This window comes from Kluyvera sp. 142486 (assembly GCF_046569695.1).
Lineage (GTDB): Bacteria > Pseudomonadota > Gammaproteobacteria > Enterobacterales > Enterobacteriaceae > Kluyvera.
Window position 1 is genome coordinate 1 of sequence record NZ_JBKHUI010000005.1, and the last position, 230,686, is coordinate 230,686.

Annotated in this window: 187 protein-coding genes, 1 tRNA gene, 1 pseudogene and 1 riboswitch (1 of these 190 cut by a window edge); of the genes and pseudogenes, 69 read left to right on the top strand and 120 right to left on the bottom strand. The window is 55.2% G+C overall.

Annotation, left to right across the window (positions count from 1 at the left end; translation table 11 throughout):
• Positions 1-182 precede the first annotated feature (182 nt).
• The 33 genes from ugd to ACLGE8_RS07510 all read right to left on the bottom strand — a co-directional run bounded on the left by ugd (position 183) and on the right by ACLGE8_RS07510 (position 36,770).
• Positions 183-1,349, bottom strand: a complete 1,167-nt coding sequence (gene ugd, locus ACLGE8_RS07350) for a UDP-glucose 6-dehydrogenase (protein ID WP_410997551.1) — start codon at positions 1,347-1,349, stop codon at positions 183-185.
• Between the two features lie 198 nt (positions 1,350-1,547).
• Positions 1,548-2,954 (bottom strand): NADP-dependent phosphogluconate dehydrogenase, encoded by a 1,407-nt coding sequence (gene gndA, locus ACLGE8_RS07355; RefSeq protein WP_035897610.1) that lies wholly within the window; start codon positions 2,952-2,954, stop codon positions 1,548-1,550.
• A gap of 198 nt (positions 2,955-3,152) precedes the next feature.
• Positions 3,153-3,923, bottom strand: coding sequence for a glycosyltransferase (locus ACLGE8_RS07360; RefSeq protein ID WP_410997553.1), 771 nt, complete (start codon positions 3,921-3,923; stop codon positions 3,153-3,155).
• Positions 3,924-3,925: 2 nt separating this feature from the next.
• Positions 3,926-4,819, bottom strand: coding sequence for a rhamnosyltransferase (locus tag ACLGE8_RS07365; RefSeq protein ID WP_410997555.1), 894 nt, complete (start codon positions 4,817-4,819; stop codon positions 3,926-3,928).
• Positions 4,809-5,660, bottom strand: a complete 852-nt coding sequence (locus ACLGE8_RS07370) for an NAD-dependent epimerase/dehydratase family protein (protein WP_410997557.1) — start codon at positions 5,658-5,660, stop codon at positions 4,809-4,811. The genes ACLGE8_RS07365 and ACLGE8_RS07370 overlap by 11 nt, the downstream gene beginning before the upstream one ends.
• Complete coding sequence (locus ACLGE8_RS07375) at positions 5,657-7,585, bottom strand: rhamnan synthesis F family protein (protein ID WP_410997559.1); 1,929 nt, start codon at positions 7,583-7,585, stop codon at positions 5,657-5,659. Before ACLGE8_RS07375 ends, ACLGE8_RS07370 begins: the two co-directional genes overlap by 4 nt.
• A gap of 3 nt (positions 7,586-7,588) precedes the next feature.
• Entirely contained in the window at positions 7,589-8,332 is a 744-nt protein-coding gene (locus ACLGE8_RS07380; RefSeq protein WP_410997561.1) for an ABC transporter ATP-binding protein, read from the bottom strand.
• Between the two features lie 2 nt (positions 8,333-8,334).
• The gene (locus tag ACLGE8_RS07385; RefSeq protein ID WP_410997563.1) at positions 8,335-9,111 is read right to left on the bottom strand and encodes an ABC transporter permease; all 777 of its coding nucleotides are present in this window, start codon (positions 9,109-9,111) and stop codon (positions 8,335-8,337) included.
• A complete protein-coding gene (gene rfbD / locus ACLGE8_RS07390; RefSeq protein WP_410997565.1) occupies positions 9,108-9,971 on the bottom strand; it encodes a dTDP-4-dehydrorhamnose reductase in 864 nt (287 codons plus the stop codon). Before rfbD ends, ACLGE8_RS07385 begins: the two co-directional genes overlap by 4 nt.
• The gene (rfbC, locus tag ACLGE8_RS07395) at positions 9,968-10,504 is read right to left on the bottom strand and encodes a dTDP-4-dehydrorhamnose 3,5-epimerase (RefSeq protein WP_410997567.1); all 537 of its coding nucleotides are present in this window, start codon (positions 10,502-10,504) and stop codon (positions 9,968-9,970) included. The genes rfbD and rfbC overlap by 4 nt, the downstream gene beginning before the upstream one ends.
• A 96-nt stretch (positions 10,505-10,600) precedes the next feature.
• Positions 10,601-11,473, bottom strand: a complete 873-nt coding sequence (gene rfbA, locus ACLGE8_RS07400; RefSeq protein ID WP_410997569.1) for a glucose-1-phosphate thymidylyltransferase RfbA — start codon at positions 11,471-11,473, stop codon at positions 10,601-10,603.
• 15 nt (positions 11,474-11,488) lie between these two features.
• A complete protein-coding gene (gene rfbB / locus ACLGE8_RS07405; RefSeq protein ID WP_410997571.1) occupies positions 11,489-12,577 on the bottom strand; it encodes a dTDP-glucose 4,6-dehydratase in 1,089 nt (362 codons plus the stop codon).
• Positions 12,578-12,945: 368 nt separating this feature from the next.
• Complete coding sequence (gene galF, locus ACLGE8_RS07410) at positions 12,946-13,842, bottom strand: UTP--glucose-1-phosphate uridylyltransferase GalF (protein WP_410997573.1); 897 nt, start codon at positions 13,840-13,842, stop codon at positions 12,946-12,948.
• Between the two features lie 134 nt (positions 13,843-13,976).
• A complete protein-coding gene (gene wcaM, locus ACLGE8_RS07415) occupies positions 13,977-15,371 on the bottom strand; it encodes a colanic acid biosynthesis protein WcaM (RefSeq protein ID WP_410997575.1) in 1,395 nt (464 codons plus the stop codon).
• Between the two features lie 9 nt (positions 15,372-15,380).
• Positions 15,381-16,604 carry a colanic acid biosynthesis glycosyltransferase WcaL gene (gene wcaL, locus ACLGE8_RS07420; protein WP_410997577.1) on the bottom strand — a complete coding sequence of 408 codons (1,224 nt, stop codon included), beginning with the start codon at positions 16,602-16,604 and terminating at the stop codon, positions 15,381-15,383.
• The gene (gene wcaK / locus ACLGE8_RS07425; protein WP_410997848.1) at positions 16,601-17,881 is read right to left on the bottom strand and encodes a colanic acid biosynthesis pyruvyl transferase WcaK; all 1,281 of its coding nucleotides are present in this window, start codon (positions 17,879-17,881) and stop codon (positions 16,601-16,603) included. The genes wcaL and wcaK overlap by 4 nt, the downstream gene beginning before the upstream one ends.
• Positions 17,882-18,023: 142 nt before the next feature.
• Positions 18,024-19,505, bottom strand: coding sequence for an MOP flippase family protein (locus ACLGE8_RS07430; protein WP_410997579.1), 1,482 nt, complete (start codon positions 19,503-19,505; stop codon positions 18,024-18,026).
• Positions 19,506-19,514: 9 nt separating this feature from the next.
• Positions 19,515-20,909 (bottom strand): undecaprenyl-phosphate glucose phosphotransferase, encoded by a 1,395-nt coding sequence (gene wcaJ / locus ACLGE8_RS07435; protein WP_410997581.1) that lies wholly within the window; start codon positions 20,907-20,909, stop codon positions 19,515-19,517.
• Between the two features lie 150 nt (positions 20,910-21,059).
• Positions 21,060-22,430 carry a colanic acid biosynthesis phosphomannomutase CpsG gene (cpsG, locus tag ACLGE8_RS07440; RefSeq protein ID WP_410997583.1) on the bottom strand — a complete coding sequence of 457 codons (1,371 nt, stop codon included), beginning with the start codon at positions 22,428-22,430 and terminating at the stop codon, positions 21,060-21,062.
• 106 nt (positions 22,431-22,536) lie between these two features.
• Positions 22,537-23,973, bottom strand: coding sequence for a mannose-1-phosphate guanyltransferase (gene cpsB / locus ACLGE8_RS07445; protein WP_410997585.1), 1,437 nt, complete (start codon positions 23,971-23,973; stop codon positions 22,537-22,539).
• A 3-nt stretch (positions 23,974-23,976) separates the two neighbouring features.
• Positions 23,977-25,200 carry a colanic acid biosynthesis fucosyltransferase WcaI gene (gene wcaI / locus ACLGE8_RS07450; RefSeq protein ID WP_410997587.1) on the bottom strand — a complete coding sequence of 408 codons (1,224 nt, stop codon included), beginning with the start codon at positions 25,198-25,200 and terminating at the stop codon, positions 23,977-23,979.
• Positions 25,197-25,676: a GDP-mannose mannosyl hydrolase gene (locus tag ACLGE8_RS07455; protein ID WP_410997589.1), complete on the bottom strand. Its 480-nt coding sequence runs from the start codon at positions 25,674-25,676 to the stop codon at positions 25,197-25,199. The genes wcaI and ACLGE8_RS07455 overlap by 4 nt, the downstream gene beginning before the upstream one ends.
• A gap of 2 nt (positions 25,677-25,678) precedes the next feature.
• Positions 25,679-26,644 (bottom strand): GDP-L-fucose synthase family protein, encoded by a 966-nt coding sequence (locus ACLGE8_RS07460; RefSeq protein WP_410997591.1) that lies wholly within the window; start codon positions 26,642-26,644, stop codon positions 25,679-25,681.
• Positions 26,645-26,646: 2 nt separating this feature from the next.
• On the bottom strand, positions 26,647-27,768 hold the full coding sequence (gene gmd, locus ACLGE8_RS07465; RefSeq protein ID WP_410997593.1) for a GDP-mannose 4,6-dehydratase: 1,122 nt from the start codon (positions 27,766-27,768) through the stop codon (positions 26,647-26,649).
• A 24-nt stretch (positions 27,769-27,792) separates the two neighbouring features.
• Positions 27,793-28,347 (bottom strand): colanic acid biosynthesis acetyltransferase WcaF, encoded by a 555-nt coding sequence (gene wcaF / locus ACLGE8_RS07470; protein WP_410997595.1) that lies wholly within the window; start codon positions 28,345-28,347, stop codon positions 27,793-27,795.
• A 9-nt stretch (positions 28,348-28,356) separates the two neighbouring features.
• Positions 28,357-29,103, bottom strand: coding sequence for a colanic acid biosynthesis glycosyltransferase WcaE (wcaE, locus tag ACLGE8_RS07475; protein WP_410997597.1), 747 nt, complete (start codon positions 29,101-29,103; stop codon positions 28,357-28,359).
• An 8-nt stretch (positions 29,104-29,111) separates the two neighbouring features.
• Entirely contained in the window at positions 29,112-30,335 is a 1,224-nt protein-coding gene (gene wcaD, locus ACLGE8_RS07480; protein ID WP_410997599.1) for a colanic acid polymerase WcaD, read from the bottom strand.
• Entirely contained in the window at positions 30,310-31,527 is a 1,218-nt protein-coding gene (gene wcaC / locus ACLGE8_RS07485; protein WP_410997601.1) for a colanic acid biosynthesis glycosyltransferase WcaC, read from the bottom strand. The genes wcaD and wcaC overlap by 26 nt, the downstream gene beginning before the upstream one ends.
• Complete coding sequence (gene wcaB, locus ACLGE8_RS07490) at positions 31,524-32,012, bottom strand: colanic acid biosynthesis acetyltransferase WcaB (protein ID WP_410997849.1); 489 nt, start codon at positions 32,010-32,012, stop codon at positions 31,524-31,526. The genes wcaC and wcaB overlap by 4 nt, the downstream gene beginning before the upstream one ends.
• Positions 32,013-32,014: 2 nt before the next feature.
• A complete protein-coding gene (gene wcaA, locus ACLGE8_RS07495; protein ID WP_410997603.1) occupies positions 32,015-32,857 on the bottom strand; it encodes a colanic acid biosynthesis glycosyltransferase WcaA in 843 nt (280 codons plus the stop codon).
• A gap of 165 nt (positions 32,858-33,022) precedes the next feature.
• A complete protein-coding gene (wzc, locus tag ACLGE8_RS07500) occupies positions 33,023-35,185 on the bottom strand; it encodes a tyrosine-protein kinase Wzc (protein ID WP_410997605.1) in 2,163 nt (720 codons plus the stop codon).
• 2 nt (positions 35,186-35,187) lie between these two features.
• On the bottom strand, positions 35,188-35,631 hold the full coding sequence (wzb, locus tag ACLGE8_RS07505; protein ID WP_410997607.1) for a low molecular weight protein-tyrosine-phosphatase Wzb: 444 nt from the start codon (positions 35,629-35,631) through the stop codon (positions 35,188-35,190).
• 5 nt (positions 35,632-35,636) lie between these two features.
• Entirely contained in the window at positions 35,637-36,770 is a 1,134-nt protein-coding gene (locus tag ACLGE8_RS07510) for a polysaccharide export protein (RefSeq protein ID WP_410997609.1), read from the bottom strand.
• A gap of 657 nt (positions 36,771-37,427) precedes the next feature.
• Here ACLGE8_RS07510 and ACLGE8_RS07515 point away from each other — a divergent pair.
• A complete protein-coding gene (locus tag ACLGE8_RS07515) occupies positions 37,428-39,011 on the top strand; it encodes a TerC family protein (protein ID WP_410997611.1) in 1,584 nt (527 codons plus the stop codon).
• Between the two features lie 117 nt (positions 39,012-39,128).
• Here ACLGE8_RS07515 and asmA read toward each other — a convergent pair whose 3' ends face one another.
• From asmA to udk, 3 genes are all read right to left on the bottom strand, one after another.
• A complete protein-coding gene (gene asmA / locus ACLGE8_RS07520; protein WP_410997613.1) occupies positions 39,129-40,976 on the bottom strand; it encodes an outer membrane assembly protein AsmA in 1,848 nt (615 codons plus the stop codon).
• A gap of 26 nt (positions 40,977-41,002) precedes the next feature.
• On the bottom strand, positions 41,003-41,584 hold the full coding sequence (gene dcd, locus ACLGE8_RS07525; RefSeq protein ID WP_185666975.1) for a dCTP deaminase: 582 nt from the start codon (positions 41,582-41,584) through the stop codon (positions 41,003-41,005).
• A 79-nt stretch (positions 41,585-41,663) separates the two neighbouring features.
• Positions 41,664-42,305, bottom strand: a complete 642-nt coding sequence (udk, locus tag ACLGE8_RS07530; protein ID WP_410997614.1) for a uridine kinase — start codon at positions 42,303-42,305, stop codon at positions 41,664-41,666.
• A gap of 352 nt (positions 42,306-42,657) precedes the next feature.
• On the opposite strand from udk, the gene ACLGE8_RS07535 reads away from it, so the two are divergent.
• On the top strand, positions 42,658-44,928 hold the full coding sequence (locus tag ACLGE8_RS07535) for a PAS domain S-box protein (protein WP_410997615.1): 2,271 nt from the start codon (positions 42,658-42,660) through the stop codon (positions 44,926-44,928).
• Here the strand turns inward: ACLGE8_RS07535 and alkA are convergent.
• On the bottom strand, positions 44,880-45,722 hold the full coding sequence (gene alkA / locus ACLGE8_RS07540) for a DNA-3-methyladenine glycosylase 2 (protein ID WP_410997616.1): 843 nt from the start codon (positions 45,720-45,722) through the stop codon (positions 44,880-44,882). The genes ACLGE8_RS07535 and alkA overlap by 49 nt on opposite strands.
• A gap of 149 nt (positions 45,723-45,871) precedes the next feature.
• Here alkA and yegD point away from each other — a divergent pair, with 149 nt between their 5' ends.
• On the top strand, positions 45,872-47,224 hold the full coding sequence (gene yegD / locus ACLGE8_RS07545) for a molecular chaperone (protein WP_410997850.1): 1,353 nt from the start codon (positions 45,872-45,874) through the stop codon (positions 47,222-47,224).
• Between the two features lie 82 nt (positions 47,225-47,306).
• Here the strand turns inward: yegD and ACLGE8_RS07550 are convergent, their stop codons facing one another.
• Complete coding sequence (locus ACLGE8_RS07550) at positions 47,307-47,366, bottom strand: type I toxin-antitoxin system Ibs family toxin (RefSeq protein WP_185667046.1); 60 nt, start codon at positions 47,364-47,366, stop codon at positions 47,307-47,309.
• 253 nt (positions 47,367-47,619) lie between these two features.
• On the opposite strand from ACLGE8_RS07550, the gene ACLGE8_RS07555 reads away from it, so the two are divergent.
• The 9 genes from ACLGE8_RS07555 (at position 47,620) to yegS (ending at position 63,835) form a co-directional block, all read left to right on the top strand.
• The gene (locus ACLGE8_RS07555; protein WP_410997617.1) at positions 47,620-48,882 is read left to right on the top strand and encodes an MdtA/MuxA family multidrug efflux RND transporter periplasmic adaptor subunit; all 1,263 of its coding nucleotides are present in this window, start codon (positions 47,620-47,622) and stop codon (positions 48,880-48,882) included.
• A complete protein-coding gene (locus ACLGE8_RS07560) occupies positions 48,882-52,004 on the top strand; it encodes an MdtB/MuxB family multidrug efflux RND transporter permease subunit (RefSeq protein ID WP_410997618.1) in 3,123 nt (1,040 codons plus the stop codon). Before ACLGE8_RS07555 ends, ACLGE8_RS07560 begins: the two co-directional genes overlap by 1 nt.
• Positions 52,005-55,082 (top strand): multidrug efflux RND transporter permease subunit MdtC, encoded by a 3,078-nt coding sequence (mdtC, locus tag ACLGE8_RS07565; RefSeq protein ID WP_410997619.1) that lies wholly within the window; start codon positions 52,005-52,007, stop codon positions 55,080-55,082. It begins immediately after the preceding gene.
• 2 nt (positions 55,083-55,084) lie between these two features.
• On the top strand, positions 55,085-56,497 hold the full coding sequence (locus ACLGE8_RS07570; protein WP_410997621.1) for an MFS transporter: 1,413 nt from the start codon (positions 55,085-55,087) through the stop codon (positions 56,495-56,497).
• A gap of 3 nt (positions 56,498-56,500) precedes the next feature.
• On the top strand, positions 56,501-57,952 hold the full coding sequence (gene baeS, locus ACLGE8_RS07575; RefSeq protein ID WP_410997623.1) for a two-component system sensor histidine kinase BaeS: 1,452 nt from the start codon (positions 56,501-56,503) through the stop codon (positions 57,950-57,952).
• Positions 57,949-58,671 (top strand): two-component system response regulator BaeR, encoded by a 723-nt coding sequence (gene baeR / locus ACLGE8_RS07580; protein WP_333494566.1) that lies wholly within the window; start codon positions 57,949-57,951, stop codon positions 58,669-58,671. The genes baeS and baeR overlap by 4 nt, the downstream gene beginning before the upstream one ends.
• Positions 58,672-59,102: 431 nt before the next feature.
• Positions 59,103-61,214 carry a DUF4034 domain-containing protein gene (locus ACLGE8_RS07585; RefSeq protein ID WP_410997625.1) on the top strand — a complete coding sequence of 704 codons (2,112 nt, stop codon included), beginning with the start codon at positions 59,103-59,105 and terminating at the stop codon, positions 61,212-61,214.
• Positions 61,215-61,329: 115 nt separating this feature from the next.
• Positions 61,330-62,691, top strand: coding sequence for a tRNA 5-hydroxyuridine modification protein YegQ (gene yegQ / locus ACLGE8_RS07590; RefSeq protein ID WP_410997627.1), 1,362 nt, complete (start codon positions 61,330-61,332; stop codon positions 62,689-62,691).
• Between the two features lie 244 nt (positions 62,692-62,935).
• Positions 62,936-63,835, top strand: coding sequence for a lipid kinase YegS (yegS, locus tag ACLGE8_RS07595; RefSeq protein ID WP_410997628.1), 900 nt, complete (start codon positions 62,936-62,938; stop codon positions 63,833-63,835).
• Here yegS and ACLGE8_RS07600 read toward each other — a convergent pair.
• From ACLGE8_RS07600 to thiM, 12 genes are all read right to left on the bottom strand, one after another.
• Positions 63,832-65,121 (bottom strand): ABC transporter substrate-binding protein, encoded by a 1,290-nt coding sequence (locus ACLGE8_RS07600; protein ID WP_410997629.1) that lies wholly within the window; start codon positions 65,119-65,121, stop codon positions 63,832-63,834. The two genes, yegS and ACLGE8_RS07600, sit on opposite strands and share 4 nt — an antisense overlap.
• A gap of 111 nt (positions 65,122-65,232) precedes the next feature.
• Entirely contained in the window at positions 65,233-66,006 is a 774-nt protein-coding gene (locus ACLGE8_RS07605; RefSeq protein WP_410997630.1) for an ABC transporter ATP-binding protein, read from the bottom strand.
• 10 nt (positions 66,007-66,016) lie between these two features.
• Positions 66,017-66,883, bottom strand: a complete 867-nt coding sequence (locus tag ACLGE8_RS07610) for an ABC transporter ATP-binding protein (protein WP_333009738.1) — start codon at positions 66,881-66,883, stop codon at positions 66,017-66,019.
• Entirely contained in the window at positions 66,855-67,760 is a 906-nt protein-coding gene (locus tag ACLGE8_RS07615; protein WP_410997631.1) for an ABC transporter permease, read from the bottom strand. The genes ACLGE8_RS07610 and ACLGE8_RS07615 overlap by 29 nt, the downstream gene beginning before the upstream one ends.
• On the bottom strand, positions 67,757-68,794 hold the full coding sequence (locus ACLGE8_RS07620; RefSeq protein ID WP_410997632.1) for an ABC transporter permease: 1,038 nt from the start codon (positions 68,792-68,794) through the stop codon (positions 67,757-67,759). The genes ACLGE8_RS07615 and ACLGE8_RS07620 overlap by 4 nt, the downstream gene beginning before the upstream one ends.
• Entirely contained in the window at positions 68,791-70,413 is a 1,623-nt protein-coding gene (locus ACLGE8_RS07625) for an ABC transporter substrate-binding protein (RefSeq protein ID WP_410997634.1), read from the bottom strand. Before ACLGE8_RS07625 ends, ACLGE8_RS07620 begins: the two co-directional genes overlap by 4 nt.
• A 67-nt stretch (positions 70,414-70,480) precedes the next feature.
• Positions 70,481-71,635: a mandelate racemase family protein gene (locus ACLGE8_RS07630; RefSeq protein ID WP_035894884.1), complete on the bottom strand. Its 1,155-nt coding sequence runs from the start codon at positions 71,633-71,635 to the stop codon at positions 70,481-70,483.
• Positions 71,636-71,956: 321 nt separating this feature from the next.
• A complete protein-coding gene (locus tag ACLGE8_RS07635) occupies positions 71,957-72,496 on the bottom strand; it encodes a protoglobin domain-containing protein (RefSeq protein ID WP_410997636.1) in 540 nt (179 codons plus the stop codon).
• Positions 72,493-72,867 (bottom strand): roadblock/LC7 domain-containing protein, encoded by a 375-nt coding sequence (locus ACLGE8_RS07640; protein ID WP_410997638.1) that lies wholly within the window; start codon positions 72,865-72,867, stop codon positions 72,493-72,495. Before ACLGE8_RS07640 ends, ACLGE8_RS07635 begins: the two co-directional genes overlap by 4 nt.
• A gap of 438 nt (positions 72,868-73,305) precedes the next feature.
• Positions 73,306-74,358, bottom strand: a complete 1,053-nt coding sequence (gene fbaB / locus ACLGE8_RS07645) for a class I fructose-bisphosphate aldolase (protein ID WP_410997640.1) — start codon at positions 74,356-74,358, stop codon at positions 73,306-73,308.
• A 145-nt stretch (positions 74,359-74,503) separates the two neighbouring features.
• Positions 74,504-75,304, bottom strand: a complete 801-nt coding sequence (gene thiD, locus ACLGE8_RS07650) for a bifunctional hydroxymethylpyrimidine kinase/phosphomethylpyrimidine kinase (protein WP_410997642.1) — start codon at positions 75,302-75,304, stop codon at positions 74,504-74,506.
• Complete coding sequence (thiM, locus tag ACLGE8_RS07655; RefSeq protein ID WP_410997644.1) at positions 75,301-76,086, bottom strand: hydroxyethylthiazole kinase; 786 nt, start codon at positions 76,084-76,086, stop codon at positions 75,301-75,303. The genes thiD and thiM overlap by 4 nt, the downstream gene beginning before the upstream one ends.
• Positions 76,087-76,120: 34 nt before the next feature.
• Positions 76,121-76,217: riboswitch (TPP riboswitch) on the bottom strand.
• 335 nt (positions 76,218-76,552) lie between these two features.
• Here thiM and ACLGE8_RS07660 point away from each other — a divergent pair.
• Entirely contained in the window at positions 76,553-77,731 is a 1,179-nt protein-coding gene (locus ACLGE8_RS07660; RefSeq protein WP_410997646.1) for a hypothetical protein, read from the top strand.
• A 109-nt stretch (positions 77,732-77,840) separates the two neighbouring features.
• Here ACLGE8_RS07660 and ACLGE8_RS07665 read toward each other — a convergent pair whose 3' ends face one another.
• The 3 genes from ACLGE8_RS07665 to ACLGE8_RS07675 all read right to left on the bottom strand — a co-directional run bounded on the left by ACLGE8_RS07665 (position 77,841) and on the right by ACLGE8_RS07675 (position 82,176).
• The gene (locus tag ACLGE8_RS07665; protein WP_410997648.1) at positions 77,841-79,193 is read right to left on the bottom strand and encodes a diguanylate cyclase domain-containing protein; all 1,353 of its coding nucleotides are present in this window, start codon (positions 79,191-79,193) and stop codon (positions 77,841-77,843) included.
• A gap of 292 nt (positions 79,194-79,485) precedes the next feature.
• On the bottom strand, positions 79,486-81,237 hold the full coding sequence (locus ACLGE8_RS07670; RefSeq protein WP_410997650.1) for an amidohydrolase: 1,752 nt from the start codon (positions 81,235-81,237) through the stop codon (positions 79,486-79,488).
• A 51-nt stretch (positions 81,238-81,288) separates the two neighbouring features.
• Positions 81,289-82,176, bottom strand: a complete 888-nt coding sequence (locus ACLGE8_RS07675) for a GyrI-like domain-containing protein (RefSeq protein ID WP_410997652.1) — start codon at positions 82,174-82,176, stop codon at positions 81,289-81,291.
• Between the two features lie 774 nt (positions 82,177-82,950).
• On the opposite strand from ACLGE8_RS07675, the gene ACLGE8_RS07680 reads away from it, so the two are divergent.
• Positions 82,951-83,439, top strand: coding sequence for a hypothetical protein (locus ACLGE8_RS07680; protein ID WP_410997852.1), 489 nt, complete (start codon positions 82,951-82,953; stop codon positions 83,437-83,439).
• Positions 83,440-83,518: 79 nt separating this feature from the next.
• Here the strand turns inward: ACLGE8_RS07680 and ACLGE8_RS07685 are convergent, their stop codons facing one another.
• Positions 83,519-84,445, bottom strand: coding sequence for a LysR family transcriptional regulator (locus tag ACLGE8_RS07685; RefSeq protein ID WP_410997654.1), 927 nt, complete (start codon positions 84,443-84,445; stop codon positions 83,519-83,521).
• Between the two features lie 125 nt (positions 84,446-84,570).
• On the opposite strand from ACLGE8_RS07685, the pseudogene ACLGE8_RS07690 reads away from it, so the two are divergent.
• The 3 genes and pseudogenes from ACLGE8_RS07690 to speG form a co-directional block, all read left to right on the top strand.
• A pseudogene (locus tag ACLGE8_RS07690) lies at positions 84,571-86,365 on the top strand (adenine deaminase); the annotation flags it as partial.
• A 17-nt stretch (positions 86,366-86,382) separates the two neighbouring features.
• Positions 86,383-87,726 (top strand): NCS2 family permease, encoded by a 1,344-nt coding sequence (locus ACLGE8_RS07695; protein ID WP_410997656.1) that lies wholly within the window; start codon positions 86,383-86,385, stop codon positions 87,724-87,726.
• 141 nt (positions 87,727-87,867) lie between these two features.
• The gene (gene speG / locus ACLGE8_RS07700) at positions 87,868-88,425 is read left to right on the top strand and encodes a spermidine N1-acetyltransferase (RefSeq protein WP_410997658.1); all 558 of its coding nucleotides are present in this window, start codon (positions 87,868-87,870) and stop codon (positions 88,423-88,425) included.
• Between the two features lie 71 nt (positions 88,426-88,496).
• Here speG and ACLGE8_RS07705 read toward each other — a convergent pair whose 3' ends face one another.
• On the bottom strand, positions 88,497-89,396 hold the full coding sequence (locus ACLGE8_RS07705; protein ID WP_410997660.1) for a LysR family transcriptional regulator: 900 nt from the start codon (positions 89,394-89,396) through the stop codon (positions 88,497-88,499).
• 155 nt (positions 89,397-89,551) lie between these two features.
• Here ACLGE8_RS07705 and ACLGE8_RS07710 point away from each other — a divergent pair, with 155 nt between their 5' ends.
• A complete protein-coding gene (locus ACLGE8_RS07710; protein WP_410997662.1) occupies positions 89,552-89,869 on the top strand; it encodes an RcnB family protein in 318 nt (105 codons plus the stop codon).
• Positions 89,870-89,920: 51 nt separating this feature from the next.
• On the opposite strand, the gene apbC is transcribed toward ACLGE8_RS07710, so the two are convergent.
• Positions 89,921-91,030, bottom strand: a complete 1,110-nt coding sequence (gene apbC / locus ACLGE8_RS07715) for an iron-sulfur cluster carrier protein ApbC (RefSeq protein ID WP_410997664.1) — start codon at positions 91,028-91,030, stop codon at positions 89,921-89,923.
• Positions 91,031-91,168: 138 nt separating this feature from the next.
• On the opposite strand from apbC, the gene metG reads away from it, so the two are divergent.
• Positions 91,169-93,202, top strand: a complete 2,034-nt coding sequence (gene metG, locus ACLGE8_RS07720; protein WP_410997666.1) for a methionine--tRNA ligase — start codon at positions 91,169-91,171, stop codon at positions 93,200-93,202.
• A gap of 179 nt (positions 93,203-93,381) precedes the next feature.
• Positions 93,382-93,840: a YehR family lipoprotein gene (locus ACLGE8_RS07725; RefSeq protein WP_410997668.1), complete on the top strand. Its 459-nt coding sequence runs from the start codon at positions 93,382-93,384 to the stop codon at positions 93,838-93,840.
• A gap of 37 nt (positions 93,841-93,877) precedes the next feature.
• Here ACLGE8_RS07725 and ACLGE8_RS07730 read toward each other — a convergent pair whose 3' ends face one another.
• Genes ACLGE8_RS07730 through ACLGE8_RS07740 form a run of 3 tightly spaced genes read right to left on the bottom strand, consistent with a single transcriptional unit; the run spans position 93,878 to position 96,797 of the window.
• Complete coding sequence (locus ACLGE8_RS07730) at positions 93,878-94,348, bottom strand: DUF1456 family protein (RefSeq protein WP_410997670.1); 471 nt, start codon at positions 94,346-94,348, stop codon at positions 93,878-93,880.
• A gap of 47 nt (positions 94,349-94,395) precedes the next feature.
• Positions 94,396-95,115 (bottom strand): two-component system response regulator BtsR, encoded by a 720-nt coding sequence (btsR, locus tag ACLGE8_RS07735; protein ID WP_410997672.1) that lies wholly within the window; start codon positions 95,113-95,115, stop codon positions 94,396-94,398.
• Entirely contained in the window at positions 95,112-96,797 is a 1,686-nt protein-coding gene (locus ACLGE8_RS07740; protein ID WP_410997674.1) for a LytS/YhcK type 5TM receptor domain-containing protein, read from the bottom strand. The genes btsR and ACLGE8_RS07740 overlap by 4 nt, the downstream gene beginning before the upstream one ends.
• Positions 96,798-97,006: 209 nt before the next feature.
• Between ACLGE8_RS07740 and ACLGE8_RS07745 the strand changes: the two genes are divergently transcribed.
• Both ACLGE8_RS07745 and ACLGE8_RS07750 read left to right on the top strand, forming a co-directional pair.
• Entirely contained in the window at positions 97,007-97,726 is a 720-nt protein-coding gene (locus ACLGE8_RS07745) for a MerR family transcriptional regulator (RefSeq protein WP_410997676.1), read from the top strand.
• A gap of 59 nt (positions 97,727-97,785) precedes the next feature.
• On the top strand, positions 97,786-97,899 hold the full coding sequence (locus ACLGE8_RS07750) for a protein YohO (RefSeq protein ID WP_185666941.1): 114 nt from the start codon (positions 97,786-97,788) through the stop codon (positions 97,897-97,899).
• Here ACLGE8_RS07750 and ACLGE8_RS07755 read toward each other — a convergent pair.
• The 8 genes from ACLGE8_RS07755 to bglX form a co-directional block, all read right to left on the bottom strand.
• Positions 97,874-98,611, bottom strand: a complete 738-nt coding sequence (locus tag ACLGE8_RS07755) for an ABC transporter permease (protein WP_410997678.1) — start codon at positions 98,609-98,611, stop codon at positions 97,874-97,876. The two genes, ACLGE8_RS07750 and ACLGE8_RS07755, sit on opposite strands and share 26 nt — an antisense overlap.
• Positions 98,595-99,542, bottom strand: a complete 948-nt coding sequence (locus ACLGE8_RS07760) for an ABC transporter ATP-binding protein (protein ID WP_410997680.1) — start codon at positions 99,540-99,542, stop codon at positions 98,595-98,597. The genes ACLGE8_RS07755 and ACLGE8_RS07760 overlap by 17 nt, the downstream gene beginning before the upstream one ends.
• Entirely contained in the window at positions 99,535-100,689 is a 1,155-nt protein-coding gene (locus ACLGE8_RS07765) for an ABC transporter permease (RefSeq protein WP_410997682.1), read from the bottom strand. Before ACLGE8_RS07765 ends, ACLGE8_RS07760 begins: the two co-directional genes overlap by 8 nt.
• Positions 100,690-100,701: 12 nt before the next feature.
• Positions 100,702-101,619 carry an ABC transporter substrate-binding protein gene (locus ACLGE8_RS07770; protein WP_410997684.1) on the bottom strand — a complete coding sequence of 306 codons (918 nt, stop codon included), beginning with the start codon at positions 101,617-101,619 and terminating at the stop codon, positions 100,702-100,704.
• 71 nt (positions 101,620-101,690) lie between these two features.
• The gene (locus tag ACLGE8_RS07775) at positions 101,691-102,926 is read right to left on the bottom strand and encodes an MFS transporter (protein ID WP_410997686.1); all 1,236 of its coding nucleotides are present in this window, start codon (positions 102,924-102,926) and stop codon (positions 101,691-101,693) included.
• Between the two features lie 87 nt (positions 102,927-103,013).
• On the bottom strand, positions 103,014-104,576 hold the full coding sequence (locus ACLGE8_RS07780; protein WP_410997688.1) for an MFS transporter: 1,563 nt from the start codon (positions 104,574-104,576) through the stop codon (positions 103,014-103,016).
• A gap of 62 nt (positions 104,577-104,638) precedes the next feature.
• A complete protein-coding gene (locus tag ACLGE8_RS07785; RefSeq protein WP_410997690.1) occupies positions 104,639-105,979 on the bottom strand; it encodes a glycoside hydrolase family 28 protein in 1,341 nt (446 codons plus the stop codon).
• Positions 105,980-106,389: 410 nt separating this feature from the next.
• Positions 106,390-108,687: a beta-glucosidase BglX gene (gene bglX / locus ACLGE8_RS07790; RefSeq protein ID WP_410997692.1), complete on the bottom strand. Its 2,298-nt coding sequence runs from the start codon at positions 108,685-108,687 to the stop codon at positions 106,390-106,392.
• Between the two features lie 198 nt (positions 108,688-108,885).
• Here bglX and dld point away from each other — a divergent pair, with 198 nt between their 5' ends.
• A complete protein-coding gene (gene dld / locus ACLGE8_RS07795) occupies positions 108,886-110,607 on the top strand; it encodes a D-lactate dehydrogenase (protein ID WP_410997694.1) in 1,722 nt (573 codons plus the stop codon).
• Positions 110,608-110,749: 142 nt separating this feature from the next.
• A complete protein-coding gene (locus ACLGE8_RS07800; protein ID WP_410997854.1) occupies positions 110,750-111,304 on the top strand; it encodes a GNAT family N-acetyltransferase in 555 nt (184 codons plus the stop codon).
• Positions 111,305-111,379: 75 nt separating this feature from the next.
• Here the strand turns inward: ACLGE8_RS07800 and pbpG are convergent, their stop codons facing one another.
• Both pbpG and ACLGE8_RS07810 read right to left on the bottom strand, forming a co-directional pair.
• A complete protein-coding gene (gene pbpG, locus ACLGE8_RS07805; protein WP_410997695.1) occupies positions 111,380-112,333 on the bottom strand; it encodes a D-alanyl-D-alanine endopeptidase in 954 nt (317 codons plus the stop codon).
• 180 nt (positions 112,334-112,513) lie between these two features.
• Positions 112,514-113,101: a Yip1 family protein gene (locus ACLGE8_RS07810; RefSeq protein WP_410997696.1), complete on the bottom strand. Its 588-nt coding sequence runs from the start codon at positions 113,099-113,101 to the stop codon at positions 112,514-112,516.
• Positions 113,102-113,255: 154 nt separating this feature from the next.
• Here ACLGE8_RS07810 and ACLGE8_RS07815 point away from each other — a divergent pair, with 154 nt between their 5' ends.
• Entirely contained in the window at positions 113,256-113,828 is a 573-nt protein-coding gene (locus ACLGE8_RS07815) for a DedA family protein (RefSeq protein WP_410997697.1), read from the top strand.
• 65 nt (positions 113,829-113,893) lie between these two features.
• On the opposite strand, the gene ACLGE8_RS07820 is transcribed toward ACLGE8_RS07815, so the two are convergent.
• Together ACLGE8_RS07820 and mdtQ are read right to left on the bottom strand one after the other, a co-directional pair.
• The gene (locus ACLGE8_RS07820) at positions 113,894-114,550 is read right to left on the bottom strand and encodes an oligogalacturonate-specific porin KdgM family protein (protein WP_410997856.1); all 657 of its coding nucleotides are present in this window, start codon (positions 114,548-114,550) and stop codon (positions 113,894-113,896) included.
• A 365-nt stretch (positions 114,551-114,915) separates the two neighbouring features.
• Positions 114,916-116,358, bottom strand: a complete 1,443-nt coding sequence (mdtQ, locus tag ACLGE8_RS07825; protein ID WP_410997698.1) for a multidrug resistance outer membrane protein MdtQ — start codon at positions 116,356-116,358, stop codon at positions 114,916-114,918.
• 133 nt (positions 116,359-116,491) lie between these two features.
• Between mdtQ and ACLGE8_RS07830 the strand changes: the two genes are divergently transcribed.
• Positions 116,492-117,226 carry a class I SAM-dependent methyltransferase gene (locus tag ACLGE8_RS07830; RefSeq protein WP_410997699.1) on the top strand — a complete coding sequence of 245 codons (735 nt, stop codon included), beginning with the start codon at positions 116,492-116,494 and terminating at the stop codon, positions 117,224-117,226.
• Positions 117,227-117,330: 104 nt separating this feature from the next.
• Here the strand turns inward: ACLGE8_RS07830 and ACLGE8_RS07835 are convergent, their stop codons facing one another.
• The 4 genes from ACLGE8_RS07835 to dusC form a co-directional block, all read right to left on the bottom strand.
• Positions 117,331-118,725: a glycoside hydrolase family 1 protein gene (locus tag ACLGE8_RS07835; RefSeq protein ID WP_410997700.1), complete on the bottom strand. Its 1,395-nt coding sequence runs from the start codon at positions 118,723-118,725 to the stop codon at positions 117,331-117,333.
• 15 nt (positions 118,726-118,740) lie between these two features.
• Complete coding sequence (bglF, locus tag ACLGE8_RS07840) at positions 118,741-120,678, bottom strand: PTS beta-glucoside transporter subunit IIABC (RefSeq protein ID WP_410997858.1); 1,938 nt, start codon at positions 120,676-120,678, stop codon at positions 118,741-118,743.
• 28 nt (positions 120,679-120,706) lie between these two features.
• Complete coding sequence (bglG, locus tag ACLGE8_RS07845; RefSeq protein WP_410997701.1) at positions 120,707-121,540, bottom strand: transcriptional antiterminator BglG; 834 nt, start codon at positions 121,538-121,540, stop codon at positions 120,707-120,709.
• A gap of 155 nt (positions 121,541-121,695) precedes the next feature.
• Positions 121,696-122,634: a tRNA dihydrouridine(16) synthase DusC gene (gene dusC, locus ACLGE8_RS07850; protein ID WP_410997702.1), complete on the bottom strand. Its 939-nt coding sequence runs from the start codon at positions 122,632-122,634 to the stop codon at positions 121,696-121,698.
• Between the two features lie 86 nt (positions 122,635-122,720).
• On the opposite strand from dusC, the gene ACLGE8_RS07855 reads away from it, so the two are divergent.
• Entirely contained in the window at positions 122,721-124,103 is a 1,383-nt protein-coding gene (locus tag ACLGE8_RS07855; protein ID WP_410997860.1) for a M24 family metallopeptidase, read from the top strand.
• A gap of 104 nt (positions 124,104-124,207) precedes the next feature.
• Here the strand turns inward: ACLGE8_RS07855 and ACLGE8_RS07860 are convergent, their stop codons facing one another.
• From ACLGE8_RS07860 to ACLGE8_RS07880, 5 genes are read right to left on the bottom strand one after another with little or no spacing between them, the layout of a single operon-like run.
• Positions 124,208-125,401, bottom strand: coding sequence for a 3-hydroxybenzoate 6-monooxygenase (locus ACLGE8_RS07860; RefSeq protein ID WP_035893422.1), 1,194 nt, complete (start codon positions 125,399-125,401; stop codon positions 124,208-124,210).
• A gap of 19 nt (positions 125,402-125,420) precedes the next feature.
• The gene (gene maiA / locus ACLGE8_RS07865) at positions 125,421-126,065 is read right to left on the bottom strand and encodes a maleylacetoacetate isomerase (RefSeq protein ID WP_410997862.1); all 645 of its coding nucleotides are present in this window, start codon (positions 126,063-126,065) and stop codon (positions 125,421-125,423) included.
• An 8-nt stretch (positions 126,066-126,073) separates the two neighbouring features.
• On the bottom strand, positions 126,074-126,775 hold the full coding sequence (locus ACLGE8_RS07870; RefSeq protein WP_410997703.1) for a fumarylacetoacetate hydrolase family protein: 702 nt from the start codon (positions 126,773-126,775) through the stop codon (positions 126,074-126,076).
• 14 nt (positions 126,776-126,789) lie between these two features.
• Positions 126,790-127,818, bottom strand: a complete 1,029-nt coding sequence (gene gtdA, locus ACLGE8_RS07875; RefSeq protein WP_410997704.1) for a gentisate 1,2-dioxygenase — start codon at positions 127,816-127,818, stop codon at positions 126,790-126,792.
• 11 nt (positions 127,819-127,829) lie between these two features.
• Entirely contained in the window at positions 127,830-129,188 is a 1,359-nt protein-coding gene (locus ACLGE8_RS07880) for an MFS transporter (protein WP_410997705.1), read from the bottom strand.
• 169 nt (positions 129,189-129,357) lie between these two features.
• Between ACLGE8_RS07880 and ACLGE8_RS07885 the strand changes: the two genes are divergently transcribed.
• From ACLGE8_RS07885 to preA, 7 genes are all read left to right on the top strand, one after another.
• Positions 129,358-130,281, top strand: coding sequence for a LysR substrate-binding domain-containing protein (locus ACLGE8_RS07885; RefSeq protein WP_410997707.1), 924 nt, complete (start codon positions 129,358-129,360; stop codon positions 130,279-130,281).
• Positions 130,282-130,404: 123 nt separating this feature from the next.
• Complete coding sequence (locus ACLGE8_RS07890) at positions 130,405-130,803, top strand: CidA/LrgA family protein (protein ID WP_333497740.1); 399 nt, start codon at positions 130,405-130,407, stop codon at positions 130,801-130,803.
• Complete coding sequence (locus ACLGE8_RS07895) at positions 130,803-131,498, top strand: CidB/LrgB family autolysis modulator (protein WP_410997709.1); 696 nt, start codon at positions 130,803-130,805, stop codon at positions 131,496-131,498. Before ACLGE8_RS07890 ends, ACLGE8_RS07895 begins: the two co-directional genes overlap by 1 nt.
• A 129-nt stretch (positions 131,499-131,627) precedes the next feature.
• Positions 131,628-132,512: a cytidine deaminase gene (gene cdd, locus ACLGE8_RS07900; RefSeq protein ID WP_333494517.1), complete on the top strand. Its 885-nt coding sequence runs from the start codon at positions 131,628-131,630 to the stop codon at positions 132,510-132,512.
• Between the two features lie 189 nt (positions 132,513-132,701).
• Positions 132,702-133,421: an outer membrane permeability protein SanA gene (gene sanA / locus ACLGE8_RS07905; RefSeq protein ID WP_410997711.1), complete on the top strand. Its 720-nt coding sequence runs from the start codon at positions 132,702-132,704 to the stop codon at positions 133,419-133,421.
• A gap of 225 nt (positions 133,422-133,646) precedes the next feature.
• Positions 133,647-134,879, top strand: coding sequence for an NAD(P)-dependent oxidoreductase (locus ACLGE8_RS07910; protein WP_410997713.1), 1,233 nt, complete (start codon positions 133,647-133,649; stop codon positions 134,877-134,879).
• Between the two features lie 2 nt (positions 134,880-134,881).
• Positions 134,882-136,117, top strand: coding sequence for an NAD-dependent dihydropyrimidine dehydrogenase subunit PreA (gene preA / locus ACLGE8_RS07915; RefSeq protein ID WP_410997715.1), 1,236 nt, complete (start codon positions 134,882-134,884; stop codon positions 136,115-136,117).
• A 155-nt stretch (positions 136,118-136,272) separates the two neighbouring features.
• Here the strand turns inward: preA and mglC are convergent, their stop codons facing one another.
• The 7 genes from mglC to ACLGE8_RS07950 form a co-directional block, all read right to left on the bottom strand.
• Complete coding sequence (gene mglC / locus ACLGE8_RS07920) at positions 136,273-137,283, bottom strand: galactose/methyl galactoside ABC transporter permease MglC (RefSeq protein WP_410997717.1); 1,011 nt, start codon at positions 137,281-137,283, stop codon at positions 136,273-136,275.
• Positions 137,284-137,298: 15 nt separating this feature from the next.
• On the bottom strand, positions 137,299-138,819 hold the full coding sequence (gene mglA, locus ACLGE8_RS07925) for a galactose/methyl galactoside ABC transporter ATP-binding protein MglA (protein ID WP_185666911.1): 1,521 nt from the start codon (positions 138,817-138,819) through the stop codon (positions 137,299-137,301).
• Positions 138,820-138,893: 74 nt separating this feature from the next.
• Positions 138,894-139,892 (bottom strand): galactose/glucose ABC transporter substrate-binding protein MglB, encoded by a 999-nt coding sequence (mglB, locus tag ACLGE8_RS07930; protein WP_185666910.1) that lies wholly within the window; start codon positions 139,890-139,892, stop codon positions 138,894-138,896.
• A 291-nt stretch (positions 139,893-140,183) separates the two neighbouring features.
• Positions 140,184-141,206, bottom strand: a complete 1,023-nt coding sequence (gene galS / locus ACLGE8_RS07935) for an HTH-type transcriptional regulator GalS (RefSeq protein ID WP_410997719.1) — start codon at positions 141,204-141,206, stop codon at positions 140,184-140,186.
• Positions 141,207-141,362: 156 nt separating this feature from the next.
• Positions 141,363-142,520: a DUF418 domain-containing protein YeiB gene (yeiB, locus tag ACLGE8_RS07940; protein WP_410997721.1), complete on the bottom strand. Its 1,158-nt coding sequence runs from the start codon at positions 142,518-142,520 to the stop codon at positions 141,363-141,365.
• A 21-nt stretch (positions 142,521-142,541) separates the two neighbouring features.
• On the bottom strand, positions 142,542-143,210 hold the full coding sequence (gene folE / locus ACLGE8_RS07945; protein ID WP_035893451.1) for a GTP cyclohydrolase I FolE: 669 nt from the start codon (positions 143,208-143,210) through the stop codon (positions 142,542-142,544).
• Between the two features lie 112 nt (positions 143,211-143,322).
• Positions 143,323-144,459, bottom strand: a complete 1,137-nt coding sequence (locus ACLGE8_RS07950) for a YbfB/YjiJ family MFS transporter (RefSeq protein ID WP_410997723.1) — start codon at positions 144,457-144,459, stop codon at positions 143,323-143,325.
• Positions 144,460-144,597: 138 nt separating this feature from the next.
• On the opposite strand from ACLGE8_RS07950, the gene fghA reads away from it, so the two are divergent.
• A complete protein-coding gene (gene fghA, locus ACLGE8_RS07955) occupies positions 144,598-145,434 on the top strand; it encodes an S-formylglutathione hydrolase (protein ID WP_410997725.1) in 837 nt (278 codons plus the stop codon).
• 90 nt (positions 145,435-145,524) lie between these two features.
• Here fghA and ACLGE8_RS07960 read toward each other — a convergent pair whose 3' ends face one another.
• A complete protein-coding gene (locus ACLGE8_RS07960) occupies positions 145,525-146,394 on the bottom strand; it encodes a helix-turn-helix domain-containing protein (protein WP_410997727.1) in 870 nt (289 codons plus the stop codon).
• 187 nt (positions 146,395-146,581) lie between these two features.
• Between ACLGE8_RS07960 and ACLGE8_RS07965 the strand changes: the two genes are divergently transcribed.
• From ACLGE8_RS07965 to ACLGE8_RS07975, 3 genes are read left to right on the top strand one after another with little or no spacing between them, the layout of a single operon-like run.
• Complete coding sequence (locus ACLGE8_RS07965; protein ID WP_410997729.1) at positions 146,582-148,363, top strand: DUF2264 domain-containing protein; 1,782 nt, start codon at positions 146,582-146,584, stop codon at positions 148,361-148,363.
• Between the two features lie 31 nt (positions 148,364-148,394).
• Complete coding sequence (locus tag ACLGE8_RS07970; RefSeq protein WP_410997731.1) at positions 148,395-149,660, top strand: oligosaccharide MFS transporter; 1,266 nt, start codon at positions 148,395-148,397, stop codon at positions 149,658-149,660.
• Positions 149,661-149,680: 20 nt separating this feature from the next.
• Complete coding sequence (locus tag ACLGE8_RS07975; RefSeq protein ID WP_410997864.1) at positions 149,681-150,871, top strand: glycoside hydrolase family 88 protein; 1,191 nt, start codon at positions 149,681-149,683, stop codon at positions 150,869-150,871.
• A 114-nt stretch (positions 150,872-150,985) separates the two neighbouring features.
• On the opposite strand, the gene cirA is transcribed toward ACLGE8_RS07975, so the two are convergent.
• From cirA to yieE, 3 genes are all read right to left on the bottom strand, one after another.
• Positions 150,986-152,953 (bottom strand): catecholate siderophore receptor CirA, encoded by a 1,968-nt coding sequence (gene cirA, locus ACLGE8_RS07980; RefSeq protein WP_410997732.1) that lies wholly within the window; start codon positions 152,951-152,953, stop codon positions 150,986-150,988.
• 309 nt (positions 152,954-153,262) lie between these two features.
• Positions 153,263-154,732: an amino acid permease gene (locus tag ACLGE8_RS07985; protein ID WP_333497757.1), complete on the bottom strand. Its 1,470-nt coding sequence runs from the start codon at positions 154,730-154,732 to the stop codon at positions 153,263-153,265.
• Positions 154,733-154,866: 134 nt separating this feature from the next.
• Positions 154,867-155,733: a DNA-binding transcriptional regulator YeiE gene (gene yieE / locus ACLGE8_RS07990; protein ID WP_410997733.1), complete on the bottom strand. Its 867-nt coding sequence runs from the start codon at positions 155,731-155,733 to the stop codon at positions 154,867-154,869.
• 118 nt (positions 155,734-155,851) lie between these two features.
• On the opposite strand from yieE, the gene ACLGE8_RS07995 reads away from it, so the two are divergent.
• The 3 genes from ACLGE8_RS07995 (at position 155,852) to ACLGE8_RS08005 (ending at position 159,119) form a co-directional block, all read left to right on the top strand.
• Complete coding sequence (locus ACLGE8_RS07995; protein WP_410997734.1) at positions 155,852-156,904, top strand: YeiH family protein; 1,053 nt, start codon at positions 155,852-155,854, stop codon at positions 156,902-156,904.
• A gap of 260 nt (positions 156,905-157,164) precedes the next feature.
• Positions 157,165-158,022 (top strand): deoxyribonuclease IV, encoded by an 858-nt coding sequence (gene nfo, locus ACLGE8_RS08000; protein ID WP_410997735.1) that lies wholly within the window; start codon positions 157,165-157,167, stop codon positions 158,020-158,022.
• A 2-nt stretch (positions 158,023-158,024) separates the two neighbouring features.
• Positions 158,025-159,119 (top strand): sugar kinase, encoded by a 1,095-nt coding sequence (locus ACLGE8_RS08005; RefSeq protein ID WP_410997736.1) that lies wholly within the window; start codon positions 158,025-158,027, stop codon positions 159,117-159,119.
• 25 nt (positions 159,120-159,144) lie between these two features.
• On the opposite strand, the gene ACLGE8_RS08010 is transcribed toward ACLGE8_RS08005, so the two are convergent.
• The 6 genes from ACLGE8_RS08010 to fruB all read right to left on the bottom strand — a co-directional run bounded on the left by ACLGE8_RS08010 (position 159,145) and on the right by fruB (position 166,412).
• On the bottom strand, positions 159,145-160,395 hold the full coding sequence (locus ACLGE8_RS08010) for a NupC/NupG family nucleoside CNT transporter (RefSeq protein WP_410997737.1): 1,251 nt from the start codon (positions 160,393-160,395) through the stop codon (positions 159,145-159,147).
• Positions 160,396-160,491: 96 nt separating this feature from the next.
• Positions 160,492-161,427: a pseudouridine-5'-phosphate glycosidase gene (locus ACLGE8_RS08015; RefSeq protein ID WP_410997738.1), complete on the bottom strand. Its 936-nt coding sequence runs from the start codon at positions 161,425-161,427 to the stop codon at positions 160,492-160,494.
• Positions 161,415-162,356 (bottom strand): pseudouridine kinase, encoded by a 942-nt coding sequence (locus ACLGE8_RS08020; protein ID WP_410997739.1) that lies wholly within the window; start codon positions 162,354-162,356, stop codon positions 161,415-161,417. Before ACLGE8_RS08020 ends, ACLGE8_RS08015 begins: the two co-directional genes overlap by 13 nt.
• Positions 162,357-162,641: 285 nt before the next feature.
• Positions 162,642-164,327, bottom strand: a complete 1,686-nt coding sequence (gene fruA / locus ACLGE8_RS08025; RefSeq protein ID WP_410997741.1) for a PTS fructose transporter subunit IIBC — start codon at positions 164,325-164,327, stop codon at positions 162,642-162,644.
• 15 nt (positions 164,328-164,342) lie between these two features.
• Positions 164,343-165,281 (bottom strand): 1-phosphofructokinase, encoded by a 939-nt coding sequence (fruK, locus tag ACLGE8_RS08030; RefSeq protein WP_185666893.1) that lies wholly within the window; start codon positions 165,279-165,281, stop codon positions 164,343-164,345.
• Positions 165,282-166,412: a fused PTS fructose transporter subunit IIA/HPr protein gene (fruB, locus tag ACLGE8_RS08035; RefSeq protein WP_410997744.1), complete on the bottom strand. Its 1,131-nt coding sequence runs from the start codon at positions 166,410-166,412 to the stop codon at positions 165,282-165,284.
• 361 nt (positions 166,413-166,773) lie between these two features.
• Between fruB and setB the strand changes: the two genes are divergently transcribed.
• A complete protein-coding gene (gene setB, locus ACLGE8_RS08040; RefSeq protein WP_410997746.1) occupies positions 166,774-167,955 on the top strand; it encodes a sugar efflux transporter SetB in 1,182 nt (393 codons plus the stop codon).
• On the opposite strand, the gene ACLGE8_RS08045 is transcribed toward setB, so the two are convergent.
• Complete coding sequence (locus tag ACLGE8_RS08045) at positions 167,952-168,206, bottom strand: YkgJ family cysteine cluster protein (protein WP_185667036.1); 255 nt, start codon at positions 168,204-168,206, stop codon at positions 167,952-167,954. The two genes, setB and ACLGE8_RS08045, sit on opposite strands and share 4 nt — an antisense overlap.
• Before the next feature lie 154 nt (positions 168,207-168,360).
• On the opposite strand from ACLGE8_RS08045, the gene yeiP reads away from it, so the two are divergent.
• On the top strand, positions 168,361-168,933 hold the full coding sequence (gene yeiP, locus ACLGE8_RS08050) for an elongation factor P-like protein YeiP (RefSeq protein ID WP_185666890.1): 573 nt from the start codon (positions 168,361-168,363) through the stop codon (positions 168,931-168,933).
• Positions 168,934-169,055: 122 nt separating this feature from the next.
• On the opposite strand, the gene uxuA is transcribed toward yeiP, so the two are convergent.
• A complete protein-coding gene (gene uxuA / locus ACLGE8_RS08055; protein WP_410997749.1) occupies positions 169,056-170,246 on the bottom strand; it encodes a mannonate dehydratase in 1,191 nt (396 codons plus the stop codon).
• Positions 170,247-170,451: 205 nt separating this feature from the next.
• Here uxuA and ACLGE8_RS08060 point away from each other — a divergent pair, with 205 nt between their 5' ends.
• From ACLGE8_RS08060 to yejF, 9 genes are all read left to right on the top strand, one after another.
• Positions 170,452-171,918: a mannitol dehydrogenase family protein gene (locus ACLGE8_RS08060; RefSeq protein ID WP_410997751.1), complete on the top strand. Its 1,467-nt coding sequence runs from the start codon at positions 170,452-170,454 to the stop codon at positions 171,916-171,918.
• 124 nt (positions 171,919-172,042) lie between these two features.
• Positions 172,043-173,020 (top strand): CobW family GTP-binding protein, encoded by a 978-nt coding sequence (locus ACLGE8_RS08065; RefSeq protein ID WP_410997752.1) that lies wholly within the window; start codon positions 172,043-172,045, stop codon positions 173,018-173,020.
• 44 nt (positions 173,021-173,064) lie between these two features.
• Positions 173,065-173,781, top strand: coding sequence for a phosphatase PAP2 family protein (locus ACLGE8_RS08070; RefSeq protein ID WP_410997754.1), 717 nt, complete (start codon positions 173,065-173,067; stop codon positions 173,779-173,781).
• 417 nt (positions 173,782-174,198) lie between these two features.
• Complete coding sequence (gene mepS, locus ACLGE8_RS08075; RefSeq protein ID WP_185666886.1) at positions 174,199-174,771, top strand: bifunctional murein DD-endopeptidase/murein LD-carboxypeptidase; 573 nt, start codon at positions 174,199-174,201, stop codon at positions 174,769-174,771.
• 123 nt (positions 174,772-174,894) lie between these two features.
• Complete coding sequence (locus ACLGE8_RS08080) at positions 174,895-176,457, top strand: cyclic di-GMP phosphodiesterase (RefSeq protein WP_410997756.1); 1,563 nt, start codon at positions 174,895-174,897, stop codon at positions 176,455-176,457.
• A 104-nt stretch (positions 176,458-176,561) separates the two neighbouring features.
• On the top strand, positions 176,562-178,352 hold the full coding sequence (locus ACLGE8_RS08085) for an extracellular solute-binding protein (RefSeq protein WP_410997866.1): 1,791 nt from the start codon (positions 176,562-176,564) through the stop codon (positions 178,350-178,352).
• 9 nt (positions 178,353-178,361) lie between these two features.
• On the top strand, positions 178,362-179,453 hold the full coding sequence (locus ACLGE8_RS08090) for a microcin C ABC transporter permease YejB (RefSeq protein WP_185666884.1): 1,092 nt from the start codon (positions 178,362-178,364) through the stop codon (positions 179,451-179,453).
• Positions 179,454-179,455: 2 nt separating this feature from the next.
• A complete protein-coding gene (locus tag ACLGE8_RS08095; protein ID WP_410997758.1) occupies positions 179,456-180,478 on the top strand; it encodes a microcin C ABC transporter permease in 1,023 nt (340 codons plus the stop codon).
• 1 nt (position 180,479) lies between these two features.
• Positions 180,480-182,069, top strand: a complete 1,590-nt coding sequence (yejF, locus tag ACLGE8_RS08100) for a microcin C ABC transporter ATP-binding protein YejF (protein WP_410997760.1) — start codon at positions 180,480-180,482, stop codon at positions 182,067-182,069.
• Between the two features lie 3 nt (positions 182,070-182,072).
• Here yejF and ACLGE8_RS08105 read toward each other — a convergent pair whose 3' ends face one another.
• The 3 genes from ACLGE8_RS08105 to rsuA all read right to left on the bottom strand — a co-directional run bounded on the left by ACLGE8_RS08105 (position 182,073) and on the right by rsuA (position 184,654).
• Positions 182,073-182,414: a YejG family protein gene (locus ACLGE8_RS08105; RefSeq protein ID WP_185666882.1), complete on the bottom strand. Its 342-nt coding sequence runs from the start codon at positions 182,412-182,414 to the stop codon at positions 182,073-182,075.
• Positions 182,415-182,730: 316 nt separating this feature from the next.
• A complete protein-coding gene (locus tag ACLGE8_RS08110) occupies positions 182,731-183,927 on the bottom strand; it encodes a Bcr/CflA family multidrug efflux MFS transporter (protein ID WP_410997762.1) in 1,197 nt (398 codons plus the stop codon).
• A gap of 25 nt (positions 183,928-183,952) precedes the next feature.
• Positions 183,953-184,654, bottom strand: coding sequence for a 16S rRNA pseudouridine(516) synthase RsuA (gene rsuA / locus ACLGE8_RS08115; protein ID WP_410997764.1), 702 nt, complete (start codon positions 184,652-184,654; stop codon positions 183,953-183,955).
• 214 nt (positions 184,655-184,868) lie between these two features.
• On the opposite strand from rsuA, the gene ACLGE8_RS08120 reads away from it, so the two are divergent.
• Complete coding sequence (locus ACLGE8_RS08120) at positions 184,869-186,626, top strand: DEAD/DEAH box helicase (RefSeq protein ID WP_410997765.1); 1,758 nt, start codon at positions 184,869-184,871, stop codon at positions 186,624-186,626.
• On the opposite strand, the gene blc is transcribed toward ACLGE8_RS08120, so the two are convergent.
• Entirely contained in the window at positions 186,623-187,156 is a 534-nt protein-coding gene (blc, locus tag ACLGE8_RS08125) for an outer membrane lipoprotein Blc (protein ID WP_410997767.1), read from the bottom strand. The genes ACLGE8_RS08120 and blc overlap by 4 nt on opposite strands.
• A gap of 112 nt (positions 187,157-187,268) precedes the next feature.
• On the opposite strand from blc, the gene ACLGE8_RS08130 reads away from it, so the two are divergent.
• Both ACLGE8_RS08130 and rplY read left to right on the top strand, forming a co-directional pair.
• A complete protein-coding gene (locus ACLGE8_RS08130; protein WP_410997769.1) occupies positions 187,269-188,228 on the top strand; it encodes a YbgA family protein in 960 nt (319 codons plus the stop codon).
• A 266-nt stretch (positions 188,229-188,494) separates the two neighbouring features.
• Positions 188,495-188,779: a 50S ribosomal protein L25 gene (gene rplY, locus ACLGE8_RS08135; RefSeq protein ID WP_052285124.1), complete on the top strand. Its 285-nt coding sequence runs from the start codon at positions 188,495-188,497 to the stop codon at positions 188,777-188,779.
• 53 nt (positions 188,780-188,832) lie between these two features.
• Here the strand turns inward: rplY and ACLGE8_RS08140 are convergent, their stop codons facing one another.
• Together ACLGE8_RS08140 and yejK are read right to left on the bottom strand one after the other, a co-directional pair.
• Positions 188,833-190,797 carry a glycosyl hydrolase family 28 protein gene (locus ACLGE8_RS08140; protein ID WP_410997771.1) on the bottom strand — a complete coding sequence of 655 codons (1,965 nt, stop codon included), beginning with the start codon at positions 190,795-190,797 and terminating at the stop codon, positions 188,833-188,835.
• A gap of 279 nt (positions 190,798-191,076) precedes the next feature.
• Positions 191,077-192,084 (bottom strand): nucleoid-associated protein YejK, encoded by a 1,008-nt coding sequence (gene yejK, locus ACLGE8_RS08145; protein ID WP_123652096.1) that lies wholly within the window; start codon positions 192,082-192,084, stop codon positions 191,077-191,079.
• Between the two features lie 183 nt (positions 192,085-192,267).
• Here yejK and ACLGE8_RS08150 point away from each other — a divergent pair, with 183 nt between their 5' ends.
• From ACLGE8_RS08150 to ACLGE8_RS08160, 3 genes are all read left to right on the top strand, one after another.
• The gene (locus ACLGE8_RS08150; protein WP_035892650.1) at positions 192,268-192,495 is read left to right on the top strand and encodes a YejL family protein; all 228 of its coding nucleotides are present in this window, start codon (positions 192,268-192,270) and stop codon (positions 192,493-192,495) included.
• A gap of 18 nt (positions 192,496-192,513) precedes the next feature.
• Positions 192,514-194,268 (top strand): LPS biosynthesis-modulating metalloenzyme YejM, encoded by a 1,755-nt coding sequence (gene yejM, locus ACLGE8_RS08155; protein WP_410997774.1) that lies wholly within the window; start codon positions 192,514-192,516, stop codon positions 194,266-194,268.
• Between the two features lie 75 nt (positions 194,269-194,343).
• Positions 194,344-194,420, top strand: a tRNA-Pro gene (locus ACLGE8_RS08160).
• A gap of 46 nt (positions 194,421-194,466) precedes the next feature.
• Here ACLGE8_RS08160 and ACLGE8_RS08165 read toward each other — a convergent pair.
• The gene (locus ACLGE8_RS08165; protein WP_410997776.1) at positions 194,467-194,976 is read right to left on the bottom strand and encodes a phospholipase D family protein; all 510 of its coding nucleotides are present in this window, start codon (positions 194,974-194,976) and stop codon (positions 194,467-194,469) included.
• 175 nt (positions 194,977-195,151) lie between these two features.
• Between ACLGE8_RS08165 and eco the strand changes: the two genes are divergently transcribed.
• Entirely contained in the window at positions 195,152-195,643 is a 492-nt protein-coding gene (eco, locus tag ACLGE8_RS08170; protein ID WP_410997778.1) for a serine protease inhibitor ecotin, read from the top strand.
• A gap of 76 nt (positions 195,644-195,719) precedes the next feature.
• Here eco and mqo read toward each other — a convergent pair whose 3' ends face one another.
• Positions 195,720-197,372: a malate dehydrogenase (quinone) gene (gene mqo, locus ACLGE8_RS08175; RefSeq protein ID WP_410997780.1), complete on the bottom strand. Its 1,653-nt coding sequence runs from the start codon at positions 197,370-197,372 to the stop codon at positions 195,720-195,722.
• 272 nt (positions 197,373-197,644) lie between these two features.
• On the opposite strand from mqo, the gene ACLGE8_RS08180 reads away from it, so the two are divergent.
• Positions 197,645-198,883, top strand: a complete 1,239-nt coding sequence (locus tag ACLGE8_RS08180; RefSeq protein ID WP_410997782.1) for a SulP family inorganic anion transporter — start codon at positions 197,645-197,647, stop codon at positions 198,881-198,883.
• On the opposite strand, the gene mgtE is transcribed toward ACLGE8_RS08180, so the two are convergent.
• The 6 genes from mgtE to ACLGE8_RS08210 form a co-directional block, all read right to left on the bottom strand.
• Positions 198,846-200,282 (bottom strand): magnesium transporter, encoded by a 1,437-nt coding sequence (gene mgtE / locus ACLGE8_RS08185; RefSeq protein WP_410997784.1) that lies wholly within the window; start codon positions 200,280-200,282, stop codon positions 198,846-198,848. The two genes, ACLGE8_RS08180 and mgtE, sit on opposite strands and share 38 nt — an antisense overlap.
• 128 nt (positions 200,283-200,410) lie before the next feature.
• The gene (locus ACLGE8_RS08190; RefSeq protein ID WP_410997786.1) at positions 200,411-202,054 is read right to left on the bottom strand and encodes a multidrug ABC transporter permease/ATP-binding protein; all 1,644 of its coding nucleotides are present in this window, start codon (positions 202,052-202,054) and stop codon (positions 200,411-200,413) included.
• A gap of 81 nt (positions 202,055-202,135) precedes the next feature.
• A complete protein-coding gene (gene alkB / locus ACLGE8_RS08195) occupies positions 202,136-202,780 on the bottom strand; it encodes a DNA oxidative demethylase AlkB (protein ID WP_410997788.1) in 645 nt (214 codons plus the stop codon).
• A complete protein-coding gene (gene ada / locus ACLGE8_RS08200; RefSeq protein WP_410997790.1) occupies positions 202,780-203,841 on the bottom strand; it encodes a bifunctional DNA-binding transcriptional regulator/O6-methylguanine-DNA methyltransferase Ada in 1,062 nt (353 codons plus the stop codon). Before ada ends, alkB begins: the two co-directional genes overlap by 1 nt.
• A 73-nt stretch (positions 203,842-203,914) precedes the next feature.
• Entirely contained in the window at positions 203,915-204,967 is a 1,053-nt protein-coding gene (gene apbE / locus ACLGE8_RS08205; protein ID WP_410997792.1) for an FAD:protein FMN transferase ApbE, read from the bottom strand.
• 103 nt (positions 204,968-205,070) lie between these two features.
• Complete coding sequence (locus tag ACLGE8_RS08210; protein WP_410997794.1) at positions 205,071-206,195, bottom strand: porin OmpC; 1,125 nt, start codon at positions 206,193-206,195, stop codon at positions 205,071-205,073.
• A gap of 837 nt (positions 206,196-207,032) precedes the next feature.
• Between ACLGE8_RS08210 and rcsD the strand changes: the two genes are divergently transcribed.
• Complete coding sequence (rcsD, locus tag ACLGE8_RS08215; RefSeq protein WP_410997796.1) at positions 207,033-209,708, top strand: phosphotransferase RcsD; 2,676 nt, start codon at positions 207,033-207,035, stop codon at positions 209,706-209,708.
• Between the two features lie 15 nt (positions 209,709-209,723).
• Positions 209,724-210,374, top strand: a complete 651-nt coding sequence (gene rcsB, locus ACLGE8_RS08220) for a response regulator transcription factor RcsB (RefSeq protein WP_410997797.1) — start codon at positions 209,724-209,726, stop codon at positions 210,372-210,374.
• 117 nt (positions 210,375-210,491) lie between these two features.
• Here rcsB and rcsC read toward each other — a convergent pair whose 3' ends face one another.
• Together rcsC and gyrA are read right to left on the bottom strand one after the other, a co-directional pair.
• Positions 210,492-213,338: a two-component system sensor histidine kinase RcsC gene (gene rcsC, locus ACLGE8_RS08225; protein ID WP_410997799.1), complete on the bottom strand. Its 2,847-nt coding sequence runs from the start codon at positions 213,336-213,338 to the stop codon at positions 210,492-210,494.
• Positions 213,339-213,541: 203 nt separating this feature from the next.
• Positions 213,542-216,178: a DNA topoisomerase (ATP-hydrolyzing) subunit A gene (gene gyrA, locus ACLGE8_RS08230; protein ID WP_410997801.1), complete on the bottom strand. Its 2,637-nt coding sequence runs from the start codon at positions 216,176-216,178 to the stop codon at positions 213,542-213,544.
• 161 nt (positions 216,179-216,339) lie between these two features.
• Here gyrA and ubiG point away from each other — a divergent pair, with 161 nt between their 5' ends.
• The 7 genes from ubiG (at position 216,340) to glpC (ending at position 225,654) form a co-directional block, all read left to right on the top strand.
• A complete protein-coding gene (gene ubiG, locus ACLGE8_RS08235; protein ID WP_410997803.1) occupies positions 216,340-217,068 on the top strand; it encodes a bifunctional 2-polyprenyl-6-hydroxyphenol methylase/3-demethylubiquinol 3-O-methyltransferase UbiG in 729 nt (242 codons plus the stop codon).
• A gap of 464 nt (positions 217,069-217,532) precedes the next feature.
• Positions 217,533-219,818 (top strand): class 1a ribonucleoside-diphosphate reductase subunit alpha, encoded by a 2,286-nt coding sequence (nrdA, locus tag ACLGE8_RS08240; RefSeq protein ID WP_410997805.1) that lies wholly within the window; start codon positions 217,533-217,535, stop codon positions 219,816-219,818.
• A gap of 149 nt (positions 219,819-219,967) precedes the next feature.
• Positions 219,968-221,098 carry a class Ia ribonucleoside-diphosphate reductase subunit beta gene (nrdB, locus tag ACLGE8_RS08245; RefSeq protein WP_035892621.1) on the top strand — a complete coding sequence of 377 codons (1,131 nt, stop codon included), beginning with the start codon at positions 219,968-219,970 and terminating at the stop codon, positions 221,096-221,098.
• Positions 221,098-221,352: a class I ribonucleotide reductase maintenance protein YfaE gene (gene yfaE, locus ACLGE8_RS08250; protein ID WP_035892620.1), complete on the top strand. Its 255-nt coding sequence runs from the start codon at positions 221,098-221,100 to the stop codon at positions 221,350-221,352. The genes nrdB and yfaE overlap by 1 nt, the downstream gene beginning before the upstream one ends.
• Before the next feature lie 237 nt (positions 221,353-221,589).
• Positions 221,590-223,218: an anaerobic glycerol-3-phosphate dehydrogenase subunit A gene (gene glpA / locus ACLGE8_RS08255; RefSeq protein WP_410997807.1), complete on the top strand. Its 1,629-nt coding sequence runs from the start codon at positions 221,590-221,592 to the stop codon at positions 223,216-223,218.
• Positions 223,208-224,467, top strand: a complete 1,260-nt coding sequence (glpB, locus tag ACLGE8_RS08260) for a glycerol-3-phosphate dehydrogenase subunit GlpB (RefSeq protein ID WP_410997809.1) — start codon at positions 223,208-223,210, stop codon at positions 224,465-224,467. Before glpA ends, glpB begins: the two co-directional genes overlap by 11 nt.
• Positions 224,464-225,654: an anaerobic glycerol-3-phosphate dehydrogenase subunit GlpC gene (gene glpC, locus ACLGE8_RS08265; RefSeq protein WP_410997811.1), complete on the top strand. Its 1,191-nt coding sequence runs from the start codon at positions 224,464-224,466 to the stop codon at positions 225,652-225,654. Before glpB ends, glpC begins: the two co-directional genes overlap by 4 nt.
• A gap of 25 nt (positions 225,655-225,679) precedes the next feature.
• Here glpC and yfaU read toward each other — a convergent pair whose 3' ends face one another.
• The 5 genes from yfaU to ACLGE8_RS08290 all read right to left on the bottom strand — a co-directional run.
• Positions 225,680-226,483, bottom strand: coding sequence for a 2-keto-3-deoxy-L-rhamnonate aldolase (gene yfaU, locus ACLGE8_RS08270; protein ID WP_410997813.1), 804 nt, complete (start codon positions 226,481-226,483; stop codon positions 225,680-225,682).
• Positions 226,484-226,497: 14 nt separating this feature from the next.
• Entirely contained in the window at positions 226,498-227,787 is a 1,290-nt protein-coding gene (locus ACLGE8_RS08275; protein ID WP_410997814.1) for an MFS transporter, read from the bottom strand.
• A 54-nt stretch (positions 227,788-227,841) separates the two neighbouring features.
• Entirely contained in the window at positions 227,842-229,047 is a 1,206-nt protein-coding gene (gene rhmD, locus ACLGE8_RS08280; protein ID WP_410997816.1) for an L-rhamnonate dehydratase, read from the bottom strand.
• A 14-nt stretch (positions 229,048-229,061) separates the two neighbouring features.
• Entirely contained in the window at positions 229,062-229,844 is a 783-nt protein-coding gene (locus ACLGE8_RS08285) for an IclR family transcriptional regulator (protein WP_410997817.1), read from the bottom strand.
• A 203-nt stretch (positions 229,845-230,047) separates the two neighbouring features.
• Positions 230,048-230,686: the 3' portion of a nicotinamide mononucleotide deamidase-related protein YfaY gene (locus ACLGE8_RS08290; RefSeq protein ID WP_410997819.1), read on the bottom strand. Its footprint extends 558 nt past the window's final position; the window shows 639 of its 1,197 coding nt (coding positions 559-1,197); the start codon falls outside the window, past its right edge; its stop codon occupies positions 230,048-230,050.

The window sequence follows — 230,686 nt, forward strand, 5'->3', positions numbered from 1 at the left end:
GAGAATAATCACGTTGGGTGCGTTTGAACTCAGTCATCATCACGTTCTCCGGATTTAAGTCAGGAACGTGTCAACGCTATTCAGGACGGGTCAAACGCATAAAAAAAGCCCTCATCAGAGGGCTTTTTCTTTCGTATCCCAGCCAGGCGACGCGCCGCCGAGTACTGCGCCGATACTAATGTTTAATCATTGCCAAACAGATCGCGTGTATAAACTTTCTCTTCCACGTCCGCTAACTCTTCAGCCATACGGTTAGAGATAATGACATCCGCTTCCTGTTTAAAGGCGTCCAGATCGCGCACCACGCGAGAGTTGAAGAATTCATCCTCCTTCATCACCGGCTCATAAATAATGACCGGAATACCCTTCGCCTTGATGCGCTTCATAATCCCCTGAATCGATGACGCGCGGAAATTATCAGAACCGGACTTCATAATCAGCCGGTAAACCCCCACCACCTTCGGCTTGCGGGCCAGAATCGAGTCGGCAATAAAGTCTTTACGCGTACGGTTGGCATCAACGATAGCACCAATGATGTTGTTCGGTACCGACTCATAGTTCGCCAGCAGTTGCTTGGTGTCTTTCGGCAGGCAGTAGCCGCCATAGCCAAACGATGGGTTGTTATAGTGATTGCCGATGCGCGGATCCAGACATACACCCTCGATAATCTGACGGGAGTTCAGCCCCAGGCTTTCCGCATAGCTGTCCAGCTCGTTAAAGTAAGCCACACGCAGCGCCAGATAGGTATTCGCGAACAGCTTGATAGCTTCCGCTTCGGTCGAATCAGTAAACAGCGTTGGGATATCTTTCTTAACCGCACCTTCCTGCAGCAGCGCCGCAAAACGCTCAGCGCGTTCTGAACGCTCACCGATAACGATGCGGGATGGGTGCAGGTTGTCATACAACGCACGCCCTTCGCGCAGGAACTCTGGCGAGAAGAAGATGTTATCGATGCCCAGTTGCTCTTTAATAGAATTGGTAAAACCAACCGGGATGGTTGATTTGATAATCATCACCGCTTTCGGATTGATTTCCGTTACGTCGCGGATAACCGATTCAACGCTTGAAGTATTGAAGTAGTTGGTTTTCGGATCGTAGTCAGTCGGCGTAGCAATAATCACGAAATCAGCATCACGATAAGCGTCATGCTTATCGGTCGTTGCGCGGAAATTAAGCGACTTTGTTGCCAGATACTCTTCAATCTCTTTATCGACAATCGGCGATTTCTTCTGATTCAGCATATCGACTTTGGCCTGCACGATATCCAGCGCTACCACTTCGTGGTGTTGGGCAATCAGAATGCCGTTAGACAAACCTACGTAACCTGTTCCTGAAATAGTTATCTTCATTCGTTGTGTAACTTCTTCTGGTTAAACATGTAAGAGTGAACACGTCGCCGGTAGGTTGGCGTATCGGGTCAGCATAACGCCAGTATATCGTGATTTAGTGCAACGCCGGCTATCAGACCTGACTGAATCCCATTTTTTGGCAATAAAAAAGCCCGGAGGAGCGCTCCGGGCCTGCATTTAGCGGTGGGTTAATTCAGATTAATCCAGCCATTCGGTGTGGAACACACCTTCTTTGTCAGTACGTTTATAAGTATGCGCACCGAAGTAGTCACGCTGAGCCTGAATCAGGTTCGCTGGCAGTACCGCAGAACGGTAGCTGTCGTAGTACGCGACGGCTGCAGAGAAGGTTGGAACCGGAATACCGTTCTGAACCGCATAGGCAACTACGTCACGGAGCGCCTGCTGGTATTCGTCAGCGATATTTTTGAAGTATGGTGCCAGCAGCAGGTTAGCAATGCCTTTATTTTCAGCATAGGCGTCGGTGATTTTCTGCAGGAACTGTGCACGAATGATGCAGCCCGCGCGGAAGATCTTCGCGATTTCGCCGTAGTTCAGATCCCAGTTGTATTCGTCGGACGCAGCACGCAGCTGAGAGAAGCCCTGTGCGTAGGAGACAATTTTACCCAGGTACAGTGCGCGACGCACTTTCTCAACGAACTCAGCTTTATCGCCAGCCAGTTTAGCCTGCGGGCCAGACAGCACTTTAGATGCCGCAACGCGCTGGTCTTTCAGGGAGGAGATATAACGTGCGAAAACGGATTCGGTGATCAGGGACAGCGGTTCGCCCAGATCCAGAGAGCTCTGGCTGGTCCACTTACCGGTACCTTTGTTCGCCGCTTCGTCCAGAATCACATCAACCAGGTATTTACCTTCTTCGTCTTTCTTGGTGAAGATATCTTTGGTGATGTCGATCAGGTAGCTGCTCAGCTCGCCTTCGTTCCACTCGGTAAATGTGGTCGCCAGCTCTTCATTAGACAGATTCAGGCCGCCTTTCAGCAGGGAGTATGCTTCAGCAATCAGCTGCATGTCGCCGTACTCGATACCGTTGTGGACCATCTTCACGTAGTGACCTGCACCGTCAGCGCCGATGTAGGTAACACATGGTTCGCCATCTTCAGCAACCGCAGCAATCTTAGTCAGGATTGGCGCAACCAGTTCGTACGCTTCTTTCTGGCCACCAGGCATAATGGATGGGCCCTTCAGCGCGCCCTCTTCACCACCGGAAACACCGGTACCGATGAAGTTGAAGCCTTCAGCAGACAGTTCACGGTTACGACGAATGGTGTCCTGGAAGAAGGTGTTGCCACCATCAATGATGATGTCGCCCTTATCAAGGTATGGCTTCAGGGAATCGATGGCAGCATCGGTGCCAGCGCCCGCTTTCACCATTAACAGGATACGACGTGGGGTTTCAAGAGACTCGACGAACTCCTTGACCGTATAGTGAGGAACCAGCTTCTTGCCTGGGTTCTCAGCGACAACTTCTTCGGTTTTTTCACGGGAGCGGTTGAAGATGGAGACGGTATAACCACGGCTTTCGATGTTGAGCGCCAGGTTGCGCCCCATCACTGCCATACCGACTACGCCGATCTGTTGCTTGGACATTACATACTCCTGTCAGGGGATGGATATCATGCCTTAATCGTTTAAGCATGATAGATAATTAGGATATTAACATTAAATATGACTACCGCGCGATAGCCCCTTTATACATAAGATGTCTTAAAGAAATAGAAATGTGTACAAACAAACCGATTAATCAATGATCTTATGAACCATAATATTAAGAATTCAGTGTGGCAATCAGAATAATTTAAGCATATGTTTACGATAAATATATATAATGCTTTTTAGATGCCACATAAAGTTCTTGCTAAATATTTTTCTATTATCATTCTGGCTAAAGTGAATTGCCTTTACATCCGGTATGTAATATAGATCATGCCCATTTTTTTTTGCACGCATACAGATATCAATATCTTCGCAGTACATAAAAATATTTTCATCAAAACCATTGATTTCATTAAAAACGGAAATTCTTACACCCAGAAAAGAACCAGCACACCAATCAACTATCTGATGAGTAGAAAAGTCTCTCCTATCTATAATGCTTTTATTATATCCCAAAAAGAAAGAGGTAAAAAAATCAACAAGCTTTGGAAAATGTCGAACGGAAGGATCACGAATCGTCATATCCATATCTTTATACAAATCTATCGTAAATAGATCATAGTTTTTATTTATTAATATTTCCGATAACTTCGCTATTTCGTTAGCATCAATCAAAACATCAGGGTTTAGCATTAGAATATAATCATTATCATTTACTTTAAACTGCTCGCAAATAGACTTCGCAGCGAGGTTATTATTCCTAGCAAATCCGGAGCATTTATCTGATGGAAGATAAAAAACACGCTTTCTCTCACAATAATCACGAAGAGCAACGCTATTAACATTATCTTTAATGTAAACTCGAAAAATATCTAATGCCAGAGAGCTTGAATCAAAAAGTTTATTAATTAGTGAAAAAATATACTTATCATGATAGTGACTAACAACTATAATATGTATCATATTTATTTATTTATTGCATCAAATAATGATCTGAAATATAGTCTAATATAGTTCGCGTCTTTTTTATAGACACAAAGAATAATTTGATGAATTAATGAAAAGATGACTTCCCGCATAGCTAATAATTTCGGAACATGAACCATTTTGAACAAACAAAATCCGTTCCTTACTCTATAGTAGCGCCTATTCGCGGAATGAACAGGGATCACTAGTCCGAACATATTAATATGTTCATCACCTATTTCATGTTCCATAATAACATTCGGTGTGACATAAACTCCATACCCTCGGGATATCATTCGTAGACACCATTCAGTATCTACATAATCAATAAATAATTGTTCATTCATCAAACCGCTACCATCGAGCAACACAGAATTTTCCATTAGGCAACCCGAGGCTATAACACAGGAAACATCGAAAGGTTGACTGTCGGTAACATCCGGAATTATTTTTTCTCTTAAGCCTAGTTTATTAAGACGTATGACCGGATAAATTTTACCATATCGGTTATCACGCAGCGTTGGTCCTAATGCAGCTATTTTCCTTTGACCTTTTATGCATAAAAAATCTTTAACCATCTGATTAACAAAATCGTTTGGTATTTTACTATCCTGGTCAAAGAAAAGACTGAATTGAGCATTAGACTCTATTGACTTATGTATGCCAATATTCTGAGCTGCCGCAATACCAACATTACCCGGTAAAAAAATCACTTCCAAATTGTGATAAATCGATTTTAATCTTTTAATTTCAGATGAATTAGTACTGCCATTATCAACAATAATCACATTGAAAGCCTGAGAACATAACTCAGATATTAATATAGATAATTTTTCTATGATTGGGTTAAATGTGACTATTATCGATGAAACACTCATTTTATCAAAATCCATTACGCCCTTCATTTTCAATTATTTCATTTATAATCGAATTACTTCCCCACAAGGCCGGAGAATCATATTCCCTCACTGGAAAAACATTATATTCCGGTACTATCTTCAAATTATTTTCAGTAATAAATGACTCTACAACCGTACGTAGACTACGAGGTTTACCAGTACAGCAGTTAATAATGCCAAGAATATCTTTCTGTACAGTCGCGGCCGATATTTGCTTTGCCAGTTCTTTTATTGTTATGAAATCATAAAGCATCTCACCACTATTCAGCGGAAATGTATTTCTCCCATCTTTTTCAGCTTTAAGTATTTTTGCGAATATAGAATTGCTATGACAGTCATCACCTGTAATATAATACATACGTAGCCATTTAATGTTTACATGTGATTTTTGCATCTCATACATGCACAATTGGCGAAGAAAGTTTTTAGCAATACCATATGGATTACTAGGATTACATGCTGTGTTTTCAGTAATTTCACCAACATGATAACCTACTTCATGCATGGTCCCAGCAATGGAAATATTAGTAATACCTGCATTAATTAGTGATTTGATAAAATGATAATGCTTCATAACATTATCGATATGGCTAGGATCATGATGGTTAAAACCTGCAGTCCATGCTAAATGAAGAACAGCATCAAATCCTTTAAACGAAGATAATATTACTTCTTCAGATACATTTAAAATATCTAACTCAATATTATTTGCACCCAAGACAGGAGCAGAACCAGGATAAATGATCGCTGTAACCTCAAAGTTCATATCCAACAATTGGCTAAGAACATGTCGTCCGATATAACCACCTGCGCCAGTAATAGCAATTTTTATCATTTTCTATTCTTCTTGGATTGGAATTGTTTGATACATTTTTTTGTAAACAAGTATGGCCCACGTAATCTTTTGGCCAATTTTGGATGTTTATAGATTAATCTTTGCTTAAACACGCTGAGACTTAATCTTACACATCCACTTAAAATAGATAACATTGAATGTTCATATCCATTTTTCGTTCCAAAAATATTTTTTAGGCTTGTATACTGCCAATTGACATCCCCCGTAGGTAGAGTCGACATTATTTTTTGGAGTTTAAGCTCTAACTTTACATAATTCCTCTCTGCTTGCTTTGCCGTCATCACATTATAAATACTATACCCTTCATTTTTTGAAGCATAACAAATAAGACGACCAAAGACAGATGCCATATATCTATCATTACAAACTATTTCATCACTAAGAGCTTCCGACGTCCAGTTATGTTTGAAAAGAGAGCGGAGAGCCGGTGGTTTAAACCAAAACATTGAACCATATACGGCCATCGGGGTATCAGTATCCAGTGGGACAGTGATACCTAACTCTTTACATAACTGCCCTACCTGAGGTTTAGTCTCACCCCATGCATGCCCCATTGTCGGGAGTCCAATATGCATAATGGGAGGACATACAATGCCAACATCTGCACTATGCTGCATCAGTTTCAATACGTTACATATATATTCTGGGGTGGCCAGTAAATTTTCAAGGCATTGCTGCTTGACCATGTCTATTTTTTTAACTTGATGCCATTCGGAATTATAATGCTGTACAGATAAGGTATGTAATCGGCAAATATACTCATATTTATCATTTAACCCAACGTCGTTGAATGTAATGAACAATGTAGATATATCATTGCATACAGTTTTATCTACAATTCTGATATCAGTTAATACATCAATCTCATACGCAAATTTTTTTAGGATGTTAATGTCACACTCATTTGGAGTAGAGATATATAAATCAAATGGAATTGGTATTTTTTTAATAAATAGATATAATTCGTTCCAACTTTCAATATTATCAACATGTACAATGACTGCAACGTTTTCTTTTGTTTCTACATTGCAGTCATCAAGATAGTAATCTGTAGGCAGAATCCGAAGTTGTTCCAGATTTGAATATAAATCTCTTGGTTTTACTGATCTGTTAACATTTTGAATTATTAAATCGAGATTATAGTCACTCGTTTTTTTAATAACATCCAATGTTTCACGAAGATCAACATAATTATCTTCCATCCATACAGGATCATGAAAGAAAAGCCTACGCTTCAATATAGGACTTCGATTTAGTATAGTTTCTCTTATATCAAAAAAGGTCGGATACACCGAAGGATAATCTTTTTCATTTATATATACAGAAGAGCTAAAACCTCTCTCTTCAAAATACGATGTAAAACGAGATTCATGGGTTAAAACTGAATCCTCATAACTATTAATCATTGGCATTTCTAGCCAATATTTTCTGAATTCAAGAGAGGACAGCATTTTACTACGTATTGCTATAAAATGTGATTGTATATGTCTCGGCAAAGTTCCACGACCAGTGAAAGGATTCGGTGTGATTTCGCTATGGTCACTAATCCCCCAGAAATCACATGTTCTTTTATCCATTTCATTAAATAACTCTGAAAATGGGAAAATTGGACCGAAGAACGTGTAATTTAATAAAATCACTTCATCATAAGAACTGGTTAGCTGGTCATAACCAATTAACTCTAATCCCTCTTTATAGCCCCAGACATCAAAACCAATATTCTCTCTACAAAAGATCTTAACACCAATACTTTCAAGCTTAGCACGTCCAGATTCAGTAATTGGTGAATTGCATACTACAATGATATCTTTTACGAATTCTTGAAGTGCTGATAATTTGAATGGAATATAATCATCGACTTCACCAACGGCATCATAGAAGAGATAAAAAGCGATCCTACGCATTTATTACACCACTTCCTTATGTAAATATCGGTTAATAATCTCACCCGGCTCACCATCAGCTATAATTCGTCCATGATCAACCCAAATAACCCGATTACAGAGTTCAAGTAAAAGTTCCATTTGGTGAGAAACGAACACCATAATATTCGAATCTTCAATCATAGATTTCATTCGCTCTTGTGCTTTTATGATGAAATCAGCATCCCCGCCAGCAAAAAGTTCATCGAGAATTAATATATCAGGCTTAACTGCTGTAGCTATAGAGAATGCTAGTTTCATGTACATACCCGTAGAGTAATATTTAACAGGCATATCAATAAACTGTTCTAATTCCGAGAATTTTATTATATCTGATTCTATTTCTTTTATCTTTTTTATTGAGTAACCTAAAATAGTACCATTCAAATATATATTTTCTCTCCCACTTAACTCGGGGTTAAAGCCAGCACCGATCTCAAGTAGGGGCGCAATCATCCCATTTATATTTATCTGACCTGTAGTCGGGGTATATATTCTACATAGCACTTTTAAAAGTGAACTTTTCCCCGCGCCATTATGGCCGATTATTCCAAGTCGTTCACCATGATGTATATGAAGATTTATATCATTGAGCGCAACGAATTTGTTTGACGCTATTTTGTTGGCATTTTTAAATACATTTGAAAATAGCTCTTTGACACTAGAACTTTTATTATGATAAAGCTTAAATTCCAGCCCGACGTTTTTCAAGATGATTTCTGAATTCATATTTATAACCTGAAAATTACTTTCGCTTCGTTACGCATAAAGAAATACACGCCACATATAAGGCTAACAAATGCAAGAACAACGCAAATAATCAAAGTTGGTATACTCGGCATTTCACCCAAATAAATTGGTGCACGGAATAACTCAATAAAATAATAAATAGGATTCCAATGAAATATGAAATGAAGCTTTGAAGGTATGGCCTCTATTGGATATATGATTGGCGTTGCAAAATACATAGCCTGGAGAAATACAACTATCAAATGTTGAATATCTCTAAAATATACCGTCACTATAGAAAGTATAAAAGCCAACCCCAATACAAACATTGTCAATAATAAAAATGCGGCGGGAAGAAATAACAAAGCAATAGATATTTTTGCCCCAATTATAAGAGCTATCACAAAAAGACAAATAGTACTTAAGAATGAGTCAATTAGTGTTGTTACAACGACTGATATTACAAATAGTTGTTTCGGTAAATATATCTTCTTAAATAATGACTCATTCAAAATAAGGGATGATGAGCCAAAATTCATGGAATTTGAAAATATAGTCCATGGAATCATCGCAGCAAACAGAAAAATAGCATAATCATTTACTTGAAACTTCATTACAAATGAAAATACCACTGCAATTATCGTCATGTTCAATAACGGATTCAATAGCGTCCACAGAAAACCAAAAAAAGTTCTTCGGTAACGCATTGTAATCTGCTGGTGAATTAATTGTCGAAGTACTTGGCGATACTTAAAAATATCATTGATAAATAAATTCATATTTTTGCTTTAGCATTCAGAATGTTATTGATAGATTGCTTTATTCCATTTGAAAAACCGGAACGATTATAACCTAAACTTTCTAATTTTTCACAGTTGAGAACACTATATGGAGGCCTTACCGCTGCCGTTTTATAATTGTCAGAACTAACACATGAAATTCTATCACCAGTGTATCCAAGTCGTTTAGATATTTCGCAAGAAAAATCATACCAACTCATTATAGTATCACCACAGTAATGGAAAACTCCAGGAGTTAGTTTATCATCACGTATGATATCAATGATCAACTTAGCCAAATCAGGAGCATATGTCGGGGCACCTATTTGATCTCCTACAACACGTATATCTATATTCTTTGACAATAATCCTAAGATTGTTTTCAGAAAATTTTGACCATACTCGCTATACACCCATGATGTTCTTATAATTATTGCATTTTGGTGATTAGCAAGTACAGCTAATTCACCATATAGTTTGGTCTTCCCATAAATATTTAGCGGATTTGTAGCCGAAGTTTCTTTATAAGGTTCCGTACTTTTACCATCAAAAACATAATCAGTAGATAAATGAATAAGCTTTGATTTATACTTTTCTGCTGCTTGCGCAATATACTTAGCACCTAAATGATTTACCCTCTCAAAACCATCAATATCACTTTCAGCAGCATCAACAGAAGTACAAGCAGCAGCATTAATAATAACATCAGGTCTGATTTCAGAAACCACATTATGCACATTGATTTCATTTCCAACATCTAACGTATTTTTATCCGCAGATATAACAGACCATTCATTTGGTATTTTATTAGTAAAACTTTGCCCAAGTTGCCCTTTTATACCGGTTAATAATATTTTCATTTAATTAAATTCATCAATGAGCAGCCATTTAAATCTTTTGCAGACAATTGAGGTTTATCTATAGGCCATGTAATACCAACACTCGGATCGTTCCAAGATAAGCATCCCTCGTACTCTGGATAATAATAATCCGTACATTTGTATTCAAAATCAGCCGTATCGCTAATTACACAGAAACCATGAGCCAATCCTGGTGGAATCCATAACTGTGATTTATTTTCCGATGAAAGGAGTACCCCCACCCATTTACCAAATGTTGGAGACTCTGGCCTAATATCAACAGCGACATCAAATACTGTACCGCTAACCACACGAACTAATTTACCTTGTGGTTTTTCTTTCTGAAAGTGAAGTCCTCGTAGAACATTTTTGGCTGATCGAGAGTGATTATCTTGGACAAAATCCAGATCAATATTTAACATTTCTTGATAACGTTTTTTTTCATACGTTTCAAGGAAAAAGCCTCGTTCATCACCAAAGACTTTAGGTTCTATGATTTTTACGTCTTGGATAATTGTGTCTATAACTTTCAATTGTGCATCCTTCTTAGAAAGACATTTCGTTGTATTCATTAAAATTATCTATCTATCGCTAAATAATTGTTTAAGAAAGTTTAAATCTAGAATAAATTATCTTTCCTCATCAATTAACGAACGCAAATATCGGCCGTAGTCATTTTTCGAAAATTTATTCATTTGTTCAATTAATTGTTCTTTTGCCAGCCATCCTTTACGGAATGCGATCTCTTCCAAGCAAGCGACCTTCATACCCTGCCGTTTTTCAATCGTATGAATAAACTGCGAGGCTTCTATCAAACTATCGTGCGTCCCGGTATCCAGCCATGCAAATCCACGGCCGAGTAGTTCAACTTGAAGTTCTCCGCGCTCAAGATACATTTGGTTGAGCGTGGTAATTTCAAGTTCGCCCCTAGAAGATGGTTTTACTTGTTTAGCCATTTCCACCACATTATTGTCGTAAAAATAAAGGCCTGTAACGGCCCAACTTGACTTTGGCTTAATTGGTTTTTCTTCTATTGAGATTGCTTTTGAATTTTCATCAAACTCAACAACTCCAAAACGTTCAGGGTCTAAAACCTGATAGCCAAAAACTTTAGCACCACTGCTTAGTTGAGCAGCTAACTCTAGTTTTTTGCCGAAACTCTGACCGAAATAAATATTATCGCCAAGAACAAGTGCACATGGCTCATTATTAATGAACTCTTCTCCAATGATAAACGCTTGTGCAAGCCCATCAGGTGAAGGCTGAATTTCATATGATAAGTTAATGCCAAATTGTGAGCCATCACCAAGTAAGCGCTTAAACGATGGCATATCCTCAGGAGTTGTAATGATCAAGATTTCACGTATGCCAGATAACATCAGCACCGAGATTGGATAGTAAATCATCGGTTTATCATATACAGGCAAAAGCTGTTTAGATACACCTTGAGTAATAGGGTAAAGACGAGTACCTGACCCGCCTGCAAGAACAATACCTTTCATTATCTATTCCTTTAATTAATCCATCAAACCCAAACGTTCTCCTGAATAGGATCCATCAATTACACGCATCCACCAATTTTCATTATTTAAATACCAATTTACCGTTTTATGGATACCTGATTCAAATGTTTCTTGCGGAGTCCAACCTAAGTCTTTTTTTATTTTTGTCGCATCAATTGCATATCGAAGATCATGCCCAGGGCGATCTGCAACATAGACTATAAGATCCGAAAAACTATTAATGTTTGCTGGTTTTTCACCGATTACTTCATCAAGAATTTTGCAAATAGTTTCGACGACTTCAATGTTTTTTCGCTCATTATGGCCACCGATATTATAGGTTTCGCCATCATCCCCCTCCGTAATAACCTTATATAATGCGCGAGCATGATCTTCGACATATAACCAGTCACGAATCTGCTCACCATTTCCATACACCGGTAACGGTTTTCCACTAAGAGCGTTAAGAATAACTAATGGTATTAACTTTTCTGGGAAATGATATGGTCCATAATTATTAGAACAGTTGGTTACAATTGCTGGCATGCCGTAGGTCCGTCGCCAAGCACGCACAAGATGATCACTTGAAGCCTTTGAAGAGGAGTACGGACTACTTGGAGAATATGAAGTTTTCTCTGTAAACAGTGGTAACGTAGTATCCTTTGGCATCTCATCTGGATGAGGTAAGTCACCATATACTTCATCCGTGGAAATATGATGGAAACGAAACGCTATTTTTTTGTATTGGTCCAGTGATTGCCAATATTTACGAGTTTCTTCTAATAAGACGTAAGTCCCGATAATATTAGTTTCAATAAATTTTGCAGGCCCAGTAATTGAACGATCAACATGGCTTTCAGCAGCAAGGTGCATCACCGCATCTGGTTTGTATGTGGAAAAAATTCGAGCTAAAGCCTCGGCATCGCAGATATCGGCCCGCTCAAATGAATATCGCTCACTATTCTCAACATCAACTAAAGATTCAAGATTTCCAGCATAAGTCAATTTATCAACATTAATAACGGAATCCGGAGTATTATGAATAATGTGGCGTACAACAGCTGACCCAATAAAGCCTGCCCCGCCAGTAACCAGTATTTTCACGTTAAATATCCACAATCGTTTAAATTAAAAAATAATTAGAGGTAGACCAAAAATACCTCTATCAAAACACGCTACCGCCCCTGGCTCAACAGCAACCAGTACACTGACTAAAATGTTGATGTTAATAGATACTAACAGCAACAAATCAAATTTTCGTTATGTACCCAACTATTAACTGCTATGTCTTTTCTTCTTCAATCTTTAAGCCCCGAGCCTTCTCTAATTAGCTGCTCACAGGTATTGCCTATTAGTTTAGGGTACGACTCAAACCAGTCCTACAAAAGCAAAACGGCAGTGAGAAAAATCTTCAGTATACATACATATACTCGTTCTCATCTGCCATTAATAATTTCTTTAATGCGTAGCCCCTATGGCGCTACCAGCAGCTTCTCAATCCCTTTCCTGAACTTCGCTCCATCCTTCAGATTCCGCAGCCCATACTGCACAAACGCCTGCATATATCCCAGCTTCTTCCCACAGTCATAGCTCTCACCGGTCATCAGCATCGCATCAACAGACTGCTTCTTAGCCAGTTCAGCAATAGCATCGGTCAGTTGAATACGTCCCCATGCGCCCGGCACGGTCTTAGCAAGTTCAGCCCAGATATCAGCGGAAAGAACATAACGCCCTACAGCCATCAGATCGGAGTCCAGCGTTTGCGGTTGATCCGGTTTTTCGATGAAATCGATGATACGGCTCACCTTACCTTCAACATCCAGAGGCTCTTTTGTCTTAATGACGGAGTATTCAGACAGGTCACCCGGCATGCGTTTTGCCAGCACCTGGCTACGCCCCGTTTCATTGAAACGCGCCACCATTGCGGCAAGGTTATAGCGAAGCGGGTCAGCGCTTGCGTTGTCCAGCACGATGTCCGGCAGCACAACCACAAACGGGTTATCGCCAACGATCGGATGGGCGCAAAGGATTGAGTGTCCCAGGCCCAGCGGTTGAGCCTGACGAACGTTCATGATGGTAACGCCAGGAGGACAGATAGACTGAACTTCAGCCAGCAGTTGACGTTTTACACGTTGTTCCAGCAGCGCTTCCAGTTCGTACGAGGTGTCAAAGTGGTTCTCCACCGAGTTCTTCGATGCATGCGTCACCAGAACGATCTCTTTGATACCTGCAGCAACCACTTCGTCAACGATATACTGAACCATTGGCTTGTCGACGATCGGCAGCATCTCTTTGGGAATCGCCTTCGTGGCAGGGAGCATATTCATGCCCAGACCCGCAACCGGAATGACTGCTTTCAAATTAACCATTATCTTGTCCACCTATATTCGGTTGCTGAATTATAGCGATTAAACATGTTTAATCCACCCTGTTTTCTCATAGTATCTCTTTAGGTTAGGCGAAATCTCTGGATGTAATCCGAGAATGGGAAAGGAAGTGGCCGTTAGCGGCGCGGCAGCGGAAAATTAAGCCGTTCAGAATTAACAACATGTTGATCGATAAGGTCGATATCCACCGACGGCTGTCCCTTCTCGTTAACAGCGTTGACGTGCGCCAGCGACAGCAGTGTGTCCTGTTTGGCCATAAATTTACCGCGCACATCCTTACGCAAGTCAAAGTTGAGCGACAGCGCTGGCTCCCGCGATGCTACCTGCATCACATTGATATTGCGCATAAAAATATGCTGTGGCTTGTTGTGTAGTGCCAGCGAGGCGTAGCGCAGATTCAGGTTGGTGATAGAGACGAAAGACTGTGCGTTACCGGAGGAGATCTGGATCCCCCGCAGGTTAGTCCCCGCCTTCTCATTATTCATCTGTATATTATTCAACCGGAAATTTTGCGGTATCGACAAATAGTTACCTTTGATAACACCATAGCCAATCAGCATTCCCGCGCTATTAACCATATCGACACCATCGATAACGAAATTATCACATCCGTAGATCGCCACGGTGGCGTTATCTATTCCCGCCTGCTTGCTGAATTCCGGGGTGATATTACTGGCCTTGACGTTGCGAATAATAAAATGCTTTCCGTTCTCAACGTGCACCAGTTGGCGGCAGTTGCTGCCGGTGATGTTGGCAACAACGAAGTGCTTCACCGCCTGGTCTTCCGGATAGCCGTTATCGTAGGTGCTTCCCGCCAGCCCAATGCCTATCCCCCAGTTCACCTTGCCGTTGGTGCAGTCGATATGGTCGATGACATGGTCAGAAATGAGGATATTGCTGTCGTTTATCGCCACGTTCCATTCGATAGCGTCGCCCTGTAGGTAGCTGAAATGGCAGTGGGTGATGCTGACGTCCTGCCACTGGTTGTGGTAGCCCTGGCGGAGAATGCCGTAGTTCGCTTTGGTGACGGTAAGGCGAGTGATGGTCAGATTTTGCATCTGCTGCTTGTCTTTGCCGCCGATAAATATCTGCGCCACCGGGCCGTAGCCGCTCATGGTCAGCCCCTCGATCGTGCAGTCGCCACCGCGGACGTCGAGGGTGATGTTATAGAGGCTCGCCTCGCCGCTGCCACTAATCTTACAGCCACGCTGGAGGATAAATCGCCCACGGCCGTTGCCCTTTAGCGCCCCGGAAACCGCCAGCGTTTTGCCCGGCGGTATGGTGATGGCGGTATTGATGTTGTCGCATACCACGCCAGCGGGAACGGAGACCGTATCCGCCTCGCTGAAAGCCTCGTTAAACGCGCGGATCCAGTCGCCATCGCGATAGAAGTCACGAATATCAGCCGTTGCTGATTGCCCTGCTGCCCGAGCGCGGTCGACAGGCAGCAGCGGCAAGGCGGCCAGCGTCGCGCCGGCCGTCAGAAAGTGTCGTCGGGTTAAAGTACGCATGGCGCCTCCTTAGCAAAGCGTGTGCAGCAGGCGGGCGAGCTGTCGGTTGATCACCTGCTGGTTAAAATCGGTTTCCACTTTTTCACGTGCCCGCTCAAGTACGGGCTGGAGGCTCTGTGCATCCATCCGTCCAAGTGCTTTCAGCTTGTCGGCCAACGCCTGAGCATCGTTCTCGGCCACCAGCCAGCCGGAATTCCCGGACTGAATCAGCTCAGGGATCCCGCTGTGAACGGTCGAGAGCACCGGGATCCCCACCGCCATCGCCTCCATCAGCGCCACCGGAATGCCTTCCATATCACCGTCCGCGCCAGTCACCGACGGCAGCAGGAACACGTCGGCTTCATCGAGCATCCCTTTCACTTCATGGCTCGGTTTAAACCCCGGCATCTCCACGCGGTCTTCTAGCTGATACTGTTCAATCAGGGTGCGTAAACGACGCTCCCATGGGCCGATACCAAGAATGCGGTAGCGAAAGTTGACCCCCTGCGCTTTTAGCTGGCGGCAGGCTTCAATCGCCACATGCAGCCCCTTTTTCTCGGTCAATCGGGCAACGGAGATAATCTGCAGGCAGTCGTCCGGCGCTTTCAAAGGCCGTAGCGAGAAACGGTCCATATTCACCCCCATCCGCGAGACGGTGATTTTATCCGCCGGGCAGCCCATTGCCTGTAGCCGTTCGGCCCACAGCTGGCTAATCGGCAGCATCATGTCGCCGCGGCGAAATAGCTGCTGGTACTCCCCGCCATAGTGGCTGAGTACTTCACGGCTGGAGATATCAATACCGTGGAAAACGGTGGCAATTTTACCGTCAATCACCCCCAGCTCGCGCAGCTTCGCCGCCGTAACGCCCGCCGGGCCGAAGTGGGCGATAAAAACATCGGCGGTTATCGGTGCAGAGGTGCGGCTACAGATAGAAGAGAGAATGAGATTACGCGCCTCCTGGCCGTAGCGACGCGTATTCAGCGCCCGCCAGACGGCGGGACGGTGCAGGCCGCGCAAGGTGCTGAACGCGCGGTAGCGCAGCTTTTCCAGCGCGCTGGCAGGTTCATCCTGCAGCCAGCGGACCTTCTCCGCCAGCCGGTACTGGGTGTAGGCGGCATGGGTGTTGGTGAGGTCGCCCTTTTGCAGCGCGACAATCTCTACCTCATGGCCCATCTCAATAAACGCCACAATCTGGTTCAGGACGAAGGTCTCTGACGATAACGGGAATTTCAGCAGAAAGAAGCTGACTTTCATCGGCCCTCCCGGATACGGCTGAGCACCGATTCGATCATAGTGAAGCCCTTCTGACGCTCGCCTTCTACCGCCGTCGCCACTTTCTCGCCCAGCGCCGGAAGCTGATTGAGGATATCGGCCACCACGCCCTGCATCGAACCATCGAGCAGGTGACGAATGTCGATAGCCATCTCCGGCATCCCGAGCTGCTGCATGATGCCTGCGGATTTGTGTTCGTAGTTAATGGCAATCGCCGGGGTGCCAAAGTTCATGGAGATAATCGCCGAGTGCAGGCGCGTGCCGATGGTCAACTCGCAGGAGGCAAGGATCTTGCCAATCTCCACGTCGTTCAGTTCATCCATGGCGATATGGAAATGCTCACGGTTTTCAACGTACTGCGCCATACGCAATGCCACCATGCGATCATCGCGGTTGTAGCGGTCGATGCTGGTACAGGTCGAGAGCGCCAGTACCTGATAGCCGTCGGCAATCATCCGGTTCACCACCTCGGCAAAGGCTTTTTCGTAGGCCTGCTGCGTGGTGCCAAGGCGTTTATCGAACGGTTCCAGCTCGCGCAAAGTTATAGCGACGGTTTTGCGCTGCGCGGTCAGGTTCAGCCAGTGCTGCACCGCGTAGCTCGGCTCAAAGCTGTCGTTACGATGCTCAACCAGCCAGGCGGTATCGACGCCCTGCTCTACTTTTGATGTATCAATCTCCGCTTTCGCCATCAGCTCACGGCTGACGGTTTCACGCAGGATCAGCGCATTGGTACGGCCAAAGGCGTAGTTCGCCAGCTGGTTAAAGTCCGGGTTCTGGAACGGGCCGACGCTGTGGCCAATCATGTAAATCGGCTTATTGGCCATAAAGGCGCACAGCGGATATTCAAAGTGGGTCAAACCGTAGAGATCGACGTAGTTCGAGCCGCCAACCTGGATAATCGCATCATAGCTGCCGAGGAAGCGCACAAATTCATGGAACTCCGGCGCAATCTCAAAGTTGCGCAGCTTGCCTTCCCCTGTCACCTTCGCCAGCAGGATCTTGTGCTGGAAGCGACGGCGCAGCACCTTCTTCACGCGCCCACTCATGCCCCCTGCCGCCTGCTGCTTCTGGCTCAGTTGGTACAGCGGATCGGCGATAATCTCACGCCCCTGCAACCAGGAGGAACTGATCGGGAAACGGCTCATCACGTCCATTTCTACGTCCGGCTGTTGGCGGACGATGGCATCGAGCAGGCCGCGCATAATGGCGCTATCGCCGCGGTTGCCGCAGGTGTGGTTTCCCAAAATTAATAATTTCATCATGGCCTCATCAAAGGGGTTTCAAGCAAATCAATCAAAAATGCGTCATTGTCGAACGTAGGCCGGATAAGGCAACGCCGCCATCCGGCAATCTGCGCCGGGCTGCCTGATGGCGCTACGCTTATCAGGCCTACATCAACGGTTAATTAGAAACGCGTAGCAGCGTCTTCAGTTTCTGGCTCCGACAGAGCGGTTTTTTAAGTTCAATCAGCAGGCTATTGCGCGACAGCACAATCACCAGCGCAAAGCTCAGTACGCCCACCAGCACCTGTAGCGCCAGCAGCATTGGTAGCGATACGCTGCCAGCCAGCAGTCGCCCGACGGCATAGCTGGTGATAAGCGTCGGCAGCGAAAGCCGGAACGGCAGCCACAGGCTCAGCAGGTAGTCACGGTAGCCCGGCCCCAGCACCGGTTTGATCATCACGAAGTAGCTGAGGATGGTGTTGATGATTTGCACCAGCAGGAAGCCGAGCGTGACGCCAATCGCGCCGCCCATCTCCCCGCCGACAATCACCGCAGGAATAAACAGGAAGGTTTTAAACACGTTGAATTTAAAGCTGATGTCCACCCGCGCTTTCGCCATCAGCAGCGAGCCAATCGGGTTGCCAACAGAACGCAGCAGCCCCACCACGCACAGCAGTTGCAGGATAGGCACGATATGCATCCACTTCTCGCCAAACACCAACGGCACGAAGTTATTGCTCACCACCATCAGCCCCAGCAGCGCTGGAAAGTTGATAATCCCCACCACCGACAGCAGCTTGTAGAAGTTCACCCGCAGCTTGTCGTTGTCGTCCTGAATCTTGGCAAACGCCGGGAACAGCACGCGGGTGATAATCGGGTTAAGCTTCATTGGCGGCACCACCGCCACGTTGTAGGCCAGGTTATAGCCACCCGCCACGCTCGCCCCGAGAATACGTGCCAGGGTCAGGGTAGAAAGGTTGGTGTTGATATAGTTAACGATGCTGTCTGCCGTCAGCCACGCACCAAATCGCAGGTTGGGCATCACGGTAGCCAGCGAAAAATGCAGGCCCGGGTGGTAAATTTTGCGGCCAAAGTAGCCAAACAGCAGCGTCCGCACGGCGCTATTAACCAGGTAACCGAGAATAGCGGTCATCGCCAGCGGCCAGAAGCAGGCGCTGACCACCGTGAAGGTGAAGCCCGACAGTACGGCGGCGGTCTCAATGGAGCCAATCTTGTTGAACTCCAGCTCCTTTTGCATCAAGGCGCGAAACTGCTGACCATGGGGAATCACCACAAACGCCAGCGACAGCGTTTTAATCAGCGGCGCTAAATCCGGGTTATGCAGCAGATTGGCGATGGTGTCGCTCAGCAAATACACCGCCGCAAACACCGCCACCCCCAGCCCCACGTTCAGCCAGTAGAGCGTGGTCAGCTCCAGTTGGCTAATTTCTTTGCGCTGAATAATTGAGTTGGCAATGCCGAAGTCCGACAGCGTGTCCGCCAGCGCGATAATCACCAGCGATACGGTAAGCAGGCCAAACTGGTGGCCGTCAAACAGCCGCGCCAGCACGGTCATCTGCGCCAGCCCGAGGCCAATAATCACCACCGTTGCCATCGCCGACCATTTTGCGCCGTTGATGGTTTTTTCTCGTAAGCCCATGTTGCGTCCTCAATAGGCTGCTTTGTTGACGAAGCCTTTAAACACCGTCAGGAAAACAATTTTGATATCGAGCCACAGGCTCCACTCGCGGATGTACTCGAGGTCGAATTCCACCCGTTTTTCCATTTTTTCCAGGGTGTCGGTCTCGCCGCGCCAGCCGTTGATCTGCGCCCAGCCGGTAATACCGGGCTTCACTTTGTGGCGCAGCATGTAGCCTTCAATGAGCTGACGGTACTGCTCGTTGTGCGCCACGGCGTGCGGGCGCGGGCCAACAATCGACATCCCGCCGGTGAGCACGTTGATAAACTGCGGCAGTTCATCAAGCGAGGTGCGGCGCAGGAAGTTGCCCACACGGGTCACGCGCGGGTCGTTCTGCGTGGCTTGAGTCACCACCTTGTCGTTCTCCATCACCTTCATTGAGCGGAATTTCCACACCTTGATAGGCTTACCGTCCATGCCGTAGCGGGTCTGGCGGAAAATGATTGGCCCTGGCGAACTGAGCTTCACCGCCAGCGCGATGCAGCACAGCGCGGGGGAAATCAGCAGCAGAATGCCGCTCGCCAGCACGATATCTTCCAGTCGTTTCAGGATGCGGTTTACGCCGGAGAGCGGGGTGTCATACAGCGGGACGACGGGAATACCGTTCACCACTTCGACGCGGGAGTGCAGGATGTTGAAGGTGAAGACGTCAGGGATCAGCAGCACGGTGCAGGTGGTGTCCGCTAAGTCGCGTACCAGATTTTTAATCTGGATTTCTTCCTGCATCGCCATGGAGATGTAGACGTTGTGGATTTTACCGCTGCGCGCGTCGTCGAGGAGTTGCTCGAAGTTGCCCATCCAGTCGGTATTCACGCCGCCCGGTTTCGCGTCGTGGTAGCAGCCCACCACCGCATAGCCAAGCCACGGTTGGTTGCGGAAGCTCTCCAGCAGCGCCTGCCCTTCCGGCATATCACCTGCCACCGCCACATAGCGGGTGTTATAGCCACGATGGCGCAGCACGCCCGCGCCATAGCGGATAAACGCCCGGCTGGCCAGCATGCCGATGGTGCTCAGCAGATACCACGCCAGCCACATGGCGAAGTTGGTGTTGAAGTCATCGTTAAACGCCAGCAGGCCGGCGGTAAAGACCAGGCTCAACGTCCAGTTCTGTAACAGCAGTAGCAGCTCGGTAGTGATGCGAACGCCGCGCCATGAGCGATAAAAGTCGGTGATCCCGCCGATCATCTGGAACACCACCAGCGTGACCAGCGCCATCAGCAGATGCAGGTACAAAAACGGCAACGCGACAGCCTGACACACCAGCCACAGCCCACCTATCATGATGGTGATATCTGAAAAACGTTGCACCATGGAGATTAACGATGCATTCGTTTTGGCTCGTTCGCGCTTTTTTAGAGTCGTCATCGTCGGTCCTATATCGTCGTTTTCCCCTCACCCCGGCCCTCTCCCCATAGGGGCGAGGGAGAAAACCGGACGGTTCCCTCTGGGATTGAGGGAGCGCTCCGGACAGTCCCCACTCCCCTGTGGGGAGTGGGTTAGGGTGAGGGGCAGTTGTTACTGATTAAGCAGCGCCAGAATGTCCTGCGTTCGCGCCTGCATCAGCGGCGTATTGCCGCGAGATTCCACGTTCAGGCGCACCACCGGTTCGGTATTTGACGAACGCAGGTTAAAGCGCCAGTCGGCAAACGCCAGGCTAATGCCATCGGTGCGGTCAATCTCCAGCGCGCTGCCGGCAAAGTGGGCTTCCACCCGGGCAATCGCCTCCGACGGCGCTTTCAGCTGGCTGTTGATCTCGCCGCTTGCCGGGAACGCCGCCATGCGGTCATGCACCAGTTGTCCCAGGGTTTGGCCCTTCAGGCACAGCAGTTCACTCACCAGCAGCCACGGGATCATCCCGCTGTCGCAGTAGGCAAAATCACGGAAGTAGTGATGGGCGCTCATCTCGCCGCCGTACACCGCGTCGTCCTTACGCATGCGCTCTTTGATAAACGCATGGCCGGTTTTCGACATCACCGGCGTGCCGCCCGCGGCGGTCACCACGTCAACGGTGTTCCAGGACAAGCGCGGGTCGTGAATAATGCGCGCACCGGGGTTTTTCTCGAGGAAGGCTTCCGCCAGCAGGCCAACGATGTAGTAGCCTTCGATAAACTGCCCTTGTTCATCGAACAGGAAGCAGCGATCGAAATCGCCGTCAAAGGCGATACCCATATCGGCGCCGTACTTCAACACCGCATCGCGGGTGTCGTCACGACACTCCGGCAGCAGCGGGTTAGGAATGCCGTGCGGGAAGTTGCCGTCCGGGTTGTTATGCACCTTAATCAGGCTGACCGGCACGTTCAGCGCCTTAAAGCGGGCTTCCAGCGCATCAATAACCGGGCCCGCCGCACCGTTACCGGAGTTGATAACCAGCTTAAGCGGGGTGAGGTTTTTAACGTCGATATAGCCCAGCAGATGGTCAACGTAGGCATCGCGCAGGTTAATTTGCTGATAGCTGCCGCGTTTTGCGTCGTCTACCGGCGGGAAGAAGTTCTCTTCAGCAAGACGCTGAATGTCGCGCAGCCCGGTATCACCGCTGATAGGACGCGCGCCTTCGCGCACCAGCTTCATGCCGTTATAGTCCATCGGGTTATGGCTGGCAGTCACTTCAATGCCGCCGTCCACACCTAAATGGAAGGTAGCGAAATAGATCTCTTCGGTACCGGCAAGGCCGATATCCAGCACGTCCACGCCCGCATCGCGCAGGCCGCGTGCCAGCGCTAATTTCAGCGCTTCGCTGGTCAGGCGTACGTCGCCGCCCAGCACCACGGTTTTCGGTTTCAGGTATTCGCCATAGGCGCGACCAATACGGCAGGCAATCTCTTCGTTCAGCTCTTCGCCCAGCTTGCCGCGAATGTCATAGGCTTTAAAACAGGTTAGCTTTTTCATGTTTTTACCTTTCTTCAGGCAACGGTTATCCCTGACCGGTGAGGGTCATGATTTTTCGTTTCGTAATTTGCCGGATGGCACAGCGCCACCGGGCAGAATAGGCGCGCTACACGCGCCCGTAGCGGTCGGCGAATCGCACTACGTCGTCCTCTTCGAGATAGGTTCCGGAGCGCACTTCAATCAGGTCGAGCGGAATTTTTCCCGGGTTTTCCAGGCAGTGGGTGACGCCCAATGGGATGTAGATAGATTCATTCTCACCCAGCAGGGTGACCTCATCGCCCAACGTCACTTTGGCGGTGCCGGCCACCACGATCCAGTGTTCAGCCCGGTGGTGATGCATCTGCAGAGAGAGTCCCTCGCCCGGCTTCACGGTAATGCGCTTAACCTGGTAGCGATCGCCGGAGTCGATAGAGTCGTATTTGCCCCACGGGCGATAGACTTCGCGATGGATATGGTGTTCATGTCGGCCGTCGGCCTTAATTTTCTCGACCACCTTTTTCACGTCCTGCACCGCGTTGCGATCGGCGATAAGCACCGCGTCTTTGGTCTGCACCACCACCAAATCCTTTACCCCGACGGTGGTCACCAGGCCAGATTCCGCGTAGATGTAGCTGTTTTCGGTTTGGTGGCTAATCACATCGCCGTGGTGCACATTGCCTTCCGGGGTGTGATTGCTGATTTCCCACAGCGATGACCAGGAGCCGACGTCACTCCAGCCGGCGTCCATCGGCACCACGACTGCGTCGTTAGTGCGTTCCATCACCGCGTAGTCAATCGACTCGTCCGGGCAGCTCAGAAAAGCCTCTTCTTCAACGCGGATAAAATCGAGATCCGGGTCGGTGACGTTCATGGCGCTTTCGCAGGCGCGAAATATGTCCGGGCGATATTTGCCCAGCTCTTCCAGGTAACGCCCGGCGCGGAACAGGAACATGCCGCTGTTCCAGTAATATTCACCGCAGGCGACGTAGGCCTGAGCGGTATCGAGATTCGGTTTTTCCACAAACTGCGCAACTTCAAAGGCTAACGCCTCGCCCGCCCCTGGGCTCACCTCACCGCGACGAATGTAGCCATAGCCGGTTTCCGGCAGGCTCGGCACGATACCGAAGGTCACCAGCTTGCCGCTTTCGGCGTACGGCGTGGCTTCGCGCACCGCTGCGCGGAAAGCGTCTTCGTCCTGGATGACGTGATCCGCCGCCAGCACCAGCATCAGCGGGTCGTTATCCGGCTCGCGGCGAATAGCAGCCAGCGCAGCCAGCGCTATCGCCGGGGCGGTGTTACGCCCGGCAGGTTCCAGAATGATGTTTTCGGTCAGCTTGTTCAGCTGGCGCAGCTGCTCGGCGACGATAAAACGGTGCTGCTCGTTGCAGATAACCACCGGGCTCGCGCACTTCACCCCTTCCAGACGGTTAACCGTGGCCTGCAGCATGGTCATGTCCCCTTTCAGGCACAGGAACTGCTTGGGGTACAGCACTCGGGACAACGGCCACAGGCGACTGCCCGAGCCACCGGCCATTACGACCGGGAAAAGCGTAGATTGACTCATCGTTTAACCCCGAATATCAGCAATAAATTGGTTAAGCACGTGCTCTTTTTCGAGCGAACGTTCTGCCCAGGCGCGGGCTGCCGCGTTACGTTTTGGCATGCTTAGCGCCTGTTCAATCCCTTCCACCAGCGACGGAACCGATTCAGGCGTGACGCACACCGCGATGCCTGGGTTGTCGAGACACAGCTGTCCGAGCTCGGTGTCCGCTTCAGCGGTAATCACCGCGTTGCCGCCCACCGCCAGAATATTGGTCAGCTTGGACGGCAGTACCGCATCCGCCGCGCCACGCTTCTGGATAACCAGATGGCAGTCGCCCATCGCCAGCAGGGCGGGTAAATCGTCATAAGATTGCAGCGGCAGAAACTTCACGTTATCCAGCCCACGCTCGGCGGCCATTTTTTCCAGCCGCGCTTTGCCGCCGCCCTGGCCGACAATCACAAACAGCAGCGGCTGTTCACGCAGTTGCTCGGCGGCGGTAATCACGCTCTCCAGCCCCTGTTTTTCACCGATGTTGCCGGAGTAAAGCACAATCCGGCGATCGTCCGGCAGCCCCAGGCGCTGACGCAGCGCGATAACCAATGTCTCTGACACCTCGCGGAAACGCGATACTTCAGACCAGTTAGGGAAGAAGATCACCTTCTCCGCCGGGACGCCCTTCTCGCAGGCTTTGTTCATCATCGAACGCGAGATAGTCGAGACGTTATCGACGTTGTGCAGGCCGCTGCGCTCAAAGGCGCTGGCGAGCTTCGCCACCTTGCCGGATTTGCCGTTACCGGCCATGCCGAGCCCTAACATCGCGTCGACTTCATAATCCTGAATATGCAGCAGCGTGCGCGCCCCAGAGAGTTTGCCTAACAGGCGCATGCCCGGTGTGCAAAACAGCGTCGGTACTACGCCGATAATGCGGTCCGGCTTCCAGCGGCGCTGGGCCATCAGCGGGAAGAAGCTGCTGAGCGCAAAGCTGCCAAGATGCAGCAGGCGCTTGAGCGTCGAGGGCTGCTTTGGCACATACAACGGGCAGCGCCACACGGTGGCTTCGCCCTCTTCCCGGCGGTAGCGCCAGCTGGAGTAATTCTCGCCAACCTGCCACTCCGGGTAGTACGGCGGTGCGGTAATCACCCGAACTTCATGGCCCTGACGCGCCATCCACTCCACCATTTCTCCGGTGTACTTGCCGATGCCGGTCAGTTCAGGCGAGTAGTTAATGCCATACACCAGAATCTTCATAAGCCCGGTACCTCGGCCATTTTGTCGACCCGGAAGTAGGCACGGCTGTTTTCGTGGACGTTATCCGCTGCCAGTAGCGCCTTAGGGCTCATCCAGCGGTAATCGTTATGCTGAGCGTCCGGAAGGGTGAGCGCATCGGCGTCCACCTGCAGGCGGAACCCCAGCACGATGTAATGGGTGGAAAAATCCGTCCCCGAAAAGTTGTCATCGTAGAAATGCTGCCAGACGCCGTAGAAGCGGCCTGCCGTCATCGGCAGGCTCAGCCCCAGTTCCGCCTCGGTAAGGCGGGCAAACGCCTCGGCCAGCGGTTCATCTTTCTGTACCCGCCCGCCAGGGACAAACCAGAATCCCTGCGCAGGACGGTTGGTGCGCTTACCCAGCAGAAATTCGCCCTGTGCGTTCTCGACGATCAAATCGATAGAGATGAGCGGCGTAGAATGCACCACGGTGGCAAACGCCTCCTCGTTCAGAAACATGGTTACCCCCGGAAGCGGTGCTGGTTTTCGAGGAACCACTGGTAGGTGCTGGCAAGCCCAGCCTCCAGTGAAATCTCGTGATACCAGCCCAGTTGATGCAGGCGCGATACGTCGAGCAGCTTGCGCGGCGTCCCATCTGGCTTGGTGGCGTCAAACACCACGCTGCCTTTAAAGCCCACCACTTTTGCCAGCGTCTGCGCCAGCTCGCGGATGGTGCAGTCAACGCCGGTGCCGACGTTAATGTGCGACAGCATCGGCTGCGTGTTTTCCAGCCACACGCTGCGGTCCAGCTCCATCACGTGGATGCTGGCAGCCGCCATATCATCGACGTGAAGAAACTCGCGCATTGGCGTACCGCTGCCCCACACCACCACGTCGGCGTCGTTCTTCTGCACCGCTTCGTGGAAGCGACGCAGCAGCGCCGGGATCACGTGGGAGTTGCTCGGGTGGAAGTTATCGTTCGGCCCGTACAGGTTGGTCGGCATCACCGAGCGATAGTCGCGGTTGTGCTGACGGTTGTAGGACTCGCACAGCTTGATCCCGGCGATTTTGGCAATCGCGTACGGCTCGTTGGTGGCTTCCAGCGTCCCCTGCAGCAGCTCGCTTTCGTGCATCGGCTGGTTGGCCATCTTCGGATAAATACAGGATGAACCGAGAAACAGCAGCTTGTTCACGTTGTGCGTATGCGCCGCATGAATGATGTTGCTCTCAATCATCATGTTTTCGTAGATGAAGTCCGCCGGGAAGGTGTTGTTAGCAACAATACCGCCCACCTTCGCTGCCGCCAGATACACCTGAGTGATATTTTCGCGGGCGAAGAAATCGTGCACTTCACGGCTGTCCAGCAGGTTGAGCTCGTCGCGGCTGCGCAGAACCAGATCCACGTCGCCGCGCTGCTCAAGCTGTCGGACGATGGCAGAGCCCACCATTCCCCGGTGGCCCGCCACAAAAATGCGTTCTCTGGTCATACTTAAGACTCCAGCGCGATCGCCACTTCGTAACCGTGGGATTTCAGCAGGGAGTGTTTTTTCGCCGCTTCAAGGTCTTTGGCGACCATTTCAGAGACCATCTCCTGCAGGGTGATTTCCGGTTTCCAGCCCAGTTTTTCGTGCGCTTTGGTCGGGTCGCCGAGCAGGGTTTCCACCTCTGCAGGACGGAAGTAGCGTGGGTCAACGGCCACCATCACATCGCCCGGCTTCACGCCCGGCGCATCGTGACCGGTGACGGAGGCCACAATCCCCTTCTCTTCCACGCCTTTACCTTCAAAACGCAGTTTGATACCGAGCTGTGCTGCGGCCATTTCAACGAACTGGCGCACGGAATACTGCACGCCGGTGGCGATAACGAAATCTTCCGGCTGTTCCTGTTGCAGCATCATCCACTGCATTTTGACGTAGTCTTTGGCATGGCCCCAGTCACGCAGGGAGTCCATGTTGCCGAGGTACAGGCACTTCTCCAGCCCCTGGGCGATATTGGCAATCGCACGGGTGATTTTGCGGGTCACAAAGGTTTCGCCACGGCGCGGGGATTCGTGGTTGAACAGAATGCCGTTACAGGCGTACATACCGTAGGATTCGCGATAGTTAACCGTGATCCAATAGGCATACAGTTTGGCGACGGCATACGGCGAGCGCGGATAGAACGGGGTGGTCTCTTTCTGCGGGATCTCTTGCACCAGGCCGTACAGCTCAGAGGTGGACGCCTGATAAAAACGGGTTTTCTTTTCAAGACCCAGGAAACGGATGGCTTCCAGCAGACGCAGCGTCCCCATCGCATCCACGTCAGCAGTGTATTCCGGGGATTCGAACGACACCGCCACGTGGCTCATCGCACCGAGGTTATACACTTCATCCGGCTGCACTTCCTGCAGAATACGCGTCAGGTTGGAGCTGTCGGTCAAATCGCCATAGTGCAGGTGAAATTTCGGGTTGCTGCTGTGCGGATCCTGGTAGATGTGATCGACACGTTCGGTGTTAAAGGAGGAAGCACGACGTTTGATCCCGTGAACTTCATACCCTTTTTCCAGCAGCAGTTCCGCCAGATAAGAACCATCCTGCCCGGTTACGCCGGTAATAAGTGCGACTTTCGACATTATATTTTCCTCAAATAGTCCCGTTTAGGGAGTAACTTTCTCAACGCGTTTACGCGTGACCACTGCGGGATTGCCACGGCAAATCACATTTGCCGGTAGCGATTTAAAAACGCTGCTTCGTGCACCCACGATGGTGCCGTCGCCAATCGTCACACCGGGGGCAACGAAGACATCCGTTGCCAGCCAGCATTTCTCACCGACCACAATGGGCGTGGCGTTAATATCAAAATGCGCGCTCTGATAATCGTGGCTGCCGGTGCATAAATAACATTTCTGTGAGACGACTGAATTTGCCCCAAGGGTAATATCACCGAGGGTATATAATACTGCATCGTCCCCAACCCAGGCATAATCACCGATGGTTAATTTCCACGGATAGGTGATTTTTACCGAGGGGCGAATGACTACGTTTTTTCCTATTTTTGCGCCGAACAAACGTAATAAAAATACGCGCCAGCGGTAGAGTATCTGCGGGGACCAGGCAAATAACGTCGCCTGCACCGCCCACCAGATTTGAACTTTAATGCCCCCAGCGCCGCGAAAACCTTTCGGCACCGTAAAGCCAGATAATTCCTGCATCCTGTTTCCTTAAGCTTTGTGATATAAGGCTTTAGTTTTCCCGGTCGTTCGCAGGCGTAATAAATAAGATAATTCCGTCAGTACCGCTGGCATGCGTAATATCTCTTGCTGCACTTTTTTAGCATCCTGACACAATTGCAGGTTATTAGTGGTTGACACACCACCCATTGAAAATTCAGAAACCAGACCTTTAATACGTTTAAAGGCATAACCTGATTTATACATCCTGGCGGCCAACGCATAATCTGAAGAGACGCGGTACTGCACATCGTAAGGGTGATTTTTCAACCCACGCAGCGGGAAGAAAATAGCCTGATGGCTGGCCGGCAGGCTGTGGTAAATATACCAGCCCTGCTTCGCACTGCGGCGAATCTGAGTGCCATCGCCAAAGTCGAGCATTGCATCACCGAGGTACATGGCATCATCGCTCTTGCCGCGAAGTTGGCGGACAAACTGCGAGACGTCCGGATGAAAGCTGTCACCGGAATTGAGGAACAAGACGAACTTGCCCTGAGCCATGCGAATACCTTTATTCATCGCGTCATACAGCCCTTTATCCGGCTCGCTGACGTAGCGTAACTTGTATTGCCCATTACGTTTTTCGAGAAATTCCGCCGTACCATCTTCAGAGCCGCCGTCCACCACAATCCACTCAAAAGCGAGGCTCGGATCGTTCGCCAGATGGGCCAGCGAACGCCAGGTTTTCATCACCCCTTCCACGTTACGAAACGCCACGGTCACCACACTTAACAACATGTTCCACCTCATCTGCTGTCGGCAATATTCAGCGCTTTACGCAGAATAAAGGGACATACAATTAAAAAAGCATATTCCGGGCTAAATATCGAACCGGTAAAAAACAGTGATACCGGCGTGAAAAGATACAGCTGCACGGCGAAATTACGATTATTCCCAAAAGCGTTAATGAACATTCTAAAAACGTAATACAGGTAGCCGATGGTTAATATCACGGCAAACCAGGAAAAATAGATCATTAACAGATACAGTCCATTGTCTATGGTTTTTCCGACATCCGCACCGTTAAATATTCCGAATGATGCAACATATTCGTAAAGAGAACCGAAACGCACCACCCCATCAATACTGGTCAATGAATAACCGACCATTACCAACGGGCCAATAATCCGGTAATACGATGACGACCCTTCCGTCCCCAAATCACCAACACGTTCTGCAATATAAGGGCCAGCAAATATCAGGCCGACAAAGAAAGCCCCTAAAGAAATAATTGCTAAGGGCAATTTCTTTTTAATCGCCTCTTTGTTCAGGTACTGGAACGCCCATTCCAGCAGATAGAACAGGATAAATGTCATTACCCCAGAGAACGATCCTGAAAGAATTATCCCTGCGAGAATCATAGCATCAGATTTTGGGGTTTTGATACCAAACTGTTTGATGCAGAGCCAAATTGAGATTAATGCCAGAGCGAAGAATGCCGGTTCGAAATAGAGGGCCGTGGTGCGCTTTCCGCCAAATTTGATAAAGTTCAGTACATAGCTATTACTGTAAATAAGATATTTCGAAATCATCTCAATCAGGCTACTGCTGCCGGAGAGAATAATTTGCACCATCTCGAGCGCGGCAAGCATCACCACAATGCCGATAACCACGTAAAAAAAGCGCAGGATCTTACGGTGGTTGTGCGGTGAAATGGTTTTAAAACGAATGCTCCAGACCATGCCAATGATGATAACGATGTAGACAAACAGCATCGTCGAGGTGACGTATTTGCTCGGGTCCAGCGACTGGCCGAACACATAGTTGAACAGCGTCAACCCCACGCCAAGCCCGAGGGCAATCATCAGCTTTTTCAGGTTAATGCGTTCAACGAACAGCAACAGCAGCAGCGGGAGGAAGGTCACGATGGTGATAGGAAAGCTCTCGCCGAGCTGCGCCAGCTTCACGTTAACCAACAGATAGATTAACGGCAGCAGCAGATAGCTACAGACTCTGATAGAACGAGACATATTCCTCCAGCATCTGTTGCCCGCTATAGGCTTTACGGCTGCGGGCGCTGAACGCGCTGAGCGTGGTGCCAAACACCGCCTGCGCAATCTCCGCCTTCGGCATCTGCACCAGCGAAAGCGCCGCGCTTTCGTCAACCGTATGGCCGCCGGATTTTTCCAGCACCTCTTTTGCCGCCTCGCTGTGGGTGGCGATTACCGGCACGCCAATAGAGAGCGCTTCGCAAAGGATTAGCGGGTAGTTATCGACCCGAGAGCTAAACAGCAGCGCATCGAGCGGGTTGAGTTCGCTCATCAACTGGCGCTTGTCGGTGAGAAAACCGTGGTTCACCACGTTGGCGCCTTCAAACGGCGAGAACTTACCGAAGGTATGAATTTCCACTTTATCGCCGAGCGCCATAATGTCGCGCACCAGCCGCTGGTTGGTTTTACCGTCATAGCGCAGGTCGTGAGCGACAACGGCAATTTTTGGTCGAGGAGCGGTCGCCGTCATCGGCTTCAGCTCCGCCAGAATGGCTTCGGTGGCCACATCAATACCGTTGTTGATAATCAGGCAGCGCCCCGGGCCATACAGGCTATTAAAGGCATCTGCCACATGCTGGCTCGGGGAGATAAACTGGCAGCCGAGCGCGAGCATGCGGCGGAAGAGATGACGTTTTTCTTCCACCTGCTGATGGGCGCGATCCACCTTAACCGGCGGATAGTTGTCGAGCGTCGGGCACTTCAGACAGCCGTTTTTCCAACCGTCGCAGCCGTCAAGAAACGCACAGCGACCGGTGACGCTCCAGTGGTCGTGCAGCGTCCAGACCAGCGTGACGTCCGCTTTATGCGCCTTGATGCGCTCGCAAAAATCAATCATCTCCGCCAGATTCAGCCAGTAACTGTGCATCACGTGAAAATGCAGCACCACCGGCCCCTGGGTACGGGTCACCTGACGGTAAAGGTTATTCAGGTTGCCGAACAGGTCGCGGTTAAACAGGCGGAACAGCGCCAGGTTTGCCATTGAGGTCAGTCGCGCGGTCTGTTTCACCACCTGCGGATAACGCTCGTGGCTGACGCTCTTTTTGCCGCCCTTGCCGTAGCCATAGATAAACTGCGAGGACAGCCCCTGACGCAGCGCGCGCTGATGCAGGTCCAGCGCCACGCCTGCCGCGCCGCCTTCGGCGAGACGAACGTTAAATTGCAGAATATTCATTTAATTACCTTCACTCGCGCTTTTTCGCCCACCACCAGCGCATGGTCGGGAATATCGTCCAGCACCACGCTACCCGCGCCGATAGTCACCTGATTGCCGATAGTGATACCGCCAATAATGACCACGTTCGCGCCCAACTCCACGCCGTTGCCAAGCGTAGGGCAGTCCAGGCTATTCGGGCCGCGGTTGCCGAGGGTGACGCCGTGGCGAATCGTTAAGTCATCCCCCGCCACTACGTTTTTATTGATCACCACCGCATAGCCATGGTGAATGGTGAATCGTCGACCAATGGTCGCCGCCGCCTGAATTTCATAGCCAAAGATGCATTCGGTGATGAGGCGATAGGCCACCAGTACCGGCGCAGCCCACAGATTGTTAAGGACGTTTTTCTTGCGCCACACCGAGCAGAAATGGGCAACGCGATAAGCGGTGACCATGCAGCACGGGCGCAGGCTCCAGCTATTGGCGCGTAAATCTTCCAGCAGCATTATTTACTCCGTAATCCATCAACCCAGCGCTTACCGTTACGCACCGACAGCAGCGTCAGAAACGTCTTCCAGGTCATCCGTTTATTGCGGATCTGGTACAGGGTGAAGAGTTGGTACTTCTTGCTGGCGCGGTCAAACTTCTCCTTATGCTTGCGATAGAAGCTGAAGTAGCCGGAGAATTTTTTCGGCGAGGAGGTGATCTGCATCTCCCCGTGATTGATGTGCAGAATTTGCGTCGCCGCTTCAATCTTCCACGGTTCACCGTAGGCCATCACCATGCGCAGAAAAATGTCGTAGTCCTGCGCCGCCTTCAGTTCGGTATCGAACAGGCACTCTTTAAAGCGCCACGCCCAGCTAAAGACCTGGTTGCCAATAATGTTGCGCTTGTAGAACAGTTCACGAGAGAACGGTGATTTCGGGTACAGCGGCAGGCTGGCTGGCTGCGAATAGACCTCCCCTTCGCAGACGTAGTCGTTGGCGTAGAGAAACGCGTGGCTGTTAAGCTGCTGTTTGTCCGCCAGAAAGGTCGAGAGCCGGGTGGGCGTCCACTCATCGTCGTCGTCGATGCCGGTAATAAACTGGCCTTTAGCCTGTAAAATCGCCTGATTACGCACCGCGCAGGCGCCGGAGTTAAAGGCGTTATGGGTGTACTGTACGCGGCTATCGTTCAGCTCGGCGATGTACTGCTGGAGCTGCTCGAAGCTGCTGGAGCAATCATCGACGATAATCATTTCCCAGTGGGGATAGTCCTGACGCAAAACCGATTTGATGGCGCGAATCGCCAGCTGCTGTCGGTTCCAGGTCGGCATATAGATGGAGATCAACGGATAGTCTGTTGTCATGGGATATCCCTGAATAGGCAATTGGGCGGTTATTCCCCTCACCCCGGCCCTCTCCCCAAAGGGGCGAGGGAGAAAACCGAACCAGCCCTCCCTCAGAATGTGAAGATGAGCGCCGAACGGTCCTCTATCCCCTATGGGGAGAGGGTTAGGGTGAGGGGGAAAATGCTATTTAGAATCCGACTGATACTCGTACTCGTAGTAGCCGTAATCCTGATAACCGGTAGCGCGGCGGAAGATCGAGTTGAGGATCACCCCTTTTACCGCGATGCCGTTCTGCTCAAAGCGGCTCAGGCTGGTCTCCACTTCTTTGAGCGTATTGACCGCATAGCGCGTCACCATCAGCGTGGTGCCCGCATGGCGGCCCACAATCGCGGCGTCGGTGACGGCGAGAATGGGTGGGGTATCAATCAGCACCAGGTCATAGTTCGCACTCCCCCATTTCAGCAGTTCGCTAAAACGCTCCGCCATCAGTAGTTCAGACGGGTTCGGCGGGATCTGCCCGCGAGGGATGAGGTCGAAGTTGGCAACCGAGGTTTTCTTCGCACAGTGTTCGATCGCCGTTTTGCCCACCAGTACGTCCGACAGGCCGTTATCGTTGGTGGTGCCGAGCAGCTCGTGGGAGTAGCCTTTACGCATATCGCAGTCGATCATCAGCACCCGCTTGTTGGTCTGGCTAATCACCGCCGCGAGGTTGGCGCAGACGAAGGTTTTACCGATGGAGGGACTCACGCCAGTCATCATCAGCACATTGTTTTGCGCCTGCATCATGGCGAAGTGCAGGCTAGTGCGCAGGCTGCGAATGGCTTCAATCGCGAGATCGGTCGGGTTACCTATCGCCAACAGTTGGCTCTGCTTATAGCGTTTCACGCCGTTGACGCTCTTCACGCTATCGCGAGATTTCTGCCATTCGGAGAGCGGGATGCTGGCATACACGTTGATGCCCTGCTCTTCCAGCACCTGCGGGCTTTCGATACCGCGGTTAAACAGCGAGCGCAGCAGTACGCCGACAATCGACAGCATCAGGCCAAGGATAATGCTGCCAAGGATAATCAGCGCTTTCTTCGGCTTCACCACGCCCGGCTGGGTAATCGCCGGGTCGACGATACGCACATCGCCCACGGTGCTGGCTTTGGTAATTTTCAGCTCCTGCTGTTTGTTCAGCAGCTGCATATAGACCTGCTGACCGGACTCGACGTCGCGGGTCAGACGCACTATTTCCTGCTGGGTTTTTGGCATAGCCGTCACACGCTGGCTCAGCTTTGCTTTCTCTTCTTCCAGCGCCCGACGTTTTTCCAGCAGCGTGCGGTACGCCGGGTGGATTTTGGTGTAAAGCTTGGAGATCTCCGCTTCACGGAAAGTCAGTTCGTTAAGCTGAGCATCGATGTTCACCATCGAGTCGAGCACCGACTTGGCCTCCAGCGGCAGGTCGACGGAGTCTTTCTGCTGACGGTAGGCGTTCAGTTTGTTTTCGGCGATATCAAGCTGGCTGCGCACCTGCGGCAGCTGCACTTCGAGGAACTCCAGGCTCTTCGCCGCCTCTTCCGATTTGCGCGCCACGTTCTGCGCCACATAGTTGCGGGCAATGCTGTTGAGGATTTCGCGGATCTGGTCTTTGTCTTGCCCCACCATGGTCAGCGTCAGCACGCCGGAGTCTTTGCCATCTTCGGTAACGCTCAGGCTGTTTTGCAGGGTATTGATCATCCCCAGCGTCGAGTATTTGGTGACCGTAAAACTGGCCCCTTCATCGGCGGCAATCCCGGCAACCACCAGCGACACGCCGCCTTTATTGACAGGCTCACCCACTTTGCCATCAACGCTAAAACCACTATCGTTGCTAAAACGGAAGGTGGTTGGGCTCAGCACATCCAGCGTGAAGGTGCTGTCCGCCATTGAGGCCGGGCGTTCGAAGGTGGTGACTTTGACGGTCTGGTTCTGACGCCCCATCAGGCGATCCCACCCCGCTCCCAGAATCGGGAAGGTGTTTTTACTGACCGCAATATCAAGATCCAGGTCGTCGACGGTTTTGCCGAGCACCAGACGGGAAGTGATCATCTGGATCTCCGCCTCAGAGGCTGGCGGCTTACTGGTTAAGGCATTGCTGATATCCTGCACCAGCGCGCTGCCCTGATTCTGCTCAATACGCACCAGCGCATCGGCGCTGTAGATAGGCGTGGCGAAGATGGCGTAGATAATGGCAGCGGCGGCGAACAGCGCCGTAATACCCGCCACCCACCACTTGGCTTCAATAACGGTTCCCACCAGGCGGCCAATATCAATCTCATCGCCGCCCGAGGCCGGCGGGCTTATCTGTTTTACTTTATCAGTCATGGTTATCCCTGCTGCGCTTTCAATGCCTGAGCCCACTGGCTGGCAGACCTGTCGAGTAACTGGTACACCGCTTCAAACGCCTCGCGGCTTTTGCGATACGGATCGGGGATCTCGCGCTCGTTATCCCAATGGCCAAACAGCATCACCTTGCCGCGCATCTCCGGCGCCATTTCATGCAGGGTGGCAACGTGCCGTCTCTCCATCGCCAGAATCAGGTCGTACTCCCGGCACATGCGCCCGGATATTTGCCGCGCGCAGTGCCCCTCAAGCGAAATGTCATGCACTGCGGCGACGCTAACGGCGCGCTCATCCGCCGATTTGCCCACCAACGCCCCCAGCCCCGCCGAGTCAACGGTGACAGCCGGAAGATGACGGCGTAACAGGCGTTCTGCCGTGGGGGAACGGCAGATGTTCCCCACGCATACCACAAGAATTTTGTTAAACATGGCGGTTACCAGGTGTGAATGTCTTTCGCCGAGTCGGTCATGTAGCGAACGCCACTGATGGTCGGCAACAGTTGGTTGATCAGACGGTTCCAACGGGCAACCGGTGCGGTGGTGACGTAAACCACGTCGTAAGGCTGCAGGACAAAGTTGGTCGCCATCACCAGCGAGGTCGCATCGGACATATCCAGCTGGTAGACGTTGGCCATCTTGCCGTTGTTGCCCTCTTTGGTTGGACGAATAACGAAGATGCCGCTGGCGTCCGAGGTGGTCAGGTCGATACCTTCCGCCTGGCCAAGCGCTTCGGTCAGCGTCATGCCGCTGAAGTCCATTTTGAGCGTGCTCTGTTTCTTCACTTCGCCCATCACGAACACTTTGAGATCGTCGTTGCGCGGCACGAACAGAATGTCGCCCGGGTAGAGCAGACGGTTCTGGCTCAGATCGCCGTTCTGCATCAGCGCCTGCACGGAGATACGCTGCTCGCGGCCGTCGTGCGTCAGCACCACGTTGCGCCAGTCGGCCAGTTCGCCCAGCCCGCCGGCGGCGTTAATGGCGTCCAGCACGGTCAGCGGCACGTTGGTGATCGCCTGTTGGCCGGATTTGTTCACCTGTCCGGAGACGTAGACTTTTTGCGAGCGGAAGGCGGCGACGTTGACGTCAACCTGCGGGTCGGTGATATAGGCGGCCAGACGCTGGGTAATGGTCTGGCGGATTTCCGCCAGCGTGCGCCCTTTAACCTGCACTTTGCCGATGTAGGGATAGAAGATGGTGCCATCAGGCTGAACCCAGTTGCCGGTGTCGCTGGAGCTGCGATACTGCCCCGCCGGGGTCGTCAGCTCCGGGTGGTCCCAGACGGTGACGTTCAGCACGTCGCCCGACCCCACGCGGTACTGGTAATTGCTTAACTCCTGATCCAGCGACATGTTGGGCTGCGCGACGTTAGGACGCGGGCGTAATTGTTCAATCAGTCGCGGGGTCAGCGGATAAACATTCACCATTCGGCCAATGTCATAATCAGCATCCTGCTGCTTAATCACATCTTTTCCGTAGGTAGACATATTGCTGCCGGGAAGTATGGTGCAACCACTCATCAAGGTTACCGACACCAATAATGGCATCAATTTTAGTTTGGATTTCATCATTGATTATTTATCACTTTGGCAGAAAATTATCCTGTGCGAATTAAATTAATCCGTACCATTTGATTACCCTTACATCCACCATGCATTTAATTACCGGCGAATATAACTGGCATATATCCGAAAAAAGTTTGGATTCGTCCGCAGGCTATTGACAGAATAATCGAGGCTTCGCTTCACGCCTTCGGGCACGCTACCGCCCTTGGCTCATAGCTACCAATTCACCTAAAAATCATATTGTTATATGGGTTTCATCCACACTGAAAATAAGAGTGGAGAATATTCCTGGATATATAATGCAGAGACTTTTATTCCCGCATGACTATTTCATGACGTACATCAATGGCTATTCCATTCAGTACCGGAAGAATTGTTGCAGCTAAGCGAATATCAGGCAAGGTTAGCCCCGCTTAAAAAATAATTTTAAGAATAAGATTAAGATCAATATCGTATGACTTTTTAGGATTTTCTTTATGTTGACAGATAAAATTACGCACCACCGAAAAATATATTATCAACAATAAACCCATGGCCATTTTTCGCTATTATTTCCTGTTGTATATTGGTTTTTTACCGTGAGAAATCGCAGCCAGACGTTGCAATTTGCCGTCGCTTTATCCATGATCAAATCGTCATATAACATAAGGTTTTAACCAACGTATGGAATGGATTGCCGATCCGTCTATTTGGGCGGGGCTCGTGACGCTGGTCGTCATCGAGCTGGTTCTCGGAATTGATAATCTGGTGTTTATCGCCATCCTCGCCGAAAAACTGCCGCCAGCTCAGCGCGACCGCGCGCGCGTCACCGGGCTGATTCTGGCGATGCTGATGCGCCTGCTGCTGCTGGCCTCTATCTCATGGCTGGTCACTCTGACCAAACCGCTATTTAGCATCCGCGACTTCACCTTTAGCGCCCGCGACCTGATTATGCTGGTCGGCGGCTTCTTCCTGCTGTTTAAAGCCACGGTAGAGCTGAACGAGCGGCTGGAGGGGAAAGATAGCGACAACCCGACGCAGCGCCGCGGCGCGCGTTTCTGGGGCGTTGTCGCGCAAATCGTGGTGCTGGATGCGGTCTTCTCGCTTGACTCGGTGATCACCGCCGTCGGCATGGTTGACCATCTGGCGGTAATGATGGCTGCGGTCATTATTGCTATCAGCCTGATGCTGCTGGCCAGCCGGGCGCTGACCCGCTTTGTAAACAGCCACCCGACGATTGTTATTCTGTGTCTGAGCTTCCTGCTGATGATTGGCTTTAGCCTGGTGGCGGAAGGTTTCGGCCTCGTCATTCCGAAAGGTTATCTGTACGCCGCCATCGGCTTCTCGGTAATGATCGAGTTCTTAAATCAACTGGCTATCTTTAACCGTCGCCGCTTCCTCACCGCCAACCAGTCGCTGCGTAGCCGCACCACCGAGGCGGTGATGCGTCTGCTGAGCGGTCAAAAAGAGGATGCCGAGCTTGATGCGGGTACCGCTTCACTGCTGGTAGACCAGAGCGACCAGCAAATCTTCGACCCGCAGGAGCGGCGGATGATTGAGCGCGTGCTGAACCTCAACCAGCGTACGGTAAGCAGCATCATGACTTCACGTCATGATATTGAGCACATCGACCTGAGCGCGCCGGAAAGCGAAGTCCGTGCGCTGCTGGAGAAAAACCAGCATACCCGTCTGGTGGTTACCGGCGGTGATGATGAAGAGGATTTGCTCGGCGTTGTACACGTCATCGACCTGCTGCAACAATCGCTACGCGGCGAGCCGCTGGATCTGCGGGTGTTAATCCGCCAGCCGCTAGTGTTCCCGGAAGCGCTGCCGCTGCTGTCGGCGCTGGAGCAGTTCCGCAACGCCCGTACCCACTTCGCTTTTGTGGTGGATGAGTTTGGTTCGGTGGAAGGGATTGTGACGCTCAGCGACGTAACGGAAACCATCGCCGGCAACCTGCCTAACGAAGCGGAAGAGATTGATGCCCGCCACGACATTCAGAAGAACGCCGACGGCACCTGGACCGCTAACGGGCATATGCCGCTGGAAGATTTGGTGCAGTACATACCACTGCCGCTGGACGAGAAGCGTGAATATCACACCATCGCCGGGCTGCTGATGGAGCACCTGCAGCGTATTCCGAAAGCCGGTGAAGAGGTGCAGATTGGCCCATGGACGCTCAAAACCCTGAAGGTTGCGAGCCACCGGGTACTGAAAGTGCAGATTATCCCGCCGCCGAAGGATGATGAGTGGGATTACGAGGTGTAGTGAGGGACTGAGTGCAAGTTGTAGCCCGGCCAAGCGAAGCGCCGCCGGGTTTTGTATTACAGGCCCAATAAGACAGACCTGCGCACATTACCGGATGGCGGCTACGCCTTATCCGGCCTACTTATTCAACAGCTTCTGTGCGTCTTTGCCGGCCTGGGTGTTTTTATTGCGCTCGGCCCAATCATTCAGCCGCCGCTTCGCTTCGTTTTGCAACTGACGACGCAGGATCTGATCAACCTGCAGACTGTAATTCAGCGCTGACCATTTGCCGTAAACCCGCAGCGGAATCGCGGTACGCTTGAGCATATCCACCAGCTTGCCCTCGCCCTGCCATCCATCAGTCACCTGAATAGCAAACTGCATATCGCCCTCTTCTTTCACCAGATCCAGTGCGCCTTTGCCGGTTAATGACATCAGCGATGACGAGCCGTTCATGTTGTCGAGGGTCAGAATGCCGCTGTCGAGATCGATATCGGCGGTGAGCTTATCGAGGCGCGTCGCGCTGTCGTCGTTTTCCTGAGCACGCACGTTGGTGCTGCGTTCAACCGCCTGCTGCACCAGTTGCTGGAAGTTGAGCCCTTCGGTACGGGTATCACGCATCTCGATGGATGCCTGCCCCTGCCAGTCGCGACGGAAATGGTTGGCATCTACCACCGAGCCGGAGAAATCCCCCGCCAGCGACATTTTACCTGCCATGTCTATCGGGTAGTTAAAGGCTTTCAGCAGACTGCCTATCTCGAGGTTATCGATCTTCGGCTGGAACTCAGCTTTCGGTGCGCCGTTACGGGCGTCTACCGTCCCCGGCAACGAGAGCGTCCCGCCGTCGAGTTTTCCTTCCAGTTGGGCGATGTGCAGCAACCCGCGCTGGTTATCAGCCTGAATCCGCACGTCAGTAAACGGCATTTCGCGCCAAACCACCTGCTTTGCCGTCATCGCCAGCGTGCCATCAAAGCTGTTCAGCCCGCTGTACGGCACCACCTTCACGCCATTGGCGATAACCGGACGTGGCTGTTTTGACGTCGCCTGCGCCTTTTGGACTTCACCGCCGCCGCTCGGCAAAATATCCGAATGCAGCAGCAGGTTATCAAGATTGAGCTTTTCGGACTGCAGATCCAGCGCCCAGACAGGGTGATCGTCAAGAATTACGCTGCCAGCACCACTCAATGAACTGTCGTTTGCCGTCAGGTTAAGGGCGCTAAAGCTGAGCTTCTTCGCCTCCTCCTGCCAGCTGGCGTTCAGGCTACCGTTTCCGCTGATGCCCTGCGCGGGAAGATCTGCGCCCTGGAGCTGCCAGCTAAGCTGCGACAGCTGCGCATCCAGGCGATGCGGGTAGTCCGCAGCCTGAACCTGAGCGGAAAAACTGAGGGTTAAATCGCGCTGGTCGCGGTTGAGGCGACCGGAGAAATCGACTTCTGCCTGATGGTTGGCATCCTGTTCCATCTGCAGACGAATATCGCGTACCGTTACCTGCTCGTCGTCTTCATGCTGGAAGACCAGCACGCTATCCACGACCTGCAGTGCCGCAATATCAAAGGACCAGCCGCTGTTGCCCGGTTCCTGCGGCAGCGATGTGCCTTTCGGCGCTACCGGGGCGTTTTGCGCCCGTTCGGCTTCGGTTTGCGGCGTTAGCTGAATCACCGCGCCTTTAAGCATCACCTGCTTCACCTGAAGCTGATGCGAAAGCAGCGGCATCAGCGCCACGTCAAGACGCATATTGTCAGCCCGCACCAGCGGCGCACTGGCCCCCGGCGCGGTTAAGGTCATACGACCCGAGAGGATGCTCAGACGCGGCCAGACGTGCCAGCGCAACGAGCCATCAAGCTGGAGCTGATAACCACTACGTGCTTCAACCTGTTTCACCATATAGCTGCGGAAATCATTGGGATTCACCAGCAGCACCAGCGATGACAGTCCAGCGACCAGCACCACCAGCAGGATCATCAGCGTCGTCAATATTCGTCTCATGGCACCCTCATCAGGTTCGCGGCGGATCAGTCTTTATCAATACGACTGGCGACCGCACCCTGCTGATCGCGATATTTCGCATCTTCACGGCGATTGTACGGGCGATCGGCCGGGCCAGACAGCGGCTCAAAGCTCAGCGCGCCGATTAACATCCCTGGACGCAGCGCCAGAGGCAGTTTGCCTGAATTATAGAACTCCAGCACGATACAGCCGGACCAGCCTGGATCGATACGGTGGGCCGTCACGTGTACCATCAGCCCCAGACGCGCCAGCGAGGAACGCCCGTCGAGCCAGCCAACCAGATCTGCCGGCAGCGTCACCGACTCCAGCGTCACCGCCAGCGCCAGCTCACCCGGGTGCAGATAGAAAGCATCGCCCTCAGGCAGCACAATCTCTTCGCTCATGACGCGATCCAGCGCCGCGCTGACTTCCGCCTTCGGCCCGCTTAAATCAATATAGGCCGCCGTATGACCGCTGAAGGTACGAAATTTGTTACCTAAACGCACGTCAACCGTCGCGCCGTTGATACGCTCAATCGGCGGACGCGGGTTAATCGACAGTCGGCCGTCATCCAGCCAGGCTTCTATGTCTCGGTCGCACAGACGCATATCACTCTCCTTTATGTACTACCTGCCCTCTTCCGGCATGGTTGAGGGCTATTAATGCACGTTACACAATTCGCGTGAGTTATTCAAAAAACTGGCTAATTTTCGCTTTCAGAATGTCGATAGCGATGCGGTTTTTACCCCCACGCGGCACGATGATGTCGGCGTACTGCTTGGACGGCTCGATAAACTGCAGGAACATTGGACGCACGGTTTTCTGATACTGAGCCATTACGGAGTCCATCGAACGTCCGCGCTCATTAACATCACGCTTAATACGGCGCATCAGGCAAATATCCAGCGGGGTATCAACGAAAATAGAGAAGTTCATCTCTTCACGCAGGCGCGCATCCGTCAGCAGCAGGATACCTTCAAGGATGATCACTTTTTTCGGTTCGATGTGGATCGTTTCCTTGGTACGGGTGTGCTCGACGTAACTGTAAACCGGCAGTTCAATGGCGGTGCCGCGCTTTAAGGTCTGCAAATGCTGGAACAGCAGACTGTGGTCCATCGCGTTAGGATGGTCGTAATTGGTTTTTACCCGATCTTCCATGGACAGGTGACTTTGGTCTTTGTAATAGCTATCTTCAGGGATAACACCGATATGCTCATCACCAACCTGCTCGCGTAATTCGCGATACAGCGTACTAGCAATAAGACTTTTACCTGAAGCCGATGCGCCGGCGATGCCTACAATGACGCACTGATGAGACTTATCAGTCATAAATTTTGCGACCCGATTAACCTGGATGATAGGAAGGACGGCACGGACAGACAATATTATTCAAGAGGTGAAGTTCTGAATAATCAGGTGTACCCGCGCCAAACGCGGCAATTATAGGGATTTCATAGCGACGATACCAGTCGTATGCATCGATTGGCGGCGACAATCGGTGAAACGCTGCCGAGGCACGTTCCGGCGCAAGTCGTTATTCACGAAGCGAATATTACACTTGTGATCAATTGCCGATTATTGTCAATAAGTGTCACCGAACCGATAAAAGGCGCGTAAGTTGGTGCATAATCAGCGGTAATGTCAGCAAGGCCGGAGCGTGTCGCTCCGGATAATCGTGGTAATGAAGAAAGAAAAACAGTACATCCCCATCGCCCTGACCTCACCGTTTCGTACGGCGCAACTCCTGTTCGCCCTCGGGCTCCTGACGTTCCTGTTCACGCTCTACTCCTTCGCGCTGATGCATCATCCAGGCGATCTTTCGCCGGTATGGTTCCCGACGGCGGTCATGATGGCGGGATTCTATCGCTTTAAGCCTACCCTGTGGCCCGGTATTGGGCTGGCGGGCGCGCTGGGAATTATCGCTGCGACGAGCCTGTACTCCCCATCGGCGGTGACGCTTACTTATCCGGCGATTAACATTCTGGAGGCGCTGGTCGGCGCGCTGTTGCTACGTCGCTGGCTGGCGCTCGAAAACCCACTGCAAAATCTGGTGGACTGGACCCGCATGGCGATCGCCTGCGCGCTGGTGCCAGCGTTGCTCGGGGGGATGCTGGTCGCCAGCCTCTCTCCCGGCGCCAACACGCTGCAAACGCTGGTAGTCTGGGTACTTGCCGAAGCCACCGGTGCGCTGGCTGTGGTACCGATTGGCCTGCTGCTGAAAGCGCGATTTTTCACGCGCTACCACAATACCGCGCTGCTGTTCTCTACGCTGCTGACCGCTGTGCTTACCCTGGCGTTAAGCATGACGTCGATGCTCTATCTGCCGTGGCCGTTCACCTTCATCATGGTGCTGCTGATGTGGAGCGCCGTACGCCTGCCGCGCTTAGAAGCATTTATGATTTCCCTGCTGACCATTATGGTCGTGCTGATGCTGACCTCACTGCACCCGCTGGTTCAGCATATGATTGAGAACACCCTCAATAGCTATCGCCTGCAAAATATGCCCGGGCTGCCGTTCCTGATGGTGCTGCTGCCGGCCGGTGTGATGAGCATCGCCATGTATGCCGTGCACAATGAACGCCGGCATATTGCCGAGAGCGAAACCCGCTTTCGTAACGCGATGGAGTATTCCGCCATCGGCATGGCGCTGGTCGATACCTACGGGCAGTGGCTGCAGGTCAACAAATCGCTGAGCGCCTTCCTCGGCTACAGCCAGGACGAGCTTCATCAGATGACCTTCCAGCAGGTGACCTGGCCAGAAGATTTAGCCACCGATTTGGCCCAGCTCGATCGGCTGAATCGCGGGGAAGTTGACAGCTATTCGCTGGAGAAACGCTACTGCACCAAGCAGGGCGAGGTGGTCTGGGCGCTGCTCGCCGTCTCGGTCGTGCGCAATAACGACGGCACCCCGCTCTATTTTATTAAGCAAGTCGAAGACATCAACTCGCTGAAAAAAAGCCGCGAAGCGAATAAAGCGCTGATGGCGGAGCTCACCCAGGCCAACGAGGCGCTATTCCAGGAAAAAGAGCGTCTGCATATCACCCTCGACTCCATTCATGATGCGGTCATCAGCACCGACAATAAGCAGAACATTATTTTCATGAATCCGGTCGCTGAAAAAATGTGCGGCTGGAAGCAGTCAGAAGCGCAGGGGAAGCCATTGCTCACCGTACTGCGTATTACCGAGGGGCCAGGTGGAGAGATACTGGAAACCCTCAGCGCGCAAGCGGGTCCCGAAAGCGACGCCGAGTACGACAACAGCCTGAAAAACCGCTATGGCGACAGCTTTGATATCCACTACAGCATGACGCCGCTAAAAACCCTTGAGGGGGAGCATATCGGCTTCGTACTGGTCATTCAGGATGTTACCGAATCGCGCAAACTGCTGCGCCAGCTTAGCTACAGCGCGACCCACGATGCGTTGACCGGGCTGCCCAATCGCTCAAGTTTTGAAAGCCAGCTTAAAGGGCTACTGAAAGCGCTGCCGGGCAGCCATCAGTCGCATGCGCTGATTATGCTCGACCTTGATTTCTTTAAGGCGGTCAACGACAGCGCAGGCCATGCGGCAGGCGATGCGCTACTGCACGAAATCGCCGCGCTGATGCGCTCAATGCTGCGCCCCAGCGATATTCTGGCGCGCCTCGGCGGCGATGAGTTCGGTTTTATTCTGCGCCACTGCTCCACCGAGCAGGCGGTGAGCGCCACCGAGCGCGTCGTCGAGGCGATTAATCACTACGAATTTATCTGGGCAGGCCGCCTGCACCGAGTGGGCGCCAGCGCCGGGTTAACGCTGGTACATGAGCACAACGCTAAACTAGCCGAACTACTGGTACAGGCCGATGCCGCCTGCTACGACTCGAAAAATAACGGGCGCGGTAGAGTCACGGTCTACACACCGGTGATTCATGTCGGCGACCAATCATCCGTATGCCAGATATGCAATAACGCGTAAGAGCGCCAGGGCTGCCAGCGCTCGGCGTAAACGCGAATTTGCGCGGGCGTCATTCCCGGGAAACGCTGTTTGATCAAATAATCATCCGGCAGAAAAATGTCCTTCGCCTGCCAGGCACGCAGCGCGAAGTAGTTTGCCGTCCAGCGGCCAATACCGGGAAACTGCTGTAGCGTTTTTAGCGCCAGGGGGACATCCTCAGGTAGCGCTTGTGGCAACTCGCCGTTGACCGTCGCTTGGGCGAAATAGATAAGCGCCTCCGCCCGCTTTAACGGCATTCCCAGCGCTTTCAGCGCCAGCGGGTCGCCCGCCGCCAGACGCTCGGCGGTAGGAAACAGGAAAAAGCCCTCCTCCTCGGCCAGCGGCTCACCATAGAGCGCCACCACGCTGCCGGTCAGCTTCGCCGCCATCTTTACACTCACAAGCTGGCCGAGAATCGCCCTTATTCCCTGTTCAAATGCTTCAAGCGCTCCCGGCAGGCGCAGCCCCGGTCTAGCGGCGGCAAGGTCTCCCAGCGCATGCTGAATCTGCTGCGGACAGCAGCGCAGGTCCAGCAGCTTTTCCACACCTGCCAGCGCCCGGTCGGCAACCGGTAAAAGCCCAGCGGAGAGCGTGACGCAAAGCCGGTTGCGCGCCGCGTCCGGCGTCATAGTGATCAGCCCGTGATGTTCGCCACAGCGCCAACTGCGGGTGTAGCTACCGTCGTCAAAACGTTCAATGCCGCTGACGGCACGCGCCTGCAAAAAGCCAAACATCCATTGCCAGTCGTATGGCGGTAACCACGGCAGCTCAAACATCGTTGCTCCTTAGGCACATAGCAATACGTCGAGCGTCATAGCATAGCGGGTAATCGCCCCGGTGACCTTGCTTTCATATTCCAGTTGCCGCCTTCGCGACATTCCGCTAAAGTCGCCCCCCTTTCTTCACTGGCATGGGGATGATTGTCGTGTTTATTGGTTTTGACTACGGGACGGCGAACTGTTCTATCGCCGTGATGCAGGATGGCGCTCCGCGCATGCTGACGATGGAAAACGGCAGTACGCTGCTGCCTTCAATGCTTGCGGCCCCAACGCGCGAAGCGGTGAGCGAGTGGCTTTACCGCCACCATCAGGTGCCTGCCACCGGCGATGAAGCGCAGGCGCTGCTGCGTCGGGCGATGAACTTCAACCGCGAAGAAGATATCGAGGTACTGAGCAATAGCGTGCAGTTTGGCCTCGCGTCGCTCAAACAGTACATCGCCGATCCGGAAGAGGTCTATTTTGTTAAATCGCCGAAATCGTTCCTCGGCGCCAGCGGCCTGAAGCCGCAGCAGGTCGCAGTGTTCGAAGACCTGGTCTGCTCAATGATGCTGCATATTCGCCAGCAGACGCAAGCGCAGCTCACGGATAATCTCGACCAGGCTGTTATCGGACGCCCGATTAACTTCCAGGGCCTCGGTGGCGACGACGCTAACGCCCAGGCGGTCGGCATCCTTGAACGTGCGGCAAAGCGCGCGGGCTTCCGTGAGGTGGTGTTCCAGTATGAACCGGTTGCCGCGGGTCTGGATTTTGAAGCCACGCTGAACGAAGAAAAACGCGTGCTGGTGGTCGATATCGGTGGCGGTACCACCGACTGCTCGGTGCTACTGATGGGGCCGCAGTGGCGCACCCGTCACGACCGTGAACAGAGTCTGCTGGGCCACAGCGGTTGCCGCGTCGGTGGTAACGACCTCGATATCGCGTTGGCTTTCAAGAGCCTGATGCCGCTGCTCGGCATGGGCGGTGACACCGAAAAAGGCATCGCCCTGCCGATTCTGCCGTGGTGGAACGCGGTGGCTATCAACGACGTTCCGGCGCAAACCGATTTCTACAGCGCCGCCAATGGGCGCATGCTCCGCGACCTGGCGCGCGATGCCCGCGACGCCGAGAAAGTGTCTCTGCTGTATAAAGTGTGGCAGCAGCGCCTGAGCTACCGTCTGGTGCGCAGCGCCGAAGAGAGCAAAATCGCGCTGTCCGAAACCGCGCAGATTGATACCTCTTTGCCGTTTATCAGCGACGAACTGGCGACCGCCATCAGCCAGGACGGTCTGGAGGCGGCGCTGAACCAGCCGCTGACGCGCATCCTCGAGCAGGTGCAACTGGCGCTGGAAAACAGCAGCGAAAAACCGGACGTTATCTATTTAACCGGCGGTAGCGCGCGCTCACCGCTGATTAAGAAAGCGCTGGCGCAGCAGTTGCCCGGCATTCCGATTGCCGGCGGCGATGATTTTGGCTCAGTAACCGCCGGTCTGGCCCGCTGGGCGCAGGTGGTTTTCGCCTGATATATCGCCGTTGACTTCGCTGTTTTTTCGACCTATCGTAAAGGAGTTAGGGTAAGGGAGGATTGCTCCTCCCTCTGGTGTCTTAGTAAGCCGGTAAGCTGAACACTAAGAGTATCACCAGTATGATGACTAACTTCATCATAACCCTTTCCTTATATAAGGCCCCTTCGTCAGGAGGGGCTTTCCTGTTTTAGCGCCCTGCTAAACGCCGCTGACGGTAGCACGCGTCGGCATTCCACGCAGTTTCGTCCCCAGAGTTTGCGAGCCTACTCGTAAAGCCGTTCAGGATTCGGACGATTCCTTCCGTCTTTCATATTTCCTCCATTTTTTCTGAGCGTTCCGTAACTAAACTAGTATCATTTCGTGAAATGATTCAGGGCGAGAAACGGATAACAATGAAAGGCATTCATAACCATCGCTGGCGTATTGCGCTGGCCGTGCTGGTAGCGATCGCAGTCGCGTTCGGTATCTGGCACTTCAGCGGCAATTCTGATACCTCGGGTTCCACCGCCGCGAAACCGGCGGGCGCGCCTGCCGCTGGCGGTCGTCACGGCGGTCGCTTTGGCGGCACGCTGGCACCGGTTCAGGCCGCTACCGCTACCAGCGAAGCGGTACCTCGCTATCTGAGCGGGCTGGGAACCATTACCGCCGCCAATACCGTCACCGTCCGCAGCCGCGTTGACGGCCAGCTGATGGCGATTCACTTCCAGGAAGGGCAGCAGGTGAAAGCCGGTGACCTGCTGGCAGAAATTGACCCAAGCCAGTTCAAAGTCGCCCTCGCCCAGGCGCAGGGGCAACTGGCAAAAGACAAAGCGACTCTTGCCAACGCGCGTCGCGATTTGTCCCGCTATCAGCAGCTGGTCAAAACTAATCTGGTCTCCCGCCAGGAGCTGGACACCCAGCAGTCGCTGGTCAGTGAAACCGAAGGCACGATCAAGGCCGATGAAGCCGCCGTCGCCAGCGCCCAGTTGCAGCTTGACTGGAGCCGTATCACCGCGCCTATCGATGGTCGCGTGGGCTTAAAACAGGTTGATATCGGCAACCAGATCTCCAGCGGCGATACCACCGGTATCGTCGTTCTGACCCAGACTCACCCCATCGACCTGGTCTTCACCCTGCCGGAAAATGATATTGCTACCGTGGTTGCCGCACAGAAAGCGGGCAAAAATCTGGTGGTTGAAGCCTGGGACCGCACCAACAAGCAGAAACTGAGCAACGGTACGCTGCTAAGCCTTGATAACCAGATTGATGCCACCACCGGCACCATCAAACTCAAAGCGCGCTTTAACAACCAAGACGACGCGCTGTTCCCGAACCAGTTCGTTAACGCCCGCATGCTGGTCGATACCCAGCAGAATGCGGTGGTTATCCCAACCGCGGCACTGCAGATGGGCAACGACGGTCACTTTGTCTGGGTGCTGAACAGCGACAATAAAGTCAGCAAACACACCGTAGTGCCGGGTATTCAGGACAGCCAGAAAGTGGTGATTGATGCCGGGCTTTCCGCCGGTGACCGCGTGGTGACTGACGGGATCGACCGCTTAACCGAAGGGGCCAAAGTGGAAGTCGTCACCGCCCACGATGCCACCACCTCCGGAACGGAAAAACCGGCGGCGGCTGAAGGCCATGCCGCCGGCCATAAAGGAGCGCGCGGCTGATGCAAGTTTTACCGCCGAGCAACACGGGCGGCCCGTCCCGCCTGTTTATTATGCGCCCTGTCGCCACCACGCTGCTGATGGTGGCTATTCTGCTGGCCGGGATCATCGGCTACCGTTTTCTGCCCGTCTCCGCGCTGCCGGAGGTGGACTATCCAACGATTCAGGTGGTCACGCTCTATCCGGGTACCAGCCCGGACGTGGTGACCTCAGCGATTACCGCGCCGCTTGAACGCCAGTTCGGGCAGATGTCCGGGCTGAAGCAGATGTCCTCGCAAAGCTCCGGCGGCGCATCGGTCGTCACCCTCCAGTTCCAGCTCACGCTGCCGCTGGACGTTGCCGAGCAGGAAGTGCAGGCCGCGATTAACGCCGCCACCAACCTGCTGCCAAACGATCTGCCTAACCCACCGGTCTACAGCAAGGTTAACCCGGCGGACCCGCCGATCATGACCCTTGCCGTCACTTCCACCGCCACGCCGATGACCGAAGTGGAAGATATGGTGGAAACTCGCGTGGCGCAGAAAATTTCGCAAGTCTCCGGCGTCGGTCTGGTAACGCTGGCGGGGGGCCAGCGCCCGGCCGTGCGCGTGAAGCTGAACGCTCAGGCGATTGCTGCCCTTGGGCTGACCAGCGAAGATATTCGCACCGCCATTACTAACGCCAACGTCAACTCGGCAAAAGGTAGCCTCGACGGCCCGGCTCGCGCGGTAACACTCTCAGCAAACGACCAGATGCAGTCGGCGCAGGAGTACCGGGCGCTGATTATCGCCTACAAAAACGGCGCGCCGATTCGCTTAGGCGACGTGGCAACCGTGGAACAAGGGGCAGAGAACACCTGGCTTGGCGCATGGGCCAATAAAAAACAGGCCATCGTGATGAACGTGCAGCGCCAGCCGGGCGCCAACATCATCTCCACGGCGGACAGCATCCGCCAGATGCTGCCGCAGCTTACCGAAAGCCTGCCGAAATCGGTCAAGGTTGAGGTACTTTCCGACCGTACCACCAACATCCGCGCCTCAGTCTCCGACACTCAATTCGAGCTGATGCTGGCGATTGCGCTGGTGGTGATGATCATCTACCTGTTCCTGCGTAACGTCCCGGCAACGATTATTCCCGGCGTCGCCGTCCCGCTGTCGCTGGTGGGTACCTTCGCGGTGATGGTGTTTCTTGATTTCTCCATCAACAACCTGACGCTGATGGCGCTCACCATCGCCACCGGCTTCGTGGTGGATGACGCCATCGTGGTGATTGAGAACATCTCGCGCTATATCGAAAAAGGCGAGAAGCCGATGACCGCGGCGCTGAAAGGCGCGGGCGAGATTGGCTTTACCATTATCTCCCTCACCTTCTCGCTGATTGCGGTGCTGATCCCGCTGCTGTTTATGGGCGATATCGTGGGCCGCCTGTTCCGCGAGTTCGCCGTCACCCTGGCGGTGGCGATACTGATATCCGCGGTAGTGTCATTAACGCTGACGCCGATGATGTGCGCGCGCATGCTCAGCCACGAATCGCTGCGCAAACAGAACCGCTTCTCCCGCGCCAGCGAGCGCTTCTTTGACCGGGTGATTGCCGGTTACGGGCACCTGCTGGCCCGCGTGCTGAACCATCCGTGGTTAACCCTGAGCGTGGCGCTCGGTACGCTGGCGCTGTCGGTGATTCTGTGGGTGACCATTCCGAAAGGCTTCTTCCCGACTCAGGATAACGGCATTATTCAGGGCACCTTACAGGCACCGCAGTCGGTCTCCTTTGCCAGCATGGCGCAGCGCCAGCAGGCAGTGGCCGATGCCATTCTGAAAGACCCGGCGGTCGAAAGCCTGACCTCATTCGTCGGCGTGGACGGCACCAACCCAGCGCTCAACAGCGCCCGTTTGCAGATTAACCTCAAGCCGCTGAGTGAACGTGACGATCGCGTGCAGGCAGTGATAAGCCGTCTCCAGCAGTCGGTTGACCGTATTCCGGGTATCCAGCTCTATCTGCAACCCACGCAGGACCTGACCATCGATACCACCGTCAGCCGCACACAGTATCAGTTCACCCTACAAGCCAACTCGCTCGATGCGCTAAGCCAATGGGTACCGCAACTGATGGAGCAACTCCAGGCGCTGCCGCAGCTCTCGGATGTCAGCAGCGACTGGCAGGACAAAGGGCTGGTGGCCTACGTTAACGTCGACCGCGATAGCGCCAGCCGCCTGGGTATTTCAATGGCCGACGTCGATAACGCGCTGTACAACGCCTTTGGTCAGCGTCTTATCTCCACCATTTACACCCAGGCCAACCAGTATCGCGTAGTGCTGGAACACGACACCCGTGAAACACCGGGGCTGGCGGCGCTCAACAATATTCGCCTGACCAGCAGCGACGGCGGCATCGTACCATTAACCGCGATTGCCAAAGTGGAGCAGCGCTTTGCGCCGCTGTCGATTAACCACCTTGACCAGTTCCCGGTAACGACAATTTCGTTCAACGTGCCGGATAAATACTCGCTTGGTGATGCGGTACAGTCGATTCTGGATACCGAGAAAACGCTGAACTTCCCGTCGGATATTCGTACCGAATTCCAGGGCAGCACCCTCGCCTTCCAGTCGGCACTCAGCAGCACTATCTGGCTGGTGGTCGCGGCGGTGGTGGCGATGTATATCGTGCTCGGCGTGCTCTATGAGAGCTTTATTCACCCGATAACCATTCTGTCGACCCTGCCAACCGCGGGCGTCGGTGCGCTGCTGGCGCTGATGATTGCCGGTAACGAACTGGATGTGATCGCCATCATCGGCATCATCCTGTTGATTGGTATCGTGAAGAAGAACGCGATCATGATGATCGACTTTGCGCTCGCCGCCGAGCGCGAACAGGGTATGCCGCCGCGCGAGGCGATTTATCAGGCCTGCCTGCTGCGCTTCCGCCCGATTCTGATGACCACGCTGGCGGCCCTGCTGGGGGCGCTGCCGTTGATGCTCAGTACCGGCGTTGGCGCGGAGCTGCGACGCCCGTTGGGGATCGGCATGGTCGGCGGCCTGCTGGTTAGCCAGGTGCTGACGCTATTCACCACCCCGGTTATCTACCTGCTGTTTGACCGACTGTCGCTGTACCTGAAAAGCCGGTTCCCGCGTCGTGAAGAGGAAGCGTAAGTGAAATTTTTTGCGCTCTTTATCTCTCGCCCGGTGGCAACGATTTTAATTTCGCTCGCCATTACGCTGTGCGGGGTCCTCGGATTCCGCCTGCTGCCGGTTGCCCCGCTGCCGCAGGTTGATTTCCCGGTGATTATGATCAGCGCTTCGCTACCGGGCGCTTCGCCGGAAACCATGGCGTCGTCCGTGGCAACGCCGCTGGAACGATCGCTCGGGCGCATTGCGGGGGTCAACGAGATGACCTCGAGCAGTTCGCTTGGCAGTACGCGCATCATTCTCGAATTTAACTTCGACCGCGATATCAACGGCGCGGCGCGTGACGTACAGGCGGCGATTAACGCCGCACAGAACCTGCTGCCCAGCGGTATGCCGAGTCGCCCGACCTACCGTAAAGCCAACCCGTCAGACGCGCCGATTATGATCCTGACGCTGACTTCTGACACCTATTCCCAGGGAGAACTGTACGACTTCGCCTCTACCCAGCTGGCGCAGAGCATTTCGCAGATTGACGGCGTGGGCGACGTCGACGTAGGCGGCAGCTCCCTGCCCGCGGTGCGCGTTGATCTCAACCCGCAGGCGCTGTTTAACCAGGGCGTGTCGCTGGATGCGGTGCGCACCGCCATCAGCAACGCTAACGTGCGCAAACCGCAGGGGGCGATTGACGACACCACCCACCGCTGGCAGCTCCAGACTAACGATGAGCTGAAAAAAGCGGCGGAGTACCAGCCGCTGATCGTTCACTACAACAACGGCGGCGCGGTGCGTCTCGGCGATGTCGCCACCGTAACCGACTCGGTGCAGGACGTGCGCAACGCCGGGATGACCAACGCCAAACCGGCGATTTTGCTGATGATCCGCAAGCTGCCGGAAGCCAATATTATCGACACGGTGGACCGCATCCGTGCGGAACTGCCGGAGCTGCAACAGACCATTCCAGCGGCGATTGACCTGCAAATTGCCCAGGACCGCTCGCCAACCATTCGTGCCTCGCTGGAGGAAGTTGAGCAGACGCTAGTGATTTCCGTCGCGCTGGTGATTCTGGTGGTCTTCCTGTTCCTGCGTTCCGGCCGCGCGACGCTGATCCCCGCCGTGGCGGTGCCGGTGTCGCTGATTGGTACTTTTGCCGCTATGTATCTGTGCGGCTTTAGCCTCAATAACCTATCGCTGATGGCTCTGACTATCGCCACCGGCTTTGTGGTCGATGATGCCATCGTGGTGCTGGAAAATATCTCACGCCATATTGAGGCCGGGATGAAACCGATGCAGGCGGCGCTTCAGGGTAGCCGCGAAGTGGGCTTTACCGTACTGTCGATGAGCGTCTCACTGGTAGCGGTATTCCTGCCGCTGCTGCTGATGGGCGGCCTGCCGGGCAGGCTGCTGCGGGAGTTTGCCGTCACGCTGTCGGTGGCTATCGCTATTTCGCTCGCCGTCTCACTCACCCTCACGCCGATGATGTGCGGCTGGATGCTGAAATCTAACCGTCGACATTCGCCAACCCGCAACAAGGGGTTCGGACGCGTGCTGGTCGCTATGCAGCAGGGCTACGGTAAATCGCTGAAATGGGTACTGGGGCACGCGAAGCTGGTCGGCGTGGTGTTTCTCGCCACCATTGCGCTTAATATCTGGCTGTACATCACGGTGCCGAAAACCTTCTTCCCGGAGCAGGATACCGGGGTGCTGATGGGTGGCATTCAGGCTGACCAGAGCATCTCGTTCCAGGCGATGCGCGGCAAGCTGCAGGACTTTATGAAGATCATCCGTGAAGACCCGGCGGTGGATAACGTCACCGGCTTTACCGGCGGCTCACGCGTTAACAGCGGCATGATGTTTATCACCCTGAAAGCGCGCAACGTGCGTAATGAATCGGCGCAGCAGGTTATCGACCGACTGCGTAAAAAACTCGCCAAAGAGCCGGGGGCGAATCTGTTCCTGATGGCGGTGCAGGACATCCGCGTCGGCGGCCGTCAGTCTAACGCCAGCTATCAGTACACGCTGCTGTCTGATGACCTTAGCGCATTGCGCGAATGGGAACCCAAAATCCGTAAAGCGCTCGCCGCGCTGCCGGAACTTGCCGACGTCAACTCAGACCAGCAGGACAACGGCGCGGAGATGGACCTTATCTATGACCGTGAGACCATGTCACGGCTGGGGATCAGCGTCGAAGCAGCCAACAGCCTGCTGAATAACGCCTTTGGTCAGCGCCAGATCTCCACCATCTACCAACCGCTGAACCAGTATAAGGTGGTGATGGAGGTGGACCCGGTTTATACCCAGGACGTCAGCGCGCTGGACAAAATGTTTGTGATTAACAGCGAAGGCAAGGCCATTCCGCTGTCCTACTTCGCCAAATGGCAGCCGGCCAACGCGCCGTTGTCGGTGAACCATCAGGGGCTATCGGCGGCATCCACCGTCTCCTTCAACCTGCCGACCGGTAAATCGCTGTCGGAAGCGAGCGATGCCATCACGCGGACCATGACCCAGCTCGGCGTACCAAACACCGTGCGCGGATCGTTCGCTGGCACCGCGCAGGTCTTCCAGCAGACAATGAACTCGCAGGTGATCCTGATCATTGCTGCAATTGCTACGGTCTATATTGTGCTGGGGATCCTGTATGAGAGCTATGTTCACCCGCTGACCATCCTCTCTACGCTGCCATCTGCGGGCGTCGGGGCGCTGCTGGCGCTGGAGCTATTCGATGCCCCATTCAGCCTAATCGCCCTTATCGGGATCATGCTATTAATTGGCATTGTGAAGAAAAACGCCATCATGATGGTCGACTTCGCCCTTGAAGCGCAGCGTAACGGCAACCTGGCCCCGGAAGAGGCGATATTTCAGGCCTGTTTGCTGCGTTTTCGTCCGATTATGATGACCACGCTGGCAGCGCTGTTTGGCGCACTCCCGCTGGTGCTCTCCGGGGGCGATGGCTCGGAACTGCGTCAACCGCTGGGGATTACCATTGTAGGGGGGCTGGTGATGAGCCAGCTGTTAACTCTCTACACCACTCCAGTGGTCTATCTGTTCTTCGATCGTCTGCGTCTGCGTTTTTCACGTCAACCCCGACAATCGGTAACTGAATAACTATGACTGATCTCCCTGCCAACGTTCGCTGGCAACTCTGGATCGTGGCGTTCGGATTTTTTATGCAATCGCTGGACACCACGATCGTCAACACCGCCCTCCCCTCAATGGCGTTAAGCCTGGGGGAGAGCCCGCTGCATATGCATATGGTGGTGGTTTCCTACGTGCTGACCGTGGCGGTGATGCTGCCCGCCAGCGGCTGGCTGGCGGACCGCGTTGGCGTGCGTAATATCTTTTTCACCGCCATCGTGCTGTTCACCGCCGGCTCGCTGTTCTGCTCGCTTGCCAGCACGCTCAACGAACTGGTGATGGCGCGCGTACTGCAAGGAATTGGCGGTGCCATGATGGTACCGGTCGGCAGGCTAACGGTGATGAAAATCGTCCCGCGCGACCAGTATATGGCGGCGATGACCTTCGTCACCATTCCCGGTCAGGTAGGCCCGCTGCTCGGCCCGGCGCTCGGCGGGATTCTGGTGGAGTACGCCTCCTGGCACTGGATCTTCCTGATTAACATCCCGGTCGGCATTATCGGCTGTATTGCCACGCTGGCGCTGATGCCCAACTACACCGTGCAGACCCGACGATTCGATATCGCGGGCTTTATCGTGCTGGCACTGGGGATGGCAACCTTAACGCTGGCGCTGGACGGGCAAAAAGGTCTCGGCATTTCGCCGCTGACGGTGGGGGCGCTGGTGGCTATCGGCATCATCTCCATCGCCATATATCTGTGGCATGCCCGCGGTAACGACAGCGCGCTATTCAACCTGAAATTGTTCCGTACGCCGACCTTCTCCCTCGGCCTTGCCGGTAGCTTTAGCGGGCGTATCGGCAGCGGCATGCTGCCGTTTATGACCCCGGTGTTCCTGCAAATTGGCTTGGGGTTCTCGCCGTTCCACGCCGGGCTGATGATGATCCCGATGGTGCTGGGCAGCATGGGAATGAAGCGTATCGTGGTGCAGGTGGTGAACCGCTTTGGCTATCGCCGCGTGCTGGTCTTCAGCACCGTTGGCCTGGCGCTTATCAGCCTGCTGTTTATGTTCACTGCGCTGACGGGCTGGTATTACGCCCTGCCGGTGATTCTGTTTATTCAGGGGATGGTCAACTCCAGCCGCTTCTCGTCAATGAACACCCTGACGCTGAAAGACCTTCCCGATGAGTTTGCCAGCAGCGGCAACAGCCTGCTGTCGATGATCATGCAGCTGTCGATGAGTATCGGCGTCACCATCGCCGGTATTCTGCTGGGTACTTTTGGTCAACAGCATATCGCCGTCGGCAGCGACGCTACGCACCACGTCTTTATGTACACCTATCTCTGCATGGCGGCGATTATTGCCCTCCCGGCGCTGGTCTTTGCCCGCGTACCGGACGACACCACCAAAAACGTGGTAATCGCCCGACACAAACTCAAGGAGTAAAGCGTGAAACTATGGCGCCCGGGCATCTCCGGCAAACTGTTTCTGGTCATTTTAGCCACCTGTATTGTGCTGCTTATCAGCATGCACTGGGCCGTGCGCATCAGCTTTGAGCGCGGCTTTATTGACTATATCAAGCGCGGCAACGAGCAGCGGCTCCAGCTGCTGAGCGACGCGCTGGCGGAGCAGTATGCCCAACACGGGAACTGGCGCTTTTTACGTAATAACGACCGTTTTATTTTCCAGATCCTGCGCTCTTTTGAGCATGACAATAATGAAGATCGCCAGCCGCCTGGCCCTCCGGGGCCGGACGGTGAGCCTCCTCGCGGGCCGGATCGCGGCGGTATGCCGCCTCACGGCTGGCGCACCCAGTTCTGGGTGGTCGATCAGAACGCCCGAGTGCTGGTTGGCCCGCGCGAAGCGGTGCCCCATGACGGCTCCCGGCGCGGCATTATCGTCAACGGTATGGAGGTCGGCGCGGTGATCGCCTCACCGGTAGAGCGCCTGACGCGCAATACCGATATCAACTTTGATCAGCAGCAGCGTCGTACCAGCTGGCTTATCGTCGGGCTGGCGACGCTGCTCGCCGCGCTAGCCACCTTCCCGCTAGCCCGCGGCCTGATTGCCCCGGTCAGAAGGCTGGTTGAAGGCACCCACAAGCTGGCAGCAGGTGATTTTTCTACCCGCGTACCGGTAACCAGCGGCGATGAGCTGGGGAGGCTGGCGAAAGACTTTAACCAGCTCGCCAGTACGCTAGAGAAAAATCAGCAGATGCGCCGGGATTTAATGGCCGATATCTCCCACGAGCTGCGCACGCCGCTGGCGGTACTGCGCGGTGAGCTTGAAGCGATACAGGACGGCGTGCGCAAATTTACCCCCGAATCGGTGACCTCGCTCCAGGCTGAAGTCGCCACGCTGACCAAACTGGTCAATGACCTGCATCAACTGTCGATGTCCGATGAAGGGGCGCTGGCCTACCAGAAATCCACCGTGGATATCATCGCGCTGCTGGAAATTGCCGCCGATGCCTTCCGCGAACGCCTTGCCAGCCGCGGCCTGACGCTCAATCTGGCGCTGGCGGAAAGCGCCACCGTATTTGGCGACCCCGACCGCTTAATGCAGCTGTTCAACAATCTGCTGGAAAACAGCCTGCGTTACACCGACAGCGGCGGTCAGGTGCTGATTCGCACCGTGCTCGACGCGCAGCATATCGTGCTGGAATTTGCCGACAGCGGCCCCGGCGTCACCGACGAACAGCTGGCAAGACTGTGCGAACGCTTCTACCGCACCGAAGGTTCACGTAACCGCGCCAGCGGCGGCTCCGGGCTGGGGCTAGCCATTTGCGCCAACATCGTCACCGCCCACGGGGGGCAACTGAACGTTGGGCATTCGCCTTTTGGCGGGGTTAGCATTAAAGTAGAGTTACCGCTGGAACGTGCAATACCGAGAGAGATATGACCGATTTACCGATTGATGAAAACGCCCCGCGCATTCTGATTGTTGAAGATGAACCGAAGCTGGGGCAACTGCTCATCGACTATTTGCTGGCCGCTCACTATGCCCCAACGCTGATTAGCCACGGGGACAAAGTGCTGCCGTACGTTCATCAAACGCCGCCGGATCTTATCCTGCTGGATCTGATGCTGCCGGGCACCGACGGCCTGACGCTGTGCCGCGAAATCCGTCGTTTCTCCGACGTGCCGATCGTGATGGTCACCGCCAAAATCGAAGAAATTGACCGCCTGTTAGGCTTAGAGATTGGTGCCGACGATTATATCTGTAAGCCGTACAGCCCACGGGAAGTGGTGGCGCGCGTGAAAACCATTTTGCGCCGCTGCAAGCCGCGTGCTGAACTTCAGGCGATGGACGCCCAGAGCCCGCTTATCGTGGATGAAAACCGCTTTCAGGCCTCCTGGCGCGACCGCCTGCTCGACCTCACCCCCGCCGAGTTCCGCCTGCTGAAAACCCTGTCGCAGGAGCCAGGGAAAGTCTTTTCCCGCGAGCAGTTGCTCAATCATCTCTACGATGATTACCGAGTGGTGACCGACCGTACCATCGACAGTCACATCAAAAACCTGCGCCGCAAGCTGGAGTCGCTGGACGCCGAGCAGTCGTTTATCCGCGCCGTCTATGGCGTAGGCTATCGCTGGGAAGCTGACGCCTGCCGCATGGCGTAATTTGTCCCCGGCAGCGCAACGCTTGCCGGGTTTGAATCACCCATTCATTAACCCGAGTCATAATCCGAGAATGCGATCAACTCTCGCTGTGAATATGCGAAACGGCTCAGCCACATGATATATTTCGCGGAGAAAAATCGCATACGCTATTAGGCAAGGGTGCTATGAGTGATACGAATATTAATAATAAATATAAATTCCGAAATAAAATAAACTCCCCAGATATAAAATTCGCGATTATTTCCGCAGCCAACAGCGCGGCAATAGCGGAGATATTCAACTTCCCCCTCATCTGGCACGGGTCCGAGTTCACCAGCTATGATTAACGCTTAACGATATGCCATCTGCTATTTAAAAGACGCTTTCAACCGCTGGCAAAGACTGCCGTGGAATGCGTTGACGATTTTCAAGCCTATTTAAAAGGACTGCCAATGGAACAGGACGACCGTCTGGCTGACGCCATGTTTGAGATGTGTAACCACAAAATGCCGCTTAATAGCGGACAACGAGAGTGGCACATCGCCGATATTCACGGCCTGCTATGCAAAGCGCATTATTTTGAACTGGATGAACGCTATAACAAGGCGCTGACAGAAAGTTTTACCAGCCGCAAAGCGGAAAACCGCTATTTCCGCGCCAGGACGCATCTCTCCAACCCCTATCATGATATGGACGCAGTGGTGGAGGCTGGGCCAGAAGGGTTAGCGTTAATCAAAGCGTGGCAACGTGCCCGCCCCCGCTCCAGCCACGCCTGGCTTGCCGAGGCACAGTATTGGAACCACCGAGCCTTTCTCTATCGCCGTTACGGTCGGAGACACAAAACGCCCCGCGAAATGTGGATCTGCGCCGCTGCCTGCAACGAGAAGATGATGATCGCCGTCCTCAACGCCATCGACTGCGAACCACGCCAGTGGATGGCTGCCACGCTGGCCTGCATCAACGCAAAAGTCTTTGGGCAACCCGAGTGGCTGGTTTCGTTCCTTGCGGGTACTGATGTGTCAGGGCAACCGCTCATGGAAGAACTTGCCGAGTATCATCGCCGTTCGCCGCAGGAGGTGGAAGTGCTGATGGCCTGGTCCGGTTTATCGCTTACCGACGCGGTATGCCCTACGCTGCCGCGCCCGCCCGCGCTGCAAGACTGTGTCAGCAATACCGGCAGTAGCGACTGGCTCACCGTTTGTCTGCACATTTTCCCCACGGCGTTTGACCCATTAAACACATATATTCCGTTTTGTCTGCCGCGCTGGGGCGGCTCGCACGAAGAGGTCCGCAACGTTCTGGCCTCATCGGCCTGCGGGCATCTTTCTGCGGCAGAACGCGAGCATCTGGCGCTATTCATCTGGTGGGACATCCACAGCAATCTAAGCATCAAAGCGGTGGATTCCCCGGCTGAGCGGGAACAGATTATCGCCACCGCTGAAGAGATTGCACAGCGAGCGCCAATTCCGGCGTCTCGCCACAACGCGCTGGAGTGGCTGTTGGGATGCTATGACGATCTAGGCGACAAAGACGCGCTCTGGCGTACTCTTCAGCGCGCGGTGATGGAAAAGGTCAAACTCAATAATTACTACTGCGCTTATGCGGTAATCTTCGCCCAGCGCGATTTTTCCGATACCTGGTGGATTTATAATTTTCTCTGCCAGAATACGCAACCGGCGGAATTCGATGCGCCGCAGATCTACCGTGGCTATTTCCAGTTTGCGGGATTACTCGGCTTTGACAAAGACGAAGCGGAGGGGAGTAAGTGGCTGGATAACGTTGCCGATCTTGCCTGCAACTACAGCTGGCGAGCAGCCATTAATAATTTGCACAAATTTCAGCTGCCGGAACATTTCGTACCGCTGGCCGAGTTGGGCGCCCAGAGAAATATGCCCGCCGCGCTAGACCTCCTCGGTCTGGAATATAACGACAATGAAGATAACGCCCTGCTGCCCTATGAACCAGCCACTGCGCTGAGCTATTTTCAGCGCGCGGCGGCTACCCTGCATGAAAAAATTGCCCTGCGCGATAGCCATCCGCACCGTCTTTTCTCGAACGCCGGATATGCCGAATATGAGGACGAGCTGCAAAATGTTCATTTCAGCATAGGTAGCTGCTGCCAGCGACTGATCGAACAAGAATCCGATGACGCCAAGCGTTTCGCGTATGAAAAAGCGCTGCTGGATAATCTCTATCTGGCGCACCAGTATGGGCATCAGGAAGCTTTGGGCCTGTTCCTGATAAAGATATCTGAGGTGGAAGATCTGACGCTGGCACATCAGCATCTGGCGCTGGTGAAACAAGAAGCCGACAATGGCACGCTGGAGGCAATGGTCAGCCTGGCGCAGCTGTACGGCAATAAACATGACCGCTTACTGTTTAACATGAAGCTCAGCGCGCGCTGGGCGTACTTTGCCACTGCGCTCTATCCGGATGATGATATTGTCCTGGACTGGCTTTATGACCTGCATTTTTCAACTATCTGGAAACGCTATCGCTTTACCCGACTCACGTTCCGTATCCCGGATTCAGAACTCCCCGGACGGTCAAACTCGATGGCGTAAGAAGGTTTACTCCCCTCCCCTACAGCGCTACAATGCCCGCCCTTAATGTGGGGGCACTCCCCAACTCGCCGCATCAGGTGCGACGAATCTGACCTGTCATCAGAACGAGATAATCATGTTTAAACCGGAACTCCTCTCCCCGGCGGGAACGCTGAAAAATATGCGTTACGCTTTCGCTTACGGTGCCGATGCAGTTTACGCTGGCCAGCCACGCTACTCTCTGCGCGTCCGTAACAACGAATTCAATCACGAAAATCTGCAGCTCGGCATCAACGAAGCCCATGCACTGGGTAAAAAATTCTATGTGGTGGTGAACATCGCCCCGCATAACGCCAAGCTTAAAACTTTTATTCGTGACCTGAAGCCGGTAGTGGATATGGGGCCGGATGCGCTGATTATGTCTGACCCAGGCCTGATTATGTTGGTGCGCGAAAACTTCCCTGACATGGACATCCACCTGTCCGTGCAGGCTAACGCCGTGAACTGGGCGACGGTGAAGTTCTGGAAACAGATGGGACTGACCCGCGTGATCCTCTCCCGTGAGCTGTCGCTGGAAGAGATCGAAGAAGTCCGTACCCAGGTGCCAGATATGGAGATTGAGATCTTCGTTCACGGCGCGCTGTGCATGGCCTATTCCGGCCGCTGCCTGCTGTCCGGCTACATCAACAAGCGTGACCCGAACCAGGGCACCTGCACCAACGCCTGCCGCTGGGAATACAACGTTCAGGAAGGTAAAGAAGATGACGTGGGCAATATCGTCCACAAATTCGAGCCGATTCCAGTACAGAACGTTGAGCCAACGCTGGGCATCGGCGCGCCAACCGATAAAGTCTTTATGATTGAGGAAGCCAAGCGTCCGGGCGAGTACATGACCGCCTTTGAAGACGAACACGGCACCTACATCATGAACTCCAAAGATCTGCGCGCCATCGCTCACGTTGAGCGTCTGACCCAGATGGGCGTACACTCGCTGAAAATCGAAGGCCGTACCAAATCACATTACTACTGCGCCCGTACCGCGCAGGTGTACCGCAAGGCCATTGACGACGCCGCCGCTGGCAAACCGTTCGATGCCTCTCTGCTGGAAACCCTGGAAAACCTCGCACACCGTGGCTACACCGAAGGCTTCCTGCGTCGCCACACCCACGACGACTACCAGAATTACGAGCACGGCTACTCCGTCTCCGAGCGTCAGCAGTTTGTCGGCGAATTTACCGGTGAGCGTAAAGGCAACCTGGCCGCCGTCGCGGTTAAAAACAAATTCACCGTCGGCGACAGCCTGGAGATGATGACCCCACAGGGCAACGTCAACTTCACCCTGGAGCACATGGAAAACCTCAAAGGCGAAGCCACTTCCGTGGCACCAGGCGACGGTCACACCGTATGGTTACCCGTGCCGGAAGACGTGGCGCTGGAGTATGGCCTGCTGATGCGCAACTTCGCAGGAGAATCGACTCGGAATCCGCATAACGGCTAGTACATTTATATTGTTTTTCAATAGCAAAGATTCTTAGAAATAGATCACAGACGGAATAATCAAATATCGATATTATCCGCTTCGCTGAAAAACATAATCCATAAATGCTAGCTGTACCCAGGAACCACCTCCTTAGCCCGTGTAATCTCCCTTACACGGGCTTATTTTTTTGCCCCATCCTCCTAAAGCGCGTCCTCACTTCCTTTGTTACACTCTTTGCATACCCCACAAAGAGGTACCACGGATGTCCGATTTTCCTGCAAGCTTATTGATTTTAAATGGCAAGGGTGCCAATACCCCTCAATTACGCGAGGCGGTTGAACTGCTACGCGATGAGGGTGTGACCATTCATGTTCGCGTCACCTGGGAGAAAGGCGATGCGGTGCGTTATGTGGAAGAAGCCATTCGCCTGAACGTCGAGACGGTGATTGCGGGCGGCGGTGACGGGACGATTAACGAAGTGGCGACGGCGCTGATCCACAGCGAAAGCCGCCTGGTACCGGCCCTCGGCATTTTGCCGCTCGGCACTGCCAACGACTTTGCCACCAGCGTCAATATTCCTGCGGATCTGGCTAATGCGCTGAAGCTCGCCATTGCGGGTCGCGACGTGCCGGTCGATATCGCTCAGGTGAACCACAAAACCTGCTTTATCAATATGGCCACCGGCGGCTTCGGCACGCGCATTACTACCGAAACGCCAGAGAAGCTGAAAGCCGCGCTGGGCGGCGTGTCTTACCTGATTCATGGGTTGATGCGGATGGATACCCTGAAGCCGGACCGCTGCGAAATTCACGGCGAGAACTTCCACTGGCAGGGCGATGCGCTGGTTATCGGTATCGGCAACGGCCGTCAGGCGGGTGGCGGGCAGCAGCTCTGCCCGGAGGCATTGATTAACGACGGCCTGCTGCACCTGCGTATTTTCACCGGGGAAGAGCTTATCCCGGCGCTGTTTAATACGCTTGCCAGCAACGATGGCGCGGAAAACCTGGTGGATAGCGTTTCGCCGTGGTTTGAGGTCACCGCGTCGCACGAGATGACCTTTAACCTGGACGGCGAGCCGCTCAGCGGCAAAACCTTCCGCATGGAGATTTTACCGGCGGCATTGCGCTGCCGCCTGCCGCCGGATTGTCCGTTGTTACGTTAACGCATTGCGCGTTTTAAGATGCGCTCCGACTGGCGTTTGAAATCCGTTGCCGCTTCGGCGACGGTTTTCTTGCCGTAATCGATCGACTGCAGCGCGCTATCAAACTCCTGCACCAACTGCGGGTCTTCCAGATACGGCGACACGGAAAGCGTGGTTGGCAGCGCCAGCGCCTGTTTAATCCCGGCAACCGATGGGTCTTTGTCATTGATCACCCCCGCCGCCGTCAGCGTCGCCACCGCGCTTTTGCTCAGCGGCACGCCGCGCTCCAGCCCCAGTAGCGTGACGCCCTCTTTACTGTTCAGCAGGAAGTTAACCAGCTTCGCCGCCGCTTCCGGGTGTTTAGTGGTTTTGCCAATCGACAGCATCATCGACGGTTTCATAAACAGCCCCGCGTCGGTAGCGCCCGGCAGCATCGGATAGTCACCCAGTTCGAGCTTCGCCGGTGGCTTGAGGTTGTCCGAATATTTGGTAACGGCGGTGTTCCACATATAAACGCCGCCCCACTCCCCTTCAATCCACGGCTTCATTTCGTACATGTTGCCCTTGCCGAACGAGGCGTAGTACTTCATATCCGGGATAACGTGGTTGTCGATAAGCGTTTTATACAGCTGGAAAAACTCGACCCACTGCGCGTCGCTGTAGGTGAATTTTTTACTCTGCTGGTCAATGGCCGGAATGTTGTACTTCTGCACCATATAGGAGTTGAGCAACGCCAGCACCCCCAGGCTTTCCGGGGCCACCGGGTAATATTGTTTGCCGAGCTTGCTCTCAAACGTTTTCCCGGCGCTTATCAGTTCGTCCCAGTTTTTCGGGTAGCTGATACCCGCTTTTTTCCAGGTTTGATCGTTGTAGTAGAAGATACGCGCGGTCATGGCGACCGGAATGCCGTTCAGCTTACCTTTGACCGTGACCGGCTGGAGGTCTTTGGCGGTGAACTGGTCGAGGCCAATTTCATCTTTGACCTTGTTGAGATCGTAGAAGCCGTTGCCATCTTTAGAGAACAGCGCCAGCCAGTTCCAGTTAGTCTGCATGACGTCCGGCTCGGTACCGCCCGCCAGTTGCGTAGTCAGGCGAGAGGTGTGCCCATCCCAACCGGTGTATTCGGCTTTGACGTTGATATCCGGATACTGCTGATGGAAGGCTTCCAGCGCCTTCAGCGTTACCTGATGACGACCGTTGCCGCCCCACCAGGACATACGCAGGTCGACGGTTTCCGCCGCCAGCGCGGAGGCAGTACAGGTACAGAGGACAATAGGTAGGGCAAGACGGAAAGATTTTTTATGCATTTTTTATTATTCCCAGAGGCAAATTGATGGGGTGGCCGGATAAGGCGTTTACGCCGCCATCCGGCACCAGCACCGAACTGCCCGATGGCGCTACGCTTATCGGGCCTACGGTTAATATGCCGCCACCTCGCGCGCCATTTCTCGCGTGTACTGGCGGCTGGCGTTGACCAGCATCTGCGTGTACGGCGTTTGCGCTTCGCCGTTGACCAAGGCATCGACGGTGAGCGTTTCGAGGATCTTGCCGTACTGCATCACCGCCACCTTCTGGCAGAGGTGGGCAATCACGCCCAGATCGTGCGTCACCATCAGGTAGGTCAGGTTCGACTCTTTTTGCAGCTCCGCCAGCAGATTGAGGATCTCCGCCTGCACCGATACATCCAGCGCCGAGGTCGGTTCGTCGAGCAACAGTACCTGCGGTTCGAGGATCAGCGCGCGGGCAATCGCCACGCGCTGGCGCTGGCCGCCCGAGAGCTGGTGCGGATAGCGGTCGCGGAAGGCGCGGTTCAGCCCCACCCGGTCGAGCAGCGTGTTGATGCGCCGGTCGCGATCGCCGATGCCGTTAATTTGCAGCGGCTCTTCGAGGATGTCACCAATGGTGTGGCGTGGGTGCAGCGATCCGTACGGGTCCTGAAACACCATCTGCACCTGACGGCAGCGCTCGCGGCTAATCTTATGCGCCAGCGGCTGGCCGCTAATCGCCAGCTCGCCCTGCCAGTGGTTAAACAGCCCGGCGAGGCACTTCAGCACCGTGGTTTTCCCGGAGCCGGACTCGCCGACCAGGCCATAAATCTCGCCCGGCTTAACGTGGAAATTGACGTCAAACAGCACCTGGTTGCGCTTTTCGCCCTCGCCAAACACCAGGCTTAAGTTTTTCACTTCAATCATCGTGCGCTCCTTAATCGGTCAGCCAGCTGGTCTGACGCTGCAATACCGGGAGAACCGGTCGGCGATGGTGCATATCCGGCAGGGCGCTAATCAGCCCCTGCGTGTACGGATGGGTGGCGTTATCGAGGTCGCAGGCGGCAATCGACTCCACCACCCGCCCGGCGTACATCACCAGCACGCGGTCGCAGAAGCTGCGCACCAGATTAATGTCGTGGCTGATAAATATCAGCCCCAGCCCGCGGGATTTCACCAGGTCATCCAGCAGCCCCAGCACCTGCAAACGGACCGACACGTCGAGCGCCGAGGTCGGTTCATCGGCAATCACCAGTTCCGGGTCAGTTATCAGCATCATCGCAATCATGATGCGCTGCCCCTGCCCGCCGGAAATCTCGTGCGGATAGAGGTTGTAGACGCGCTCCGGCTGGCGAATACGTACCACGTCGAGCATCTCCATCGCCTTGGCTTTCGCCTCGGCTTTGTAGCCCGGATGGTGAGTCAGCCAGGCTTCGGCAATCTGGTCGCCGACGCGCACCACCGGGTTCAGCGAATATTTCGGGTCCTGCATAATCATCGAAATACGCTTGCCGCGAATGGCGCGCATCTGCGCCTCGCTGGCGTTTAACAGGTCGATATCGCCAAACTGCATCCGGCTGGCGTCAATGCGCGCTTTTTTCGGGTGCAGATGCAGCAGCGCGCGGCCCACGGTGGATTTCCCGGAACCGGATTCACCGACTATCGCCAGCTTCTCCTGCCCGAGCTGGAAGGAGACGCCGCGCACCGCATGGGTTACCGCGCTGCCGTTGACGAAATCCACGCTTAAATCGCGTACGTCGAGCAGCGGTGCAGCGTTATTCGCTGCGAGGATCGAGGATGTCACGTAGGCCATCTCCTAAGAAGTTGAACGCTAAGCTGTTGATCAAAATCGCCAGCCCCGGGATCGTTACTACCCACCAGCACTCCATCATGTAGGTACGGCCGCTGGAGATCATCGCCCCCCACTCTGGATCGGGCGGCTGCGCGCCGAGGCCAAGGAACCCCAGACCGGCGGCGGTCAGGATGATCCCGGCCATGTTCATGGTGATACGGATAATCACCGACGGCAGACACAGCGGCACAATGTGACGCCACAGCACACGGGCCGGAGAGGCGCCCTGCAAACGGACGGCAGAGATAAAGTCGGCCTGACGCAGCGACAGGGTTTCCGCACGCGCCAGACGCGCAATCGGCGGCCAGGCGGTCAGCGTAATCGCAATCACTACGTGCTCAAGCCCTGGGCCTAAGGCGGCAACGAACGCCAGCGCCAGCACCAGGCTTGGGAAGGAGATGAAGATATCGGTTACGCGCATCAGCACCATATCGACCTTGCCGCCGAAATAGCCCGCGCAAACGCCGAGCAGCAGCCCCAGCGGGCCAACGGTGACCGAGACCAGCAGTACGATGTAGAGCGTGATGCGCGCGCCGTACACCAGGCGGCTGAAGATATCGCGGCCAAATTCGTCGGTACCGAACCAGTGCTGTGCGTTCGGTGCCATCAGCGCATTGTTTAAGTCCTGCACCAGCGGGTTATAGGGGGCAATCAGCGGGGCGAATATCGCCACCACCAGCAACAGGAAGATAATCCCGCCGCCGATAGCGGTCAGCGGGTTACGCGCCATCTTGCCGATAAATCCCCCCGCTCTTGCCAGCCCGCGCAGCAAACGCTGGAGGCCTTCGCCGGAGGCGCTGGAGAGTCGACTATCGAGAGAAACCGTCATGATTTTGTCCTCGGGTCGAAGAATTGATACAGCATGTCGGAGAGCAGGTTGAGCATCACGAAGATCACCCCAACCAGCAGCACACAGCCCATCACCGCGTTCATGTCGCCCAGCAGCAAGCTGCCAGTGAGATAGGAGCCAAAGCCCGGCCAGGAGAAAACGGTTTCAATTAACACCGCCCCTTCCAGCAATGAACCGTAGGCCAGCGCCACCACCGTCAGCAGCTGAACGAGGATATTGCGGAAGGCGTGGTTCCAGATAACCTGGCGTTCGGTCAGCCCCTTGACGCGTGCGGTGATGATGAACTCCTGCGACAGCTGCGCCAGCATAAAGCTGCGGGTCATACGGCTGATATAGGCGAGCGAGTGGAAGCCCAGCAGCGCCGCCGGCAGGATCAGGTGGTTAATGGCGTTCCAGAACACTTCACTGTTGCCGGCCAGCAGCGCATCGACGGTCATCAGCCCGGTACGACGCGGCACGATGCCATCCAGCCCCAGGTCAACGCGCCCCGCGCCGCCCACCCAGCCGAGCCAGGCGTAGAACACCAGCAGCCCCATCATCCCCACCCAGAAAATCGGCGTGGAGTAACCGGCGAGGCTGATAATACGCACCACATAATCGGAGATACTGTTGCGACGCGCCGCCGCCAGTACGCCCAGCGGAATACCGAGGCCAGCGCCGACGATAATCGCCATCGTCGCCAGCTCCATGGTAGCCGGGAAGACGCGGATAATGTCGTCGGTCACCGGTTTGCCGGTCAGCAGCGCGTTACCGAGATCGCCGTGCAGCAGGTTAACGAAGTAGATGCCAAACTGGGTCATCAGCGACTGGTCAAAGCCCAACTGGTGATAGACCTGCTGGTAGGTGCTCTGGTCGGCATCCGGGCCGACAATCGCCAGCACCGGGTCGATAGGCATCACGCGGCCAATAAAGAAGGTCAACAACAGCAGGCCAAACAGCGTGATCGCCACCTGTATCAACCGTTTTGAGAAGCGCCGGGTCCGGGAGCCGGGCGCAAGAATTGCCGTACTCATCCTTTATCTCCTTCGCTGACTTTGTAGACTTCACGCAGGAACGTGGTGGCCGACGGATGCGGCTTGTACTCCTTCACCTCGTTACGCACCACTACCGAATCGACCATCTGCGACACCGGGATCATCGCCGGGATCAGCGCATCAAAGCGGGTCTGAATAGCCTGATAATCGGCAATCTGTTTTTGCGGGTTACGCTCAAGCAGCGCGCCGTCGATCATCTCGTTAAGCTGTTTGTCATAGAACCCGGTGCGCCAGCCCTGGAAGTTAGTCAGGCGAGCTTCGTCACTGTTGTCTGGGTTATAGACCAGCGCGCGCAGGCTGGAGTGTGGATGCGGCTCCATACCGCTGCCGCCACGCCCGACCAGCATGTCGAACTTACGTTCGCGCATCGCGCCGTAAATCTGGTTGCCGGTGCCGGTGATAATTTTGGCGTTAATGCCCGCCTGCATCAGCGTGGACTGCACGGCAATGGCGATATTGAGGAACGGCTGGTCGGCGAGTACGCGCAGCGTGGTATCAAAGCCGTCAGGATATCCGGCCTCTGCCAGCAGCTTTTTCGCCCGTGCGAGATCAAAGGTGTAACCTGGGTCCGGCAGCGTTGACGGCATTCCAGCTTTGATCGGACGCTGGTGCAGCACACCGTAGCCCGGCATCAGCGCTTTGTTGATGCCCTGATAATCAATCAGGTAGCGCACCGCTTCACGCACTTTCGGGTTGGCGAAGTGCGGCTCTTTCATGCTCATCGACACGTAGTACATGGTGCCGCGCTGTACTGCATCGACGGTGAGCTGCGGGTCTTTACGCAGGGCGTTGATATCCGATACCGCCATGTTGCTGGCAATATCGAGGTCGCCTTTTTCAATCATCAGACGCAGGGTCTGCGACTCCTGGAAGTGACGCAGCACCACGCGGTTCATCTTCGCCTCGCCGCGCCAGTAGTCCGGGTTGCGTTTCATGCGCAGCACGTCTTTTGCCTGCCAGGTTTCCAGCGTAAACGGCCCGGAACCGGCTTCGTGGGTGGTCAGCCACTTATTGCCCCAGTCGTTATTCTGTTCATGGCTTTGCACGGTTTTGCTGTCGAGCACGCCAAGGTTGCCGAGCGCGCCCAGCGAGTAAATCACCAGTTGGGGGTCGTTATCCTTTGGCAAGGCAATCTGCACCGTATAGTCATCCAGCGCCGTCACCTGTTTATCGACGTTCTTCTTGCTAAAACCGTAGGATTTCCACACCGATGCCTGCGCCAGGTTGAGGTGCAGAATACGGCGCATCGACCACACCACGTCGGCGGCGGTCAGCGGGTTGCCGGAGTGAAACTTGACGTTATTGTGCAGATGGAAGGTCAGCGTTTTGCCGTCCGGACTGATATCCCAGGATTTGGCGAGCGCCGGTTTTACGTTGGTGAGCTGTTCAGGATCAAGCTCCACCAACGAGTCATAGAGATTCACCACAATCCCCACCACTTCGTTACCGGTCATTGCTGCCGGGTCGAGGGTGAGCAGGTTATTCATATTCATGCCGATAATGAGCTGATCTGGCGGCGTTTTTGCCAACGCCGCCCCGCTCCCCATCGTCATGGTCAGCGCGAGCAAACACGCTCCCAATAAGGAGGATTTTTTCATCTATCTATCGCCTGTAGGGTACGACAGGCGACGAATCCATCCGTGCCTGTCTTGTATTTGTTATGTGTCAGTCGTGGCTGACGGTGTTGGCTTCGATAAAGGCAAAATTGATGTCTTCACCCAATCCTGGGCGTTGAGACAGGTGAACATAACCATCGGCGTCCATCGGGTCGACGATGCTGTTCAGATAGGCCGCTGGCTGGTCGTAGTCGAGGAACGGGTGCAGCAGGCCACGCTCATACCAGCGACAGTTGCGAATGGCGCCAATCACCGCCAGGCTCGCCGCGCCGTTACCGTGTACTTCGCAGTCCATACCGAACGACTCCGCCAGCGCGGCCACCTTCATGGTTGGCGTAATGCCGCCCACGCCGTTGGCGCCCGCGCGCAGAATGTCGCACGCTCCGGCTTTCACCCAGTCGGCACGGCTGTGATGTTTACCGCCGAAACTCTCCGGCCCGATGATCGGAATAGAGAGGTTTTCAGCCAGCCACGCATAAGAGGACATGCTGTCTTCTTCCATTGGCTCTTCGAACCAGGCAAAGTTGAGTTTTTCCAGCTCTTTACCAATCCACAGCGCTTCGGTGCGGCTGTACCAGTGGTAACCATCAATCATCAGGTCGATATCCGGGCCGACCGCTTCACGGACCGCAGCGCAGGCTTTGATATCCATTTTTGGGTTTGGCGCGAACGAGACCGGCGGCATCCAGGTATGCAGCTTGATGGCTTTATAGCCGCGCGCAACCAGCGTTTCGGCAAAGGCCGCGTACTCTTCCGGCGTGGACAGTCCGCCTTCGAGGTCGTCGCCGCACATGGTGCTGCCGTAGGCCGGTACTTTATCGCGATAGCCGCCCAGCAGCTTGTAAACCGGCATATTGAGCTTACGCCCAATGAGATCCCACAGCGCTTGCTCAACGAAGGAGAGCGCGCGTTCGGTCAGTTGATGCGCGCTACCGCGCTGCCAATGCACCAGATCCTGCCAGATACGTTCGCGGTCGAACGGGTCCTGACCTACCAGCACCTTGCGGAAGAAGGTGTTGACGACGAACGGACGTACGATTTCCGGCGGCGCAAAGGAGTAGCCCTTGCTGCCGTCGTCGGCGGTAATGGTCAGCATCGCCATTTTGGCCATGCTTTCTGGCCCCGGATGTGAGTGTCCGGCGCTGTCGGAGACGCGGCGCGTAGGATGCTGGAAAACGGTGACATTTACAGATTCAATTTTCATTAAGTGTCCTTTATACAACATGCTACATGGCGATTAATTCGCCACGGGTCTGTGTAAAACACGGTTCCGGTAATACGGTTTTAGGGAATTGAAAAGGCGTTTCATCAATAATCTAAGCACAAAATAGCATCACTTCCACGGACAATCTCCGCTAACACCGGGCTGTTTTTTGGGCATGCGCACGAGAGTGCGTGATAGTTTTCACAAAAAGAAGGGGAACTGTGAACTGGCGCAAGGGGAAAAACGGCATCGCGATAGCCATGCCGCCCGGCAAATAATTACCCTGTACCAGGCAGCATGGCACGTTTATACGCTTAGAACTTAGTACTGATCCTGCAACAGTCGACGCGCCAGCGTAGGGCTGCCGCCGACCAATTGAGTGAGGTGATTTAATTGCGTGTTGTCATAAGCCTGGCTGAAGGTTGCAACATCCAGCGCCAGAATCTTCAGGAAGGCGTTCACGCCCTGTGGACCTCTGCTGTGCGCCACTTCAACGCCGTATTGCTGAAGAATATCAAACATCGCCAGCGGGTAACGTACCGGTAACCCGATACGCACGTGCGCCATGCCAATACGTAAACAGTTACTGGCATATTCCCGATCATACACACCGCAAAAAAGCTGCACAAACCAGTTAGCCAACGTTTTCTTCAATGCCGAAACATCTTGAATAAACTCGCTGGCCATTGGGTTATTCACCAGTCGCTCATAAAATGCTTCCACCAATGCTGGTGAAATATTACGGGCATCATCTTGCATTGATTTCAGCAAAGCGCACTCTTCCGGTGTTATTTGAAGAAAGGCTAAAAGATCATCGACAATTTGCTCTTCTTTTACACTCCAGCACATCATCTCTTTCATGCCAGCATCTCCTGTTGGTTTATCTCCCCAATACAGCGAGAGGCCATTAAATTAATCATTGCAATATTACAATCGTGAGTTGTGATTACGGCCAAAGAATAAGACTCCGTCAAACGATAGACCAGCACCCGGCCTTTTGGCCCAGAGAAGCTTAATTCATCGCTGACGCCGAGTTTTAACACAGCGCCAATGCTGGTTGCCACGCCGAGCACCGTTGATATTTGTACAGAAATACGATTTAAGCCAACGTCATGGCTATAGCCGGTATACGCGATTAAGTCTCCATCTTTTGAGCTAACAAGAACGCAGTTTCCATCAGGGATATTTGATGATAGCGTTTCTATCGCCTGCTCCAACAATACTTTATCCATTATAATTCCCTTTGCGAATATAAGACATGGCAATAAATATTTAATCAATATGGCAAAGTGACTTTAGCACCTGCATACTTGAATAATATTCAAAATTAAAATGAATTATCGACAACAATAATTTAACTCTATTGGTTTAACGCCTCCGCTAACCTAAAGCAGTAAAATAACAGTCAATCGTGCATTCCTCAACAATCTCGTACGCAAAAGTAATGCACAGTCAACATATTTATTACCAATATAATAAATATTATAGATTATTAACCAAATTCAACGTGGATATAAATACAAAAAATAATAAAAATTCAATAATTCATATAAAAATACGCTTTCCCGCTTATCGATTTACCCACAGACGGTTAACGCATAAAAAAAGCGTACAGCCTGAACTGTACGCTTTTGGTCTGAAAACGGTCTCCTGCATTCACGTTTCCGGCATCAGGCGATGGTGACCTTATTGTCGAGGTAGACATCCTGAACGGCGTTGATCAACTGCACGCCATCGGCCATCGATTTTTTGAAGGCTTTACGGCCAAGAATCAGACCCATACCGCCCGCGCGTTTGTTGATAACCGCCGTACGCACCGCGTCCGTAAGATCGGTTTCACCGCCCGCCGCGCCGCCGGAGTTAATCAACCCGGCACGGCCCATATAGCAGTTCGCCAGCTGGTAGCGCACCAGGTCGATTGGATTATCGCTGGTCAGTTTGCTATAGACACGTTCGTCGGTATAGCCGAAGTTCACCGCTTTATAGCCGCCGTTGTTCTCGGCCATTTTCTGCTTCACGATATCGGCGCCGATGGTGGCGGCCAGATGGTTGGCCTGCCCGGTCAAGTCAGCGGAAACGTGGTAATCCACGCCATCTTTTTTAAACGCCGGGTTACGCAGATAGGCCCACAGCACGGTGACCAGCCCCAACTCATGGGCGCGCTCAAAAGCGGCAGAGATCTCCTCAATCTGACGACGAGACTCTTCCGAGCCAAAATAGATGGTCGCCCCCACCGCTACCGCGCCCATATTGAACGCCTGCTCAACGCTGGCATACAGCGTCTGATCGAAGGTGTTCGGGTAGCTTAAGGTTTCGTTGTGGTTCAGTTTGACGAGGAACGGGATGCGGTGCGCGTAGCGGCGAGAGACCGAGGCCAGCACGCCATAGGTGGAAGCCACGCAGTTACAGCCCGCTTCAATCGCCAGTTCAACAATGTTTTTCGGGTCAAAATAGAGCGGGTTGGCGGCAAACGAGGCCCCGGCCGAATGCTCAACGCCCTGGTCAACCGGCAGAATCGATAGATAGCCCGTACCCGCCAGACGCCCGGTATTGTAGAGGGTCTGCATATTTCGCAGTACGGCAGGCGGACGGTTGTTATCCACCATTACCCGGTCAACGTAGTCGTGGCCGGGCAGATAGAGTTGGTCGGCTGGAATGGTCATACAACGATGCTGTAAAAGGCTGTCGGCGTCTTTGCCAAGCAACTGCGCAATATCAGTCATAGCTATGCTCCCGTAAGCGCCGACATCATGTCGGCTGGATATCCTGCTCAACACTTTTGAGCAGGATAAGCCTGGTACCGGGAGTGTGGAATGTCCAACTTTTAGCAGATTTTAAGCACAACCAACTGGCACGCTGGCCGGACAGTTACCACCACTCGTGGAAATGGTGCACCGGCCCAATACCTTCGCCTACCTGTAAGGTATCGGCCTGCGCCAGCGCCTGCGACAGCCAGGCTTTGGCGACAGGAACCGTCTCCTGCCAGCTTGCGTGGCGCGGCCTCAATGCCGCCAGCGCCGCCGACAGCGTACAGCCCGTGCCGTGGGTATTTTTGGTCACCACGCGCGGGGCGGTGAAACGCATTTCTCCCTCGGCGGTAAACAGCCAATCGGGGCTTTCAGCATCATCAAGATGGCCGCCTTTCATCAGCACCGCTTCGCAGCCGAGCGCTCGCAGCGCTCGTCCCTGCTCCAGCATTTCACGCTCGTTACGAGCATGCGGCGTATCAAGCAGCGCCGCGGCCTCCGGCAGGTTTGGCGTGATCAGAGAGACCTGCGGTAGCAGGCGCTGGCGCAGCGTCTCAACGGCGGATGGGGAAAGCAGCGGGTCACCGCTTTTAGCCAGCATCACCGTATCCAGCACCACGTTCTGGATATGATAGCGTTGCAGGCGCTCGGCCACGGCCTCAACGATATCCGTCTCCGCCAGCATGCCAATTTTGGTGGTGTCGATGCGCACATCGCTGAACACGGAGTCGAGTTGCGCGGCGACAAAGTCAGGTTCAATACGATAAACCGACTGCACGCCACGGGTGTTCTGCGCCACCAGCGCGGTGATGACAGAACAGCCGTAGGCGCCAAGCGCCGAGAAGGTTTTCAGGTCGGCCTGAATACCCGCGCCGCCGCTAGGATCGGTTCCGGCAATCGTCAGTGCATTAATACGTTTCATACCGCGACCTCCCCGTGCATCACGTACAAGGCATCGAGAAACGCGGGAACAAAGCTGCCCGGCCCTCGTCCCTGCGCAGCAATCTGCCCCGCCCGCTTCATCACCGCGCAGGCCCCCGCGACGTTCAGCAAGCGGTCGCCAGGTAAAGCACAGCTCGCTGCCACGACGGCCGAGAGCGCGCAACCGGTGCCGACCACACGAGTCATCAATGGGGAACCACCGTTCACCGCCAGCGTTCGTTCACCGTCGGTGACATAATCAACCTCGCCGGTCACCGCAACAATCGCCCCGCTTTGGCGCGCCAGTTTCTGCGCCGCCGGCAGCGCCGCCACAGCGGTATCTGTGGTATCCACACCGCGCCCACCCTGGCTTTCGCCCGCCAGCGCCATTATTTCTGAGGCATTGCCACGAATTGCCGCCGGGCTCATCTGCACCAGTTCGCGGCAGAAATCACTGCGCAGCGTCAACGCGCCTACCGCCACTGGATCGAGCACCCACGGCGTTCTCGCCCGGTTCGCGCTCTCCACCGCCGCCCGCATCGCCTGCGCACGAGGCTGGGTTAAGGTGCCGACGTTAATCAATAATGCGCTGGCAATGGCCGAGAACTGCGCGGCTTCACCGGGATCAATAACCATTGCTGGCGATGCGCCGAGCGCCAGCAGCACGTTGGCGGTAAAGGTCTGGACGACATCGTTAGTCATACAGTGAACAAGGGGAGAATGTTGCTGCAGAAGGTGTACGGTGTGCGCAAATTGCGCGGGACTTAGCAGGTCGGCTTGCATGGTTTGCTCCTGCCAAAACGCGAAGAAGCAATGACCAGACGGTCTCTGACTTCCCTACGCTGGCATTATCCAGATCAGGTGGTACGGGTTTTTCTCAGCCTTCACAAGGAAGGGCACCCCGAGTCAAATTGGTTATAAAACAATAATTTATAAACAACAAAGTTGTAGTTACTTAGTGTAACCGGGGGCATGGATGAGGCGCAAGAAATTTCGATTAATCACATCTCGAATAGCGTAATCATGTAATAGGCACTTGCATGACATTTATAGACTTTTATCTTCCTCTTTAGAGGCTTTTTAATTTTTTTAACTACACGAAAGTTTTTATTTCGAAGTGATAGGAAAAGATTGGAAGAAAGCTATTAACTTTCCTAAGATACTTCATACCCTAGCAAGCAACCTTATCCTGTAAGGGAAACCATTACACAATCATTGTGTGACTCTGCTTCTAATGGCAGGACTACACATGGAGGGGGTTCCACGTTTTATCATGGCTACAGCAAGTGCTATCAATAAAATTACCAAAATGCTCGCCCTGGCTTTCAGGAATGCAAATATGGAAGAAGCGACTACCTCTTTCCGTATGGCAAAAAAGAAAATGGAGGGTGAAGGTATAACCTATGAACAGCTATTTAATGTTGAAATCTATGAAGGCGCGGCCCCCTCTCATAATTCTAGCCAACGTGAAACCGAGTTAGTAGAAAAATATAATCAACTCCTTCAACGAGCTAAACAACTCAAGACAGAGTTAGAGATAGCGACATCTTCTGGCTCAGCTTCTGCTGAATTACATCAGGTAAAAGCGGAATTAGAAAATGCTTACGATCAGATGAGTAACCAGACTAACGAAATCGTACGCTTGCGTAGGGAGTTACATTATAAAAAATACACCCTCAAAAATTTAGCGACCTGGATGACTATCGGGGGGGTAGTAGCATTCTTTATCGGGATGAGCAACAGCGGCACTAAAACCGTGTATGTAGATCGACCTGTACCAACCACAGCGCCTGCTACGGTTCCTGTAAATCATTCTAGCGAGTCTAATGATGAGAGCGAGGCCGTTATTGATAATTTAGCTAAGCAGGCCCCTGTAGTACTTCCTACCGCAGTTAAAACCTGGACATTGTCTTACGGCGCTATTAATAGCAAAGGGGCGATGATTCCTCTTGTCATCACTCAATATAGCGATGGTACGATTAAAGATAATACAGGTGAAGAGTTCAACAAGCCGGGTGGAAGCACTTTCTATGCTGATAACGATTATAAATTCTCTATCAACGGTAAAGAGTTTTTAACCGATAATACACCTCCCGGTATTGCTGCAAGATTTCTCCCCAACCAGGTTAAACAAGACTTGAATAAAGCCATCAACAACGGTTGTGATGTCTACATGACATCTTATGATGGCAAATTAATTAGTCTGGCGATCTGTAAGAACTTTATGTTTTTCAACGACGTTAATAATTATGGTGAGGTTAAGAAATACACTTACGACAGTATTAATGAAAATGGTGAAATGAAATATATTAAAGATGACAGTAACAAATACATCATCGCCAAAGGCATTAGTCTTTTCATCAACGATCGCAATGCCAATAATATTATTTATTCTTTCCGTGGCAATGCCGTTTTCAAAATAAATTAGCCAATGAACCATTCCGTTACTTCAGCGATGACACCTCGTTGATTAATACACGGAGGTATGCCAGTCGAAGTACAATGAAGAACATCCATAATAGATTGGTTTCAATGGATTAATGATGATTAAACCGCTGCGTTTTCCCCTGTTTCGCTAAATACATCGCTTTGTCGGCATAGTCGAGAAGCTGGCGCTCATCTCTGCCATGCTCAGGATAACAGGCAATCCCAATGCTGGGTTCGATAGTCAACATATGGCCCTGCAGGCTGAAAGGCGTGTTGAAGGCGTCATCAATTTTTTTAGCAACCCGCGCCGCATATTCAGGCGACAACGCTCCCTGAATCAACACCACAAACTCATCGCCGCCGATGCGCGCGACGGTATCCGATTCACGTATACACCGCTTTAGACGTACAGCGGTCTCTTGCAGCAGAAGATCGCCCATGCCGTGGCCCAGCGTATCGTTAACCTGCTTAAATTTGTCGAGATCGATAAACAGCAGCGCCACTTGCCCATCTTCGCGACGTACCGTCGCCAGCGTTGTTTTCAGGCGATCGTACAACAGACTGCGGTTTGGCAGGTCGGTAAGTTGATCATACTGTGCCATATGCTGCAATCGGGCCTGCATCTGCTGGCGTTCAATCACCGTTGCTATTTGCGTCGACACAAACTGCAGCAGTTCCTGATCCTGTTCGTTGTAGCACACGCCGCCCGGATAGCTTTTCAGCACCAACACGCCAATAGTGCCTTTATGCGACTTTAGCGGAACACCCAGCCAACAGAATGGATTAGGGCCAAATGAGCTGCGTAGTTCCTCGATGCGCCCCGCCATCGTCTCAGGCGTGAGCAGCAGAGGCTGGCCGGTATGGATAACTTCCGCATAAAACGTCTCGGGGATCAGAGTGAACGGCTCGGGGGTCTGCTGAAACTCATCAATATGGTACGGAAAGCTCAACTGGGACGTTTTTTCATCATAGAGCGTCACCGAAAAATTATCGGCCGGTAGCAGCGTACCGACTATCTCATGAATACGCTGGAATAGCTTGAGCAGATCTTCTGCGGTATGCGCCGCTTCAGAAATGGCATAAAGCACCGACTGCAGCAATTCTGAACGTTTACGCTCGGTGATATCGCGGGCCACGCCGATACGTAATTGATCGGCCGGCGACCAGCGCGCCGACCACATGATATTCAGCACCTGCCCATTTTTGTGGACATAACGGTTTTCGAAATGAAATTGTGGGTTACCCGACATCACCTCAACTATCGAATTCCGGGTTAATTCCCGGTCTTCCGGCAACATCATCTCGAACATGTTTCCGCCAATCAGTTCTTTCGGCGTATAGCCAAAAATACGCTCGCAGGACGCACTGGCAAAAACGATATTGGCGTGGGCGTCAACGGCAAAAACCGCGTCCATCATGAGATCGATAAAACTGCTCAACGGTGCGTGAGAATTCGATTCCATAGAGAAAGTCAGGCCTGAATATAGGAATGAGTGCGACTACTCTTGAGAACCGTCGCCCATAAGCACTATAGCAAAGGTTAAATATAGTACAGCCGCAGTTTACTATACAATCAGAAAACGCCACGTGACGATTCTAAAAAAGCACTAAGGTATCGGAGATATAATGCCGCCAGGGCTGAATTGAGCGTTTGTAAGGTAGTAACGTTGCTTTTTATGAGGGTAAAGACGGCCTATATTTTAATATAGAGCCGCCTTTCGAAGGCCATATAATAACGGTGGTTAATTATTTATTTTATTGCGCCTGATAAACCTGTTTCCCTTCAAACATGGTCCACAACACTTTGGCACCCTGCAATTTATCGATACTTACCGTTTCCAGATTACGGTCAAACAACACAAAGTCAGCGCTTTTCCCCGGTTCAATTGAACCAATCTCTTTATCCCGCCCGATCGTTTTGGCAGCGTTCAGGGTGTAAGCCTGCAACATCGCCTCGCGATGCATTTTTTCGCGGGCAGGCGGCAGCTCTCCCAACTCGCCCAAGCGCGTCACCGCCGTGTAAATCGCCAGCATCGGGTTCGGGCTGGAAACCGGCCAGTCGCTGGCGCCGGCAATCAGCGCGTGATGGCGGTATAATTCCCCCGCCGGGTAGAGGTTTTTCAACAACGGCGCCGGCACTTTACCATCAATCAGCGTGGTCGAGGCTGCATCCTTACCGGCCCACAATAGCTGCATGGATGCCGCCACGTTCAACTGCTGGAAGCGAGGCAGGCTTTGCGGGCTGACCACTTCCAGATGAGTAATGCTGTGCATGACGCCGCTATCGCCGTTTTGTTGACGTGCGCAGCTAATGCCGTCCAGCGCTTCAGAGACGGCCCGGTCACCGATGGCATGGAAATGGGCAATCAGATGCGCCGCATCCGCTTTGGCAATGAGTTGGCAGAATTGAGCTTTATCCAGGGTGTTATCGCCGTTGTAGCCCGGCCGATTAAGATAGGCCTCGCTGAGCTTTGCCGTCTGAGCCGGATATTCGATCACCCCATCCTGAAAAATCTTTATCCCTGCGAGGCGCACATCCGGCGTGTGGGAAAACTTCGCTCTCAGCGCCACCACGTTATCAATTGCCGCTGGCGTGGAGTGGATATTCACCAGCGCCAGACCGGTCACGTGGGCATTCAGCTTACCTTCAGCAGCAAGCGTGGTGTAGGCCGGCAGTAAGCCTTCGTCGTGCAGGCCGGGATGGGCATTAAACACCGGTGCCAGCGGGCGGACGTTGCTGATGGGGTCCATCCACGCAGTGATTCCCACGCTGTTCATCTCTTTGGTTCCCGCGAGAATGCCCTGAGCAATTTTATTATCATCAACAGGTGGAATAGCATTGAGCACATAGTCCCATGCGCCCTCCGCGACAAATCCGTTAATTTTTCCGTCGGCGGTTAATCCAGTTCCGGCTTTAACTCCTGGGTCGGCTTTACCCAGCCCCTCATCGGTCAAATTAGCCTGTCGTAGCATCGCCTGATTAGCCCAACCGGTATGCGCATCCGAACCTGCTAATACCACGGGTATATTTTTATACTCAGGGGCGTTAAATACTGACGAGAGCAGCTGAATATTATTCCAGTAATCTAAGTTAAGGTTGCTATAGAACTGCACGCCATTGAGGTCACGCTGGCTATTATTTTGATTATCGGCAACAAATTTCTGAATCGCGGCGGCATCTTTCATGCCATCCGGGAAAGAGAGCGTCACCGTTTGAAACCCCGCGTAGGCAACATGGGCGTGGCTATCGATAAGCCCAGGAAGCAGATATTTGCCGTTCAAATCCAGGCGTATTGCATCCTTTCCGGCCTCTTTGAGCACATCATCATAATTACCAACCGCAATAATTCTATCTCCCTCAATCGCAATAGCCTGCGGATGAGGATTGCGCACATCAGCGCTGTAGATAACGCCGCCGTAAATTAGCGTTTTGGTTTCCTGTTGCGCCATTGCAGACAAAGAGGTAGCGCCCAGTGCGCACACCAGAAATAGCTTTGAGAACTTCATTTTTAACTCCGTTGCGTTGCGAATAAACTCATTTATTATTTTGGCTAAGCGTTATTCTTCTGATGCTGTCTGCAATGGAATGCAAATATCAAAAACATAATAATTTCGTGAGACATCCGTTTCATCATAATAATATTCATAACAGGGTTTATCATTTTTAATAAATCCACGGGAGGCTATCCACGCAAATGCCCATTCCCATGCGGGCTCCAGTTGCGCTTCAAATACCGAAAATTTACAGACCGCGTAGGTTCCTCCCGCTAATGTTTGCACCGCAATCCCCCTGCCCGTTTTTTCCGTGCTGCCAATCTCAACCGCCACGTCCGTCCGGCAGCGTGATGCCGAGGTAATTTCTGGCGCATCCCAGTAAACACAAATCGTCCCCGCTGGCTGCGACGGCGTTCGTACAGGCAATGAGACCAGCAGATCCTGATGCGTCTGCTGACAGGTTTCTTTGCCATAAGGGCCAAAGCGCCGCATATAGGCGACCCGCCGCGCCGGAAGCTGGATGATTTGCGCCGCCAGCAGGCCAACGTTGGGGGCGGTAACGAGAGAATAGGCACTTTTTTTTGGCTCGACGTTTCCTGGCTTGCTCATTGTTGCGGGAATGTGACGGCGACGAAATTCTCCCGGCGTCACGGCGAAGTGCGCACGAAACGCTTTGGCAAAATTCTGCGAGCTGGAAAAACCGATACGCAACGCCAGCCCTGTGATATCTGCCTGCGGGAACGTCAGCAACCACATCGCCGCTCTTTCCATGCGCAAACGTCGGGTAAACGCCGCAACGGTTTCACCCACCTGCGCCCGGAACAGTCGATGAAAGTGAAAGCTTGAGAGCGCGACTGAACCGGCTATCTCTTCCAGCGTGGGGTTCAGGTGGAGATTCTGGCTAATGTAATCCATGGCCTTAAAGACAGGCTTACGGCGATCCTGTTGCATCGTATGCTCTCGTTTACGCTGGGTTATACCTGTGACGGTATTTTTAACACATCAGCGTTTAATACTCATTATTGGTGAATCACACTTGCAAACTAATATTTAAATATTAATTAACAATGGTGATTTAAGAATAATCTGCACGTTAGGATAATATCTTCGTACGAAAGTATTACGGGTCAAAAACCCCGTGCTGGATTTGCGTTCAACGGAAATAAAAGATGAATAAAATCATTAAATTCCAGTATAAAACCAGCCGAAAATATCTTTCCTGCTTAGAATAGTTACCATTCACAACAACGATAAAAAACATCATAACTGTTTGTTTATTATGCTCAATAACAATAAATACTATTACTCATACCTACCTTCACCTCTTCCGATTCCATGCATGATCTAAATCAATATTCGCTTAGCCATCTTAGTTGATAGTTGCTTTGCGTTACGAAAGAAGAAAATCGTGTGCCCGTGGCACTGCTGCCTGTTTTCTTTTTTGGTACAACGTAAACAATAATGACGATAGCCGTTCTATAAAAATAAAGACCGATGATAAAACTCATTCTTGCTTACGCCATTGCCTCTATGGCATTGGTGGCAACAGGCGTGCTTCTTGGTACGGTATTTAACAATACTTTATCCACGATAAGCATTGACTGTAACCACGAATAACTCAGACTGCACTTAAGCTTTTAAGGTTTTGTTGGTAATAACGGAAGTGATTAAATAATCCTTCCGGCTAAATCTTGTGTATTGGTTAAATAAGAAAAAAGGTTAATGATGAAAGCAAAAATGATGGTGTTAGCCGTTCTGGTCGGTTCCGCAGCGCTGGCAGGTTGCAGCTCCCCGGCACAGCGCATGGCATCCTGCGAAGCACAGGGCATCTCTAAAGACACCTGCTATTTATCTGAGCAGAACCGCCAGCAGAGCATTAACAATGCGGCGATGACGGCGGCGTACGCTAACGCGGCAAACGCTACCCGCAGCAAAGATGTTGAGCAGCATGCTCAGGCAGCGCACGTCGCTGACCCAATGCGTGAAGCCACCCTCTCTTCCAACGTCCTGAAAGCGACCCTGTCAAACGGCTTCTTCTCCGCGACCATCAACGGTAAGAAAGCGGTAGTTAAACGTATTAACGCCAATTTCTTTGAAATTCGCGGGGCGGGCTATGTGATTTCCGTCAGCATGAATGCCGATGGTATTGAAAGTGCGTCATGGAATAAAACCCATGGCCGCGATAACGGGATGCTGACCGTTACCCAGAAGTAATTCGCTAAGGAGGCTTCGGCCTCCTTATTTTTTACTGGGCGGCGTCTTTCCGGCGTTGCTTTGCTCGGCCGGGCTACGGTTATAGCGTGCCGATTTCGCGAAGTTCTTTTAACAGCAATGTGAAGCAGGCTTCGATAAGCGGCGGTAGCGTCTGTGGGCCACGCATTAACGCGACGGTACGCGTTAGCTCCGGCTGCTGAAGCTGCGCGACCCGCAGCGCCGCATCCTGCAGATGGGTAGTGTACAGCTGCGGGAGGATCCCCACTGCTAAGCGCGAGCGCACCAACCCGTACAGCGTTTCAATATAATCAACCTGATAGCGGGTATTGAGCGTCAACCGCTGGCTCTCCACCAGCGCGCCAACCAGACGCTGAATATTACCTTTTGAGAATACCGCAATATCACGCCCTGCCAGCTGTTTCCACGGCAGATGCGGCTGCCCGGCCAGCGGGTCGTCCACGTGCAGTATCGCCACCAGCGGGTCTTCACGCAGCGGAAAAACCTGCAATTGTGCGGGCAGAGAACTGTCGATAGCCCCCACGCCGAAATCAATGTGCCCGCTTTGCAGATCGCGCGCCAGCGCGTCGTTGGTGCGATCGAGAAATTCCACGCGCAGGCGCGGGAATGCCTGTGCTAACGCCTCGGGTAACAGCGGAAATAGCAATGAACTGACCGATGGCACCAGCCCAATGCGCACCGTGCCATCACCGCCCGCCTCAACAATCTGCTGCATATCGTGAAACGCCAGTTGCGCCACGCTCAGCACCCGCTGGGCATGCGGCAAAATGGCCGCACCCAGCTCGGTCAACGTCACCGCCGAGGCGGTACGGTTAACCAGCTTACCGCCCAGCACCGTTTCAATCTGGCGCAGAGCGCTGCTCAGCGCAGGTTGGCTAATTGCCAACCGGTTCGCGGTATCGGTAAAGTGACGCAGCTGCGCCAGCGTGACAAAATACTGCAACTGTTTAAGCGAGAGCGCAGGCAATCGCTGCCAGGGGTCGGTCATGGTGTGCTTCACTCGTGGCTATCACGCACAATAAGCTGAAGTTATCGGGTGATAAATTTAATCATCTGGGCAACCGTTTGCTCTGCCCCTAAAGTAGCTCGCATTATCCCTGTGCCGGAGTTGTTATGTCCAGCAATGCTGAAAACCGCCGCCGCGCCGTTCAGGCCGCGCGAGGCGAGTCCCCGTTTGATCTTTTGCTCACCGATGCCAACGTCGTCGATATGGCTACCGGTGAAATTCGCGAAGCCGATGTCGGTATCGTTGGCGATATGATTGCCAGCGTCCACCCGCGCGGCAGCCGCAGCGACACGCTGGAGCGCCACTCCCTGCCCGGCGTTTACCTCTCTCCTGGCCTGATGGACACCCACGTTCACCTCGAAAGTTCACATCTGCCGCCGGATCGCTACGCTGAAATTGTGCTGGCGCAGGGCACCACCGCCGTATTCTGGGACCCGCATGAGCTGGCAAACGTGCTGGGCGTGGCGGGGGTTCGTTACGCCGTAGAGGCTAGTCGTCATCTGCCCCTTCAGGTGATGGTCGCCGCACCGTCCAGCGTCCCATCTACGCCGGGGCTGGAGATGTCGGGGGCCGATTTTGCCGGCGCTGAAATGGAAACCATGCTCGGCTGGCCGGAAGTGCGCGGCGTGGCGGAAGTGATGGATATGCACGGCGTGCTGCACGGCAGTTGTCGAATGCAAGAGATCGTGCAGGCGGGGCTCAACAGCGGCAAGCTGATTGAAGGCCACGCCCGCGGCTTGAGCGGTGCTGACCTGCAGGCCTATCTTGCCGCAGGCGTCACCTCCGATCACGAACTGACCTCCGCCGACGACGCGCTTGAAAAGCTGCGCGCCGGGCTGACCCTGGAAATTCGCGGCTCGCACCCTTACCTGCTGCCGGATATCGTTAAGGCGCTAAAATCGCTACCGCATCTCTCTTCACAAATTACCGTCTGCACCGACGATGTGCCGCCGGACATGCTGCTGGAAAAAGGCGGCATTATCGCCCTGCTGAACCTGCTGATTGAACATGGCCTGCCAGCGACCGATGCCCTGCGCTTCGCCACCCTGAACGCCGCCATTCGCCTGCAGCGTAACGACCTTGGGTTGATTGCCGCCGGTCGTCGCGCCGACCTGGTGGTCTTCGATTCGCTGGAAAAACTCAATGCTCGCGCGGTATACGTCGCCGGGAAACAGATTGCCCGAGACGGCAAGCTGTTGAACGCCCTGACCGCCGCCGTTGGGGTCACGCCGCCGCGTAATACCCTGCAACTGTCTCCACTGCATGCCGAAGACTTCGCGCTACGCGTGGGCAATATCCAGCACGGCACCGCCCGCCTGCGCCACATCCGCGGCGCGCGCTTTACCCAGTGGGGCGAAATCGACGTACAGATCCGCAACGGCGAGGTCGAGATCCCTGCGGGCTTCAGCCTGATCTGGGTGAAGCACCGTCACGGCCGCCATGAAGCGAAACCACAGATTGCTCTGCTGGAAGGCTGGGGCGAGCTGCGCGGCGCGATTGCCACCAGCTACTCGCACGACTCCCACAACCTGGTGGTGCTGGGGCGTAACGCCGAAGATATGGCGCTGGCGGCCAATCAGCTGATCGCCTCCGGCGGCGGCATGGCGCTGGCGCAAAACGGCGGCATTCTTGCCCACGTGGCGATGCCGATTGCCGGCATGCTCTCCGACAAACCGGCGCATACGCTGGCCGCCGAGTTCCGCCAGCTGCGCGACCTGAGCGCCGAGATAGCCGACTGGGAGCCGCCATATCGCGTCTTTAAGGCGATCGAAGGCACCTGTCTTGCCTGCAATGCCGGGCCACATTTAACCGATTTAGGGCTGACCGACGGCACGACGCGCCAGATAGTCGACCCCGTACTGGATTGCCGGGAAACGCCGGAACACACATCACAACAATAATCACGGGAGCGCCACACCATGGCCGATAACACCCTTCAAACGCCAACCGCTGGGAGTTGGCTTGAGCGACGTTTTGCATTGTCTTCCCGCGGCAGTTCGCTGCGCACCGAGTGCCTGGCAGGGGTCACCGGTTTTCTCGCCGCCGCCTATCTTCTGGTGGTGATCCCAGGCCTGCTGGCCGTAGGGGGGATGGATAAAGGTGCGGCCACCACCGGCACCATTTTAGTGTTCGTTGGCGGTACGCTGCTGATGGCGTTCTACGCCAACCTGCCGTTTATCGTCGGCCCGGGTATTGGTGGCTCGGTGCTGGTCGGCGTGACGCTGGCGGGCAGCGAAGGCATTGGCTGGCAGATTGGCCTCGGCATCGCCTGCTGGTCGGGCATCCTCTTCTTCCTGCTGACCAAATTCGGCCTGCGCGAAGTGGTCACCCGTTCGGTTCCGCAGTCGATTAAGCTCGGCCTAACCGCCTCAATCGGCCTGTTTGTCGCCGTATTAGGTTTTCGTAATGCCGGTCTGGTGCTGGCCAACGCCAAGACCAACTCGCTGATGCTGGGTGACTTTATGGCGCCCGGTGCGTTGGTTGCGCTATGCGGCCTGTTTTTAGCGATCGCATTACAGGCTCGCCGCATTCCTGGCGCCATTCTCTGGGCAATCCTGTTCGCGACATTGGTTGGCATCCCGGCGGGCGTCACGCATCTGCCCGCCAGCTTTATCGATATGCCGCATTCGCTGACGCCGGTGCTCGGCCACGTTGACATGCTGGGCGCGCTGAATATCGCCTTCCTGCCGTTCCTGTTCGTCTTTTTCACTTCTGAGTTTTTCTCCACCATGGGCACCACGCTGGCAGTCGGTGGTGAAGCGGGTCTGCTGGATAAAGAAGGCAATATGCCGCACATCAACCGCCCGTTTATGGTGGACTCCATTGCCGCCGCTATCGGCCCATGGTTTGGCATTCCGGCGGCTACTGCGCTGATTGAATCCTCAGCGGCGGCGGAAGCCGGTGGTAAAACCGGCCTGACGGCGCTGGCGGCAGCGGTGATGTTCCTGCTGATGCTGCTGTTCACGCCGGTGGCGCTGATGATCCCAAAAGAAGCGACCGCCCCTGCGCTGATGCTGATCGGGCTGAATATGTTCAGCGGCCTGCGTAAAGTCGACCTCGGTAACTTCACCGATGGCCTGCCGGTGCTGATGATGGTGATGATCACCCTGATTGCCAACAGCTTCGGTACCGGGATTGCCGGTGGCCTGCTGTTCTTTATCGTGATTAAAACCATCGCTGGAAAATGGCGTGAAATCCCGATTGGTCTGTGGGTACTGGCGATTCCGTTGGTGTACTACTTCGCGACGCTAGTGAAGCACTAAGACCTCTGCCCCATCAGGTGGACGCCTCCACCTGATGGGCACTCTGAGTATGTTGAATTCATTGTGATTTTTTTCAAATCTTGATGACGCCCACCGCCAGCAGATAATATATTTCCGGTTTCCAAAGAGGCTGAAAATATTATGCCAGAACAATCAGACATTAAACTTAGACCCCTTGAACGTGAAGATTTACGCTTTGTTCATCAGCTTGATAATAACGCGAGCGTGATGCGCTATTGGTTTGAAGAACCCTATGAAGCGTTTGTTGAGCTGAGCGATCTTTACGATAAACACATCCACGATCAGAGCGAACGCCGTTTTGTCATTTCGTTTAATGGCAATAACGCAGGCCTGGTGGAGCTGGTTGAAATAAACCACATTCACCGCCGAGCTGAGTTCCAGATCATCATATCGCCGGAATATCAGGGAAAAGGCCTGGCGACACGCGCCGCTAAGCTGGCGATGGATTACGGTTTTACCGTCCTGAATCTCTATAAGCTCTATCTCATCGTAGATAAAGAGAATGCCAAAGCGATTCATATTTACCGCAAGCTTGGTTTTATCCAGGAAGGCGAGTTAATACATGAGTTCTTCGTTAACGGTGAGTACCGTAACACGATTCGCATGTGTATTTTCCAGCATCAATATCTAGAAAATAATAAGTCGACGGGCGGGATACTAAAACCGACAGCGCAATAACGGTGATTTAGCGGTTATTGCCTACCCGAGCCGGTGGGCACCACCCGCTCAGGTATCCGGCGTAACGGTAGTTAAGGCTGCTTAGCCGCGCACTCCGCTTTCACCGCCTCATACAATAACCGCACCGCCGCAGAGAGCTGTTTGCGGTGCGGACAAATCATATTCAGCGGCACCCGGTCGCCAAGATAGTGCGGCAGCAACACCTTGAGCCGCCCTTCCCGCAGATCGTCGCTGACGTCGAGCCCCGATTTAAACGCGATCCCTTCCCCGGCAATCGCCAGCCGGCGGATCACTTCCGCATCATCGCTGGTGATGCTGCCGGAAACCTGCACGCTATGCTCCACGCCGTCAAGGCTGAGCGGCCAGCGGTCGAACGGCCTGCCGCGCAGCACGTAGGTCAACGCATTACATTTTTCGAGGTCGGCCAGCGTTTGCGGTTCGCCATGGCGGGCAATCCAGTCGGGCGAGGCCACCACTACCCGTCGGTTTTCCGCCGCGACCGGCAGCGAGACAAACGACGCATCGTCGTTCTCACCGTAGCGAAACGCCACGTCGACTGGGTCTTTAAACACGTCTGTGCGATGATCGGAAAACAGAATGCGCAGGCGCAGCGCCGGGTGACGCTCACGGAACTGGCGAAACACCCGCAGCAGCAAATTACGACCGAGGTCGGACGGCACGGCGATTTGCAGCGTACCGCGCACCTCATCGTCCGGGGTATGAATTTTTTGCAGCCCGTTTTGCAGCGTATCAAGCATCTGAACGGCAAACGGCAGCCAGGTTTCCCCTTCCGCCGTCAGGCGCAGGCTGCGCGTTGAACGGGCAAACAGGCGCACGTTAAGCGCAGTTTCCAGCCGCTTAATGGCCGAACTGACCTGCGCCGGGGGAATACCCGCTTCGCGCGCCGCATCGCTAAAGCTGTTCAGCGCGGCGGCGCGCACGAACAGAGATAAATCTTCCAGCCTGAACATGAAGGGGTCCTTAGTCGCGAGTGCCAGAATGGTCCTCAAAACCTAATAGTCGCGGTTTGCTTACACTTTTTAAGAAAGCAGCGCTTGCCATTGAGGGCGCGCATCAGGAATCATACGGAGCTGCAATTTTATATCCAGGATAATATGGGGATAGTATGCGTAAAACAAAAATGATGCTTCTGGGCGTACTGTTGGCGACGGCGAGCGCAGCTTGGGCTGCACCGGCAACGGGGATTCAGCAGTATGAACTGAAAGAGTTCACTGCCGACTTCACCCAGTTCAAGATTGGCGACAAAGCGCCAGCCATGTACCTGACGCCGGAGTACAACATCAAGCAGTGGCAGCTACGTAACCTGCCAGCGCCGGACGCGGGAACGCGCTGGACGTACATGGGCGGTAACTATGTACAGATTAGCGAGACCGACGGCACCATCAGCAAAATCTACGACGGCGAAATTTTCTATCACCGTTAATGAATAAAGGCCGGGCGCATCACTGATGCGCCCGGCCTCTTTCTTTCTCAGTTACACCGCGCGGAACGCGATATCGCCCGGAATCACTTCGCCCTGCCAGTAGAGTTGCGCCGCAACGCGCCCCGCCAGTCGACGATAAATCTCAGTGAATTCACTGTCCGGACGCGCGATAACCGTTGGCGTACCGTTATCCAGATCTTCACGCAGATTGATGTGCAGCGGCATCTGACCCAGCAGTTGGGTGTGATACTGCTCCGCCAGCTTCTCCGCGCCACCGGTGCCGAAAATTGGCTCGTGGTGACCGCAGTTGCTGCAGATGTGCATGCTCATGTTTTCTACGATACCCAGCACCGGCACTTCCACCTTCTCGAACATCACGATGCCTTTTTTGGCGTCGATTAGCGCGATATCCTGCGGCGTGGTGACCACCACGGCCCCGGTCACCGGAATGTTCTGCGCCAGCGTCAGCTGGATGTCACCGGTGCCTGGCGGCATGTCGAGCACGAGGTAGTCGAGATCCGGCCACAGCGTCTCTTGCAGCATCTGCATCAGCGCTTTACTGGCCATTGGGCCGCGCCACACCATGGCGTTGTCGTCCGTCACCAGATAACCGATGGAGTTAGTAGCAAGGCCATGCGCCATAATCGGCGCCATATGGGTGCCGTCCGGCGAGGTTGGGCGTTGGTTTTCTGCGCCCAGCATGTTCGGGATAGACGGGCCGTAGATGTCAGCATCGAGGATGCCCACTTTCGCCCCTTCGGCGGCCAGCGCCAGCGCCAGGTTCACGGCGGTGGACGATTTCCCCACTCCGCCTTTGCCGGAGCTGACGGCAATAATATTTTTCACACCGTTAACGCCCGGCTGGTTTTTCACGCGTTTCAGCGTAGCGATGCTGTGCGACAGCTTCCAGTCGATGGCTTTCGCCCCGGTTACCCGCAGCAGTTCAGCGCTGGTTTGCTCTTTTAATTCTTCAAAGGCGCTATACCAGACAAACGGCATCTGCAGTTCGATGTGTACGGTGTCGTCAAGCCAGGCGACGTGGTGCAGCGCTTTCAGCGTCGTTAAGTTGTGCTTCAGGGTGGGGTGCTGGAAGTTTGCCAGCGTGCCGGCCACCATCGCACGTAGACGTTCAGGTGATTTGGCCTGGGATTCTGAGTTCATCCCGACTCCTTTGTTGTTTTAACATGCTTTCAGTACGCCTAAGTCTACCACAGCTACGCTCAAGCATGTATGGCGCGCCCACTACCCTTTTGGTAATATCAAAACCCCTTTTTTAAAACAGAAGAAGTAATACCCACTATGACTCAAGTCGCGAAGAAGATTCTGGTAACGTGCGCGCTGCCGTACGCCAACGGCTCCATCCACCTCGGCCATATGCTGGAGCACATCCAGGCTGATGTCTGGGTCCGTTACCAGCGAATGCGCGGCCACGAGGTTAACTTCATCTGCGCGGACGATGCCCACGGCACGCCAATCATGCTGAAAGCGCAGCAGCTGGGCATTACCCCAGAGCAGATGATTGCCGAAATGAGTCAGGAGCATCAGACTGATTTTGCGGGCTTTAACATCAGCTACGACAACTACCACTCAACGCACAGCGACGAGAACCGCGAGCTGTCCGAGCTGATTTATGGTCGCCTGAAAGAGAACGGTTTTATTAAAAACCGCACCATCTCTCAGCTGTACGATCCGGAAAAAGGCATGTTCCTGCCGGACCGTTTCGTTAAAGGCACCTGCCCGAAATGTAAATCACCGGATCAGTACGGCGATAACTGCGAAGTGTGCGGCGCAACCTACAGCCCAACCGAGCTTATCGAGCCGAAATCCGTGGTATCTGGCGCGACCCCGGTGATGCGCGAGTCTGAGCACTTCTTCTTTGACCTGCCGTCCTTTAGCGAAATGCTGCAGGCGTGGACCCGCAGCGGCGCGCTGCAGGAGCAGGTCGCGAACAAAATGCAGGAATGGTTTGAATCTGGCCTGCAGCAGTGGGATATCTCCCGCGATGCGCCGTACTTCGGCTTTGAAATCCCGAACGCGCCGGGCAAATACTTCTACGTCTGGCTGGATGCGCCAATCGGCTACATGGGCTCCTTCAAGAACCTGTGTGACAAACGCGGCGACACCGTAAGCTTCGACGAATACTGGAAGAAAGACTCCACCGCCGAGCTGTATCACTTTATCGGTAAAGATATCGTCTACTTCCACAGCCTGTTCTGGCCTGCGATGCTGGAAGGCAGCAATTTCCGCAAGCCGACCAACCTGTTCGTACACGGCTATGTGACGGTGAACGGCGCGAAGATGTCCAAGTCTCGCGGCACCTTCATTAAAGCCAGCACCTGGCTCAAGCACTTCGATGCCGACAGCCTGCGCTACTACTACACCGCGAAGCTCTCTTCCCGCATCGACGATATCGACCTGAACCTGGAAGACTTCATCCAGCGCGTTAACGCCGACATCGTCAACAAAGTGGTGAACCTGGCTTCCCGTAACGCTGGCTTTATCGCTAAGCGTTTCGACGGCGTGCTGTCCGCCGAACTGGCTGACCCTGAGCTGTACAAAACCTTCACCGACGCAGCAGAAAGCATTGGCGAAGCGTGGGAAAGCCGTGAATTCGGTAAAGCTATCCGTGAAATCATGGCGCTGGCCGACGTGGCTAACCGCTACGTTGACGAGCAGGCACCGTGGGTTGTCGCTAAACAGGAAGGCCGCGACGCCGACCTGCAGGCTATCTGCACCATGGGTCTGAACATGTTCCGCGTGCTAATGACCTGGCTGAAGCCGGTGCTGCCTGAGCTGGCTGCGCGTACCGAAGCGTTCCTCAACACCGAACTGAGCTGGGATGCTATCAACACGCCGCTGGTCGGCCACAAGATCAACACCTTCAAGGCGCTGTATAACCGTATTGAGATGAAACAGGTGGAAGCGCTGGTGGAAGCATCTAAAGAAGAAGTGAAAGCAGCCGCAGCCCCGGTTACCGGCCCGCTGGCGGACGACCCGATTCAGGAAACCATCACCTTTGACGATTTTGCCAAAGTTGACCTGCGCGTGGCGCTGATTGAAAACGCCGAGTTCGTGGAAGGCTCCGACAAGCTGCTGCGCCTGACGCTGGATCTCGGCGGCGAGAAGCGCAACGTCTTCTCCGGCATCCGCTCCGCTTACCCGGACCCACAGCCGCTGATTGGTCGCCTGACCATCATGGTTGCCAACCTGGCGCCGCGTAAAATGCGCTTTGGCATCTCGGAAGGGATGGTGATGGCGGCAGGCCCTGGCGGCAAAGATATCTTCCTGTTAAGCCCGGATGACGGTGCGCAACCTGGACAACAGGTGAAATAACACCCTCAATAAACGCCGCTTCCCCGCGGCGTTTTTTTTGCATGACATGTTCCGCTCATCAAAACGACTTCATTTTCGGATTGTTTAAATACTATCAACGCCCCTAAGCTAGTGCGCCTTAGGTTGAGGTCATCTACAAGATCTTCAAGCACCACATCGTTTATTAAATGGAGTTTTAAATGACAGTAATCTCAAAATTATCATCGATAGCCGTAGCGTCGGTTCTCGTTTTCTCGCTGGCAGGATGTGGTGATAAAGAAGAAACCAAAACCTTCAGCGCCAATATTAATGGGAATGAAATCTCAATGACTTACACCTACAAGGGTGACAAAGTCATTAAACAAACCTCGCAAAGTAAAATTAACTATGCGTCGGTAGGCGTGAAGACAAAAGAGGACGCAGAAAAGGTTCTCGGTCAGCTGAGCGCAAAATATCAGAGCATTGCGGGCGTAGAAGAAAAACTAACCTATCAGGATACCTATGCAGATGAGAGCGTAGTGGTTGATATGGAAAAGGTTGATTTTAAAGCGCTGCAAGGCGCGATGGGCACGATAGTATCCGGCGATACCAGTAAGGGTGTCAGCATGAAACAAAGTCAGGCATTACTGGAAGCTGCTGGCTTTAAAGAAGTGAAATAACTCGATGGGCGGCCCACGGTCAGTGAGCCGCTGTTATTCAGGCTTTTGCCGCGTGTTCGCGAATCGCCAGGCCGCGCAGGAAATAGCGCAGGAACTGGTCGCCGCATTCGCGGAAGTTTTTGTGGTCCGGGGCGCGCATCATGGCGGTGATTTCGGGCATAGACACGCGGAACTGCTGCTGGGTCAGGATCGCCAGAATATCATCGGTTTTCAGCGCAAATGCGATACGCAGTTTTTTCAGCATCACGTTGTTGTTGATGCGGCGTTCCACCGCCAGCGCTGGCGCCGATTCGTCGCGGCCGCGTTTTTCGTAGATCAGGCCGTTCAGGAAGCACGACAGCATAATGTCCGGGCAACGTACGAAGCCTTCCTCATCCTCTTTGCGCAGCCACGGCGCCAACTGTTCAACGCTGACTTCGGCTTCGCCCAGCGCGAAAATACGCACCAGATCGTTGTTGTTCATTTTCAGGATGTAGCGGACGCTGCGTAAAATATCGTTACTGACCATAGTGCCTTCGGTGGTGATGAAAAATACGGTGGCTAATTCTACACGAATTATAGCCCTAACGCCTCTTTCAAGGCCTTTAAATAGCGGCGACTAACCGGCACCGTCTGTCCGTTACGCAGCAGCAGCTCCGCCTGGCCGTTATCCTCCAGACGAATTTCCTTCAGATGCGCCATGTTTACCAGATGCTGGCGATGGCAGCGGATCAGCGGCGTACGGCTCTCCAGCGTGCGTAAGGTCAGCTCGGTAAAGCCCTCTTTGCCTTCACCGCTGGTGACGTACACCCCGCTCATTCGGCTGCTCACAAATGCCACGTCGTCCATCTGCAGCAGGTAAATCCGGCTGTGTCCGGTGCAAGGAATAAACTTCAGCGCCTGCTGGTTTTCGCCCAGCACCGACATATCCTGCACCGCCCGCTCCTGACGCAGGCGCATCAGCGTCTTTTCCAGCCGTTTTTCTTCAATCGGCTTGAGCAGATAGTCAAACGCGTGCTCCTCAAATGCCTTTACCGCGTACTCATCAAAAGCGGTCAGGAACACAATATAGGGGCGATGCTCCGGGTCGAGCATACCGACCATCTCCAGCCCGCTGATACGTGGCATCTGGATATCAAGAAACAGCACATCCGGGCGTAGTTTATGCACCGCGCCGATGGCCTCCACCGCGTTGGCGCACTCGCCCACAATCTCAAGGTCGTCCTGCGTTTGCAGCAGGACGCGCAGGTTCTCCCGCGCCAGCGGCTCGTCATCAACAATCAGCACTTTAATCATGCATTCTCCTCCAGAGGTAACCGCAGAGTGACCCGGGTAAAACAGTCCGGCTCGCAGGCGACGGCAATCCCGCATTCGTCGCCAAAACGCATCCGCAGACGCTTGTCCACCAGGCTCATGCCCAGCCCGCTGGACGAGGCGTTAGGCTGATACAGCCCGGCGTTGTCTTCGATGTCCAGCACCAGATGCCTGCCCTGCTGGCTGGCGCGCAGCGTAATCTCGCCCACGTCCATCAGCTGCGAGGTGCCGTGCTTAATGGCGTTTTCAACGATCGGCTGTAGGGTAAATGCCGGAAGCTGCTGGTGCGCCAGCGCGTCGGGAATATCCAAATGCACCTGTAGCCGCGACTGAAAACGCGCCTTCTCAATTTGCAGATAGGCGTTCACGTGCTCAATTTCATCCGCCAGAGTGACAATCTCGGACGGGCGCTTGAGGTTTTTACGGAAAAAGGTCGACAGATACTGCACCAGTTGGCTCGCCTGTTCGCTGTCGCGACGAATCACCGCTTTAAGCGTGTTGAGCGCATTAAACAGGAAGTGCGGGTTGACCTGGGCATGCAACAGCTTGATCTCCGACTGAGTCAGCAGCGCCTTTTGTCGCTCATACTGCCCGGCCAGAATCTGCGCCGACAGCAGCTGAGCAATGCCCTCGCCTAAGGTTCGGTTGATGGAACTGAACAGGCGATTTTTGGCTTCATAAAGCTTGATAGTGCCAATCACCCGCTGGTTTTCACCGCGCAGCGGGATTACCAACGTCGAGCCAAGCTTGCAGTTAGGGTGAATAGAGCAGCGGTACGGCACCTCGTTGCCGTCGGCGTAGACCACTTCGCCGGTCTCAATGGTTTTTTGCGTGTAGCGCGAGGAGATAGGCTTGCCGGGCAGATGGTGATCTTCACCGATGCCGGTAAAAGCCAGCAGCTTTTCGCGATCGGTGATGGCCACCGCGCCGATATCCAGCTCCTGAATCAGCACCTGCGCCACTTTCATGCTGTTCTCTTCGTTAAAGCCCTTACGCAGGATCCCCTCCGTCGAGGCGGCCACCTTCAGCGCAGTGGCGGAAAAAGCCGAGGTGTATTTCTCAAACATCGCCCGCTTATCGAGCAGGATGCGCATAAACAGCGCTGCGCCCACGGTATTGGTGACCATCATCGGCGCAGCAATACTTTGCACCAGATGCAGCGCGTCTTCGAACGGGCGGGCAATCAGCAGGATAATCAGCATCTGCACCAGCTCCGCCACCAGGGTAATCGCCCCGGCCGTCCACGGGCTGAAGACTTTGTCCGGGCGGCCGCGACGGATCAGCAGGCTGTGCACCAGCCCACCGAGCAGCCCCTCAACCATGGTCGAGATCATGCAGCTGAGCGCGGTCATCCCGCCCATCGAATAGCGATGTAAACCGCCAGTCAGCCCCACCAGCCCGCCGACAACCGGGCCGCCGAGCAGCCCGCCCATCACCGCACCAATCGCCCGAGTGTTAGCAATGGAGTCTTCAATGTGCAGGCCGAAATAGGTGCCGAGAATACAGAAAATGGAGAACGTGACATAGCAAAGCAGCTTATGCGGCAGGCGGACGGTCACCTGCATCAGCGGAATAAAGAGCCGCGTTTTGCTCATTAACCAGGCGATGACCAGGAAAACACACATCTGCTGAAGCAGCAGCAACACCAGATTAAACTCGTACATACCCGTTCACCACAACAGAAATAAAACTGCGTAACATACACACAGTTGGCATAACTTTCTTTGAAACCTGGCAAAAAAAGTGCAAAAAATGCTACCGATCACATTTTATCCATAACCACGGTCGTGAAGTGGATAAAAAACCATCAAAGCAGGCCGTGCTGTTAATCCCCGTCTAAAGTTAAATGGGATATCGCATGCCGGAGGAAAAGATGGCGCTTTATACGATTGGTGAAGTCGCACAGCTCTGTGATATTAACCCGGTTACGCTTCGCGCCTGGCAGCGGCGATACGCCCTCCTGAAGCCGCAGCGTACCGACGGTGGCCATCGCCTGTTTAATGATGACGATATCGACCGCATCCGCGAGATCCAGCGCTGGATAGAAAACGGCGTTCAGGTGGGTAAAGTCAAAGGGCTGCTCAGCGAGCAGCAGGATGGCTGGCGGGAACAGCAGGAAAAGGTACTGAGCTATCTGCGTAGCGGTCACCTGCACCCGCTGCGCCTGTGGGTCAAAGATTTGCGCCGCAGCCACAGCGCCCGCACGCTGGTTGATTGCCTGTTTAACCCGCTGCGCCAGCGCCTGCAGAGCGCGCAGTTTGCCCAGCAAACGCTGCTGGGATTGCTCGACGGCGTGCTGATTAACGACATCGCGCTAAATTTGGCCTCCGGTCGCCGCAAGTCGGGGCCGCACGCGCTGGTCGTCGGCTGGAACGTTACCGATATGACGCGCCTGTGGCTGGAAAGCTGGGTGGCCTGCGAACAGGGCTGGCGCGTTGATGTGCTGGCGCACACGCTCACCCACGTGCAGCCGGAGCTGTTCCCCGGCCAGACGCTGCTTGTCTGGTGCGGCGTGTCACCCAGCGCCTTGCAGCGCCAGCAGCTCGCCTGCTGGCAGGAAGAGGGCGTGGCCTTCGCGCTCCCCACAAATTAATCGTTCGTTAACAGACCAGCTTCGCGGTATAATCTTTTGGTTAACAAAAGGAGTACACCATGAAGTCAACCAAACTCGCCGCGATCGTTATTTTTGCCCTGATGGCCATCAGCGGTATTGGCGGCGTGATGCTCGCAGGCTATTCATTTATTGTGCGTGGCGGTGTCGGCTGAGCCGCAGACTCAGCCGCTCAAAGGCGCGGTCGACGATAATCGCCGCCAGCGCCACCAGAATCGCCCCTTGCACCACGTAGGCCGTATTAAACCCACTCAGGCCGATGATAATTGGCGTGCCTAGCGTATTTGCTCCCACCGTGGAGGCGATGGTTGCCGTGCCGATATTAACGATAACCGAGGTACGCACGCCCGCAACAATCACCGGCGCCGCTAACGGTAGCTCCACCTGACGCAGCCGCTGCCAGCCCGACATTCCCATCCCTTCTGCTACGCTCAACGCGCTCAGCGGAACGGCCGCCAGCCCGGCTAACGTGCCTTGCAATACGGGCAGAATGCCATACATGATCAAGGCAATAATGGCTGGTTTTTCACCAAACCCCATCACCGGAACCGCCAGCGCCAGCACCGCTACCGGCGGAAAAGTTTGTCCCATCGCCGCCAGCGTCTCAACCAGTGGGCGAAACTCACTCCCTGCCGGGCGCGTCACCACCACGCCTGCACTCACACCAATAACGATCGCCGTCAGGCTGGACACGCCCACCAGCCAGGCATGAGCCAGCGTCAGGGACAAAAAACCGGCCTGCTGATAGAGCGGACGCGGCTGCTCAGGAAACAGCAGATGAAACAGCGGCTCGCTGTAGGGCAGGCCCACAAGCAGCCCGATAAACAGCGCCATCAGCCACAGCAGCGGATCACGAAGTATGCGCATCGCCCGGCTCCTCGCGCAGCAGGTCGGCAAAATGCAGCGTGCCGTAAGCCCTTCCCGTCTCATCCGCCACCGGCAAAACGGTGCGCCGCTGGTCCATAAAGCCGGAAAGCGCATCGCGCAGCGAGGCGCTGGCAATAATCGCGTCGCCTTCGGCACGCTCGCCGTGGCGCACGTAGTCCGCCACCTGACGCAGCGACAGCAATCGCACGCCCAGCTCACTGCGGCCAAAAAAGGTGCGCACAAAGTCGTTGCCCGGCTGGCTAAGCAACTGTAGCGGCGTACCCTGCTGCACCACCTCGCCGCCGTCCAGCAGAATGATGTTATCCGCCAGGCGCAGCGCTTCGTCGATATCATGGGTCACCAACACGATGGTGCGCCCCAGCAGTTGGTGAATGCGGCGCATCTCCTGCTGGAGCGCCGCGCGCGTCACCGGGTCCAGCGCGCCGAAGGGTTCATCCATCAGCAGCACCTCCGGGTCACCCGCTAATGCCCGCGCCACGCCAACGCGCTGCTGCTGGCCGCCGGAGAGCTGATGCGGGAACCGCGTGCGCAGCGTCGGCTCCAGCCCCAGTAGCGCCATCAGTTCGTCAATGCGTGCCTCCACCTTTGCCTTCGGCCATTTCAACAGCTGCGGCACGGTGGCGATGTTTTGCGCCACCGTCCAGTGCGGGAACAGGCCAATCGACTGAATGGCATAGCCCATACGGCGGCGCAGGGCGAGCAGCGGCTGCTCGCGGATATCCTGCCCGGCAAAACGAATCGTCCCGCTATCGGGCTCCACCAGCCGGTTAATCATCTTGAGGGTAGTGGATTTGCCCGAACCGGAGGTACCAATCAGTACCGAAAACGCCCCTTCAGCCAACCGCAATGAGAGGTTTTTTACCGCCGGATGGTGACCGAACGATTTGTTGACCTGTAAGAATTCAATCATCGGTCTCTCCTTGTAATAAACTGCCCGCCAGGCTAAACAGCGCATCGGCGATGACCGCCAGCGCAATGGTCGGGATCACGCCAAGCAACACCAGATCCAACGCGCTGCTAAGCAGCCCCTGGAACACCAGCGCCCCGAAGCCGCCCGCGCCAATCAGCGCGGCTACCACCGCCATACCGACCGTTTGTACGGTCACCACCCGCAGGCTGCGCAGCAATACCGGCAGCGCCAGCGGCAGCTGCACGCGAAGAAACGTCTGCGCGCGGCTCATGCCCATCGCCGCCGCGCTTTCCAGCACCTGCGGCGAAACTTGCTGCATCCCTGCGACCACGCCGCGTACGATAGGCAGCAGCGCGTAAAGCACCAGCGCAATTAACGCTGGGGCCAACCCGGTTCCCGCTACGCCGAGATTCGCCAGCCACGGGAAGCGCTGTACCAGCCCGGCAAGCGGCGCAATCAACAGGCCGAACAGCGCCACCGAGGGGATAGTCTGGATAATATTGAGAACGGTAAACACGCTCGACTGCCGCCCCGGATGCCGCCAGCACCACATGCCGAGCGGCACGCCCAGCAGCAGCCCCGGAACCAGCGTGCCCCAGAGCAGCGTCAGGTGCTGATTTAAGGCATCGTTAAAGGTCTCCTGCCGGTTGGCGTACTCTTTCATCAGCGACAGGCCATCAAGCGCCCCGCTCCACAGCAGCCAGCAGGGCAGTAGCCACAGCTGCACGTTCAGCAACCAACGCCACCGCGCATGCGATGTCAGACGGCGAATGGCCTCGCTGCAGATCAACAGCATCAGCAGCAGGCCCAACCATAGCCCGCTCCCCGGCGAGGTACGCGCGAGTGGGCTACTGCTTTGCGCCAGGTGCTGCGCAGCCTCGCCGCTCGCCCACAGCAAGAACGCAAAGCCACCTTCGGCCAGCAGCAGAATCATCAGGCTCGGCAGTCGGCCGGGTAGCCAGCTAAAGCATAAAAATAGCGCCGGAATAATCAGCAGGATAAGCGGAGGGAAATGCCAGATTTGCCATAGCCAACGGCCTTCGCCCGATACCAGACGGTTCGGGGCGAAATTGACAAATGGCAGCGCGGCGGCAGCCAGCAGTAGAACTGCCAGCAGCGCCACCACGCGATGAGTACAGCGAGGCACGCGATTAACCGATTACTTCGCCCACCCTTTTTGCTTCAGGTATTCCGCCGCCACGGTTTTGGCATCCAGCCCTTCGACCGCAATCTTCGCGTTCAGCGTTTGCAGGGTCTTCTCATTGAGGCTCGCGAACACCGGCTTCAGCCACTCGTCCAGTTGCGGATAGGCTTTCAGCACCGCTTCACGCACCACCGGCGTCGGCGCGTAAATCGGCTGCACGCCTTTCGGGTCGCTCAGGGTCTGTAACCCCAGCGCCGCCACCGGGCCGTCGGTGCCGTAGGCCATCGCCGCGTTGACGCCAGAGGTTTGCTGCGCCGCCGCCTTAATGGTAACGGCGGTGTCTCCGCCCGCCAGCGACAGCAGCTGGTCCTGATTCAGTTTAAAATCGTAGGCTTTTTCAAACGCCGGCAGCGCATCCGGGCGTTCGATAAATTCAGCAGAAGCCGCAAGCTTAAAGGTGCCGCCTTTTTTCAGATAGCCGCTCAGGTCGGCCAGCGAAGTGAGTTTGTTTTGTTCTGCCAGGTCTTTGCGAACGGCAATGGTCCAGGTGTTATTCGCGGGTGCAGGGGTCAGCCAGATCAGATGATTTTTCTCAGCATCGAGCTTTTTCACTTTCTCATAGCCCGCTGCCGCGTTTTTCCAGGCCGCGTCGGTTTCATCTTTGAAGAAGAACGCGCCGTTGCCGGTGTACTCCGGGTAGATATCCAGCGCGTTGGAGGTGATAGCGCCGCGCACCACCGGCGTGGTACCAAGCTGAACTTTATTGACCGTTTTGACGCCGTGACTTTCCAGCACCTGCAAAATAATATTGCCCAGCAGCGCCCCTTCGGTATCAATTTTTGACCCTACCTTTACCGGCTCCGCGGCCTGTAACGGCAGCGCAATCGCCGCCAGTAGTACCAGTGACGCCGTCCATCCCCTTGCCATCGTCATACGCTTTCCTCTTATTATTTGCGCTCAATTAACAGGCGCTTAAGTAAAAAGCGTAGACGAAATCTCAGCAATCAGCCCTTTTTCGGAATGGTCAATGGGATCGTCATCAGGCTGGCGGCAAAATACAGCAGTGCGATAACCCACAGCGTGCCCTCCACGCCGAGCGGGTTCACGCACAGGGTAACGATAAACGGCCCGACAAAGTTACTCAGACCCGACCCCAGATTCAGACAAGAGATAGCCGCGCCTTTATTTTCCGGTAGCAGCGAAGGGATCAGCGCGCTGAGCGGGCCGAACGCGCCAAGGCCGATAGCATAAATCGCCAGCGCAATAACCATCGCCACGCTGCTATGGCCAAACAATACCGGCGCATAGCACACCGCCAGCGCCGACGCACCGCAGAGCGTCCCGGCAAACCAGACCACGGTGTTACGCCAGCCGATGGTATCGCCGAGCCAGCCGAAGAAGTAGTTGGCGAAGATATTCACCACGTTTACCAGCCCCCAGATGGTCAGCCACTCTTCAATGCTAAAGCCAAAGCGCGGCAGGTAGACCGGCATCAGGATCACCAGTGAAAACTTGCCGATGTCGTTGATGGTTTTGACCACCACCGCCAGGCGCATTTTCGGTTCGCGCACCAGCACGATAATCCCTTCCGCCAGCGCCTTTCCCACCGCCCCATCCTGCTGCCACTGCGGTTTATCGCGGTTGAGGAGCAGCGCGCAGCCGCAGCCCGCCAACACAAAGATAAAGCCGGAGAGTAAGGTGGTCGTTTCGCCCAGACGCGGGATCATAAAGCCGGAAAACCACGGCCCGACGATGGTCATGCCGACACCGAAGGCAATCCAGAACCAGGAGACGGCGCGGCCGAGAATTCGACTTTCGCAGCGCTGGTTAATCCACACCAGAAACGAGTAGGCAAACAGCGGATAGGCCATGCCGCGCACCGCGTAGCTCACCATCATCAGCGGATAGTTGCCCTCCGGCAGCGCGACGAAAATAAACGGTACCGAACCGACAAAATAGAGCAGCGTCGCCAGCCACATCAGGCGGCGTATGCCAAACACGCCCGCGCCGATGCCGGAAAACCACGAAATCGCCGCCACGCACAGGCCAAAGACGGAGGACAGCAGGCTGATATGTACCGCATCAAGCCCGCGCTGTTGTAGCAGCGAGGCCAGCCAGCTCTGTTCGATAGTCGCCCCGGTAATAAACAGGAAGACGCCCACGAATCCCCACGCCAGCTCGCGCGGCAGGCCGAGGCGTGCCCAGATGCCCTGTTGAATATATAAACTTTGATCGGTCATTTCTGTTATCCAAAAAAACGTCCCAGCCGTAGCCGGGGAACGTGCGGTTTGTTTCCCGGCCAAGCGCAGCGCCGCCGGGAAACAAACCTAGGCGTTTTTCAACTGCGCTAACTGATGCTGTTTGGCTTTGAGCAGGCTGCGGTTGACGTGACCGACGGTGTTATCCCCCCAGCAGTGGTCGTACGGCATCCCGGTCAGGCTTTCGATAACTTCCTTGGTTTCCGCCGTGACGGTCGCTTTGCTGCCGCCCTGTTTCAGGCGCGCCACTTCATCGTTCAGCACCGAGTGGGTGCGGCTGTTCACTTTGAACTGGAAGGCAGACCAGATGCCCCAGAGGGTCAGGAGAACCGGCAGAATAATCATGATGGCGAGGATCATGTTGATAGCCGACTGCGGCTGGCTGGTGTGGCCGGTGATAAAGCCGGACATCTGCAGCGCCACGCCAACGAGGAAGATAGAGAACGCCTGGGAAGCTTTACGCAGCAGGCTCATAAAGCCCGCGAAGATCCCCTCACGACGGTTACAGGTCAGAATTTCATCTACGTCCGCCACGAAGGTGTAGTTGTTCCATGGAATGGAGTAGATACCGCCGCGCGCCAGACCGGCTACGCCCGCCGCCAGATACAGCATGGACATGCTGGTCGAGCCGTAGAGATAGGTCACCGCGAACAGGGCAAACGCCACCAGCGCCATCAGCGCCTGAGTAGCAAATGCGCGAGACGGCGAGTAACGCAGGGTCAACCAGGTCGCGACGCCGACGCCAAAGAACTGCAGACCGTTGATGACGCTCAGCAGGTTACTGGCGACAACGGAAGAGGTCGCCAGGGCAAAGACCACGAAATAGGTAAAGACGGAGTTAAAGATATCCTGTGCCACCGAACCGCCCAGGTACATCCCCAGGTGTGAACGGAAGGTTTTGATTTTCAGGGTAGAGACAAAATCGTAGTAGATATCAAACAGGCGCTTGCTCAGCGGCAGCTTCTCTTCGGTCTCAACGCTGCGCTCACTCTGCTCAATCTCTTCCAGCGAACGTTCCCAGGTGCCGAAGTAGACGAAGAACAGCACCACCATAAAGGCAACGGTGAAAATCGCCCCGGCGTAGAAGAACGATATCGCCGAATCAGAGCCAAAGTAGGCCAACAGACGGCCCGGCAGGAACGCGGCGGTGAAGCCCGCAAACTGAGCGATATACATACGGGCGCTGGTCAGCTTAGAGCGTTTGGTAAAGTCATTGGTCATCTCGGCCGACAGTGTGTCGTATGGGATCAAAATCATCGAATAGACGATTTCAAACAGGATATAGACCAGCAGGTACATCCAGTAGTTAAAGCCCTGCACCCACAGCAGGCTGTAGACCGCCACCAGCGGAATGCTCAGCAGCAGGAAGAAACGACGACGGCCAAAGCGGCGGCCGAGGCGGGTTTTGTGGAAGTTGTCGGAGATGTAGCCCATGCACGGACACATGACAACATCGACAATACGCGCTACGGCAAACAGCGAACCCGCTTCAATCGGCGTCAGGCCGCAGAAGGTGGTCAGGAAGAACAGCAGCCAGGCGCTCACCAGAGTAAAAGCACCGGAGCCGATAACATCGGCCAGGCCGTAACAGATATAGTTGTGGAGTTTTATCTCCCGCACTTTTTTTATCATTTTCCATCCCCTTGAACATAACAGGACGGCGAGGCCGCAAGCCGCGCCGTCGTCAAATAGCATCAGGCGTCGGCGTTTTCCTGCACGATGGCGTGCTCATTCCAGCCCGGCGGCAGCGGCTGCGGGCGGCGAATGCGCAGGTCGTTTAAGGTGAGTCCCCTCACCCCGTTGGCGTACAGCGCGGGCAAGCCGCCCGGATAGGCATCCACGCCCCAGGCGCGGCCGGTTTGCGGGTTCACGCGGTAGGCGTTATCCAGCCCCATGCCGGTTGGGCTTGCCGGGTTGCACGGCGGGCGGATGTCGTAGCAGCCCTGCTCGTCGGACGGGCCGGCAAGCTGCTGCAATGAAAGCCCGTTGAAGGTGACGTGGCGGATGTCGCCCGGCGTTTCCGCGTGCAGGTTGATGGACCCTTCGCTCACCCCAGAAAGCTGGCTGAAGGTAATCTCCTCCACCCTTCCCGGCTGTACCTGCGGGTCGCGATGGCGCACAGAGATAAATACCGGGTCGGCTTTGCCCCAGTGGCACGGGTGGCCGTGGCGGCAATCGAACAGAATGTTGCTGAAGATCATCTGGCTGAACTGGCCGCCGTCGCGAGAGACCAGGCCAATGCCACGGTTGGACTCAAAGATTGAGCAGTTGTGCACCGCGATATGGCTGATGTCGGCGAAGGTTTCGGTGCCAATTTTGATGGCGCAGCTTTTCGAGCGGATCAGGCAATTACTGACCACCACGTGACGGGTCGGCTGCTGGAGCCCTTCCGGTTTGCGGGTCGTTTTCACGCAGATGCCGTCATCAGCGGCGCTGAAGTAGCTGTCGCTGATATGCACGTGCTGGCAGCTGTCGATATCCAGCGCGTCGGTGTTGGAGAGCGCCAGATCGTTATCAATGGTCAGGTTCTGGATAAACACCTGGTTGCAGCTCACCAGATGGGCGGTCCACATCGGCGAGTCGCTGATGGTGATATCGCGGATGCGCACCTGCTGGCAGCCTTCCAGCACCAGCATACGCGGGCGCATGGTTTTCGGCTGGCGATAACCTTGCTCGTCGGCTCGCTCAGCAAACCAGGCGCTGGCCCCGCCCGCCAGGCAGCCTTCACCGCTCAGCGTGATGTGGTGGGCGTTGCGCGCATAAATCAGCGCCATGCGGGACAGTTCGGCAACGGTTTGCGTCAGCTCAGCCGGGTAATCCTCGGCGTTGGGACTCGCCAGCAGGCGCGCCCCCGCTTCGAGATGCAGGGTAAAGTTCGATGGCAGGACCAGCGTGCCGGTCATCCAGTCGCCCGGCGAGACCACCAGCGTGCCGCCACCGGCGCGGCCGATTTCATCAATCAACTGCTGAAGCTGCGCGGTAAGCGGGGTGTTGCCGCTGCGGTCGAGGGCGGTGTGATGCAGTGAAATCTTCATATAGCTACCTGCGAATGTTGAGATAGCTGCATTTAACGCGGTTCCACCGATTCTCTCGCCGGGCAGATACGGGCTTTTTTACGTATTAGTGAATGACATCACGCCGGTTATGGCCCCCGGTCATCGCTTTTGAGCAAGCGCACAAAACGGCGAGGCGGCGGGATTTGATGAGTGACGGCGGTCACATATTGATTGAGTTTGGTGGGAGAAAAGCGGTGGGTTGACGCAGATAGAGAAGAGATGGGGGATAAATTGTGAGGAGGATCACAAAGCGGTGCGGGAGTCAGGGTTGGGGGATTGCCCCCTCACCCTAACCCTCTCCCCAAGGGGAGAGGGAACCGTTCGGTGCGGTCTGGAGGTTTGCACACTCCCTCTCCCTTTTAGGGAGAGGGCCGGGGTGAGGGTAATCCTTACAACAGCTCGAACTCGCCCTGCTTCACGCGCGCCGAATCCACGCCGATAAAGACGTTAAACTTGCCCGGCTCCGCCGCGTATTTCATCTGCTGGTTCCAGAACTTCAGCGCGTTGACGTCAATCGGGAAGCTGACGGTCTGGGTTTCACCCGGCTTGAGGGTCACTTTCTCAAACCCTTTCAGCTGCTTAACCGGACGGCTCATTGAGGCGGTGACATCCTGCAAATACATCTGGATAACCGTTGCCCCTTCACGCTTGCCGGTGTTAGTCACCTGCACGCTGGCGGTTACGCTGCCGTCGGCCTTCATGGTTGGCGCAGACAGCTTCACATCCGAAACCGAGAAGGTGGTGTAGCTCAGGCCATAGCCAAACGGATAGAGCGGGCCGTTCGCTTCATCGAAGTAGCGCGAGGTGTACTTGTTCGGCTTGTCGGCATTGTACGGGCGACCGGTGTTCAGGTGGCTGTAGTACTGCGGAATCTGCCCCACGGAGCGCGGGAAGGACATCGGCAGCTTACCGGACGGGTTGTAGTCGCCAAACAGCACGTCGGCGATAGCGTTACCGCCTTCGGTACCGGCAAACCAGGTTTCCAGAATGGCGTCAGCCTGTTGGTCTTCTTTCACCAGCGTCAGCGGGCGACCGTTCATCAGCACTAAGACCAGCGGCTTGCCGGTGGCTTTCAGCGCGGCAATCAGATCCCGCTGGCTTTTCGGAATGGAGAGCTCGGTACGGCTGGAAGCTTCGTGCGCCATCCCTTGCGCTTCACCAACCACGGCAACGACAACATCAGACTGCTTCGCCGCCGCAACCGCTTCATCAATCATCGCCTGCGGCGAGCGTGGATCAACCTTCACCGCCTCTTCGTACTGATTGAGGAAGTCGACGATCCCTTTATCGCTGGTGACGTTAGCGCCTTTGGCGTAAACCACTTTGCCTTCGTTGCCCATCACGTTCTTAATGCCGGTCAGCACGGTGACCGACTGCGCGGCAACCCCCGCAGCAGACCAGCTGCCCATGACGTCGCGTTGGCTATCGGCCAGCGGGCCAACCACGGCAACGGTGGCATTTTTCTTCAGCGGCAGGGTTTCCAGACGGTTTTTCAGCAACACCAGGCTCTGACGTGCGACGTCACGCGCTTCGGTGCGGTGCAGGCGGCTTTCGGCGTTGGTGTCCTGCGGGTCGGAATCTTTCGGCCCTAAGTGGCTGTACGGGTCGTTGAACAGCCCCATGTCATATTTGACGTTCAGCACGTGGCGTGTGGCATCGTCGAGTTCCGCCATCGTCACCTTGCCAGACTTAATCAGCCCCGGCAGGTATTTGCTGTAGAACTCGTCGCTCATGCTCATGTCGATACCGGCTTTCAGCGCCACGCGTACCGCATCTTCCGGGTCGGCGGCCACGCCGTGTTTAATCAGCTCTTTGATGGCCCCGTGGTCGGAAACGGTAATGCCTTTAAAGCCCCACTGCTTACGCAGCACGTCTTTCATCAGCCAGGCGTCGGCGGTGGCCGGGGTGCCGTTCAGCGAGTTCAGGCCGATCATCACCGCGCCGCTGCCGGCATCCAGCCCCGCTTTGTACGGCGGCATATAGTCGTTGAACAGGCGCTGCGGGCTCATGTCGACGGTGTTGTACTCTTTCCCGCCTTCGACTGCGCCGTAGGCGGCGAAGTGCTTCACGCTGGTCATCACCGAGTAGCGATCCGCCGGGCTTTTACCCTGCATCGCTTCGACCATGGTTTCACCCATGATAGAGGTCAAATAGGTATCTTCGCCAAAGCCTTCGGAGGCGCGGCCCCAGCGCGGGTCACGGGACACGTCGACCATCGGCGCCCAGGTCATGTTCAGACCGTCATCCGCCGCTTCATAGGCCGAAATGCGGCCCACGGTTTTCACCGCGTCGAGGTTAAAGGTGGAGGCCAGCCCTAAGCTAATCGGGAAGACGGTACGCTGACCGTGCACTACGTCATAGGCGAAGAACAGCGGAATTTTCAGGCGGCTCAGCGACATCACCTGATCCTGCATGGCGCGGATATCCTGGCGGGTAACGGTATTAAAAATCGCCCCGACCTGCCCTTCTTTGATCATGTCGCGAATGGCTTCTTTCGGGTTGTCCGGCCCGACGCTAATCAGGCGCAACTGGCCGATTTTTTCATCGACCGTCATCTTCTTAAGCAGACCGGTCACAAAGGCGTCACGCGCCTGCGGCGTAAGCGGATGGTTGCCGAACAGATCTTCGGCCAGAGCGGGTTGCAGCGCCAGGCTCACGGCGACGCCAACAGAAAGTAGCCATTTCATATTCTTGTAATCTCTTTATTCCATGCCGGGTAGCGCGGCGAGAGTCGATGAAAAAACGCAGTTTGCCATAAACTTAAATGACGGCGGTACAGAAAGCTAAGGTTATTCTCTGATTTTTAGAAACATTCGCTCACCAAATGATCATACAAAGCGCTATTCTTAGAAACGACAAATTTGTCCCACCACAAGGAGTGGAGAATGTCTTCTCAAACAACAACTGATAATAATGCGCTGATTAACGAACTCTCCCGACTGGTTGGTCACGCCCACCTGCTGACCGACCCCGCTAAAACCGCTCGCTATCGCAAAGGCTTCCGTTCCGGCCACGGCGACGCGCTGGCCGTGGTCTTCCCCGGCTCCCTGCTTGAGCTGTGGCGCGTGCTGAACGCCTGCGTCAACGCCGACAAAATTATTCTGATGCAGGCCGCTAACACCGGCCTGACCGAAGGTTCAACCCCGAGCGGCAACGACTACGACCGCGATATCGTCATTATCAGCACCCTGCGCCTCGATAAGCTGCACCTGCTGGATAACGGCGAGCAGGTGCTGGCATGGCCTGGCACTACCCTCTATTCATTGGAAAAAGCGCTGAAGCCCTTTGGCCGCGAGCCGCACTCGGTGATTGGTTCCTCCTGTATTGGCGCCTCTGTTATCGGCGGTATTTGTAATAACTCCGGCGGTTCGCTGGTGCAGCGCGGCCCGGCCTATACCGAAATGTCGCTGTTTGCGCGTATTGACGAACAGGGCAAGCTAACGCTGGTTAACCATCTGGGCATTGACCTTGGCGAGAGCCCGGAGCAGATCCTCAGCAAGCTCGACGACGAGCGCGTTAAAGATAGCGACGTGCGGCACGACGGTCGCCACGCCCATGACTATGACTACGTGAATCGCGTGCGCGACGTGAATGCGGATACGCCAGCGCGCTACAATGCCGACCCGGAACGTCTGTTTGAGTCCTCCGGCTGCGCGGGCAAGCTGGCGGTGTTTGCGGTGCGCCTCGACACCTTCCCGGCGGAAAAACGCCAGCAGGTGTTCTATATCGGCACCAATCAGCCGGAGGTGCTGACCGAAATTCGCCGCCATATTCTGGCGGAGTTCAAAAACCTACCGGTCGCCGGCGAGTACATGCATCGCGATATCTACGATATTGCCGAGCAGTACGGCAAAGATACCTTCCTGATGATCGACAAACTCGGCACCGACAAGATGCCGTTCTTCTTCACCATGAAGGGCCGCGCGGATGCGATGCTGGAAAAAGTGTCGCTGTTCAAGCCCCACTTCACCGACCGCTTTATGCAAAAGCTGGGGCATGCCTTCCCGGCACATCTGCCGGAACGGATGAAAACCTGGCGCGATAAATACGAGCATCACCTGCTGCTGAAAATGGCCGGCGACGGCATTGATGAAGCGCAGGCGTGGCTTGCCGAATACTTTAAAGAGGCGGAAGGTGACTTCTTCGTTTGTACGCCGGAAGAAGGCAGCAAAGCGTTCCTGCACCGCTTCGCAGCGGCGGGGGCGGCCATTCGCTACCAGGCGGTTCACGCCGATGAGGTGGAAGATATTCTGGCGCTGGATATCGCCCTGCGTCGTAACGATACCGAGTGGTTTGAGCATCTGCCGGCTGAGATAGACAGCAAGCTGGTGCATAAGCTCTATTACGGGCACTTTATGTGTTACGTGTTCCACCAGGATTATATCGTGAAGAAAGGGGTCGACCCGCACGAGGTGAAAGAGCAGATGCTGGCCCTGCTGCGGGAACGCGGCGCGCAGTACCCGGCGGAGCATAACGTGGGGCACCTGTATGAAGCAGATGAAAATCTGAAGCGCCATTACCGCGAAAACGATCCCACCAACAGCATGAACCCGGGGATCGGTAAAACCAGTAAGCTCAAGTATTGGGGCGAAAAAACCGACGTGTAATAAGACGTTGGGAGGTTCATTGTAGGCCGGATAAGGCGGATACGCCGCCATCCGGCAGCGTGCCGCACCATGTCTGATGGCGCTACGCTTATCAGGCCTACATAGAACCAGATTAACGATGGAAACCATAAGGAATACAATGATGTCTACGCTTGATGTCACCCGCGACGGCGATGTTGAAATCCGTGACGCGCAGGCTGACGATGTACAAGCCATTGCCGCGCTGTATGCCTGGCACGTTCTTAACGGCCGCGCCTCGTTTGAAGAAGTGCCGCCGTCCATTGATGAAATGCAGCAGCGGATGCGCAATATTCAGGAGCAAGGTCTACCGTGGCTGGTGGCGCTCTATCGCGGCGAAGTGGTTGGTTACTGCTATGCAAACCACTACCGCCCTCGCCCGGCCTATCGTTATACCCTTGAAGAGTCTATCTACGTCGACACCACCATGACGGCGCACGGCATCGGCAGCCAACTGTTATCGGCGCTGATTACGATTTGCGAGCAAGGGCCGTGGCGGCAACTGCTGGCGGTGATTGGCGATGGCAATAACAATACCGGGTCGCTGCGCCTGCATAAAAAGCACGGTTTCGAGGTAGTGGGTCAACTGCGTAGCGTGGGCTACAAAATGGGTGACTGGCGGGATACGGTAATCATGCAGCGTCCACTCAACGACGGTGACTGGACGCTGCCGGAATAACATACGCTTTATCATTCAAGCTATCTCTGCGTTGGATGCCTTGATATAACTTGAATGATTTTGCGTATGCCAAGGTTAATCGTCCTGGGTGGTCTGCCCGCTACGTTGGGCTCTGGCGATATCGCCTTCCACCTGGGCTTCCTTCTGTTTCTTATAGCTCAGCGCGGCCGCAGGCACCGGCATTGCCTTCCCGGTTTCAACCCAGGTACGCAGACGACTGGCGTCGGCGAAGTGGGTATATTTCCCGAACGCATCCATTACCACCATCGCCACCGGACGCTTGTTCATCACGGTGCGCATCACCAGGCAGTGACCCGCGGCGTTGGTAAAGCCGGTTTTGGTCAGCTGAATGCTCCAGTTGTCGCGATACACCAGATGGTTAGTATTGCGGAACGGCAGCGTATAGGCCGGGTGGGCGAAGGTCGCGGTGTCCTCTTTGGTGGTGCTGAGCTGACCAATCAGCGGGTACTGTTTGGTGGCAATCAGCAGCTTCGTCAGGTCACGTGCGGTCGAGACGTTATGAATCGACAGCCCGGTTGGCTCAACGTAGCGAGTGTTGGTCATCCCCAGCGATTTCGCCTTGGCGTTCATCGCCCGAATAAATGCGTCATAGCCGCCCGGATAGTGATGAGCCAGGCTCGCCGCCGCGCGGTTTTCTGAAGACATCAGCGCCAGCAGCAGCATATTTTTACGGCTGATCTGGCTGTTCAGGCGCACGCGGGAGTAAATCCCTTTCATTTCTGGCGTGTGGCTGATATCCACGGTCAGGATCTCATCCAGCGGCAAATGCGCATCCAGCACCACCATCGCCGTCATCAGCTTGGTGATAGAGGCCATCGGGCGCACCAGATCCGGCTGGTTGGCGTAAATAACTTTGTTCGTTTCAAGATCGACAATCATCGCGCTACCGGAAGCAATTTCCGGCTGCGAGGCAACGGCGGTAACGGCCGTTTTAGCACTCGCCTGAGGCGCAAAAGGCAAAGCCAGCACAAAGGCAAGGCTCAGCAGGGAAACGCGAAATTTCTGCATGGTGAGTATTCTGGTGGTTATTTATGCACATTATGATAGACAACCGCTTCGCACCAAACGGTTGCGAAGCGGAATGGCTCATCATAGCGCGGAGTGCGCGGCATCTACCAGAAAAGAATAGTGAATAAATGCTGCATTGCTGACGGAATCTACATTCACATCAGCAATGCATTCAGCGAGTTAAAACAGCCTGTATCCGTAGCCCCACAGCACCACGGTCAGCGCCAGCAGTACTTCGAGTACCAGCACCCCAATTGCGAGGGTGGAACTGGCAAAGCTCAGCCCCTCTTCCCGGTCAATATTGAGGAAGGTAGGAATACCGACGTAGAGCAGATACCCGGTGTAGAACAGCGCCACCGTTCCCACTAGCGCGCACAGCCACACCAGCGGATAGAGCGCGACGATACCGCTCAGAAAGATTGGCGTCGCTACGTAGCCGGCAAACACCATACAGCGCTTGAGTGAAGGGCGCTGCGGGTAGTTACGCGCCATCCACCAGATAATCCGGCCCATCACCGCCACGCCTGCCAGCATAAGCGCGTAGAAGAGTATCGCCAGCCCAATCCCGGTCATCAGTGAAAGCCTGACTACGGTGCCTTCGCCAAAGTTCCAGCCAAGCTGGGTGGTACCGATAAACGCGCACACCACCGGAATGGCCGCCATTACCAGCACATGATGCATATAGTGGTGAGAGACGGTTTCGTTCTCACTACGGATCACATGCATCTCTTTATCAGGGTGGGAGAAGAGTCCCCATACATGGTTCATAACGCCTCCTCAGCACGGCTTCGTACCACGTTGCTCTAAGTATAATTCACATAAATAGATTGTTTTATGTACAACGCAAAAAATAGACGCAGCCGCACTTCTTGCGTGAGGGTGTATGATTAAAGGATTGATGCAGTAAGGAGTGAGTGTTTGCATGGATATCAATAACCTGATTTCCCACTACGGTTACGCCGCGCTGGTGATTGGCAGTATGGCGGAGGGCGAAACGATTACGCTGCTCGGCGGGGTGGTGGCACATCAGGGTCTGTTAAAATTTCCGCTAGTGGTCATTTCTGTGGCGCTGGGCGGTATGATTGGCGACCAGTTGCTGTACCTGCTTGGTCGGCGGTTTGGTGGGCGGCTGCTTAAACGTTTTTCACGCCACCAGGCGCGCATTCGCAAGGCGCAGCGGCTGATTAAAAGCCGTCCCTACCTGTTCGTGATTGGCACCCGCTTTATGTACGGTTTCCGCGTTATTGGGCCGCTGTTGATTGGCGCCAGCGGGTTGCCGCCGAAAATCTTCCTGCCGCTGAATATTCTGGGGGCGTTAATCTGGGCACTGCTGTTCACCACGCTCGGCTATCTGGGCGGTGAAGCGATTGGCCCGTGGCTGCATCATCTGGATAAGCATCTGAAGCATCTCATCTGGCTGGCGCTGGCAGTCGCGCTGGTCATTGCTGTTCGCTGGTGGATGAAGCATCGCGAAGCGAAAAAACCGCAGGAATAAACCCGGCCTATGCCGGGTTTTGGGTAGCCCGGCCAAGCAACGCGACGCCGGGAATCGCTCAGGATTTAAAACGAATACTGCACGCCTACACGATAACGCGTCTGACGCTCGTCGGTGGTATTGCGCACGGAGACGTTGCCGATTTCCACATACGGTTTCCAGTTTTTATCGATGCTGTAGGCCGTTTTAAAGTTCAGCTCGTAATCATCTTTGCCGTTGTCATAGCGATTAAAATCTTCGCTCTTTTTATAAAGATAATTGCCTTCGAATGCCCACGCGCCGGTTTTATAACCCAGCCACACGTCACCACGGTTAATATGTTCATCATCCTTATCCACCGAGGTATCACGAACATATTCGTAGCGATATCTCGCCGCAAAATAAATGCCGTTACTAAAATTATATTGCCCGCGAATATACGGTTTATAAATTGACTTCGACGACGAGGTTTCTAATGCCAGACCAGGTTGAATCGCTATTTCTGGCGTCGCGTTAAACTGATAGCTCACCACATATTCGCTACCATTATCAACGACGTCATTAAACGCTTTCCGAGAATGTTCACCGCCCGATTTGCTTTTTGCCTCAACCGAGAAGCCAAAGCCGTTAGCAAAGCGGTGTGATATCAGCACCCTGTCCTTCTGCGCCTGACTGTCGTCAGTATACTCATGGCGCAGATCGACGGTTACCGCCTGTGCGGATGCGCTGGCAAAGGCCAGCATCCCAAAGGTTATTAATTTTTTCACGCAATCGTCCTCTGTTGTTATCGTTAACTCCAAAGCGGTGAGGAACTGGCTTTAATATTTAAAATATGAATATAAAAAGGTGTAGGGTATTTATTATCAATAAAAGAATATTTTTTCTTCGGAGGGCGATACTAGTGGTGAGAAAATGAAGTGTCATTAATTTAAATCAAAATACGTGATCGCAAACATATTTTAACGGAATATTGATGGTGACTTTTAATAAAATTAAAAATCAAATATGGAATATATATATTGGCGAGTGATGTTATTTAATATAAGTATTTATTTTTCATTATTCCCCCTGCATGAATAATACAGGGGGGAAAACACCACGAGATGGGTTATTTTTCTTCGCTGATGTGGTAGCCACCGCCCAGCGCCGAAGTCAGCTGGATGCTGGCATCGATCCACTGGCCGTGCAGGCGTAACGCGTTCACGCGCTCCTGCAGAGCGGGCAATTTCGCAAGGCTGACTTTAGAGCCCGGAATGATCCCGGCGTTCATCCGCGCCTGCGCCAGCGTCACCACACGCTGCGCGTCTTTCTCAACCTGCTGTTGTTGCTGGCTTTTCTCCATCAGCGTTTCGACCTGGCTGGCGGTTTTCGCTACCTGATTTACCGCGTCCACCACCGCTTTATTGTATTTAGCGATGGAGAGATTGTTCTGCGCGTTGGCGATATCAAGGTTAGCGTTCAGACGACCGCTGTCGAAGATAGGCAGCGTCAGCCCGGCGGTCACGCCCATCTGGTTGGCCGAACTACGGAACAGATCGCTTAAGTGCAGCGCATCCTGTTGCAGGAAGGCCATCAGGTTGATGTCCGGGTAGAACGCCGCTTTCGCCGCGTCGATCTCACTCAGCGACGCTTCAATATACCAGTGCGCTTCCTGCAGATCCGGACGGCGCGCCAGCAGATCGTAGCCTAAGCGTGCTGGCATTTTGCTGGCGACCGCCGGGAGGTCGACCTTACGCAAATTCAGCGACTGGCTCTGGCTGTTGGTCAGCGCCATCAGCCGTGCTTCAATCTCTTTCATATTGCCAGCCACGTCGGTCAACTGCTGGTCGGTTTTGCTGACGTTAATGTCGTTCTCCGCCCCTTCGGCGGAGTTGGTCAGCCCGTGCTGGTAAAGCTCGGTGTCCACGGTCACGATATTAGTCTGTTCGCTTTTCACCTGCTCTAACACGCTGTGGATAGCCGCTTCGGTTTGCCACTGCCAGTACAGACGCGCCACGCTGCTGGAGAGCAGCTCCTCGGTTTGCGCCCGCTCAGCAACCTGCGCCTTCACTTCACCGATACGCGCCTTCACCTGCGCGCGGTTTTTGCCCCACAGGTCGAGATCCCATCCGGCGGTCAGGCCGAACGTACCGTTGGTGTACCACGGGCCGGTATTGCCATCAGCGTCGGTGGCAAACGGCCCCATCAGGCCTTCTGCGGACATTTTCTGGCGTTCAAGGTTGCCGCCAAAATCCACTTCCGGGCCCAGCGATGATTTCGACATCCGCGCCTGCGCTTCGGCCAGTTTGATGCGCTGATCGGCAATCTGCATATCCGGCGCATTCGCCAGCGCACGAGTAATTAAGCCGTTCAGCTGCGCGTCGTGGTAGCCCTGCCACCAGTTACTCTGCGGCCAGCCGTTTTGCACCGCCGCTGGGAGTTCCGTTGAAACGTTTGAGGCCGGAACCTGCTGTTTAACAGGACTGCCAATATCATGCGAAGGTGCACAGCCAGCCAGCGCGATGAGCAGGGGTAAACCAGACAGCACGCTTTTTTTCAGAGTTAAGTTCATTTGAGAGGTCAGGTTACAAAAGAAGGAGGATTATATTAATTTAAATGCAGGCAATTCTTTTAGTAAAGCGTGTGGGAACATAATTTGACATACTTAGTGACAGTCAAAAATCATTAAATTTCATGGAGTAGAAATGAGTCAGAACATTTATGACAACCCTGATTTCTTCGCCGGTTATGCCACGCTTGACCGTTCGGTTAAAGGGCTCAACGGTGCGCCTGAGTGGGCCGCCATTGTGCAAATGATGCCCGCGCTGGCCGGTCAGCGGGTGGTGGATCTTGGCTGCGGTTACGGTTGGTTTTGCCGCTGGGCGCGCGACCAGGGTGCCACTAAGGTTACCGGGTTAGATCTCTCCAGCCTCATGCTGGAACGGGCACGAGAGATGACCAACGATGCGGGGATTGAATACCGCTGCGAAGATTTGCAGACCCTCACGCTTGACGCCAATAGTTGCGGCGTGGTTTACAGCTCACTGGCGCTGCACTATTTGCCCGATATCGCCCCGCTGCTCACCTGCATTTATCAGGCTCTGACGCCGGGCGGCACGCTGCTGTTTTCCGCCGAGCATCCTATCTATACCGCCCCACTCAAGCAGGGCTGGCAGGAGGATGAACAGGGCCAGAAAAGCTGGCCGGTCAGCCATTATCAGCAGGAAGGCGAGCGTATCAGCAATTGGTTTGCCGACGGGGTCAAGAAGCAGCACCGGACGCTTGGCAGTTGGATTAACGCGCTGGTCGCCGCCGGTTTTGTGATTGAATGCCTGAATGAGTGGGGGCCAACCGCAGATCAGATTGCCGCCAACCCGGCGCTGGATGAAGAGAAAGAACGGCCGATGATTTTTATTCTGCGCGCGCGTAAGCCGGTGTGAGTTAAGGGATTGCCGGATGGCGGCTGCGCCTTATCCGGCCTACAAGTGAGCGGTGATATTTGTAGGCCGGATAAGCAAAGCGTCATCCGGCAATTCACCGATGCTTACGCTTTCAGGCTCGCGCCGTTGGTCGCAATCACCTCTTTATACCAGTCGAAACTCTTCTTCTTGCTGCGCGCCAGCGTACCGGTGCCATCGTCATGGCGATCCACGTAGATAAATCCGTAGCGCTTGGAGAGCTCCGCCTTTGAGGCGCTGACCAGGTCAATCGGCCCCCAACTGGTAAAGCCCATCAGCTCAACGCCGTCCTCAATCGCTTCCCGCGCCTGTACCAGATGGTCATTCAGATAGCTGATGCGGTAGTCATCGTTGATACTGCCGTCGGCTTCCACCTTATCCTTCGCGCCGAGGCCGTTTTCCACGATAAACAGCGGCTTCTGGTAACGATCCCACAACACATTCAGCAGGGTGCGCAGCCCCAGCGGGTCAATCTGCCAGCCCCACTCTGAACTTTCCAGATGCGGGTTCGGCACCATATTAAGAATGTTGCCGCGCGCTTTCTGGTTCAGCGCTTCGTCGGCGGTCACGCAGCCGGTCATGTAGTAGCTAAACGAGATAAAATCGACGGTCGATTTCAGCGCTTCACGGTCGGCATCGGTAATTTCCAGCGCAAAACCGTTATCGCGGAAGTAGCGCAGCATATAGCCCGGATACGCCCCGCGCGCCTGCACGTCACCGAAGAACTGCCAGCCGCGGTTCTCCTGCAAGGTTTTGAACACATCATCCGGCTTGCAGCTTAGCGGGTACATCAGGCCGCCCAGCAGCATGTTGCCGATTTTCCCTTCTGGCACAATCTCATGGCAGGCTTTTACCGCCAGCGCACTCGCCACCAGCTGATGGTGAATGGCCTGATAAACCTCCGCTTTGCTGCTATCGCTCGGCAGGCCCACGCCGGTCATCGGTGCGTGCAGCGACATGTTGATTTCGTTAAAGGTCAGCCACAGTTTGACCTTGCCTTTGTAGCGCTCAAACACCGTGCGGGCATAGCGTTCGAAGAAGCCAATCACCTTACGGTTACCCCAGCCGCCGTAGTTTTTCACCAGCGCCCACGGCATTTCATAGTGAGAGAGCGTGACCAGCGGCGTGATGTGATGTTTGGCCATCTCGTCAAACAGCTTGTCGTAAAAGGCCAGACCGGCCTCATTTGGCTCGGCATCGTCGCCGTTCGGGAAGATACGCGTCCAGGCAATCGACACGCGCAGGCAGTTAAAGCCCATCTCGGCGAACAGCGCGATATCTTCCGGGTAGCGGTGATAGAAATCGATGGCAATATCCTTTAAGCCGGTGTCGCCCTGGGCGCGTTCCACCACCTCGCCAAAAACGCCCTGCGGCTGCACATCCGAGGTGGATAATCCTTTGCCATCCTCAAGATAAGCCCCTTCAACCTGGTTTGCTGCGGTCGCGCCGCCCCAATAAAATGCCTGCGGGAATGTTTTCATCTCTCTCTCCTGTGATTAATGCGTGATAGACAGCAGCGGCTGACCGGCGCTTACCGCGCTGGCGGCAACGATCTCCAGATCCGGGTAGTCATCGCTGTTGCTGATAATAATCGGCGTCGCCAGGTCGTAACCGGCGTCCAGAATGGCCTGGCGGTCGAAGGTAAGCAGCAGATCGCCCGCCTGCACCTTGTCGCCCTCTTTCACGTGGGCGGTAAACGGCACGCCGTCCAGCTTGACGGTATCAATACCCACGTGAATCAGCAGTTCAATGCCGCTCTCGCTCTCAAGCCCAATGGCGTGTTTGGTTTGAAAAATCGAGGCCACCTCACCGTTAAAGGGCGCAATCACTTTGCCTTCACTCGGGATGATCGCCACGCCTTTGCCCAGCAGGCCGCTGGCGAAGGTGGTATCCGGTACATTTTCCAGCGCCAGCACGCTGCCGGTCATCGGAGCCAGCACGTCGTTTTCCGAAGCTTTTACCACCGAGACGGGCTCTGCGGCCTGGCGCGGCATCCCGAAGAAATAGGTCAGCGAGCCGGAGAGGATAAAGGCCACCGCCGTACCAATAAGCCCGCCCCATACGCTGGCGTCAATGCCGCTTGCCGGGATCATCTGCGCCGGGAAGAAGATATTCGGCAGGCCAAAAGAGTACGTCGCGCTATTGCTGAAAGCGGTAATCGCACCGCCGATGGCACCCGCAACGCAGCCAAAGATAAACGGACGGCGCAGCGGCAGCGTCAGGCCATAAATCGCCGGTTCGGTGATACCAAAAAGCCCGGCAGAAAACGCAGAGCCCGCCAGCACTTTCTGGCGTACATCACGGGTAGCGAGGAAAATACCCAGCACCGCCCCCACCTGCGCCAGCACCGCCGGCAGAATAATCGGCAGCATCGAGTCGTGACCCAGCACGTTCAGGTTGTTGATCATCAGCGGCACCAGCCCCCAGTGCAGGCCAAAGATAACGCAGACCTGCCACAGCCCGCCCAGCGCGGCTCCCGCCAGCCACGGCGCAACGACGTAAACCGCCTGGTAGCCGTTTGCCAGCATCACGCTAAGCCAGGTAGCGACCGGCCCGATAACCAGAAACGTCAGCGGCACCACAATGGCAAGGCAGATAGCCGGGGTAAAAAAGTTCTTCATCGCCGACGGCAGCAGCGCGTTGCTGCGCCGCTCGATCCAGCAACATACCCAGGAGGCGAGGATAATCGGGATAACCGAGGAGCTGTAGTTGATAAAGGTGACGGGAATACCCAGGAAATACTCCGCCGTGGCCCCCGGTAACTGCCCGGCCTCAAAGGCCTGAATCATCAGCGGGTGGGTCAGCGCCCCGCCGATCACCATCGTAATAAACGGGTTGCCGCCAAACTTTTTCCCGGCGGTGTAGCCGAGGAACAGCGGGAAAAAGAAGAACAGCGCATCGCTTGCCGCAAACCAGATTTTGTAGGTCGCCTGCTCGGTATTCAACCAACTGCACGCTACAGCCAGCGCCAGCAGCCCTTTCAGCAGACCGGTGGCCGCCATCACGCCGATAAACGGCGCGAAAATACCGGAAACCACGTCGATAACCTGGCCCAGCACCGAGGTTTTTTCGCCTTTGACCGCTACCGGTTCACTATCGTCGGTAATACCTGCCGCCTCGCGCACCGCCAGCCAGACATCGTGGACGTGGTTGCCAATCACCACCTGAAACTGACCGCCGCTTTCAACCACCATAATCACGCCGGGGTTCGCCTTCAGCGCCTCGGCGTCGGCTTTGCTGCTGTCTTTGAGCTTAAAACGCAGCCGGGTAGCGCAGTGAACCAGACTCACCATATTCTCTTTACCGCCGACATGGCGGAGAATATCCTGCGCAAGTTCATGATATTTCATACCAAATTCCTTGACCGAGTATAAAAACAAAAAAACCCGAGAACGACGCCAGATGGCACCGCGCTCGGGTTTTGCCTGCGTTATGCAGTAACAATCCCATTGTTGTCGGGGATTAACGCCCCTCTTTTCTCACCCGTTCAATATGAATGGCGAGAAACATAATCTCTTCCGTCGTCAACGACCGCTGATAGCTGTTTTGCAGATGCAAACCGACGGTTTCCGCACACTTCCACGCTTTCGCGTAGTTGTCCTTCACCGCGCTATGCAGCTCGGCGTCATCATCTTCCACCACCGTTCGCGTCAGCATCCGCTGGGCAAAAAATTTCAGGTGGGTAACGAAGCGCTGATAGCTTAACGACTCTTCGTTGTACTCCAGACGCAGCTGATATTTCACCAGCTGCAAAATTTCCTGCATCACCCGGGTGACGTGCATCACTTCCGGCATTTCGCTGTTGAGCTGTGCCGTGACCAGATGCAGGGCAATAAACCCGGCTTCATCTTCCGCCAGCGCCACGCCGAGCCGCTTTTCAATCAGCGCTCGCGCCTCTTGCCCCAGCGCAAACTCTTTCGGATAGAGCCGCTTTATGTCCCACAACAGCACATTGCGCAGCGCTACCCCTTTTTTCTGTCGCTCAATGGCGAAATGGCAGTGGTCGGTCAGGGTGATGTAAACGCTCTCCTGCAGCCTGCCGAGCCGCTCGCGCGCCCGTTCGATAATCCGGTCGCAGGTGGTCATCACCTCAAGCGGGATCTGACTGAGTAATTCACCTAAACGCCCTACCAGCTCGTCGCTTTGCAGGGCAAAAATTTTCTCGATTTTCGTCTCATCCAATGAGTCACCGACGCGTTTCTGAAAGGCTAGCCCTCGCCCCATCACAACCTGCTCACGCCGGTGTTCATCCAGAACCACCACCACATTATTATTAAGTACTTTGGCGATTTGCATTTATGAACCCCAGAAACAAAAAAACCTGACATCTGACAGGAGCCAGAAAATCAGGTTTTGCCTGCCGAAGCAGTAACAATCGAGCTGAAGTATTTCATTTTCACTGCCGTCTGCTCAATGGATCAGACGAAAAATTGTGATGCAGATCGGATACTTTATGCCTGCCAGTCGGTAATCGCCCGCGCAATCAGCTTCGACTCCTGCAGCGCGCGCACGGCGCTAAACAGTTCGCTCGCCTCGTCATACTCTTTACGCAGATAGCCAAGCCACTGTTTAATACGCGCCACATGATACAGCCCGGTATCCCCCTGTTTTTCCAGGAGAACATATTTTTTCAGCAACATCACTACCTGCGGCCACGGCAGACGCGGTTCATTATATTTGATAACCCGGCTCAGGTTCGGCACATTCAGCGCACCGCGGCCAATCATCACCGCGTCGCAGCCGGTGACGGCCATACAGGCCTGCGCGCTGTCGTAGTCCCAGATTTCGCCGTTGGCGATAACCGGAATGGAAAGGCGCTGGCGAATCTCAGCAATGGCCTGCCAGTTGATGCGCTCGGCCTTGTAGCCATCCTCTTTGGTGCGCCCGTGAACGGCAAGCTCGGTCGCCCCCGCCTGCTGCACCGCATCCGCAATTTCAAACTGCCGCGCGCCGCTGTCCCAGCCCAGACGTACCTTTACCGTGACCGGCAGATGCGCCGGCACCGCTTCACGCATCGCTTTTGCGCCCTGATAGATAAGCTCAGGGTCTTTCAGCAGCGTTGCCCCACCGCCGCTGCCGTTTACCGTTTTCGACGGGCAGCCGCAGTTAAGGTCTACCCCCCAGGAGCCTAACTCTACCGCGCGAGCGGCGTTCTCTGCCAGCCACTCGGGATATTGCCCTAATAGCTGAATACGCACGCGGGTGCCGGAAGGGGTGCGGCTTTGGTTATGCAATTCCGGACACAATTTGTAGAACGATTTTTCCGGCAATAGCTGATCCACCACGCGCAGAAATTCGGTGATGCACAGATCGTAATCATTCACTTCGGTCAGCAGCTCGCGCACGAGTGAGTCGAGCACGCCTTCCATCGGTGCCAGTAAAACACGCATATCGTTATCCGGAAAAAAAAGAGGCGCTATGGTAACGTCTTAGTATGCCGCTTTCCACTGCCAGTCAACACATTAGGAGGTGAATGATGAATTCAAGGGATATTAAGCTTAAGGCCGTCCAGCCGCCGCTCGGATTCAGCGATGTGCCGCCGGTCACGCTGACCGATGCCACCCTGCTTGAGCGTAAAAATAAGCTGCTCGAACGGATGCAGGAAGAACGCTTCGATGCGCTGGTGATCTACGCCGATAAAGAGCACGGCGGTAATTTTGAGTACCTCACCGGGTTTATTCCGCGCTTTGAAGAGGGGCTGCTGGTGCTGCATAAGTCCGGGCACGCCACCGCCATTCTCGGCAACGAAAATCTGAAGATGGCGGCCCACTCGCGCATTCCGGTGACGCTCAAGCACTGCCCGCTGTTTTCACTTCCCAACCAGCCGATGGACAACGAAAAGCCGCTGGCGCAGCTGTTCAGCGAAACCGGGCTGAGCGCGATGTCCAAGGTCGGGCTAGTGGGCTGGAAGATGTTCACCACCGCCGGAAGCGATAACGCGAAGCTGTTTGACCTGCCGTGGTTTATCGTCGAGGCGATAAAACAAAGCACTCATGCCGATCTGGTTAACGCCGCGCACCTGTTTATTCGCGGTGATAAAGGAGCGAGGACGGTCAATAACGCCAACGAAATTGCCCATTACGAATACGGTGCCAACCTCGCCTCACGCTGCATGCTGGCGGCGCTGGATGCCGTCGAACCTGGCGTTCGTGAAGTGGAGCTGGGCGCGCTGCTCGCCGCCGAGGGGCAAGCGCCGTCGGTGGTCACCATCGCAGCAAGCGGGCAGCGTTTTGAAAAAGCCAACCTCTACCCTTCGTGGAAAAAGGTCGAACGTGGCCAGCCGCTGTCGATGACCACCGGGTTTAAAGGCGGGCTCTCCAGCCGCACCGGGTTTGTGATTGCCGAGGAGAGCGAGTTGCCGGAGAACCAGCGTGATTATCTGGACCGCGTGGTGAAACCCTATTTTGGCGCGGTGGCGACGTGGCTTGAATATATTAAGGTCGGGATGCCGGGCGGTGAGCTTTATGATTTAGTCGAAAGCGTGCTGCCAAAAGCGCAGTATGGCTGGCACCTTAACCCAGGGCATCTGAGCGCGGATGAAGAGTGGATGTCATCGCCGGTTTATTCAGGCTCCATCGAAACGCTGAAAAGCGGCATGGTGATACAGATTGATATTATTCCGTCGGTGCCGGGGTATACGGGAACCAGCGCGGAAGAGAGCATTGCGCTGGCAGATGCGGCGTTACGTCAGCAGATAGCGCAGGAGTATCCAGCGCTGTGGGCGCGCATCGAGGCGCGGCGGGCGTATATTCGTGAGACGTTGAATATTGCGTTGAGCGATGACGTGTTGCCGTTGTCGAACGCTGTGGGGTATTTGCGGCCGTTTATGTTAGCCAAAGATAAGGCGCTGGTGGGTTAGTTTGGGGGATTCCCGGCGGCGCTTCGCTTGGCCGGGCTACAAACTCTGCTCTATTCGGTCCCCTCTCCCCTTTGGGGAGAGGGTGCACATGGTGCCAAACGCTATTATCGCGGTTGCAGGCAGTTATCTTCTTTCCAGCCGTACAGCCACTCGATGCCGCGATAGAACTCTTCCTGGGTTTTGCCTTTCCACAGCAGGTTACGCACCTGACGTTCTACCCCCGCCGCATGATACAGACGGCCCATTTCGCGTGTAGACCAGACAATACGCGCAGTGCGCGGAATACGCACCGATTCGTACAGCGCAAACGCGCTGGCGGCGTCGCCGTCGCACTGGGTCAGCGCTTTGCCGAGCGTTACCGCATCTTCCAGCGCCATGCAGGCGCCCTGCGCCATATACTGCGCGACCGGGTGCGCGGAGTCGCCCACCAGCGTGATGCGATCGTTGCCCCATTTTTCTACCGGCTCGCGGTCGGCGGTGGACCAGCGACGCCAGGAGGTCGGTTTGTCCAGCATCTGGCGAGGACGCGGGTGAATGCCCTTGAAGTACGACATGACCTCTTCTTTACTGCCATCGCGCACGCCCCACTGCTCGGTTTCCCGGCTGTGGAAGGTCACCACCAGGTTGTACTGCTTACCACCACGCAGCGGATAGTGCACCAGGTGACAGTGCGGGCCAGCCCACAACACCGGCGCGTTGATGCGCAGGTCTTCCGGCATATCGTCGCGTTCCACCACCGCGCGATAGACCACGTGGCCGGTCACGCGCGGCGTATCGCCGAGCAGGCTCTGGCGCACCACCGATTTCACGCCGTCGCAGCCAATCAGAATATCTGCCGTCCAACTGTTGCCTTTATCGTCAAACACGGTGACATCGTCGGCGGTCTGACGAATATCCACCACGTGGGTAGAGGTACGGTACTTTACGCCCGGGTGCTGCAACGCCGCTTCCCAGACGGTGGCATGAATATCGACGCGGTGGATAACCGCATACGGGCCGCCGAAGTGGTCACGGAACGCTTGCCCCGTTTCGATGTGAATCACCTCTTCGCCGTTGACCGCATCCATCATGGTGATGTGGTCGGTAAAGACCGCACGCTGACGGGCGACCTCGCCCACGCCGAGGCTGTCGAGCGCGGAAAACGCGTTCGGCCCGAGCTGGATCCCGGCGCCAATCTCGCCAATTTCGTGCGCCTGTTCCAGCAGCATCACCTGGATGCCCTGACGCGCCAGCGACAGCGCGGTGGCCGCGCCACCAATACCGCCGCCGACAATAATTGCACGCGTTACTTTAGCCATGATTCTTCTCCTGTTCTGACTACGCCGGAATCTTGTCCTGCTGGTTTTCAGGGGCCGCGGCGATAAACGCCGGCAGCGCCATGCAGGCGTCAACCACCGCTTTGCAGCGCGGGAAACCGCTCAGATCGCAGCCCATCCGCTCGGCGTTGGCCCACTGCGGCACCAGGCAGCAGTCAGCAAGCGTCGGCGTCTCACCGAAGCAAAACGCCCCTGATTGGCCGCGGCGCAGCAGTTGTTCTACCGCGCTCAGCCCCTGCTGGATCCAGTGTGCATACCAGCGTTTTTTCGCTTCTTCACTCACCTTCAGCTCATCGCTGAGGTAGCGCAATACGCGCATGTTGTTGATGGGGTGGATGTCGCAACAGATGGCGTACACCACCTCCAGCACGCGCATGCGCTGGGGATCATTCGCCGGTAGCAGCGGCGTCTGCGGGAAATGTCTGTCCAGCCAGTCAATAATCGCCAGCGACTGTCCCAGCGATTCACCCTCGTCGGTGATAAGCGCAGGGACCAGCCCCACCGGGTTCAGGCGTCGGTACTCCAGCGCGTTCTGCTGGCCGATGCGGATGTTGACCCCGACGGTCTGGTGGTCAATGCCCTTCAGCGCCATCGCAATACGTACGCGGTAAGAGGCCGAACTATTAAAAAAACTGTACAGCTTCATCATTCACCTCAAACAATGTTGACCGCGATGGGCGTTAACCCTTCCACATTACCGGTGATAGTTTCGCCCTTCACCACCGCGCCAACGCCTTCTGGCGTGCCGGTGAAGATGAGGTCGCCCGGCTGCAGTTCGAAGAAGCCAGACAGGTAGCTGATGGTCTCTTTCACATCCCAGATCAGGTGCTGAATATCGCTGCGCTGGCGGTCTTTGCCGTCAACCTGCAGCCAGATTGGCGCGTTATCAAGGGACGGTTCGTCGGCCTTTTTGTGCAGCGGCGCAATCGGCGCGGAAAGGTCAAAGGCTTTGCCGATTTCCCACGGGCGGCCCATCTGGCGCATCTCCATCTGGCGGTCGCGGCGAGTCATGTCCAGCCCGGTGGCGTAGCCCCAGATATACTCTTCGGCTTTCTCCAGCGGGATATCGCTGCCTTTTTTACCAATGGCGACCACCAGCTCAATTTCATAGTGATAGTTGTCAGTCTGGGCCGGGTAAGCGAGGTTCAGGGTTTCGCCTGCGGCAACGGGAACCACGGCATCCGCCGGTTTGCAGAAGAAGAATGGCGGCTCGCGATCCGGGTCAAAACCCATCTCACGGGCGTGGGCGGCATAGTTACGGCCCACGCAGTACACGCGGCGTACCGGGAATTTCTCATCGCTGCCAACAACCGGTACGGCAACCGGTGCCTGGGGTTCGAATACGTATTTGCTCATCTTTCTTCTCCTGATTAATAGCGCGCTTCGCGGAACAGGCCCAGGGTTTCCTGGACGGGTCTATCCGAGAAACTGAATAGCACGGTCTCTTCTGGCGTGTTAAAGGACACGCTGTGCCAGGTCGGCACGACAAAAATATCTTTCGCTTTAAAGCTGAAGGTCTGCTCGCCGATGGTCACCTCACCGCTGCCTTCCACCACGTGGTAGATGGTGCTGTCGGTGGTGCTCGCCTGACGCGTCTGGAAGCCTTTCGGCAACAGCTGCAGGAACGCCCCCATTGACGGCATTGGGTAACCGCCGGTCACCGGGTTGACGTAGCGCATCTTGTAGCCATCCCACTCGTCGGCATCGCCCATGCGCATCAGGTCATGCAGCGCTTCACGGCTGCGGTCATAGCGGTAGTTGAAAATCGGCGATGAGTTACCCACCTGATGGCGCAGTGGCAGCATGTTGGCGGCGTAGCGCGGCAGGTAGTCGCCCTCTTTACGGGTGACCGGCTGCTGCTCTTGCGGGTAATCTTCGGCGAAGCCGCAGCCGAGGTAGTTCACCAGCGGCAGGTCGAGGCCATCAAGCCAGATAACCGGTTCGTCGCCCGGGTTACCGTGGTCGTGCCAGCGCCACTGCGGGGTGAGGATAAAGTCACCGGGGCTCATCTGGGTACGTTCGCCGTCAACGGCGGTAAACGCACCGTGGCCTTCCACCACAAAGCGCAGCGCCGACTGGTTATGGCGATGGCTTGGTGCCACCTCGCCCGGCATGATCAGCTGCAGGCCCGCGTACAGCGACGAAGTAATCGATGAGTGGCCGCGCAGGCCGGGGTTTTCCAGCACCAGCACGCGGCGTACCGCCTCTTTCGCGCCAATCAGCGTGCCGCTTTCCAGCAGCAGCGGGCGAATTTCCTGGTAGTTCCAGTAGGCCGGGGCGCAGTTGGCGTTCGGCGTTTTTGGCACCAGGTGATGCAACGATTCCCACAACGGCGTCAGGTTTTGCCCGGAAATATGCTGGTAGAACTGTTGGCGATCGTGTTTTACGTCCGAGGTCATTATTATTCTCCTTAACTTTTCACCGCGCCCATCACAGGCGGCGATTCGGGTACTCGGGAAGATTGGCGTACCACCAGCGTCAGGAGCGTTAGCACTACAGCGCTAATGGCGGCCGGTACGGCAATCACAAAGAACAGGGTGTCGAATGAGAAGTTCATCGCCATCATCACGCCGCCGGAAACGGAGCCGACAATCGCGCCACAGCGGCCGATAGCGTTTGACCAGCTCACGCCGGTGGCGCGGCTCTGGGTCGGGTAAAGCGTGGCGGTCAGGGCGTTCAGCCCAACCTGCGAGCCGCTGATGCCGATGCCGGTGCCGAAAATCGCCAGCGCCATCATCCACAGGCCGTTTTCACTCAGGCCAATCATCACAATGCACGCCGCGCCCAGCGCATAGCTCACCGCCAGCACCCAGAACGGGTTGAATTTATCCATTAACACGCCGAGCATCAGCGCGCCTAACGTACCGCCCACCTGGAATGCTGCCGTCACCCACGAAGCGTGCTGGAGATCGATACCGCGATGGTTCAATAGCGTCGGCATCCAGCTAGAGAGTAAATAGATGATCAGCAGGCTCATAAAGAACACCACCCATAGCATCAGGGTAATGGTGAGCTGACGCCCGCTGAACAGCTGGCTGATGCTGCCTTTTTTGGTCGCCGCCGGTTCATCGAGCCAGAACTCGGCGTCGTCATAGCGCTCGCCGGTCATGGCGCTAACGGTGCGGCGAATTTCCGCCTGCGGACGCTGACGACGCACCAGCCAGCGTGGGGATTCCGGCAAAACGGCCAGCAACGCGAAGAACAGCACGATAGGCAGTACGCCGCCCAGCACCAGAATGCCGTGCCAGCCAATCACCGGCACCAGTTGCGCGCTGACGATCCCGCCCAGCGCCGAGCCGAGGGTAAAGCCGCAGAACATCAAAGTAACCAGCGCGCCGCGACGGCGGGCCGGCAGGTATTCGGAGGTCATGGTGATGGTATTGGGCATCGCGCCGCCAAGGCCGAGGCCGGTTAAGAAGCGCAGGATGATCAACGCTTCCAGATTTGGCGAGAACGCCGAGAGCAGGCTGAAAAGGCCGAACAGCGCCACGCACCACTCAATAACGCGTTTGCGCCCGAGTCGGTCAGAGAGCGGGCCGCACAGCAGGGCGCCTGCGGTTAAACCCAGCAGACCTGCGCCAAACAACGGCGCCAAATCGCCTGCGGTTAACTGCCAGTGGTCACGAATGGCCGGGGCGATAAAGCCAATCGCCGCGGTATCAAAACCGTCCATCATCACCACCAGGAAACAGCAGATGATGACGCGCCACTGCATCTTGCCGATCGGAGCGACATCGATGAGTGCCTGTAGTTCACGTCGTTGCGTCATAGGGAGGGCCTCGGTATATGCAGGTTATCCACGTATCCGTTCACGCTTTCGCCAGAACGGCTTAGGGTAAGATGTTTATTTTTTTGCTTTTATGTTGCTATCTTGTGATATGTGAAATGAGTTGTACAATGGCATTTCATGCCTATCCATAACCTGGAGGTTATATCTAATGGCCGATTGGACGCAGAAGCTAAAGCTCCACCATCTGAAAATGCTGGTGGCACTTGGCGAGCAGGGAAACCTGACTCAGGTCGCAAAGATGATGCACATCACCCAGCCCGCGCTGTCGAAATGGTTAACCCAGTTTGAAGAGGAGGTGGGGATTACGCTTTTTGAGCGCCATAGCAAAGGGCTCCGCGTGTCCGAAGGCGGCAAGCTACTGCTTCAGCACGCCCAGCGGCTGATTAACGACATTGAACGCTCGCAGTTTGAGATGGAGCGTTTTAAGCAGGGCGGCCTCGTGGGCAGCCTAAAAATTGGCTGCTCGCCGGTGGCGACCGACTGCGTCTCTCAGGCCATTTTCCCGCTGCTGGCTGAAATGCCAACGCTGCACCTGAATATAGAAGAGAAGGTGATGACGCCACTGTTGCAGGATTTGCAGTCCGGCGTGGTGGACGTGGTGGTGGGCCGCATCGGCGGCCGGGCGCTGGAGTTGCCGCTGAACTATGAGGTGCTCTACACCGAGCCGGTCTGCTTCGTGGCGCGAACCGACCACCCCCTCGCCCATCGCAACCGCCTGTCGTGGGAGGATCTGTCATCGTGGCGCTGGATAGTCTGGCCTAACGGCACGCCCATTCGTCAAAGCATCGACAACGCGCTGGTAGAAAACGGCGTCATGCTGCCGGAAAACACCATTGAGTCGGCCTCGATGAACGTCAGCGTTAACCTGCTGCAAAGCAGCGATATGATCTCGATTCTGTCGCTGCGGCTGGCGGAGCGATACCAGAGCCAGGGCCAGCTCGCCATTCTGGCGCTGCCGCGCGTCGAGCAAAAAGGCAGCGTCGGCGTTTTCTGGCGCAAATCGAGCATTCCAACCCTGGCGCTAAGTCGGTTTCTCTATTATTTGTCGCATCCGGTACAAATAGAGGGATAACTCAGGACAGATGCCCGATGTTCGTCTTATCTATATCAGGTATGCTCAGATTTCATGATGTGATCGGTAGCACATTTCAGGCTTTAATTGTATGATGAATGCATTCCACCAAAGGTGAATCCCATGCTCAAATCGCTGAATTTAATCTGGCAATACCTGCGTGCATTCGTGCTGATTTACGCCTGTCTGTATGCCGGTATTTTTATTTCGTCGCTGCTGCCGATTACCATTCCCGGCAGCATTATCGGCATGCTTATTATGTTTGTGCTGCTGGCGCTGCAAATCCTGCCCGCGAAGTGGGTCAACCCCGGCTGCTACATCCTTATCCGTTATATGGCGCTGCTGTTCGTGCCGATTGGCGTCGGCGTGATGCAGTACTTCTCGCTGCTGAGCGCACAGTTTGGCCCGGTGGTCGTCTCCTGCACCATCAGTACGCTGGTGGTGCTGGTGGTGGTGAGCTGGAGCTCTCATCTGGTACACGGTGAGCGTAAAGTAGTTGGTCGTGAGGGAGCGGATAAATAATGCTGCACTATATCTGGTGGTCTTTGCCGCTGACTTTAGTTGTCTTTTTCGCCGCCCGTTGGCTTGGCGCGCGCTTTAAAATGCCGCTGCTTAATCCGCTGCTGGTGTCGATGGTGGTGATTATTCCGTTCCTGCTGCTGACCGATATTCCGTACGATCACTACTTTAAAGGCAGCGAAGTGCTGAACGACCTGCTGCAGCCTGCGGTGGTCGCCCTGGCCTACCCGCTGTATGAACAGCTGCACCAGATCCGTGCGCGCTGGAAATCCATCATCACTATCTGCTTTGTCGGTAGCGCGGTGGCGATGATCACCGGAACATCGGTGGCGCTGATGATGGGTGCATCACCACAAATCGCCGCTTCTATTATGCCGAAATCGGTGACCACGCCGATTGCGATGGCAGTGAGCGGCAGCATCGGCGGTATTCCGGCGATTAGCGCCGTGTGCGTCATTTATGTTGGTATTCTCGGTGCGGTGTTTGGTCATACCCTGCTGAACCTGATGCGGATTACCACCAAAGCCTCGCGCGGGCTATCGATGGGGACCGCCTCACACGCCCTGGGCACTGCACGCTGCGCTGAGATGGATTATCAGGAAGGGGCGTTTAGTTCGCTGGCGTTGGTTATCTGCGGCATCATTACCTCGCTGATTGCGCCGTTCCTGTTCCCGATTATTCTGTCGGTAGTGGGATAAAACGAGACAAATCACACATTTTTAATTGATGTTACACACGTTGCATTAACAATGAGATGTTGATCACTAATCGGGGCGCTTACGCCCCGTACACTACGATCCCATTACATTGTTATGAGGCACAACGCCATGCATCCACGTTTTCAATCTGCTTTTTCGCAACTGGCGGCAGATCTGCAGACCGCTATCGCTCCCCTGCTAGCCGATCCGCACTTCCCTGCTCTGCTGAGCGCCGAGCAGGTCTCTTCGCTTAAAACGGCGACGGGGCTGGACGAAGACGCGCTCGCTTTTGCGCTCCTGCCGCTGGCGGCAGCCTGCGCCCGTGCTGACCTGTCTCACTTTAACGTCGGCGCTATCGCCCGCGGCGTGAGCGGCACCTGGTACTTTGGCGGCAACATGGAATTCCTCGGCGCTACTATGCAGCAGACCGTGCACGCGGAGCAGAGCGCCATCAGCCATGCCTGGCTGCGCGGCGAAAAATCCCTGCAGGCCATTACCGTTAACTACACGCCGTGCGGCCACTGCCGTCAGTTTATGAATGAACTGAACAGCGGGCTGGCGCTGCGTATCAACCTGCCGGGCCGTCAGCCGCATACGCTGCAGGACTACCTGCCGGACGCGTTCGGGCCAAAAGATCTCGATATCAAAACCCTGCTGATGGACGAGCAGGATCACGGTTATCCGCTCGAGGGCGATGCGCTGGCACAGGCCGCGATTCAGGCCGCTAACCATAGCCACACCCCGTACAGTAAAGCGCCTTCCGGCGTGGCGCTGGAACTGCGTGACGGTACTATTTTCAGCGGCAGCTATGCGGAAAACGCAGCGTTCAACCCAACGCTGCCACCGCTGCAGGGTGCCCTGAACCTGCTGAGCCTGAACGGTTACGACTACCCGGATATTCAGCGCGCTATTCTGGCCGAACGCGCCGATGCGCCGCTGATTCAGTGGGATGCCACCGCCGCCACGCTGAAAGCGCTGGGCTGCCACAATATCGATCGCGTACTGCTTGCCTAATCTGTAGGTCTGATAAGCGCAGCGCCATCAGGCAGTTCGGCGCACGATGCCGGATGGCGGCGCTGCCTTATCCGGCCTACAAATGACAACGCACCGGTTAATTTCCCCGCAATTAAACGATGGTTTCTTGCTCTTGCCCGGCGGGTAAAGTAGCCTGATGTCTCCCTCGTCCACTATTGAGTCAAGTTCATGTTAAAGCGTGTGTTATACAGCCTGTTAGTCCTCTGCGGCCTGCTGCTGTTGACCGTGCTGGGTCTTGACCGTTGGATGAGCTGGAAAACCGCCCCCTATATCTACGATGAACTGCAGGATCTCCCCTACCGCCAGGTTGGCGTGGTGCTCGGCACCGCCAAGTATTATCGCACCGGCGTGATCAACCAGTACTATCGTTACCGCATTCAGGGCGCGCTGAACGCCTACAACAGCGGCAAGGTTAACTACCTGCTGCTGAGCGGCGATAACGCGCTGCAAAGCTATAACGAACCGATGACCATGCGTCGCGATCTGATCAAAGCCGGCGTCGAGCCTGCCGACATCGTGCTCGACTACGCCGGTTTCCGCACGCTCGACTCCATCGTGCGCACCCGCAAAGTGTTCGACACCAACGATTTCATCATCATCACCCAGCGTTTCCACTGCGAGCGAGCGTTGTTTATCGCCCTGCATATGGGCATTCAGGCGCAGTGCTACGCCGTGCCGTCGCCGAAAGATATGTGGAGCGTTCGCCTGCGCGAGTTCGGCGCCCGCTTCGGCGCGCTGGCCGATCTTTACCTCTTCAAGCGCGAGCCGCGTTTCTTAGGCCCGCTGATCCCAATTCCTGCCCAGCAGGAAGTACCGGAAGGCGCACAAGGGTATCCGGCGGTGACGCCAGAGCAGCTGCTGGAGTTGCAGAAGAAGAAAGCAAACTAGGCCATTCTGAATGCCATCATTCTTGTCATTAAATTAGCTAATGGGTTCCCATTCACTAATAATTCCTATTTGCATCTTATGTATTCTTGCGATCCCCAATAAGCCACACCAATCATCAGGTTATTTGTGAATACTTTCACAGACCCCTCCCCCTCATCCGCTTAGCCTGCCAGTAGTTGTTTCACTTTATTTGCCTTAATTAAACTAATCATTAAGGGAGCAATTATGTCGCAACACGAATACCAGGATGAGCTGATTCCCGCCTTTACGCCGCTATTGGCGATCAAAGAAGCCTCCCGCTGCCTGCTGTGCCACGATGCGCCGTGCAGCCAGTCCTGCCCGGCGGAGACCGACCCAGGCAAGTTCATTCGCTCACTCTATTTTCGCAACTTTAAAGGCGCTGCCGAAACCATTCGAGAAAATAATGCGTTAGGGGCGGTGTGTGCACGCGTCTGTCCAACGGAAAAGCTGTGCCAACAGGGCTGTTCCCGCTCGGGAATCGATACGCCGATTGATATCGGCCGCCTGCAGCGTTTTGTCACCGACTTTGAGCAGCAAACGGCGATGCAGATTTACCAACCGGGCCGCAAGGATAAGGGCAAAGTGGCGATTGTTGGCGCGGGCCCTGCCGGATTACAGGCTAGCGTTACGCTCACCAATCTGGGCTATGACGTTACTCTATTCGAAAAAGCGGCCCAGCCGGGCGGCTGGCTGCGTCACGGTATTCCTGAATTCCGCCTGCCGCAAAAGGTGCTGGATGCTGAGATTGCGCGCATCAGCGAAATGGGCGTGACGATCCGCTGCGGCTGTGAAGTCGGCAAAAACCTGACCCTCGCCGAGCTAAAAGCCGACTACCGCGCCGTACTGCTGACGGTTGGTATGTCCAAAGGCGCGACGCTGCCGCTGTTTAACAACGACAGCGCGGTCGAGATTGCCGTCGACTTTCTCCAGCGCGCCCGTACCTCGGGCGGCAACATCAGCGTACCGCAAAGCGCCCTGATTATCGGCGGCGGCGACGTGGCGATGGACGTGGCCAGCACGCTGAAAATTCTCGGCTGCCCATCCGTTACCTGCGTCGCGCGCGAAGAGCTGGCCGAATTCCCGGCAAGCGATAAAGAGTTCACCACCACTCAGGCACTGGGCGTGTCGATTATTGATGGCTTTACGCCTGTCAGCGTGACGGGCAATAAAGTCACCTTCCAGCACGTCCGCCTGCCCGGCGAGTTAACGCTGACGGCGGAGCGTATTTACCTGGCGGTAGGCCAACACGCTGAGCTAAATGCCTTTGCGGGCATTCAGGTACAGCGCAACGTTGTGGAAACGCACGACTACCAGACCAGTGACCCTGCGCTATTCGCCGCGGGCGATATCGTCAAGGGAGATAAAACCGTGGTCTACGCCGTGAAGACCGGGAAAGAAGCCGCACAGGCCATTCATCACTATTTAGAGGAGGCATGAACATGTTAACCAAAGATCTGTCGGTCACCTTCTGCGGCGTCAAATTCCCTAACCCGTTCTGCCTCTCGTCCTCACCGGTGGGCAACTGCTACGACATGTGTGCCAAGGCCTATGACAGCGGCTGGGGCGGTATCGTGTTCAAAACCATCGGCTTCTTTATTGCCAATGAAGTCTCTCCACGCTTCGATCATCTGACCAAAGAAGACACCGGGTTTATCGGCTTTAAGAACATGGAGCAGATTGCCGAGCACCCGCTGGCGGAAAACCTGGCGGCGATCCGTCAATTGAAGCAGGATTATCCCGATAAGGTGCTGATCGCCTCGATCATGGGCGAAAATGAGCAACAGTGGCAGGATCTGGCGAAGCTCGTTGAGGAAGCCGGGGCCGACATGATTGAGTGCAACTTCTCCTGCCCGCAGATGACCTCTCACGCGATGGGCAGCGACGTCGGGCAAAGTCCGGAGCTGGTAGAGAAATACTGCCGGGCGGTGAAGCGCGGCTCCTCTCTGCCAATGCTGGCAAAAATGACGCCGAACATCGGCGATATGTGCGAAGTGGCGCTGGCGGCCAAACGCGGCGGCGCCGACGCTATTGCGACCATCAACACCGTGAAATCTATTACCAATATCGACCTCAACCGTAAAATCGGCATGCCGGTGGTCAACGGCAAATCCAGCGTCTCCGGGTATTCTGGTAAAGCGGTGAAGCCGATTGCACTGCGCTTCATTCAGCAACTGCGCACGCACCCCGAGCTGAAGGATTTCCCCATCAGCGGGATCGGCGGGATTGAAACCTGGGAAGACGCCGCCGAGTTTTTATTGCTGGGCGCGGCGACGCTGCAGGTCACGACCGGCATCATGCAGTACGGCTACCGTATCGTTGAAGATATGATAAGCGGCCTCTCCCACTACCTTAACGATCAGGGCTTCAATTCGCTTGATGAGATGATTGGGCTGGCCAATCACAACATCGTGCCGGCCGAAGACCTCGACCGCAGCTACATCGTCTATCCGCATATTAATCAGGAAAAATGTGTCGGCTGCGGCCGCTGCTATATCTCCTGCTACGACGGCGGGCATCAGGCGATGGAGTGGAATGAAGAGACCCGCACGCCGCACTGCGATACCGAAAAATGCGTCGGCTGTCTGCTCTGCGGACACGTCTGTCCAGTGGCCTGCATTAGCCTTGGGGAGATAGCCTTTAAACCGGGTGAAAAAGCGCACGCCGTAGCGCTTTAACACCTCTCAAAGTTGAGCAAGTAGCCCGGAAGAGGTGCGCAGCACCGACTTCGGGGTTGTTCGGTGGTAAACCCCGGCGGCGCTGCGCTTGGCCGGGCTACAACGTAAAAGCCCGGCATTTCGCCGGGCTTCTTTTTATTTCTTATTATTTCTTATTATTTCTTACGCGCGTATTTCAGGGAGTCCAGCGCCACGGCGAAGATAATAATCCCGCCCTTGATGATGTACTGCCAGTACGGGTTCACGCCGATATAGGTCAGGCCGTAGTTGATTACGGTGAAGATAATCACACCGGTCACCACGCCCAGTACGGTACCTACGCCGCCGCTGAATGACACCCCGCCGACCACGCAGGCGGCAATCGCATCCAGTTCATACATAAAGCCGAGGTTGTTGGTAGCCGAGCCGATACGCCCTGCTTCCAGCATCCCGCCGAAGGCATAGAACACGCCGGACAGCGCATAAATCACCAGCAGGTTCAGCGCCACGTTCACGCCGGAAACCTTCGCCGCTTCCGGGTTACCACCGATAGCGAAGATGTTTTTACCAAAGCGGGTCTTATTCCACAGGATCCAGACAAAGCCAACGGCAATCAGCGCGTAGAAGGTAATGTACGACAGGCGGAAACTGCCCAGCGCGATAAACCCTTGCGTGAACGTCGAGAAGCCGCTATCAAAGCCGGAAATCGGCGATGCGCCCACGAAGTCGTAGTACAGGGAGTTGACACCGTAGACGATGATCATCGTGCCCAGCGTGGTGATAAACGGCGTCACGTTCAGGTAAGCGATGATAATCCCGTTAATCAGGCCAATCACCGCGCCAATAGCGCAGACGATAATCATTACCACGAAGATTGGCATGGTTGCCATCTCAGGGAATACCTTGTTGGCGTTCTCCATCGACTGCAACAGCGTCGCCGCAATCACCGCCGCGAGGCCAACCTGGCGACCTGCCGACAGGTCAGTGCCCTGGGTAACAATCAGGCCAGCAACGCCGAGGGCGATAATAATACGCACAGAAGACTGAGTCAGGATATTACTAAGGTTCAACAAACTTAAGAAAGTCGGGTCCTGGATAATAATAATAGCCAGCAGAACCAAAAGAACAACGTAAATACCGCCATCTTTCAGATAAGTGAGAAAGCTTTTTTTATTTAACGCACTCATGTCGAGCCCCTGAAATTAAAGGTGCAATGACGCAAGACGGAGAATTTCGTTTTGCGTTGCGGTTTTCGTTTCTACAATTCCGGCAACCAGGCCATTACTCATGACAAGGATGCGGTCAGTAATACCCAGCAGCTCTGGCATTTCTGAAGAAATAATAATGATCCCTTTATCTTTCTTCGCCAGTTCGGCGATTAATTGATAAATTTCAAATTTCGCACCAACGTCGATACCGCGGGTCGGTTCATCCAGCATCAGGATTTCAGGCTGGGTTAGCAGCCAGCGTCCAATAATCACTTTCTGCTGGTTACCACCGGATAACGAACCAATTTGCGTGTGGTGCCCCGGCGTTTTCACACGCATAGAGTCGATAACCCATTGGGTGTCGCTCTTCATGCGGGAGTTATCCAGCAGGCCCACTTTGTTTTTATAGCTCTTGATATTCGAAATTAACGAGTTAAATCCAATATCAAGGTAGGCGTAAATACCGGTTGAGCGGCGTTCTTCGGTGACCAGCGCAAAACCGTTATTAATCGCTTCGTTGGCGCTATGGTTGTTGATTTTCTTACCGTGCAGGGTAATGGTGCCGCCCGACTTTTCGCGCACGCCAAACAGCGTTTCCACGATATCGGTACGCTTAGCGCCCACCAGCCCGGCGATGCCGAGGATCTCCCCTTTGCGCAGCTGGAACGACACGTCGCGAATCGACGGCTGACGCAGGGACGTCAGGTGCTGCACGTCGAGGATAACTTCGCCCGGCTCGTTCTGGCGGTCCGGGAAACGCTGGTTGAGCGAACGGCCCACCATCATGGCGATGATCTTGTCCATATCCAGCCCTTCCAGCGGCTGGGTAGCAATCCACTGCCCGTCGCGCAGAACGGTGATTTCATCACACAGCTGGAAGATTTCTTCCATCTTGTGCGAGATATAGACGATGCCGCAGCCACGGTCTTTCAGCTTACGGATAATGGTAAACAGGTGGTTTACCTCTTTTTCCGTCAGCGATGACGTTGGCTCATCCATAATCACAATTTTCGCGTTATAGGAGAAGGCCTTAGCAATTTCAATCATCTGCATCTGCGAAACGGAGAGCGTACCGACGCGCGCACGCGGGTCGATATCAATATCCAGCTCATCAAAGATGGCTTTGGTATCGCGATACATTTTATCCTGGTCGACAAACATGCCTTTGGTTGGGTAACGACCTAACCACATGTTGTCCATGACCGAGCGTTGTAATACCAGGTTAAGTTCCTGGTGGACCATCGAAATACCATTCTCCAATGCTTCTTTAGCAGAATGGAAATCAATCTCTTTGCCCTGGAAGAGAATACTGCCGGAATCTTTTTGGTAGATCCCAAATAGACATTTTAATAACGTTGATTTGCCCGCACCGTTCTCGCCCATTAATGCATGGATCGAGTGCGGACGAACTTTCAGGTTAACATTATCGAGTGCTTTTACGCCCGGAAATGACTTGTTGATCTGGCTCATTTCCAACAAGAATTCACCAGACGGCTCTCTATTATTGTTGTCCATATATATACCTGGCTGCGATATTTCTGCGTCAGTATTTATAGGGCGCACAAATGCGCGCCCTATATATTTAAAGATTACTTACCGGTGAATTCGCTAAGGTTGTCTTTATCTACGCCAACGTAAGGAACGCGGACGATTTTGTTCTCAATCTTCCAGTTGGTACCATCAGCAGCACCTTTACCGGCAGCGAGGTTTTTCGCCAGATCGAAGGTCGCCTTCGCCTGGTTGTTGGCATCGTTCAGCACGGTACCGGCCATCGCACCGGATTTCACCAGCGCCAGCGCTTCTGGCAGGGCATCAACGCCGAATACTGGGATGGAAGATTTGTTGTGTGCTTTCAGCGCTTCCACCGCACCCATTGCCATCGCATCGTTGTTGGCGATAACGACTTCAATTTTGTTGGCGTTAGGGCCGGACAGCCATGCGTCCATCTTATCTTTAGCCTGAGCGGTATCCCACATTGCGGTATCTAACGCCAGCTGTTGGGTTTTCAGACCCTTATCGTTCAGCTCTTTGATAACGTAGGTGGTACGCGCTTCAGCATCCGGGTGACCCGGTTCGCCTTTCAGCAGCACGAACTGAATCTGGCCGTCTTTATTCAGGTCCCAGTTCGGGTTTGCCGCCCAGTGTTTAGCAATCAGGTCGCCCTGGATAATACCGGATTCTTTAGAATCGGTGCCCACGTAGAACGCTTTGTCATAGCTATCCAGCGCTTTACGAGAAGGTTCTTTGTTGAAGAAGACGATCGGCACGTTCTGGCCGCGCGCTTTTTCAATTACCGTGCCCGCCGCCGCTGGGTCAACCAGGTTAATCGCCAGCGCTTTCACGCCTTTTGCCAGCAGGACGTCAATCTGGTCGTTCTGCTTGGACTGGTCGTTCTGGGAGTCGTTCATCAGCAGCTGAACGTCCGGCGCGGTTTTCGCATCTTTCTCGATAGCTTTACGCACAACGGACATAAAGTTGTCGTCGTATTTATAAATTGTCACACCAATACGCGTATCGGCAGCGTGAGCTGCTGCACCGAAAAACATGCTGGCCATCAGGGCAGACAGGGTTAACACCTTCTTATTCATGGTATCTCCGGTTTTATTATGCAGGGTAGTTCGGGTGAAAATAATCGGCGGGCAGGGTTAACGGAATGTTACTGCTCGACGAAATTCACTGATAAAAATTTGTTCTTCCGTGTTGAGTAACAATCCAGATGACGTTCTAAACTGTTTTTGCAGCTGGAATACGTTATAAAAAGTGATTAATCACCGTTACATCATGTTTCAGCCTGATAAACGCTGCCATCATAGCCATGCCGATGTTAACAATCTGTGAATTTACTCACAGATTGAAAACGGTTACATAACGTCAACAATTCAGTTCGTGATGGGATGCACAAATTGCCGTTGCGCCACCGAATGGCGGCGAACTAAGGTCGGCATAAAGCAGTGCGTTGCTTCGTCGTCGAGCTTTCCTGCCGCCCCTAACAGCGCCAGTTCCGTGGCCTGTTTTGCCATAGAAACAATCGGGTAGCGGATGGTAGTGAGCTGCGGGTCGGTATAGCGGGCGATGGGAATATCATCAAAGCCAATGACCGACACCTGCTGTGGCACCGCAATGCCGTTATCTTTAAGCGCACTAAGCGCCCCGGCGGCCATATTGTCGTTATAGGCAAACACCGCCGTCAGCCCGGCATTGCGCCCGAGCAACTCAACCATCGCCGCTTCCCCGCCCTGCATATCCGGCGAGCCGGTGCCGACCCAGCTATCGGGTGCCACAATACCCTGCTCCAGCAGCGCACGCGCCCACCCTTCCCGCCGCATATCATCATCTTCAATGCGGTGGCTGGAGGCGAGATAACCTATACGTTGATGACCATGATTGAGCAGCATCCGCGTCCCCATCAGCGCACCGCTGACGTTATCAAGGCAGACGCAGCGGTGGGCATAGTCGGGTACGATGCGGTTGATAAGCACCATACCGGGCATCTGCGCCATGAACTCGCTCAGTTCACGATCGCTTAAGGCTTTTGAATGGACGATTAACGCGCTACAGCGCTGACGAATCAGCACCTCAATGGCGTTACGCTCTTTTTCTGCTTCGTGGTAGCTATTGCCGATCAGGACATACTTATGATGCTGCTGGGCGACGGTATCCACCGCTTTGACCAGGGCGCCAAAAAAGGCGTCGGACACATCCATCACCACGCAGCCAATGGTATCGCTGACCTGCGTAGCCAGCGCCTGAGCGTTGGCGTTCGGGCGATAGCCCAGCGCTGACACCGCTTTCATAACCATGTCGCGCGTTTCATGGCTGACCAGCGCGCTGTTGTTCAGCACCCGCGAAACGGTGGCAACGGAGACGCCCGCCTGGCGGGCGACATCACGAATGGTGACCATACACACCGCCCGGTTGAATATTGCTGCAGTTCACGTTACACCCCCTATGTCCAGCGTGAGCGCTATTCTGGCAGCGAGTTTGCGGCAACTACGTGAGTGAGGTCACAGGGTTGGAAACGGTTACATCCATTTTGTTAATGGTTGTGATCTGGATCGTTATCTAAATGTGCCGCGAAATGACACACCTGACGCTTTTGCCGTCAACTGCCGCCACAGCCATTCAACCGGCCCCTGACGGAAATAGCGCAGCCACAGCACAGAGAATGCGAGGTTGACCAGCCAGATGGGAACAACAAACGCCAGCAGCGTCAGGCGATCGAATTCCATAAACAGGCCGAAGTGATAAAACAGCGTGGTGCAGATAAGCGTTTGCAGGAGATAGTTGGTGAGCGCCATACGCCCGACGCAGACCACCGCCGCCGCCAGCCGGGAACGGCTGATTTGCGGCCAGTAAGCATAGGCCAGCGCCGCATAGCCCAGCGTCTGGATAGGCGCGCTGATTTCACGCGGCGCCTGCAGCAGGAACGCGCACCAGCGATAGTCCCAGTCGAGATGCCACTGGGCGGCAATCGCCGGCAGGTTAATCAGCATGCCAAGCGAAATGCACACCGCCGCGCAGCGACGATAGTGGCGATGGCTAAACTGCCCTTTCAGCCAGCCGCAGCGCATCAGCGCCGCGCCCATCAACATCATGCCCGCCAGCTGCCAGCCGTACTGCGCCCCCAGCGCCAGCAGGTTAGCCGACAGCATATCGCTGCGGTTGCTGATGGCTTCCATTCCGCCGTTGAGCTTCCAGTAATGTTCGTAGAGCAGACTTGAAGCATCCGGCACCCATGAACGGCTCTGCCCGTTGTCGGCAATCAGCCCAAGCAACAGCAGTACGGCCACGCCAATGACGTACAGCATCGCGCCGGTATTGAATAATGCTTTCACTTCACGCGCGTCGCGCACCAGCCGCCAGCAAACCAGACCCACCAGCGAATAGGCCAGTAGAATGTCACCGTCCCAGAACAGTAACCCGTGGATAAATCCGAGCAGCGCCAGCAGCGTCAAACGACTTTGGATCCAGCGCGAACCGCGCGGTAGCAATAGCTGAAGGCCCGCGCCAAACAGCAGCGCAAACAGGGTGAGGAATTTCACCTGCGCAAACAGGTCAAGAATGGCCCACGTCCAGGCATCGCGAGAGGAGATCTCACCGTACCAGGCAGGGTTTAGATAGGCGGCCTTCGGCAAGCCGAAGGCGCTGATGTTCAGCAGCAGGATACCCAGTATGGCTACGCCACGAATAAAATCCAGCGTGACGTTTCGCTCCATGTACCCTGCTCCGTTGATCAATTAATTGTGGTGACGTACCGCGCGCAAGAACTCCTGGCGGGTATTCTGGCTGGACTTGAACAGGCCGCCCAGCGAGGTAGTGGTGGTGGCGCTGGTCGCATCACGAATACCACGCGCTTTCACGCAGTAGTGCACCGCGTCAATAGAAACCGCCACGTTGTTGGTACCGAGCAGGGTTTGCAGCGCAGTCAGAATTTGCTGCGTCAGACGCTCCTGCACCTGCGGGCGCTGGGCGAAGAACTGCACGATACGGTTGATTTTCGACAGGCCGATCACCGAATCTTTCGGGATATAGGCCACGGTCGCTTTACCGTCGATGGTGACAAAATGGTGTTCGCAGGTGCTGGTTAAGGTGATATCACGCACCGTGACCATTTCGTCGACCTTCATTTTGTTTTCAATGACGGTAATTTTCGGGAAGTTAGCGTAATCAAGCCCGGAGAAAATCTCATCGACATACATTTTGGCAATGCGATGCGGCGTTTCCATCAGACTGTCATCACTCAGATCGAGATTCAGCAGCTGCATGATCTCAGTCATATGCCCGGTGATCAGACGCTTACGGGTTTCATTATCCATTTCGCGCTCCGATGGGCGCAGCGGCGTTTCCAGACCACGGGCGACCAGCGCTTCATGAACCAGGACCGCTTCTTTACTCAGTGATGACATCGTTTGTTCTCCTGCAGGTGTGGCGCTTTGCTTTTTCGGTGCAAAGTTTGCACTCATTGTGCGTGAGGCGACGCACAGAATCCAGTATTCATCGCCATAATTATTGCAATCGTTATTCTCTTTCAACCCGCGGACGCCAGACCAGCGCCCCGCCAATCAGTAAAGCCACGGCAGCAATGCCCAGCGCAGGCTCCAGCCGTTGGGTGAGCCAGGTGGATATCGCCGAAGTCATCGGCCCCACCAGTTGCCCGACGGCGTAGCCGGTGGTCAGCAGCCCGGCCATATAGCGCGCATGTTTTGGCGCGAGTTCTCGGCCATACAGCAGCGACAGCTGAACCGCCGCTAAGAATCCGCCGCCGACCAGCAGCGCGCCGCACACCAGCCCGCTCATCCCCGGCAGCAGCCAGGCCAGCAGTACGCCGAGCCCCTGAAGCCACAGTACGACGGCCAGACGCTGATGCGCGTGACCCACCCCACGCATGGCGATACTCAGGCCAATCCCCGTAACGCTCGCCAGACCGAAAATCGGCCAGATAAACTGCGCAAACAGGCTCTCGGGAAAGCGATGGCTCGCCATCTGCGATAAAAAGGTAGCAGGAAGAATGTAGCCGAAGCCTGCCAGGCTATAGCTCCACACCAGCCGTTTCAGATTGGTGGTTAAGGTCAGCGGCTCGGGCTTTTCGCCGCTGCGGTGCAATTCACCCGGACGCGGCAGCCAGCGGCCAATCAGCGCCACCAGCAGCAGCGCCAGCACGCCATACAGCTGCCAGCCCGCCGCCGCGCTCAGCGACTGCGCATGGATAAACACGCCGAGCAAACCGCTTAACGCAATACCCGCGCCCGGCCCGGCAAATACCGCCGCGCTGAGGCCAGGCCTGGCGTAGTGTGCCAGCCGTTCGTTAACCCATGCCGCCGTCAGCACCATCGCCCAGCCGCTCATACAGCCAATGACAAAACGCAGCGCGCCGTGCAGCCAGGCGTTATCCGCCAGCGCCGAGAAAAAGGTCAGCGCAACGGCACCCACAATCCCGGCATAAAGGCGCATTTCCACACCGCGATGGGCGCGCATAGCGTCCCACGCCCCCACCAGATACCCCAGATAGTTCAGCGCGGCGACCAGCCCGGCGCTGGTCAGCGTCAGCTCGCCTTCGCCGATCATCAGCGGCACCTGCGGGGTAAACGCGAAACGCCCTATCCCCATCGCCACTACCAGTACCAGAAACCCACTTAGCGCAATACGTACCGGCATGAACGCCCCGGATGTAAATGTAAAGTTATCTTTATGATGCAACATGTGGATGTTATGCGGAAGTGAAAGTTACTCACCGCCGATGAATTATCTGTATGATGGACTGATATATTTTGACCAAAACCGCGAGGAGCCCGCATGGAAATGCTTGAAGAGCACCGCTGTTATGGCGGCTGGCAGCAGCGCTGGCAGCACCATTCTGCCACGCTAAATTGCACGATGACCTTTAGTCTGTTTTTGCCTCCGGAAGGGAAAAAAACGCCGCCACCGGTGCTGTACTGGCTGTCCGGCCTGACCTGTAACGATGAGAACTTCACCACCAAAGCCGGGGCACAGCGGGTTGCCGCCGAGCTGGGCATTGTGCTGGTGATGCCCGATACCAGCCCGCGCGGCGAGGGTGTTGCCAACGATGCTGGCTACGATCTCGGCCAGGGCGCAGGCTTCTACCTGAACGCCACCGAATCCCCATGGGCCGCGCACTATCGGATGTATGATTATCTGTGCAATGAGCTCCCGGCGCTGATTCAGGCGCAGTTTAACGTGAGCGCACGCAGCGCGATTAGCGGCCACTCCATGGGCGGCCACGGTGCGCTAATGCTAGCGCTGAAAAATCCGGGCAAATATTGCAGCGCGTCGGCCTTCGCGCCGATCGTCAACCCAAGCCGGGTGCCGTGGGGACAGAAAGCCTTTAGTGCCTATCTGGGCGATGATATTGCTCGCTGGAAGGAATGGGACAGCACCGAGCTGCTGCTGGCAAGCCAGGCGGAACATGCTATCCCGATGCTGATCGACCAGGGCGATAACGACCAGTTCCTCGCCGACCAGCTCCAGCCCGCGGTATTCGCCGAGGCAGCGCGGCAGAAAGACTGGCCGCTCACCCTGCGTATTCAGCCGGGTTACGACCATAGCTATTACTTTATTGCCACGTTTATTGAAGATCACCTGCGCTTCCACGCAGAACACCTCTTCAAGTAGGCCGGATAAGGCGCTTGTGTCGCCATCCGGCAATGCCTGCCTGATGGCGCTGCGCTTATCAGGCCTACAGACAATCACCCATCACATCGCTTACATTTCTGGCAACGTGTACGGATACGCCTTGCGATACTGCAACGGCGTTTTCCCCATATTCTTGCGAAAACAGGTAATAAACCACGCGTATTCGGTAAAGCCGACCCTTTCGGCAATCTCCCGTACCGAATGCTGTGAGTGCAGCAACAGCTCGCAGGCCTGACGAATGCGCCGCATCATCAAATATTCCTGAATCGTCCCGCCGGTTTCATCATGAAATCGCCGCGAAGTATGCCCGCGCGAGCAGCCCATCACGGCAGCAATCTCCTCTAACGAACAGCGTTCATGATAGTGATTCTCCAGCCAGCGGATAATCGTCGACGAGAAAGTGTTATGCCCCACAGCCTGCTCCTGCTGCGGCAGCAAGCTAATCAGCTGCATAATCAAAAACGCGCTGTCGCTGGTGCTCCAGTTCTCTTCATGCGTTAGGGTTTCAAAGCGCTGTAACAGCGTTTCAATCACCGGCTGCAGGTCGCCAACGTCAAATACCCTCGCCTTTTCACCGCGCCCGCAGAGATGGCGTAGCAGCATCTGCTGACGGGGAAAATCCCGCAGCCAGGGCTCAATCAACGACGGGTTAAAGTGCAGCGTGGTGCGGTGATAGAGGTTACGCTCGCTTTGCTCGACGTAGACCTTGTGCAGCTTGCCCGGCGGGAAAATAAACAGCCGCCCCGGCTTCACCGTATATTGCTGATGTTCCATCAGCGCGATACCCACTCCCCGTGAAACGGAAAGGATCTCCGCGCACTGGTGCCAGTGGTAATAGTTGGCGGGAAGATTCTGCATCCGGTTGAAATAGATAGATTTATCGTTGAGATGAATCTGTTCGAGATAGGTGGTGTCTTCCGTTGGTTGTGAATGTGCCACTGCGCCAGCTCCGCATGTTAATAAACTTAAACTTTCATCATCGGAATAAAACTTTTACGCCAAATTACGCCATAAAATTATTTTTAATTACCCTTCATGCTTAAAAGTAAGAGCACAATCACATTTGCCGACCGCGCCAAATTCCTATTATTCGTCCGCCATCAACAAACTGAAACGGGATTTCATCATGCGGACGAAACAAGAATACGGTGCATTAGTCGAGGGTTGGATAGCGGCGGCAGTTCCCCGTTTATCAGCGGACGGCACGCGACTTCATGCGGGCGATACCGCCGCGCAATACCCGGACGACGTCGCCGGAATGGAGGGTTTTGTTCGTCTGATGTGGGGCCTGTTTCCGCTGGTGAGCGGTGGTACCGTACCAGCGTGGCACGACGCGTTCGTCACCGGGGTGCGTAACGGCAGCAACCCGCAGCACCCTGGCTACTGGGGCAATGTCGGCGACAACGACCAGCGCTGCGTGGAAATGGCGGCCTTTGGCCTTGGCCTCGCGCTGCCTAACGGTAAGCTGTGGTCGTCACTCTCGGCCGAAGAGCAGGATAACCTCGCCCATTGGCTCAGCCAAAGTGCAGACGTTGCGGTGCCGGACAATAACTGGCACTTCTTCCCGGTGCTTATCCAACTGGGGCTGAAATGCGTCGGACGCCCCTACGACATGGCGGTCATCAATCGTCATCTTGATGCCATTGAGCCCTTCTTGCTCGGCAACGGCTGGTACAGCGACGGCGCGGGCAAACCGCGCGACTATTACATCTCCAGCGCCTTCCATTTTTATGGCCTGATCTACAGCCACTTTATGCAGGATGTCGACCCCGAGCGCTGCCTGCGCTATCGCCAGCGCGCCCAGCAGTTCGCCAAAGATTACGCCTATTATTTTGCCGCTAACGGCGAAGGTATTCCGTTTGGCCGCAGCCTGACCTACCGCTTTGTGCAGGTCGCGTTCTGGAGCGCGGTCGCCTTTACCGAACTGGAGGTCTTTACCCCGGGCATAGTGAAGGGGCTGATTTTGCGCCACCTTGAGAGTTGGCTCGATAAGCCGTTTATCGGCGCCGACGGCCTGTTCACCATCGGCTACAGCTATCCAAACCTGATTATGGCCGAGGACTACAACAGCCCCGGCTCCCCCTACTGGGCGCTGAAAGCGATGCTGATTCTGGCGCTGCCGGAAGAGAGCGCCTTCTGGCAGGCCGCCTGCGAACCGCTGCCGACGCTGGATGTCGTTCACCCTGTTCCCGAAGCCGGGCAAATCATCGTCCACAGCGATGAACAGCGTCACGCGTGGATGCTGATGTCCGGTCAGTTCGACAAAAACAACTTCGTCAACTTCGAGCAGAAGTACTGCAAATTCGCCTACTCCAGCCAGTTTGGTTTTACCCTGGAGCGCGGGCGCTTTGGCCTGAACCATGCGGCGGTGGATTCCATGCTGCTGTTCAGCAACGGCGATGACTACTATCGCGGCCGCCGCGAGTGCGACAGCGCTGAGGTAACGGATGACTGGGTACGCAGCGAGTGGCGTCCGTGGGCTGATGTGACCGTCAGCACCTGGCTGGTTGCGCTGCCGGAAGGCCACGTGCGCGTGCACCGCGTACACACGCCGCGAAAGCTGGAGTGCGTTGAAGGCGGGTTTGCCGCTAATCGCCACCAGCAAACGCGCCAGACCATCACCAAAAATGGCGTCAGCCTTGAAACCACACACCACTACAGCCGGATAGTGAGCCTGACCGACAGCCGTCAACCGTTCACCGTCACCACGCCGCCGAACAGCAATTTACTGTACGCCGCACCGGCCACTATTCCCTGCCTGCGCGCACAGCTTAGCGCCGGAACTCACTGGCTCGCCTGTTATGTCAGCGCCGACCCGGGCGAGATGCGTGTGCTGCCGGGGCCATTGCATTTTGATGTTACGACACAGCAGTTAACCGTGAACGACCTGACGCTCACCATAAGATAACCCTGACCTCTGGATAACGGCGGAGACCGCAATGACCACGATGATTCAGTCGACACGTTCGGCGTATATAAAACTCAGTCTCTTTGTTTTTCTGTTTACCTTTACCTGGGCGGCAAGCTTCGGCCTGTACGCCATCTGGCTTGGCGATAAAGCGGGGCTCGATGCCGTGGATATCGGCACCGTCTTCGCGGTGAACGGTGTGTTCGCGGTGGTGATTAAGCCGGTGTATGGCTACATCATGGACAAAATCGGCATGAAGAAGCATCTGCTCTATTTTGTCTGCATCGTCTCGGCGCTGATGGCACCGTTCTATATCTGGATCTACCTGCCGCTGCTGCAAACGCATTTTATCACCGGCATGATTGTCGGCGCGCTGTTCTTTAGCCTCGGCTGGTACGCAGGCGTGGCGGCGGAAGAGTCCTACGTCGACCGCTTCAGCCGCCTGTATAACATGGAGTTTGGCCGCATTCGCATGTGGGCGGCGCTCGGCTGGGCGACCGCTTCCTCTTTCTCCGGCTTCCTCTATAACATCTCGCCAAAAATCAACTTCGCCATCAGCAGCGTGTCAGCCCTATGCATGTTTGCCGTGCTGCTGACGCTCAAGGTGGATCATTTCGGCAAAGAAGAGAATAACGTTTTATCGAAAGAGAAAATCGTCATTACCGACGTGCTGAACCTGCTGAAAAACCGCAAGTTCTGGATGTCTGCGCTCTATATTGCAGGCGTGGCCTGGATGATGTTTATCGCCGAGCAGCAGTTCTCACGCTACTTCGTCACCTTCTTCTCCACCAAAGAGGAAGGCAACGCGATGTTCGGCTATATGAGCACCGCGCAGTCCGCCGCTGAATTCTTCGGCATGATGCTGGTACCGGCGATTATCAACCGCATCGGTGCCAAACAGGGCATGCTGCTCACCGGGCTGGTTATCAGCCTGCGCCTGATTATCTCCGGCATGACTAACGACCCGCTGATTATCTGCCTCGTCAAGCCGCTCTACGGTATTGAGATTGCCCTGATTCTGGTGTCGGTCTTCAAATACATTGCCGAACATTTCGACAAACGCGTTAACGCCACCATGTACCTGCTGGGCTACCAGGCGATGATCTACGTCGGCTCTATCGTCGTCGCGCCACCGGCGGGTTATGCCTATCAAACCATCGGCTTCGAGCACACCTATCTCATCATGGGCATTATCGCCCTGGTGTTCACCGGCGTCTCCGCCCTCACCTTATCGACCTGCTACAGCCATAAAAAAAGCGCTGTAGAACAGGAAATCAAGCAGCAAGCGCTGAATTAAAACGGGAATATGCCAGCATGATGTCTGAACAGATCAGAAAAGAACCGCTCGCCTCACACACCCTGAAACCGGGCGAACGTGAAGAAATTGGTCGTAAAATTCGCGGGGCGATGCCCGCGCTGCTGAAGGCGATTGATGACAACGCCGACTATTTCGGCACCCGCTTCCCGGACGCGGCCTGTAAAAACGGGGTCTATCCGATTATTGATAACGTTGAATGGACCACCAGCTTCTGGACCGGGCAGCTGTGGCTGGCCTATGAGTGGACGGGGCTTGAGCGCTACCGCACGCTGGCGGAGCAGCATATCCACTCCTTCGGCCAGCGGATTATTAACCGCGACCACACCAACCATCACGATCTGGGCTTCCTTTATAGCCTCTCCTGCGTGGCGGGCGAACGCCTGACCGGCAACCGTGAAGCGGGCTACATCGCCCTGCTCGCCGCCGAGGCGCTGATGGAGCGCTACAACGAGAAGGCCGGGATCATTCAGGCATGGGGCGAGCTGAATAACCCTGAGCAGCAGGGCCGCATGATAATTGACTGCAATATGAATCTGCCGCTGCTGTATGAAGCCAGCGCCGCCAGCGGCAACCCGCGCTACGCCGAGGCGGCGAAGCAGCACATTGAGCGGGCGCGTCGCCATATCGTGCGTGAAGACGGTTCGACCTTCCATACCTGGTATATGGACGTGGAAACCGGCGAGCCGCGCTTTGGCAACACCCATCAGGGCTTCTCCGACGATTCGTGCTGGGCGCGCGGCCAGGCGTGGGGCGTGTACGGTTTCCTGCTGAACTACCTGCACACTGGGGATGAGCGCCTGCTGGCGCTGAGCCAGACGCTGGCAAATTACTACCTGAACCGGCTGCCGGAGGATCTCATCTGCTATTGGGATCTGGCGCTGACCGATCCTGCCAGCGAACGCGACAGTTCGGCGGCGGCGATTGTGGCCTGCGCCCTGCTGGAGCTGGTTAAGCATCTGCCAGTCCCCCATCCGGATCGCGAGAGCTATGAAACCCTGGCGCTGCGGATGATTGGCAGCATGATCGACGGTTACATTAACCGCGAGCATACGCCGGGTCAGGGGCTGCTTAAGCATTCGGTCTATTACTTTAAAGGCGGGATTGGCGTGGACGAGTGCTGTAGCTGGGGGGATTACTTCCTGATGGAAGCGATGGTGCGCGCGACGCAGAACTGGCAGAGTTACTGGTAATAAAAGGCCCGATGGCGTTGCGCTTATCGGGCCTGCAATTCCCGGGGTCGCTTTGCTCGCCCGGGTGAGTATGTAGCCCGGCCAAGCGTAAGCGCCGCCGGGGTCCGCACAGGCTTAGAAGCGGTAATCCACCGCCATAAAGTAGCGACGGCCGTCTTCGTTATAGCTGTAGTTATCACGATTCAGATCTTTATCGCCTACGTTAAGCACGCCCGCGCGCAGCTTAACGTCTTTGGTCGCCTGCCATGCCCCGCCGATATCCCAGGTGGTATAGCCGCCCGGCGTTTTCGAGGTTGCCGAAGTGGCACGCTGCTTACCGGTGTAGCTTCCCGCCAGGTAGAACGTCCAGTCCTGAATCGGGCTCCAGTCCACGCGCCCGTTACCGGTGTGGAACGGCAGCTCCTGCAGCGGCTTATCACCGCCGTTGCTCAGGTCTCGCCCATCGTTATAGGTATAATTCAGCGTCACCTTCCAGTCGTCACCAAACGGCACCTTCAGCTCGGACTCCACGCCGCGAATACGGGCTTTATTGACGTTATAGTAGGCAAACACCGGCACGCCGTTATCGAAGCCAACAAAGTTCGGGTAGCCCGGCGCAGCGTTTTTATCGCGCGTACGGCTGATGTTAATCATGTCGTCGATATCGTTCTGGAAGGTGGTCACGTTCGCCTGCACGCCCTCCAGCCAGCCCTCTTCCCCTTGATAGTAGAGGCCAATTTCATAGCTCTCGCTGGTTTCCGGCTTCAAGTCCGGGCTACCGACAATTCGGCAGCCGCCGCGACAGGAGTTGGTGGCCCAGTCCGGGCTCAGCTGCAGCAGCGAAGGCGCTTTAAACGCCGTGGCCCAGCCCCCTTTCACCGTCACGGTATCGGTCGCGTTATAGACCAGATACGCACGCGGGCTCCAGTGGTCGCCATAGGTCTGGTGATCGTCCATACGGATGCCGGTGGTCAGCGCCAGCGGTTCGAAGATGCGCCATTCGTCTTCCAGGAACAGCGCGTACTGGCTGGCTGAGGTTTCGCTGCTGGTGCCGCGCGTCAGGTTAACCGGGTCGCTCAGCTTGTCGTGACGCCATTCGCCACCTAAGGTCACCAGTTGATTAATCGCCCCCAGCGGCAGCACATATTTGCCGTCGATAGTATTGCTTTCAGAGGTGATTTCACTGGCGTTACCCGGGTTCTTATTCACCACCTTCTCGCCGTAATACTTAAGCTCGCTGTTGCCCAGCTCCCAGCGGCCATTGTGGCTTAACGAGTAGTTCTGACGTTCAACGCGGTTACGGTCGAGCGAGTCGGAGTCGCGGTCCTGGCGGTCGAAGCCATAGCCTGCGGTGATATCGTTGCTCTCGTTTGGCGTCCATGCAAACTCAACGTTGGCATCGCGGCTGGTGAAGCCTTCAATACGTGGGCTCTCGCCGGTCGCGCTGGTGCTGGAGGGTTGCTGATCGTCTTTCTCGCGCTTTGCCAGACTACCGAAGGCTTTCATGCCAAGTACGCCATCCACCAGCGGGCCGGCGGTATAGAACTGGCCGTTCCAGGTGTCGCCACGGTCGCGGTGTTCCTGAATGGTGGTGTCGGCCGTGACGGTGCCGGTCCATTTGGCGCCAATCTTTTTGGTGATGATGTTGACCACGCCACCCAGCGCATCGGAGCCGTACAGCGAAGACATCGGCCCGCGCACCACTTCTATACGCTCGATAGCGTCAACCGGGATCCAGTTAAGGTCAAAATCGTTGTGGCGGAAGACGACGTTACGCGAGTTGACGCGCTTGCCATCGATAAGAATCAGGGTATAGCTGCTGTCCAGGCCGCGAATACTTACGCCCTGACGGTTATCCCCTTCGTTGGTGAGCTGCACGCCTGGAACTTCTTTCAGCACATCCTTCAGATTCTGCACCGGTTTTCGCTGCAAATCTTCCTGGGTGATCACGCTGATACTGGCGGGTGCATCCTTGACGCTTTGCTCGGTGGCAGCCGCCGTCACGACCATCACGTCTTTATCATCGGCTGCGCTGACCGGCAGCGCGAGGGACATTACGGACGCACAAAGCCCGCCCCGAACCAAGGGGTTTAACCTGAACATTTCCAATCTCCATGAGGTGAATACTGAATTAAAACAAAGAGGTCTTACTCACAAACGCTGCTGCAATGCCGCTGACCGGCGGCCTGTTGTTTTATGCAGATGTGGCTAGTCCCTCCAGGTTTTATCCATCAGGAGTGGAAGTGGCTTCATCCATTTATACTAGGCGTGATAATAAACGTAATGATAATGATTATCAATTAAGTTTATTTAAAGTTATGTCAAGAAGTAACTATTTGCGTCTGTTTTATAGACGGCAGGCATAAAAAAACCTCTCCGGAGAGAGGTTTTCACATTATACCGAACGGCTGATTATTTCTTAAAGCGTTCCGGGAAGTGCATTTCGCTATAGCTCACGAAGTGCGTACCGCGGGTCAGCTTATAGCCGAACCAGATAACCAGGAACAGCGGAATACCGATATAGGTTGCCGCTACGCCGCCCCAGTCGATGGTATCGGCCAGGAAGGCTTCGTAGTTCTGGCCCAGGGTAATAATCAGGCACAGTACGAAAGCGAAGATTGGCCCCAGCGGGAAGAACCCGGAACGGTACGGCAGATTGTTCAGATCATGACCCTGCATCACATAGCCGCGACGGAAACGATAATGGCTAATCGCAATCCCCAGCCAGGCGATAAAGCCGGTCATCCCGGAGGTGTTCAGCAGCCACAGGTAGACGGTCTGGTTGCCAAACATAGAGGTCAGGAAGCACAGGCCGGCAATCACCGTTGTTGCATACAGCGCGTTACGCGGCACGCCGCCACGAGAGAGCTTCGAGAAGATGCGCGGCGCTTTGCCGTCACAGGCCAGGGTGTAGAGCATACGGGTAGAAGCGTACATCCCGGAGTTACCCGCCGACAGCACCGCCGTCAGGATAACCGCGTTCATAATCGCCGCCGCAGAGAGCAGACCCGCGTGTTCAAACACCAGCGTGAACGGGCTGACGGAGATATCTTTTACGTCGTTACGCAGCAGGCTTGGGTCGGTGTAAGGGATGATCAGGCTGATAATAAGGATCGCGAACACATAGAACAGCAGAATACGCCAGAACACCTGACGAACCGCGCGTGGAATGTTCTTCTCTGGATCTTCAGATTCGCCCGCTGCAATACCGATAAGTTCGGTGCCCTGGAAGGAGAAGCCGACGATCATCGCCACGCCAATCATCGCTGATAACCCACCGGCGAACGGCGCGTCGCCGGTTGTCCAGTTGCTCCAGCCCACCGGCTGCGCGCCTTTGAAGATGCCGAGGATCATCATGATGCCGACGATAATAAAGATGATAACGGTCGCAACTTTGATGAGCGAGAACCAGTATTCCGCTTCGCCAAAGCCCTTAACCGAGATGTAGTTCAGCAGGAAGATAACGCACAGGAACAGCGCACTCCAGATCCAGCCTGGGGTATCCGGGAACCACCAGCTCATCACCAGCTGTGCGGCGACCAGGTCGACGGCAATCGTCACCGCCCAGTTGTACCAGTAGTTCCAGCCCAGCGCGAAGCCGAAGCCCTCTTCCACATAGTTCTGGCCATAGGTGGCAAAAGAACCGGATACCGGCATATAGGCTGCCAGCTCGCCAAGACTGGTCATCAGGAAGTACACCATCAGGCCAATCAGAATGTAGGAAAACAGCGCGCCGCCCGGGCCCGCCTGAGAAATGGTTGCGCCGGACGCAACAAACAGACCCGTACCAATGGAGCCGCCAATGGCGATCATCGTCAGGTGACGCGCCTTGAGTTCGCGACGTAACGCGGGCGCTTGTGTGGTTTTTGTTTCGGAACCCATGTGAAAATGCTATCCATCCAAAAAATGAGGCGCGATTGTAACAGACGATTCCGGCATATCACGGTAGAAATGCGCAGTTATAAGAGAGCTTCATGATCGCTCTCTTATTATAAGTAAAGCATCCGATGGCGATTTTAGATATCGCAGTAGTGCAGAAAACGCTTGAGGGCGTTGGAGAGGTGCTTTTGCCGATGATGGATGCGCCACAGCGTGCGGCTAAGCGTTGGCAGCGGGATCGCCACTTCCACCAGCGTCCCGGCGTCAAGCTGTTCGACAATGACCCGCCGCGACAGGCAGCTAATGCCGAGGTCGTGGCGCACCGCGTGTTTAATCGCTTCCGAGTTGCCAAGCTCCATGCCCATCTGGAATTGCGGCAGATGCGAGAGCAGCAGATAATCGACGATCTCCCGCGTGCCTGACCCCTTCTCACGCAGGATCCACGGCGCCATCGCCAGCTTTTCGAGCGTCACCTCCCCCAGCAGCCAGGCGCTGTTCGGCGCGGAGAACACCACCAGCTCATCGTCGAGCCACGGCTCGGCAATAATATCCGCCGAGTGGCATGGGCCTTCGATAAGGCCGATATCGACACGGAAGTCCGCCACCGCGTTAATTACATCCTGACTGTTGCCCACGCTCAGTTCCAGCGGCAGCGCAGGAAAGTCTTTGCGATAGCGAGCGATAATGCCCGGCAGAATATAGTTGCCGATGGTGCTACTGGCATAGACACGAATCGCCCCGTTATCTTCGCGAAACAGCTGTTCTATCTCTCCGGCCTGTTCCAGCAGCGCCAGCGCGCGTGGGTAGAGCAGACGTCCGTGCTCGTTCACCACCAGCCGTTTACCGACGCGGTCAAAAAGCTGAACGCCGAGTTGGCCTTCCAGATCGGTGAGCGCCGCGCTGACCGCCGACTGCGACAGTGCCAGCATCTGCGATGCCTGGGTGGTTGAGCCACTTTTCAGTACCTCTGCAAAAACTTCTAACTGCCGCAGCGTGATATGCATAGCGCTTCAGCCCGTCCGGGCCGCCCTTACCAGTTATTACGATTAATTATAAATATATAATCAATTTTATCTTTAAACCAGCGAGGCGTACTCTTTTAGCCAGACAAAGGAGAAGGCTATGACACAGGTCACCTTAGAAACGCATCATCATCGCGGTATCAAACATTTTATCCCAGGTCTTGCGCTGACCGCCGTGATTACCGGCGCCGCAGTCTGGATCGGCAATATCCCGGCCGTTGCAGGCGTTGGCATGAGCGCACTGACGCTGGCCATCCTGTTCGGGATGGTCATTGGTAACACGATTTACCCGAAACTCTGGCAGTCCTGCGACGGCGGCGTACTGTTCGCCAAGCAGCATTTACTGCGTCTGGGGATCATTCTTTACGGCTTCCGCCTGACCTTTTCCCAGATTGCAGACGTGGGCGTGAGCGGGATTGTTATCGACGCCCTGACGCTTTGCAGCACCTTTATGATGGCCTGCTGGCTCGGGCAGAAAGTGTTTGGCCTCGATAAACACACCAGCTGGCTGATTGGTGCAGGTAGCAGCATCTGCGGCGCGGCGGCGGTACTGGCAACCGAACCCGTAGTAAAAGCCGAGGCAAGCAAAGTGACCGTTGCGGTAGCGACCGTGGTTATCTTCGGTACGCTGGCTATCTTCATCTACCCAGCTATGTACCCGCTGCTGGCGCACTGGTTTACGCCTGAAACCTACGGAATTTACATCGGTTCCACCATGCACGAAGTGGCGCAGGTTGTGGCGGCTGGTCATGCAGTAACGCCAGAAACGGAAAACGCGGCGGTGATTGCGAAAATGCTGCGCGTGATGATGCTGGCCCCGTTCTTGCTGTTTATGGCGGCTCGCGTTAAACAACTGGCTCCGGCTGGTGCGACCGAGAAAAGCAAAATCACGATCCCATGGTTTGCCATCATGTTTATCGTGGTCACTATCTTTAACTCGTTCCACCTGCTGCCAAACAGCGTGGTGCAAATGCTGATTACGCTGGACACCATTATGCTGGCCATGGCAATGGCGGCACTGGGTGTGACCACTCACGTTAGCGCACTGAAAAAAGCCGGTGCCAAACCGTTGATGATGGCGCTGGTGCTGTTCATCTGGCTGATTGTTGGCGGCGGTGCGATTAACTACGCTATCCATAGCGTGATGGCATAATCGACAACGACTAACCCCCCCGAACCCGCTATACTCTCCCCTTTTGAGTATGGCGGGTTTTTCCCGTCATATTTCAAGTTGCAGGCGCGTTGGCCGCGCTCGTTCACCCCAGTCACGTACTGAAGTACGCTCCCGGGGATTAATGAGGGACATCCATGTCCCTCACCAGAGGTCAGCCTTTGGCTGGTCAAATTCGTTCCTGACGAATTTGTCTCTCTCTTGCCGCCTTCCTGCAACTCGAACTATTTAGGGAACCAATTATGAAATACATCGGAGCGCACGTCAGCGCCGCGGGCGGCCTGGCAAACGCCGCAATTCGGGCTGCGGAAATCGAAGCGACCGCATTCGCCCTGTTCACCAAAAATCAGCGCCAGTGGCGTGCCGCGCCGTTAACCACCGAGGTTATCGACGACTTCAAAGCCGCCTGTGAAAAATATCACTACACCCCGGCACAAATTCTTCCTCACGACAGCTACCTGATTAACCTTGGCCACCCGGTTGAGGAGGCGCTGGAGAAATCCCGCGAAGCCTTTATCGACGAACTGGCACGCTGCCAGCAGCTGGGGCTGACGTTGCTGAACTTCCACCCGGGCAGCCACCTGCTGCAAATTGACGAAGACAAGTGCCTGGCGCGCATTGCCGAATCCATCAACATCGCGCTGGCCCAGACCGAAGGCGTCACGGCGGTGATTGAGAACACGGCCGGTCAGGGCAGCAACCTCGGCTTTAAGTTCGAGCACCTGGCGGCCATTATTGACGGCGTAGAAGATAAGTCCCGCGTCGGCGTCTGCATCGATACCTGCCACGCGTTCGCCGCGGGCTACGACCTGCGTACCACCGAAGCCTGCGCGGAAACCTTTGCTGAATTCGAACGCATTGTCGGCTTCCAGTATCTGCGCGGCATGCACCTCAACGACGCCAAAAGCGAGTTCGCCAGCCGCGTTGACCGTCACCAGAGTCTGGGCCTCGGCAACATCGGCCACGATGCGTTCCGCTTCATCATGCAGGACAACCGCTTTGACGGTATCCCGCTGGTGCTGGAAACGACCAACCCGGATATCTGGGGTGAAGAGATTGCCTGGCTGAAGGCGCAACAGCAGGAAACGGTGGAAGCCTAATCATGAACGATAGGGAAAAGCAGATACTCAAGATCCTGCGCCGCAATCCGCTGATTCAGCAAAACGAGATTGCCGATATTTTGCAGATCAGCCGCTCTCGCGTGGCGGCGCATATTATGGATCTGATGCGCAAAGGAATGATCAAAGGTAAAGGCTATATCCTCACCGAGCAGGAGTACTGCGTGGCGGTGGGTGCCATCAATATGGATATTCGCGGTATTGCAGATATTCACTACCCGCAGGCCGCCTCTAACCCGGGTAACATCCGTTGTTCAGCCGGCGGCGTGGGGCGCAACATAGCCCACAACCTGGCGTTACTGGGCCGCGATGTGCATCTTATCTCGGCGGTCGGCAGTGATTTTTACGGCGAAACGCTGCTGGAACAGACCCGCCAGGCCGGGGTGAATATCTCCAGTTGTATTCGCCTGCACGGGCATAGCACCGCCACCTATCTCTCCATTGCTAATCAGCAGGAAGAGACGGTGCTGGCCATTAACGATACCCATATCCTTGAACAGCTCACGCCACAGCTATTGAACGGTTCGCGAGAGCTGATTCGCCACGCGGGCGTAGTGCTGGCTGACTGTAACCTGACACCGGAAGCCATTGAGTGGGTCTTTACCATTGCCGATGATATTCCGGTGTTCGTTGATACCGTATCCGAGTTTAAAGCGGCTAAAATCAAGACCTGGTTCTCACGTATTCATACCCTGAAACCGACGCAGAAAGAGCTGGAGATTCTGTGGGGCCAGCCTATTGTTTCCGCTGCCGATCGCATTCAGGCCGTCAATGCGCTGCATCAGCAGGGCGTTCAGCATATTTTTGTCTGTCTGGAAGATGAGTCGGTTTTCTGCAGCGAGAAAGATGGCGAGCAGTTCGTTCTGACGCCGCCTGCGCACACCGTTGTCGATAGCTTCGGTGCCGATGATGGCTTTATGGCGGGGCTGATTTACGGTTTTCTGGAAGGAAGCGAGTTTCGCGACCGCGCGAATTTCGCCATGGCCTGCGCTGCGCTGTCGCGCGCCAGCGTCAGCATCAATAACCCTACCCTCTCCGCTGACAACGCAATCTACTTACTGCAAAACGCCCAGGCATAACGCCTGGGCTTTACGGTTGCGTTAATTATGACAATCCGATAAATAGCCCGGCGATGGTGGCGCTCATCAGGTTAGAGAGCGTTGCCGCCGCCAGCGCACGCATCCCGAGCTGGGCAATTTCCGGCGCTCGCTGAGGCGCAATGGCTGAAAATGCCCCGACCACCACCCCGATAGAGCCAAAGTTGGCAAAACCGCACAGGGCAAACGAGATAATCGCAATCGTCTTCACGTCAAGCGTACCGCCGGTCTGCAGGTACGGTGAGAAGTTGAGATAGGCGACGAATTCGTTGATCGCCAGCTTCTGACCAATCAGGCTACCGGCGAGCGTCGCGTCGCTCCAGTCGACGCCCATGATCCAAGCAAGCGGTGCCAGCACCCAGCCAAAAATCCCTTCCAGCGTCGCATGACCGAAACCAAACCAGCCGCCAATACCGCCGATAATGCCGTTAATAAGCGCGATAATGGCGACAAAAGCCATCACCACCGTCGCTACGCCAGCAGCAATTTTCAGGCCGGTCATCGCCCCGCTCGCCGCAGCTTCAATGATGCTTTTTGGCGGTGTGTCGGTAAATGACAGGTTTTCGAAGGTGACGGTTGATGCCTCGGTTGCCGGGCTCAGCATACGGGCAAATAGGATCCCACCAGGAATAGCCATCAGCGAGGCCGCCAGCAGGTAATCAATCGGCACCCCCATGCCCGCATAGCCAATCATCATCGACCCCGCGATAGACGCCATGCCGCTACAAATTGCGGTAAACAGCTCATTACGGTTCAAGCGATGAATAAACGGTTTTACGATCGCCGGGATCTCATTTTGCCCGAGGAAAATGGTGGTCACGGCCACAAAGGACTCAATTTTGCTGATATTCAACGCTTTCTGGAAAATGCCGCCGAGGACGCGAATCAGCAACCCCATCACCCCAATGTAGTAAAGCAGGCTGATAAGCGCGGTAACAAAGATAATGGCGGGCAGCACGCGGAAGGCAAAGATAAAGCCCGCACCGTCAAACAGCACATCCATCTTCGGCCCCACCAGCGAGCCAAAAATAAAGGCGCTACCCGCATCGCTGTAGGACATCACCTTGTGAACGCCCAGCGCCGCTTGCTCAACCAGCCATTTCCCCGGCGGGAAATAGAGCATAATGCCGCCGATCGCAATTTGCAGCACCAGCGCCGCGCCAACGGTACGCAGGCTAATACGTTTTTTATTCACTGACAGCAAAAACGCGATGGCCAGTAATACCACCATACCCACAAGACTTCTCATTATATCCATAATGATGTTCCCTTCATGCCAGGAAACCCGGCGTAAACGCCAGGCTTTGGTATGTTTGATATTCGCGGGCGACCGCACGCTGCCCGTGAAGTTGGTTTATGCGAGGCGTTGATACTCCTTCGCAATTTCACAAGCCAACACCGCATTGTTAAACACCAGCTGAATGTTGGATTTCAGGCTATCGCCACCGGTCAACTCCGCCACGCGGGCCAGCAGGAACGGCGTGCTCTCTTTGCCCACAACGCCCTGCTCTTCCGCTTCCTTCACCGCTCTATCGATAGCTGCGTTGATTGCTTCTTCCGCCATCGCAAACTGTTCTGGAATAGGGTTTGCCACCACCAGGCCGCCGTTCAGACCGGCCTGCCATTTCACCGCCATCGCACGAGCAATCTCTTTCGCGCTATCGAGGCGAATGCTGACCTCAAACGGGCTGGTGCGGCAGAAAAATGCGGGCAGCGCCTGGGTTTGATAACCAATCAGCGGCACGCCAAAGGTTTCCAGATATTCAGTGGTTAAGCCGAGATCGAGAATAGATTTCGCACCGGCACAAATAACCGTAACGTTGGTATGCGCCAGCTCTTGTAAATCGGCGGAAATATCGAATGAATGTTCTGCACCACGGTGAACACCGCCAATACCGCCGGTAGCAAAGACTTTAATACCGGCCAGTGCGGCAATAATCATGGTAGAGGCAACGGTGGTCGCACCATTTTTTCCTGCGGCAACCACAAACGGTAAATCACGGCGACTGACTTTCGTCACGCTATGTCCTTCGCGGCCTAATAATTCGATCTCCTCTTTACTCAGGCCCACTTTCATTACGCCGCCAATAATCGCAATCGTTGCAGGTACAGCACCGTGTTTGCGAATGGTCTCTTCAACTTCAATCGCCGTTTGCGCATTCTGCGGGAAAGGCATGCCGTGAGAAATAATGGTCGATTCCAGTGCAACAATCGGTTTTTTACTGTTTAAGGCTTCCTGGACTTCTGGTGAAATTTGTAATAATTCAGAGGAAAGAGTTAATTCAGACATTCTATGTTCTCCACTAACGATGTAACGTTCGCAATAGAAAGATCAGGGTTATTGGTATATTCACTGGACAGCGCCATTGATGAACAACCCTGCGCAAATCGGACAGACTCAATAAACGGCACGTCATCAACCCAGCAGGAAGCCAGCCCCGCCATCATCGCGTCACCGGCCCCGGTAACATTAATAACGTTGGTTTTTAGCGGTCGTGACCAGCCGTGTTCGCCGTGAATATCGCTGTAGTAAACGCCGTCCCCTCCCATGCTAAGCACCAGGCGATTCAGACCGTGCTCATGGAACCATGCGGCGACCTTGCCGACATCCTCCCGCCCTGAGAGCGTGATGCCGCTTAAAGTTTCGGCTTCCAGACGGTTTGGTTTCAGGGTATGGATTTTGCCCAACCGCTCGCGAATTTTGACGCACTTCCAGGCTGAAACTGGGTCAACAAATACCGGCGTGGGCCCGGCATTTTCCAGCACCCATGTCAGCGCTTCTTCGCTGATATTACAGTCGGCAATAATCACTTTTGCCCCACAAATAAAATCCGCATGCTGCGCTAGAAACTCAGCCGAAATATATTCGGTAATACACATATCGTTGATAGCCACCAGCATTTCGCCGGTATTATCCAATAATGATAAATAACTCGAGGTGTTTTCCCCAGAAACGATAAGGCATTTATCAACGTGTACCCCAGGCTGACTGGTCTGGGCTAATAATGATTGACCATAAAAATCACCGCCGACGGCCGTTAATAACCACGAGTCTTTTCCCAGAAGTGCTAAATTATGCGCGATGTTGCGCCCGACGCCGCCTGGCGTAAATTTAATTTTCCCAGGATTGGAATCCGCATAATTTAAAGAGGCATGCGAATATCCAGCCACATCCATATTGGCGGAGCCAATAGTGACAATGTATTCCTTTTCACGCATAGCACGTCCTCTGGCAATAAATTGCCATAAAAATGAGTTCGTTAACGATTTTGATAGCAAATTAATATATTAGAGCACATGTTTATTATCAAACACATGTTCATAATAAACCTGGTTTAGATAAAGTAAACTCGTCTGCAAACGTGAAAAGTAATAGATATGAGGAGAGTCACAGATTTTTATTTCGGACGACTGAAAGCGAGGAGAAAAATGAAAGACAGGGCACAAATTTGAAAAATAAAAAAAGGGCAGAGATCGCTCTGCCCTTTCCGAATGAAGGTAAAATTATGCCTGTTTAGCGACAGCTTCCGGGCGTTTCAGCACCGCGTAAGAGAGGCCAGCCACCAGCGTACCAACGATGATCGCCACCAGATAACCCAGCACCGGTGTGATAGCGCCAGGGATCAGCAGGACGAACAGACCACCGTGTGGTGCCATCAGCTTCGCGCCAACCGCCATCGAGATAGCACCGGTAACGGCGCCGCCAACGATACAGCAAGGCAGGACGCGCATTGGGTCACGAGCCGCGAACGGAATCGCCCCTTCGGAGATAAAGCACAGGCCCAGAACCAGCGCCGCTTTACCGCCTTCACGTTGACCCTGATCGAACTTCTTACGCGCAATCAGCGTGGCAATACCCATTGCCAGCGGTGGAACCATACCGGCCGCCATAATCGCCGCCATCGGCGCGTAGGTTTGGGTACTCAGCAGACCTACGCCGAACGCGTATGCCGCTTTGTTCACCGGGCCACCCATGTCGGTACACATCATCGCACCGAGGATCGCACCCAGCAGGACGGCGTTCGCGGTACCCATGGTTTGCAGCCAGTGGGTCAGCCAGTTCAGCAGCGCCGCAACCGGGGTGCCGATCAGGTAGATCATCGCCAGGCCAACAATCAGGCTGGAGACCAGCGGGATGATCAGGATTGGCTTCAGCGCTTCCATGCTTGGCGGCAGCTTCAGCTTGGTGCTGATAAGTTTTGCGACGTAACCGGCCAGGAAGCCTGCAATGATACCGCCGATAAAGCCAGAACCGCCGCTTACCGCCAGCATACCGCCGATAAGACCTGGGGTCAGGCCCGGACGGTCAGCAATGGAGAAGGCGATAAAGCCTGCCAGTACCGGCACCATCAGCGCGAAAGCGGAACCGCCGCCAATCTGCATCAGCGCCGCCGCCAGCGTGCCTTTGACTTCAAACGCTTTGATACCGAAGGCAAACGACAGGGCGATACACAGCCCACCCGCCACCACCATTGGCAGCATGTAAGAAACGCCGGTCAGCAGGTGACGATACGCCCCGCCGCCGCTCTCTTTTTTCGCGGAATCCGCAGGAGATTTGCTCTGGCCAGAAGGCTGATACGGCTTCGCCTCTACCATGGCTTTATCCAGTTCCTGCGCGGTTTTCTTCAGCGCCAGGCCGGTGGTGGTGCGGTACATTGGCTTACCGGCGAATTTCGCCAGATCCACTTCAATATCCGCCGCCACGATAACCAGATCCGCCTGCTCGACTTCTTCTGGCGTAATTGCGTTACCGGCCCCCACGGAGCCACGGGTTTCCACTTTCACCCACAGACCGCGTTTTTTAGCTTCGGTTTCAATGGCTTCAGCCGCCATAAAGGTGTGCGCTACGCCGGTTGGGCACGCGGTGACCGCTACAATGCGTTTTACGGCACCTTTTGCGGTCGGTTCCGCCTGCGCCGGAGCCTCGTAAGGCAGGGCGTGGGATTTGGCTTCACTCAGGAACAGTTCCGGATGGGAAACTGCACGGTTGATGTCGCCAAGGTAAACCTGTTTACCTGCCAACGCGGTATCCGCTGGCAGAGCTGTTCCCAGCACGATCGCCAGATCGGCGTCGTTCGGGTTATCAATGAACTCCAGGCGCGCTTTCTGCGCCGCCGCACCCAGCAGGGTCTTCGCCATATAAGCGCGAGCCTGTCCGAGTTTGGCATCGATAATCAGCAGCGTTTTCATACGCCTCTCCCGCTGTTAGTTAAAAGGTTTCAGGTCGACGCGCGCCATCATCGCGGCCAACTGGGTACGGTCGGTGATCCCGACGTTGCTCTGGCTTACCGCCAGCGCAGCAACGGCGGTCGCCAGACGCAGGGTATGCTCGCTAGACTCACGCATCAGCAGGCCGTAAATCAGACCGCCAACCATTGAATCCCCTGCCCCTACGGTGCTTACCACTTCCATTGACGGCGGCTTAGCGATCCATTCGCCGGAGGCGTTAACCCAAAGCGCGCCTTCTGCACCCAGCGAAATCACCACGTGAGCGATACCCTGCTCGCGCAGCGCGTGGGCCGCTTCAATCACATCTTTCATTTCAGGCAGCTTGCGGCCAGCCCAGATTTCCAGCTCGCGACGGTTTGGCTTCACCAACCACGGCGCGGCTTTCAGCCCGGCAACCAGCGCTTCACGGCTGCTGTCGAAAATAATGCACGGACACTGGCTACGCAGACGCGTCATCCAGTCGGTGAACGCTTCAGGGCTCACGCCCGCCGGCAAACTGCCGCTCACGCACACCATGTCGAACTGACCCAGCCAGCTCAGGGAATCATTGACGAAACGCTCCCAGTCGGACGGGGTAACTTCAAAACCAGAGAAGTTGAAGTCAGTAACTTCACCATCTTTTTCCGTCAGCTTGACGTTAATACGGGTACGGCCCTGGACGACCTGGAAACGGTTAGCAATACCCAGTTCGCTGAACAGTTGCTGAAAACCATCTTGGTTGTCTTTCCCCAGGAAACCACCTACGGTGACGTCAATGCCTAAGTCCTTCAGCACTTTGGCCACGTTAATGCCTTTACCCGCCGCGTGCAGCCCGGTGGTACGCACCAGGTTCACTTCACCACGCTCAACTTCTGGCGTGAACCCTACCAAATCATAGGCCGGGTTTAAGGTAATTGTGGCTACTCTTCTGCTCATTTATGCGCCCTCCCCGAGGCCTGAAGCAATGGCTTCGCCAATAGCGTCCAGCGCCTGACGAGCATCATCACCCTGTGCGGTAAAGCGCAGGCGATGACCTTTTTTGACACCCAGCGCGACAACCTTCATCAGGCTACGCCCGTTGGCTGGCTTGCCGCTGCCGTCAAGATTGGTGACGGTAATGTCACTGTTAAACTGTTTAATGGTGTTCACCAGCACGGTGCCCGGACGGGCGTGCAGGCCGTGTTCGTTACGCACTACGAATTCTTCATTCAGCACGTCTTCAGCCAGCGCTTCATCACTGGTCAGCAGCGCCAGCAGCGTAGCGGCATCGGCTTTCAGCAGACGTTCAGCTTTGTTGTCCAGCAGAATATTGACCAGGCGGTTCAGCACCGCGGTCGGCTGGGCATCGGCCATGGCGACGGAGATCAGCAGCGAGGCAGAAGCGTCACCGACGGCAAATGGCGTTGCCGCGCGGCTTACCGCAATGGCGCTGCGCAGGTTGCCTTCCGCGCTGTCGTTCAGCCAGATACCCTGGCCCAGGTTCAGCGGCTGCTCGTTAATCACGCGCGCCACAAAGTTGGCATCTACCGCGCCTGCTTCTTTCAGACGTGCGGCGTTCAGCGCCTGCAGCGTCACCAGGTCACTGGCGACCACGTCAAGCGAGAGCGTGTCGTTATCAAGCTTCAGCGCTTCGCTCTGCTTTTCACCCATCAGCAGCGCACGCAGCTCTTCCGCGGTGGTGGCGGTTTTCAGCTGTTCAGCCACCGCGTCATCGCTCAGCACATGCGTCAGCTGACGCAGCAGGCCGAGGTGCTCATCGGAGCTGGCGGCAATACCGATGGCGACGTACGCCGTCTGGCCTTCGCCCCAGGTGACGCCCTGTGGAAATTGATAAACCTGAACACCGGTTTTCAGCACCTGATCGCGGGTATCGGTGGTGCCGTGCGGAATCGCAATGCCGTTGCCAAGGAAAGTGGAGGTTTGTTGCTCACGCGCCAGCATACCGGCAACGTAACCGTCAGCAACGTTGCCTGCGCTGACGAGCGCTGCAGCAACCTGCCGAATAGCCTCTTCTTTATTCGCGGCCTGCTGGCCGGGATGTATATCCTGAACAGTTAACTGGAACATGGTTCCCCTCGCGCGCTGAATTGAATCGATTCAGCTTTGGTGAGAAAAAATCGTCGTGCTTAGCGAGTGAGGTGCTGAAGACGACGCTGAAACGTTTCAATAATATTGTGCCTTTCTTAATCAGCCTGCAAGTTTTGCTGACAACTTGATTGCATAAATTAGATCTACAGCACATTTCATTAGCATTCTCGCCACATCTGCTGACGCGCTGATGGCGGCCCAACAACTGCTTCAGCAAGACGTAAGCTACTTTTTGAAACGGTCTTTTATTTTTTCGTGCCGAATTTGATTTAGGTTACTGTTCATTTTCTGAGTCGCGGCGTAAACTCCCCGCCTCTCCTAAAGCGACCGATAAAACAACATGCAAAACAGTACCGCCGCCGCCCCACGGCGATCGTTTGATTTCACCTCATCATCCTTTCTGATTGTTGCCTTTCTAACCGGTATTGCCGGCGCGCTGCAGACCCCAACGCTGAGCCTGTTCCTCAGTAATGAGGTACACGTTCGCCCGGCGATGGTCGGCTTCTTTTTCACCGGCAGCGCCGTCATCGGTATCCTGGTCAGCCAATTTCTGGCGGGCTACTCGGATAAACGTGGGGACCGTAAAAATCTGATCGTGGTCTGCTGCCTGCTGGGCGTGCTGGCCTGCGTGCTGTTCGCCTGGAACCGTAACTACTTTATTCTGCTTTTTGTCGGCGTCTTCCTCAGCAGCTTTGGTTCGACGGCTAACCCGCAAATGTTCGCCCTCGCCCGCGAGCACGCCGATAAAACCGGCCGCGAGGCGGTAATGTTCAGCTCGATTATGCGAGCGCAGGTGTCGCTGGCGTGGGTGATTGGCCCACCGCTGGCCTACGCACTGGCAATGGGCTTTAGCTTTACGGTGATGTATCTGTCGGCTGCGGTGGCGTTTGTGGTCTGCGGCGCGATGGTCTGGTTGTTCCTGCCGACCATGCGTAAAGAGAAAGTCGCCGCAAGCGGTACGATTCAGGCACCGCGCACCAACCGCCGGGATACGCTGCTGCTGTTTGTTATCTGCACCCTGATGTGGGGCACCAACAGCCTCTATATCATCAATATGCCGCTGTACATCATTAATGAACTGCATCTGCCGGAGAAGCTGGCTGGGGTGATGATGGGCACTGCCGCCGGGCTGGAGATCCCGACGATGCTGATTGCTGGTTACTTCGCCAAGCGCCTGGGTAAACGCTTCCTGATGCGCCTGGCCGCCGTGGCTGGGCTATTCTTCTATATAGGTATGCTGACTTTCAGCAGCCCAACGCTGTTGCTGGCGATGCAGCTGCTAAACGCAGTGTATATCGGTATCCTCGGCGGGATTGGCATGCTGTATTTCCAGGATTTGATGCCGGGGCAAGCCGGTTCAGCCACTACGCTGTACGCCAATACCTCTCGCGTTGGCTGGATCATCGCCGGTTCTCTGGCGGGCGTCGTGGCAGAAATCTGGAACTACCATACCGTGTTCTGGATTGCGCTGGTGCTGTGCATCGCCACCCTTTGCTGCCTGGTGCGGATTAAAGACGTTTAGGGTGCGGTCAACGCTTCGAGGTGAAGCAGATAGGTCATCGCCGCGTCGCGGGTGACTCCGCACATTTCTGGTGCGGGCTGTAACCCTGCGCATACCTTCGGGCGCAGCGGCGAGCCAAAGATTTTACACCGCTGGCGTTCGTCAAGCTGCACGCAGGGCGTGTTAGCCGGTTTGCCGTTGGGCATGCCGGGAATGGGGCTGGAGATTGAAGGTGCAGTGCAGCAAGCCCCGCAGTCCGGACGACATTCCATCGCGGGTTCTCTGTAGTGTGGATAAGGTAGTGGCGCGCACATTACCACCTTTTGAGCAGCCATAGCAAAAGCCTTTAAATCCTCTTGCCTGAAACGCCCGGCACGAGTACTTTTACGCGATATTTTTGACACCCTAGTTCACAGGATAATTGCAATGCCAAGAGCGAACGAAATTAAAAAAGGTATGGTGCTGAATTACAACGGCAAACTGCTGATTGTAAAAAACATTGATATTCAGTCACCGAGCGCCCGTGGCGCAGCAACGCTGTACAAAATGCGCTTCTCCGATGTCAGCACCGGTCTAAAGGTTGAAGAGCGTTTTAAAGGCGACGACATGGTTGATACCGTGACCCTGAACCGCCGCTTCGTTGACTTTTCCTACATCGACGGCAACGAATACGTGTTCATGGATAAGGAAGATTACACCCCGTACATCTTCACCCACGACCAGATTGCTGAAGAGCTGCAGTTCATTCCTGAAGGCGGTATGCCGGAAATGCAGGTTCTACTGTGGGATGGCCGGGTTCTGGCGCTGGAACTGCCGCAGACGGTCGATCTGGAAATCGTTGAAACTGCCCCTGGTATCAAAGGCGCTTCCGCCAGCTCCCGTACCAAGCCTGCGACCCTGACTACCGGCCTGGTGGTTCAGGTTCCTGAATACCTGACCACCGGCGAGAAAATTCGCGTTCATATCGAAGAAAAACGCTACATGTGCCGCGCGGACTAATCTGCATCAGGCAATGTGCATCGTTCTGCCTGATGGCGCTTCGCTTATCAGGCCTACTCGATAGTGCAAACAAAAAGGGCAGCCAAATGGCTGCCCTTCTTTATTCTGGGAAAAATGACAAATTACAGCAGATCGCGGAACTTGGTCATTTTCAGCGCCAGCTCAACGCCGCGCACTTCCGCCAGACCTTTCAGACGACCAATCGCCGAGTAGCCTGGGTTGGTTTTCTTCTTCAGGTCGTCCAGCATCTGGTGACCGTGGTCAGGACGCATTGGGATAGGACGCAGATCGCCTGCTTTCTTACGACGCTGCTCTTCAGTCAGGATCGCATCAACCACCGCAACCATATTCACATCGCCCTGCAGGTGCGCAGCTTCGTGGAAGGTTTTCGGGTTCCCTTCACGGCAGGTAGAACGCAGGTGCGTGAAGTGGATACGGTCGCCAAAGGCCTCGATCATTTTCACCAGATCGTTATCCTCACGCACGCCGTAAGAACCGGTGCACATGGTGAAACCGTTGTTGATGCTATCCACGGTCTCTTTCAGCCACTGCATATCTTCAATGGTAGAAACGATACGCGGCAGGCCGAGGATTGGACGCGGTGGATCGTCCGGGTGAACGGCCAGACGCACGCCCACTTCTTCCGCTACCGGCACGATAGCACGCAGGAAGACCGCCATGTTTTCACGCAGGTTTTCTTTGCTGATGTGATCGTATTCCGCCAGACGCGCACGGAACTGGTCCAGGGTGTAACCCTCTTCTGCGCCCGGCAGGCCAGCAATGATATTGCGGGTCAGCCTGGTGACTTCCGCTTCGGTCATCGCCTGGAAATATTCCTGCGCCTGACGCTGCTCTTCAGCGGTGTAATCCGCCTGCGCGCCTTCACGTTTCAGGATGTGCAGCTCAAACGCCGCGAAAGCAATCTGGTCAAAGCGCAGCGCTTTAGAACCATCTTCCAGCGTGTACTCGAGGTCGGTACGCGTCCAGTCGAGGATTGGCATGAAGTTGTAGCAGACGGTGTCGATGCCACATTCAGCCAGATTGCGGATGCTCTGCTGATAGTTGGCAATCCAGGTTTTGTACTCACCGGAGCCGGTCTTAATGTCTTCGTGAACCGGGATACTTTCAACCACGGACCAGGTCAGGCCTTTTTCAGCCAGCATCGCTTTACGCTGTTTAATTTCTTCAACCGGCCATACCTGACCGTTTGGAATGTGGTGCAATGCCGTTACGACGCCCGTCGCGCCAGCCTGACGCACATCATCAAGAGATACCGGATCGTTCGGGCCGTACCAACGCCAGGTTTGTTCCATTGCCTCACCCTCTAAAGTTGTTATACCAATAAAATCACCTTCAATGACGACTACCATACATGTTTCTTCAGGACCGTCAATAAATCCGCTGGGATTGATTGATCAAGCTCACATTAACGCGATAAATACGGCACACCAATTCAATTTGCTGTCATATAACTTTACACTGCACACGTTAATTAATCGTTAATCGGATGTGTGAACAATGAATACAATCGCCTCAAGCGCCCTTCCCGCCAGCGTCCAGCTCCCTCAATATGATAGACAACAGCTACGTTCGCGGATTGTGCACTTCGGTTTTGGTGCGTTTCACCGCGCCCACCAGGCACTGTTAACCAACCGGGTATTGAACCAGCACGGCGGCGACTGGGGAATTTGTGAAATCAGCCTGTTTAGCGGCGACGTGCTGATGAGCCAGCTCCGCCAGCAGGATCATCTGTTCACCGTGATGGAGAAGAGCGCAGCGGGCAACCAGCCGATTATCATTGGCGCGGTCCACGAGTGCCTGAACGCGAAGCTTGATTCTCTGGCGGCGATTATCGAAAAATTCTGTGAGCCACAGGTGGCGATTGTCTCGCTGACAATCACCGAAAAAGGCTACTGCATCGATCCGGCGACCGGCCACCTCGATTTCACCCAGCCGCGGATCGTCCACGATCTTGAATCACCCACGGAGCCCCACTCCGCGCCGGGCATTCTGGTCGAAGCCCTATCTCGCCGCCGCGATCGCGGTCTTCCAGCCTTCACCGTCCTCTCCTGCGATAACATTCCTGATAACGGCCATGTGGTCAAAAACGCGGTGCTGGACATGGCAACCCGCCGGGACCCAGAACTAGCAAGCTGGATTGCGGAATACGTCAGCTTCCCCGGCACCATGGTCGACCGTATCGTCCCGGCCGCGACCGAAGCGTCGCTGGCAGAAATCACCCAGGAGTTGGGTGTCGAAGATCCGTGCGCTATCAGCTGCGAGCCGTTTATCCAATGGGTTATAGAAGATAACTTTGTCGCCGGACGCCCTGATTGGGGCAGCGTTGGGGCGCAGATGGTCAGTGACGTCCTGCCGTGGGAAGAGATGAAGCTGCGCATGCTTAACGGCAGCCACTCGTTCCTTGCCTATCTCGGCTACCTTGCGGGCTATGCGCACATCAGCGACTGCATGCAGGATGAATCTTACCGCCGGGCAGCGCGTCATCTGATGATGGCCGAGCAGGCCCCTACGCTGCGTATTACCGATGTCGATCTCGGGGCATATGCCGATAGCCTGATCGCGCGCTTCAGCAACCCGGCGCTCCAGCACCGTACCTGGCAAATTGCAATGGACGGCAGCCAGAAACTGCCGCAGCGTCTGCTGGACGGCATTCGTATTCACCTCCAGACCGGCAGCCGCTGGCCGCTGCTGGCGCTGGCAGTCGCCGGATGGATGCGCTACGTAAGCGGCGTGGACGATGCCGGGCAGCCGATTGATGTTCGCGACCCGCTGGCGGATAAAATTCGCGACATAGTGGCAAACAGCAGCGACGAGAACCGGGTTGCTGCACTGCTGACGCTGCAGGAAATTTTCGGCAGCGACCTGCCAGCCAACCCGCAATTTGTTCAGGCTATCGAGCAGGCGTGGCAGCATCTGGTGCAACAAGGCGCACGCCAGGCGGTGCTGACCGCGCTCAATAGTTAACATTTTCTCCTATTTCGCGGGCTAATATTAGATTAGCCCGCCTTAACACTTCTCTTTTCGACGCCGCTTCTCCAGGATAAAGTGATCCAGATAACACTATCACTATGTCCTGTGCGGAGTTTTCGTGACTAAAACCAATCTGATCACCGGCTTTCTTGGCAGCGGGAAGACCACCTCAATTCTGCATCTACTGGCCAATAAACCCGCCGACGAAAAATGGGCCGTACTGGTCAATGAGTTTGGTGAAGTCGGCATCGACGGTGCCCTGTTGGCCGACAGCGGCGCGTTGCTCAAAGAGATCCCCGGCGGCTGCATGTGTTGCGTTAACGGCCTGCCGATGCAGGTCGGATTGAATACGCTGCTGCGCCAGGGGAAACCGGATCGTCTGCTGATTGAGCCTACGGGCCTCGGCCACCCGAAGCAGATCCTCGATCTGCTTACCGCCCCGGTTTACGAGCCGTGGATCGACCTGCGCGCCACGCTATGCGTGATCGACCCTCGCCAGTTGCTGGACGACAAGGTTGCCAACAATGAAAACTTCCGCGACCAGCTCGCCGCAGCGGACATTATTGTCAGCAACAAAACGGACCGTGCCACCGCCGAAAGCCGACAGGCGCTGGCCGCCTGGTGGCAACAGCACGGCGCTGAACGCCAGCTATTCGAGGCCACACAGGGCAATATTGATACTTCCCTACTGGATATGCCGCGCAGCAACACCACGCCGCTCAAGGCTAGCGCGGCGCACGCACACTCTCATCCGTCAAATAAAGGCCTCGCGGCGTTAAGCCTGCCGGAGTACCAGCGTTGGCGCAGAAGCGTTAACGAGGGCCAGGGCTATTATGCCTGTGGCTGGATTTTTGACGCCGACACCGTGTTTGACACCATCGGTCTGCTGGAGTGGGCGCGTCTGTCGCCGGTGACTCGTCTGAAGGCGGTGATGCGTATTCCTGAAGGGCTGGTGCGTATTAATCGCCAGGGCGCCGACCTGCACATTGAAACGCAGAACGTTGCGCCACCGGATAGCCGTATCGAGCTGATAAACGACGCGCAAACCGACTGGAATTCGTTACAAACGGCGTTGTTGAAACTTCGTTTAGGTTGAAGCCGCTAAGGTTTCCGCCGAGACTAATTGCTATGAATATTAAGATGCGTACACGTTATCCCCTGATTATTTTACTCAACGCCGCCGGCGTGGCGTTGTTTCTCTCCTGGTTCCTGCCGGTAAACCACGGATTCTGGTCTGCGGCCGACCTTGGCATTTTTCACTTCTTTAACCGGGGTTTAAACGCAGATAATTTGGGCTACGCCTGGTTCTTAGCCATTATTAATAATCGCGCCTTTGACGGCTGTTCGCTGTTAGCAATGGGCTGTCTGATGCTGAGTTTCTGGCTAAAAGAAACCACCCAAGGCCGTCGCCGAATCGTGGTGATGGGGTTGGTGATGCTGCTGTCGGCGGTCATCATTAACCAGCTGGCGCAGCACCTGATGCCGGTCACCCGTAGCAGCCCGTCGCTCTCCGTGCCGGGCGTACACCGCGTCAGCGATTTTATCGACTTCTCGACCAAAGACGGCTCGCGGGACAGCTTCCCCGGCGACCACGGAATGATGCTGCTGATATTCGCTACCTTCATGTGGCGCTATTTCGGTCAGAAAGCGTTCCTTATTTCACTGATGATTTTTGTGGTTTTCGCCTTCCCGCGCGTGATGATCGGCGCACACTGGTTTACCGATATTGCCGTCGGTTCGTTAACCGCAGTGCTGATTGGCGTACCGTGGGTGCTGATGACGCCATTAAGCGATAATGTGATGGGTTTCTTTGAACGAAATTTGCCCCATTTATCCAAAGCGAAATCGGCGCAATAAATAACCAATTCATCTGATATTCCAGAAAGAGGGTATTCACCCTCTTTTTCTTTTTTTATTCCACCGCGTTATTGTCATCTTCCCGTCACAACATTCATTTTAATAATGAATGAGTTGCCCACTTTTCATTCACCAGTGACGGAATTTTGGCCATTCACAATTTTTAACTTTGTGTATCACGATTTCTTATAAAAAATCGGGCAAAAGCGCTCGCAATGCCGCTTTCGTTAAGGTAATCTCATTCGCGTTTGTCGTTTCAAAGAGCAATTATTTGGTTCGTAAATAAAACTTTGTGCGCTAAGCCACAAAAATGAATTCAAAGAATTGTCTCATTGATTGCGTGTATTTAGTCTCAGACGCGTTTGGCATTTTTTATAACGACTCCATCGTTAAGGACTTCAAGGGAAAACAACGAAAATGGTCAAATCTCAGCCGATTTTGAGATATATCTTGCGAGCGATTCCAGCAGTAGCAGTTGCGGTTCTGCTTTCTGCCTGTAGTAACACCAGCAACACCGCTAAGAACATGCATTCTGAGACGCATGCAGTGGGCACCGAAGATGCCTCGTCACTGCAAGCCTCTCAGGATGAATTTGAAACCATGGTGCGTAACCTCGACGTGAAGTCCCGTCTGATGGATCAATACGCAGGATGGAAAGGTGTACGCTACCGTCTGGGCGGCGACACCAAGCGCGGTATCGACTGCTCCAGCTTTGTGCAGCGTACCTTCCGCGAACAGTTTGGTTTAGAGCTGCCGCGCTCCACCTGGGAGCAGCAGGAAACGGGCAAATCCGTTAAACGCAATCAGCTTCGAACCGGTGATTTAGTGTTGTTCCGCGCCGGTTCTACCGGTCGCCATGTAGGCATCTACATCGGCAACAACCAGTTTGTTCATGCTTCCACCAGCAGTGGTGTGACGATTTCCAGCATGAATGAACCGTACTGGAATAAACGTTACAACGAAGCACGCCGCGTCCTGAGTCGTTCGTAATGTCGTTTACCGTCAGTTTCCCTTGGCTGACGGTAAGCATAAAAAAAGCACTGCTCCGGCAGTGCTTTTTTTATGCTTCATCATTATTCTTTTCTTTAGAGTTCCGTAGCATAGAGAAGTTGCATGTTCACTCGTCACTCATCGATTAACCGTCGAACCGTCCTCACCAGTATCGTCGCTGGCCTGCTGATTGCGCTCGCTGCCGGGCTGGCACAGTATTCTATTTTCCATCACCGCCGTTCGGTCCAGTTTGATAACACTATCTCCAGCCTGCAAACCTACTTAAATAACTACTTCAGGCAGATCCTGGTGACGATGGATTCCCTGCAGCCGCTGACGATGGAGCCGTGCCATGCCGTGTCGTCGGAACTCACCGAACGCGCCGCGTTCAGCATGAACGTGCGAGCATTCTTGCTGGTGAAAGATCAGATAGCCTACTGTTCATCGGCCACCGGGGAGATGTCGCTGGGGCTTAAGGATCTGGTGCCGGATCTCGATCTCAGCAAAACGCACGTGATGGGGATCGTCCCCGGCACGCCGATGATGCCAACCACCCCCGCCTTTGTGCTGTGGGTAAAAAGCCCGCTTCTGGATAACCGCGGCGTTTTCGCCTCGATCAACGCCAATCTGATGCCCTGGGTACTCTGCTCGTCAAAGCAGACGCCGTATAACGGTGTTGCGCTGGTGGTTAACGGTAAGACAGCCATCTCCACCTTTAGCAGCAAACCCCTTGCGATCGACGACATTACCGATACCGCCGTTCGCCACGTGAAGATCAAAGACGTGCCGCTGGAGGTCTACCTCTACAGCAACGCACTCAGCAGCGATAACTCACTCTATTCAATCCTGCTTGGACTCATCTGTGGCCTGATCGGCGCTCTGATGTGCCTCTATATTCTGGCCCTTCGCTCGCGTCCGGGAAAAGAGATCCTCTCTGCCATCAAACACCGTCAGTTCTACGTGGTCTATCAGCCGGTGGTGGATGCGAAGAATCGCCAGATTACCGGCGCAGAGGCGCTGATGCGTTGGTCGCACCCGACCGCCGGGAATATCCCGCCGGATGCGTTTATCAGCTATGCCGAAGCGCAGGATCTCATCGTCCCCCTCACCCACCATCTGTTTGAGTTGATCGCCCGCGATGCGCCAGTACTAAAAGATCTTCTGCCGCCGGGCGCTAAGCTCGGCATCAATATTGCGCCTGGTCACCTGCATGCCGAGAGCTTCCAGCAGGATATCCGCAATCTGGCGGCCAGCCTGCCGCAAAACTACTTCCAGCTGGTGCTGGAGATAACCGAGCGCGACATGCTGCACCAGGAGAAGGCCATGAGCCTGTTTACCTGGCTGCGCGGCGAAGGCATTGAAGTGGCTATTGATGATTTCGGCACCGGGCACAGCGCGCTTATCTACCTTGAGCGTTTCACCCTCGACTATCTGAAAATAGACCGCGGTTTTGTCAACGCTATCGGTCGGGAGACCATCACCTCGCCGGTGCTGGATGCGGTGCTGACCCTGACTCATCGCCTCAACCTGGTGACGGTCGCCGAAGGGGTGGAAACCGAGGAGCAGGCAAGCTGGCTTCGCGATCACGGCGTCGATTATCTTCAGGGCTATCTGATAAGCCGCCCGCTCACGCTGCAGCAGCTGATTGTGGAATATCGTAAGCCAGCAAAGTATTTCACAAGTTAAGCAAGGTCATTTAAGATTCAGGGATAAAAGACGTTTTCAATCAATACTTTTCAATGCGGGGTAGCCCTATCGTGATCGTAGCACGTGTCTGTTCGACCCTGCTGATGCTGTTCAGCCTGTCCCTGCAGGCGCAGACCATTAAAGAGAGCTACGCGTTTGCGGTAATCGGTGAGCCTAAATACGCCGTCAACTTCGACCACTTTGATTACGTCAATCCCGCCGCCCCTAAAGGCGGCAGCGTCACGCTTGCCGCGCTCGGCACCTTCGATAACTTCAACCGCTTTGCGCTGCGTGGAAATGCGGCGGTGCGTACCGACTCGCTGTACGACGCGCTGTTTACCACCTCTGACGACGAGCCGGGCAGCTACTATCCGCTGGTTGCCGACCGGGCGCGCTACGCCGACGATTATTCCTGGGTGGAGTTGACCATCAACCCGCGCGCCCGCTTCCACGACGGCAGCCCAATTACCGCTCGCGACGTCGCTTTCACCTTTAACAAGTTTATGACCGAAGGCGTGCCACAGTTCCGCCTGGTCTACAAAGGCACCACCGTCAAGGCTATCGCCCCGCTGACGGTGCGCATTGAGCTGGCAAAACCGGGTAAGGAAGATATGCTGAGCCTGTTTACCCTGCCAATTTTGCCGGAAAAGTTCTGGAAAGATCATAACCTCAGTGAACCGCTCAGCACGCCGCCGCTGGCAAGCGGCCCTTACCGCATCAGCGACTGGAAGATGGGGCAATATATCGTCTATCAGCGCGAGAAAGATTACTGGGGCGCCGACCTGCCGGTAAACCGTGGCCGCTGGAACTTCGACACCATCCGCTACGACTACTACCTCGATGACAACGTCGCGTTTGAGGCCTTCAAAGCCGGAGCCTATGACGTGCGCACCGAGAGCAGCGCTAAAAACTGGGCGACGCGCTATATCGGCAAAAACTTCGCCAGCGGTTACATCGTTAAGGATGAACAGAAGAACAACGCCGCACAGGACACCCGCTGGCTGGCCTTTAACATCCAGCGCCCGGTATTCAGCGACCGCCGCGTGCGTCAGGCTATCAGCATGACGTTTGATTTCGAATGGATGAACAAAGCGCTGTTTTACAACGCCTACAGCCGCGCTGACAGCTATTTCCAGAATACCGAATACGCCGCGCGTGGCTACCCCGATGCCGACGAGCTAACGCTACTGGCGCCGCTCAAAAGCGAACTGCCGCCGGAAGTGTTCACTTCCATCTATCAGCCCGCCGCATCAGATGGGTACGGTTTTGACCGCGACAACCTGCTGAAAGCGGGAAATCTGCTGACCGACGCAGGATGGGTGCTGAAAGGCCAGCAGCGCGTCAATGCAAAAACCGGCCTGCCGCTTCGCTTTGAACTGCTGCTGCCCTCCGGCGGTAACGATCAGTGGGTGATGCCCTTCCAGCGCAATCTACAGCGTCTGGGCGTGACGATGGATATCCGCCAGGTCGATATCTCACAAATCACCAACCGGATGCGTAAGCGCGACTACGACATGATGCCGCGCCTGTGGCGGGCGATGCCGTGGCCCAGTTCAGATCTGCAAATCTCCTGGTCGTCGGAATACATCAACTCGTCCTACAACTCACCAGGGGTGGCAAGCCCGGCTATCGACAGTCTGATCAACCAAATCATCCGCTGGCAGGGCAATAAGCAGAAGCTGCTGCCGCTTGGGCGAGCGCTGGACCGGGTACTGACCTGGAACTATTACATGCTGCCGATGTGGTATATGTCCGGCAGTAGAACCGCCTATTGGAATAAGTTTTCTTATCCCAGTATCCACCCGCTTTATGCCTCCGGCACGGATGCGCCGGGCTTCGACACCTGGTGGTACGACGTGAATAAAGCGGCGGCCTTACCCGCTTCCCGACGTTAAGGAGAGAACATGGGTGCCTATCTGATTCGCCGACTGCTGCTGATTATCCCGACCCTGTGGGCAATCATCACGCTCAACTTTTTTATCGTACAGATAGCACCCGGCGGCCCGGTTGACCAGGCGATTGCGGCGGTAGAGTTCGGCCATCAGGGTGGGCTACCCGGCGGTGGTGGCGGGCTGGAACGTAGTCAGGCACGGGCAGGCGTTGGCAATATCGCGGAAAGTCAGTACCGCGGCGGGCGCGGCCTTGACCCAGAGGTTATCGCCGAGATAACCCATCGCTACGGCTTCGACAAACCGCTGCACGAGCGCTATTTCAAGATGCTCGGCGACTATCTGCGCTTTGATTTCGGCAACAGCCTGTTCCGCAATGCTTCGGTCATGCAGTTGATGAAAGAGAGCCTACCGGTCTCCATCTCACTCGGGCTCTGGAGCACGCTGATTATCTATCTGGTCTCTATTCCGCTGGGCATCCGTAAGGCGGTGTACAACGGCAGCCGCTTTGATATCTGGAGCAGCACCGGCATTATTATCGGCTACGCCATTCCGGCGTTTCTCTTCGCCATAGTACTGATAGTCTTCTTCGCCGGCGGCAGCTATTACGACATCTTCCCGTTGCGTGGGTTGGTTTCCGCGAATTTTGATACCCTGCCGTGGTATCAGAAAATCACCGACTACCTCTGGCATATCACCCTGCCGGTGCTGGCAACGGTGATCGGCGGCTTTGCCGCGCTCACCATGCTGACCAAAAACTCGTTTCTCGACGAGATCCGTAAGCAGTACGTGGTCACCGCGCGGGCAAAAGGGGTGGGTGAAAAGCAGATCCTCTGGAAGCATATCTTCCGTAACGCCATGCTGCTGGTCATCGCCGGCTTCCCTGCCACCTTTATCAGCATGTTCTTCACCGGTTCACTGCTGATTGAGGTGATGTTCTCCCTGAACGGGCTGGGGCTGCTGGGCTACGAGGCGACCGTCTCCCGCGATTATCCGGTGATGTTCGGCACGCTCTATATTTTCACCCTTATCGGGCTGCTGATGAATATCGTCAGCGACATCAGCTACACGCTGGTGGACCCACGCATTGATTTTGAGGGCCGCTAATCATGACCCTGAACGCCGTCAACCGGGCCCGCTGGGCGCGCTTTTGCCACAACCGACGCGGTTACTGGTCGCTGTGGATCTTTCTGGTTATCTTTGTCTGTAGCCTTGGCGCAGAGCTTATCGCCAACGACCGGCCGCTGTTGGTGAGCTATCAGGGCAGCCTGTACGTTCCGGTGGTGAAAAACTACAGCGAAAAAACCTTCGGCGGTGAGTTCGCCACCGCCGCCGATTACCAGGACCCATGGTTGCAGCAGCGGCTGGAGAAAAACGGTTGGGTGCTGTGGACGCCGATTCGCTTTGGCGCCAGCAGCATTAACTTCAGCACCGATATCCCCTTCCCCGCCCCGCCGTCGCGGCAAAACTGGCTGGGCACTGATGCTAACGGTCGTGACGTGCTGGCGCGTATTCTCTACGGTACGCGCATCTCACTGCTGTTTGGCCTGATTCTGACGGTCTGCTCCAGCGTGATGGGGGTGATTGTCGGCGCCGTGCAGGGTTACTACGGCGGGCGTATTGACCTCTGGGGGCAGCGCTTTATCGAAGTATGGTCGGGAATGCCGACGCTGTTTTTGATTATCCTGCTCTCAAGCGTCGTGCAGCCGAATTTCTGGTGGCTGCTGGCAATTACCGTGCTGTTCGGCTGGATGTCGCTGGTTGGCGTGGTGCGCGCCGAATTCCTGCGCACCCGCAACTATGACTATATCCGCGCCGCGCAGGCGCTGGGCGTGGGAGATCGCAGTATTATCCTGCGCCATATGCTGCCCAATGCGATGGTTGCCACCCTAACCTTTATTCCGTTTATTCTGTGCAGCTCCATCACTACGCTGACCTCGCTCGACTTTCTTGGCTTTGGCCTGCCGCTCGGTTCGCCGTCGCTCGGCGAACTGCTGCTTCAGGGCAAAAATAACCTGCAGGCCCCCTGGCTTGGGATCGCCGCGTTTCTCTGCGTTGCCGTACTGCTCTCGCTGCTGATCTTTATCGGCGAGGCGGTACGCGACGCCTTCGATCCTTCTAAGGCGGTATAAGATGCAGCAACCACTTCTGGAGATCGACAACCTCTCCATCGCCTTCCGCCAGCAGGGCGTAACCACCACCGTGGTTGAACAGCTCTCACTGACGCTCGCCGCCGGGGAGACGCTGGCGCTGGTTGGGGAATCCGGCTCGGGAAAAAGCGTCTCGGCGCTGTCGATTCTGCGCCTGTTACCTGAACCACCGGTCAGCTACCCGACGGGCGATATCCGCTTTGCTGGGGAATCATTACTGCACGCCAGCCCGCAGACGTTGCGCGGGGTGCGCGGCAACCGCATTGCGATGATTTTTCAGGAACCCATGGTGTCGCTGAACCCGCTGCACAATCTGGAAAAGCAGCTTTATGAAGTGCTGTCGCTGCACCGGGGTATGCGCAAAGAGGCAGCGCGCGGCGAGATCCTCGACTGCCTTGACCGGGTTGGCATTCGCAATGCCGCAAAGCGGTTGAGCGATTTCCCCCACCAGCTCTCCGGCGGTGAGCGCCAGCGTGTGATGATAGCCATGGCCCTGCTGACGCGCCCGGAATTATTGATTGCCGATGAACCGACGACCGCGCTGGACGTTTCGGTACAGGCGCAAATTCTCCAGCTGCTCAGAGAGTTGCGTACCGAGCTGAACATGGGGCTGCTGTTTATCACCCATAACCTGAGCATCGTGCGCAAGCTGGCTGACCGCGTGGCGGTAATGCAGCATGGCCGCTGCGTTGAGCAAAACAGCGCTAGCGCGCTTTTCGGCGCGCCGCAGCATCCGTACACCCGCAAGCTGCTGGACAGCGAACCGGCGGGCGACCCGGTGCCTTTACCGACGGAGGCCGCCCCGCTGCTGGAGGTCAACAAGCTCAGCGTGGCGTTCCCGATTCGCAAGGGTATCCTGCGCCGGGTGGTGAGCCACAATACGGTGGTGAACAACCTGAGCTTTACGCTGCGCAAAGGGGAGACGCTGGGGCTGGTTGGTGAGTCAGGTTCCGGCAAAAGCACCACCGGGCTGGCGCTGCTGCGTTTAATCGCCTCGCAGGGCGATATTCGCTTTGCCGGGGAGGCCATTCAGGGGCGCAACCGTCAGCAGATGCTGCCGCTGCGTCGTCGCATTCAGGTGGTGTTTCAGGACCCTAACTCGTCGCTCAATCCGCGGCTCACCGCGCTACAGATTATTGAAGAGGGTCTGCGGGTTCATCACCCTGCCCTCAGTGCCGCAGAACGCGAGCAGCGGGTGATGGCGGCAATGCAGGAGGTGGGGCTGGAGCCGGAGACCCGGCAGCGCTATCCGTCTGAGTTTTCCGGCGGCCAGCGGCAACGTATCGCCATCGCGCGGGCGCTCATCCTGCAGCCAGAGCTTATCGTGCTGGATGAACCAACGTCCTCGCTCGATCGCACCGTTCAGGCGCAAATTCTGGCGCTGCTTAAAGCGTTACAGGAAAAGCATCAGCTGACCTACATCTTCATCAGCCACGATCTGCACGTCGTTCGTTCGCTGTGCCATCAGGTGATGGTGCTGCGTCAGGGAGAGGTGGTCGAACAGGGAGAGTGTCGGCGCATATTTTCAGCACCGCAGCAGGAGTATACGCGTCAGCTCATTGCGCTGAGCTGACGGTTAAAACGGGTTGTTACCGGAAAACGGTTCGGCAATCGCCACGCCGAAATTTTTCAGGCGGCAGGTCGCAGCAAACTCATCCTGACGTTTCACGAACAGGCACGGCTCCCCTTCACACTCGAGCACCGAGCAGTCGACGGAGATATCGGTTAACGCCTGGCTAAGGGAATGCATCACCGGCCAGGCGCTATCGCCGTCCGGGCTCAGCAGTTTAAGGGCCACCAGCGCATTTTCGCCGGATGCACCATTTTGCGGAATCGGTTCAACTTTCGAACCTGCAAAACCCGCGGACCAGCGATAGTCCTGCGGCAGTCGATGTACGATTGATAGCTGTAATGTCATTACGTTCTTTTCCCCGGAAGCGATGGTGCTTCACAATTATTTCACATCCATATTAACACATTGTTGACAAATCGTCCTGCATCCAGAAAAAAAACGCCAGCATTCAACATTCTTCTTACGACATAGTTCGGTGTACTGATGCGTTTTCGCGCTATATGTACCCGTATCTGTGATCTAACGCAACCTTTTTATCTACAACAATGTGACTTTTTACATTATTGGATTTTACATAAAAGAAACATTACACCCTATCAGGAATGCTATATCTGTTGATATGTATCAACAAAGGGGCATATTTCGCCCCTCGAAAGGCTTATTAGTGCGCGGTTTTGCGGGGGCGGCTGGCGTAGAGGTAGAAGAGGATCGAGCAGGTCGCACATAGGGCAATGGAAATCAGCATCGGCCAAGCGGTGGTGAAGGTCGCCATCGACAGCAGCGCGCCGATAATGGCCCCAATACCAAAGCGGAACGTCCCCGCCAGCGATGAGGCCGTGCCTGCCATATGCGGGAACTCATCGAGGATCACCGCCATCGCGTTTGAGGAGACCATCGACACGCAGCCGACGAACACCGCAATGCCCAGCACCAACGACCAGAAGCCGACGTCCAGCAGCGCGCAAGCCACCATCCAGATCGCCGTAACGAACTGGATTGTCAGCCCGGCGCGAAACATCCACAGCGCCCCAACCCGGCGAACAAAGCGGCTGTTAATGGTAGTCATGACAAAGAGGAACACAATGTTCAGCGCGAAATAGTAGCCGAAGTGCTGCGGTGACACGTGGTTGAGCTCGATATAGACAAACGGCCCGGCGCTTAAGAACGAGAACATCGCCGCAAAGCTGAAGCCGCTCGCCAGCATGTACGACAGCACGCGCTTGTGGCGGAATAGCGACGCAAAGTTGCCGAGCGTGGTGCTCAGGCGGAACGGCTGGCGTTTCTCTGCCGTCAGCGTTTCATCAATAAAGAAGAAGATCATCGCAGAAGCCAGCAGCGCGGCAATCGCCAGGATCCAAAAGATGGCATGCCAGCTAAACCAGACCAGCACCGCACCGCCCACCATCGGCGCCACCAGCGGGGCAATCGTCGTCACCAGCATCACAAACGACATCATGCGCGAGAACTCTTCTTTCGGGTAGATATCGCGCATCAGGGCGTTGATCACAACGCTTGCCGCCGCAGCCGCCAGGCCGTGGAAAAAGCGGGTGACGATCAGGTAGTCAATAGTCGGTGCTAGCGCACAGGCCACCGCCGCCGCGGCAAAGATAAGCGTACCGCCCAGAATGACCGGCTTACGCCCGAGGCTGTCCGCCATTGGCCCGTACAGCAACTGACCCAGCGCAAAGCCCAGAATATAGGTGCTCAGGGTCATCTGTGCGCTGCCTGCCGGCACGCCAAACTGTTGTGAAATGACCGGCAGCGCCGGAAGATACATGTCTATCGATAACGGCATTAACATGGCCAGGAGGCCAAGAATAAATACAATTTTTAACGACGAGCGCGGCCTGGACGTCACAATTTACCTCGGTTGTTGGTTAGCGCTACGGTGCGCCAACGCTGGCGATTTCTGCTTCTGTTAACGGACGGTATTCGCCCGGGGCTAAGTCTGGGTCGAGCGCAATCTCACCGATGCGTTCGCGATGCAGACCGACAACGTGGTTACCCACAGCGGCAAACATGCGCTTCACCTGGTGGTAGCGACCTTCGCTGATGGTCAGACGTACTTCGGTCGGCGTAATCACCTCCAGCACCGCTGGCTTGGTGAGATCTTTCTCATTGTGCAGTTGAACACCTTTGGCGAACTGCGCGGCGGTGTCATCGCTGACCGGATTTTCCAGCGTCACCAGATAGGTTTTTTCACAATGGTGACGCGGCGAGGTGATGCGATGGGACCACTGGCCGTCATCGGTCATCAGTACCAGACCGGTGGTATCAATGTCTAAACGACCCGCGGCATGCAGCTTGTACGCCACCGGCACATCGAGGAAATAGAGCACCGTTGGGTGATCCGGGTCTTCCGTGGAGCACACGTAGCCCTGCGGCTTATTCAGCATGAAATAGCGCGGGCCATTCTGCTGAGTCAGCGGGTTGCCTTCGTAGGCCACGTCGTGTTCTGGTAGCAGTTTAAACGCGGTGTCACGCACCACTTCGTCATCGATGGTCACGTGGTGGCCGCGGATCAAACGCCCGGCAATAGCACGGCTGACGCCGAGTTGCTGAGCGATAAACTTATCAAGTCGCATGAAGTATTTTTAGCCTGTAATAGTGCCGGGTGCCGGACGAAAGGTCCGAAAAATGGGGTAATCGACTCAATGCCTGCCGCGTAACGGGAAAATGCCACCGGCTACGGGTGAGACAGCGAGTATAACAATCCGTAAGTATAACGGGCTTGTTATCCCACTCAAGTGAAAAGATTCATGGCATACTATTTGGCTGTTAAGGACAATCATCACGCCAATGACTTTTACACTTCGCCCCTACCAACAGGAAGCGGTTGACGCCACCCTGGCCTACTTCCGTCGCCATACTCAGCCTGCGGTTATCGTGTTGCCCACCGGTGCCGGGAAAAGCCTGGTGATAGCCGAGCTGGCGCGGCTGGCTCGCGGTCGCGTACTGGTGCTGGCGCACGTCAAAGAACTGGTGGCGCAGAACCACGCGAAATACTGTGCGCTGGGGCTGGAGGCCGATATTTATGCGGCCGGGCTAAAGCGCAAAGAGAGCCACGGCAAAGTGGTGTTCGGCAGCGTGCAGTCGGTGGCGCGTAATCTTGACCATTTCCAGGGCGAGTTTTCGCTGTTAATTGTCGATGAGTGCCACCGCATCAGCGACGATGATGATAGTCAGTACCAGCAAATTCTCAGCCATCTGGGGAAAGTGAATCCTCACATCCGCCTGCTGGGCCTCACGGCCACACCGTTCCGCTTGGGCAAAGGCTGGATTTATCAGTTCCACTACCACGGCATGGTGCGCGGCGATGAGAAAGCGCTGTTCCGCGACTGCATCTATGAGTTACCGCTGCGCTACATGATTAAACACGGCTATCTGACGCCGCCGGAGCGGCTGGATATGCCCGTGGTGCAGTACGATTTCAGCCGCCTGCAGGCCAACAGCAACGGACTGTTCAGCGAGTCGGACCTCAACCGCGAGTTGAAACAGCAGCAGCGCATTACGCCGCACATCATCAGCCAGATTGAGGAGTTTGCGCAGACGCGCAAAGGGGTGATGATTTTTGCCGCCACCGTCGAGCACGCCCGCGAGATTACCGGGTTGCTGCCCGCCAATGACGCGGCGCTGATCACCGGCGAGACCCCAGGCCCGCAGCGCGACGAGCTGATTGAAGCCTTTAAAAATCAGCAGTTCCGCTATCTGGTTAACGTCGCCGTCCTGACCACCGGTTTTGACGCCCCGCACGTTGACCTGATTGCGATTCTGCGCCCTACCGAGTCCATCAGCCTGTATCAGCAAATTGTGGGCCGCGGCCTGCGTCTGGCGCCGGGGAAAACGGACTGTCTGATCCTCGATTACGCCGGTAACCCGCACGACCTCTACACGCCGGAAGTGGGTTCACCAAAAGGCAAAAGCGATAACGTGCCAGTGCAGGTTTTCTGCCCCGGCTGCGGCTTTGCCAATACCTTCTGGGGAAAAACCACCGCCGACGGCACCATTATTGAGCACTTTGGCCGCCGCTGTCAGGGCTGGCTTGAAGATGATGAAGGTCATCGCGAGCAGTGCGACTATCGCTTCCGCTTTAAAAACTGCCCGCAGTGTAACGCCGAAAACGACATTGCCGCCCGCCGCTGTCGGGAGTGCGACACGGTGCTGGTTGACCCGGACGATATGCTGAAAGCAGCGCTGAAGCTTAAAGACGCGCTGGTGCTGCGCTGTAGCGGCATGGTGTTACAGGACGGCATGGATGAGAAAGGCGGCTGGCTTAAAATCACCTATTATGACGAAGACGGCGCGGACGTTAGTGAGCGCTTCCGTCTGCACACCCCCGCGCAGAAAACGGCGTTCGAGCAGCTGTTTATCCGCCCGCACACCCGTACGCCCGGCGTGCCGCTGCGCTGGATAACGCCGAGCGATATCATCGCTCAGCAGGCGCTGCTCCGCGCACCGGATTTTGTCGTTGCCCGTAAGAAAGGCGTCTACTGGCAGGTACGCGAAAAAGTGTTCGACTACGAAGGCCGCTATCGCCGGGCCAACGAGCTACGCTAGCTGCGCGTTTGCTTCACCCACAGCAAATCATCGACGGCAAACCCCAGCCCGCGGGCGATGGACAGGTAGTTTTGCTGTACCTGCGGCGGCAGCGTTGGCGTGCGCGATAAAATCCACAGGTAGTCGCGGTTCGGCCCGCTGACCAGCGCGTACTGGTAGTCATCATCCAGCGCGATGACGTTATAGCCGCCATAGAAAGGACCAAAGAACGAGACCTTCATCGCGGCAACGCTCGGCTCGCCGGTGAAGTACGCCTTCCCTTCGCTCTCTTTCCACTCGCCTCGCTGCGGGTCAAACCCACGGTTCAGCACGCTAATGCCACCATCCTTACGCTTACCGTAGTGAGCGGTCACCTGCTCCAGACCGCGCTCAAAGCGGTTATCCAGACGGGCAATTTCATACCATTTTCCCAGATAGCGGCTAGCATCAAAATGGCGAATCGGCGTCACCCCTTTTGGCGGGGTGGGTGAACGACAAGCCACCAGCGCGAGCGACAACGCGACTCCGGTGACTACGGGCCATAGTTTCATGCAGTTTCCTCTCTTTACGATCCTTGTTTAAGTGTAGAGGATAAAAAGCCACGCGGCCGGAAGCGGGAGAACCTATGCTTGAGCTATGGCCCACCACAAACAGGACAATAATATGAACGACAAACCGACACTCGGCATCAGCGGCTGCCTGACCGGTGCTGCCGTTCGCTTTGACGGCGGGCATAAGCGGATGGGGTTTATTATGGATGAGCTTGCCGAATGGGTAACCTTCAAACCCGTCTGCCCGGAAATGGGCATCGGCCTGCCCACACCGCGCCCGGCGCTGCGGCTGGTGAAGACCGCAAATGGCGATACCCGCGTGCGCATGAGCCAGAACCTGGATAACGACCTCACCGATAAAATGCACCATTTTGCCGAGGAGGTGCTGCCAGGCGCGGCGCAATTCGCCGGCTATATAGTTTGTGCAAAGTCCCCCAGCTGCGGAATGGAGCGGGTGCGGTTGTACGATGAACGCGGTAATCGCGGCGCGAAGGAAGGCGTTGGCCTGTTTACCGCGGCGCTGCAAGCACGCTATCCGTGGCTGCCGGTGGAAGAGGACGGCCGACTGCACGACCCGGTACTGAGGGAGAACTTTGTGGCGCGGATATTTGCGTTGCACGAGCTGAATACGCTGCGGGAAGAGGGATTAACCCGTCAGGCCCTGCTGGCGTTTCACAGCCGCTATAAGCTGCATCTGCTGGCCCACAACCAGCCCGGCTACCGTGAGATCGGCCCCTTTATCGCCCATCTGCATGAATGGCAGGACCTGGATGCCTTTTTTGTTGCCTATCGCGACAAGCTGATGGCGATTCTGCGCCACCCGGCCTCACGTAAAAATCACACCAACGTGCTGATGCATATTCAGGGTTATTTCCGCAAACAGCTCAACGATCGCCAGCGGGCAGAGCTTCGCGACGTGATCGTCAACTACCACGCCGGACACCTGCCAATCCTCGCGCCGCTGACGCTGCTGAAGCACTACCTCGCCGAGCACCCGGATGATTACCTGCTGACGCAGCGCTATTTTTCGCCCTACCCGGACAGTCTGCGACTGCGCTTAACGGCAAATTGAAAATTTGGGTGTCTGATGGCGCTTCGCTTATCAGGCCTACAAATACCTTGATATCAATGGGTTTGTAGGCCGGGTAAGGCGCAGCCGCCACCCGGCATGCATACGGTACAATCCTTTATCAACAATCTCTTGTACGTTTTAAACGTGCTTTTTAATTGCCCGCATGAGGATTGAAAGCTATAATGCCGCCCGCTTTCACATCCGTGAAGCAGATCATTTGCCTGCTGCTGGGTCGCCTGTAGCAGGATTAATTAAGAGAGCTATCAATGTTTACTATTAACGCAGAAGTACGTAAAGAGCAGGGTAAGGGTGCGAGCCGCCGCCTGCGCGCAGCTAACAAGTTCCCAGCTATCATTTATGGTGGCGAAGCAGCTCCTGTTGCTATCGAACTGGATCACGACAAGCTGTGGAACCTGCAGAACAACGCTGAATTCTACAGCGAAGTTCTGACCATCGTTGTTGATGGTAAAGAAGAAAAAGTTAAGGCTCAGGCGGTGCAGCGTCACCCGTTCAAGCCAAAACTGGCTCACATCGACTTCGTTCGCGCTTAATCGCCGACAAGTCTTCGTGACGAAAAAACGGCTCCTTCTGGAGCCGTTTTTTTTTACTGCTTCGCCGCCTCTCGCACGACCGTCTCCTTCCCTGTCGACGTTATCACCTCATTATTCACGCTGTCTGAAAGCGTAATACCGCTTACCTGCGCAACGTTCCAGGCGTGGTCCGTATTATCAAACGTGACGTTGGTAAACTGGCTGTCATGCAGGAAGGTGATTTTGCTCGCCTGCACGTTACGGAACTTCACGTTACTGAACGCCAGGTTCTGATGATAGGCATCGCGCGGGTAAGTAATACCGTAGGCCGCCGCCATCTCCTGCACCGTCATACCATCCACCAGAATGCTTTTCTTCGCCGCCGTGCCGTCAACGGTGACGTTCTCGACGGTCACGTTGCGGAACTGCGCAGGCTCGGCTGCTGGCGTGGTGTCATTCACGTCAGCGCTGTACTTGATGGTGAAGATAAACGGCTCTTTTGCCAGATCTTTCATTGCGTTATTGCGGAACAGCACCTCGCGCGCGCCACCGCCGTAGTACGGGCGGCTTTTCATTCTCAGGCCGATATCCGTCATATACATCACGTTATCTTCCGCTTTGATCTTCTCGATCCAGGCACCGGTATGGCTGCCGGTCACTACCGCGCCGTGGCCTTTACGGAAGTAATTATTGAAGATCCATGCTCCGCTCTGCGGTTTCTGACTAAAGGTTTCGACACCCTTACCGTAGCCCGCAGCAAAGTTCATCCCGTCGTCGCCGGTATCAAAGAAGTTATTGAAGACAAGGGCATTCTGGCTATTACCCAATTCAATACCGTCGGCGTTATTACCGTCGAAAGTCTTATGGCTAAGCCCATTCAGCGCGATGTTTTCCGACTCCAGCACCATGATCCCGTGAAATGCCGGGTTGAGAATGGTCAACCCTTCAATGTAGAGGTTGCTGACGCCGCGCAGCGTCATCAGGCTGGAACGGCGGTTTTTATACGCGCTGTCGCGATCCATCCCTTCAGATACCGCCAGTTCGGTCTGATGTTTTGCCAGGATTCCGTCTTCGCCCACTTTATTGGCGTTGCTGGCGCGATACTGCGGCAGCGCATTGCCGGCTTCATCAACGATAGACTCTGCTCCACCGTGCTTCACGCCGCGCGTCCAGCCGTTACCATCGATGGTGCCTTTGCCCACAATGCGGATATTGCGGAAAGTGCCCGCGTGAGAGCTTCCTTTATCGTCCGCTGCCAGCGCGTTAATCAACGACGGCGGGCGCTTCGGCAGCGGATTATCAGTATAGGGGTAAAGAAAGTAGCCTTTGTTCATCGGGTACTGCGCCGGGTCATCCGAACCCAGCAACGTCGCATCTTCGGCAATCTCCAGCGTCATATCACTGTGTAAGAACAGCGCACCGGTTTTAAACACGCCGCCGCGCACGCTGACTTTGCAGCCTTGCGGATACTGCGCCAGCGTACAGCTATCAATGGCTTTTTGCAGCGCGGCGGTATCGAGCGTTGCCCCGTCGCCGACGGCTCCTGCTGCTTTAGCATCCACCACGTGCGGCTCTTTCGTGGTGCGCAGAGAAATCGGTGCGCTGTCGGCGGACTCGTTGCCGTCCGAATAGACCGCGCGGACGGTGAACTGATAGTCGGTATCGGCTTTCAACCCTTCGACGGTGAAGCTTCGCAAATCTACCTTCTGCTGCCAGTGGTCGTTATCCAGCGTCTGGTAAAAATTGTCGATATAGGGTTTCGCAGGGGAGAACGTGTCCTGATTATCGCGCGCACTGCCCAGCAGTTCACCGCCGCGATAGACGTGATAGTCCACCACCTTGTCCGCCTCCAGCAGCGGTTTTTCCCACACCAGCACCACGCTGCCATCGTCGACGGAGAGCACTGGCGACTGGACGTTTTGCGGCGCCGCTGACGCCAACGCCAGCGCGGCTTCGCTATCGTCACAGCCGCTTAATACGCCCGCGAGCATCATTGTAGTGGCCAGCGCCAGTCGGGAGTGCCTGAAGGTATTGTGCATCTTGTTGTTAGTCCTCTCAGTGATTCGCGGCACCCAGTTGCCGCGTCCTTGAGCCCTTCTGAATAAGAGTGGCTCTCCATTTGAAAAATCAAAATATTTTTGCATTTAAAATGAAACGTATTTTCATTTATTTCATTGGGTATTAACTGAGAGTCAGCTCAAGTTTTAACCTGGATGAAAAAACATCGATACCGAAAATGAGAGGAGCATCACTCAAAACAGGCGGGAATACGGATAGACAAAGCCCGCTCGGGGATGAGCGGGCTTTAAGAGGAAGACTTAGCTTTTTCCGGAGGTCCGGCGCTGGAGCTGGTCACGCAGGTTTGGCGGCGTGCCTTTAATGGTCAGCGTATCGGTGGCTGGGTCCCAGTAAATTCGCTCTCCGAGCAGCATGGCGTCGAAGTTAATGGTTAAGCCGCCGCCGCTACCGGCAAATTTGGTCAGCTGACGCAGGGTACTGCGATCCGCCGGGAAGCTATCTTCCAGCTCGTAGCCCTTCTCCGCGGTAAATTCGCTGAAGCTCACTTCGCTCACGCCAGAAAGCTCTTTTGACAGCGACTCCAGCTCAATCTCTTCACCGGCCTGCAGCTGTTCGTTGCAGTAGGAGTAGACCTGCTGACGCACGTTCTGACGCTCGTTTTTGTCGAGCTGCGCTTCGGCGGCAAAATCGTCCAGCGCCTGCAGCAGGCCGCGGTTTTGTACCTTCGCGTTCAGGCCTTCGCTCGCGCCGAGGAAGTCCATAAAGAAATCCGCGACTTTGCGCCCAACTCGCCCTTTCAGGAAGGTCAGATAACGGGTCGATTCCGGGTTGGTTTCCCACTCGGTTAAGTCAATACGTGCGACGATATCCGCATGGTTGATGTCGAGATAATGGGTCGCGCTGATGTCCAGCTCTTCATTGACGCGCATGCTGCTGAGATTATTCAGCACCGCTACCAGCAGGTACTCCACCGCCAGATAGCGGTAGTGGCAGAACAGCACTATCCCACCGTCAGCAAATGGATATTTCGCCAGCTCGTCGCGCAGACGACCGGTGGCCGCGCGGCTGAACGCGAGGAAATCTTCCTCACCCTGACGCTGCAGCTTTAACGCCTGCGCCAGTTCGCTCTCTTCGGTAAACAGGCCGTAGGCTTTATTCTTCGCGCTGTACACCCGATGCAGCTCGGCCATCATCTCTTCAACCGGCGCGGTCGGCTCCAGCAGCGTGTCGCGCAGCACCACGTCCAGGTTTTGCTCATCGCGTTTGATGAGCTGATGCAAAGCAATCTGGTCGATATCCAGACTCATGTTAAACTCTCCTTTAAGATCGGGTGTATTCAATCACCCCCGATGCGACAGTGCAACTCACACATTACCGCCCTCGCGGCAGCATAATGGCGAAAGGATAACGCGTTCCGCTGAAAAAAAGCGGAAAAAATGCTGCTGCTACGGTAATATACTGCCCTTTAATGAATAGACAGATTTCGATTTATGCCACAACAATCCCGCTATAGTGATGAACACGTTGAAAAACTGCTGAGCGAGCTCGCCAACGTGCTGGAAGAACATAAAGCCCCGACCGATCTTTCTCTGATGGTGCTGGGCAATATGGTCACCAACCTGATTAACAGCAGCGTAGCTCCGGCTCAACGCCAGGCTATTGCGCGTTCTTTTGCCCAGGCGCTTCAGTCTTCTATTAACAGCGATCCTGCGCACTAAGGGTACAAGCAACAGTTTATGGTGACTCATCGTCAGCCTTACCGAGAAAAAGTCTCCCAGATGGTTAGCTGGGGGCACTGGTTCGCCCTGTTCAACATGCTGTTGGCCATGGTGCTCGGTAGCCGCTATCTTTTTGTCGCCGACTGGCCGACGACGCTGGCTGGACGCATTTTCTCCTACATCAGCCTTGTCGGGCATTTCAGCTTTCTGGTGTTCTCCGCCTATCTGCTGATTCTGTTCCCCCTGACCTTTATCGTCATGTCTCAGCGCCTGATGCGCTTCCTGTCCGCCATTCTGGCGACGGCGGGCATGACGCTGCTGCTTATCGACAGCGAGGTCTTTACCCGCTTCCACCTGCACCTCAACCCAGTGGTGTGGGAGCTGGTTATCAACCCCGATCAAAACGAGACCGCCCGTGACTGGCAGCTGATGTTTATCAGCGTACCGGTGATTCTGCTGGTCGAGATGCTGTTTGCCACCTGGAGCTGGCAGAAGCTGCGCAGCCTGACGCGCCGCCGTCACTACGCTCGCCCGGTCGCGTGGTTCTTCTTTGCATCGTTTATCGCCTCGCACGTGATGTACATCTGGGCCGATGCTAACTTCTATCGTCCGGTCACCATGCAGCGCGCCAACCTGCCGCTGTCATATCCAATGACCGCGCGCCGCTTCCTTGAGAAGCACGGGCTGCTTGACGCGCAGGATTACCAGCGCCGTCTGGTGGAGCAAGGCGATCCGGAAGCCGTTACCGTGCAGTACCCGCTTAGCGATCTGCGCTATCGCGATATGGGTGTCGGTAAGAACGTGCTGCTTATCACCGTCGATGGCCTGAACTATTCGCGCTTTGAGCAGCAGATGCCGTCGCTGGCCCGTTTTGCGGACAGCAACGTCAACTTTACCCAGCATATGAGCGCGGGCAACAACGCCGATAACGGGATCTTTGGCCTGTTCTACGGTATTTCACCGTCCTATATGGACGGCGTCCTGTCGGCGCGTATTCCGGCAGCGCTGATTAGCGCGCTTAATCAACAGGGCTATCAGCTGGGTCTGTTCTCTTCTGACGGCTTCACCAGCCCGATTTATCGCCAGGCGCTGCTCTCTGATTTCTCACTGCCGCCGGGCAAATCGCAGAACGATGCCCAGACAGCAAGCCAGTGGACTCACTGGCTTAAAAACAACGCCCAGGACGAAAACCGCTGGTTCTCGTGGGTGTCGTTTAACGGAACTACCATCAACAACGCTCAGGCCAACGACCGTCAATATGCCCGTGCGGCAGCGGATGTGGATGCGCAAATTGCGAAGGTGCTGGACGCGCTGCGCGACTCCGGCAAGCTCGATGACACCGTGGTGATTATTACCGCCGGTCACGGCGTGCCGCTCAGCGACGAGAACAGCACCTTTAGCTGGTCACGCGCCCAGCTTCAGGTGCCGCTGGTCATCCACTGGCCGGGTACCCCTGCTCAGCGCATCGACCTATTGACCGATCATAAAGATATTATGACCACCCTGATGCAACGCCTGCTGCACGTCAGCACGCCGGCAAACGAATATTCGCAGGGTCAGGATCTGTTCAGCGCCACGCGCCGCCATAACTGGGTGACGTCGGCAGATAACGATACCCTGGCGATCACGACACCAGCGATTACCGTCGTGCTCAGCCATAACGGTCACTATAAGACCTGGAACGCGGCGGGCGAGAAGGAAGAGGATCAAAAAGCCCAGCTCAGCCTGCTGCTGCAGGTGCTGACGGATGAAAAACGCTTTATCGCTAACTGATTGATTAATTTTGAATCAATTGATAAACCCTGACTTGCAATCAGGGATAAAAGCGGTAGTATTTTCTGCATGCGTCGGCACGTAGCGCAGCCTGGTAGCGCACCGTCATGGGGTGTCGGGGGTCGGAGGTTCAAATCCTCTCGTGCCGACCAAAAAAACGTATATAAACCAGCCTGTTATGGCTGGTTTTTTATATCCTCACCGCGACTTCCCCAGCGCCCAGCGGCTGTCAAAATGCGCCTGATACTGGCGAATAACCTCCGGCTCATCGCGGACAACCAGCACATTCTCTGAGTTTTCCGTCTCTGCCGATTTAGCGAAGTTAAACGACCCGGTCTCCAGCGTGTCACCGTCCACGATCATCACCTTGTCATGCTGAATGTGGTAGTGGCCGTCAATGCGAACGTCGATGCCGTTTTCTACCGCCCTGGCAATGGCCTTCTGGCTGACCTCCCCTTGATTTCGTCGCTTATCAATCACCGCCCGCACCTTCACGCCGCGTTTTTGGGCGCGAATCAACGCGTCGACAGTATCTTTGGCCTGAAACGAGTAGGCCATCATGTCAATGGAGCGCTGTGCGCCATCGATAGTGCTCAGCACCAACTCACGGGCGGATCCTTCGGGTGAGAACCCAACCTGGATTGTGGCCTGTGCGGCAGGGATAACGCCGAGAAGCGCAGCTATAATAAGAAATCTGGTCATTTTCATCTTTACTCAGGATATCCGTACGTTATCAGGCGAATTAAGTAGTCTTAATCTCTATATTCATTCTAAAACACAATATTTAGAACTAGTCCTAATGCAAAATTCAGTAAAATACGATTACCATTGATGTCAGGAATGATATTCTCCTCTCGTTGCAAACTGATAAAAAGGATGAACAGTGAAAAACACACATAAACTTGCCGCTTCGTTACTGGCCATCGCCTGCGCTTCCAGCTCCGCCTGGGCCGCAGAACAGCCGCTGGAAAAGGTTGCGCCTTTCCCTAAAGCGGAGAAAGGTATGACGCGTCAGGTGATTCAGTTGCCGGAACAGAAAGATGAGTCGGCCTTCAAGGTAGAATTATTGATTGGTAAAACGCTGGAAGTCGACTGTAACCATCAGCGCCTGGGCGGCGAGCTGGAAAGCAAAACGCTGGAAGGCTGGGGCTACGACTACTATGTGGTGGAGAAAATCTCCGGGCCGGTGTCGACCATGATGGCCTGCCCGGACCAGAAGAAAACCAAAAAATTCGTCACCGCATCGCTGGGCGATGATGGCATGCTGCGCTACAACAGCAAGTTGCCGATCGTTATCTACGCGCCTGAAAACGTAGAAGTGAAATACCGTATCTGGCAAGCCCAGGAAACGGTACACAACGCCGTCGCACGTTAATAAAAAACCCGGGGTCGCTCGCGCTCGCCCGGGCTACCAAATAATAAATCCCGGTATGACCGGGATTTTCGCTTTCTTAGAGCGCGATATCCGCCATCTCTTTGACTTCTATCGGTTTGGACGATACCTGCACCGCAGGCGTTGGGTCCGCTTCACGGGCCGCTTCATGGCGCAGCCCCAGCACTTCGCTGGTATAGGCTAACGTTTTTTCAATCAGGTGCGGGTTTTCCGTCAGCGTGGAACCGTAGGTCGGTACCACGGCGCGAATTTTTTCCTGCCACTCGGCGGTCAGCATCTTGTCCTTAAAGACCTTTTCCATCAGCTCCAGCATAATAGGCGCGGCGGTCGATGCCCCTGGAGATGCCCCCAGCAGCGCGGCAACGGTGCCTTCATCATCGCTGACCACTTCGGTACCCAGACGCAGTACGCCACCGATACGCGCATCACGTTTGATAATCTGCACGCGCTGGCCGGCCTGCCACAAACGCCAGTCCTGCTTTTTCGCCATCGGATAGTAGGCGCGCAGAGCCGCATGGCGGTCTTTATCTTTCTGTAGCACCTGGCTTACCAGGTATTTCACCAGATCGAAGTTATCCAGCCCGACGTTCAGCATCGGCAGAATGTTGGATTTATTGGTCGAGGCCAGCAGATCCCACAGCGAACCATTTTTCAGGAAGCGCGTAGAGAAGGTGGCAAACGGCCCAAACAGCACCACGCGTTTACCGTCGATGATACGGGTGTCAATGTGCGGCACGGACATCGGCGGCGCGCCCACGGAAGCCTGACCGTAGACTTTCGCCAGATGATGGTTAACCACTTCCGGGTTTTCACACACCAGGAACTGACCGCCCACCGGGAAGCCCGCGTACTCTTTCGCCTGAGGAATTTTGGTTTGCTGAAGCAGCTTCAGCGCCGCACCACCCGCGCCGATGAAAATAAACTTCGCTTTGATGGTGCGTTTTTCATGGCTACCGTTGGCGTCAGAAACCGTCACATTCCAGCTGTTGTCTGGATTACGGCGGAAACGGCGCACTACGGTGTTGAGCTGCAGGGTGAAGCGCTCGCGCTTTTTGAGGCCCTGAATCAGCTGGCGGGTAATTTCGCCGTAGTTCACGTCGGTACCGGCTTCGGTGCGCGTCGCAGCAATCTTCTGTTGCGGATCGCGTCCTTCCATCACCAGCGGTGCCCACTCTTTAATCTGTTCGTGATCTTCGGAATAGCGCATGCCGTTGAACAGCGGGCTCTTTTGCAGCGCACGGTAGCGCGCGCGCAGGAAATTGACGTTGTCATCGCCCCACACAAAGCTCATGTGCGGCACGGTGTTAATAAAGCTTTTCGGCTGCGTCAGCACGCCGCGGGTCACCTGGTGTGCCCAGAATTGACGGGAAATCTGGAAGGCTTCGTTGATATCAATAGCTTTGTCGATGTTGACGGAGCCATCAGATTTCTGCGGGGTATAGTTGAGTTCCATCAGCGCCGAGTGCCCGGTGCCAGCGTTGTTCCAGCCGTTTGAGCTCTCTTCGGCCACGCTTTCCATCTGCTCAACCATGGTAATCGACCAGTCTGGCTCCAACTCCTGCAGCCATGTACCCAGCGTAGCGCTCATAATGCCGCCACCGATCAGCAATACATCTGTCTCGTGCACCACACGAGTCTTCGCCTTAGTCGCCACAGAAACCGTCTCGGTACCCGATTTCTGTGTATTGGGTACAGCTATCTTTTTTTTCATCGTAGGGGGCCTTACTTGACTTGCGATTTGTTACATGCAGGTAAAAACATCCGTACGGTTACGTTACCACCAGCTAAGATAAATTTAAATATTGTTTAAAATTTAAGTTGAGTTTTGAGATCTGTTATTAAAATGTTTAATAAATGTGTACAGAAAATGAGATTTGGTACTGGTAGAATGTGACGGGAAGCGGTATTATTGCCCCCTTTGTGATGGTACGCACGGAAGCTGGGGATTATAGAAAACCCGCCATCGATAACCTGTGAATACCTATGTCAAACGCATCTCCCTCTCCTCTTTCTGGCTCCCTATTCTCCGTTCTGACATCACCCACGATGTTAACGCGTGAGGTGCTGGCAGGCGTGATTACCGCACTGGCGCTAATCCCCGAAGTTATTTCGTTTTCCGTGATTGCAGGCGTTGACCCGAAGGTCAGCCTGATTGCATCCGTAGTGCTATGCCTGTCGATGTCGTTTCTCGGCGGCCGCCCGGCGATGGTCACCGCCGCGGCGGGTTCCGTGGCGCTGGTTATCGGCCCTATGGTACATCAGCACGGCGTTGCCTACATCCTGCCTGCAGTAGTGATGGCCGGTATCATTCAAATTCTGTTTGCCGCCTGCGGGATGGCAAAGCTGATGCGCTTTATTCCGCAGTCGGTAATGACCGGGTTTGTGAACGCGCTGGGCATTCTGATTTTCTTTGCTCAGGTTCCCCACTTCTGGAGTCGTAGCCCGCTGATTGTCGCGCTGTTTGCCGCCACGATACTCATCGTGTTGTGGCTCCCGCGCGTGATGAAAAGCGTTCCATCGCCGCTTATCGCCGTCGTCCTGCTCACCCTCTATACCGCTACCAGCGGGCAGATTTTACCGACCGTTGGTGATGAAGGGTCGATGAGCGGCGGGCTGCCGGGCTTCACCCAGTGGCTGGTGCCGATGAATCTTGAAACGTTGCAAATTATCTGGCCGTGCGCTCTGAGCATTGCTTTTGTTGGCCTGATGGAATCGCTGCTGACTGCGAAACTGGTCGATGACCTCACCGCCACCCCATCGAACAAAACGCGTGAGAGCGCGGGTCTCGGCATTGCGAATATTCTGGCTGGCTGCTACGGCGGCATCGCTGGCTGCGCCATGATCGGTCAGACCATCGTAAACGTGGAGATGGGCAAAGGCCGCACCCGGATATCAACCATCGCGGCAGCGCTGGTACTGCTGTTGCTGGTCACCGCCTTAAGCGAAGTGATGGCAAAAATCCCGATGTCGGTACTGGCGGGCATTATGGTGATTGTCGCTTTCAAAACCTTTAACTGGCACAGCCTGCAACCAGGCGCGCTGAAGCGCACGCCGTGGCCGGAAACGTTGGTGATGCTGGTTACCGTCGGCGCGACGGTCAGCACCGGGAATCTGGCAATTGGCGTGCTGGCGGGCATCATTATGATGGTCGTCGTACCTGCCCGCCTTAAGCACCGCGCAAAGCTTAAAGCAGAAACACGGTCGCCAGCCCCAGAAAAATAAAGAAGCCGCCGGTATCAGTGATCGCGGTGATCATCACGCTGGAGCCGACCGCCGGGTCGTGCCCCAGTTTGACCATGATCATCGGGATCAATACGCCCATCACCGAGGCCACCAGCAGGTTGAGGATCATCGCGAACGTCATCACGGCTCCCAAATGTGGATCGCCGTAAAGTAGCCAGGTGACGGTGCCCATAATACCGCCCCAGACAATGCCGTTAATCAACGCTACGCCCATTTCGCGCAGGATCAAAAACGAGAAGTTGCCCGGCTGAATATGCTGTAACGCCAGCGCACGCACAATCATCGTAATGGTCTGGTTACCGGTATTACCGCCAATCCCCGCCACAATCGGCATCAGCGAAGCGAGCGCCACCAGCTGCGAGATGGTATGTTCAAAACCGTCAATCACCCGCGAGGCGATAAAAGCAGTGCAGAGGTTGATGGCGAGCCACGCCCAGCGGGTTTTTACCGCTTTCATCACCGGCGCAAAGACATCTTCTTCGCTGCTCAAGCCACCCATGCGGCGCAGATCGCTGTCGGTCTCTTCATACACTACATCAACGATCTCATCGATGGTCAAACGCCCCATCAGCTTGCCTTCCGAGTCAATCACCGCGGCGCTAATCAGGTTGTCACGCTCGAAGGTACGGGCGACGCTTTCCGATCGCTCCTCCGGGTGAAACGCAACCGGATCGGCCTCCATCACTTCATGAACGTAGCGTTCCGCTGCATTCAGCAGGATCGTTTTAAGCTCCAGTTCGCCAATCAGGGTTTGGTCGCGCTTTACCACAAACAGTTTGTCGGTGTTCTCCGGCATTTTGCCCAGCCGACGCAAAAAGCGTTGCACCGAGGCCAGCGTGACGTCCGGGCGAATGGTGATCACCTCGAACTCCATGATCGAGCCCACCTGTTCGTGGGCATAGTTCATCACCTGGCGAACGCGCGCGCGTTCAGCGGGATCCATCGAGGCCAGCAGGCGTCCGGTCAGGTCACGCGGCAGGTGCTGCACCAGGTAGATCTGTTCGTCGATATCCAGCGTTTGCAGTGCATCGAGCAACGCCCGGTCGCTCATATCTTCAATGAGGTCGTCCCAGACGTTCTCCGATGCTTCCAGCAACACTTTCCCGCGCCGGTCATCTTCCACCATATTCCACAGCGCATGACGCTCTTCTGACGGCAGCGCTTCCAGGGTATCGGCGAGATCCGGCGGCGGCAGGTGCGCCACCAATGCGCCCACTTCCGCAAGGTCATCAACCAGCGTGCCCTCATCATACTGCTCGGCCAGCGTCAGCTTGCCCAGCAGCGCTGAAGTCACCGCTTTATCGGTGGTCAGCAACCAGATGAGCCGCTGACGCTCTTCATCGCGCAGGCGGGCACTGTTCTTCTTCAACAGAGACATGAATAATCCTTATTCCTGAAAGTGCGCCCAATCGGATGATTGAGCGCATTAAGCATAGCGCGGGGGAATATAAAAAAAATTAAACGAGCCGCTCAGGCGTTGAAAAAAACAGCAAAGCGGCTAAAAGATCAGGCGGTACGCGCAACGGCATCGCGGGAAGCGCGCTCACGCTCCTCGCCCACCAGTTCACTTAGCTGACCGTTACGCATCTCCAGCAGGCGATCTGCATGGATAAAGTAGTGGTCATCGTGGCTGATGGCGAAAATCGTTTTGCCCATCTGCTGCATCAGCGGCAGCAGAACCTGATAAAACTCGCGGCGGAAGTGCGGGTCCTGATCGGCCGCCCACTCATCAAGCATAATAATGTCGCGTTCTTCCGCCAGCGCCAGCAGCAGCGCCACGCGCTTTTTCTGCCCCTTTGACAGCTTCAGGTCGAGGATTCGTCCATCCTCAAGCTTCACCTTGTGGCTCATTTGCAGCTGCGCCAGCCACTTCTCTACCAGCTCCGGCTTCGCCTGCTTGCCTTCCGGCCCCAGCAGATGTTCAAACAGCCAGACGTCGGTAAACACCGCGGAGAACAGCTTGCGGTAGTCTTCCGGTTTATCTGCCGCCAGCGGCTGGCCGTCGAGCAGGATCTGCCCGGAGATCGGTTGGTACAGCCCAGTTAGCAGCATCGCCAGCGTCGATTTGCCGCTGCCGTTACCGCCAATCAGGAAGACCATCTCACCACGCTTAAGCGTCAGGTTCAGCGGGCCGACCGCAAAAGTGTTGTCTTCATAGTGGAAGGTCACATCGCGTAGTTCCAGCGTCTGCCAGTTCGGGTGCGCCGTTGGCTGCGGGAACGGCTCGCGGAACGGCGCCAGCGAGAATTTATTCAACTTGTTAAACGCCACCTGCGCACTCAGCAGCGTTGGCAATGCCCCTACCGCCGACAGCAGCGGCGTACGCAGGAACAATAGTGTCAGTGAATAGGTTGCCGCCACATTGGTGTCGGCCCAGCCCAGGCCATTTGCCATCCAGAACACCAGGCCAATCGCGCCCAGCATCATGATATTCGACCAGTTCACGGCGCTCAGGTGGAAGGTATCGGCGCGGATAATATGGTGGCGATAAGCCTTTGCGTCCGGGGTGAACTGCTGTTCAAACACGTATTGCGCACGCTCGCGGTTCAGGGTGAGTTCTTTGCGCCCTTCCAGCACCGTCTGGTAGTCGTTATAAAGGCTATCTTCGGTTTCACGCAGCGTCGCCATATGCTTGTAGACGCGCGCCACCAGCATAAAGCCGCCCCAGATGGTCAGCGCCATCCACAGAGCGGTAATCAGCAGCATTTTGGTCGACAGCATCGCCAGATAGGCGGCGGAGCCCACGGTCAGGATAATCCCCTGCACCAGTTCGGGCAGACGCACAAAGGCAATGGTGATGGCACGAATATCGCTGGTCAGGCCCGCCAGCAACGAGGCGCTGCCGAGCTTCTCCACGCGTTCCACCTGGGTGTCGAGAATACGTTTGATAAATTCGCGGCGCAGGCGATAAACAAAATGATGCCCCAGCGTCGTCAGCGCCAGCTGGGAGCCCAGCGTCACGGCCATCAACAGCAGCAGTAGCCCGAGAAACTCCGGCAGCACCGTAAGGTTGGTGTCGACCATTTCAATCAGACGTACGTTGATAAAGGCGATAAGACCGATACCGAGCGCGGCGCTCAGCAGGCTCAGGGCGATAACGCCAATAAAGGGCCAGCGGTACTGACGCCAGACGAGTAAAAGAAGTTCCATAACAGCAACCAGAGCAAGAAAAACAGCCAGCAGTGTAAACTGCTGAGCAACGACATCAAGAATAATTCTTATTTTTATTCGTCATTGTGCGGCGCGGCGAAACGTCAGGTTATAGCGCCAGGCGCCCACCTGCGGATGACTGCCTGCCTTAAGGGGCAAAATGGCGTGGTAGAACAGCCGGGACTCGCCGCCCCACACCACCACGTCGCCATGCTCCAGCCAGACGCGCTGCAGCGGGTCGCTGCGTTTTAGCCCGCCAAACTGGAAGGTAGCGGGTAATCCCAGCGAAACGGAAACAATCGGGGCATCCAGCCGCGCTTCATCTTTATCCTGATGCAGCGATAGCTTTGCCCCCGGCTGATAGCGATTGATAAGACAGGCATCGGGACTGAATTTGGGATATCCGGCCTGGCTCGCCGCCGCCTGTGCCAGGCGGAGAAAAACGTCCGGGATCGCGGGCCAGGGATTTCCGGTTAGCGGATCGATGGCGGCGTAGCAGTAGCCGCATCTGTCCGTGCTCCAGCCAAGCGGCCCGCAGTTGGTCATCGCCACCGACATCGTGTACCCGCCCGGCGTCACCATATGGCGAAACGGCGAGACGGTAGCGACCTGCTCAATTGCGGCCAGCAACGCATCGCTGCTTTCCCGCGCCAGACGACGCAGGACCACGGCTCCAGGGGCGAGCGGCTCTGACCATGGCGCTTCATCAGCAAACAGATCCAGCATCACCGCTCCTGCTCTTTTTCACGCGCCAGCAGCGCCGCTTTACGCGTCACACCCCAGCGATAACCGGATAAACTGCCGTCACCGCGTACCACACGGTGGCACGGTATCAGAATCGCCAGCCGGTTTGCGGCGCAAGCCCCGGCGACCGCCCTCACCGCTTTCGGGTTGCCGATGCCGTCGGCTATCTGCTGATAGCTGCGGGTTTCACCGGCAGGGATCGCGCGCAGCGCCTGCCAGACTTGCTGCTGGAAAGCCGTACCGCGAATATCCAGCGGCAGCGTTAACGGCGTGGAACGCTGATTCAAGCTGGCGATAACGGCCTGGATCTGCACCTGGGACGATTCATCCGCCGCCGCAAAATGGGCGGACGGGAAGCTCTGCTGCAGCTCCGCCTGCAACGTGGCTTCATCGTCACCTAACAGCACCGCGCAAATGCCCCGGTCGCTCAGCGCCACCAGACAGCGGCCCAGTTCACAACGACCAGTCGCATAATGAATCTCAGTGGCTTTACCGCCCTGACGAAAAGCGCGTGCCGTCATCCCCAGCACGTCGTCGGCCTGGCGATAATAGCTGCTGCTTGAGGGAAATCCTGCCGCCAGCACCGCCTGGGTGACCGGTTCGCCGCCGCTGAGTGAATCGCGTAGCCGACGCGCGCGCCACGCCTGCTGCCAGGCTTTCGGCGTCACGCCGGTAACGGATTTAAACAGGCGGTGGAAATGGTAAGGGCTGACGGCAACCGCTTCGGCCAGCGTCTCGAGCGTGACGGGGCTATCCTGCTCGAGCAGGCGACAAGCCTCGGCAACTTTGTCGATTTTCTGCTGTTCGGGAGAGAGGCTATCAGGCTGACAGCGTTTGCAGGGGCGAAACCCGGCATCCAGCGCAGCCTGCGCATTGGGGTAGAAATGGACGTTCTGGCGCAGTGCATGACGGGCGCGGCAGGACGGGCGACAAAAAATACCGGTGGTCTGTACGGCAAAAACAAACTGACCATCGGCATGAGCGTCGCGATTCATCACCGCCTGCCAGCGGTCATCATCGGTATGTAGAATATGAGATGTCATAACGGGCTCCTCCTTTTAGTGTAACCATCACTGTGACCAAAAGGAGGAATTAAAAAACCCGCAATCTTGCTTTTTAATTTTTCCCGCTGACCAGAAACGCACGGAACTGCGGCGACATCCAGGTGGTGAAGCCGTCACCCTCTTTCATGATCATATAGACCGCCAGCCCCTGCTCACGCACCACCTGCTGGGCTTTTTCCGTGCCGAGCACCATCAGACCGGTATCCCAGCCGTCGGCTTCCAGCGCGGTGGGCGCAATCACGGTGACCGAGACCAGATTATGGGTAATCGGCCGCCCGGTTTGGGGATCGATAACGTGCGAGATCCGCTTTCCGTCCAGTTCATAGTAGTTACGGTAGCTGCCGGAAGTGCTGATCCCGTGGCCGTTAATATCAACGATCGCCTGCACCGCATTTTCCCGGTCGGTCGGTTTTTGAATCGCCACGCGCCACGGCTGGCCATCGGCATTCATCCCACGGCTAACTAGTGCGCCGCCCACCGAGACCAGATAGCGGGAGATCCCCTCTTCGGTCATTAGACGCGCCAGATGATCGGCAGCATATCCTTCGCCAACGGTCGAGAGGTCAACATACAGATCGGGGATCGCCTTTTGCAGATACTGCTGGCCCGCACGGTTAATCACCGTCAGATTTCGCAGGCCGGTACGCGCTTTCGCGGCAACTATCTGCGCCTGAGTCGGCGTTTTCACCGGTTGTTTATCCGGGCCAAAACCCCAGAGATTGACCAGCGGCCCGACGGTGATATCCATCGCCCCCTGGGTTTTCTGCCCAATGCGCAATGATTCGGTAACGATATCCGCCATCCCTTCGCTCACGGGCCATGGGGTGGTGCTTTGCGACTGGTTAAAGCGCATCAGAGCCGAGTCATTTTTCCAGGTCGACAGTAGCTGATCGTCGCCGTCGAGCAGCGTCTGCACCTTGCGACGCAGATCCTCCACCCTGTTTTGCTCGAGGCCAACCACGCTTACACGCCAGAACGTGCCCATGGTTTTACCATCAAGTACGGTCACCTGCGCCTTTGGGGTCTCCGGCGCGCTGGTGTTGTCACAGCCAGTCAATAAAATAACGACGCCAAGCAGCATCGTACGTAAAAAAGTCATTTCCATCGGTTATTACCCTCCTGCAATCGGCGCAAGAGTACACTAATTAGCTGAAATCAGACATTAAAAAAGGGGCCCAAAGGCCCCTTTTGTCTCGGTCGAAACCGAATTAGAACTGGTAAACCATACCCAGCGCTACGATGTTGTCGGTAGAGATACCGGCACGACGAGTGAACTCGTTGTCATCCAGCAGGTTGATTTTGTAATCAACGTAGGTGGACATGTTTTTGTTGAAGTAGTAGGTCGCACCCACATCAACGTATTTCAGGAGATCCTGGTCGCCGAAGTTACCGGCAGTACCGTCGATGTTCTTACCTTTAGACTGCAGGTAAGCCACGGATGGACGCAGACCGAAGTCGAACTGGTACTGTGCAACCACTTCGAAGTTCTGTGCTTTTTCAGCGAAGCCGCTGATAGCGTCAGCATCTTTGCTACCGCTGAAACGGCTAGCGTTGTAGGTCTGGGTGTACTGAGCGGCCAGGTAGATGTTGTTAGCATCATATTTCACACCACCGGAGTAGGTGGTCGCGTTGTCGCCGTGACCGTATACCAGGTTATTCTGGTCGGTAGTACGTTTGGAGCTGGAAATCGCAGTACCTACGCTGAAGCCTTCGCCCAGATCGTAAGTCAGGGAGCCGCCGAAGCCGTCACCGTTCTGTTTCAGAGCGCCACGACCGTTGTTGGTAGAACCTTCACCGGACACGCTGCCGTTTTTACCCTGATACTGCAGAGCAAAGTTCAGGCCATCAACCAGACCGAAGAAGTCGGTGTTACGGTAGGTCGCAACACCGTTAGCACGCTGCTGCAGGAAGTTGTCAGAGCCGTAGGTGTCGCCGCCGAATTCTGGCAGAACGTCGGTCCAGGAGGTCACATCGTAAACTACGCCGTAGTTACGACCGTAGTCGAAAGAACCTACGTCAGCAACGCGGATACCGGCGAAACCTACACGGGTCCATGCCTGGTCAGAAGCGCTTTCGGTGTTGTTTGCCTGGATGTTGTATTCCCACTGGCCGTAACCGGTCAGTTGGTCGTTGATCTGAGTTTCACCTTTGAAGCCCAGACGAACGTAAGACTGGTCGCCGTCGCTACCGTTGTCATCGGAGAAATAGTGCAGGCCGTCGACTTTACCGTACAGATCTAATTTGTTGCCATCTTTGTTATAAATTTCAGCCGCATTTGCTGCGCCTGCTACCAGCAGTGCTGGTACCAGGAGGGACAGTACTTTAACTTTCATGTTATTAACCCTCTGTTGTTATATATATGCCTTTATATATGCCACTGCTTACTGATTAACCCTCATTAATCAGTCGGCAGACCCATTGTGCTGTAAAAATTAGAATAATCCAATAAGAATATGATACGAAAATCGCTCAAATGTTTCATTTATCCCTATAGATGTTTCAAGATGTAAATACAAGGGAACTTTTATAAGCACAAAAAGACAGGGAAAATAGCACTAATAATCAAATAACAAGCAAATAAATTCATTAAATCAATGAGTTAAAAAACAACCCAGGTATAGCACTGAATGGTAAAACAAAACCTTCACCTACAACTAAAATAGTCCTCGCTATCATCATTAACTTTATTTATTACCGTCATTCAATTCTGAATGTCAGTTTACCCCTATTTCGACCGGATGCTTCGCATCCGGTTTTTTTTACCTTTCTTTACGTAAACTGAATCAAAGTGTGCTACCGCACGTAAATTGTAACGACTATTAACTAATCAAATCTCATACCATTTTTTATGGTCGCCAGAGATTAGATTAATAATGTCTTGTTATTTAGTGCTATTTTTCAGCCATTATTCGTAAATAACTGTACAATAAATGTTACATTGTACAATTAATCCGCAACAAACTATTTCTGCTCACCGCCAATATCCAACGGCCTCATCCGCATTTCATTGCCGCCAGCTCCGTGCAGTGTAATTTGCCCTGTAGATGCATCTTGCCGGTTTTTTTGTATATACTGCCAGCAGTGCAAAAACAGGATCTTCACGCCTCAATGCCGATTCAGGCTTGAGCTTCTCCTCATTCAGATGCCGTTATGATGGGTTACACACGCCAATGAGTCAGTCCGACAAGATGAGCCCGACGAAATTCTCTCTGCTTCCGGGGAGCATCACGCGTTTCTTCCTTCTTATGATCATCGTGTTGCTGGTGACGATGGGCGTGATGATTCAAAGCGCCGTCAACGCCTGGCTCAAAGATAAGAGCTATCAGATTGTCGATATGACGCACGCTGTCCATAAGCGTATCGATACCTGGCGCTACACCACCTGGCAGATCTACGACAACATCGCCGCCGCGAATACCAATGCGCCGCCTGCCGATGGCCTGCAGGAAACTCGCTTAAAGCAGGATGTTTATTACCTTGAGAAGCCACGCCGTAAAACCGAAGCGCTGATCTTCGGTTCGCACGACAGCGCCACGCTCGATATCACCCAACGCATGTCGACCTATCTCGATACCCTGTGGGGCGCGGAAAATGTTCCCTGGTCGATGTACTATCTCAACGGCCAGGATAACAGCCTGATTCTTATCTCTACCCTGCCGTTAAAAGATCTCTCCTCCGGCTTTAAAGAGTCGACCGTGGGCAGCATCGTTGATTCACGCCGGGCTGAAATGCTGCAGCAGGCCAACACCCTGGATGAGCGCGAAACCTTCTCGTCGCTGCGCCGTCTTGCCTGGCAGAACGGCCGCTACTTTACCCTGCGCACCACCTTTAACCAGCCGGGACATCTGGCAACCGTCGTCGCCTTTGATTTACCGATTAACGATCTGGTGCCGCCAACCATGTCACTGGACAGTTTCCGTCTGGAGCCCGACCCGGTGCAGAACGCCCAGCGCGCTCAGGAAAAAGATCCGAGCGACAGCGTCTCCATCAACTTTAATAGCTCGCGCATTGAGATAACCTCGGCGCTGAACGGTACCGGCATGCGTCTGGTGTGGCAGGTGCCGTTTGGCACGTTGCTGCTCGACACCTTCCAGAACATCATGCTGCCGCTGCTGCTGAACATTGGGCTGCTGGCACTGGCGCTGTTCGGCTACTCGACGTTCCGTAATCTGCCCACTCGCGGCAGCAGCAGCAACGTTCCTTCGACGGGGACCAATAATGAGCTGCGCGTACTGCGCGCCATCAATGAAGAGATTGTCTCATTGCTACCGCTAGGCCTGCTGGTGCACGATCAGGAGTCGAACCGAACCATAATCAGCAACAAAATTGCCGACCATCTGCTACCGCACCTCAACCTGCAAAACATCACCAGCATGGCGGATCAGCATCAGGGAGTGATTCAGGCCACCATTAATAATGAGCTGTATGAAATTCGTCAGTTCCGCAGCCAGGTTTCACCACGCACCCAGATTTTCATTATTCGCGATCAGGACCGGGAAATTCTGGTGAATAAGAAGCTCAAGCAGGCCCAGCGTCTGTATGAGAAAAACCAGCAGGGCCGCGCGGCGTTTATGCAGAACATTAGCGACACGCTGAAGCAGCCGATCAAAGCGCTCGCCGCCGAAGCCAGCACCATTGAGACTCCAGACGGACAGAAGCTCGCGAACCATGCCGACCTGCTGGTACGGCTGGTCGATGAAATTCAGCTCGCCAATATGCTGGAAAACGACAGCTGGAAAGGATCGTCCACGCAGTTCTCCCTGCAGGAACTGATCGACGAAGTGGTGCCTGAAGTGCTGCCGTCGATTAAGCGCAAAGGGCTGCAGCTACTGATCAATAACCCGCTTCCGGCAAAAGAGCAGCGTCACGGCGACCGCGACGCGCTGCGCCGCATCTTGCTGCTGCTGATCCAATACGCGGTGACCACCACGCAGATTGGCAAAATTACCCTTGAGGTGAATGCCGATGAGTCGGTGGAAGAACGTTTAACCTTCCGTATACTTGATACCGGCAACGGCGTGTCGCACGGTGAAGTCGATAATCTGCACTTCCCGTATCTGAACGACACCCAGTCAGACCGCTACGGTAAAGCCAACGCCCTCACCTTCTGGCTGTGCGATCAGCTTGCCCGTAAACTTGGCGGTCACCTAAATATTAAGGCGCGAGAGTCGCTGGGCACGCGCTATACGTTGCATGTCAAAATGCCGGTGCGCGAAGAGGACCTGGAGCCAGAAGAGCAGCTGCTGGATGATGTGGTAGCGATGGTGGATATCACTTCAAATGAGATCCGCAATATTGTCACCCGCCAGCTTGAAAGCTGGGGCGCGACCTGCATCAACCCTGATGAACGTGCAACAAGTCAAGAATTTGACCTTTTTTTAACAGATAATCCGTCTAATCTTACTGCTTCGGGCTTGCTTTTAAGCGATGATGAGGCTGGGATACGCAAAATTGGCCCAAGTCAGCTGCGTGTGAACTTTAACATGAGCAACGCCATGCAGGATGCCGTACTCCAGCTTATTGAAGAGCAACTGGCGCAAGAAGAAGTGACGGAATCGCCGCTGGGCGGGGATGAAAGTGCCGAGCTTCAGGCCAGTGGCTATTATGCTCTGTTTGTGGATACGGTACCGGAAGATGTTAGCAGGCTGTATACTGAGTCCGCGGCGAAGGATTTTGCCGCACTGGCACAGACAGCTCACCGCCTTAAGGGTGTGTTTGCCATGCTAAATCTGGTACCCGGCAAGCAGTTATGTGAATCGCTTGAGCATCTGATTCGTGAAAAAGATGCGTCAGGCATAGAAAAATACATCAGCGACATTGACGCCTACGTCAAGAGCTTGCTGTAGCAAGGTAGCCTTTACATGAACAATATGAACGTAATTATTGCCGATGACCATCCGATTGTGCTGTTCGGGATCCGTAAGTCTCTGGAGCAAATTGAATGGGTTAATGTTGTTGGCGAATTTGAAGACTCCACTGCGCTAATTAACAACTTACCGAAGCTTGACGCACACGTACTGATTACCGACCTCTCCATGCCAGGAGACAAGTACGGTGATGGTATTACGCTTATCAAGTACATCAAACGCCATTTCCCAGGTCTGGCTATTATCGTGCTGACCATGAACAATAACCCGGCGATTCTGAGCGCCGTGCTGGATCTGGATATTGAAGGGATCGTGCTGAAGCAAGGCGCGCCAACTGACCTGCCAAAAGCGCTGGCTGCGCTGCAAAAAGGCAAGAAGTTTACCCCGGAGAGCGTCTCTCGCCTGCTGGAGAAAATCAGCGCGGGTGGTTACGGCGATAAGCGCCTGTCACCAAAAGAGAGCGAAGTGCTGCGTCTCTTTGCGGAAGGTTTCCTGGTAACAGAAATTGCGAAGAAGCTGAACCGCAGCATCAAAACCATCAGTAGCCAGAAAAAATCGGCGATGATGAAGCTGGGTGTGGAAAACGACATCGCGCTGCTGAACTACCTCTCCTCCGTGACGCTTTCGCCGTCAGAGAAAGACTAAACCGTGTTGCACATCGGGCCTGCTTATGTAGGCCCGATAAGCGCAGCGCCATCGGCGCAGCCTCGCACCAATTGCCGGATGGCGGCGTTGCCTTATCCGGCCTACCAACAAAATCCCTTACTCTCGCGCTTTACGGACTCGTGCGGCATAGACCGTTAGCGTCTGTTTGAGCACGTCCAGCGTCACCGGTTTCGACAGGCAGCTATCCATCCCCGACTCCAGACAGCGCTGCTTCTCTTCGGCCAGCGCGTTGGCCGTCACCCCAACAACCGGAAGCGTCAGCCCCAGCTGACGAATACGCTGCGTCAGGCGATAACCGTCCATATTCGGCATGTTGACGTCGCTGAGCACAATATCAATGTGATTCTTGCTCAGCACGTTCAGCGCATCAACGCCGTCGTTGGCGGTTTTACACTGATACCCCAGCGATCCCAGCTGATCGGCCAGTAATCGGCGGTTGATTGGATGATCGTCCACAACGAGGATCATCATGTCGTCGTTACTGTCTACCGGCGCTTCATGGGCAGACTGCAGCTCCGCTGCATCGCCCGTTTCCACCTTCACGCGATAGATACGTCCCAGCAACGTCATCAATTCATGCGGAGAGACAATACTGTGCACCCATTGGCTCGGCGCATATTCCTGAGGAATACCGATATGGCGGCGGCAGAAGACCACCGCGGCCCTGCCCGCCCACGGCTGCGACAGCTCATCATCCGCAATCAGTAGATCGTCCGGCCCCGGCGCTTCGCCGTCGTACAGGCGAACATCAATACCGTGCCAGCTCAGCAGCGAATGAATAAAGTCTGAAAGCGACGCATTGCGTATCGCCAGCCAGCAGCGAATCTTCGCCAGCCCATCGATGGACAGTGGAGTAGCGTCCTGCTCACCGTACAGCGGAATGCGCAGCGTAAACTGGCTCCCCATGCCCGGCTCGGTATCCACTGCAATATCGCCATCCATCATATTGACTAGCTTTTCACAAATCGCCAGCCCCAGCCCGGTCCCCTGGAAGTTACGCTGTACACCGGTTCCCACCTGGAAGAATGGGTCAAACAGGCGCACCACTTCTTTAGCCGGGATGCCGACACCGGTATCACGAATGCTGATGCTGAGGTAATACCCTTCGCGCTTCAGATGTAAAACGATGCAGCCGATATCGGTAAACTTAATCGCGTTGCTTAGCAGGTTAGAGATAACCTGCTGCAGACGCATCGGGTCGCCCATCAGCTTCATCGGCACGTCTGGCTCGATAAAGCAGTACATACCGAGCTGTTTTCTCACCACCAGTGGCAGATAGTTGGCGGTAATGTGGTTCATCACCTCTTTTGGCGAGAACTCGCGCGGCTCGATTTTCAGCTGCTCGGACTCAATTTTCGAGAAATCGAGGATATCGCTGATGATCTTCAGCAGCAGCCCGGAAGAGTTGTTCATCGCCGTCACCAGGCGATCAACGCCCTTCGGCAGCTCTTTGGTTTGCAGCAGATCAAGGTTACCGATGATCCCGTACAGCGGGGTACGCAACTCATGGCTGACGGTGGCGAGGAACATCGATTTCGACTGGCTCGCCTGCTCCGCCGCCTGCGCCATCTCTTGTAATGACTCTTCCATTTTGACACGCGAACTCACGTCCACCAGCACGCAGATCGCCACGTTTTCGTTGCGGTAGCGCGAATGAACGAAGCTGATTTGCAGGTTGGTATTGTTACTGGTGAGCACATCGACAAAGTTAACCTGCTGGCCGCAGATAATCTGCGTCAGGCGCTGACGATCCTCGTGGGTCAGCATATTGAGATAGTTATGCGCCAGTTCGTTACTCAGGATGTTGGTGCCGTCCTGAGTGCGCAGAATACAGATCCCCACCGGCGCCGAGGCGACAATTTTGCGGTTGAACTGCTCGTGCTCTTCAAGGCGCAGTGCATCGGATTCAGCCGGTAAAAAGATACGCCGCTCGTACATGCGCGCCATGGTAAACAGCGCAATACCGGTCAGCAGGTTCAGCAACAGCGCGTTCAGCACCAGAATACGAATGCGCTCCAGTACCGCATCCAGCGGCACCGAGTAGACAATACTCAGCGAGGACGGCGACAGCGTCTTCTTCAGCACCAGTTCACGGTAGCCAGCGGTGTAGCCAAACCACAGTCGCTCCTGCAAACCGCGCGCGTTGATATGCATTTTGGTATCCGGCCCCGCCAGGGTAATTAGCGTGTTGCCGTTATCATCGAGAATGGATACGCCCATCGGCATACTGCCTGGGGTAAAGAAGTTTTCTGCACGAATGGTTTGCTCAACGCCCAGCAGCGCCTGCAGACGGTTCGCCAGATAGACCGGCGTCAGCGCATAGAAGTAGCCGACGCTATGGCGCGGCCCTTGCCCTACCCAGAACAGATTGCCGCCGCGGTCGTCCTGCGGAGCGTTGCGATAGGCCATAATACGTTCGTGCAGCGCCTTCAGCGCCTCGCTGCGATCTACCGGCATTTCGCGTAGGCCAAAGTTGGCCATGCACAGGTTGTCACTGCCGATTAAAAAGACGCGGTTAAGATCGTAAGCCGCCGAGAAATTTTCCCGCCAGTAGCGCAGGAACCAGGACAGAGATTCCAGCGGGCCGCGCCAGGTGGTGTCGAGGGTACCGCAGTCGGAGTCGGGGAACAGCGGCTCAAAATCCGGCACATCGGAATTGTCTTTTACCTGCCCGCCCGGCAGCACGCCGTTCGCCGCGGTGAGACGGTTTTCCGCAATGTACTTGAGCTCCTTTATCACATCGGAAGTGCGCTGGAAGTAACGCTGGGCCTGATCGGAGTTGAGGATAAATTCCTGGCGGATTTCCGACTCTTTTTGATGCAAGGCATTCACGATATAGAAGACGGAAATCAGCGCGATAAGCAGCCAAAGCAGCAGCGCCAGCGCCCGAAACAGGTAACGTGAAACTTTCAGCGTTGTGCGAAAGGAGACAAGATATTTCAAAGTGGCGAAACTCCGCCGTTGAGGGCTAACAGGATGTGGTTAAGGTAGCGGGAAAAGCCGCTAGCCGCAATCAGAGAGTAGATTAACCCGCAGCATGGCACCGGGAAAAATCGCTAGCTCGGCCGAGCGCAGCGACGCCGGGAATACTACGAACATAAAAAAGGGCCGGTTTTCACCGACCCTTCTTGCCACGTTACTGACGATTACTCTTCAGCATCGTCCGCAACGTCGTCATCGCTGTCGGTCTCCGGCGCGATATCATCATCGCCTTCCGCCACGCTACCGTCGATAGCGTCCAGCTCTTCGTCATCAACCGGCTCGGCCACGCGCTGCAGACCCACTACGTTTTCATCTTCCGCAGTACGGATGAGGATAACGCCCTGGGTGTTACGCCCTACCACGCTGACTTCCGACACGCGAGTACGCACCAGCGTACCGGCATCGGTGATCATCATGATCTGGTCGCAGTCGTCGACCTGCACTGCGCCCACCACGGAGCCGTTACGCTCGGTGACTTTGATAGAGATAACGCCCTGCGTCGCACGCGACTTGGTCGGATACTCTTCGGCAGCAGTACGTTTACCATAGCCGTTCTGGGTCACGGTCAGGATTGCGCCTTCGCCACGTGGAACAATCAGCGATACCACGCTGTCTTTTTCCGCGAGCTTGATACCGCGAACGCCAGTCGCAGTACGACCCATCGCGCGAACGGCATCTTCTTTAAAGCGCACCACTTTACCGGCGGCAGAGAACAGCATGACTTCATCGGAGCCGGAGGTCAGGTCAACACCAATCAGCTCGTCGCCTTCGTTCAGGTTCACCGCGATAATACCGGCAGAGCGCGGACGGCTGAACTCAGTCAGCGCCGTTTTCTTCACGGTACCGCTGGCGGTCGCCATAAAGACGTTCACGCCCTCTTCGTACTCGCGTACCGGCAGGATGGCGGTGATACGTTCGTTCGCTTCCAGCGGCAGCAGGTTGACGATCGGACGGCCACGCGCACCACGGCTGGCTTCCGGCAGCTGATAGACCTTCATCCAGTACAGACGACCACGGCTGGAGAAGCAGAGGATCGTGTCGTGAGTGTTGGCCACCAGCAGGCGGTCGATAAAGTCTTCTTCTTTAATACGGGCAGCTGACTTGCCTTTACCACCACGACGCTGAGCTTCGTAATCGGTAAGCGGCTGATATTTGACGTAACCCTGGTGAGACAGCGTTACCACAACATCCTCCTGGCTGATCAGATCTTCGATATTAATATCGGCGCTGTTCGCGGTGATTTCAGTACGACGTTCGTCGCCGAACTGTTCACGAACCAGCTCCAGCTCTTCACGGATCACTTCCATCAGACGCTCGGCGCTGCCCAGAATGCGCAGCAGTTCAGCAATCTGTTCCAGCAGCTCTTTGTACTCGTCGAGCAGTTTTTCATGCTCAAGGCCGGTCAGTTTCTGCAGACGCAGATCCAGAATCGCCTGTGCCTGCTGTTCGGTCAGGTAGTATTTACCGTCACGAACGCCAAACTCAGGTTCCAGCCACTCTGGACGCGCCGCGTCATCACCCGCACGTTCCAGCATCGCGGAAACGTTGCCCAGTTCCCACGACTGTGCCACCAGGCCCGCTTTCGCTTCGGCCGGGGTTGGCGCACGACGGATCAGTTCAATGATCGGGTCAATGTTAGCCAGCGCAACGGCCAGCGCTTCCAGGATGTGCGCGCGGTCACGCGCTTTACGCAGTTCGAAAATGGTACGGCGAGTCACCACTTCACGGCGGTGACGCACGAACGCAGCGATAATCTCTTTCAGGTTCATGATCTTCGGCTGACCATGGTGCAGGGCAACCATGTTGATACCGAAGGAGACCTGCAGCTGGGTCTGGGAGTAGAGGTTGTTCAGCACCACTTCCCCGACCGCGTCGCGTTTCACTTCAATCACGATGCGCATACCGTCTTTATCAGACTCGTCACGCAGCGCGCTGATGCCTTCAACGCGTTTATCTTTTACCAGCTCGGCGATTTTCTCGATCAGGCGCGCTTTGTTCACCTGATACGGAATTTCGTGCACGATGATGGTTTCACGACCGGTTTTAGCGTCGGCTTCGACTTCCGCGCGAGCGCGAATGTACACTTTGCCACGACCGGTACGATAGGCTTCTTCAATCCCGCGGCGGCCGTTAATAATGGCGGCAGTCGGGAAATCCGGGCCTGGGATGTGTTCCATCAAACCTTCGATGGTGATGTCTTCGTTGTCGACATACGCCAGACAGCCATTGATCACTTCTGTCAGGTTGTGCGGTGGAATGTTGGTGGCCATACCTACGGCGATACCAGAGGCACCGTTAACCAGCAGGTTAGGAATTTTGGTCGGCATGACATCTGGAATACGTTCGGTGCCGTCGTAGTTATCGACGAAGTCCACCGTCTCTTTTTCCAGATCGGCCATCAGCTCATGGGCGATTTTCGACATACGGATTTCCGTATAACGCATCGCTGCGGCGGAGTCGCCATCGACAGAACCGAAGTTACCTTGACCATCTACCAGCATGTATCGCAGCGAGAATGGCTGTGCCATACGGACGATAGTGTCATAGACGGCAGTATCACCATGCGGGTGATATTTACCGATCACGTCACCCACGACACGGGCTGATTTTTTATAGGCTTTGTTCCAGTCATTGCCCAATACGTTCATGGCGTAAAGTACGCGACGGTGTACCGGCTTCAGGCCATCTCGGACATCCGGCAGCGCACGGCCAACAATGACCGACATCGCATAATCCAGATAAGAGTTCTTAAGCTCTTCCTCAATGTTGACCGGTGTAATTTCTCTCGCAAGGTCGCTCATCTAACCGCTATCCCTCTACTGTATTCCCGGATTCAAAGGTCGCAAATTATAACACATTAGCGTAAAGACAGGTAAACCCATTAGCACCCGCCGAACGCTTTATTCACGCCGTGGTACTGATATACTCGCTGGCAATAACGAAATAAGGAGCAGGAACAGCCATGAATGCCGAAAAAGCCGCGGTAGCGCACAACGTAGACCACGAAGAGATCGCCAAATTCGAGGCGGTCGCGTCACGTTGGTGGGATCTGGAGGGGGAATTTAAGCCTCTGCACCGCATTAACCCGCTGCGTCTGGGCTACATCGCCGAACGTTCCGGCGGCCTGTTTGGCAAGAAAGTGCTGGACGTCGGCTGCGGCGGCGGCATTCTGGCCGAAAGCATGGCGCGTGAAGGTGCTACGGTCACCGGGCTGGATATGGGTTTCGAGCCGCTGCAGGTAGCAAAGCTGCACTCATTAGAAACCGCTATTCCGGTCGATTACGTTCAGGAAACGGTTGAAGAGCACGCTGCCAAACACGCCGGGCAGTATGACGTGGTGACCTGCATGGAGATGCTGGAACACGTTCCAGACCCACAGTCGGTAGTAAAAGCCTGCGCCCAACTGGTGAAGCCCGGTGGCCAGGTCTTCTTCTCCACGCTCAACCGCAACGGCAAATCCTGGCTGATGGCGGTGGTTGGCGCGGAGTACATTCTGCGCATGGTGCCAAAAGGCACCCATGACGTGAAGAAATTCATCAAGCCGGCCGAACTGCTGAGCTGGGTTGACCAAACCGTGTTGAAAGAGCGCCATATGATTGGTCTGCACTACAACCCGATAACCAACAGCTTTAAGCTGGCGCCGGGCGTAGACGTTAACTATATGCTGCACACCACCGCCAAAAGCGAATAAATCTGCGCTCATGGCCTGATGGCGCTCTATTGTAGGCCGGATAAGCGCAGCGCCATCCGGCACCAGGCTACAATGCCTGATGGCGCTGCGCTTATCAGGCCTACGTGTCCCCTACCAATCATGGGAGGCGTTTACGACAAAATTGCGCTACATCATATTGCGCAATTTCCCCCTTCGACGAAGAAATCAGCACTCGATCAAATTTTCATTTTTTTTTGCAAATTATTGACATTCCCGCCAGCCCTTATGCGCCGTGGACTTCACGTTTTTTACCCTTTCCCAACCTCACTTTAACCTCAAATGCAACTCTTGTATTCAAATGAACCCGGACTAGAATACTCACCATATAGCGTTTAATTAATCAACGAACCCCTACATGTAGTATTTATCCACAGGTTTTGCTACAACGGTAATTGTGGATAAATCAGGGGATATTTTCCTTTTCACGGACAGGTAAAAATCACATGAATCAGAGTCTGCTGGTGACTAAGCGTGACGGCCGCACAGAACGCATTAACCTCGACAAAATTCATCGCGTGCTGGATTGGGCCGCCGAAGGGCTGCACAACGTTTCGATTTCCCAGGTCGAACTGCGTTCACACATCCAGTTCTACGACGGGATTAAAACGTCCGACATTCATGAAACCATTATCAAAGCAGCCGCAGACCTGATCTCCAGCGAAGCACCGGACTACCAGTACCTGGCCGCGCGCCTGGCGGTATTCCACCTGCGCAAAAAAGCCTACGGCCAGTTTGAACCACCGGCACTGTTCGACCATGTCAAACACATGGTTAACCTGGGTAAATACGACAATCATCTGCTGGAAGACTATACGGAAGAAGAGTTCAAGCAGATGGACTCGTTCATTGTTCACGACCGTGACATGACCTTCTCCTACGCTGCCGTTAAGCAGCTGGAAGGGAAATACCTGGTCCAGAACCGCGTGACCGGCGAAATCTACGAGAGCGCCCAGTTCCTCTATATTCTGGTGGCTGCGTGCCTGTTCTCGAACTACCCGCGTGAAACCCGTCTGAGCTACGTGAAGCGCTTCTACGATGCGGTCTCCACGTTCAAAATTTCTCTGCCTACGCCGATTATGTCCGGCGTGCGTACCCCAACTCGTCAGTTCAGCTCTTGCGTACTGATCGAGTGCGGCGACAGCCTGGATTCCATCAACGCCACCTCCAGCGCTATCGTGAAATACGTTTCCCAGCGTGCCGGTATCGGCATCAACGCCGGTCGCATTCGTGCGCTGGGTAGCCCGATTCGCGGCGGTGAAGCGTTCCACACCGGCTGTATTCCGTTCTACAAGCACTTCCAGACGGCGGTTAAATCCTGCTCTCAGGGCGGCGTACGCGGTGGTGCGGCCACCCTGTTCTACCCTATGTGGCACCTGGAAGTGGAAAGCCTGCTGGTACTGAAAAACAACCGTGGCGTGGAAGGCAACCGCGTGCGTCATATGGACTACGGCGTACAGATCAACAAGCTGATGTACACCCGTCTGCTGAAAGGCGGCGACATCACCCTGTTCAGCCCATCCGACGTCCCTGGCCTGTACGATGCGTTCTTCGCCGACCAGGACGAGTTCGAGCGTCTGTACACTCAATATGAAAACGACGACAGCATCCGCAAGCAGCGCGTGAAAGCGGTTGAACTGTTCTCCCTGATGATGCAGGAACGTGCTTCTACCGGCCGTATCTACATCCAGAACGTTGACCACTGCAACACCCACAGCCCGTTTGACCCGGTTGTCGCACCAGTTCGCCAGTCTAACCTGTGCCTGGAAATCGCCCTGCCGACCAAACCGCTGGATGACGTGAACGACGAAAACGGCGAAATCGCCCTGTGTACGCTGTCCGCCTTCAACCTGGGCGCTATCAAGAGCCTGGACGAGCTGGAAGAGCTGGCGGTGCTGGCAGTACGTGCACTGGATGCCCTGCTGGATTACCAGGACTACCCAATCAAAGCCGCTGAACGTGGCGCAATGGGTCGTCGTACGCTGGGTATCGGCGTTATCAACTACGCCTACTGGCTGGCGAAAAACGGCAAGCGCTACTCCGACGGCAGTGCCAACAACCTGACGCACCAGACCTTCGAAGCAATTCAGTACTACCTGCTGAAAGCCTCCAACGAGCTGGCGAAAGAGCAAGGCGCGTGCCCGTGGTTCAACGAAACCACCTACTCGCAGGGCATTCTGCCAATCGACACCTATAAGAAAGACCTGGATGCGATTACTAACGAGCCGCTGCATCTGGATTGGGAAGCGCTGCGTGAGTCCATTAAGACCCACGGTCTGCGTAACTCCACGCTCTCTGCCCTGATGCCGTCCGAGACCTCTTCGCAGATCTCCAACGCCACCAACGGCATTGAGCCGCCGCGCGGCTACGTGAGCATCAAAGCGTCGAAAGACGGTATCCTGCGCCAGGTAGTGCCGGACTACGAGCACCTGCACAACGCTTACGAGCTGCTGTGGGAAATGCCGAACAACGACGGTTATCTGCAGTTGGTGGGTATCATGCAGAAGTTTATCGACCAGTCGATCTCTGCCAACACCAACTATGACCCGACGCGCTTCCCGTCTGGCAAAGTCCCGATGCAGCAGCTGTTGAAAGACCTGCTCACCGCCTACAAATTTGGCGTGAAGACCCTGTACTACCAGAACACCCGCGACGGTGCGGAAGATGCGCAGGACGATCTGGCGCCATCCATTCAGGATGACGGCTGCGAAAGCGGCGCTTGTAAGATCTAATAACGATTGCCGGGCAGCAACACGCTGACCCGGCCTTTGATTTCCGTATCGACCAAAACCTTATTCGGTGTACGGATTTATTTGCGATGATATTGTAAGCAGGTAAGTAACCGCCATCCGGCATTACTCTCCAGACAGGATTGACATCAATGGCATACACCACTTTTTCACAGACGAAAAACGATCAGCTCAAAGAGCCGATGTTCTTTGGCCAGCCGGTCAACGTGGCACGCTACGACCAGCAAAAATATGACATCTTCGAAAAGCTAATTGAAAAACAGCTCTCCTTCTTCTGGCGTCCGGAAGAAGTTGACGTTTCCCGCGACCGTATCGACTACCAGGCGCTGCCGGAACACGAAAAGCATATTTTCATCAGCAACCTGAAGTATCAAACCCTGCTGGACTCTATCCAGGGCCGTAGCCCGAACGTCGCGCTGCTGCCGCTGATTTCCATTCCGGAACTGGAAACCTGGGTTGAAACGTGGGCGTTCTCTGAAACCATCCACTCGCGCTCTTACACCCACATCATCCGCAACATCGTCAACGATCCGGCGATTGTGTTTGATGACATCGTGACCAACGAACAAATTCAGAAGCGTGCCGAAGGCATCTCCAGCTATTACGACGAGCTGATCGAAATGACCAGCTACTGGCACCTGCTGGGCGAAGGTACTCACACCGTTAACGGAAAAACCGTAACCGTGAACCTGCGCGAGCTGAAAAAGAAACTCTATATCTGCCTGATGAGCGTGAACGCGCTAGAAGCCATTCGCTTCTACGTCAGCTTCGCTTGCTCCTTCGCCTTCGCCGAGCGCGAACTGATGGAAGGCAACGCCAAGATTATTCGCCTGATCGCCCGCGATGAAGCGCTGCACCTGACCGGCACCCAGCACATGCTGAACCTGCTGCGCAGCGGCGCGGATGACCCGGAAATGGCGGAGATTGCGGAAGAGTGCAAACAGGAATGCTATGACCTGTTCGTGCAGGCTGCCGTACAGGAAAAAGAGTGGGCGGATTATCTGTTCCGCGACGGCTCAATGATTGGCCTGAACAAAGACATTCTGTGCCAGTACGTTGAGTACATCACCAACATCCGTATGCAGGCGGTTGGCCTGGATCTGCCGTTCCAGACCCGCTCTAACCCAATCCCGTGGATCAACACCTGGCTGGTGTCCGATAACGTGCAGGTTGCCCCGCAGGAAGTGGAAGTCAGCTCCTATCTGGTCGGCCAGATTGACTCGGAAGTCAATACTGACGATCTCAGCGACTTCCAGCTCTAATGAGCCGCGTTTTTCTGCGCATCTCTGGCACGCGTTTGCAGTGCCAGGATGAACACCCTTCCCTGCTGGCGGCGCTGGAATCTCACAACGTTGAGGTGGAATACCAGTGCCGCGAAGGCTACTGCGGCTCCTGCCGCACACGGTTGGTGTCCGGCCAGGTTGACTGGCTGACCGAGCCGCTGGCCTTTATCCAGCCGGGTGAAATTTTGCCCTGCTGCTGCCGGGCAAAGGGTGATATAGAAATTGAGATGTAACGGTGAGTGCACTTCGTGTGCACTCACCAACGGCATCGCGCCACGGCGCATAGGCCATCAGAAAAATGGCGTAGCACAGCAACAAGTTGCTGGCGGCGGCCATATCTAATAAAAAGCGACCCACCACACACTTCTCGCCATTACCCTTTTCGATTGATGCGCGAATATGTTCGAAATCAAACAAAATAATCCATACACATGACTTAATGTTGTTAAAACGAACATTAAGGACACATTATGGACAGCGCCTCTGTCAATGAATACGATGCCATTATCATCGGCGGCGGAGCCACCGGAGCCGGTATCGCCCGCGACGCCTCCCTGCGTGGGCTGAAGGTCGCGCTGGTTGAGCGCTTTGATATCGCCACCGGTGCCACCGGCCGCAACCACGGCCTGCTGCACAGCGGCGCACGCTACGCGGTGACCGACAGCGAATCGGCGCGCGAATGCATCAGCGAAAATCAGATCCTGCGGCGCATCGCCCGTCACTGCATCGAGCCCACCAGCGGGCTGTTTATCACCCTGCCCGAAGACGATCTCAGCTACCAGCGCACCTTTATGGATGCCTGCCAGGCGGCAGGGATTCAGGCTGAAGCTATCGACCCTGTGCTCGCGCGGCAGATGGAACCGGCAGTGAACCCGGCATTAGTCGGCGCAGTTCGCGTACCCGACGGTACCGTTGACCCCTTCCGTCTCACCGCCGCCAATATGCTCGACGCCCGCGAACATGGCGCGACGATTTTTACCGCCCATGAAGTCACCGGCCTGATTCGCCACAATGACCGCATCAGCGGCGTTCGCCTGCTCAACCACACCACCGGGCAACCGCGCGAGCTGCGTGCGCCGGTGGTGGTCAACGCCGCCGGGATCTGGGGCCAGCGCATCGCCGAATACGCCGACCTGCGCATCCGCATGTTCCCGGCGAAAGGCTCGCTGCTGATTTTTGAAAACCGTATTAACCAGCACGTGATCAACCGCTGCCGCCCGCCAGCCGATGCCGATATTCTGGTGCCCGGCGACACGATTTCGCTGATTGGTACCACCTCAACGCATATTGATTACGATGATATTGACCGCTGCCGCGTCACCGCCGACGAGGTGGATATCCTGCTGCGCGAAGGCGAGAAGCTGTCGCCATTAATGGCAAATACCCGCATCCTTCGCGCTTACTGCGGCGTGCGCCCACTGGTTGCCAGCGATGATGACCCCAGCGGGCGCAACGTCAGCCGGGGCATTGTCCTGCTGGATCACGCCGAACGCGACGGGCTGGAAGGGTTTATCACCATTACCGGCGGCAAGCTGATGACCTATCGCCTGATGGCTGAATGGGCCACCGATGCTATCTGCCGCAAACTGAACCACAGCGGCACCTGCACCACCGCCGAAACGCCGCTACCTGGCTCTCGCGAATCGGCGGAGAAAACGCTCCAGCGCATGATTTCCCTGCCCGCGCCGCTGCGCGGTTCAGCGGTCTATCGCCACGGCGACCGCACGCCGGAGTGGCTAGGCAACGGTCGATTGCAGCGCAGCGTGGTCTGCGAGTGCGAAGCCGTGACCGCGGGCGAAGTGGAGTACGCGGTGGAAAATCTGGCGGTCAATAACCTGCTGGATTTACGCCGCCGCACCCGCGTCGGTATGGGAACCTGTCAGGGCGAGCTATGCGCCTGCCGTGCCGCCGGCCTGCTCCAGCGCTATCGCGCCGCCACCTCGGCGCAATCACTTACCCAGCTTTCCGCCTTCCTCAACGAACGCTGGAAAGGCGTGCAGCCGATCGCCTGGGGCGATGCGCTGCGCGAAAGCGAACTGACACGCTGGGTATACCAGGGATTGTGCGGCCTGCAAAAGGAGCCTGAAGATGAAATTTGATAGCGTGATTATCGGCGGCGGGCTCGCCGGGCTGCTGTGCGGCATTGAGCTACAAAAAGCGGGCCTGCGCGCAGTGATTGTGAGTCGAGGCCAGAGCGCACTGCACTTCTCCTCTGGCTCACTGGACCTGCTTAGCGCGCTGCCCGACGGCCAACCGGTTACCGACATCAACAGCGGGCTGGCCGCGCTACGCGAACAATCGCCACAACATCCCTATAGCCTGATTGGCGCTGACCTTGTGCAGCGCTATGCGCGACAGACACAGACCCTGTTGGCGGAGTGTGGGATGAACATGCTCGGCGATATGGCAAAGCCGCATCAGCGCATTACCCCGCTGGGCACCCAGCGCGCCGCCTGGCTCAGCCCGTCGGAAGTGCCGATTATCCCGCTCACACACGGGCGTACTCGGGTGGTGGGCATTAGCGGGTTTCTCGATTTCCAGCCGCATCTGGTCGCCGAATCCTTGCAACAGCAGGGGCTTAATGCCGATGCTGCTGAAATCGATTTGCCGGAGCTGGATGTGCTGCGCGAGAACCCAACCGAGTTCCGCGCGGTGAATATCGCCAGAGTGCTGGATGAAAAAGCACACTGGTCGATGCTGCATCAGGCGCTGCTGCCGCTCAGCGAGGGGCGCGACACGCTGGTGATGCCCGCCTGCTTTGGCCTGCGCGATACCGCGCTGTTCGACTGGCTTAACCATAATCTCCCCTGCACCCTTTCGCTGCTGCCGACGCTGCCGCCTTCCGTGCCGGGCATGCGGCTACACGCCTCGCTGCAACGGCGTTTTGTTGCGCTGGGCGGAACCTGGATGCCGGGCGATGAAACGGTGCGCGTCAGCCACGATCGCGGCGAGGTTCACGAAGTCTGGACGCGTAACCACGGCGATATCCCACTGCGCCCACGCTATGCGGTATTAGCCAGCGGCAGCTTCTTCAGCAACGGCCTGACCGCCGGTCGCGACGGTATTCGCGAGTCCATTATGGGTCTGGATATTCAGCAGCCCGCCTCGCGCAGCGCGGGCTACCGCGATGACTTCTTTGACCCGCAGCCGTGGCAGCAGTCCGGCGCTATTGTCGATGCCGAACTGCATCCCGCGCTCCGCGGCTTGCCAATGCGTAACCTGTTTGCCATCGGCTCAGTGCTCGGCGGCTTTGACCCGATCGCCCAAGGTTGCGGCGGGGGCGTGTGCGCCGTCACCGCGCTGCACGCCGCCGCGCAGATTATCCGTTTAGCGGGAGGTGAAGCATGAGCCAGCAAAGTTTCGAAAACTGCATTAAATGCACCGTTTGCACCACCGTCTGCCCCGTCAGCCGCGTCAACCCGCGCTATCCGGGGCCGAAACAGGCCGGGCCGGACGGTGAGCGCCTGCGCCGCAAAGATGCCGGGCTGTATGACGAGGCGTTAAAATACTGCATCAACTGCAAGCGCTGTGAAGTCGCCTGCCCGTCCGATGTGAAAATTGGCGATATTATCCAGCGCGCCCGTGCCGACTATAGCCAGCAAAAGCCGGGGATCCGCGATACAATCCTCAGCCATACCGACCTGATGGGCACGCTATCTACGCCGTTCGCCCCCATCGTCAACGCCGCCACCGGCCTGAAGCCGGTACGCCAGTTGCTCGATAGCGCCCTCAAGATTGACCACCACCGCGCCCTGCCGAAATATTCCTTTGGCACCTTCCGCCGCCGCTACGCGCGTATTGCCGCTCAACAGGCGCAGTTTGCCGAGCAGGTGGCGTTCTTCCACGGCTGCTACGTCAATTACAACCACCCACAGCTCGGGATCGATCTGATTAAAGTGATGAACGCGATGGGGATTGGCGTGCAGTTGCTCAGCAAAGAGAAGTGCTGCGGCGTGCCGCTGATTGCCAACGGGTTCTTTGACAAAGCGCGCCGCCAGGCGCAAAGCAACGTCGCTTCGCTGCGGGAAGCGATTGGCGGCAAAAAGCTGCCGGTAATTGCTACGTCATCTACCTGCACCTTTACGCTGCGCGATGAGTACCCGCACCTGCTGGATGTCGATAACCACGACCTGCGCGACAACATTGAGCTGGCAACCCGCTGGCTGTGGCGCAAACTGGACGATGGCGCGGAGCTGCCGTTAAAGACGCTGCCGCTAAAGGTGGTTTACCACACGCCGTGTCATATGGAGAAGATGGGCTGGTCGCTGTACACCCTGGAGTTAATCCGCCGCATACCGGGCATTGAACTCCAGGTACTGGATTCACAGTGCTGCGGGATAGCGGGAACATACGGCTTCAAAACGGAGAACTACCCAACGTCGCAGGCGATAGGCGCACCGCTCTTCGCGCAAATTGAAGCGAGCGGTGCAGACCTGGTGATTACCGACTGCGAGACCTGCAAATGGCAGATTGAGATGTCCACCAGTAAGCGCTGTGAACATCCGATAACTCTGCTGGCGCGGGCGCTAGTCTAAATCACATGTTCTGAAGGGGAGAATGCTAGTAGCTCCCCTTTCCCTGCGGCTGTTCGGTCACGGATTTGAATATCGCCAGACGTTTATCAAGCGCGCTGGTATAGAGATTGGTATCCACCCCCACCGCGACAAAATTAGCCCCCCACGCCAGTACTTTTTGCGCCATTTCAGGGTCAACGGCCAGGAACCCAGCCGCCTTTCCCGCAGCACGAATGCGTCGTATGCTCTGCTCAATAACCCGCTGAACTTCCGGATGCCCGGCGTTATCCGGGTACCCTAACGAAGCCGATAAATCAGCGGGGCCGATAAAGACGCCATCAATCCCCTCAACCTCCAGGATCTCATCCAGATTATCAAGAGCCGTTTTGCTCTCCATCTGAATCAACAGGCACAGTTCATCGTTGGCCCTCGCCATATAGTTCTCGACCCGTCCCCAACGGGCGGCGCGAGCCACCCCAGCACCAACGCCACGGGTACCGACAGGTGGGTAGCGGGTGGCAGAGACAATATCCCTCGCCTGCTCAGCGGTATCAACCATCGGAATCAGCAGCGTTCTGGTGCCAATATCCAGCACCTGTTTAATCAGGCTACGATTGCCCTCTACCGGGCGAATAACCGGATGGCTGGCGTAGGGAGCAATAGCCTGGAGTTGATGGTAAAGATCCTGCACAGTATTCGGCGCATGCTCGCCGTCAATCAGCAGCCAGTCGTAACCCGACGTGGCGGCAATTTCCGCCATGTAAGAAGAGGTCGTGCTCAGCCACAAACCTATTTGCGCCTCTCCCTGCAATAATCCCGCTTTAAACGGATTCGATAAAATAGCGTTCATAATTCTCCCTTAAATTAATGCGGTAAGGTGCTAGCCTGCGGCACCGTGCGATTCACACGCAGTGAAAAAATAATCACAACCCCAACAATCGCCACACAGGCGAGGGTCACTAACCCGGCGGCGCTGCTGGCGAAGACCGTTTCAGCCTGAACGCGAATAATCGGGGCCAGAAAACCGCCGATGGCGCCGAACAGGTTGACGAAACCAATGCCAGCCGCCAGCGCCGTGCCGGAGAGCAGCTGTGTCGGCATGGTCCAGAAGACCGGCTGTACGGCGATAACGCCAACGGCGGCCACGCATAGCGCAATAATCGCCAGTACCGGCGATACCAGCCCAGAAACCGCAATGCCAATTGCTGCCGCCAGCAGGGTGAATGCCGCGATATTACGCCGCTCGCCGGTACGGTCGGAGTAGCGTGGAATCAGCCAGGTACCGAACAGCGCCGCCACCCACGGGATCGCGGTCACTACCGAGGCCACAAACCCCACTTTGGTACCCAGCAGCGCGGCGACCTGAGTCGGCAGGAAGAAAATCAGGCCATAAACCGCGACCTGGATGGTCAGATAGATAATCGCCAGCTGCCAGACGCGGCCATTGCGCAGAGCATCGGACAACCGCGAGGTGACCTTTTTCTGCTCTTCGCTGGCCAGTTCGCTGATTAACGCCTGTTTCTCAGCGGGCGTCAGGAAACGTGCATTTTGCGGCGTATCGTCGAGCCAGAAGAAGGTGAAAAATCCCGCGCCGACGGCAAGCAGCCCTTCAATGATAAACATCCAGAACCAGCCGGGATGTCCCATAAAGCCGTGCATTTCCAGCAGCGCGCCGGATAAAGGCGAACCGAGCGTCAATGCCAGCGGCGCACCCATATAAAACAGCCCCATAATGCTGGCGCGGTTTTGCTGCGGGAACCACTGGGAGGTCAGGTAGATCATACCGGGGAAAAAGCCCGCTTCGGCGGCACCGAGCAGCGTGCGCACCAGCAAGAATTTCGCTTCGGTATCCGCCCACGCCATCGCTGCAGACAGCACGCCCCACAGCAAGGTGGTGCAGCCAATCCATTTTCTCGCGCCGAATTTGCGCATCAGCAGGTTAGCGGGCACCCCGAGAAAGGCGTACACCACAAAGAAAATCCCTGCTCCCAGCGCATAGGCTTCATTACTTAGCCCGGTATCCAGCTGGTAGGTCTCTTTGGCAAAGCCAATATTCGAGCGGTCAAGAAATGCCAGCACGTACAACGCCAGCATAAAGGGGATCAAACGGGCGCGGTTTTTCTTCACCACGCTCTCAAGCAAGGTGTTGCTCATCGTAATATCCTCTAAAAAATAGGCCGCACATCAGCGCTGTGCGGCGCGACGGGATCAGTGGCTATAAGGACGTTTCAGGTTGCAGTCGCGGTTCAGCTCAACGCCGAAGCCCGGTTTATCAAGAACGGTTTTATGAATGCGCCCATTTTGCGGCACCGGTTCACCGAGCAGAATCGGGTCAAACTGTGGACGCATGGTTGAACAGTCTGGGCTGGTCATCAGGAATTCGCTGAACGGTGTATTGGTAAAAGTAATGACGGCATGGTGCGAATAGACCGATGATCCGTGCGGGACCACCAACTGACCGCGCGATTTAGCAATGGCGGCAATCTCTACCAGCGTGGTCAAACCGCCGCACCAGCCCACATCAGGCTGCATAATATCGATGCCGGTTTCTGACAAGGTGCGGAAGGATTGCAGCGTGCCGTGGTGCTCGCCGCTGGTGACCATCATCCCGGCTGGCGCATTGCGTTTGAGCTCACGATACCCTTCATACTGCTGCGGCGGCAGGCACTCCTCGATCCACTTAAGATTATGCGGCGCGCAGGCGTGGGCGAGCTTAGTGGCGTAGTTAACGTCCTGGCTCATCCAGCAGTCCAGCATCAGCCAGAAATCCGGGCCGCATTTTTCGCGCATCTCAGCGACCATCGCGGCATCTTTGCGGATACCCGCATCGCCATCGTGCGGCCCCCAGTGGGTCGGCATTTTACCGCCGATAAAGCCCATCTCTTTTGCCAGGTCCGGGCGCGCGCCGGTGGCATAGAACTGAATTTCATCGCGCACCGCACCGCCCAGCAGTTTATACACCGGCAGGCCAACCACTTTGCCGAACAGATCCCACAGTGCGAGATCAATACAGGAGATGGTGTTCATCACCAGACCGCCGGAGCCGGAATAGTACATGGTGGCGTTGAGCATCTGGTCATGGATCAGTTTGATATCGCTGACGCACTTACCTTCAATAAAGCGGTTCAGGTGCTTTTCAACGATAAAGCAGCCCATTTCCCCCGCCGTTGATACCGCAAAGCCGGTCTGCCCGTTTTCGGCTTCCACTTCAACAATCAGCGTCCCGAGAACGTTGATGCCGAACGACTGGCGAGACTGCTCATACTGTTTGTACTTGCTCATCGGAGTGGCGATGTGATCGTCAATCCAGTGATTTGCGCCCTGGTCGTGATAATCACCGCCGCCAGCGCCTTTCTCTGCGGTAGCGCCGCCGATAAACCAGGCGCGAACGTGTTTAATTTTCGGTAGGGTCATGGTGTTTTTCCTTGTTATGAGGCTTGTTGTTCAAAGGGGCTCTTCCACCCCAACAGACGTGAAATATCTTTCGCGCAGGCAATCGCCTTACCGGCGAGGTAATCACGATTGTCTTCGTTGATTTGCAGGCGTGTTCCCACCACTGAAATCGCGGCGGTCAGCTCGTTATTGGCGTTAAAGACCGGTGCTGCGACGCAGCGAACGTCGGGATAATCCTCGCCGTTATCGAAGCTCCAGCCTCTGGCACGAATGCGTTTTAATTCATCGTGAAGCTGCTCGGCATTGATGATGGTGGTCGGCGTGGCCCGCTCCCAGTTCAGTTCGCTGATAATTGCCGCCTGAACCCGCTCGGGCTGCCAGGCCAGCAGGCATTTACCGATACCGGAACGATAAAGCGACAGGCTCTTGCCTTCATGCGAACGCACGCTGATGGTGGCCGGAGATTCAACCTTCAGGATGTAATAGGCGTTGCCGTGATCGATGATGCCCAGATGGCAGAGCAACCCACACTGGTCCATCAGCTGCGTCAGGCGCGGGCGCGCCAGTTCGCGCAGGTCCATTTTGCTCAGTGCATGACCGGCCAGTTCAACCAGTTTGGTCCACAGGCAGTAGTTATCCTGATTATCCATGCTGAGGAAGCGCTGCTTTCTTAGTTCTCCCAGCAGCAGATAAGCAGTACTTTTCGGAATACCCAGTTCGTCAATAATGGTCGCCGCGCTGCAGGGGCCGATACGGGCGATTAAATTGAGAATATCAATGGCGCGGGTGAGCGCCGGGACTTTGCTTAATTCCAACATACTGGACTCCAATCCTGAATACTGGAATCAGTGTTGCGATTGTCGGGGCGTTAAATTGTGAGCGACTTCAAACGATGACGCTATTCCAGCCGAGTGGAGGTTTGGAGGGAAAAAGATGAGAGATGGCGCACAGATTATTTCAAAGCAAGTACAACAGGTTGGACTGAAAAAGCGCCGGAGGCCGTCTCCGACGCGTTGATGTGTTACAGCACCAGCGAATCCACCACGTTAATCCAGCCGTGTTCACTGGCAACCGGGCGGCCGTTCAGCCAGCGGCGCAGCATGTTCAGCGCCATCATCGCGCACACTTCCTGACGCACCGCCAGACTATGTCGCGTATTGCTGAACTTCACCTGGAGCGCGTGGGTGGCGTCCGGGGTGGCGAGCGCAAAGTTGATATGCTCGCTTTCAAGGCCGCTTACCGCCAGCGCCAGCCCGGCGAAATGATTCACCCGGCGTTCAGCAGCCCAGCGGGCGGTTTGCGCTAAGCTTTCATCCTGCGGCGGCACCACTTCGCTGGCGAGCAGCGGCGCCTGAGCGCGGGATAGCTGCAGGGCAATCAGCCCGCTGGTGAACTGCTCGCTTAAGGTCAGGCTGAGCTGTTTCTCTTTCAGCACCCGCGCCAGCTGCGCAGGCAGCCCTTCGGTGCCTTCAAAAATCAGACTTTCGCCAGCGACTTTCTGCACTTCCGGCCACAGCGCCAGCATCGCCTCGCGATGTTCCGCCGGCCCGGTGAGCTTCAGTTCGATAATCGGCATTGAGGAGCGATAGCCCATGCTCACGCCCGGCGGCAGCTCAAGATGCTGCAGGCTCTGAGCGAGGTCGCTCTCCGAGCGGCCAAA

What these genes read in the sequence shown, in the direction of transcription:
- ugd (WP_410997551.1), bottom strand. Translation starts at nt 1,349, where the DNA reads ATGAAGATAACTATTTCAGGAACAGGTTACGTAGGTTTGTCTAACGGC.
- gndA (WP_035897610.1), bottom strand. Translation starts at nt 2,954, where the DNA reads ATGTCCAAGCAACAGATCGGCGTAGTCGGTATGGCAGTGATGGGGCGC.
- ACLGE8_RS07360 (WP_410997553.1), bottom strand. Translation starts at nt 3,923, where the DNA reads ATGATACATATTATAGTTGTTAGTCACTATCATGATAAGTATATTTTT.
- ACLGE8_RS07365 (WP_410997555.1), bottom strand. Translation starts at nt 4,819, where the DNA reads ATGGATTTTGATAAAATGAGTGTTTCATCGATAATAGTCACATTTAAC.
- ACLGE8_RS07370 (WP_410997557.1), bottom strand. Translation starts at nt 5,660, where the DNA reads ATGATAAAAATTGCTATTACTGGCGCAGGTGGTTATATCGGACGACAT.
- ACLGE8_RS07375 (WP_410997559.1), bottom strand. Translation starts at nt 7,585, where the DNA reads ATGCGTAGGATCGCTTTTTATCTCTTCTATGATGCCGTTGGTGAAGTC.
- ACLGE8_RS07380 (WP_410997561.1), bottom strand. Translation starts at nt 8,332, where the DNA reads ATGAATTCAGAAATCATCTTGAAAAACGTCGGGCTGGAATTTAAGCTT.
- ACLGE8_RS07385 (WP_410997563.1), bottom strand. Translation starts at nt 9,111, where the DNA reads ATGAATTTATTTATCAATGATATTTTTAAGTATCGCCAAGTACTTCGA.
- rfbD (WP_410997565.1), bottom strand. Translation starts at nt 9,971, where the DNA reads ATGAAAATATTATTAACCGGTATAAAAGGGCAACTTGGGCAAAGTTTT.
- rfbA (WP_410997569.1), bottom strand. Translation starts at nt 11,473, where the DNA reads ATGAAAGGTATTGTTCTTGCAGGCGGGTCAGGTACTCGTCTTTACCCT.
- galF (WP_410997573.1), bottom strand. Translation starts at nt 13,842, where the DNA reads ATGGTTAATTTGAAAGCAGTCATTCCGGTTGCGGGTCTGGGCATGAAT.
- wcaM (WP_410997575.1), bottom strand. Translation starts at nt 15,371, where the DNA reads ATGCGTACTTTAACCCGACGACACTTTCTGACGGCCGGCGCGACGCTG.
- wcaL (WP_410997577.1), bottom strand. Translation starts at nt 16,604, where the DNA reads ATGAAAGTCAGCTTCTTTCTGCTGAAATTCCCGTTATCGTCAGAGACC.
- wcaK (WP_410997848.1), bottom strand. Translation starts at nt 17,881, where the DNA reads ATGAAATTATTAATTTTGGGAAACCACACCTGCGGCAACCGCGGCGAT.
- ACLGE8_RS07430 (WP_410997579.1), bottom strand. Translation starts at nt 19,505, where the DNA reads ATGGGCTTACGAGAAAAAACCATCAACGGCGCAAAATGGTCGGCGATG.
- wcaJ (WP_410997581.1), bottom strand. Translation starts at nt 20,909, where the DNA reads ATGACGACTCTAAAAAAGCGCGAACGAGCCAAAACGAATGCATCGTTA.
- cpsG (WP_410997583.1), bottom strand. Translation starts at nt 22,430, where the DNA reads ATGAAAAAGCTAACCTGTTTTAAAGCCTATGACATTCGCGGCAAGCTG.
- cpsB (WP_410997585.1), bottom strand. Translation starts at nt 23,973, where the DNA reads ATGAGTCAATCTACGCTTTTCCCGGTCGTAATGGCCGGTGGCTCGGGC.
- wcaI (WP_410997587.1), bottom strand. Translation starts at nt 25,200, where the DNA reads ATGAAGATTCTGGTGTATGGCATTAACTACTCGCCTGAACTGACCGGC.
- ACLGE8_RS07455 (WP_410997589.1), bottom strand. Translation starts at nt 25,676, where the DNA reads ATGTTTCTGAACGAGGAGGCGTTTGCCACCGTGGTGCATTCTACGCCG.
- ACLGE8_RS07460 (WP_410997591.1), bottom strand. Translation starts at nt 26,644, where the DNA reads ATGACCAGAGAACGCATTTTTGTGGCGGGCCACCGGGGAATGGTGGGC.
- gmd (WP_410997593.1), bottom strand. Translation starts at nt 27,768, where the DNA reads ATGTCGAAAGTCGCACTTATTACCGGCGTAACCGGGCAGGATGGTTCT.
- wcaF (WP_410997595.1), bottom strand. Translation starts at nt 28,347, where the DNA reads ATGCAGGAATTATCTGGCTTTACGGTGCCGAAAGGTTTTCGCGGCGCT.
- wcaE (WP_410997597.1), bottom strand. Translation starts at nt 29,103, where the DNA reads ATGTTGTTAAGTGTGGTGACCGTGGCGTTTCGTAACGTGGAAGGGGTG.
- wcaD (WP_410997599.1), bottom strand. Translation starts at nt 30,335, where the DNA reads ATGTCTCGTTCTATCAGAGTCTGTAGCTATCTGCTGCTGCCGTTAATC.
- wcaC (WP_410997601.1), bottom strand. Translation starts at nt 31,527, where the DNA reads ATGAATATTCTGCAATTTAACGTTCGTCTCGCCGAAGGCGGCGCGGCA.
- wcaA (WP_410997603.1), bottom strand. Translation starts at nt 32,857, where the DNA reads ATGACAACAGACTATCCGTTGATCTCCATCTATATGCCGACCTGGAAC.
- wzc (WP_410997605.1), bottom strand. Translation starts at nt 35,185, where the DNA reads ATGACTGATAAAGTAAAACAGATAAGCCCGCCGGCCTCGGGCGGCGAT.
- wzb (WP_410997607.1), bottom strand. Translation starts at nt 35,631, where the DNA reads ATGTTTAACAAAATTCTTGTGGTATGCGTGGGGAACATCTGCCGTTCC.
- ACLGE8_RS07510 (WP_410997609.1), bottom strand. Translation starts at nt 36,770, where the DNA reads ATGATGAAATCCAAACTAAAATTGATGCCATTATTGGTGTCGGTAACC.
- ACLGE8_RS07515 (WP_410997611.1), top strand. Translation starts at nt 37,428, where the DNA reads ATGGAATGGATTGCCGATCCGTCTATTTGGGCGGGGCTCGTGACGCTG.
- asmA (WP_410997613.1), bottom strand. Translation starts at nt 40,976, where the DNA reads ATGAGACGAATATTGACGACGCTGATGATCCTGCTGGTGGTGCTGGTC.
- dcd (WP_185666975.1), bottom strand. Translation starts at nt 41,584, where the DNA reads ATGCGTCTGTGCGACCGAGACATAGAAGCCTGGCTGGATGACGGCCGA.
- udk (WP_410997614.1), bottom strand. Translation starts at nt 42,305, where the DNA reads ATGACTGATAAGTCTCATCAGTGCGTCATTGTAGGCATCGCCGGCGCA.
- ACLGE8_RS07535 (WP_410997615.1), top strand. Translation starts at nt 42,658, where the DNA reads ATGAAGAAAGAAAAACAGTACATCCCCATCGCCCTGACCTCACCGTTT.
- alkA (WP_410997616.1), bottom strand. Translation starts at nt 45,722, where the DNA reads ATGTTTGAGCTGCCGTGGTTACCGCCATACGACTGGCAATGGATGTTT.
- ACLGE8_RS07555 (WP_410997617.1), top strand. Translation starts at nt 47,620, where the DNA reads ATGAAAGGCATTCATAACCATCGCTGGCGTATTGCGCTGGCCGTGCTG.
- ACLGE8_RS07560 (WP_410997618.1), top strand. Translation starts at nt 48,882, where the DNA reads ATGCAAGTTTTACCGCCGAGCAACACGGGCGGCCCGTCCCGCCTGTTT.
- ACLGE8_RS07570 (WP_410997621.1), top strand. Translation starts at nt 55,085, where the DNA reads ATGACTGATCTCCCTGCCAACGTTCGCTGGCAACTCTGGATCGTGGCG.
- baeR (WP_333494566.1), top strand. Translation starts at nt 57,949, where the DNA reads ATGACCGATTTACCGATTGATGAAAACGCCCCGCGCATTCTGATTGTT.
- ACLGE8_RS07585 (WP_410997625.1), top strand. Translation starts at nt 59,103, where the DNA reads ATGGAACAGGACGACCGTCTGGCTGACGCCATGTTTGAGATGTGTAAC.
- yegQ (WP_410997627.1), top strand. Translation starts at nt 61,330, where the DNA reads ATGTTTAAACCGGAACTCCTCTCCCCGGCGGGAACGCTGAAAAATATG.
- yegS (WP_410997628.1), top strand. Translation starts at nt 62,936, where the DNA reads ATGTCCGATTTTCCTGCAAGCTTATTGATTTTAAATGGCAAGGGTGCC.
- ACLGE8_RS07600 (WP_410997629.1), bottom strand. Translation starts at nt 65,121, where the DNA reads ATGCATAAAAAATCTTTCCGTCTTGCCCTACCTATTGTCCTCTGTACC.
- ACLGE8_RS07605 (WP_410997630.1), bottom strand. Translation starts at nt 66,006, where the DNA reads ATGATTGAAGTGAAAAACTTAAGCCTGGTGTTTGGCGAGGGCGAAAAG.
- ACLGE8_RS07615 (WP_410997631.1), bottom strand. Translation starts at nt 67,760, where the DNA reads ATGACGGTTTCTCTCGATAGTCGACTCTCCAGCGCCTCCGGCGAAGGC.
- ACLGE8_RS07620 (WP_410997632.1), bottom strand. Translation starts at nt 68,794, where the DNA reads ATGAGTACGGCAATTCTTGCGCCCGGCTCCCGGACCCGGCGCTTCTCA.
- ACLGE8_RS07625 (WP_410997634.1), bottom strand. Translation starts at nt 70,413, where the DNA reads ATGAAAAAATCCTCCTTATTGGGAGCGTGTTTGCTCGCGCTGACCATG.
- ACLGE8_RS07630 (WP_035894884.1), bottom strand. Translation starts at nt 71,635, where the DNA reads ATGAAAATTGAATCTGTAAATGTCACCGTTTTCCAGCATCCTACGCGC.
- ACLGE8_RS07635 (WP_410997636.1), bottom strand. Translation starts at nt 72,496, where the DNA reads ATGAAAGAGATGATGTGCTGGAGTGTAAAAGAAGAGCAAATTGTCGAT.
- ACLGE8_RS07640 (WP_410997638.1), bottom strand. Translation starts at nt 72,867, where the DNA reads ATGGATAAAGTATTGTTGGAGCAGGCGATAGAAACGCTATCATCAAAT.
- fbaB (WP_410997640.1), bottom strand. Translation starts at nt 74,358, where the DNA reads ATGACTGATATTGCGCAGTTGCTTGGCAAAGACGCCGACAGCCTTTTA.
- thiD (WP_410997642.1), bottom strand. Translation starts at nt 75,304, where the DNA reads ATGAAACGTATTAATGCACTGACGATTGCCGGAACCGATCCTAGCGGC.
- thiM (WP_410997644.1), bottom strand. Translation starts at nt 76,086, where the DNA reads ATGCAAGCCGACCTGCTAAGTCCCGCGCAATTTGCGCACACCGTACAC.
- ACLGE8_RS07660 (WP_410997646.1), top strand. Translation starts at nt 76,553, where the DNA reads ATGGAGGGGGTTCCACGTTTTATCATGGCTACAGCAAGTGCTATCAAT.
- ACLGE8_RS07665 (WP_410997648.1), bottom strand. Translation starts at nt 79,193, where the DNA reads ATGGAATCGAATTCTCACGCACCGTTGAGCAGTTTTATCGATCTCATG.
- ACLGE8_RS07670 (WP_410997650.1), bottom strand. Translation starts at nt 81,237, where the DNA reads ATGAAGTTCTCAAAGCTATTTCTGGTGTGCGCACTGGGCGCTACCTCT.
- ACLGE8_RS07675 (WP_410997652.1), bottom strand. Translation starts at nt 82,176, where the DNA reads ATGCAACAGGATCGCCGTAAGCCTGTCTTTAAGGCCATGGATTACATT.
- ACLGE8_RS07680 (WP_410997852.1), top strand. Translation starts at nt 82,951, where the DNA reads ATGAAAGCAAAAATGATGGTGTTAGCCGTTCTGGTCGGTTCCGCAGCG.
- ACLGE8_RS07685 (WP_410997654.1), bottom strand. Translation starts at nt 84,445, where the DNA reads ATGACCGACCCCTGGCAGCGATTGCCTGCGCTCTCGCTTAAACAGTTG.
- ACLGE8_RS07695 (WP_410997656.1), top strand. Translation starts at nt 86,383, where the DNA reads ATGGCCGATAACACCCTTCAAACGCCAACCGCTGGGAGTTGGCTTGAG.
- speG (WP_410997658.1), top strand. Translation starts at nt 87,868, where the DNA reads ATGCCAGAACAATCAGACATTAAACTTAGACCCCTTGAACGTGAAGAT.
- ACLGE8_RS07705 (WP_410997660.1), bottom strand. Translation starts at nt 89,396, where the DNA reads ATGTTCAGGCTGGAAGATTTATCTCTGTTCGTGCGCGCCGCCGCGCTG.
- ACLGE8_RS07710 (WP_410997662.1), top strand. Translation starts at nt 89,552, where the DNA reads ATGCGTAAAACAAAAATGATGCTTCTGGGCGTACTGTTGGCGACGGCG.
- apbC (WP_410997664.1), bottom strand. Translation starts at nt 91,030, where the DNA reads ATGAACTCAGAATCCCAGGCCAAATCACCTGAACGTCTACGTGCGATG.
- metG (WP_410997666.1), top strand. Translation starts at nt 91,169, where the DNA reads ATGACTCAAGTCGCGAAGAAGATTCTGGTAACGTGCGCGCTGCCGTAC.
- ACLGE8_RS07725 (WP_410997668.1), top strand. Translation starts at nt 93,382, where the DNA reads ATGACAGTAATCTCAAAATTATCATCGATAGCCGTAGCGTCGGTTCTC.
- ACLGE8_RS07730 (WP_410997670.1), bottom strand. Translation starts at nt 94,348, where the DNA reads ATGGTCAGTAACGATATTTTACGCAGCGTCCGCTACATCCTGAAAATG.
- btsR (WP_410997672.1), bottom strand. Translation starts at nt 95,115, where the DNA reads ATGATTAAAGTGCTGATTGTTGATGACGAGCCGCTGGCGCGGGAGAAC.
- ACLGE8_RS07740 (WP_410997674.1), bottom strand. Translation starts at nt 96,797, where the DNA reads ATGTACGAGTTTAATCTGGTGTTGCTGCTGCTTCAGCAGATGTGTGTT.
- ACLGE8_RS07745 (WP_410997676.1), top strand. Translation starts at nt 97,007, where the DNA reads ATGGCGCTTTATACGATTGGTGAAGTCGCACAGCTCTGTGATATTAAC.
- ACLGE8_RS07750 (WP_185666941.1), top strand. Translation starts at nt 97,786, where the DNA reads ATGAAGTCAACCAAACTCGCCGCGATCGTTATTTTTGCCCTGATGGCC.
- ACLGE8_RS07755 (WP_410997678.1), bottom strand. Translation starts at nt 98,611, where the DNA reads ATGCGCATACTTCGTGATCCGCTGCTGTGGCTGATGGCGCTGTTTATC.
- ACLGE8_RS07760 (WP_410997680.1), bottom strand. Translation starts at nt 99,542, where the DNA reads ATGATTGAATTCTTACAGGTCAACAAATCGTTCGGTCACCATCCGGCG.
- ACLGE8_RS07770 (WP_410997684.1), bottom strand. Translation starts at nt 101,619, where the DNA reads ATGACGATGGCAAGGGGATGGACGGCGTCACTGGTACTACTGGCGGCG.
- ACLGE8_RS07775 (WP_410997686.1), bottom strand. Translation starts at nt 102,926, where the DNA reads ATGACCGATCAAAGTTTATATATTCAACAGGGCATCTGGGCACGCCTC.
- ACLGE8_RS07780 (WP_410997688.1), bottom strand. Translation starts at nt 104,576, where the DNA reads ATGATAAAAAAAGTGCGGGAGATAAAACTCCACAACTATATCTGTTAC.
- ACLGE8_RS07785 (WP_410997690.1), bottom strand. Translation starts at nt 105,979, where the DNA reads ATGAAGATTTCACTGCATCACACCGCCCTCGACCGCAGCGGCAACACC.
- bglX (WP_410997692.1), bottom strand. Translation starts at nt 108,687, where the DNA reads ATGAAATGGCTACTTTCTGTTGGCGTCGCCGTGAGCCTGGCGCTGCAA.
- dld (WP_410997694.1), top strand. Translation starts at nt 108,886, where the DNA reads ATGTCTTCTCAAACAACAACTGATAATAATGCGCTGATTAACGAACTC.
- ACLGE8_RS07800 (WP_410997854.1), top strand. Translation starts at nt 110,750, where the DNA reads ATGTCTACGCTTGATGTCACCCGCGACGGCGATGTTGAAATCCGTGAC.
- pbpG (WP_410997695.1), bottom strand. Translation starts at nt 112,333, where the DNA reads ATGCAGAAATTTCGCGTTTCCCTGCTGAGCCTTGCCTTTGTGCTGGCT.
- ACLGE8_RS07810 (WP_410997696.1), bottom strand. Translation starts at nt 113,101, where the DNA reads ATGAACCATGTATGGGGACTCTTCTCCCACCCTGATAAAGAGATGCAT.
- ACLGE8_RS07815 (WP_410997697.1), top strand. Translation starts at nt 113,256, where the DNA reads ATGGATATCAATAACCTGATTTCCCACTACGGTTACGCCGCGCTGGTG.
- ACLGE8_RS07820 (WP_410997856.1), bottom strand. Translation starts at nt 114,550, where the DNA reads ATGCTGGCCTTTGCCAGCGCATCCGCACAGGCGGTAACCGTCGATCTG.
- mdtQ (WP_410997698.1), bottom strand. Translation starts at nt 116,358, where the DNA reads ATGAACTTAACTCTGAAAAAAAGCGTGCTGTCTGGTTTACCCCTGCTC.
- ACLGE8_RS07830 (WP_410997699.1), top strand. Translation starts at nt 116,492, where the DNA reads ATGAGTCAGAACATTTATGACAACCCTGATTTCTTCGCCGGTTATGCC.
- ACLGE8_RS07835 (WP_410997700.1), bottom strand. Translation starts at nt 118,725, where the DNA reads ATGAAAACATTCCCGCAGGCATTTTATTGGGGCGGCGCGACCGCAGCA.
- bglG (WP_410997701.1), bottom strand. Translation starts at nt 121,540, where the DNA reads ATGCAAATCGCCAAAGTACTTAATAATAATGTGGTGGTGGTTCTGGAT.
- dusC (WP_410997702.1), bottom strand. Translation starts at nt 122,634, where the DNA reads ATGCGTGTTTTACTGGCACCGATGGAAGGCGTGCTCGACTCACTCGTG.
- ACLGE8_RS07855 (WP_410997860.1), top strand. Translation starts at nt 122,721, where the DNA reads ATGAATTCAAGGGATATTAAGCTTAAGGCCGTCCAGCCGCCGCTCGGA.
- ACLGE8_RS07860 (WP_035893422.1), bottom strand. Translation starts at nt 125,401, where the DNA reads ATGGCTAAAGTAACGCGTGCAATTATTGTCGGCGGCGGTATTGGTGGC.
- maiA (WP_410997862.1), bottom strand. Translation starts at nt 126,065, where the DNA reads ATGAAGCTGTACAGTTTTTTTAATAGTTCGGCCTCTTACCGCGTACGT.
- ACLGE8_RS07870 (WP_410997703.1), bottom strand. Translation starts at nt 126,775, where the DNA reads ATGAGCAAATACGTATTCGAACCCCAGGCACCGGTTGCCGTACCGGTT.
- gtdA (WP_410997704.1), bottom strand. Translation starts at nt 127,818, where the DNA reads ATGACCTCGGACGTAAAACACGATCGCCAACAGTTCTACCAGCATATT.
- ACLGE8_RS07880 (WP_410997705.1), bottom strand. Translation starts at nt 129,188, where the DNA reads ATGACGCAACGACGTGAACTACAGGCACTCATCGATGTCGCTCCGATC.
- ACLGE8_RS07885 (WP_410997707.1), top strand. Translation starts at nt 129,358, where the DNA reads ATGGCCGATTGGACGCAGAAGCTAAAGCTCCACCATCTGAAAATGCTG.
- ACLGE8_RS07890 (WP_333497740.1), top strand. Translation starts at nt 130,405, where the DNA reads ATGCTCAAATCGCTGAATTTAATCTGGCAATACCTGCGTGCATTCGTG.
- ACLGE8_RS07895 (WP_410997709.1), top strand. Translation starts at nt 130,803, where the DNA reads ATGCTGCACTATATCTGGTGGTCTTTGCCGCTGACTTTAGTTGTCTTT.
- cdd (WP_333494517.1), top strand. Translation starts at nt 131,628, where the DNA reads ATGCATCCACGTTTTCAATCTGCTTTTTCGCAACTGGCGGCAGATCTG.
- sanA (WP_410997711.1), top strand. Translation starts at nt 132,702, where the DNA reads ATGTTAAAGCGTGTGTTATACAGCCTGTTAGTCCTCTGCGGCCTGCTG.
- ACLGE8_RS07910 (WP_410997713.1), top strand. Translation starts at nt 133,647, where the DNA reads ATGTCGCAACACGAATACCAGGATGAGCTGATTCCCGCCTTTACGCCG.
- preA (WP_410997715.1), top strand. Translation starts at nt 134,882, where the DNA reads ATGTTAACCAAAGATCTGTCGGTCACCTTCTGCGGCGTCAAATTCCCT.
- mglC (WP_410997717.1), bottom strand. Translation starts at nt 137,283, where the DNA reads ATGAGTGCGTTAAATAAAAAAAGCTTTCTCACTTATCTGAAAGATGGC.
- mglA (WP_185666911.1), bottom strand. Translation starts at nt 138,819, where the DNA reads ATGGACAACAATAATAGAGAGCCGTCTGGTGAATTCTTGTTGGAAATG.
- mglB (WP_185666910.1), bottom strand. Translation starts at nt 139,892, where the DNA reads ATGAATAAGAAGGTGTTAACCCTGTCTGCCCTGATGGCCAGCATGTTT.
- galS (WP_410997719.1), bottom strand. Translation starts at nt 141,206, where the DNA reads ATGGTCACCATTCGTGATGTCGCCCGCCAGGCGGGCGTCTCCGTTGCC.
- yeiB (WP_410997721.1), bottom strand. Translation starts at nt 142,520, where the DNA reads ATGGAGCGAAACGTCACGCTGGATTTTATTCGTGGCGTAGCCATACTG.
- folE (WP_035893451.1), bottom strand. Translation starts at nt 143,210, where the DNA reads ATGTCATCACTGAGTAAAGAAGCGGTCCTGGTTCATGAAGCGCTGGTC.
- ACLGE8_RS07950 (WP_410997723.1), bottom strand. Translation starts at nt 144,459, where the DNA reads ATGCCGGTACGTATTGCGCTAAGTGGGTTTCTGGTACTGGTAGTGGCG.
- fghA (WP_410997725.1), top strand. Translation starts at nt 144,598, where the DNA reads ATGGAAATGCTTGAAGAGCACCGCTGTTATGGCGGCTGGCAGCAGCGC.
- ACLGE8_RS07965 (WP_410997729.1), top strand. Translation starts at nt 146,582, where the DNA reads ATGCGGACGAAACAAGAATACGGTGCATTAGTCGAGGGTTGGATAGCG.
- ACLGE8_RS07970 (WP_410997731.1), top strand. Translation starts at nt 148,395, where the DNA reads ATGACCACGATGATTCAGTCGACACGTTCGGCGTATATAAAACTCAGT.
- ACLGE8_RS07975 (WP_410997864.1), top strand. Translation starts at nt 149,681, where the DNA reads ATGTCTGAACAGATCAGAAAAGAACCGCTCGCCTCACACACCCTGAAA.
- cirA (WP_410997732.1), bottom strand. Translation starts at nt 152,953, where the DNA reads ATGTTCAGGTTAAACCCCTTGGTTCGGGGCGGGCTTTGTGCGTCCGTA.
- ACLGE8_RS07985 (WP_333497757.1), bottom strand. Translation starts at nt 154,732, where the DNA reads ATGGGTTCCGAAACAAAAACCACACAAGCGCCCGCGTTACGTCGCGAA.
- yieE (WP_410997733.1), bottom strand. Translation starts at nt 155,733, where the DNA reads ATGCATATCACGCTGCGGCAGTTAGAAGTTTTTGCAGAGGTACTGAAA.
- ACLGE8_RS07995 (WP_410997734.1), top strand. Translation starts at nt 155,852, where the DNA reads ATGACACAGGTCACCTTAGAAACGCATCATCATCGCGGTATCAAACAT.
- nfo (WP_410997735.1), top strand. Translation starts at nt 157,165, where the DNA reads ATGAAATACATCGGAGCGCACGTCAGCGCCGCGGGCGGCCTGGCAAAC.
- ACLGE8_RS08005 (WP_410997736.1), top strand. Translation starts at nt 158,025, where the DNA reads ATGAACGATAGGGAAAAGCAGATACTCAAGATCCTGCGCCGCAATCCG.
- ACLGE8_RS08010 (WP_410997737.1), bottom strand. Translation starts at nt 160,395, where the DNA reads ATGGATATAATGAGAAGTCTTGTGGGTATGGTGGTATTACTGGCCATC.
- ACLGE8_RS08015 (WP_410997738.1), bottom strand. Translation starts at nt 161,427, where the DNA reads ATGTCTGAATTAACTCTTTCCTCTGAATTATTACAAATTTCACCAGAA.
- ACLGE8_RS08020 (WP_410997739.1), bottom strand. Translation starts at nt 162,356, where the DNA reads ATGCGTGAAAAGGAATACATTGTCACTATTGGCTCCGCCAATATGGAT.
- fruA (WP_410997741.1), bottom strand. Translation starts at nt 164,327, where the DNA reads ATGAAAACGCTGCTGATTATCGATGCCAAACTCGGACAGGCTCGCGCT.
- fruK (WP_185666893.1), bottom strand. Translation starts at nt 165,281, where the DNA reads ATGAGCAGAAGAGTAGCCACAATTACCTTAAACCCGGCCTATGATTTG.
- fruB (WP_410997744.1), bottom strand. Translation starts at nt 166,412, where the DNA reads ATGTTCCAGTTAACTGTTCAGGATATACATCCCGGCCAGCAGGCCGCG.
- setB (WP_410997746.1), top strand. Translation starts at nt 166,774, where the DNA reads ATGCAAAACAGTACCGCCGCCGCCCCACGGCGATCGTTTGATTTCACC.
- ACLGE8_RS08045 (WP_185667036.1), bottom strand. Translation starts at nt 168,206, where the DNA reads ATGGAATGTCGTCCGGACTGCGGGGCTTGCTGCACTGCACCTTCAATC.
- yeiP (WP_185666890.1), top strand. Translation starts at nt 168,361, where the DNA reads ATGCCAAGAGCGAACGAAATTAAAAAAGGTATGGTGCTGAATTACAAC.
- uxuA (WP_410997749.1), bottom strand. Translation starts at nt 170,246, where the DNA reads ATGGAACAAACCTGGCGTTGGTACGGCCCGAACGATCCGGTATCTCTT.
- ACLGE8_RS08060 (WP_410997751.1), top strand. Translation starts at nt 170,452, where the DNA reads ATGAATACAATCGCCTCAAGCGCCCTTCCCGCCAGCGTCCAGCTCCCT.
- ACLGE8_RS08070 (WP_410997754.1), top strand. Translation starts at nt 173,065, where the DNA reads ATGCGTACACGTTATCCCCTGATTATTTTACTCAACGCCGCCGGCGTG.
- mepS (WP_185666886.1), top strand. Translation starts at nt 174,199, where the DNA reads ATGGTCAAATCTCAGCCGATTTTGAGATATATCTTGCGAGCGATTCCA.
- ACLGE8_RS08080 (WP_410997756.1), top strand. Translation starts at nt 174,895, where the DNA reads ATGTTCACTCGTCACTCATCGATTAACCGTCGAACCGTCCTCACCAGT.
- ACLGE8_RS08085 (WP_410997866.1), top strand. Translation starts at nt 176,562, where the DNA reads ATGCTGTTCAGCCTGTCCCTGCAGGCGCAGACCATTAAAGAGAGCTAC.
- ACLGE8_RS08090 (WP_185666884.1), top strand. Translation starts at nt 178,362, where the DNA reads ATGGGTGCCTATCTGATTCGCCGACTGCTGCTGATTATCCCGACCCTG.
- ACLGE8_RS08095 (WP_410997758.1), top strand. Translation starts at nt 179,456, where the DNA reads ATGACCCTGAACGCCGTCAACCGGGCCCGCTGGGCGCGCTTTTGCCAC.
- yejF (WP_410997760.1), top strand. Translation starts at nt 180,480, where the DNA reads ATGCAGCAACCACTTCTGGAGATCGACAACCTCTCCATCGCCTTCCGC.
- ACLGE8_RS08105 (WP_185666882.1), bottom strand. Translation starts at nt 182,414, where the DNA reads ATGACATTACAGCTATCAATCGTACATCGACTGCCGCAGGACTATCGC.
- rsuA (WP_410997764.1), bottom strand. Translation starts at nt 184,654, where the DNA reads ATGCGACTTGATAAGTTTATCGCTCAGCAACTCGGCGTCAGCCGTGCT.
- ACLGE8_RS08120 (WP_410997765.1), top strand. Translation starts at nt 184,869, where the DNA reads ATGACTTTTACACTTCGCCCCTACCAACAGGAAGCGGTTGACGCCACC.
- blc (WP_410997767.1), bottom strand. Translation starts at nt 187,156, where the DNA reads ATGAAACTATGGCCCGTAGTCACCGGAGTCGCGTTGTCGCTCGCGCTG.
- ACLGE8_RS08130 (WP_410997769.1), top strand. Translation starts at nt 187,269, where the DNA reads ATGAACGACAAACCGACACTCGGCATCAGCGGCTGCCTGACCGGTGCT.
- rplY (WP_052285124.1), top strand. Translation starts at nt 188,495, where the DNA reads ATGTTTACTATTAACGCAGAAGTACGTAAAGAGCAGGGTAAGGGTGCG.
- ACLGE8_RS08140 (WP_410997771.1), bottom strand. Translation starts at nt 190,797, where the DNA reads ATGCACAATACCTTCAGGCACTCCCGACTGGCGCTGGCCACTACAATG.
- yejK (WP_123652096.1), bottom strand. Translation starts at nt 192,084, where the DNA reads ATGAGTCTGGATATCGACCAGATTGCTTTGCATCAGCTCATCAAACGC.
- ACLGE8_RS08150 (WP_035892650.1), top strand. Translation starts at nt 192,268, where the DNA reads ATGCCACAACAATCCCGCTATAGTGATGAACACGTTGAAAAACTGCTG.
- yejM (WP_410997774.1), top strand. Translation starts at nt 192,514, where the DNA reads ATGGTGACTCATCGTCAGCCTTACCGAGAAAAAGTCTCCCAGATGGTT.
- ACLGE8_RS08165 (WP_410997776.1), bottom strand. Translation starts at nt 194,976, where the DNA reads ATGAAAATGACCAGATTTCTTATTATAGCTGCGCTTCTCGGCGTTATC.
- mqo (WP_410997780.1), bottom strand. Translation starts at nt 197,372, where the DNA reads ATGAAAAAAAAGATAGCTGTACCCAATACACAGAAATCGGGTACCGAG.
- ACLGE8_RS08180 (WP_410997782.1), top strand. Translation starts at nt 197,645, where the DNA reads ATGTCAAACGCATCTCCCTCTCCTCTTTCTGGCTCCCTATTCTCCGTT.
- mgtE (WP_410997784.1), bottom strand. Translation starts at nt 200,282, where the DNA reads ATGTCTCTGTTGAAGAAGAACAGTGCCCGCCTGCGCGATGAAGAGCGT.
- ACLGE8_RS08190 (WP_410997786.1), bottom strand. Translation starts at nt 202,054, where the DNA reads ATGGAACTTCTTTTACTCGTCTGGCGTCAGTACCGCTGGCCCTTTATT.
- alkB (WP_410997788.1), bottom strand. Translation starts at nt 202,780, where the DNA reads ATGCTGGATCTGTTTGCTGATGAAGCGCCATGGTCAGAGCCGCTCGCC.
- ada (WP_410997790.1), bottom strand. Translation starts at nt 203,841, where the DNA reads ATGACATCTCATATTCTACATACCGATGATGACCGCTGGCAGGCGGTG.
- apbE (WP_410997792.1), bottom strand. Translation starts at nt 204,967, where the DNA reads ATGGAAATGACTTTTTTACGTACGATGCTGCTTGGCGTCGTTATTTTA.
- ACLGE8_RS08210 (WP_410997794.1), bottom strand. Translation starts at nt 206,195, where the DNA reads ATGAAAGTTAAAGTACTGTCCCTCCTGGTACCAGCACTGCTGGTAGCA.
- rcsD (WP_410997796.1), top strand. Translation starts at nt 207,033, where the DNA reads ATGAGTCAGTCCGACAAGATGAGCCCGACGAAATTCTCTCTGCTTCCG.
- rcsB (WP_410997797.1), top strand. Translation starts at nt 209,724, where the DNA reads ATGAACAATATGAACGTAATTATTGCCGATGACCATCCGATTGTGCTG.
- gyrA (WP_410997801.1), bottom strand. Translation starts at nt 216,178, where the DNA reads ATGAGCGACCTTGCGAGAGAAATTACACCGGTCAACATTGAGGAAGAG.
- ubiG (WP_410997803.1), top strand. Translation starts at nt 216,340, where the DNA reads ATGAATGCCGAAAAAGCCGCGGTAGCGCACAACGTAGACCACGAAGAG.
- nrdA (WP_410997805.1), top strand. Translation starts at nt 217,533, where the DNA reads ATGAATCAGAGTCTGCTGGTGACTAAGCGTGACGGCCGCACAGAACGC.
- nrdB (WP_035892621.1), top strand. Translation starts at nt 219,968, where the DNA reads ATGGCATACACCACTTTTTCACAGACGAAAAACGATCAGCTCAAAGAG.
- yfaE (WP_035892620.1), top strand. Translation starts at nt 221,098, where the DNA reads ATGAGCCGCGTTTTTCTGCGCATCTCTGGCACGCGTTTGCAGTGCCAG.
- glpA (WP_410997807.1), top strand. Translation starts at nt 221,590, where the DNA reads ATGGACAGCGCCTCTGTCAATGAATACGATGCCATTATCATCGGCGGC.
- glpB (WP_410997809.1), top strand. Translation starts at nt 223,208, where the DNA reads ATGAAATTTGATAGCGTGATTATCGGCGGCGGGCTCGCCGGGCTGCTG.
- glpC (WP_410997811.1), top strand. Translation starts at nt 224,464, where the DNA reads ATGAGCCAGCAAAGTTTCGAAAACTGCATTAAATGCACCGTTTGCACC.
- yfaU (WP_410997813.1), bottom strand. Translation starts at nt 226,483, where the DNA reads ATGAACGCTATTTTATCGAATCCGTTTAAAGCGGGATTATTGCAGGGA.
- ACLGE8_RS08275 (WP_410997814.1), bottom strand. Translation starts at nt 227,787, where the DNA reads ATGAGCAACACCTTGCTTGAGAGCGTGGTGAAGAAAAACCGCGCCCGT.
- rhmD (WP_410997816.1), bottom strand. Translation starts at nt 229,047, where the DNA reads ATGACCCTACCGAAAATTAAACACGTTCGCGCCTGGTTTATCGGCGGC.
- ACLGE8_RS08285 (WP_410997817.1), bottom strand. Translation starts at nt 229,844, where the DNA reads ATGTTGGAATTAAGCAAAGTCCCGGCGCTCACCCGCGCCATTGATATT.